Source organism: Pseudomonas sp. HP_12 (genome assembly GCF_055283955.1).
On sequence record NZ_JBTOQG010000003.1, the window covers coordinates 1 to 230,686 of the forward strand.

General features: G+C 59.0%; 189 protein-coding genes, 7 tRNA genes, 1 other RNA gene and 3 pseudogenes (1 of these 200 cut by a window edge). 94 read left to right on the plus strand and 106 right to left on the minus strand.

Translation table 11 applies throughout. The annotated features are described in order from the left end of the window. Positions 1 to 219: 219 nt before the first annotated feature. From ACYASU_RS03535 to ACYASU_RS03560, 6 genes are all read right to left on the minus strand, one after another. Positions 220 to 957, minus strand: coding sequence for an SDR family oxidoreductase (locus ACYASU_RS03535; protein WP_463581969.1), 738 nt, complete (start codon positions 955 to 957; stop codon positions 220 to 222). Positions 958 to 959: 2 nt separating this feature from the next. Next, positions 960 to 2,492, minus strand: a complete 1,533-nt coding sequence (locus ACYASU_RS03540) for an FGGY-family carbohydrate kinase (RefSeq protein ID WP_463581970.1) — start codon at positions 2,490 to 2,492, stop codon at positions 960 to 962. A 144-nt stretch (positions 2,493 to 2,636) separates the two neighbouring features. Beyond that, positions 2,637 to 3,722 (minus strand): alcohol dehydrogenase catalytic domain-containing protein, encoded by a 1,086-nt coding sequence (locus tag ACYASU_RS03545; protein ID WP_463581971.1) that lies wholly within the window; start codon positions 3,720 to 3,722, stop codon positions 2,637 to 2,639. A 170-nt stretch (positions 3,723 to 3,892) separates the two neighbouring features. Continuing rightward, positions 3,893 to 4,852 (minus strand): ABC transporter permease, encoded by a 960-nt coding sequence (locus ACYASU_RS03550; protein ID WP_336620214.1) that lies wholly within the window; start codon positions 4,850 to 4,852, stop codon positions 3,893 to 3,895. A 4-nt stretch (positions 4,853 to 4,856) separates the two neighbouring features. Further along, a complete protein-coding gene (locus ACYASU_RS03555; protein WP_463581972.1) occupies positions 4,857 to 6,368 on the minus strand; it encodes a sugar ABC transporter ATP-binding protein in 1,512 nt (503 codons plus the stop codon). Positions 6,369 to 6,464: 96 nt separating this feature from the next. Beyond that, a complete protein-coding gene (locus tag ACYASU_RS03560; RefSeq protein ID WP_463581973.1) occupies positions 6,465 to 7,412 on the minus strand; it encodes a substrate-binding domain-containing protein in 948 nt (315 codons plus the stop codon). 285 nt (positions 7,413 to 7,697) lie between these two features. Here ACYASU_RS03560 and ACYASU_RS03565 point away from each other — a divergent pair, with 285 nt between their 5' ends. The 8 genes from ACYASU_RS03565 to ACYASU_RS03600 all read left to right on the plus strand — a co-directional run bounded on the left by ACYASU_RS03565 (position 7,698) and on the right by ACYASU_RS03600 (position 15,416). Continuing rightward, the gene (locus ACYASU_RS03565) at positions 7,698 to 8,522 is read left to right on the plus strand and encodes an NAD-dependent epimerase/dehydratase family protein (protein ID WP_463581974.1); all 825 of its coding nucleotides are present in this window, start codon (positions 7,698 to 7,700) and stop codon (positions 8,520 to 8,522) included. Between the two features lie 66 nt (positions 8,523 to 8,588). Continuing rightward, entirely contained in the window at positions 8,589 to 9,476 is an 888-nt protein-coding gene (locus tag ACYASU_RS03570) for an SMP-30/gluconolactonase/LRE family protein (RefSeq protein WP_463581975.1), read from the plus strand. A gap of 372 nt (positions 9,477 to 9,848) precedes the next feature. Beyond that, positions 9,849 to 10,610, plus strand: a complete 762-nt coding sequence (locus ACYASU_RS03575; RefSeq protein ID WP_463581976.1) for a hypothetical protein — start codon at positions 9,849 to 9,851, stop codon at positions 10,608 to 10,610. A gap of 165 nt (positions 10,611 to 10,775) precedes the next feature. Beyond that, positions 10,776 to 11,687, plus strand: a complete 912-nt coding sequence (locus tag ACYASU_RS03580; RefSeq protein WP_282366930.1) for a TauD/TfdA dioxygenase family protein — start codon at positions 10,776 to 10,778, stop codon at positions 11,685 to 11,687. Between the two features lie 34 nt (positions 11,688 to 11,721). Beyond that, a complete protein-coding gene (locus tag ACYASU_RS03585; RefSeq protein ID WP_463581977.1) occupies positions 11,722 to 12,837 on the plus strand; it encodes an ABC transporter substrate-binding protein in 1,116 nt (371 codons plus the stop codon). Positions 12,838 to 12,841: 4 nt separating this feature from the next. Next, a complete protein-coding gene (locus ACYASU_RS03590; protein WP_463581978.1) occupies positions 12,842 to 13,750 on the plus strand; it encodes an ABC transporter permease in 909 nt (302 codons plus the stop codon). Continuing rightward, positions 13,747 to 14,535, plus strand: a complete 789-nt coding sequence (locus tag ACYASU_RS03595) for an ABC transporter permease (protein WP_463581979.1) — start codon at positions 13,747 to 13,749, stop codon at positions 14,533 to 14,535. The genes ACYASU_RS03590 and ACYASU_RS03595 overlap by 4 nt, the downstream gene beginning before the upstream one ends. Before the next feature lie 65 nt (positions 14,536 to 14,600). Then, positions 14,601 to 15,416 (plus strand): ABC transporter ATP-binding protein, encoded by an 816-nt coding sequence (locus tag ACYASU_RS03600; RefSeq protein ID WP_346627899.1) that lies wholly within the window; start codon positions 14,601 to 14,603, stop codon positions 15,414 to 15,416. A gap of 39 nt (positions 15,417 to 15,455) precedes the next feature. Here the strand turns inward: ACYASU_RS03600 and ACYASU_RS03605 are convergent, their stop codons facing one another. The 18 genes from ACYASU_RS03605 to rlmE form a co-directional block, all read right to left on the minus strand. Beyond that, the gene (locus ACYASU_RS03605) at positions 15,456 to 16,415 is read right to left on the minus strand and encodes a sensor domain-containing diguanylate cyclase (protein ID WP_192173303.1); all 960 of its coding nucleotides are present in this window, start codon (positions 16,413 to 16,415) and stop codon (positions 15,456 to 15,458) included. A gap of 3 nt (positions 16,416 to 16,418) precedes the next feature. Further along, entirely contained in the window at positions 16,419 to 17,420 is a 1,002-nt protein-coding gene (locus tag ACYASU_RS03610; RefSeq protein WP_463581980.1) for a response regulator, read from the minus strand. Positions 17,421 to 17,877: 457 nt separating this feature from the next. Then, positions 17,878 to 18,228, minus strand: a complete 351-nt coding sequence (locus tag ACYASU_RS03615) for a BON domain-containing protein (RefSeq protein WP_074888508.1) — start codon at positions 18,226 to 18,228, stop codon at positions 17,878 to 17,880. A gap of 295 nt (positions 18,229 to 18,523) precedes the next feature. Then, a complete protein-coding gene (pnp, locus tag ACYASU_RS03620; protein ID WP_463581981.1) occupies positions 18,524 to 20,629 on the minus strand; it encodes a polyribonucleotide nucleotidyltransferase in 2,106 nt (701 codons plus the stop codon). Positions 20,630 to 20,801: 172 nt separating this feature from the next. Then, entirely contained in the window at positions 20,802 to 21,071 is a 270-nt protein-coding gene (gene rpsO, locus ACYASU_RS03625) for a 30S ribosomal protein S15 (protein WP_037015114.1), read from the minus strand. A 151-nt stretch (positions 21,072 to 21,222) separates the two neighbouring features. Next, positions 21,223 to 22,140 carry a tRNA pseudouridine(55) synthase TruB gene (truB, locus tag ACYASU_RS03630; protein WP_463581982.1) on the minus strand — a complete coding sequence of 306 codons (918 nt, stop codon included), beginning with the start codon at positions 22,138 to 22,140 and terminating at the stop codon, positions 21,223 to 21,225. A gap of 3 nt (positions 22,141 to 22,143) precedes the next feature. Then, positions 22,144 to 22,545 (minus strand): 30S ribosome-binding factor RbfA, encoded by a 402-nt coding sequence (gene rbfA, locus ACYASU_RS03635; RefSeq protein ID WP_037015118.1) that lies wholly within the window; start codon positions 22,543 to 22,545, stop codon positions 22,144 to 22,146. Between the two features lie 161 nt (positions 22,546 to 22,706). Beyond that, positions 22,707 to 25,229: a translation initiation factor IF-2 gene (gene infB / locus ACYASU_RS03640; protein WP_192173306.1), complete on the minus strand. Its 2,523-nt coding sequence runs from the start codon at positions 25,227 to 25,229 to the stop codon at positions 22,707 to 22,709. 27 nt (positions 25,230 to 25,256) lie between these two features. Then, positions 25,257 to 26,738 (minus strand): transcription termination factor NusA, encoded by a 1,482-nt coding sequence (nusA, locus tag ACYASU_RS03645; protein ID WP_065987602.1) that lies wholly within the window; start codon positions 26,736 to 26,738, stop codon positions 25,257 to 25,259. A gap of 59 nt (positions 26,739 to 26,797) precedes the next feature. Beyond that, positions 26,798 to 27,256: a ribosome maturation factor RimP gene (rimP, locus tag ACYASU_RS03650; RefSeq protein ID WP_163022007.1), complete on the minus strand. Its 459-nt coding sequence runs from the start codon at positions 27,254 to 27,256 to the stop codon at positions 26,798 to 26,800. 127 nt (positions 27,257 to 27,383) lie between these two features. Continuing rightward, positions 27,384 to 27,460, minus strand: a tRNA-Met gene (locus ACYASU_RS03655). 97 nt (positions 27,461 to 27,557) lie between these two features. Beyond that, positions 27,558 to 27,643, minus strand: a tRNA-Leu gene (locus ACYASU_RS03660). Positions 27,644 to 27,687: 44 nt separating this feature from the next. Then, complete coding sequence (gene secG, locus ACYASU_RS03665) at positions 27,688 to 28,071, minus strand: preprotein translocase subunit SecG (RefSeq protein ID WP_074888489.1); 384 nt, start codon at positions 28,069 to 28,071, stop codon at positions 27,688 to 27,690. Between the two features lie 4 nt (positions 28,072 to 28,075). Further along, on the minus strand, positions 28,076 to 28,831 hold the full coding sequence (tpiA, locus tag ACYASU_RS03670; protein ID WP_192173307.1) for a triose-phosphate isomerase: 756 nt from the start codon (positions 28,829 to 28,831) through the stop codon (positions 28,076 to 28,078). A 66-nt stretch (positions 28,832 to 28,897) separates the two neighbouring features. Next, positions 28,898 to 30,241 (minus strand): phosphoglucosamine mutase, encoded by a 1,344-nt coding sequence (glmM, locus tag ACYASU_RS03675; RefSeq protein WP_423573437.1) that lies wholly within the window; start codon positions 30,239 to 30,241, stop codon positions 28,898 to 28,900. Between the two features lie 16 nt (positions 30,242 to 30,257). Beyond that, positions 30,258 to 31,109, minus strand: coding sequence for a dihydropteroate synthase (gene folP, locus ACYASU_RS03680; protein WP_463581983.1), 852 nt, complete (start codon positions 31,107 to 31,109; stop codon positions 30,258 to 30,260). 8 nt (positions 31,110 to 31,117) lie between these two features. Further along, positions 31,118 to 33,028 (minus strand): ATP-dependent zinc metalloprotease FtsH, encoded by a 1,911-nt coding sequence (gene ftsH, locus ACYASU_RS03685; protein ID WP_282366985.1) that lies wholly within the window; start codon positions 33,026 to 33,028, stop codon positions 31,118 to 31,120. Positions 33,029 to 33,217: 189 nt separating this feature from the next. Then, on the minus strand, positions 33,218 to 33,868 hold the full coding sequence (gene rlmE / locus ACYASU_RS03690; protein WP_065987607.1) for a 23S rRNA (uridine(2552)-2'-O)-methyltransferase RlmE: 651 nt from the start codon (positions 33,866 to 33,868) through the stop codon (positions 33,218 to 33,220). Positions 33,869 to 33,975: 107 nt separating this feature from the next. On the opposite strand from rlmE, the gene ACYASU_RS03695 reads away from it, so the two are divergent. Further along, complete coding sequence (locus ACYASU_RS03695; protein WP_463581984.1) at positions 33,976 to 34,284, plus strand: YhbY family RNA-binding protein; 309 nt, start codon at positions 33,976 to 33,978, stop codon at positions 34,282 to 34,284. 169 nt (positions 34,285 to 34,453) lie between these two features. Here ACYASU_RS03695 and greA read toward each other — a convergent pair whose 3' ends face one another. The 7 genes from greA to grpE form a co-directional block, all read right to left on the minus strand. After that, positions 34,454 to 34,930 (minus strand): transcription elongation factor GreA, encoded by a 477-nt coding sequence (gene greA / locus ACYASU_RS03700; protein WP_122535420.1) that lies wholly within the window; start codon positions 34,928 to 34,930, stop codon positions 34,454 to 34,456. Next, a complete protein-coding gene (gene carB, locus ACYASU_RS03705; protein WP_463581985.1) occupies positions 34,927 to 38,148 on the minus strand; it encodes a carbamoyl-phosphate synthase large subunit in 3,222 nt (1,073 codons plus the stop codon). The genes greA and carB overlap by 4 nt, the downstream gene beginning before the upstream one ends. Before the next feature lie 122 nt (positions 38,149 to 38,270). Continuing rightward, positions 38,271 to 39,407, minus strand: a complete 1,137-nt coding sequence (gene carA, locus ACYASU_RS03710) for a glutamine-hydrolyzing carbamoyl-phosphate synthase small subunit (RefSeq protein ID WP_192173311.1) — start codon at positions 39,405 to 39,407, stop codon at positions 38,271 to 38,273. Positions 39,408 to 39,706: 299 nt separating this feature from the next. Further along, entirely contained in the window at positions 39,707 to 40,513 is an 807-nt protein-coding gene (dapB, locus tag ACYASU_RS03715; protein WP_192173312.1) for a 4-hydroxy-tetrahydrodipicolinate reductase, read from the minus strand. A gap of 10 nt (positions 40,514 to 40,523) precedes the next feature. After that, complete coding sequence (gene dnaJ, locus ACYASU_RS03720; protein WP_192173313.1) at positions 40,524 to 41,654, minus strand: molecular chaperone DnaJ; 1,131 nt, start codon at positions 41,652 to 41,654, stop codon at positions 40,524 to 40,526. A gap of 323 nt (positions 41,655 to 41,977) precedes the next feature. Then, on the minus strand, positions 41,978 to 43,897 hold the full coding sequence (gene dnaK / locus ACYASU_RS03725) for a molecular chaperone DnaK (protein ID WP_192173314.1): 1,920 nt from the start codon (positions 43,895 to 43,897) through the stop codon (positions 41,978 to 41,980). Positions 43,898 to 43,999: 102 nt separating this feature from the next. Then, entirely contained in the window at positions 44,000 to 44,566 is a 567-nt protein-coding gene (gene grpE / locus ACYASU_RS03730) for a nucleotide exchange factor GrpE (RefSeq protein ID WP_065987614.1), read from the minus strand. A gap of 276 nt (positions 44,567 to 44,842) precedes the next feature. Between grpE and recN the strand changes: the two genes are divergently transcribed. Further along, positions 44,843 to 46,516, plus strand: a complete 1,674-nt coding sequence (gene recN / locus ACYASU_RS03735) for a DNA repair protein RecN (protein ID WP_192173315.1) — start codon at positions 44,843 to 44,845, stop codon at positions 46,514 to 46,516. Positions 46,517 to 46,629: 113 nt separating this feature from the next. Here recN and fur read toward each other — a convergent pair whose 3' ends face one another. Next, complete coding sequence (gene fur / locus ACYASU_RS03740) at positions 46,630 to 47,037, minus strand: ferric iron uptake transcriptional regulator (protein WP_065987616.1); 408 nt, start codon at positions 47,035 to 47,037, stop codon at positions 46,630 to 46,632. A gap of 98 nt (positions 47,038 to 47,135) precedes the next feature. On the opposite strand from fur, the gene ACYASU_RS03745 reads away from it, so the two are divergent. Next, on the plus strand, positions 47,136 to 47,660 hold the full coding sequence (locus ACYASU_RS03745) for an outer membrane protein assembly factor BamE (RefSeq protein WP_074888447.1): 525 nt from the start codon (positions 47,136 to 47,138) through the stop codon (positions 47,658 to 47,660). An 87-nt stretch (positions 47,661 to 47,747) separates the two neighbouring features. Here ACYASU_RS03745 and ACYASU_RS03750 read toward each other — a convergent pair whose 3' ends face one another. From ACYASU_RS03750 to ACYASU_RS03760, 3 genes are read right to left on the minus strand one after another with little or no spacing between them, the layout of a single operon-like run. Further along, entirely contained in the window at positions 47,748 to 48,068 is a 321-nt protein-coding gene (locus tag ACYASU_RS03750) for an RnfH family protein (protein ID WP_463581986.1), read from the minus strand. Continuing rightward, positions 48,061 to 48,495, minus strand: coding sequence for a type II toxin-antitoxin system RatA family toxin (locus ACYASU_RS03755; protein ID WP_133776812.1), 435 nt, complete (start codon positions 48,493 to 48,495; stop codon positions 48,061 to 48,063). Before ACYASU_RS03755 ends, ACYASU_RS03750 begins: the two co-directional genes overlap by 8 nt. A 7-nt stretch (positions 48,496 to 48,502) precedes the next feature. Beyond that, on the minus strand, positions 48,503 to 49,906 hold the full coding sequence (locus ACYASU_RS03760; protein ID WP_463581987.1) for a sodium-dependent transporter: 1,404 nt from the start codon (positions 49,904 to 49,906) through the stop codon (positions 48,503 to 48,505). Positions 49,907 to 50,033: 127 nt separating this feature from the next. Here ACYASU_RS03760 and smpB point away from each other — a divergent pair, with 127 nt between their 5' ends. After that, positions 50,034 to 50,516: an SsrA-binding protein SmpB gene (gene smpB / locus ACYASU_RS03765; RefSeq protein ID WP_065987620.1), complete on the plus strand. Its 483-nt coding sequence runs from the start codon at positions 50,034 to 50,036 to the stop codon at positions 50,514 to 50,516. Between the two features lie 81 nt (positions 50,517 to 50,597). Here smpB and ACYASU_RS03770 read toward each other — a convergent pair whose 3' ends face one another. Next, positions 50,598 to 51,365, minus strand: coding sequence for a GntR family transcriptional regulator (locus ACYASU_RS03770; RefSeq protein ID WP_192173318.1), 768 nt, complete (start codon positions 51,363 to 51,365; stop codon positions 50,598 to 50,600). Positions 51,366 to 51,793: 428 nt separating this feature from the next. Between ACYASU_RS03770 and ACYASU_RS03775 the strand changes: the two genes are divergently transcribed. From ACYASU_RS03775 to ssrA, 5 genes are all read left to right on the plus strand, one after another. Further along, positions 51,794 to 53,497 carry a lactate permease LctP family transporter gene (locus tag ACYASU_RS03775; protein WP_463581988.1) on the plus strand — a complete coding sequence of 568 codons (1,704 nt, stop codon included), beginning with the start codon at positions 51,794 to 51,796 and terminating at the stop codon, positions 53,495 to 53,497. A 68-nt stretch (positions 53,498 to 53,565) separates the two neighbouring features. Then, positions 53,566 to 54,711 carry an FMN-dependent L-lactate dehydrogenase LldD gene (gene lldD, locus ACYASU_RS03780; protein ID WP_463581989.1) on the plus strand — a complete coding sequence of 382 codons (1,146 nt, stop codon included), beginning with the start codon at positions 53,566 to 53,568 and terminating at the stop codon, positions 54,709 to 54,711. 73 nt (positions 54,712 to 54,784) lie between these two features. Continuing rightward, positions 54,785 to 57,595 (plus strand): FAD-binding and (Fe-S)-binding domain-containing protein, encoded by a 2,811-nt coding sequence (locus ACYASU_RS03785; protein ID WP_463581990.1) that lies wholly within the window; start codon positions 54,785 to 54,787, stop codon positions 57,593 to 57,595. Between the two features lie 212 nt (positions 57,596 to 57,807). Then, positions 57,808 to 58,098, plus strand: a complete 291-nt coding sequence (locus tag ACYASU_RS03790; RefSeq protein WP_192173322.1) for a hypothetical protein — start codon at positions 57,808 to 57,810, stop codon at positions 58,096 to 58,098. A 113-nt stretch (positions 58,099 to 58,211) separates the two neighbouring features. Beyond that, positions 58,212 to 58,603, plus strand: a transfer-messenger RNA (tmRNA) gene (gene ssrA, locus ACYASU_RS03795). A gap of 645 nt (positions 58,604 to 59,248) precedes the next feature. Here ssrA and ACYASU_RS03800 read toward each other — a convergent pair. Then, positions 59,249 to 61,915, minus strand: a complete 2,667-nt coding sequence (locus tag ACYASU_RS03800; RefSeq protein ID WP_463581991.1) for an ATP-binding domain-containing protein — start codon at positions 61,913 to 61,915, stop codon at positions 59,249 to 59,251. 140 nt (positions 61,916 to 62,055) lie between these two features. Between ACYASU_RS03800 and ACYASU_RS03805 the strand changes: the two genes are divergently transcribed. After that, positions 62,056 to 62,358 (plus strand): hypothetical protein, encoded by a 303-nt coding sequence (locus tag ACYASU_RS03805; RefSeq protein WP_074819479.1) that lies wholly within the window; start codon positions 62,056 to 62,058, stop codon positions 62,356 to 62,358. A 51-nt stretch (positions 62,359 to 62,409) separates the two neighbouring features. Here ACYASU_RS03805 and ACYASU_RS03810 read toward each other — a convergent pair whose 3' ends face one another. Genes ACYASU_RS03810 through ACYASU_RS03820 form a run of 3 tightly spaced genes read right to left on the minus strand, consistent with a single transcriptional unit; the run spans position 62,410 to position 70,385 of the window. Next, positions 62,410 to 64,476 carry a 3'-5' exonuclease gene (locus ACYASU_RS03810; RefSeq protein ID WP_463581992.1) on the minus strand — a complete coding sequence of 689 codons (2,067 nt, stop codon included), beginning with the start codon at positions 64,474 to 64,476 and terminating at the stop codon, positions 62,410 to 62,412. Between the two features lie 58 nt (positions 64,477 to 64,534). Continuing rightward, positions 64,535 to 67,321 (minus strand): site-specific DNA-methyltransferase, encoded by a 2,787-nt coding sequence (locus ACYASU_RS03815; protein ID WP_463581993.1) that lies wholly within the window; start codon positions 67,319 to 67,321, stop codon positions 64,535 to 64,537. A gap of 1 nt (position 67,322) precedes the next feature. Continuing rightward, complete coding sequence (locus ACYASU_RS03820; RefSeq protein WP_463581994.1) at positions 67,323 to 70,385, minus strand: BPTD_3080 family restriction endonuclease; 3,063 nt, start codon at positions 70,383 to 70,385, stop codon at positions 67,323 to 67,325. A gap of 958 nt (positions 70,386 to 71,343) precedes the next feature. Here ACYASU_RS03820 and ACYASU_RS03825 point away from each other — a divergent pair. The 3 genes from ACYASU_RS03825 to ACYASU_RS03835 are packed head-to-tail and all read left to right on the plus strand — an operon-like array spanning position 71,344 to position 75,545. Then, positions 71,344 to 72,105, plus strand: a complete 762-nt coding sequence (locus ACYASU_RS03825) for a hypothetical protein (RefSeq protein ID WP_463581995.1) — start codon at positions 71,344 to 71,346, stop codon at positions 72,103 to 72,105. 1 nt (position 72,106) lies between these two features. After that, positions 72,107 to 73,822 (plus strand): hypothetical protein, encoded by a 1,716-nt coding sequence (locus ACYASU_RS03830; protein WP_463581996.1) that lies wholly within the window; start codon positions 72,107 to 72,109, stop codon positions 73,820 to 73,822. Continuing rightward, complete coding sequence (locus ACYASU_RS03835) at positions 73,800 to 75,545, plus strand: LeoA/HP0731 family dynamin-like GTPase (RefSeq protein ID WP_463581997.1); 1,746 nt, start codon at positions 73,800 to 73,802, stop codon at positions 75,543 to 75,545. The genes ACYASU_RS03830 and ACYASU_RS03835 overlap by 23 nt, the downstream gene beginning before the upstream one ends. Before the next feature lie 540 nt (positions 75,546 to 76,085). On the opposite strand, the gene ACYASU_RS03840 is transcribed toward ACYASU_RS03835, so the two are convergent. Continuing rightward, the gene (locus tag ACYASU_RS03840) at positions 76,086 to 76,289 is read right to left on the minus strand and encodes a DUF6021 family protein (protein WP_192173349.1); all 204 of its coding nucleotides are present in this window, start codon (positions 76,287 to 76,289) and stop codon (positions 76,086 to 76,088) included. A 392-nt stretch (positions 76,290 to 76,681) separates the two neighbouring features. On the opposite strand from ACYASU_RS03840, the gene ACYASU_RS03845 reads away from it, so the two are divergent. The 3 genes from ACYASU_RS03845 to ACYASU_RS03855 all read left to right on the plus strand — a co-directional run bounded on the left by ACYASU_RS03845 (position 76,682) and on the right by ACYASU_RS03855 (position 79,127). After that, a complete protein-coding gene (locus tag ACYASU_RS03845) occupies positions 76,682 to 77,860 on the plus strand; it encodes a sugar transporter (RefSeq protein ID WP_463581998.1) in 1,179 nt (392 codons plus the stop codon). Between the two features lie 476 nt (positions 77,861 to 78,336). After that, positions 78,337 to 78,618, plus strand: a complete 282-nt coding sequence (locus ACYASU_RS03850) for a hypothetical protein (RefSeq protein ID WP_463581999.1) — start codon at positions 78,337 to 78,339, stop codon at positions 78,616 to 78,618. A 236-nt stretch (positions 78,619 to 78,854) separates the two neighbouring features. Next, positions 78,855 to 79,127 carry a hypothetical protein gene (locus ACYASU_RS03855; RefSeq protein WP_192173353.1) on the plus strand — a complete coding sequence of 91 codons (273 nt, stop codon included), beginning with the start codon at positions 78,855 to 78,857 and terminating at the stop codon, positions 79,125 to 79,127. Positions 79,128 to 79,169: 42 nt separating this feature from the next. On the opposite strand, the gene ACYASU_RS03860 is transcribed toward ACYASU_RS03855, so the two are convergent. The 5 genes from ACYASU_RS03860 to ACYASU_RS03880 form a co-directional block, all read right to left on the minus strand. Next, complete coding sequence (locus ACYASU_RS03860; RefSeq protein ID WP_463582000.1) at positions 79,170 to 81,455, minus strand: Orn/Lys/Arg family decarboxylase; 2,286 nt, start codon at positions 81,453 to 81,455, stop codon at positions 79,170 to 79,172. Beyond that, entirely contained in the window at positions 81,452 to 82,861 is a 1,410-nt protein-coding gene (potE, locus tag ACYASU_RS03865; RefSeq protein WP_463582001.1) for a putrescine-ornithine antiporter, read from the minus strand. Before potE ends, ACYASU_RS03860 begins: the two co-directional genes overlap by 4 nt. 420 nt (positions 82,862 to 83,281) lie before the next feature. After that, a complete protein-coding gene (gene ampE / locus ACYASU_RS03870) occupies positions 83,282 to 84,118 on the minus strand; it encodes a regulatory signaling modulator protein AmpE (protein WP_346629243.1) in 837 nt (278 codons plus the stop codon). Positions 84,119 to 84,133: 15 nt separating this feature from the next. Then, the gene (gene ampD / locus ACYASU_RS03875; RefSeq protein WP_463582002.1) at positions 84,134 to 84,682 is read right to left on the minus strand and encodes a 1,6-anhydro-N-acetylmuramyl-L-alanine amidase AmpD; all 549 of its coding nucleotides are present in this window, start codon (positions 84,680 to 84,682) and stop codon (positions 84,134 to 84,136) included. A 124-nt stretch (positions 84,683 to 84,806) separates the two neighbouring features. Continuing rightward, the gene (locus tag ACYASU_RS03880) at positions 84,807 to 87,047 is read right to left on the minus strand and encodes a DUF1631 domain-containing protein (protein ID WP_346628399.1); all 2,241 of its coding nucleotides are present in this window, start codon (positions 87,045 to 87,047) and stop codon (positions 84,807 to 84,809) included. A gap of 384 nt (positions 87,048 to 87,431) precedes the next feature. Between ACYASU_RS03880 and nadC the strand changes: the two genes are divergently transcribed. Further along, positions 87,432 to 88,280 (plus strand): carboxylating nicotinate-nucleotide diphosphorylase, encoded by an 849-nt coding sequence (gene nadC, locus ACYASU_RS03885; protein WP_369303708.1) that lies wholly within the window; start codon positions 87,432 to 87,434, stop codon positions 88,278 to 88,280. Between the two features lie 306 nt (positions 88,281 to 88,586). Here the strand turns inward: nadC and ACYASU_RS03890 are convergent, their stop codons facing one another. The 4 genes from ACYASU_RS03890 to ACYASU_RS03905 form a co-directional block, all read right to left on the minus strand. Continuing rightward, on the minus strand, positions 88,587 to 89,822 hold the full coding sequence (locus ACYASU_RS03890) for an oligosaccharide flippase family protein (RefSeq protein WP_463582003.1): 1,236 nt from the start codon (positions 89,820 to 89,822) through the stop codon (positions 88,587 to 88,589). A gap of 192 nt (positions 89,823 to 90,014) precedes the next feature. Next, positions 90,015 to 90,090: transfer RNA gene (locus ACYASU_RS03895), tRNA-Thr, on the minus strand. Continuing rightward, positions 90,081 to 91,541, minus strand: coding sequence for an O-antigen ligase family protein (locus ACYASU_RS03900; protein WP_463582004.1), 1,461 nt, complete (start codon positions 91,539 to 91,541; stop codon positions 90,081 to 90,083). Before ACYASU_RS03900 ends, ACYASU_RS03895 begins: the two co-directional genes overlap by 10 nt. Positions 91,542 to 91,666: 125 nt before the next feature. Continuing rightward, positions 91,667 to 92,077 carry a pilin gene (locus ACYASU_RS03905; protein ID WP_463582005.1) on the minus strand — a complete coding sequence of 137 codons (411 nt, stop codon included), beginning with the start codon at positions 92,075 to 92,077 and terminating at the stop codon, positions 91,667 to 91,669. Between the two features lie 220 nt (positions 92,078 to 92,297). Between ACYASU_RS03905 and pilB the strand changes: the two genes are divergently transcribed. Genes pilB through yacG form a run of 5 tightly spaced genes read left to right on the plus strand, consistent with a single transcriptional unit; the run spans position 92,298 to position 96,907 of the window. After that, the gene (gene pilB / locus ACYASU_RS03910; RefSeq protein ID WP_369303717.1) at positions 92,298 to 93,992 is read left to right on the plus strand and encodes a type IV-A pilus assembly ATPase PilB; all 1,695 of its coding nucleotides are present in this window, start codon (positions 92,298 to 92,300) and stop codon (positions 93,990 to 93,992) included. A 2-nt stretch (positions 93,993 to 93,994) separates the two neighbouring features. Beyond that, positions 93,995 to 95,212, plus strand: coding sequence for a type II secretion system F family protein (locus ACYASU_RS03915; protein WP_463582006.1), 1,218 nt, complete (start codon positions 93,995 to 93,997; stop codon positions 95,210 to 95,212). 2 nt (positions 95,213 to 95,214) lie between these two features. Continuing rightward, the gene (locus ACYASU_RS03920) at positions 95,215 to 96,087 is read left to right on the plus strand and encodes a prepilin peptidase (RefSeq protein ID WP_463582007.1); all 873 of its coding nucleotides are present in this window, start codon (positions 95,215 to 95,217) and stop codon (positions 96,085 to 96,087) included. Then, the gene (coaE, locus tag ACYASU_RS03925) at positions 96,084 to 96,704 is read left to right on the plus strand and encodes a dephospho-CoA kinase (protein ID WP_463582008.1); all 621 of its coding nucleotides are present in this window, start codon (positions 96,084 to 96,086) and stop codon (positions 96,702 to 96,704) included. The genes ACYASU_RS03920 and coaE overlap by 4 nt, the downstream gene beginning before the upstream one ends. Beyond that, a complete protein-coding gene (gene yacG / locus ACYASU_RS03930) occupies positions 96,704 to 96,907 on the plus strand; it encodes a DNA gyrase inhibitor YacG (protein ID WP_074888353.1) in 204 nt (67 codons plus the stop codon). The genes coaE and yacG overlap by 1 nt, the downstream gene beginning before the upstream one ends. 99 nt (positions 96,908 to 97,006) lie before the next feature. On the opposite strand, the gene ACYASU_RS03935 is transcribed toward yacG, so the two are convergent. Beyond that, positions 97,007 to 97,651: a hydrolase gene (locus tag ACYASU_RS03935; RefSeq protein WP_108118958.1), complete on the minus strand. Its 645-nt coding sequence runs from the start codon at positions 97,649 to 97,651 to the stop codon at positions 97,007 to 97,009. A gap of 153 nt (positions 97,652 to 97,804) precedes the next feature. Between ACYASU_RS03935 and ACYASU_RS03940 the strand changes: the two genes are divergently transcribed. Then, positions 97,805 to 98,704, plus strand: coding sequence for a LysR family transcriptional regulator (locus ACYASU_RS03940; RefSeq protein WP_463582009.1), 900 nt, complete (start codon positions 97,805 to 97,807; stop codon positions 98,702 to 98,704). Between the two features lie 247 nt (positions 98,705 to 98,951). On the opposite strand, the gene ACYASU_RS03945 is transcribed toward ACYASU_RS03940, so the two are convergent. From ACYASU_RS03945 to ACYASU_RS03960, 4 genes are all read right to left on the minus strand, one after another. Beyond that, positions 98,952 to 99,905 (minus strand): 2-hydroxyacid dehydrogenase, encoded by a 954-nt coding sequence (locus ACYASU_RS03945; protein WP_463582010.1) that lies wholly within the window; start codon positions 99,903 to 99,905, stop codon positions 98,952 to 98,954. Positions 99,906 to 99,936: 31 nt separating this feature from the next. Then, a complete protein-coding gene (locus tag ACYASU_RS03950; protein ID WP_463582011.1) occupies positions 99,937 to 100,701 on the minus strand; it encodes an SDR family oxidoreductase in 765 nt (254 codons plus the stop codon). A gap of 50 nt (positions 100,702 to 100,751) precedes the next feature. Then, positions 100,752 to 101,441 carry a fumarylacetoacetate hydrolase family protein gene (locus tag ACYASU_RS03955; RefSeq protein WP_463582012.1) on the minus strand — a complete coding sequence of 230 codons (690 nt, stop codon included), beginning with the start codon at positions 101,439 to 101,441 and terminating at the stop codon, positions 100,752 to 100,754. Positions 101,442 to 101,634: 193 nt separating this feature from the next. Then, positions 101,635 to 102,951 (minus strand): MFS transporter, encoded by a 1,317-nt coding sequence (locus tag ACYASU_RS03960; RefSeq protein WP_463582072.1) that lies wholly within the window; start codon positions 102,949 to 102,951, stop codon positions 101,635 to 101,637. Positions 102,952 to 103,299: 348 nt separating this feature from the next. Here ACYASU_RS03960 and ACYASU_RS03965 point away from each other — a divergent pair, with 348 nt between their 5' ends. The 4 genes from ACYASU_RS03965 to ACYASU_RS03980 all read left to right on the plus strand — a co-directional run bounded on the left by ACYASU_RS03965 (position 103,300) and on the right by ACYASU_RS03980 (position 107,037). After that, positions 103,300 to 104,202: a helix-turn-helix transcriptional regulator gene (locus tag ACYASU_RS03965; RefSeq protein ID WP_192173372.1), complete on the plus strand. Its 903-nt coding sequence runs from the start codon at positions 103,300 to 103,302 to the stop codon at positions 104,200 to 104,202. A 116-nt stretch (positions 104,203 to 104,318) separates the two neighbouring features. Next, positions 104,319 to 104,948, plus strand: a complete 630-nt coding sequence (locus tag ACYASU_RS03970) for a DUF1780 domain-containing protein (protein WP_074888345.1) — start codon at positions 104,319 to 104,321, stop codon at positions 104,946 to 104,948. After that, the gene (locus ACYASU_RS03975; protein ID WP_463582013.1) at positions 104,945 to 105,484 is read left to right on the plus strand and encodes an MOSC domain-containing protein; all 540 of its coding nucleotides are present in this window, start codon (positions 104,945 to 104,947) and stop codon (positions 105,482 to 105,484) included. The genes ACYASU_RS03970 and ACYASU_RS03975 overlap by 4 nt, the downstream gene beginning before the upstream one ends. Before the next feature lie 254 nt (positions 105,485 to 105,738). Further along, on the plus strand, positions 105,739 to 107,037 hold the full coding sequence (locus tag ACYASU_RS03980) for an NAD(P)/FAD-dependent oxidoreductase (RefSeq protein WP_282367062.1): 1,299 nt from the start codon (positions 105,739 to 105,741) through the stop codon (positions 107,035 to 107,037). A 97-nt stretch (positions 107,038 to 107,134) separates the two neighbouring features. Here the strand turns inward: ACYASU_RS03980 and ACYASU_RS03985 are convergent, their stop codons facing one another. Further along, positions 107,135 to 108,535 (minus strand): diguanylate cyclase domain-containing protein, encoded by a 1,401-nt coding sequence (locus ACYASU_RS03985; RefSeq protein ID WP_463582014.1) that lies wholly within the window; start codon positions 108,533 to 108,535, stop codon positions 107,135 to 107,137. Positions 108,536 to 108,747: 212 nt separating this feature from the next. Here ACYASU_RS03985 and pstS point away from each other — a divergent pair, with 212 nt between their 5' ends. Further along, on the plus strand, positions 108,748 to 109,782 hold the full coding sequence (gene pstS, locus ACYASU_RS03990) for a phosphate ABC transporter substrate-binding protein PstS (protein WP_463582015.1): 1,035 nt from the start codon (positions 108,748 to 108,750) through the stop codon (positions 109,780 to 109,782). Positions 109,783 to 109,884: 102 nt separating this feature from the next. Here pstS and ACYASU_RS03995 read toward each other — a convergent pair. The 7 genes from ACYASU_RS03995 to rluD form a co-directional block, all read right to left on the minus strand. After that, a tRNA-Pro gene (locus ACYASU_RS03995) sits at positions 109,885 to 109,961 on the minus strand. 94 nt (positions 109,962 to 110,055) lie between these two features. Next, positions 110,056 to 110,131: transfer RNA gene (locus ACYASU_RS04000), tRNA-Lys, on the minus strand. Positions 110,132 to 110,137: 6 nt separating this feature from the next. Next, positions 110,138 to 110,214 (minus strand) — tRNA-Pro (locus tag ACYASU_RS04005). Between the two features lie 20 nt (positions 110,215 to 110,234). Then, a tRNA-Asn gene (locus ACYASU_RS04010) sits at positions 110,235 to 110,310 on the minus strand. Between the two features lie 350 nt (positions 110,311 to 110,660). Next, the gene (gene clpB / locus ACYASU_RS04015) at positions 110,661 to 113,225 is read right to left on the minus strand and encodes an ATP-dependent chaperone ClpB (protein ID WP_282367068.1); all 2,565 of its coding nucleotides are present in this window, start codon (positions 113,223 to 113,225) and stop codon (positions 110,661 to 110,663) included. A 179-nt stretch (positions 113,226 to 113,404) separates the two neighbouring features. Continuing rightward, positions 113,405 to 114,133, minus strand: a complete 729-nt coding sequence (gene pgeF, locus ACYASU_RS04020; RefSeq protein ID WP_463582016.1) for a peptidoglycan editing factor PgeF — start codon at positions 114,131 to 114,133, stop codon at positions 113,405 to 113,407. Positions 114,134 to 114,141: 8 nt separating this feature from the next. Then, positions 114,142 to 115,104 carry a 23S rRNA pseudouridine(1911/1915/1917) synthase RluD gene (gene rluD / locus ACYASU_RS04025; protein WP_065987655.1) on the minus strand — a complete coding sequence of 321 codons (963 nt, stop codon included), beginning with the start codon at positions 115,102 to 115,104 and terminating at the stop codon, positions 114,142 to 114,144. A gap of 151 nt (positions 115,105 to 115,255) precedes the next feature. Between rluD and ACYASU_RS04030 the strand changes: the two genes are divergently transcribed. The 6 genes from ACYASU_RS04030 (at position 115,256) to ACYASU_RS04055 (ending at position 120,646) form a co-directional block, all read left to right on the plus strand. Further along, positions 115,256 to 116,278, plus strand: coding sequence for an outer membrane protein assembly factor BamD (locus ACYASU_RS04030; protein ID WP_192173378.1), 1,023 nt, complete (start codon positions 115,256 to 115,258; stop codon positions 116,276 to 116,278). Positions 116,279 to 116,430: 152 nt separating this feature from the next. Further along, entirely contained in the window at positions 116,431 to 116,670 is a 240-nt protein-coding gene (locus tag ACYASU_RS04035; protein WP_346626756.1) for a PP0621 family protein, read from the plus strand. Further along, positions 116,660 to 118,252, plus strand: coding sequence for a sensor histidine kinase (locus ACYASU_RS04040; protein WP_463582017.1), 1,593 nt, complete (start codon positions 116,660 to 116,662; stop codon positions 118,250 to 118,252). The genes ACYASU_RS04035 and ACYASU_RS04040 overlap by 11 nt, the downstream gene beginning before the upstream one ends. A gap of 2 nt (positions 118,253 to 118,254) precedes the next feature. Next, positions 118,255 to 119,595 carry a sigma-54-dependent transcriptional regulator gene (locus tag ACYASU_RS04045; protein WP_192173380.1) on the plus strand — a complete coding sequence of 447 codons (1,341 nt, stop codon included), beginning with the start codon at positions 118,255 to 118,257 and terminating at the stop codon, positions 119,593 to 119,595. Positions 119,596 to 119,627: 32 nt separating this feature from the next. Further along, positions 119,628 to 120,197, plus strand: a complete 570-nt coding sequence (locus tag ACYASU_RS04050; protein ID WP_346629263.1) for a nucleotidyltransferase domain-containing protein — start codon at positions 119,628 to 119,630, stop codon at positions 120,195 to 120,197. A gap of 14 nt (positions 120,198 to 120,211) precedes the next feature. Continuing rightward, entirely contained in the window at positions 120,212 to 120,646 is a 435-nt protein-coding gene (locus ACYASU_RS04055) for a hypothetical protein (protein WP_463582018.1), read from the plus strand. Here the strand turns inward: ACYASU_RS04055 and thiO are convergent. Continuing rightward, on the minus strand, positions 120,616 to 121,719 hold the full coding sequence (gene thiO / locus ACYASU_RS04060) for a glycine oxidase ThiO (protein ID WP_463582019.1): 1,104 nt from the start codon (positions 121,717 to 121,719) through the stop codon (positions 120,616 to 120,618). The genes ACYASU_RS04055 and thiO overlap by 31 nt on opposite strands. Before the next feature lie 191 nt (positions 121,720 to 121,910). Here thiO and ACYASU_RS04065 point away from each other — a divergent pair, with 191 nt between their 5' ends. Genes ACYASU_RS04065 through ACYASU_RS04090 form a run of 6 tightly spaced genes read left to right on the plus strand, consistent with a single transcriptional unit; the run spans position 121,911 to position 129,169 of the window. Beyond that, positions 121,911 to 122,447 carry a GspH/FimT family pseudopilin gene (locus tag ACYASU_RS04065; protein ID WP_463582020.1) on the plus strand — a complete coding sequence of 179 codons (537 nt, stop codon included), beginning with the start codon at positions 121,911 to 121,913 and terminating at the stop codon, positions 122,445 to 122,447. Beyond that, positions 122,447 to 122,989, plus strand: coding sequence for a type IV pilus modification protein PilV (pilV, locus tag ACYASU_RS04070; RefSeq protein ID WP_463582021.1), 543 nt, complete (start codon positions 122,447 to 122,449; stop codon positions 122,987 to 122,989). The genes ACYASU_RS04065 and pilV (ACYASU_RS04070) overlap by 1 nt, the downstream gene beginning before the upstream one ends. Beyond that, positions 122,986 to 123,786 (plus strand): PilW family protein, encoded by an 801-nt coding sequence (locus tag ACYASU_RS04075; RefSeq protein WP_463582022.1) that lies wholly within the window; start codon positions 122,986 to 122,988, stop codon positions 123,784 to 123,786. The genes pilV (ACYASU_RS04070) and ACYASU_RS04075 overlap by 4 nt, the downstream gene beginning before the upstream one ends. Continuing rightward, positions 123,783 to 124,361, plus strand: coding sequence for a pilus assembly PilX family protein (locus tag ACYASU_RS04080; RefSeq protein ID WP_192173387.1), 579 nt, complete (start codon positions 123,783 to 123,785; stop codon positions 124,359 to 124,361). Before ACYASU_RS04075 ends, ACYASU_RS04080 begins: the two co-directional genes overlap by 4 nt. A 24-nt stretch (positions 124,362 to 124,385) precedes the next feature. Then, positions 124,386 to 128,747: a pilus assembly protein gene (locus ACYASU_RS04085; protein ID WP_463582023.1), complete on the plus strand. Its 4,362-nt coding sequence runs from the start codon at positions 124,386 to 124,388 to the stop codon at positions 128,745 to 128,747. An 11-nt stretch (positions 128,748 to 128,758) separates the two neighbouring features. Continuing rightward, on the plus strand, positions 128,759 to 129,169 hold the full coding sequence (locus ACYASU_RS04090) for a type IV pilin protein (protein WP_463582024.1): 411 nt from the start codon (positions 128,759 to 128,761) through the stop codon (positions 129,167 to 129,169). Positions 129,170 to 129,171: 2 nt separating this feature from the next. On the opposite strand, the gene ACYASU_RS04095 is transcribed toward ACYASU_RS04090, so the two are convergent. From ACYASU_RS04095 to pilV (ACYASU_RS04110), 4 genes are read right to left on the minus strand one after another with little or no spacing between them, the layout of a single operon-like run. After that, positions 129,172 to 129,594 (minus strand): type IV pilin protein, encoded by a 423-nt coding sequence (locus ACYASU_RS04095; RefSeq protein WP_463582025.1) that lies wholly within the window; start codon positions 129,592 to 129,594, stop codon positions 129,172 to 129,174. Next, the gene (locus tag ACYASU_RS04100; RefSeq protein WP_463582026.1) at positions 129,591 to 130,082 is read right to left on the minus strand and encodes a pilus assembly PilX family protein; all 492 of its coding nucleotides are present in this window, start codon (positions 130,080 to 130,082) and stop codon (positions 129,591 to 129,593) included. The genes ACYASU_RS04095 and ACYASU_RS04100 overlap by 4 nt, the downstream gene beginning before the upstream one ends. Positions 130,083 to 130,086: 4 nt before the next feature. Then, entirely contained in the window at positions 130,087 to 130,788 is a 702-nt protein-coding gene (locus ACYASU_RS04105) for a PilW family protein (protein ID WP_463582027.1), read from the minus strand. After that, positions 130,785 to 131,240 (minus strand): type IV pilus modification protein PilV, encoded by a 456-nt coding sequence (pilV, locus tag ACYASU_RS04110; RefSeq protein WP_463582028.1) that lies wholly within the window; start codon positions 131,238 to 131,240, stop codon positions 130,785 to 130,787. Before pilV (ACYASU_RS04110) ends, ACYASU_RS04105 begins: the two co-directional genes overlap by 4 nt. 168 nt (positions 131,241 to 131,408) lie before the next feature. Between pilV (ACYASU_RS04110) and ACYASU_RS04115 the strand changes: the two genes are divergently transcribed. Then, positions 131,409 to 131,912: a GspH/FimT family pseudopilin gene (locus ACYASU_RS04115; protein WP_192173394.1), complete on the plus strand. Its 504-nt coding sequence runs from the start codon at positions 131,409 to 131,411 to the stop codon at positions 131,910 to 131,912. A 21-nt stretch (positions 131,913 to 131,933) separates the two neighbouring features. Here the strand turns inward: ACYASU_RS04115 and ispH are convergent, their stop codons facing one another. The 6 genes from ispH to murJ form a co-directional block, all read right to left on the minus strand. After that, positions 131,934 to 132,881, minus strand: a complete 948-nt coding sequence (ispH, locus tag ACYASU_RS04120; protein ID WP_192173395.1) for a 4-hydroxy-3-methylbut-2-enyl diphosphate reductase — start codon at positions 132,879 to 132,881, stop codon at positions 131,934 to 131,936. A gap of 82 nt (positions 132,882 to 132,963) precedes the next feature. Beyond that, positions 132,964 to 133,416, minus strand: a complete 453-nt coding sequence (fkpB, locus tag ACYASU_RS04125; protein ID WP_463582073.1) for an FKBP-type peptidyl-prolyl cis-trans isomerase — start codon at positions 133,414 to 133,416, stop codon at positions 132,964 to 132,966. A 7-nt stretch (positions 133,417 to 133,423) separates the two neighbouring features. Continuing rightward, positions 133,424 to 133,936 (minus strand): signal peptidase II, encoded by a 513-nt coding sequence (gene lspA / locus ACYASU_RS04130; RefSeq protein WP_065987672.1) that lies wholly within the window; start codon positions 133,934 to 133,936, stop codon positions 133,424 to 133,426. After that, positions 133,929 to 136,760 (minus strand): isoleucine--tRNA ligase, encoded by a 2,832-nt coding sequence (ileS, locus tag ACYASU_RS04135; protein ID WP_463582029.1) that lies wholly within the window; start codon positions 136,758 to 136,760, stop codon positions 133,929 to 133,931. The genes lspA and ileS overlap by 8 nt, the downstream gene beginning before the upstream one ends. A gap of 1 nt (position 136,761) precedes the next feature. Further along, on the minus strand, positions 136,762 to 137,709 hold the full coding sequence (ribF, locus tag ACYASU_RS04140; protein ID WP_463582030.1) for a bifunctional riboflavin kinase/FAD synthetase: 948 nt from the start codon (positions 137,707 to 137,709) through the stop codon (positions 136,762 to 136,764). Between the two features lie 118 nt (positions 137,710 to 137,827). Then, the gene (murJ, locus tag ACYASU_RS04145) at positions 137,828 to 139,372 is read right to left on the minus strand and encodes a murein biosynthesis integral membrane protein MurJ (RefSeq protein WP_192173399.1); all 1,545 of its coding nucleotides are present in this window, start codon (positions 139,370 to 139,372) and stop codon (positions 137,828 to 137,830) included. 250 nt (positions 139,373 to 139,622) lie between these two features. Here murJ and rpsT point away from each other — a divergent pair, with 250 nt between their 5' ends. Further along, positions 139,623 to 139,901, plus strand: coding sequence for a 30S ribosomal protein S20 (gene rpsT / locus ACYASU_RS04150; RefSeq protein ID WP_037015424.1), 279 nt, complete (start codon positions 139,623 to 139,625; stop codon positions 139,899 to 139,901). A 68-nt stretch (positions 139,902 to 139,969) separates the two neighbouring features. Here the strand turns inward: rpsT and ACYASU_RS04155 are convergent, their stop codons facing one another. The 5 genes from ACYASU_RS04155 to rplU form a co-directional block, all read right to left on the minus strand. Then, positions 139,970 to 140,440 (minus strand): CreA family protein, encoded by a 471-nt coding sequence (locus tag ACYASU_RS04155; RefSeq protein ID WP_282367111.1) that lies wholly within the window; start codon positions 140,438 to 140,440, stop codon positions 139,970 to 139,972. A gap of 28 nt (positions 140,441 to 140,468) precedes the next feature. Then, positions 140,469 to 141,587, minus strand: coding sequence for a glutamate 5-kinase (gene proB, locus ACYASU_RS04160; protein WP_463582031.1), 1,119 nt, complete (start codon positions 141,585 to 141,587; stop codon positions 140,469 to 140,471). An 85-nt stretch (positions 141,588 to 141,672) separates the two neighbouring features. Continuing rightward, positions 141,673 to 142,896 (minus strand): Obg family GTPase CgtA, encoded by a 1,224-nt coding sequence (gene cgtA, locus ACYASU_RS04165; RefSeq protein WP_282367114.1) that lies wholly within the window; start codon positions 142,894 to 142,896, stop codon positions 141,673 to 141,675. A 241-nt stretch (positions 142,897 to 143,137) separates the two neighbouring features. Continuing rightward, the gene (gene rpmA / locus ACYASU_RS04170; RefSeq protein ID WP_037015434.1) at positions 143,138 to 143,410 is read right to left on the minus strand and encodes a 50S ribosomal protein L27; all 273 of its coding nucleotides are present in this window, start codon (positions 143,408 to 143,410) and stop codon (positions 143,138 to 143,140) included. A gap of 33 nt (positions 143,411 to 143,443) precedes the next feature. Beyond that, positions 143,444 to 143,758: a 50S ribosomal protein L21 gene (gene rplU / locus ACYASU_RS04175; RefSeq protein WP_003176051.1), complete on the minus strand. Its 315-nt coding sequence runs from the start codon at positions 143,756 to 143,758 to the stop codon at positions 143,444 to 143,446. A gap of 239 nt (positions 143,759 to 143,997) precedes the next feature. Between rplU and ACYASU_RS04180 the strand changes: the two genes are divergently transcribed. Together ACYASU_RS04180 and ACYASU_RS04185 are read left to right on the plus strand one after the other, a co-directional pair. Beyond that, positions 143,998 to 144,966, plus strand: coding sequence for a polyprenyl synthetase family protein (locus tag ACYASU_RS04180; protein ID WP_192173402.1), 969 nt, complete (start codon positions 143,998 to 144,000; stop codon positions 144,964 to 144,966). Positions 144,967 to 145,132: 166 nt separating this feature from the next. After that, positions 145,133 to 145,375 (plus strand): PA4570 family protein, encoded by a 243-nt coding sequence (locus tag ACYASU_RS04185; RefSeq protein WP_192173403.1) that lies wholly within the window; start codon positions 145,133 to 145,135, stop codon positions 145,373 to 145,375. 74 nt (positions 145,376 to 145,449) lie between these two features. Here ACYASU_RS04185 and ACYASU_RS04190 read toward each other — a convergent pair whose 3' ends face one another. From ACYASU_RS04190 to ACYASU_RS04210, 5 genes are all read right to left on the minus strand, one after another. Next, complete coding sequence (locus tag ACYASU_RS04190) at positions 145,450 to 146,067, minus strand: FKBP-type peptidyl-prolyl cis-trans isomerase (RefSeq protein WP_122535350.1); 618 nt, start codon at positions 146,065 to 146,067, stop codon at positions 145,450 to 145,452. Positions 146,068 to 146,150: 83 nt separating this feature from the next. Further along, a complete protein-coding gene (locus tag ACYASU_RS04195; RefSeq protein WP_192173404.1) occupies positions 146,151 to 146,456 on the minus strand; it encodes a DUF6482 family protein in 306 nt (101 codons plus the stop codon). 30 nt (positions 146,457 to 146,486) lie between these two features. Then, positions 146,487 to 146,975 carry a TIGR00645 family protein gene (locus ACYASU_RS04200; protein WP_122535348.1) on the minus strand — a complete coding sequence of 163 codons (489 nt, stop codon included), beginning with the start codon at positions 146,973 to 146,975 and terminating at the stop codon, positions 146,487 to 146,489. A 171-nt stretch (positions 146,976 to 147,146) separates the two neighbouring features. Then, positions 147,147 to 147,479: a PA4575 family protein gene (locus ACYASU_RS04205; RefSeq protein ID WP_192173472.1), complete on the minus strand. Its 333-nt coding sequence runs from the start codon at positions 147,477 to 147,479 to the stop codon at positions 147,147 to 147,149. Between the two features lie 185 nt (positions 147,480 to 147,664). Next, positions 147,665 to 150,097 (minus strand): Lon protease family protein, encoded by a 2,433-nt coding sequence (locus tag ACYASU_RS04210; RefSeq protein WP_463582032.1) that lies wholly within the window; start codon positions 150,095 to 150,097, stop codon positions 147,665 to 147,667. Positions 150,098 to 150,377: 280 nt separating this feature from the next. On the opposite strand from ACYASU_RS04210, the gene ACYASU_RS04215 reads away from it, so the two are divergent. Both ACYASU_RS04215 and ACYASU_RS04220 read left to right on the plus strand, forming a co-directional pair. Next, a complete protein-coding gene (locus tag ACYASU_RS04215; RefSeq protein WP_122535346.1) occupies positions 150,378 to 150,866 on the plus strand; it encodes a DUF3015 domain-containing protein in 489 nt (162 codons plus the stop codon). A gap of 72 nt (positions 150,867 to 150,938) precedes the next feature. Next, the gene (locus ACYASU_RS04220; protein ID WP_463582033.1) at positions 150,939 to 152,798 is read left to right on the plus strand and encodes an Lnb N-terminal periplasmic domain-containing protein; all 1,860 of its coding nucleotides are present in this window, start codon (positions 150,939 to 150,941) and stop codon (positions 152,796 to 152,798) included. A gap of 117 nt (positions 152,799 to 152,915) precedes the next feature. Here ACYASU_RS04220 and ACYASU_RS04225 read toward each other — a convergent pair whose 3' ends face one another. Beyond that, a complete protein-coding gene (locus tag ACYASU_RS04225; RefSeq protein WP_463582034.1) occupies positions 152,916 to 153,113 on the minus strand; it encodes a heavy-metal-associated domain-containing protein in 198 nt (65 codons plus the stop codon). A gap of 155 nt (positions 153,114 to 153,268) precedes the next feature. Here ACYASU_RS04225 and ACYASU_RS04230 point away from each other — a divergent pair, with 155 nt between their 5' ends. After that, the gene (locus tag ACYASU_RS04230; RefSeq protein ID WP_192173408.1) at positions 153,269 to 153,649 is read left to right on the plus strand and encodes a hypothetical protein; all 381 of its coding nucleotides are present in this window, start codon (positions 153,269 to 153,271) and stop codon (positions 153,647 to 153,649) included. A gap of 46 nt (positions 153,650 to 153,695) precedes the next feature. Here ACYASU_RS04230 and ACYASU_RS04235 read toward each other — a convergent pair whose 3' ends face one another. Both ACYASU_RS04235 and ACYASU_RS04240 read right to left on the minus strand, forming a co-directional pair. Further along, the gene (locus tag ACYASU_RS04235) at positions 153,696 to 154,589 is read right to left on the minus strand and encodes a PA4780 family RIO1-like protein kinase (protein WP_192173412.1); all 894 of its coding nucleotides are present in this window, start codon (positions 154,587 to 154,589) and stop codon (positions 153,696 to 153,698) included. Positions 154,590 to 154,822: 233 nt separating this feature from the next. Then, a complete protein-coding gene (locus ACYASU_RS04240) occupies positions 154,823 to 155,629 on the minus strand; it encodes an AraC family transcriptional regulator (protein WP_463582035.1) in 807 nt (268 codons plus the stop codon). Positions 155,630 to 155,959: 330 nt separating this feature from the next. Between ACYASU_RS04240 and ACYASU_RS04245 the strand changes: the two genes are divergently transcribed. Further along, complete coding sequence (locus tag ACYASU_RS04245) at positions 155,960 to 157,123, plus strand: hypothetical protein (RefSeq protein ID WP_463582036.1); 1,164 nt, start codon at positions 155,960 to 155,962, stop codon at positions 157,121 to 157,123. Between the two features lie 241 nt (positions 157,124 to 157,364). Here the strand turns inward: ACYASU_RS04245 and ACYASU_RS04250 are convergent. Further along, positions 157,365 to 157,733 (minus strand): annotated as a pseudogene (locus ACYASU_RS04250) (AraC family ligand binding domain-containing protein); the annotation flags it as partial. Positions 157,734 to 158,057: 324 nt separating this feature from the next. Between ACYASU_RS04250 and ACYASU_RS04255 the strand changes: the two are divergent. Beyond that, positions 158,058 to 159,257 (plus strand): hypothetical protein, encoded by a 1,200-nt coding sequence (locus ACYASU_RS04255; protein WP_463582037.1) that lies wholly within the window; start codon positions 158,058 to 158,060, stop codon positions 159,255 to 159,257. 176 nt (positions 159,258 to 159,433) lie between these two features. On the opposite strand, the pseudogene ACYASU_RS04260 reads toward ACYASU_RS04255, so the two are convergent. After that, positions 159,434 to 159,805, minus strand: a pseudogene (locus ACYASU_RS04260) (AraC family ligand binding domain-containing protein); the annotation flags it as partial. Between the two features lie 330 nt (positions 159,806 to 160,135). On the opposite strand from ACYASU_RS04260, the gene ACYASU_RS04265 reads away from it, so the two are divergent. Next, complete coding sequence (locus ACYASU_RS04265; RefSeq protein ID WP_463582038.1) at positions 160,136 to 161,302, plus strand: hypothetical protein; 1,167 nt, start codon at positions 160,136 to 160,138, stop codon at positions 161,300 to 161,302. A 310-nt stretch (positions 161,303 to 161,612) separates the two neighbouring features. Next, positions 161,613 to 162,821, plus strand: coding sequence for a hypothetical protein (locus tag ACYASU_RS04270; RefSeq protein ID WP_463582039.1), 1,209 nt, complete (start codon positions 161,613 to 161,615; stop codon positions 162,819 to 162,821). An 85-nt stretch (positions 162,822 to 162,906) separates the two neighbouring features. Here the strand turns inward: ACYASU_RS04270 and ACYASU_RS04275 are convergent. Next, positions 162,907 to 163,038 (minus strand): annotated as a pseudogene (locus ACYASU_RS04275) (cupin domain-containing protein); the annotation flags it as partial. A 250-nt stretch (positions 163,039 to 163,288) separates the two neighbouring features. Here ACYASU_RS04275 and ACYASU_RS04280 point away from each other — a divergent pair. The 3 genes from ACYASU_RS04280 to ACYASU_RS04290 all read left to right on the plus strand — a co-directional run bounded on the left by ACYASU_RS04280 (position 163,289) and on the right by ACYASU_RS04290 (position 169,117). Further along, complete coding sequence (locus ACYASU_RS04280; protein WP_463582040.1) at positions 163,289 to 165,550, plus strand: hypothetical protein; 2,262 nt, start codon at positions 163,289 to 163,291, stop codon at positions 165,548 to 165,550. Positions 165,551 to 165,853: 303 nt separating this feature from the next. Then, complete coding sequence (locus tag ACYASU_RS04285; RefSeq protein ID WP_463582041.1) at positions 165,854 to 168,082, plus strand: hypothetical protein; 2,229 nt, start codon at positions 165,854 to 165,856, stop codon at positions 168,080 to 168,082. 309 nt (positions 168,083 to 168,391) lie between these two features. After that, complete coding sequence (locus ACYASU_RS04290; protein ID WP_463582042.1) at positions 168,392 to 169,117, plus strand: transposase; 726 nt, start codon at positions 168,392 to 168,394, stop codon at positions 169,115 to 169,117. Positions 169,118 to 169,223: 106 nt separating this feature from the next. Here ACYASU_RS04290 and ACYASU_RS04295 read toward each other — a convergent pair whose 3' ends face one another. Next, positions 169,224 to 170,027, minus strand: coding sequence for an AraC family transcriptional regulator (locus tag ACYASU_RS04295; RefSeq protein ID WP_463582043.1), 804 nt, complete (start codon positions 170,025 to 170,027; stop codon positions 169,224 to 169,226). A gap of 143 nt (positions 170,028 to 170,170) precedes the next feature. Continuing rightward, entirely contained in the window at positions 170,171 to 171,448 is a 1,278-nt protein-coding gene (locus tag ACYASU_RS04300) for an acetyl-CoA C-acetyltransferase (RefSeq protein WP_463582044.1), read from the minus strand. A gap of 202 nt (positions 171,449 to 171,650) precedes the next feature. Here ACYASU_RS04300 and ACYASU_RS04305 point away from each other — a divergent pair, with 202 nt between their 5' ends. The 6 genes from ACYASU_RS04305 (at position 171,651) to ACYASU_RS04330 (ending at position 176,538) form a co-directional block, all read left to right on the plus strand. Further along, positions 171,651 to 173,006: a 3-oxoacyl-ACP reductase gene (locus tag ACYASU_RS04305; protein ID WP_463582045.1), complete on the plus strand. Its 1,356-nt coding sequence runs from the start codon at positions 171,651 to 171,653 to the stop codon at positions 173,004 to 173,006. 88 nt (positions 173,007 to 173,094) lie between these two features. Then, entirely contained in the window at positions 173,095 to 173,952 is an 858-nt protein-coding gene (locus ACYASU_RS04310) for a MaoC/PaaZ C-terminal domain-containing protein (protein WP_463582046.1), read from the plus strand. Positions 173,953 to 174,199: 247 nt separating this feature from the next. After that, on the plus strand, positions 174,200 to 174,505 hold the full coding sequence (locus ACYASU_RS04315) for a MazG-like family protein (protein WP_192173421.1): 306 nt from the start codon (positions 174,200 to 174,202) through the stop codon (positions 174,503 to 174,505). Then, positions 174,502 to 175,251, plus strand: a complete 750-nt coding sequence (locus ACYASU_RS04320; protein WP_463582047.1) for a methyltransferase domain-containing protein — start codon at positions 174,502 to 174,504, stop codon at positions 175,249 to 175,251. Before ACYASU_RS04315 ends, ACYASU_RS04320 begins: the two co-directional genes overlap by 4 nt. 48 nt (positions 175,252 to 175,299) lie before the next feature. Next, positions 175,300 to 175,929, plus strand: a complete 630-nt coding sequence (locus ACYASU_RS04325) for a DUF4136 domain-containing protein (protein WP_463582048.1) — start codon at positions 175,300 to 175,302, stop codon at positions 175,927 to 175,929. Positions 175,930 to 175,971: 42 nt separating this feature from the next. Beyond that, a complete protein-coding gene (locus ACYASU_RS04330) occupies positions 175,972 to 176,538 on the plus strand; it encodes a DUF4136 domain-containing protein (RefSeq protein ID WP_463582049.1) in 567 nt (188 codons plus the stop codon). Positions 176,539 to 176,855: 317 nt separating this feature from the next. Here the strand turns inward: ACYASU_RS04330 and pbpC are convergent, their stop codons facing one another. Next, positions 176,856 to 179,168 (minus strand): peptidoglycan glycosyltransferase PbpC, encoded by a 2,313-nt coding sequence (pbpC, locus tag ACYASU_RS04335; RefSeq protein ID WP_463582050.1) that lies wholly within the window; start codon positions 179,166 to 179,168, stop codon positions 176,856 to 176,858. Between the two features lie 197 nt (positions 179,169 to 179,365). On the opposite strand from pbpC, the gene ACYASU_RS04340 reads away from it, so the two are divergent. Then, positions 179,366 to 179,659, plus strand: coding sequence for a hypothetical protein (locus ACYASU_RS04340; protein WP_074890469.1), 294 nt, complete (start codon positions 179,366 to 179,368; stop codon positions 179,657 to 179,659). 171 nt (positions 179,660 to 179,830) lie between these two features. On the opposite strand, the gene ACYASU_RS04345 is transcribed toward ACYASU_RS04340, so the two are convergent. Continuing rightward, positions 179,831 to 184,759: an alpha-2-macroglobulin family protein gene (locus ACYASU_RS04345; protein WP_463582051.1), complete on the minus strand. Its 4,929-nt coding sequence runs from the start codon at positions 184,757 to 184,759 to the stop codon at positions 179,831 to 179,833. A gap of 798 nt (positions 184,760 to 185,557) precedes the next feature. On the opposite strand from ACYASU_RS04345, the gene ACYASU_RS04350 reads away from it, so the two are divergent. Beyond that, complete coding sequence (locus tag ACYASU_RS04350) at positions 185,558 to 186,898, plus strand: MATE family efflux transporter (RefSeq protein ID WP_463582052.1); 1,341 nt, start codon at positions 185,558 to 185,560, stop codon at positions 186,896 to 186,898. Here the strand turns inward: ACYASU_RS04350 and ACYASU_RS04355 are convergent. The 5 genes from ACYASU_RS04355 to ACYASU_RS04375 all read right to left on the minus strand — a co-directional run bounded on the left by ACYASU_RS04355 (position 186,888) and on the right by ACYASU_RS04375 (position 192,151). After that, a complete protein-coding gene (locus ACYASU_RS04355; RefSeq protein ID WP_463582074.1) occupies positions 186,888 to 187,781 on the minus strand; it encodes an alpha/beta hydrolase in 894 nt (297 codons plus the stop codon). The two genes, ACYASU_RS04350 and ACYASU_RS04355, sit on opposite strands and share 11 nt — an antisense overlap. 90 nt (positions 187,782 to 187,871) lie before the next feature. Beyond that, positions 187,872 to 189,785 (minus strand): arginine decarboxylase, encoded by a 1,914-nt coding sequence (gene speA / locus ACYASU_RS04360; protein ID WP_074890462.1) that lies wholly within the window; start codon positions 189,783 to 189,785, stop codon positions 187,872 to 187,874. Positions 189,786 to 189,967: 182 nt separating this feature from the next. Beyond that, the gene (locus tag ACYASU_RS04365; protein ID WP_265387285.1) at positions 189,968 to 190,339 is read right to left on the minus strand and encodes a translation initiation factor Sui1; all 372 of its coding nucleotides are present in this window, start codon (positions 190,337 to 190,339) and stop codon (positions 189,968 to 189,970) included. 162 nt (positions 190,340 to 190,501) lie between these two features. Further along, positions 190,502 to 191,047 carry an NUDIX hydrolase gene (locus tag ACYASU_RS04370; protein WP_463582053.1) on the minus strand — a complete coding sequence of 182 codons (546 nt, stop codon included), beginning with the start codon at positions 191,045 to 191,047 and terminating at the stop codon, positions 190,502 to 190,504. A gap of 3 nt (positions 191,048 to 191,050) precedes the next feature. After that, entirely contained in the window at positions 191,051 to 192,151 is a 1,101-nt protein-coding gene (locus tag ACYASU_RS04375) for a DUF2333 family protein (protein ID WP_192173430.1), read from the minus strand. A gap of 348 nt (positions 192,152 to 192,499) precedes the next feature. Between ACYASU_RS04375 and ACYASU_RS04380 the strand changes: the two genes are divergently transcribed. From ACYASU_RS04380 to ACYASU_RS04440, 13 genes are all read left to right on the plus strand, one after another. Continuing rightward, on the plus strand, positions 192,500 to 194,164 hold the full coding sequence (locus ACYASU_RS04380; protein WP_463582054.1) for a GGDEF domain-containing response regulator: 1,665 nt from the start codon (positions 192,500 to 192,502) through the stop codon (positions 194,162 to 194,164). 127 nt (positions 194,165 to 194,291) lie between these two features. Continuing rightward, entirely contained in the window at positions 194,292 to 196,088 is a 1,797-nt protein-coding gene (locus ACYASU_RS04385) for a protein-disulfide reductase DsbD (RefSeq protein WP_463582055.1), read from the plus strand. A 152-nt stretch (positions 196,089 to 196,240) separates the two neighbouring features. After that, positions 196,241 to 196,693, plus strand: coding sequence for a type II 3-dehydroquinate dehydratase (aroQ, locus tag ACYASU_RS04390; protein ID WP_192173433.1), 453 nt, complete (start codon positions 196,241 to 196,243; stop codon positions 196,691 to 196,693). 80 nt (positions 196,694 to 196,773) lie between these two features. After that, positions 196,774 to 197,226, plus strand: a complete 453-nt coding sequence (gene accB, locus ACYASU_RS04395) for an acetyl-CoA carboxylase biotin carboxyl carrier protein (RefSeq protein ID WP_346626798.1) — start codon at positions 196,774 to 196,776, stop codon at positions 197,224 to 197,226. Positions 197,227 to 197,243: 17 nt separating this feature from the next. Further along, positions 197,244 to 198,593, plus strand: a complete 1,350-nt coding sequence (gene accC, locus ACYASU_RS04400) for an acetyl-CoA carboxylase biotin carboxylase subunit (protein WP_192173435.1) — start codon at positions 197,244 to 197,246, stop codon at positions 198,591 to 198,593. A 175-nt stretch (positions 198,594 to 198,768) separates the two neighbouring features. Continuing rightward, entirely contained in the window at positions 198,769 to 199,647 is an 879-nt protein-coding gene (gene prmA, locus ACYASU_RS04405) for a 50S ribosomal protein L11 methyltransferase (RefSeq protein WP_192173436.1), read from the plus strand. 55 nt (positions 199,648 to 199,702) lie between these two features. Then, on the plus strand, positions 199,703 to 201,079 hold the full coding sequence (locus ACYASU_RS04410) for a DUF3426 domain-containing protein (protein WP_463582056.1): 1,377 nt from the start codon (positions 199,703 to 199,705) through the stop codon (positions 201,077 to 201,079). A gap of 277 nt (positions 201,080 to 201,356) precedes the next feature. Next, a complete protein-coding gene (gene dusB / locus ACYASU_RS04415) occupies positions 201,357 to 202,370 on the plus strand; it encodes a tRNA dihydrouridine synthase DusB (RefSeq protein ID WP_122533752.1) in 1,014 nt (337 codons plus the stop codon). Further along, the gene (fis, locus tag ACYASU_RS04420; RefSeq protein WP_007907419.1) at positions 202,367 to 202,687 is read left to right on the plus strand and encodes a DNA-binding transcriptional regulator Fis; all 321 of its coding nucleotides are present in this window, start codon (positions 202,367 to 202,369) and stop codon (positions 202,685 to 202,687) included. The genes dusB and fis overlap by 4 nt, the downstream gene beginning before the upstream one ends. A 78-nt stretch (positions 202,688 to 202,765) precedes the next feature. Next, the gene (purH, locus tag ACYASU_RS04425; protein WP_463582057.1) at positions 202,766 to 204,373 is read left to right on the plus strand and encodes a bifunctional phosphoribosylaminoimidazolecarboxamide formyltransferase/IMP cyclohydrolase; all 1,608 of its coding nucleotides are present in this window, start codon (positions 202,766 to 202,768) and stop codon (positions 204,371 to 204,373) included. Between the two features lie 183 nt (positions 204,374 to 204,556). Further along, positions 204,557 to 205,852 (plus strand): phosphoribosylamine--glycine ligase, encoded by a 1,296-nt coding sequence (purD, locus tag ACYASU_RS04430; protein WP_463582058.1) that lies wholly within the window; start codon positions 204,557 to 204,559, stop codon positions 205,850 to 205,852. 93 nt (positions 205,853 to 205,945) lie between these two features. Continuing rightward, a complete protein-coding gene (locus tag ACYASU_RS04435) occupies positions 205,946 to 208,741 on the plus strand; it encodes a hybrid sensor histidine kinase/response regulator (protein ID WP_463582059.1) in 2,796 nt (931 codons plus the stop codon). A gap of 67 nt (positions 208,742 to 208,808) precedes the next feature. Then, complete coding sequence (locus ACYASU_RS04440; protein WP_192173441.1) at positions 208,809 to 209,405, plus strand: MarC family protein; 597 nt, start codon at positions 208,809 to 208,811, stop codon at positions 209,403 to 209,405. 119 nt (positions 209,406 to 209,524) lie between these two features. On the opposite strand, the gene ACYASU_RS04445 is transcribed toward ACYASU_RS04440, so the two are convergent. From ACYASU_RS04445 to cobG, 7 genes are all read right to left on the minus strand, one after another. Beyond that, complete coding sequence (locus ACYASU_RS04445; protein WP_463582060.1) at positions 209,525 to 210,163, minus strand: hypothetical protein; 639 nt, start codon at positions 210,161 to 210,163, stop codon at positions 209,525 to 209,527. After that, positions 210,160 to 210,864 carry a hypothetical protein gene (locus tag ACYASU_RS04450; RefSeq protein ID WP_463582061.1) on the minus strand — a complete coding sequence of 235 codons (705 nt, stop codon included), beginning with the start codon at positions 210,862 to 210,864 and terminating at the stop codon, positions 210,160 to 210,162. The genes ACYASU_RS04445 and ACYASU_RS04450 overlap by 4 nt, the downstream gene beginning before the upstream one ends. 47 nt (positions 210,865 to 210,911) lie before the next feature. Continuing rightward, positions 210,912 to 211,712 (minus strand): hypothetical protein, encoded by an 801-nt coding sequence (locus ACYASU_RS04455; RefSeq protein ID WP_463582062.1) that lies wholly within the window; start codon positions 211,710 to 211,712, stop codon positions 210,912 to 210,914. Positions 211,713 to 212,050: 338 nt separating this feature from the next. Further along, on the minus strand, positions 212,051 to 213,760 hold the full coding sequence (cobJ, locus tag ACYASU_RS04460) for a precorrin-3B C(17)-methyltransferase (protein WP_463582063.1): 1,710 nt from the start codon (positions 213,758 to 213,760) through the stop codon (positions 212,051 to 212,053). Next, entirely contained in the window at positions 213,760 to 214,494 is a 735-nt protein-coding gene (locus ACYASU_RS04465; protein WP_244655966.1) for a precorrin-2 C(20)-methyltransferase, read from the minus strand. The genes cobJ and ACYASU_RS04465 overlap by 1 nt, the downstream gene beginning before the upstream one ends. After that, the gene (locus ACYASU_RS04470; RefSeq protein ID WP_108119017.1) at positions 214,491 to 215,117 is read right to left on the minus strand and encodes a precorrin-8X methylmutase; all 627 of its coding nucleotides are present in this window, start codon (positions 215,115 to 215,117) and stop codon (positions 214,491 to 214,493) included. The genes ACYASU_RS04465 and ACYASU_RS04470 overlap by 4 nt, the downstream gene beginning before the upstream one ends. Next, entirely contained in the window at positions 215,110 to 216,462 is a 1,353-nt protein-coding gene (gene cobG, locus ACYASU_RS04475; RefSeq protein WP_463582064.1) for a precorrin-3B synthase, read from the minus strand. The genes ACYASU_RS04470 and cobG overlap by 8 nt, the downstream gene beginning before the upstream one ends. Before the next feature lie 208 nt (positions 216,463 to 216,670). Between cobG and cbiE the strand changes: the two genes are divergently transcribed. The 11 genes from cbiE to urtC all read left to right on the plus strand — a co-directional run. Further along, the gene (gene cbiE / locus ACYASU_RS04480) at positions 216,671 to 217,873 is read left to right on the plus strand and encodes a precorrin-6y C5,15-methyltransferase (decarboxylating) subunit CbiE (RefSeq protein WP_463582065.1); all 1,203 of its coding nucleotides are present in this window, start codon (positions 216,671 to 216,673) and stop codon (positions 217,871 to 217,873) included. Next, complete coding sequence (locus ACYASU_RS04485) at positions 217,873 to 218,970, plus strand: cobalt-precorrin-5B (C(1))-methyltransferase (protein ID WP_463582066.1); 1,098 nt, start codon at positions 217,873 to 217,875, stop codon at positions 218,968 to 218,970. Before cbiE ends, ACYASU_RS04485 begins: the two co-directional genes overlap by 1 nt. 11 nt (positions 218,971 to 218,981) lie before the next feature. Then, the gene (locus ACYASU_RS04490) at positions 218,982 to 219,704 is read left to right on the plus strand and encodes a cobalt-precorrin-6A reductase (protein WP_463582075.1); all 723 of its coding nucleotides are present in this window, start codon (positions 218,982 to 218,984) and stop codon (positions 219,702 to 219,704) included. A gap of 150 nt (positions 219,705 to 219,854) precedes the next feature. Continuing rightward, the gene (locus ACYASU_RS04495) at positions 219,855 to 220,271 is read left to right on the plus strand and encodes a DUF2946 domain-containing protein (RefSeq protein ID WP_463582067.1); all 417 of its coding nucleotides are present in this window, start codon (positions 219,855 to 219,857) and stop codon (positions 220,269 to 220,271) included. Positions 220,272 to 220,320: 49 nt separating this feature from the next. Continuing rightward, positions 220,321 to 220,797 (plus strand): copper chaperone PCu(A)C, encoded by a 477-nt coding sequence (locus ACYASU_RS04500; RefSeq protein ID WP_463582068.1) that lies wholly within the window; start codon positions 220,321 to 220,323, stop codon positions 220,795 to 220,797. A gap of 91 nt (positions 220,798 to 220,888) precedes the next feature. Continuing rightward, positions 220,889 to 221,299, plus strand: coding sequence for a DUF2946 domain-containing protein (locus tag ACYASU_RS04505; RefSeq protein WP_463582076.1), 411 nt, complete (start codon positions 220,889 to 220,891; stop codon positions 221,297 to 221,299). Positions 221,300 to 221,385: 86 nt separating this feature from the next. Further along, positions 221,386 to 222,759: a PepSY-associated TM helix domain-containing protein gene (locus ACYASU_RS04510; protein ID WP_463582069.1), complete on the plus strand. Its 1,374-nt coding sequence runs from the start codon at positions 221,386 to 221,388 to the stop codon at positions 222,757 to 222,759. Between the two features lie 264 nt (positions 222,760 to 223,023). Next, positions 223,024 to 226,500, plus strand: coding sequence for a dermonecrotic toxin domain-containing protein (locus tag ACYASU_RS04515; RefSeq protein WP_463582070.1), 3,477 nt, complete (start codon positions 223,024 to 223,026; stop codon positions 226,498 to 226,500). Between the two features lie 249 nt (positions 226,501 to 226,749). Further along, the gene (gene urtA, locus ACYASU_RS04520; RefSeq protein ID WP_122533769.1) at positions 226,750 to 228,015 is read left to right on the plus strand and encodes an urea ABC transporter substrate-binding protein; all 1,266 of its coding nucleotides are present in this window, start codon (positions 226,750 to 226,752) and stop codon (positions 228,013 to 228,015) included. Between the two features lie 185 nt (positions 228,016 to 228,200). Then, a complete protein-coding gene (gene urtB, locus ACYASU_RS04525; protein WP_346629310.1) occupies positions 228,201 to 229,790 on the plus strand; it encodes an urea ABC transporter permease subunit UrtB in 1,590 nt (529 codons plus the stop codon). Next, a protein-coding gene (gene urtC / locus ACYASU_RS04530; RefSeq protein WP_463582071.1) for an urea ABC transporter permease subunit UrtC crosses the window boundary here: on the plus strand, positions 229,790 to 230,686 show its 5' portion. 183 nt of this gene lie beyond the right edge of the window; the window shows 897 of its 1,080 coding nt (coding positions 1–897); it begins with the start codon at positions 229,790 to 229,792; its stop codon lies beyond the right edge, outside the window. Before urtB ends, urtC begins: the two co-directional genes overlap by 1 nt.

A 230,686-nucleotide genomic window follows, 5' to 3' on the forward strand; every position in this document is an offset into this window, starting at 1 on the left:
TGTATGAGGAGCAGATCTATTTGAAAGCCTTGAGCAGGCACGGATCGCCTTTGTCAGAGCGCTTGGCTGAGCTGGCTGCAGATTGACGGATGACCTCAGGGTGTGAAGAGGGCATTCCAGGCGAAGGTGATTTAGCGGATTCACCGACGCCTTCGCGAGCAAACTCGCTCCCACAAGAGGCTCGCATCAAGCCTCAACACTTGCGGCAAACCGAGCGTCCTAGCGGCTCGTATACCCCCCATCAATCGGCAGCGACACGCCAGTGATCATCGACGCCGCGCTGCTCAGCAGGAACAGGATCGGCGCCGCGACCTCTGCGGTTTCGGCGAAGCGGCCGAGGGGAATCGCCGCCAGCGCCGGGTCGCGTTTGCTCGGCTCGCCCCACGCCATCTGCGCCATGGGCGTCAGCGTCACGGTGGGGTTGACGCTGTTGACGCGAATCCCGTAGCGGCCCCATTCGCCACACTGCACACGGGTCATGGCGTCCATCGCGCCCTTTGACGCGCAGTAGCTCAAGTGGTCGTCCAGCGCCACCAACGAAGCCTGGCTTGACACATTGACGATGCTCCCCGCCACGCCTTCGACAATCATCTTCTTCGCTATCGCTCCCGCGATCATCACCGCCGCCCGCACGTTGACCGCCATGACCTGATCGAATGCCGCAGCGCTGACCTCGGTCGCGGATTCCAGTATGGAAATCCCCGCGCAGTTGACCAGGCCGTGCATCACTGGCAAGTCCGCGAGCACTGCGGCCAATGACGGCTGATCGGCCACGTCCACGCGCAAGACCTGACAGCCCTGCCCCGCGAGTTTTTCCAGAGCCGCTGCATCGCGGCCCAGGGCATACACCTCCGCGCCGCTGGCCAGCACCTGCTGCGCGACCTCCCAGCCGATGCCGCTGCTGGCGCCGGTGACCAGAATGCGCTGGCCGCTGAAATCAAATTGAGCCGTGTTCACAGTCACGCTCCCTGCAAGCGATGCATGATCGGTTTCAGCGCCGGGTACAGCGCCACGTAATCGGCGAACAGTCGCGAGTACAGCGCGACGTTCTCGGCTTGAGGCTCGGCCCGTCGCTCGAGTTGAACCCAGCCTTTGTGGACCTGCGCCTCATCCACCAACCCGACCGCGTGGGCCGCCAGCAAGGCTGCACCGAGCGCCGCCTCGACCTCCTGAACGATGGTGTAGACCGGAAAGTTGGTGACGTCGGCGATGATTTGCATCCACAGGTCCGAATGGCTGGCACCGCCGACCACGATCAGACGAGGGTCCAGGGACTGCGCGCCTTTGGTGCCCGCTTCGATGTTGTGCCGAAGCGCGAACGTGACGCCTTCGAGCACCGCGCGGTACAGATGGATTCGGCTGTGATAAAGGCTCAGGCCGACAAAACTGCCGCTGGCTTTAGCGTCCCACACCGGACTGCGCTCGCCCATCAGGTACGGCTGGAACAGTACGCCGTCGCTGCCGGCCGGGATCTTCGTCGCCGCACGTTCGAGAATGACGTGGCTGTCTTCGCCGCTTTCCCTGCCTTGCTGCTCTTCAGCCTGACAGAACTGCTCGCGAAACCAGCTGACCGACGCACCGGCGGTGATCGCGCCGCCGAAAATGTAGAGGTCTTTGGCGCCGTTGAAGACGTGGGGAAAACTGACCAGACCGTGCCGAGCATCGACCTGCTGATTGAGGTAGCCCCAGCACATGCTGGTGCCGATCATCGCCACGTGATTGCCGGCCTGAGTAACGCCCGCGGCGAAGGTCGCCATGGCGGCATCGACGCCACCACCGAGCAGCGGAATGCCAGGAGCAAGCCCAAGGCGGTCGGCCCATTCGGGCAACAGGCCGCCGACGACATCACCGGAGTGAACCAGCCGCTCGGGCATCATCGACGCCGGAATACCCAGCGCGTCGAGCATCTCTGCCGACCAGCCCCGGGCCTTTACGTCGTAAACACCGCCGATGTTGCCGGCAGAGCTGTGGTCCACCGCGACCTCGCCGGTCAGGCAGTAATTGATGTAGCTGTTGGGCGGCAACAGGTAGCGCGTGTCGGCCCAGACCTGCGGCTGTTTGTCTTTGAGCCAGAGCATTTTGGTGAAGCCGTAATAGCTGTCCACCGAGTTGCCAGTGATCGCATACAGCCGCTCGAGATCGACGTGCTGATTGACCCACTCGACCTGTGCCTCGGCGCGGCGGTCCATCCAGATCAGGCACGGGTACAAGGGTTTGATCTGTGCATCGACCGCGATGCCGGAGCCGCCATACAGGCTGCTGACACACAGGGCTTTGACGCTGTCCCTCGGCAACGCGCTTTTGCGCATGCAGGCGGCGACGCAGATGTCCACGGCGTCGAGCCAGACCTGCGGCCATTGCTCGGCCCAGCGCGGTTTGGGGGTGTCGACCTTATAACTGTGGCTGTGCTGCGCGACGATCCGACCTTGGCCATCGACCAGCAATGCCTTGGTGCTTTGGGTGCCGATGTCGACACCGATGACGTAATCCATCTGGGTGCGCTCTCTTGTTATTGGTTTACTTGAGGCGTGCCACGGTTCCCTGTAGGAGCAATCGGAGGTTACGACGGTCGCGAAAGCGATTTGTCAGATAAAACCGCATCGCGACCTGCGATTGCTCCTACAGAAAGAGTTGTGTCAGTTAACGGGTTTGAGCAGCACCTTGATCGACTTGGTCGAGTCCGCCAGGGCAAACGCTTCGGCGTAGTCGTCCAGACCGAAGTCGTGGGTGACGATGCCTTTTGACGTCACCAACCCGCGCTCGAACAGGTCGATGGCAATCGGGTAGCAATACGGGCCCAGGTGAGCGCCACGCACGTCGAGTTCCTTGCGATCGCCGATGATTGACCAGTCAGCGCTGGTCTCTGCGCCGAACACGCTGAACTCCACGAAGCGGCCCAGCTTGCGGATCAGATCAAGGCCTTGGGTAACGCCGATCGGCACGCCCGTTGTCTCGATATAAACGTCGCAGCCGTAGCCGTCAGTGAGGCCGTTGATGATCTCTTTCGCATTGTCGCGGCTCGGGTTGATCACCACGTCGGCGCCGAATTTTTTCGCCAGTTCCAGGCGCTCGTCGACCATGTCGATGACCACCAGTTTCCTCGGCGTTTTCAGCGCAGCCACTTGCACCATGCACAGCCCCAGCGTGCCGGCGCCGGCGATCACCAGCACGTCGTCGAGCTGAACATCACCGCGGTTGACGGTGTGAATCGAGCAGGCCATCGGCTCGATCAACGCCGAATCCTCCAGCGAAACCGACTCGGGGATGTGATGCACTATCGCGGTCTTCGGGATGCGCATGTACTGCGCCATGCCGCCTTCGGCGACGTCTTTCTGGAAGCCGAAGATGTTGTGCACTTCGCACATCCAGTACTTGCCGGACTTGCAGAACTTGCACTTCTCGCAAGGGACGATCTGCTCGGCGATGACCTTGTCACCCACCTTTACGCCGAAGTGCTCTTCAGCACCCTCGCCCACCGAATCGACGTAGCCGAAGAACTCGTGGCCCGGCACGACGGGGGCCTTGACCCACGGGCTCTCGCCGCCCCAGAACATCGCAGCACCCGAATGGCATTTGCAGTCACTGGCGCAGATCCCGCAGGCACCGATGCGAATCACCAGTTCATTGGCCCGCGCAACGGGCTTGCTGATCTGCTCCAGACGGTAGTCTTTCGGCGCATGGCAGACGACGGCTTGCATGGTGGTTTTTGTGTTTTGTTCCATGTCGGGTTACCTGTTTTGATGTTTGGATGACGGCTGAGATAGCCGATATCGTTTCAAATTCATCAGTGACTGGACCGGCCCTATCGCGAGCAAGCTCACTCCTACAATGACCGCGTCGCCCTGTAGGAGTGAGCTTGCTCGCGATGAGGCCAAATCAGTCACCACCAAAATTATTTATGCCGCTGCCGACTGATGAAGATCGCCAGCAAAATGATTCCACCCTTGATCACGCTTTGCACATACGGCGAGACGCCCAGCATGTTCAGGCCGTTGTTAAGAACGCCCAACAGCATCGCGCCCACCAGCGTGCCAATGATCACGCCGCGACCGCCGGCAATCGACGCACCGCCCAGCACCACGGCCGCAATGGCGTCCAGCTCGAAACCGACGCCAGCGTTCGGTTGCCCGCTCATCAGCCGCGACGACAACACCAGCCCGGCAATCGCCGCCGTCAGCCCGCTGATCGAATACACCAGCAGCTTGAACCGCGAGGCGCGCACGCCGGACAGACGCACGGCTTCTTCATTACCGCCGATGGCATAAACGTAGCGACCGACACGCGTGTGTTGCAGCAGCACCCAGGCGAAAAAGTATGTCGCCAGCATGATCAGAATCGGCACCTGAATGCCGAACAGCGTGCCGCGTCCGAACCAGGCGAACCAGTCCGGCATGCCCGCAATCGGGTAGCCGTCGGTGTACATCAGGCCCAGCCCGCGCGCGATGCCCATGGTCGCCAGCGTCACGATGATCGGCGGCATTTTCAGGTACGCGACGAAGATGCCGTTGCCCACACCGAAGCCCACGCCAATCAGCAAACCGACAAGGATAGCGATCGGCGCCGGCACGCCTGCGACCATCAGGCCGGTGGTCAGCGTGCCGGACAAGGCCATCACCGGACCCACCGACAAATCGATGCCGCCGGTGAGGATCACGCAGGTCATGCCGACCGCGATGATTGCGTTGATCGACACCTGGCGGGCGATGTTTTCCAGGTTCGCGCCGGTGAGAAACTTGTCGCTGGCGAAGATCATGAAGACCGTCACCACCACCAGACCGACGAAGGGGTAAAACGCTGGCGAACGGATCAATCGAGCGAAGTTGAGCTGCATCCGGTTGGGCTGCGCGGTCATGGGTTTAATGGAGGTGTTCACTGTTCAGACTCCCGGTGGCGTGGCGCATCACTTCCTGCGGATTGATGGCCGAAGCCTCCAGCACGTTGACGATAGCGCCCTTGTTAAAAACGGCCACGCGGTCGCACATACCGATGATTTCCGGCAGTTCCGAAGAGATCATGATGATCGCGAAGCCTTGTTCGGTGAGTGTGCGCATCAGGGTGTAGATCTCCGCCTTCGCGCCGACGTCGATGCCTCGGGTCGGCTCGTCGAAGATCAGGATGTCGCAGTGGTGATTGATCCAGCGCGCGATGACCACCTTCTGCTGATTGCCGCCGCTGAGATTAATCACCCGGCTTTCACAGCTTGGCGCCTTGATCGACAGCTGCTTCATCAGGTGAGCGGTGGTGGTGTCTTCCTTGTGCCGATCAAGCAAGTGCGCCGCGCCTTCGTACTTGCCCAGATTGTTCAGGGAAATGTTCTCGCGAATGCTGAAATCCACGATCAGCCCTTCGCTCTTGCGGCTCTCCGGCAACAGGCCGATGCCACTGGCCAGCGCTTGCGCCGGATCATCAAGGTGCGCCGGCTGACCCCGCAGCAGCACATCCTTGCTGACCACCGGCAACGCGCCGATCACGCCCAGCGCCAGCTCCGTGCGCCCGGACCCCACCAGCCCGGCAAAGCCGAGAATCTCGCCCTTGTGCAGATTGAAACTGTTGTGCGGGCCGTTGCGGGTGAGCTGGATGTCACGCACTTGCAGCACCACTTCGCCCTGGGCGCGAGACTGCTTGGGCGGAAAGCTCGCTTCCAGACGCCGCCCCACCATCATCTCCACCAGCGTGTCGATGTCGCTGTTGGCGACGGTCAGGGCGCCGACATTGGCGCCATCACGCAGCACGCTGATGCGGTCGCAAACCTGAAAAATCTCTTCCAGATGGTGAGAGATGAAGATCACCGCCACACCCTGGCTTTTCAGTTCGCGCATGATGTCGAACAGCAGCTCGGCCTCGGATGGCGTCAGGGTGGCAGTCGGCTCGTCGAGAATCAGCAAGCGTGCTTCAAGGGCCAGGGCCTTGGCGATCTCGACAAACTGCTGCTCGGCAACGCTCAAGTGCTGCACCGAACAATCCAGATTGATCTTCACGCCGAGGCGGTCGAACAGCGCGATGGCTTTCTCGCGCATCTCGCCTTTGCGCAGCAAGCCGAAGCCGTTGACGATCTCGTGACCGAGGAAAATATTCTCCACGGCATTGAGATAGGGGATCAGGCTGAACTCCTGAAAGACAATGCCGATGCCGGCGGCAATGGCCTCGTTGTAGGTCGCGAAATGTTGCTCCGCGCCGTCAATGAGAATGCTGCCTTTGTCCTGATGTTCGACGCCCGCGAGGATCTTCATCAGGGTCGATTTGCCCGCGCCGTTTTCGCCGAGCAGCGCGTGAATTTCGCCGCGCTCGACCTGCAGGTTGATCGACTTGAGCGCCTGCACGCCGGGGTAGCTTTTACAGATGTTTTCCAATTGCAGAAGGCAGCTCATGGGCACCTCGTCGCAGCGGAACATCGCTGCGCAACTCACATCAATACGTGGCGCCCGCCTGGGCAAACAAGATTCAGGCGAGCGGCGCCACGCCCCTTACCAGGTGAAGGTCTTGGCCTTGGCCTGATCCACCAGCAGGATGTCGACCGGAATGGTCGCCGGGACTTGTGAGCCCCACTTCTTGGCGAGCGCCAGCCCGAGGGCCAGACGTACCTGGTCGCGAGGGTACTGAGCGGAAGTGGCGATGAACTTGCTGTTCGGCTTCTGGATTTCCTTGATGGCTTCGGGCGCACCATCGACGCTGGTCAGCTTGACGTCCATGCCGCTGGATTCGATAGCCGCCAGGGCGCCAAGGGAACCGTTGTCGTTAACGCTGAACAGGCCTTTGAGATTGGGCTGCGCCTGCAGCATGTTTTCAGTCACGGTCAGCGCTTGATCACGCTCTTGCTTGCCGTTCTGAATGCTGACGATCTTGATGTCTTTGTACTTGCCCAGGGCTTCCTTGCAGCCGCGCACGCGCTCAAGAATCGGCACCACCGCGATGCCGTCGAGAATTCCGACGTCGCCCTTCTCGCCGATGTTCTTGGCCAGGTAATCGCAAGCCTGCACGCCAGCGTCGAAGTTCTTCGAGCCGACGAACGAGTCCAGCGGGCCATTGGCTTGAGCGTCGACGGCAACCACGACCACGCCTTTGTCGTGGGCCTGTTTGACGGCGGACTGAACACCTACCGAGTCGGTCGGGTTGATGATCAGAATATCGATGCCCTTCTGCAGCATGTCTTCGATGTCGCTGATCTGCTTGGACACGTCATGGCGCGCGTCAGTGACCAGCAGCGTTGCACCGATGCTGGCAGTGGCGTCCTGAAGGGCGTCCTTCATGGTCACGAAATAGGGGTTGTTGATCTCTTGAAACGAAGCGCCGATTTTCAGCGGACCGAGCTTGGCGGCGTCGGCGGCTTGAACGTTGATGGCGGTGCCGCAGGCGACAGCCACAGCGAGGGAACAGAGAGCGGCGGAAAAGCCCTTCTTGAGGCGAGTTGTCATAGCGAAAAATCCCGTTGTTTTTATTGTTTAAGCGGAAATGTCATCGTTAACATTTTCGAAATTAGCAGAGAAACAAGGGGTCCGCAATATCCGCCAGCGACCGTTGGTAAGCCCGTGACGAGTACCGTTCGGGGAGTGCCCGGGACTGGCCCGGCGAGGACGACCCCATGGGATTGAAACCTTCGTCGCGTTGACAAAATTTGCGGGCCCTGTCGATAATCCTGCAAACGTCATACGACAACCGATGACACCATAAAAACAACATCAGAATCAGGGCTTCCCACGATGACTGAATTCAACGCCCAGGCCCCGCTCAACCGCATTTTGCTGACGGGCGCCGCTGGCGGCCTCGGTAAAGTCCTGCGCGAAAGCCTGCGTCCGTTTGCCAAGATCCTGCGCCTGTCCGATATCGCCGACATGGCACCGGCCGCCGGCCCCCACGAGGAAATCCAGATCTGCGACCTGGCCGACAGAAAGGCGGTTCACCAGTTGGTCGAAGGCGTTGACGCCATCGTTCACTTTGGCGGCGTCTCGGTCGAGCGATCCTTCGAAGAAATCCTCGGCCCGAACATCTGTGGCATCTTCCACATCTACGAAGCGGCACGCCGGCATGGCGTGAAGCGAGTGATTTTCGCCAGCTCCAACCACGTCATCGGTTTCTACCGTCAGGATGAAGTCATCGACGCCAGCGCTGTGCGTCGTCCGGACAGCTACTACGGCCTGTCGAAATCCTACGGTGAAGACATGGCCAGCTTCTATTTCGATCGCTACGGCATCGAGACCGTCAGCATCCGCATCGGCTCCTCATTCCCTGAAGCGCAGAACCGCCGCATGCTTTCCAGCTGGTTGAGCTACGACGACCTGACCCAGCTGATCGAGCGCGGGCTGTTCACCCCGAACGTCGGCCACACGATCGTTTACGGCGCGTCGGACAACAGCAAGGTCTGGTGGGATAACCGCCTGGCCAATCACCTGGGCTATCAGCCGAAAGACAATTCCGAGCCCTTTCGCGCCAAGGTCGAAGCGCAGCCGATGCCGGCGTCCGACGACCCCACCATGGTTTATCAGGGCGGCGCGTTCGTGGAGTCCGGGCCGTTTGGCGACGAGTAAGGATCGACGACGACCAGGCCGACTGCGAGGTCGGCCTTCCATAGTAAAAATCCGGGAATGATCGTCATGGACGCAGAGCTGATTCTCGATGCACGCAACGCCACGGGTGAATCGCCGGTCTGGAACGCTCAGGAACAGACACTCTACTGGGTCGACATTCCGGCCCGTCGCCTCCATCGCTGGAGCCCGCAAGACGGTCGCACCACGCACTGGGAAGCACCGGAAATGCTCGCCTGCATCGCTCGCTACGAAGACGACAGCTGGCTGGCCGGCATGAAAAGCGGCCTGTTCCGCCTTCATCCTCAGGACGATGGTACCGTCACCACGCAACTGCTCAGCGGCGTGAAACACGCCAGCGACAACATGCGCTTCAACGACGGTCGCTGCGATCGCCAGGGCCGTTTCTGGGCCGGCACCATGTTCATGGACATGGCAAAAGCGTTGCCAGTGGGTTCGCTGTATCGCTACAGCGCCGGCCAGGCCGAGCCGCTGACTGCGCAGCTCACCGACATGATTGTGCCCAATGGCCTGGGGTTCAGCCCGGACGGCCGCATCATGTACCTCTCCGATTCCCACCCTTCCGTGCAGAAAATCTGGGCCTTCGATTACGACATCGACACCGGCACGCCGCGCAACCGCCGACTGTTCGTCGACATGAATCACCACGCCGGTCGCCCCGATGGCGCAGCAGTCGACGCCGACGGCTGCTACTGGATCTGCGGCAACGATGAAGGCGTGATCCATCGTTTCACCCCCGAGGGCAAGCTGGATCGCTCGCTCAAGGTGCCCGTGAAAAAGCCCGCCATGTGCGCCTTCGGCGGATCGGGTCTGGACACCCTTTACGTCACCTCGATACGCCCCGGCGGCGACATCAGCGACCAGCCGCTGGCCGGCGGCGTGTTCGCGTTGCACCCTGGCGTCCAGGGCCTCGAAGAACCCCTGTTCAAGGGCTGAACCACACACTCGGCCCCGCTCTGCCGCTCAACCGGTCTGGACATCGTCGAGCGGGTAAAACGCACTGCCATCCAGATGGCCCGCCACGTGGCTTAAAGATCGCAAAGTGGCCCTGACATATCTCGCGACACAACAACGTTACACTCAGCACCCCCTCTGCTCGGGGCCTCTTGCGTCGATCTGTTTCATAAATGGACGAAAAAGTGAGCTTTTCCCGCGAAAATAAACATTTTGAAATATTCTTTCCGTGCACATGGATAAACCTGTGCTAGCTGCTAGGCTTCGGCCTCGCCCGGCTGAAACGGTACATCTCAAGCAGTAGGTCCGATGGGCTTCTCCGTTCCTCGGTCTACGTCATGAGATTGCCGCCAGATGCCCTACACCACTTTTTCGGAAGCTCAGGTCCAGAGCTTGATCAAGGCCATCGACAGCGACGGATACGCTGTCTTGCCCGGCTGGGCCAGCCCGTCCCAACTCGAAGCACTGCAAGCGCTGGTCGCCCGCACGGTTGCCGACTGCGGCAACGATTACGTCGCACTCTCGGGCCGACAGGCCGTGCAAGGCACGCCGCTTCATGAATGGGGTACATCTCGGGATTTCATCGATTTATGCCGGCGTATTGTGGCGGGCGCCACCGGTGATCGCTCCAGCGAAAACGGCATGACCCAGACATTACGCTGCCTGACCGGTAGCGGCGGTCGTCGCGAATCGCTGATCTTCCACTACGACTCGTTTGTGCTGACCACCATCCTGCCGGTCTGCATGCCCACCAGCGGCGAACGCGGCGACCTGCTGATGCTGCCGAACCGTCGGCCGATCCGCCGCACCTACTTCGCCAACCTGCTGGACAAGGTGCGAGTGGACAACGGCTGGGTGCAACGCCGTCTCAGGAGCAAAGTCGCCAGGGATGAAAAGGCGTTCACCCGCATCGCCATGCAACCCGGCCACCTGTACCTGTTCTGGGGCTATCGCTCGCTGCACACCAACATGCCCGTGGCCGAAGACGCCCTGCGCGCCACAGCGGTGTTTCACTACCACAACGTCCACGGCAGCAGCTCACTAGCCAGCCGACTGCGGAGATCCCTCGGCACCTGGAAGGGGCAGGGTCTGCAGGAGGATGCACCGCAGATGTGAGGTGATCCAATGGCGTAGGAATCTCTTGGGCTTATGACCTTCAGCCCATGACATTAACCTCACGCATAAACTCTCCTTCTATATTTATGCCAAATTGTGATTAGCGGACCGCCGATTTATATCCTTATGATCTGAGCCACAACAGCTCAGATCGAGGTTACGGACATGGCGATTCAGATCAAACCCGTTGCGGGGAAAATCGGTGCCGAGGTGAGCGGCATCAAACTCTCCGCCGATGTCTCCGCGCAGGATTTCGATTTCATCAATCAGGCGCTGCTCACGCACAAGGTGCTGTTCTTCCGTGAGCAGTTTCTCAACGACGAGCAGCACGAAGGCTTCTCCCGCCGTTTCGGCGATCAGGTGCCTCACCCCACCGTACGTTCCGCTGAGAAAAGCAGTGCCATCCTGCATCTGGACGCGAAGGAAACTCGCGCCAACTCCTGGCACACCGACGTCACCTTCGTCGCCAACTACCCGAAGATCTCGATCCTGCGCGGGGTGGTCATCCCGCCCTACGGCGGCGACACGGTATGGGCCAACACGGCAGCCGCCTACGCTGACCTTCCCGACAGCCTGAAAACCCTGGCCGACGGCCTTCGCGCGCTACACACCAATGTCTATGACTATGCGGCGCCCCGAGACACCGGCGAAGCGGGCGTGAAACGCTACCGCGAACAGTTCACCGCCGAAGTCTACGAAACCGAACACCCACTGGTGCGCGTGCACCCTGAAACCGGCGAGCGCAGCCTGCTGCTCGGCCACTTCGTCAAACAGATTCAGGGCGTCAGCAGTAATGACTCGAAACAGCTGATTCGCCTGTTCCACGATCGCATCACCCATCTGGACAACACCGTGCGCTGGCGCTGGAACGAAGGCGACGTGGTGATCTGGGACAACCGCGCCACCCAACACATTGCCGTCAACGACTACGGCCAGGCCGAGCGCGTGGTGCGTCGTACCACTGTGGCGGGCGACATTCCGGTCGGCGTCGACGGACGCGCCAGTCAGGCCATCAAACCCACACCCGAAACCCTCTCGCCCAAAACAGAAGCCGACAAGAAACACCTGGCTGCCTGATTGCGCGTCACCCACTTTCCAAGGAAGAACCGTCATGGCAAACGCCAAGCGAACATCTCTATTCAGCAAAACAAGCGTAGCTACCGCACTGGCGGCGCTGCTGATGATGCCCTTGGCCGAGGCCGACGTTCTGCGCATTGGCGTAGCCAGCGCCGGTGGCGGTGATCCGGTCACGTTCAGCGGCTCGCCGTTAGGCATCGTGCGCAACCAGCAGCTCCTCGAAAAAGCCTTCGCCGGCACCGACACCGAAGTGCAGTGGTTCTTCTTCAAGGGCGCCGGGCCGGCCGTCAACGAGGCGCTGTCCAATCAGCAACTGGACTTCGCTTACGAAGGCGACTTGCCCGCAGTAGTCGGCCGCTCCAATGGCCTGGACACCAAATTGCTTGCGGCCATCGGTGTGCGCTCGAATGTGTATCTGGCCGTGCCGAAAGGCTCCGATATCAAGACCGTGGAAGACCTCAAGGGCAAGAAGGTCGCTGTGTTCCGTGGTACCAACGGCCATCTGGTTTCGATCAAATTGCTTGCCGATCACGGCATGACCGAGCGCGACCTGAAAGTGATCAATCTGGACAGCGGCAGCAGCCAGGCCGCGCTGGCGTCCAAAGGCGTCGATGCCGCATTCGGCGGTCGCGAGCTGTTCAAGCTGCGCGATCAGGGGCTGGTCGACATCATCTTCGACAACCCTGACAACAACGTGCGCTACACGCGCCAGTGCGCCCTGGTGGTTCGTGGCGATTACGAAAAACAGCACGCCGACAACGTGCAAAAAGTCGTCAACGTACTGGTCGATGCCGCGCGATGGGAATCCGAAGCCGGCAACCGTGAAGCCGTGCTCAACGAGTGGGCGAAGACCAATGAACCGCTGGCCTCGCTGCAGGCTGACTTCAATCGACTGGATTTGCGCGACAGCGCGTCACCGCTGGTGGATGAATTCCTGCGCGACCGTTATCAAGCCGTCGCCGATCAGGCCAAGGACGAGAAAATGATCCGTCGGCCAGTGAGCGTCGACGGCTGGTTCGACACCCGCTATCTGGACAACGCGCTGAAAGCCAAAGGCCTCGAGCACTACTGGACCGCCTACGGCGCAGACGGCAAAGCCGCGAACACAGCGACGGCGTCTTCGGACAAACCCGTCAACAACGGAGGCTGACGCCATGGCCCGAGCCACCGCTGAAGCCCTTGATCGGCAGCACTTCCCGGCGAAAACCCTGGCGCCGGTCAAGCGCCTGCCCCGTTCACCGTCGCGTGCCCCTCGCCGCGTCCCGGTTGTCAAAACCGCCACGGCCTGGCGAACCCGCGCTGCCAACGTCGCGCTGGCCTGGCTGCTGCCCATCGCGCTGCTGGGCCTGTGGTACCTCGGCACTGAACGCGGCTGGTTGTCGGAGCAAGTGCTGCCGCCGCCCGCGTTCGTTTACCAGACGCTGGGCGATCTGGTCAGCAGCGGCGACTTGTGGCTGAACGCTTCCGCCAGTCTGCAGCGCGTGCTGGTGGGCTTTCTGATGGGCTCGGCGCTGGGCATCACCCTGGGACTGGCGATGGGTTTGTCGAAAACCGTGGAGGATTACCTGCTGCCGACCTTCAACGCGCTGGTGCAGATTCCGGTACTGGGCTGGATGCCGTTTGCGCTCTTGTTGTTCGGCATCGGCGAGCCACTGAAATACGTGCTGATTGCCCACGCCGCGCTGGTCCCGGTGACGCTGTGTACGCTGCAAGCCTTCCATGAAGTGCCCAAGCGCTTGCTGGAGGTGGGCCGCGCGTACGGGTTCAGCCAACGCCAGATCGTCACCGATATCGTCCTGCCCTCCGCCGTTGCGCCGATCTTCACCGGCCTGCGCCTGGGCTTCACCAAGGCCTGGCTGTCGCTGGTGGTGGTTGAGCTGTTGGCGTCCAGCGAAGGGCTGGGCTACCTGATTGCCTACGGTCGGCAGTTGTTCCAGCTGGATCTGGTCATGGCCGCCGTGGTGGTGGTCGGCGCGATTGGTCTGCTGATTGATCGCGGGTTCGAGTTCGTCGAGCGGCGCCTCAACCGGGGCCGCCCGAGCAAGACCGGGAGACTGGCATGAGCACACTGACAATCCCGCAAGCCGGCCAGACCCACCGCTATCGAGGGTGGGTCGTGCCGATCGTGGCGGTCGCCGTGTGGTGGCTGGCGTCGAGTCAGGGCTGGAGCAGCTCCGGCTTACTGGTCTCGCCGCAAAAGGTCGCGGTCACCGCCTGGGAGCAAGTGACGTCCGCGCAGTTCTGGCGCGCGATTTCCGCCAGCCTTGCGCGCGACGTGAGCGGCTTCTTCATCGGCACCACATTGGGCCTGGTGCTCGGTTGTCTGCTGGGGTTTTCACGGCTGTTTGAGCGCCTGGTGGGCCCGAGTTTCAACACCTTCAAACAGATCTCGTTGTTCGCCTGGATCCCGCTGATCTCAGTGTGGTTCGGACTGGGCGACGTCGCCAAAGTGGTGTTTCTGTCACTCGCCGCACTGGTGCCGGTGGTGGTCAACACGTGCGACGGCTTGCGCAGCGTCTCCCCCGCGCTGCTGGAAGTCGCGAAGGTCTACGGCTTCACCCGCTGGCAGACCATCATCGGCGTCATGCTGCCGGCAGCACTGCCTTCGATCTTCACCGGCATCTACCTGGCGCTGGTCTATTCGTGGCTGGCGACCATCGGCGCGGAATACCTGCTGGTGTCAGGCAGCGGCATCGGCAACACACTGATCGATGGCAGCGAGCACTTCATGATGGACCTCGTGCTGTTCGGCATGATCGTCATCGGGCTGGTCGGTTGGGGACTTAACGTCATGGCGCGCCTTCTTGAACGACGCCTGCAACGGCTGTACGGCATCGCCCCGCGCTAAAGCCATCGTGTTCAGCCTCAATCGACTCTCTCGCTTCGCAAAACCTTATTTCTGAAGGAAAGCCCATGCCCGCCACTCAACCGCTTACCGCACAGCCCGTCGCCCGGGCCATCTCCCCATCGCAGGGCAATGGCCTGCGTCTGGAAAACATCAGCAAGCGCTTCGCCAGCACAGGAGCCGACACCCAACTGCAGGTGCTGGATAACGTCCAGCTGGACATCGCACCGGGGGAGTTCATCACCATCGTCGGCGCCAGTGGTTGTGGCAAATCGACCCTGCTCAGGCTGATCCTCGGCCTGGACGAAGAATTTGACGGCCGCATCCTGCTGGACGACAAGCCGATCAGGGGCACGGGGCTGGAGCGCGGCATCGTGTTTCAGGATCACCGGCTTTTCCCGTGGCTCACGGTTGAGCAGAACGTCGCAGTCGGCCTGAAAAACGCGCCGCTGACTGCGGCGCAGAAAAATGAGACCGTGCGCGAACACATTCAGCTGGTGGGCCTGCAGGATTTCACAGGGTCGTACCCACACCAGATTTCCGGCGGGATGGCGCAACGGGTGGCGATCGCCCGAGGGCTGGTCAATCGGCCCAGCGTGCTGTTGCTCGACGAACCCTTCGGCGCGCTGGATGCGCTGACCCGTACGCGATTGCAGCGTGAGTTGCAGCACATCTGGCAGCAGGAAAAGATCACCATGGTTCACGTCACCCATGATGTGGATGAAGCGGTTTATCTCGGTGATCGGGTGGTGGTGATGCAACCGCATCCGGGGCGCATCCGGCGTATCGTCGACGTGGACCTGCCACGCCCGCGCAATCGCAGCGACGCGCGGTTTATCGAGCTGCGGGATGACGTGCTCAGCGATTTCGCGGAGTTGTCCTAGCGGGTGAAGACGACCTTGGATGCAGACGTTATCCGGAATTCAATCCGACGCATCCACCGACACACGATTGCGCCCGTTCTTCTTGGACTCGTACAGCGCCTGGTCCGCGCGTTCGATCAGCATCTTGTAGTCGTCCATGGGCGAGGTCATGTCAGCGACGCCCAGGCTGATCGTGCAATGAATGGCTTCGCCTTCCTGCATGACGTCCAGCGCCTCGACGGCGGCGCGCAGACGCTCGGCGAACATGGCGCCGCCTTGCTTGTCCGTATCGGGCAGCAGCACCGCGAACTCTTCGCCGCCGTAACGACCCGCGATGTCAGCGTCGCGGATGTGCTCACGCACCACGTCCGCCACCCGCTGAATCACCCGGTCGCCGCATTGATGCCCATAGGTATCGTTGACGCGTTTGAAGTGGTCGATGTCGAACATCACCAGTGACGCTGTGGTGCCGTAACGCACATGCCGTGCATGCTCCAGACGCAATGCTTCTTCCCAGTGGCCGCGGTTGTACAGGCTGGTCAGGCGGTCGGTGCTTGATAGCTTCTGCAGCTCGCGGTTGGCCGCCTGCAACTGCAGACGGTTTGTCGCCACATCGGTGACGTCGTAAATCACCAGACACACATGGGTGACCACGCCGGTCGTGGACCGCAGCGGAAACATCGTGGTGTTCTGGTACATGAAGTCTTCTTGCCCGGTGATGGGCTGATAGCTCTTGAAGCGAACCAGAAAAGGGCGCTGCTCCCAGATCGTGAACGCTGGGGTGCCGAGGGTAATCACGCTGTCGATCTTGTTTTTCAGCCAGCGCTCGTTGATCTCCGGGAACAACGAGAAGAAGGAGCGGGTCGCCGCCTCATACGACAGGATCCCGGAACGGTTCTCCATGAAGGTGTTCCAGACCTGCACCCGGTATTCCTGATCCAGCACCACCACGCCTACGTCGATGCTCTGCGTCACGGTGAGCAGCCAGTGCAATTCCTTGAAATCGATACGATCGTTCATGAATCAGCTCATCAGGTGGGCGAGTTTCCGCGACAGCAGCTCGACCGAATCTTCGGTGAACAACATCAACAGATCGAAATGGATGTTATGACCCTCCAGGCTGTAACTGATCTCCACAGCCAGGGTCTTCTTCCAGCGCCGCTCGTTGAGCCGGATCAGCTCTTCAATGCCGCTGTGCAATCCCAGCACTTGCGGGTGGCCCTGGGAAAAGGCGATGTCGAGCTGCTCCGCAATGCCGCTCAGACAGGCGCCGATCAGGATAGAGGACAGGTCCAGCAGCATTTCCATGTCGGAATAGTCGGCGTCATCGATCTTCATCAACTGCGCCATGTCGGCGATTTCCGAATCATGGAACAACAACAGCGCCTCGCCGGCTATGCCACCACCAATGTAGCCCTGACACACCGCCGTGAGCCGGTCGTTGGCCTGGGCATCGGCCAGCGCCATGTGCAACTCGCCCACTTCCAGCATGTTGACGTTAGGCACCGGCAGTTGCACAAATACGCCCAACACCCGCGCCAGCAGAGCGGCCGCGCGGCCCATCGCGACGTTCACGGTCTCGCGGAATGCGTCGTTAAAACTGATCTCCGCCTGATCGAGGCCGGATGCCGGGGCCAGCGACTGATCGGCGCCCTCCCCCAACAGGCCCAGCTGCCGCAGGGTTTCCTGCAACTGATCGGGATCGGCCGGTTTTTTCAGGAACGCCAGTGCGCCCAGTTCGAGGGTACGGCGCACCGCCTCCTCCTGAACGTCGCCGGAGACGACAATGACGCTGGTCTGCAGGCTTTCCGCGCGGATGGCCGCCAATGTCTGGTAGCCGTCCATGTCCGGCATTGTCAGATCCAGCAGCACAACGCGGCCCAGGCCCTGACGAATCGCCTCGATCCCTTCACGGCCATTGGTTGCCGTGGTCACTGAAACATCCCACTCGGGCGGCAGGGCCCTAATGAGTTGCTTCCGCGCCATGTTGGAGTCGTCGCAAATGAGCAAGGGAATCGTGGGCATCTACTTCTCACAGCAAAAGAGTTTCAGGCCTGGCCCGGTGTAAGGCAGCGTGACAAAGGGTGAGCAAAGCGTCATGCCAGACTGTAGCTGATGACACGTCATCAAAGCGTCAAACCTGTGGGTAGATTCTCTACCCATTCCACAATGGGCTGCGTGATATGCAATTAATGTGCACAGCTGATTCGATTCATTTCGGATGGATTGAAAAAATCCTTCCATTTGGATATCAAGAAGCGCAGAAGAGTAACGCAGCGGGTGTGGCGAGAATATGTCAAACGCTCTGGCGCTGGTGAAACAGCGAGGAGGATGAGCTGAAATCAGGGCATAAAAAAGCCCCGACGCGGGCGTCAGGGCTTTTGGTGGCCGCATTGCTGCGGCCCTTCGCATGAACCTGGATCAGTCAGCTGACGACTTTCAAACTGTCAGACAATTGTTCCGAAGGCTCTACCGAATGGAATTACTCAGCTTTCAGGCCGTCAGCCGAAACAGCCTTCACGCCTTTGATTTTCTTGGTGATCGCAACAGCGGTGGTTTTCTGTGCTTCGGTAACAGCGACAGTCGACGACAGGGATACCACGCCTTTGTTGGTCTCAACCTTGATGTCGGAGCCTGGAATGCCTTTTTCGGTCAGCAGATCAGATTTGACCTTGGTGGTGATCCAAGTGTCAGAAGTAGCTTCTTTGGTTTTGGCGACTTCGTTGGCAGCTACAGTCATTGGAGCTTGAGCAGAGGTCTGAGCCATGGCTACGTTGGCCATAGTCAGAGTCAGAGCAGTGGCGGTAGCAGCAGCAATAGCGAACTTCTTCATACGGGTAACTCCTGTTTTTCTCAGAATCTGCGCCAATCTGATTGGCTGCAGGGTTACCTATATGTCGCAAGCGGTGTGCCAACCTGCAGTCTGAAATATATTCTCTATAAATCAATGAGTTATGTTTTCATGGATCCACGGGTGTCGTGCAGATTGCCCGCTTTGGGAAAGTTCCGCTTGCAAGATGCATGTTCTGACCAGCTGCCAAGCGACGGTCTGCATCCCTAAGCCATTAATTGCATTCAAAAAAAAAGAGCCCCGAAGGGCTCTTTTTGATCAGCTGCGGTAGAGCGGGTTAAACCCCCGACGCCTTGGCAGCTGCTACGTCTTTGATCGACAGCTTGATGCGACCGCGATTGTCCACGTCCAGCACCAGAACTTCGACTTCCTGACCTTCTTTCAAGATGTCGGTGACTTTCTCTACGCGAGCGTCGCTCAACATGGAGATGTGCACCAGACCGTCTTTGCCCGGCAGGATGTTAACGAACGCACCGAAGTCGACGATGCGCTCAACCTTGCCGATGTAGATCTTGCCGATCTCGGCTTCAGCGGTGATACCCAGAACGCGCTGACGTGCAGCTTCAGCAGCTTCCTTGGTTTCGCCAAAGATCTTGATCGAGCCGTCGTCTTCGATGTCGATCGACGCTTTAGTCTCTTCACAGATGGCACGGATGGTCGCGCCGCCTTTGCCGATGACGTCACGGATCTTGTCGGTGTCAATCTCCATCGCGATCATGGTCGGCGCGTTTTCCGACAGCTCGGTACGCGACTGACCAATGATGGTGTTCATCTGGCCCAGGATGTTCAGACGCGCTTCCAGCGCCTGACCCAAAGCGATCTCCATGATCTCTTCGGTGATGCCTTTGATCTTGATGTCCATCTGCAGCGCGGTGACGCCTTTGGCGGTACCGGCTACCTTGAAGTCCATATCGCCCAGGTGGTCTTCGTCACCCAGAATGTCGGTCAGGATGGCAAACTTCTCGCCTTCTTTAACCAGACCCATGGCGATACCGGCAACCGGCGCCTTCATTGGAACACCAGCATCCATCAGGGCCAGCGAAGCACCACAGACCGAAGCCATGGAGCTGGAGCCGTTGGACTCGGTGATTTCCGATACGACACGGATGGTGTACGGGAACACGTCGGCAGCAGGCAGCATGGCCTGAACCGAACGGCGGGCCAGACGGCCGTGACCGATTTCACGACGACCTGCGCCACCCATGCGACCACACTCGCCCACCGAGAACGGAGGGAAGTTGTAGTGCAGCATGAACGGGTCTTTTTTCTCACCTTCGAGGGTGTCGAGCAGCTGAGCGTCACGCGCGGTACCCAGGGTGGCCACGACCAGCGCCTGCGTTTCGCCACGGGTGAACAGTGCCGAACCGTGAGTCTTCGGCAAAACGCCGACTTCGATGTTCAACGGGCGAACAGTCTTGGTGTCACGACCGTCGATACGTGGCTTACCGTTGACGATGTTTTCGCGAACGGTGCGGTATTCGATCTCGCCGAATGCCGCTTTGACTTCGCCGGCGGACGGGCTGCCGTCTTCAACAGCCAGCTTGGCAACAACCTGATCCTTCAGCTCACCCAGGCGAGCATAACGATCGGCCTTGACGGTGATGGTGTAGGCCTCGGAGATCGCTGCGCCGAACTCGGAGCGAATAGCGCCCAGCAGTTCAGTGGCTTCAGCTTTCGGCGCCCAGCTCCAGGTTGGCTTGGCAGCTTCGGCGGCCAGCTCTTTGACGGCCTTGATGACCGACTGGAATTCGTCGTGGGCGAACAGCACGGCGCCCAGCATCTGGTCTTCGGTCAGCTCTTTGGCTTCCGACTCAACCATCAGCACCGCTTCTTCGGTACCGGCAACGACCATGTCCAGGCTCGATGCTTTCAGTTGCTCGTAAGTCGGGTTCAGCAGGTAGCCGGTGCTCTCGTGGAAAGCAACGCGCGCGGCACCGATCGGGCCGTCGAACGGAATGCCGGAGATTGCCAGAGCAGCCGACGTACCGATCATCGCAGCGACGTCCGGATCGGTTTTCTTGCTGGTAGAGACGACGGTGCAGACAACCTGCACTTCGTTCATGAAGCCTTCTGGAAACAGTGGGCGGATCGGACGGTCGATCAAACGCGAGGTCAGTGTTTCTTTTTCGGAAGGGCGGCCTTCACGCTTGAAGAAACCACCAGGGATCTTGCCAGCGGCGTAGGTCTTTTCCTGGTAGTGAACGGAAAGAGGGAAAAAGCCTTTGCTTGCGTCTGCATGCTTGGCGCCGACCACAGTCACGAGAACGGTGACGTCGTCGTCAACGGTGACCAATACAGCACCAGAGGCTTGACGGGCAATACGGCCAGTCTCGAGGGTTACGGTCGATTGACCGAATTGAAATTTCTTGATTACCGGGTTCACGGTTTCCTACCTTCTTTGTGGCTCTTGGGGAACTGGTTTCTTGCGAATTCTTGGGCAGCGAGGGGAATCGGACCCTTCGGCAGTCCAGATACAACTAGAGGCTGGGAGGCCGCCACCCCACTGATAAAACCAGCGGAACATGACGACCAACCAACCTCTATCCGAGTCGTTATTAGCGACGCAGACCCAGACGACCGATCAGGGCGCTGTAACGGCTAACGTCCTTACCTTTCAGGTAATCCAGCAGCTTGCGACGCTGGTTTACCATACGGATCAGACCACGACGGGAGTGGTGATCCTTACCGTTGGCCTTGAAGTGGCCTTGCAGTTTGTTGATGTTGGCGGTCAGCAGTGCAACTTGCACTTCTGGCGAACCAGTATCACCAACAGCTTGCTGGTAGTCGGTTACGATCTGAGCTTTATCTTCAACGCTGAGTGCCATGTGGGCATTCCTTTTATCAAGAAACCGCTCCGGGGAGACGGTTTCAACAGGCCGAGAGCTGACTCTCGTATTTAAATGTGAGGAGTGACCATGCCTGTTAACAGCCACCCTCGTACCGCCGTGCCAGGAAACCCTGCCGCGACGGGTCCGGTCACTCTGACCGAATCAGTCGACGCGGCGCAATACGCCCGTCTTCACTCACTTCACCGATCCCGATGAAGCGTCCTTCATGATCCTGCACCCGCACCATGCCGAACTTCGGCGCGTCGGGGGCTCTCACTGGCTGACCATGCAGCCAGTAAAACGAACTGTGCTCTGAAAACTGCAGCAGCGGCCAATCCAGCAACCCGCTGTCCGATGGCATCAGGAAGCGATCAACCGCTTCATTCCCGCCTTCGGCATGCACCGCTTCGAGCTCTTCCAGCGTTACCGTCTGGGCCAGCGTAAAAGGACCGGCCTGGGTACGACGCAGCTGAGCAACGTAAGCACCGCAGCCCAGCTTTTCACCGATATCTTCCACGAGGGTACGAATATAGGTGCCTTTTGTGCAGTCGACCGCCAAACGAGCGGTCTCACCTTCGCACGCCAATAATTCCAGGCGCGCAATAGTAACAGAACGCGGTTCACGCTCCACCACTTCACCAGCCCGGGCCAGCTTGTATAACGGCTGACCGTCGCGCTTGAGGGCTGAGTACATCGGCGGTATCTGACTGATATTCCCGCGAAATGCCGGAAGCACCGCTTCGATATCCGAACGACCAACGGTCACAGGCCGCGTCTGCAGGACCTCACCCTCGGCATCGGCCGTGGTGGTGGTCTTGCCAAGCTGCATCAGGGTTTCATAACCCTTGTCGGAATCGAGCAGGTACTGGGAAAACTTGGTCGCTTCACCGAAGCACAGCGGCAGAACGCCGGTGGCAAGCGGATCCAGACTGCCCGTATGCCCTGCTTTTTCTGCGTTGAGCAACCAGCGCACTTTTTGCAGCGCGGCGTTGGATGTGAACCCCAGCGGCTTGTCGAGCAGGACGATCCCGCTGACGTTACGGCGAATACGCTTGACCTGAGCCACGCCTTATTCCTCCGAACCGTCTTGCTTGGGTGCGGTTTGGTGCTGACCATCTTCAGCCACTGCCCGCTCGATCAATGCCGACAAATGCGCGCCACGGGCAACGCTTTCGTCGTAATGGAAATGCAGTTGCGGCACGCTGCGCAGCTTCATCTCACGGGCCAGCTGCATACGCAGGAATCCTGCAGCAGCATTGAGCACCTTGATGGACTGTGCGATTTCTTCGGCGCTGTCCTGCCCCATCACGGTCATGAAGATTTTCGCGTGGCCCACGTCACGGCTGACGTCAACGGCGGTGATGGTGACCAGCCCTACGCGGGGGTCCTTGATTTCACGACGGATCAGCTGTGCCAGCTCGCGCTGCATCTGATCGCCGATACGTTGGGTACGGCTGTATTCTTTTGCCATGTCTTGTTACCTGTCACTGCTGACCCATGGCAAAAGCCATGTGGTCTGAAAGCGGCAAACGCCCGGCCTGGCGAGAGCCGGACCGGGCGTTGCGTTTAGAGTCCATGGCCGACGCCTGGCATTTTCATGCGGCGCAAGCCATGACTCCTGAAGCTCGCGATTTAGAGGCTGCGAGCCACTTGGACCTTCTCGAAGACTTCGATCTTGTCACCGACCTTGACGTCGTTGTAGCTCTTGACGCCGATACCGCATTCCATGCCGGCACGTACTTCGGAAGCGTCATCCTTGAAGCGGCGCAGGGATTCCAGCTCGCCTTCGAAGATAACGATGTCTTCACGCAGTACACGGATTGGACGGTTACGGAAGACAACGCCTTCAATGACCATGCAACCTGCGATCGCGCCGAATTTCGGCGAGCGGAACACGTCGCGGACTTCAGCGATACCCAGGATGTTCTCCCGAACGTCGCTGCCAAGCATGCCGGTGAGGGCCTTCTTGACGTCTTCGATGATGTCGTAGATGACGTTGTAGTAACGCATATCCAGACCTTCCTGCTCGACGATCTTGCGCGCGCCAGCATCGGCACGTACGTTGAAGCCGAACAGTACAGCGTTGGAGGCCAGTGCCAGGTTGGCGTCGCTTTCGGTGATACCACCGACACCGCCGCCCACTACACGCACTTGCACTTCGTCGTTACCCAGGCCATTCAAAGCACCCTGCAACGCTTCCAGAGAACCACGGACATCGGATTTGAGGACGATGTTGAGCGTCTTCTTCTCTTCCTGACCCATGTTCTCGAAGATGTTTTCCAGCTTGCCGGCGTGAGCACGGGCCAGCTTGACTTCGCGGAACTTGCCTTGACGGAACAGAGCCACTTCACGGGCTTTCTTCTCGTCGGCAACCACGCTCATCTCGTCGCCAGCGTCCGGCGTACCGTCGAGGCCGAGAATCTCGACTGGGATCGACGGGCCGGCTTCCTTGATTGGCTTGCCGTTCTCGTCGAGCATTGCCCGAACGCGACCGTAGTTGGAGCCAACCAGAACCATGTCGCCCTGACGCAGCGTACCGTCCTGAACCAGAACAGTAGCAACCGGGCCACGGCCCTTGTCCAGACGCGATTCGACAACAACACCGCGACCCGGAGCCGACGGCGTTGCCATCAATTCCAGAACTTCGGCCTGCAGCAGAACGGCTTCAAGCAGCTCGTCAACGCCAGTACCCATCTTCGCGGAGACCGAGACGAAAGGTGTCTCGCCGCCCCACTCTTCGGACGTTACGCCGTGAACGGACAGTTCACTGCGGATACGGTCCAGGTCAGCGCCCGGCTTGTCGATCTTGTTGACGGCAACGACCAGCGGAACACCGGCAGCCTTGGCGTGTTGCACGGCTTCGATGGTCTGTGGCATGACACCGTCGTCTGCAGCGACAACCAGAATCACGATGTCGGTCGCCTTGGCACCACGAGCACGCATTGCGGTAAACGCCGCGTGACCCGGGGTATCGAGGAACGTCACCATGCCACGCTCGGTTTCAACGTGGTACGCACCGATGTGCTGGGTGATACCGCCGGCTTCGCCCGCAGCAACCTTGGCACGACGGATGTAATCGAGCAGCGAGGTCTTACCGTGGTCAACGTGACCCATGACCGTTACAACCGGCGCACGGGAGAACGTCTCACCTTCGAACTTCAGGGACTCGGCCAGGGAATCTTCCAGCGCGGTGTCGCTGACCAGGGTCACTTTGTGGCCTAGTTCTTCAGCGACCAGCTGGGCAGTTTCCTGATCCAGAACCTGGTTGATGGTGGCCGGAGTACCCAGCTTGAACATGAACTTGATGATCTCGGCAGCTTTGACCGACATCTGCTGAGCGAGATCGCCCACGCTGATGGTTTCGCCGATCTTCACTTCACGAACGACAGGGCCGGTCGGGCTCTGGAAACCGTGCGCGTTGCGCTTCTTCAGCTTGGCCTTGCCGCGACCGCCGCGACGGAAGCCATCGCTTTCTTCGTCGGTAGTACGAGGAGCAACGCGTGGCGTTGGCGCCTTTTCCTTGACCGATGCACGATGCGGGGCGTTCTTGCGATCGCCGTCACCACCGCCGCTGCGACGATTGTTGTCGTCATTGCGTGGTTTGTCGGGGCGACGCTGTTCGTCTTTCTTGCGATCGGCGACAGGCGCAGGTGCCGCAGCCGGAGTTTCCCGGGCTGGCTCGGCAGCTTGCGGAGCCGGTGCCGGCGCTGCAACAGCCTCGGCAGCGGGGGCACCAGACGAAGGCTGACGGCGCGCTTCTTCTTCGGCACGCTGACGGGACTCTTCTTCAGCCTTTTGACGAGCGGCATTTTCTACCGCACGACGTTCGTCCAGCTCGCGCTTGCGTTCGGCTTCGATTTCTTCCGGGCTGCGCTGAACAAAGACTTTCTTTTTGCGTACTTCAACGCTGATGCTTTTGCTGCCAGCAACGCGAAGTGTACTGGTGGTCTTGCGCTGCAAGGTAATCTTGCGCGGCTCTTCCACCTTGGCCTTGTGACCGCTTTTCAGGTGGGTCAACAGGGCTTGTTTTTCAATATCGGTCACAACTTGTTCGGCGGCGTTGTGCGGCAAACCTGCCTCACGCATCTGCTGTAACAGGCGCTCTACCGGTGTGTCGACCGTCTTGGCCAGTTCTTTCACCGTGACTTGCGTCATGCACTTCTCTCCTCAGGCCGCATCTACTTACTCGAACCAATGGGCTCGGGCGGCCATGATCAACTTGCCGGCACGATCATCGTCAATGCCGTCGATGTCGAGCAGATCGTCAATAGACTGCTCGGCCAGGTCTTCGCGGGTAATTACGCCGCGCACCGCCAGTTCCATCGCCAAATCCTTGTCCATACCCTCAAGCGAGAGCAGGTCTTCGGCCGGATGGGCGTCTGCCAGCTTTTCCTCAGTAGCGATGGCTTTAGTCAACAAACGATCCTTGGCACGAGCGCGAAGCTCGTTGACGGTGTCTTCGTCAAAGCCGTCGATGTTGAGCATTTCTTCCAACGGTACGTAGGCAATCTCTTCCAGGCTGGTGAAGCCTTCGTCTACCAGAACCTGAGCGAGATCCTCATCGACTTCCAGCTCGTCGATAAAGTTGCGCAGGATGTCACCGGTTTCCGCTTGCTGCTTGGCCTGGATGTCCGATTCGGTCATCACGTTAAGGGTCCAGCCAGTCAACTGACTGGCCAGCCGCACGTTCTGGCCACCGCGGCCAATCGCCTGGGCGAGGTTATCTGCGCCTACAGCGATGTCCATGGCGTGGGCATCTTCATCAACGATGATCGCTGCCACTTCGGCAGGCGACATGGCGTTGATGACGAACTGCGCCGGGTTATCGTCCCAAAGCACGATATCCACACGCTCGCCGCCCAACTCGCCGGAAACAGCCTGCACGCGCGAACCGCGCATGCCGATGCACGCGCCTTGCGGGTCAATGCGTTTGTCCTTGGAGCGAACTGCGATCTTTGCACGCGAACCAGGATCACGAGAGGCAGCCATCACCTCGATGAGTCCTTCGGCGATTTCCGGAACTTCAATCCGGAACAGCTCGATCAGCATTTCCGGCGCGGTACGCGACAGGATCAGCTGAGGGCCACGATTTTCGGTGCGGATCTCTTTGAGCAATGCACGAACGCGGACACCTACGCGGAAAGTCTCCCGCGAAATGATGTCTTCACGCGCCAGCAGAGCTTCGGCATTGTTGCCAAGGTCGACGATGACATTGTCACGTGTAACTTTTTTAACAGTGCCGGAAATGATTTCGCCCAGACGCTCACGGTAGGCGTCCACGACTTGAGCTCGCTCGGCTTCGCGAACTTTCTGCACAATGACTTGCTTGGCAGTCTGCGCAGCGATGCGGCCGAACTCGATGGAATCGATCTTTTCTTCCACTACGTCGCCAACGTTGGCGCCTGGGTGGGTCAGGGCAACTTTGCTAGGCCATGTCTCGATGGCCGGGTCGTCGAGGTCGTCTTCTTCGACGACGGTCCAGCGACGGAAAGTCTCATATGCACCTGTTTGACGATTGATCTCGACACGCAGGTCTACTTCGTCTTCAAAACGCTTTTTGGTGGCCGTAGCCAGAGCTATTTCAAGCGCTTCAAAAATCACATCGGCCGGTACGCCTTTTTCATTGGATACCGATTCAACAACCAGCAGTACTTCTTTGCTCATCGTACGCCTCGCCTTTCGCAAGCCATTGGATCCGCGGGATCCGCTGTATCTGGCACGTCTTAGTCAAACGTGGGAATAATGTTGGCTTTGTCGATCAGATCGATCGGCAACAGAAACTCGTGATCTTCAACCTGGACCACGACGTCCTGCTCCTCCACCCCGCGGAGAAGGCCTTGAAAGTTGCGTCGTCCTTCAAACGGCGAACGCAGCTTTATCTTCACTTGTGCCCCGGCAAATTCCGCAAACTGTTCAATGGTAAACAGTGGGCGTTCCATGCCTGGAGAGGAAACTTCGAGCGTGTATTCGGAGCTGATCGGATCTTCTACATCCAGAATACCGCTGATCTGACGGCTGACGATCGCGCAATCGTCCACCAACACGCCGCCTTCTTTATCGATATAGACGCGCAACATCGAGTGACGCCCTTGAGACGAATACTCGATACCCCAGCATTCATAGCCTAGGGCCACGACCACCGGGGCCAACAAGGCCTGCAACTCTTCTAGCTTGCTCGACACCTGAACCCCCTCGTGCATGCTGCAAATAAAAAATGGGCAGAAGCCCAATCATGAAAACGCCTGCGAAAAGCGGCGTCATAAAGTGTCCAGCTAACAAAAAGCCCCTGAAAAGGGGCTCCGCTAAAACTGGTTGCGGGGGCTGGATTTGAACCAACGACCTTCGGGTTATGAGCCCGACGAGCTACCAGACTGCTCCACCCCGCGACAAAGCTGGGGCGGAAGTATACGACCGATCCAAATTTGGGTCAATCCGACACATCCACCTACAAGAAAGCCCGCTACTGCGGGCTTTCTTGTTAATTGGTACCGAGAAGGGGACTCGAACCCCTACACCCTATGGGCACAACCACCTCAAGGTTGCGTGTCTACCAATTCCACCACCTCGGCATTACAACTCTTTTGCAGCCCCAAAAACAGCTGCGAATCCGGTGTTACTTCTGCTCTGGAGTGGCAGGAACATCAGCAGGTACTGCAGCTGGTTTCTGTTGCCCTTCCAGAACCGGAACATCATCTGCTGCCGGCTTTTGCTTCACTTCCAGTACCGCTGGATTTGGCAAACCTACTTGAGTCAGCTGGTGAGCTTTCTCTTTAGCAAAGTAACCTAACCCTAAGCTAGTCATGAAGAAACAGGCGGCAAGTATAGCAGTAAGTTTACTGAGAAAGGTAGAGGAACCTTGTCCACCGAACACAGTATTTGATGCACCTGCTCCAAATGATGCGCCAGCGTCGGCACCTTTACCCTGCTGCAGCAAAACCAGAGCAACAACGCCCAGAGCACCCAGCAGATGAAGAACGACTACGACTGTTTCCAGCATTTTTTCAGTTTCCCGCGGCGCGAATGATCGCACCGAACTCATCTGCATTCAGGGAGGCGCCACCAATGAGGCCTCCATCGATATCCGGCATGCCGAACAGTTCGACCGCATTGGCCGCCTTCACGCTGCCGCCATATAGAAGACGCACACCTTGTGCGACTTCAGAATTCTCTTTCATCAACTGCGCACGAATCGCTGCGTGCACTTCCTGCGCCTGTTCCGGCGAGGCAGTCAATCCGGTGCCAATGGCCCAGACTGGCTCATAGGCAATTACCGCATTAACGAAAGCGCCGACGCCAAGTTCTTCGATGATGCTGCCAAGCTGCTGCCCGACAACTTCAAGGGTCTTGCCGGCTTCTCGCTCCTCGAGCGTCTCACCGATACACAGTATCGGCGTCAGACCTGCCGCCTGGACGGCCTCGAACTTGCGATTAAGCACCTCATTGCTCTCGCCCATTATCTGGCGACGCTCAGAGTGCCCGACAAGCACAAACTTGCAACCTGCATCCGCCAACTGAGTCGACGACACCTCTCCAGTCAACGCGCCCTGGCCTGCCTGATGAGCGCAATTCTGCGCACCGACAGAGATCGACTGCCCTTCCAGGCAATCAACCACAAGACTTACGTGCAGGCTAGGCGGGAAGACCGCCACATCAACGCCACCCGGAAGGGCGAGATTTGCAAGACCCTCGATCAGCTCAGCGACGCTGGCGCGGGTACCGTGCATCTTCCAGTTACCAGCTACCATAGGGCGACGCATGCTGTACCTCGTCGGTCAAAGTGGGCGCAGATGTTACCCAACAGTTCCAACACTGGCAAGCCGAAATCAGGCGCAAACTTCAGCAACCAGTTTTGCCAGTTCATCGGCATACCCGCGAACCAGGATTTCGTCCTCGCCCTCGACCATTACCCGCACAAGCGGCTCGGTACCGGACTTGCGCAGAAGCACACGTCCACGCCCGCCCATGGCGGCGGTCACGCGATCACACGCTTCAATAACGGCGGGATGTTTGACCGGATCAACGCCTCCACCCTCGAAGCGCACATTGACCAACACCTGAGGACATTTCTTCAAACCTGAACGCGATTGCGCGAGGCTCATGCCTGTACGCTTCATCGACAGCAGCACCTGCAAGGCGGCGATGATCGCATCCCCGGTTGTGGTGTGACGGAAGCACACGACATGTCCCGAGTTCTCGCCGCCCACTTGCCAGTCACGCTCCAGCAGCTCGGCGATGACGTAACGGTCGCCGACGTTGGCGCGCACGAACGGGATGTTTAGATCCGCAAGTGCCAGCTCCAGCCCGAGGTTGCTCATCAGGGTGCCAACGACACCTCCCTGCAACTGGCCGCGCTCTTGAAGGTCTCGCGCAATGATGTAAAGCAGTTCATCACCATCGACGATCGCGCCAGTGTGGTCGACCATCAGCACACGGTCGCCGTCGCCATCGAAACCGATGCCCAGGTCAGCGCCATGCTCGACAACGGCGGCCTGCAGCGCTCCCATGTGGGTGGAGCCGCAGTTGTCATTGATGTTGAGCCCGTTGGGGGCCGCCGACAGCACGGTTACCTCGGCGCCAAGCTCACGGAACACGTTTGGCGCCACTTTGTACGTGGCGCCATGGGCGCAATCGACAACGAGCTTCAACCCGTCAAAATCAGTACTGGTCGGAACACTGCTCTTACAGAATTCGATGTAACGGCCCGCGGCGTCATTGATTCGCGACACCTTGCCAAGCTTTTCGGACTCCTCGACGGTCATCGGTGAATCGAGCAGTTCCTCGATCATCAGTTCGATTTCATCAGGCAGCTTGGTGCCCTGCCCGGAGAAAAACTTGATGCCGTTATCGTAGTGCGGATTGTGCGACGCGCTGATCACGATGCCCGCCTCGGCATGAAACGTACGCGTCAGGTAGGCAATCGCAGGCGTCGGCATCGGGCCGAGCAGCATCACATCCGCACCCGCAGCGGATAACCCGGCTTCAAGCGCCGACTCGAACATGTAGCCCGAAATGCGAGTGTCCTTGCCAACCAGGATTCGGCACGCGCCCATTTTCCGGAACGCCATCCCTGCTGCCCATCCCAACTTCAGCATGAAATCAGGGGTGATAGGGAATTGGCCTACACGTCCGCGGATACCGTCGGTACCGAAGTATTTTTTAGTGGTCATGGGTGCTCCAGATTTCTTATTTTGCTGATTCAACAGCAGCAATCATACGCACGACGTCAACCGTCTCAGAGACGTCGTGCACACGTAGAATTTTTGCGCCTTTGACCATGGCCATGGCGGCAAGCGCGAGGGCGCCATGCAGACGCTGATCAACAGGCTTGTCGAGCACCTTGCCAATCATGCTTTTGCGAGAGACACCGACCAACAGCGGACGGCCCAGCGCATGAAGTGCTTCCATGTGCTTGAACAGACTTAGATTGTGCTCGACGGTCTTGGCAAAGCCGAATCCTGGATCGAGGATGATCATCTCGGCCGGAATTCCCGCCGCGACGCATTGCTCAAGGCGCTCGCGCAAGAAGGCACTGACCTCACCGATCAGGTCAGTGTAGTGGGGATCATTCTGCATGTCCGTAGGCTCGCCGCGCATGTGCATGAGGCAGACCGGCAAACCCGTCGCCACAGCGGCGTCCAGTGCACCGTCACGACGCAGCGAGCGAACATCATTAATGAGCCCTGCCCCCAAGCGCGCAGTCTCACGAATGACGGCCGGCGTGGAGGTATCTACCGAAATGATCACGTCCAGCTCGGCGCTGATCGCCTCGACGACAGGCGCCACACGCTCCAGCTCTTCGACAGGAGAAACAGATCGCGCACCGGGACGCGTTGACTCGCCCCCTACATCGATCAAGGTCGCACCCGCCAGCATCATCGCTTCGGCATGACGCAGCGCCAGGTCGCGCTGCGCGAAACGGCCGCCGTCCGAGAACGAATCAGGAGTGATATTGAGGATCCCCATCACGTGCGTGCGGGATAAATCAAGAACCCGGTTGCCGCAAGGCAACCGGGTCGGGTGAAGCGCAGAAGTCATGTCAGACCTTAGTGTTCAGCAGCTGGGCCGCCAATTGGCGATTCCGGACGCGGACCTACAGGTGCGATCGGGGTGCCGGAATCTCCGGAACCGCCTTCCCAATCGCGGGGCTCGCGGGGTGTGCGGCCTGCCATGATGTCATCGATTTGCTCGGCGTCGATGGTTTCGTACTTCATCAGCGCGTCGGCCATCGCTTCCAGCTTGTCACGATTATCCGTGAGGATCTGTCTGGCCGTGCCGTAGCACTGATCGATGATGCTGCGCACTTCAGAGTCGATGAGACGTGCCGTGTCACCCGACAGGCTGGAGCTTTGACCGCCACCGCCACGACCGAGGTACCCGCCTTCGTCTTCGTCCGAATACATCAACGGACCCAGCTTCTCGGACAGGCCCCACTTGGTGACCATGTTTCGAGCGATCTGGCTGGCCCGCATGATGTCGTTAGAGGCGCCGGTGGTCACGCCATCGAAGCCCAACGTCATTTCTTCCGCAATTCGACCGCCGTACAGCGAGCAGATCTGACTGATCAATGCACGCTTGGAAAGGCTGTAGCGATCTTCCTCGGGGAGGAACATGGTGACGCCCAACGCACGACCGCGCGGGATGATTGACACTTTGTAGACCGGATCATGCTCAGGTACGACGCGACCAACAATCGCATGACCGGCTTCGTGATAAGCGGTGTTGCGCTTCTCTTTGTCGGACATGACCATCGATTTGCGCTCGGCGCCCATCATGATTTTGTCTTTCGCCAATTCGAATTCTTTCATCTCGACGATGCGCTTACCGGTGCGAGCCGCGAACAGCGACGCCTCGTTGACCAGGTTTGCAAGATCAGCACCAGAGAAACCCGGAGTACCACGCGCAATCACGCCTGGCTGAACGTCGTCACCCATTGGCACTTTGCGCATGTGTACTTTGAGAATCTGTTCACGACCGCGGATGTCGGGCAAGCCCACGACCACCTGACGGTCGAAACGGCCCGGACGCAGCAGCGCAGGGTCGAGGACGTCCGGACGGTTAGTGGCAGCAATCACGATGATGCCGTCGTTCATTTCAAAGCCGTCCATCTCAACCAGCAACTGGTTGAGCGTCTGCTCACGCTCATCATGACCGCCGCCCATGCCGGCGCCACGGTGGCGACCTACAGCATCGATCTCGTCGATGAAGATGATGCAAGGCGCATGCTTCTTGGCCTGCTCAAACATGTCACGGACACGGCTTGCACCAACACCGACGAACATTTCAACGAAGTCGGAACCGGAAATCGTGAAGAACGGCACCTTGGCTTCACCCGCGATGGCCTTCGCCAACAAGGTTTTACCGGTACCCGGAGGACCTACCATCAGCACGCCGCGAGGAATGCGACCACCCAACCGCTGGAACTTGCCCGGATCGCGGAGGAACTCGACGAGCTCGCCGACTTCCTCTTTGGCTTCGTCGCAACCGGCAACGTCAGCCAGTGTCGTTTTCACCTGATCTTCAGACAGCAGACGTGCTTTGCTTTTACCAAAGCTCATCGGGCCGCCCTTGCCGCCTGCGCCACCTTGCATCTGGCGCATGAAGAACATGAAGACGGCAATGATCACGAGGATGGGGAAGCTGGCGACCAGAAGCTGAGTCCAGATGCTTTGCTGCTCAGGTTGCTTGCCTTCGATCACGACGTTGTTATCGACCAGATCGCCAATAAGGCCGTTATCCTGGATAGCCGGTCGGATGGTCTTGAAAGAGTCGCCATCGCTGCGTTTGCCGGTGATGACGTATCCGTCAACGGCAACTTTCTCGACCTTGCCGTCCTTCACCTGCTGGATGAATTCGGAATAGTTGAGGGTCTGCGGCTCGTTAGGACTGGAGAAGTTGTTCATCACGGTCACGAGAACCGCCGCGATGATCAACCACAGGATCAAATTCTTTGCCATATCGTTCAATTAGCTACCCTCTGAAGCAAGCTCCACGCTGGAGCGTGCCTCGCATGATATTTACCGGCCTAACGTACTACAGATCCTACAGGCGTGGCAGGCGGCGTCTGTAACCCTTTGTGAAACTTTGACTACGCGATGTTGGTTACGCTCCCTTGATTAAGCTATTTGAAAAAAGCTATCGCTTGATCAAAGGCGCTCATCGCTCGCCGATCCCTCTATGCCGCGAAACCCGCGACCCAACAAATACTGCTCCCTGGAACGGTCTCGTGACGACAACGGTTTGCGCATCTGCACCTTGTCGAACAGCTTGCGGATGTCCTTGTGGTACACATCAAAGCCCTCACCCTGGAAGACCTTGATCAGGAAATCGCCACCAGGACGCAGCACGCGGCCGGCCAGATCCAGCGCCAGCTCACAAAGGAACATTGCGCGCGGCATGTCCACGGCGCTCAATCCACTCATATTGGGGGCCATATCGGAAATCACAAGGTCGACCTGCGTATTACCAACAGCTTCGAGGATCTGAGCGAGCACTTCGTCCTGGGTGAAATCCCCCTGGATGAAGGTCACGTCGGGGATGCTGTCCATTTCCAGGATGTCCGATGCAATCAAACGGCCCTGACCACCAATCAGACGACTGGTCACCTGCGACCAGCCACCTGGCGCTGCACCCAGGTCGATCACCGTCATGCCAGGACGGATGATCTTGTCCTTCTCCTGAATCTCGAGAAGCTTGTAACTGGCGCGGGAACGGTAGCCGTCCCGCTGTGCCATTTTGACGTACTTGTCGTCGAAGTGTTCTTTAAGCCAGTTATGGCTGGTTTTGGAACGTGCCACGGAGCACCTCAAAAAATTAGGACGAGTCGCGATTAACCGGGCGGTCCCGGACTCGCTCGGGTAAACTGGCCGCCGCTTTTTACAAGATCAGACGCAGAGGTCAGATTATGCCGCTCACTCAAGAGCAGAAGAAACAATACAAATCCATTGGTCACCATCTGAAACCGGTGTTGATGGTGGCGGACAATGGTCTGACTGAAGGTGTGTTGGCCGAACTGGAGCGCGCGTTGGGCGATCACGAGTTGATCAAGATCAAACTCAACATCCTCGACCGCGAGAGCCGCCTGGCAGCCATCGCTGAACTGTGCAAACTCGGTAAGGCCGATCTGGTGCAGGTGATCGGCAAAATGGCGCTGATTTACCGCAAGAACCCGAAGGTAAACAAGCAGCTTTCCAACGTCCACCGCTTCAACTGATCCTGTCGGGTCAGGGCGAATAAGCGCTGACATTCCGACTCGGCGCTCACTTGGAAAGATGAGCGCAGAATCGGTCAGACCGGACATGCAACCGCCGGTTCGAAAAGTCAGTCAATGACCTTCGAACCCGCTGGCTGAATCACCACCCGCGCAAAGCGGGTGTCGATCATCAAACGTGACGCACTTCCACGATTTCGTACTCGATCACACCGCTCGGTGTTTTCACAGCGACGACATCGCCTTCTTCCTTGCCAATCAACGCGCGAGCAAGCGGCGAACCCACCGAGATCTTGCCCAATTTGAAGTCAGCTTCGTCCTCACCCACGATGTGGTAGGTGACGCGCTCGTCCGTCTCAACGTTCGCGATTTCGACAGTGGTGCCGAAGATCACTTTGCCGGTATGAGGGATCGTAGTGACGTCGATGATCACCTGATTCTGGATTCGGCCCTCGATATCGCGAATGCGCGCTTCGACCATGCCCTGCTGTTCGCGGGCGGCATGGTATTCGGCGTTTTCCTTGAGATCGCCCAGCTCACGCGCAGTCCCGATGTCCTGGCTGAGTTTGGGACGAACCACCTTGGTCAGGTGTGCGTGTTCTTCTTCCAGGGCGCGAGCGCCCTGAACGGTCATTGGGTACTTGATCATGCTTTGAGTCCTGCGTGTAGATCCTGCAAGCGGCGCACGGTTTTTTCAGGGCCGAACTTCAGCGCTTCACAGATGGCCTCGCCCGCGGCAATGGTCGTGGTGCAGTAAATCTTGTGCTGCAGGGCATTGCGGCGAATGGAGTAGGAGTCGGCGATCGACTGACGACCTTCGGTGGTGTTGATGATCAGCGTGACTTCGTCATTCTTGATCATGTCGACCACGTGTGGACGGCCCTCGGTCACCTTGTTGACGCGGCGAACTTTCAGCCCCGCCTCTTCGATAAGACGTGCAGTGCCGGCGGTTGCAACGATGTCGAAGCCCAGCTCGATCAAGCTGCGTGCAACACCTGCCACCAGGGGCTTGTCGTCGTCACGCACGCTGATGAACGCCGTGCCGCAAGTTGGCAGCACTTCGCTGGCGCCCATCTGGGCTTTCGCGAAAGCTTCGCCGAAGGTGTCGCCAACACCCATGACTTCGCCCGTCGACTTCATCTCTGGGCCGAGGATCGGGTCTACACCCGGGAATTTAGCGAATGGGAACACCGCCTCTTTCACGCTGTAGAAGTTCGGGATGATCTCTTTGGTGAAGCCGAGTTCTTTCAGGGTTTTGCCGGCCATGACACGAGCCGCAATCATCGCCAGCGAGACACCAATGCACTTCGAAACGAACGGTACCGTACGCGAGGCGCGCGGGTTCACTTCGATGACGTAGATGTCTTCACCCTGCAATGCCAACTGCACGTTCATCAAACCGACAACGCCGAGCTCGAGGGCCATTTTCTTGACCTGCTCACGCATTTCGTCCTGGATGTGGGCAGGCAGCGAATACGGTGGCAGCGAGCATGCCGAGTCACCCGAGTGAACGCCGGCCTGTTCGATGTGCTGCATGATTGCGCCGATCACTACGTCGGTACCGTCGCAGACCGCATCGACGTCCATCTCGATGGCGCAGTTGAGGAAGTGGTCAAGCAGCACCGGGCTGTCGTTGGACACTTGAACCGCTTCACGCAGGTAGCGCTTGAGTTCGTCTTCTTCGTAGACGATCTCCATCGCACGGCCGCCCAGTACGTAGGACGGACGAACCACCAGCGGGTAGCCGATCTTCGCCGCAGCCCGAATGGCTTCGTCTTCGCTGCGCACGGTAGCGTTTGGCGGCTGACGCAGGTTCAGTCGCTCGACCATTTGCTGGAAGCGCTCGCGGTCTTCTGCACGGTCAATGGCGTCCGGGCTGGTGCCGATGATCGGCACGCCTGCGGCTTCCAGTGCGCGCGCCAGTTTCAAAGGCGTCTGGCCGCCGTACTGAACGATCACGCCTTTCGGCTTCTCGACGCGGACGATTTCCAGCACGTCTTCCAGGGTCACCGGCTCGAAGTACAGACGGTCGGAGGTGTCGTAGTCGGTCGATACGGTTTCCGGGTTGCAGTTGACCATGATGGTCTCGTACCCGTCCTCACGCAGCGCCAGTGCAGCGTGGACGCAGCAGTAGTCGAACTCGATGCCCTGGCCAATGCGGTTCGGACCGCCACCCAGAATCATGATCTTGTCGCGATTCGTCGGGTTGGCTTCGCACTCTTCCTCGTACGTGGAGTACATGTACGCGGTGTCGGTCGCGAACTCGGCAGCGCAGGTGTCGACGCGCTTGTAGACCGGCAGCACATCCAACTTGTGACGGTGCGTGCGCAGGTTTTTCTCGGTCACACCGACCAGCTTGGCCAGGCGTGCATCGGAGAAGCCCTTGCGCTTGAGGCGATACATCAGGTCGCGATCAATTGCCGAAAGACCGAGGGTCTTGACCTTCTCTTCGTCCTTGATCAGATCTTCGATCTGCACCAGGAACCAAGGGTCGATCATGTTCATGCCGAAAATTTGTTCAACTGTCATGCCGGCACGGAAAGCGTCGGCGACGTACCAGATGCGCTCGGCACCCGGAACCGTCAGTTCGCGCTTGAGAATGCTCATGCTTTCCGGATTGCTCAGGTCCAGCTTCGGATCGAGACCGCTGACACCCACTTCAAGGCCCCGCAGTGCTTTCTGCAAGGATTCCTGGAACGTGCGGCCGATGGCCATGACTTCGCCGACCGACTTCATTTGTGTGGTCAGACGCGCGTCGGCCTTGGCAAACTTCTCGAACGCAAACCGTGGCAGCTTGGTGACGACGTAGTCGATCGATGGCTCGAACGACGCCGGGGTCTTGCCGCCGGTGATTTCGTTCTGCAACTCGTCCAGCGTGTAGCCGACAGCCAGCTTGGCTGCCACTCGCGCGATCGGGAAGCCGGTAGCCTTGGAGGCCAGCGCAGAGGAGCGAGAAACCCGTGGGTTCATCTCGATCACGACCATGCGGCCGGTGTCCGGGCAAATACCGAACTGAACGTTCGAGCCGCCTGTTTCGACGCCGATCTCGCGCAGGACCGCCAGCGAGGCGTTGCGCAGAATCTGGTATTCCTTGTCGGTGAGCGTCTGCGCCGGCGCGACCGTGATGGAGTCGCCGGTGTGGACACCCATCGGGTCGAAGTTTTCGATGGAGCAGACGATGATGCAGTTGTCCTTTTTGTCGCGGACAACTTCCATTTCGTATTCTTTCCAACCGATCAGCGACTCGTCGATCAGCAACTCTTTGGTCGGCGACAGGTCGAGACCGCGGGCGCAGATTTCTTCGAACTCTTCACGGTTGTACGCGATGCCACCACCGGTGCCGCCCATGGTGAAGGACGGACGAATGATGCAGGGGAAGCCCAGCTTTTCGAGGACCGCATTGGCCTCTTCCATGCTGTGGGCGATACCGGAACGCGGGCACGCCAGGCCGATGGATTTCATGGCCTTGTCGAAACGCGAGCGGTCTTCAGCCTTGTCGATGGTGTCGGCATTGGCGCCGATCATTTCAACGCCGAACTTCTCCAGAACGCCTTCGCGCTCCAGATCCAGCGCGCAGTTCAGTGCGGTCTGGCCGCCCATGGTTGGCAGCAGCGCATCAGGGCGTTCTTTTTCGATGATCTTGGCGACGGTCGCCCATTTGATCGGCTCGATGTAGGTCGCGTCCGCCATGGCCGGGTCGGTCATGATGGTGGCCGGGTTCGAGTTGACCAGAATGACGCGGTAACCCTCTTCGCGCAGGGCCTTGCAGGCCTGGGCGCCGGAGTAGTCGAATTCGCAGGCCTGGCCGATCACGATCGGGCCAGCACCAAGAATCAGGATGCTTTTAATGTCTGTACGTTTTGGCATGGGTTGTCACTCGAATCCTGTGTCAGTCGGCAAGCCGTCTTGAACATCTCAGGTGCCGGGCGGGCTGTCGGATCTGATCCGGCCCGCCGCGGTCACCTGCTCGCTACAGTCGCAAGGCAGCCTTAGCGGCGCTTGTCCATGGCTGTGATGAAGCGATCAAACAGCGGCGCGACGTCAGTCGGGCCCGGGCTCGCTTCAGGGTGACCCTGGAAGCTGAACGCGTCTTTGTCGGTGCGCTCGATGCCCTGCAGGCTGCCATCGAACAGCGACTTGTGAATCGCGCGAACGTTGCTTGGCAAGGTCGCTTCGTCCACCGCAAACCCGTGGTTCTGGCTGGTGATCATGACAACGCCGGTGTCCAGGTCCTGGACCGGGTGGTTGGCGCCATGGTGGCCCAGATCCATCTTGATGGTCCGAGCGCCGGAAGCGAGCGCCAACAGCTGGTGGCCCAGACAGATACCGAACACCGGAATGTCGGTCTCGAGCACATCCTTGATCGCTTGAATGGCGTAGTCGCACGGTTCGGGATCGCCAGGGCCGTTGGAGAGGAAGATGCCGTCAGGCTTGAGCGCCAGCACTTCACTGGCAGGGGTTTGCGCAGGTACGACCGTCACACGGCAACCGCGCTCGACCAGCATGCGCAGGATGTTCAGTTTGACGCCGTAGTCCCAGGCAACCACGTGGTACTTCAAGTCCGCTGCGGCGACTTCGGGACTGCTGTCGGACTGCAGGTTCCAGACCGTGGAGCGCCATTCGTAGGTCTCTTTGGTGCTGACTTCCTTGGCGAGGTCCATGCCCTTCAAGCCAGGGAATGCTCGCGCTGCTGCAATAGCGGCTTCTTCGGAGATGTTGTCGCCGGCCATGATGCAGCCGTTCTGAGCGCCCTTCTCGCGAAGAATGCGCGTCAGGCGGCGGGTATCGATGCCCGCGATCGCAACGGTTTTATTGGCCTTCAGATACTCGGCCAGTGGCATCTTGTTGCGCCAGTTGCTGGCAACCAGCGGCAGGTCGCGAATCACCAGGCCCGCCGACCAGACGCGGTCAGACTCGGCATCTTCCGGCGTTGTGCCGGTGTTGCCGATGTGCGGGTAAGTCAGGGTGACGATTTGCTGGGCATAGGAAGGATCGGTAAGAATTTCCTGATAGCCGGTCATTGCGGTGTTAAACACCACTTCACCAACGGTTTGACCGTCGGCACCAATGGCTTCGCCGCGAAAAATGCTGCCATCAGCAAGGGCGAGTATGGCTGGCTTAGTCAAGAAGACCTCCCGTAATAAAGCCTGAAAGGGCGATCGCAGGTTGTAAAAAAGCGGAATGACGTATAGACACGTCACCCCGCTTTTTTCGTAGAATTATCTGCGCGCTTTTAGTGGACACACTAAAGCTGTAGCTTACAGAAAGAGGTCTTTTTAATCCACCGCTAAAATTGCCCTGAGGGCTGGGGAGTGCGACGGACGTCGCGTAGCGGGTGCGTACGGCTAATAACTGCGGGCAGGATACAGGTAAAGCCCTTCTCCTGCCCGCATTGTCGCTTTTCACATCTCGGACGCCGAAAGACTCAGCGCAGATCAAGTACATCCTGCATGTCGTAAAGACCCGGCGCCTTGCCATCTAGCCACAGCGCGGCACGCACTGCGCCCTTGGCGAAGGTCATGCGACTGGACGCCTTGTGCGTAATCTCCAGACGCTCACCCTCGGCGGCGAACAGCACAGTGTGATCACCTACGACGTCACCGCCGCGGACCGTGGCGAAGCCGATCGTCTCGCGCTCACGAACACCTGTGTAGCCCTCACGACCGTAGACGGCAACCTTGCTCAAGTCACGCCCAAGGGCATTGGCAACCACCTCACCCATGCTGACTGCCGTACCCGACGGCGCGTCGACCTTGTTGCGGTGATGAGCTTCGATGATCTCGATGTCCGAATCTTCACCCATCACTCGCGCCGCCAGATCCAGCAGCTTGAACGACAGGTTCACACCCACACTGAAGTTGGACGCGAAAACCACGGGAATTTCCCGACTCGCTTCCACCAGTAGGTGCTTTTGTTCGACGCTCAAGCCGGTGGTACCAATGACCATCGCCTTGCCCGCCTTACGGCAGAACGCCAGGTTTTTCAGCATGACGTCCGGCAATGTGAAGTCGATCAAGACGTCGAACTCGTCAGCAACCTGCTCCAGATTACCGGTCAACTGAACACCGATGCGCCCCAGCGATGCGAGTTCGCCGGCGTCGGCACCAATCATCGTGCTGCCGGGACGAACGATTGCCGCTGTCAGTCCGGTGAGCGGCGCACGGTCCTGCACCGCCTCGATCAGGTTCTTGCCCATGCGCCCGGCGGCGCCCATCACAGCAATGCGTCGCATGCCCTGCCCCTTAGAGATCGCCGAAGAAGCGCTTCACGCCTTCGAACCAGCCGCTGGCCTTGGGCGAATGAGAACTGTCGCCTTCAAGGGTGGCGCGGAACTCTTCGAGCAGCTCGCGCTGGCGACGACCCAGGTTCACCGGGGTCTCGACGGCCACACGGCACATCAGGTCGCCGGCGCCGCCACCACGCACAGGGGCTACGCCCTTGCCGCGCAGACGGAACTGCTTACCGGTTTGCGTGCCTTCCGGGATCTTCAGCTTGACGCGACCGTCCAGCGTCGGCACTTCCAGCTCGCCGCCCAGTGCAGCGTCGGTGAAGCTGATCGGCACTTCGCAATACAGATGCTTGCCGTCGCGCTGGAAAATCGCGTGTTCGCGTACATTGATCACAACGTACAGGTCGCCCGTTGGACCACCTTGCGTCCCTGCCTCGCCTTCGCCCGACAGACGAATACGGTCGCCGGTATCGACACCTGGCGGCACCTTGACCGACAGCGTCTTGGACTCTTCGACACGGCCTTCGCCATGGCAGGAGTCACAAGGGTCGGAAATGATCTTGCCGTTGCCGTGGCAACGCGGGCAGGTCTGCTGAACAGAGAAGAAACCCTGCTGCATGCGCACCTGGCCGATGCCGCCGCATGTCGGGCAGGTCACCGGGGACGAGCCCTTTTTAGCGCCGCTGCCATCGCACGGCTTGCAGTTGACCAGTGTCGGTACACGGATGCTGACAGTCGTGCCGCGCACTGCTTCTTCAAGATTCAATTCGAGGGTATAGCGAAGGTCGCTGCCACGCTGGGCACCACCGCGACCACCGCCGCCGGCGCGACCGCCGCCGAAGAAGTCGCTGAAAACATCACCGAAGATGTCGGAGAAGTTGGCGCCACCGCCGCCGAAACCGCCGCCGCCCATGCCCTGATCGACACCGGCATGGCCGTATTGGTCGTAGGCCGCGCGCTTGCTGGCATCGGAAAGCACTTCGTACGCTTCGTTGGCTTCTTTGAAGGCGTCTTCCGAAGCCTTGTCACCCGGGTTGCGGTCAGGGTGATATTTCATGGCGAGACGGCGATACGCCTTTTTCAGGTCCGCTTCGCTGGAGCCACGCTCCACGCCCAGTACTTCGTAATAATCACGCTTTGACATAAATTTTCCGCACTCTTGAGGACGTCCGGCATGACCCTCCTGAGTCTGCCGAACTCGTTGAGCCCCTTTCAGGCCCGGACCCAACTCACGTCAATTCAACGATCCTGGTCTTGGTTCAACGGCCTTTGATCGACCGAGGAAAGCGGCTGAACAAGCCGGAGTGCAGGAGCATCCGGCTTTGCCACAAAGCCCGCGATACGGGATCGCGCGCTTGAAAATTTTGGGTGTTCCAGACACGCCAACGCGGGAGCAAGCTCCCGCGCGGCGACATCCTACCAGCGACCACCAGAAAGCGGTCAACCGGCGATCAAGTGAGCCTGCGCTTACTTGTGGTCTTTTACTTCTTCGAACTCGGCGTCAACGACGTCGTCTGCAGGCTTGCTTTCTTCCTGAGCGGCCTGAGCACCGCCTTCAGGTTTTTCGGCCTGCTCGGCGTACATCTTCTGAGCAACCGGCGCGGAGACCTTCGACAGCTCTTCGATCTTGGCGTCGATGGCAGCCTTGTCGTCGCCTTTAACGGCGGCTTCAAGGGCAACCAGTGCAGCTTCGATAGCGGTCTTTTCTTCCGCGGTGACTTTGTCGCCAGCGTCGGAGATCATTTTGCGAGTCGAGTGAACCAGCGCATCGCCCTGGTTGCGGGCAGAGGCCAGCTCTTCAAACTTGCGGTCTTCGTCCGAGTTCGCTTCAGCGTCGCGAATCATCTGCTGGATTTCTTCGTCCGACAGACCGGAGTTGGCCTTGATCACGATCGACTGAGTCTTGCCAGTCGCCTTGTCTTTCGCGCCGACATGCAGAATGCCGTTGGCGTCGATGTCGAAGGTCACTTCGATCTGAGGCACGCCGCGTGGTGCTGGTGGAATCTCGGCCAGGTCGAACTTGCCCAGGGACTTGTTCTGAGCCGCTTGCTTACGCTCGCCCTGCAGCACGTGAATGGTCACTGCGCCCTGGTTGTCGTCGGCAGTCGAGAACACCTGCGATTTCTTGGTAGGAATCGTGGTGTTTTTCTCGATCAGCGCGGTCATCACGCCACCCATGGTTTCGATACCCAGCGTCAGCGGGCTGACGTCCAGCAGCAGAACGTCTTTCACGTCGCCCGCCAGTACTGCACCCTGGATAGCTGCACCCATGGCAACGGCTTCGTCAGGGTTGACGTCTTTACGCGCTTCTTTACCGAAGAACTCGGTGACCTTCTGCTGAACCAGTGGCATGCGGGTCTGACCGCCGACCAGGATCACGTCGTTGATCGCGCCGATGTCGATACCGGAGTCTTTCAGCGCAATGCGGCAAGGCTCGATGGTGCGCTGAACCAGGTCTTCAACCAGCGATTCCAGCTTGGCGCGCGAGATCTTCACGTTCAAGTGCTTAGGACCGGTGGCATCTGCAGTGATGTAAGGCAGGTTCACGTCGGTCGAATTGCTCGAAGACAGCTCGATCTTCGCTTTCTCGGCAGCTTCTTTCAGACGCTGCATCGCCAGCGGATCACCTTTCAGGTTCATGCCGGATTCTTTCTTGAATTCGTCAACCAGGTAATCGATCAGGCGGATGTCGAAGTCTTCACCACCCAGGAAGGTATCGCCGTTGGTGGCCAATACTTCGAACTGGTGCTCGCCATCAACTTCAGCGATTTCGATGACCGAAACGTCGAAAGTACCGCCACCCAGGTCATAAACGATGACGGTGTGATCGCCCTTCGCTTTGTCCATACCGTAAGCCAGCGCAGCTGCGGTTGGTTCGTTGATGATGCGCTTCACGTCCAGACCGGCAATACGACCGGCGTCTTTGGTGGCCTGACGCTGGCTGTCGTTGAAGTATGCAGGGACAGTGATGACCGCCTCTGTAACAGCCTCGCCGAGGTAGTCTTCGGCGGTTTTCTTCATCTTCTTCAGGATTTCAGCCGAAATCTGAGGAGGGGACATTTTCTTGTCGTTGACTTCAACCCATGCATCGCCGTTGTCAGCCTTGGCGATTTTGTAAGGCACCATCTTGATGTCTTTCTGCACGACTTCTTCGTCGAACTTACGGCCGATCAGACGCTTAACCGCGTACAGGGTGTTGTGCGGGTTGGTCACTGCCTGACGCTTGGCCGATTGACCCACAAGGATCTCGCCGTCGTTGGCATACGCGATGATCGAAGGGGTGGTACGAGCGCCTTCGGCGTTCTCGATCACCTTGGCTTTACCGTTTTCCAGAACCGAGACGCAGGAGTTGGTGGTCCCCAGGTCGATACCGATAATCTTGCCCATTTTTGACTCTCCCGAAACTTAAATTTGGTTGCCGCAACTGCATTTACAAATTGCGGTAATTCTTAAACGCTTGGCCTGTAAATGGGGGCCGCTCAGCTAATTTCAAGCCTGCTCGTCAATAGACGGCGAAACAGGCGATGGCGCCTTGCTGACCACGACCATGGCCGGGCGCAGCAAACGGCCATTGAGCTGATATCCCTTCTGGAACACCTTGAGCACGCTGTTCGGCTCCACATCCGCGCTTTCCTGCATCGCCATCGCCTGATGGTGCTCGGCGTTGAACGGCTGGCCATGAGGGTCAATGGCTTCAAGGTTGTAGCGCTTGAGCGTGTCGTAGAACATTTTCAGCGTCAGTTCGATGCCTTCACGCATCGGCCGGATGCTCTCGTCATCCGAGTTGGACAAGTCAAGGCCCCGCTCAAGGCTGTCAACGATCGGCAGCAGATCGCTGGCAAACTTCTCAAGCGCAAATTTGTGCGCCTTCTCGACGTCTTGCTCGGCACGGCGGCGGACGTTCTGCAGATCCGCAGCCACACGCAGAGACTGGTCCTGCGCCGCTTTCAGCTGCTCTTCAAGCACTTGCACACGCGTTGCCAGATCATCTTGAGAAGTCGCCGTGTCGGCAGCCTGATCCTGAGCCTGCATGTCCGGGTTCTGTTCGTCAGCCATAAATTCTCTCCTTCTAATTACATCCGTGAGCTCAACTCACGCCTCTGCCCGGCTATATGGGGTCGTAATTCTCGGGTTCAAGGGTTTAGGCGCAGGATCGGCTCAATAACCCTACAAATGTTCTGACATGGGTTCGGCGGCCACGCGCGATGGCGAAAAGCAGGATTGATGCTAAAAATGGGCGATGACCTTTCAAATCGAGCTAAGGCCGGGCATTGTCAGCCCAAAGCAAAACACTGTATAAATAACCAGACAAATTGTTTGGGAGCCGCTCTGATGCTGGTCCACCTGTCCATACATAACTACGCCATCGTTGAACATCTCGATCTCGAACTTGATCGCGGCATGAGTGTGATCACCGGGGAAACCGGGGCCGGCAAGTCGATCATGCTCGACGCGCTCGGCCTCACGCTGGGCGATCGCGCCGACAGTGGCGTGGTAAGGCCAGGTGCTGACAAGGCAGACATTCTGGCGACCTTCGACGTGTCGGATATTCCTGAAGCCAGCGCATGGCTAAAGGAGCGAGACCTCGAAACCGACGGTCCCTGCATTCTGCGCCGCGTCATTACTGCCGAAGGCCGATCACGCGCCTATATAAACGGGACGCCTTGCCCCCAGGGGGACCTGAAAGCCCTTGGCGAGCTGGTGATCGATATTCACAGCCAGCACGAGCATCAGTCGCTGCTGAAGACCGATACCCATAGGCGCTTGCTGGACGAATACGCGGGCGCCACCGACCTTGCACGTCAAGTGCAACTGGCCTCCCAGCGCTGGCGGCAAACGCGCCAGGAGCTTGAGCGCCTTTCCAACTCCGGCGACGAGCAGCGTGCCAAGCATCAGTTGCTGAGCTATCAGCTTGAAGAGCTGGAAAGCCTGAGCCTCGGCGAAAACGAGCTCGAACGGCTGGAACAGGAACACACCACGCTGACCAATGCCGAAAGCCTGCTGGGCATCTGCCGGCAAGTTGTGGAGCTGTGCAGTGAAAGTGACTCCGGCAATGCGCTGAACGCACTGACCGCCAGCCTTAATCGACTCAGCAGCGTGAACAACACGCCAGATGCGTTGAATGAAGCGACCAACCTGCTCTCGAGTGCGCAGATTCAGGTCGAAGAGGCCGTCGGCGAGATCAACCGTTTCCTCGATCGCTTCGAAGCGGACCCCGCCCGCCTGCAGCAAATTGAAGAACGCCTCGACACCATCTATACGCTGGCACGCAAACACCGCGTGCAGCCTACTGAAGTTGCAGCGCTGCACCAGAAGTTGCTCGACGAGATCGAAACCCTCAACGCCAACGACGAAGCAATCGAGAGACTGGAACACGAGGTAGGCTCCTATGCGCGGCATTATCAAGAGAAGGCGCGCGAGCTGAGCGACCTGCGTCACCGTGCTGCGCCGGAACTGGCCCACAAGGTCGAGCACGAAATTCAGCGGCTGGGTATGCCGGGCGGACGCTTCAATATCGAGCTGCGCGAGAACGTAGACAAAGAGCTGTCACCCAACGGGCTGGAGCAGGTTGAGCTGCTGGTCAGCGCCAACCCGGGTCAGCCGCTCAAGGCGCTGGCGAAGGTGGCGTCGGGTGGGGAACTCTCTCGGATCAGTCTGGCGATTCAAGTGATCACCGCACAGACATCTCGGGTTCCGACGCTGGTGTTTGACGAAGTGGACGTCGGTATCGGCGGCCCTACCGCTGAAATCGTCGGCCAATTGCTGCGTCGTCTTGGCGAACGCGGCCAGGTCATGACCGTTACGCACTTGCCGCAAGTCGCCGCTCAAGGGCATCAACACCTTTTTGTACATAAAGTCCGGGAAGCAGACGTGACGCGTACAGCGGTGTCCAAGCTGAGCAAGAACGAGCGAGTGGAGGAAGTGGCGCGAATGCTGGGCGGTATCGATCTGACCAAAGAGTCGCTCGCACACGCCAAGAAGATGGTGGTCGCGTCCAAATCTTGATGATCTTTACGGCTTAACCCGGGCGGCGCGGATCTGGCAGCATCCCCTGATCGCAAACTGCAGAAACAACAAAGGCGACCCGAGGGTCGCCTTTGCCGTACTTCACAAAAGGCTTACACCTTTTGCTTGCGTACGTAGAGCACCAGATTGTGGTCAACCAGCTCGAAGCCGTGCTTGCTCACAATGGCTTTTTGCAGCTTTTCGATTTCTTCGTCGAAGAACTCGATGACCTCACCGGATTCCACGTTGACCATGTGGTCGTGGTGACCTCCGTCAGCCAGTTCGAATACCGCGTGGCCGCCGTCGAAATTGTGGCGAACCACCAACCCGGCTGCTTCGAACTGAGTCAGAACTCGGTAAACCGTTGCCAGACCGACGTCTTCGTTGGCCTCCATCAGCGCCTTGTAGACGTCCTCCGCGCTCATGTGACGCTGCTGCGCAGAATCGAGCATTTGAAGGATCTTGACCCGCGGCAGGGTCACTTTAAGTCCGGCTTTGCGTAGTTCGCTATTTTCAACCATGGTCAGCTTTCTCGCAGACGCTGCTTCGCAGCTTCTCTTAATGCAGGTATGATCGGGGTTTACGTTGTCCCAGCCAAGATAGTGGAAGTCGCCCACCGATGCAAAACACCAAGCTCTTGCTAACCAGTTTCACCTTCGTGGGACTGCTCGCACTCGCCGGTTGTTCATTCCCCGGGGTTTATAAAATCGACATCCAACAGGGCAATGTCGTCACGCAGGACATGATAGACCAGTTGCGCCCGGGAATGACCCGTCGGCAAGTAAGGTTTATCATGGGCAACCCTTTGTTGACCGACACCTTTCACCCTGAACGCTGGGACTATCTGTACAGCCTGCAGCCTGGTGGTGGCGAACGCCAGCAGGAACGCGTCAGCCTGATCTTCAATGGCAATGACCAGCTGGCGAGCCTGTCCGGTGACTTCAAGCCGGGTGTCAGCCGCGACGAGGCCATTCTCGGGAAGAGCAGCGACACGACTGTCACCCCCGAAAACCAAGGGACGCAGCCGCCGAAGGAAGAGCCGCCGAAGCCTGGCTCGTTGCTTGAGCAGATTCAGAACGACGTCGACAAGGTCGAAACCGTTCCCGTTCCTTCCCAGGAGCCGCTGGACACAAACCCGCGCTGATCCCCCTTTTCCTTCTGGAATCAGCCGCACAAAAAAGCCCGGGTATACCGGGCTTTTTTACGTTTTTCAATCGAGCCGATGAGAAAATTAAATCGGTTTTCGCACCTTTCTCGACTCCACTGCCTTTAAAGCGCGCAGACGGCGCACCTCTTTCGGATCAGCCAGCAATGGGCGATAGATCTCAACCCTGTCGCCGGCTTCCACCTCACGCTGCTCCGGGTCGCCCACGAGCTTGCCGAAGATGCCCAACGGGCACTGCGCGATGTCCAGCTCAGGAAAGTGCTCGGCCATGCCCGATACAATAGCCGCAGCGCGTACCGATGTTCCGACGGGCACGTCCAGCGCCAGCAACTCCTGGCGGTCGACGGCGGCATAGACCACCTCGACGCGGATCGTTAGCTCAGCCATGCAGCTCTTTGGCTCGCTGGCAGAAAGCATCAACCAAGGTGTTGGCGGCCTGATTGAACAGCGGACCCAGGGTCGCACGGACAATCGAACCGCTGTAGTCGAACGACAGGTCGAGGCTGATCTTGCAGGCCTTTTCATTCAGGGCCTTGAAGGTCCAGACGCCGTGAAGCTGACTGAAAGGCCCCTCCTCCAGATTCATCTCGATGGTTTGCCCCGGCGTCAGCGTGTTGCGAGTAACGAAGTGCTGGCTCAGGCCGCCTTTTGCGATCTCGACACGCGCACGCATTGAGGTATCACTCTGCTCAAGCACGGTACCGGCAGAACACCACGGCAGAAACTCGGAGTAGCGACTCACGTCGTTGACCAGGTCGTACAGCGCCTGGGCGGGATATGGCAAAAGGGCGGAACGTTGAATATGCGTAGTCATGTCAGCGTCATTTCCAAAGCTGAGCGGCAAAGACAACCACAATGCCGATCGGCGCCACATAGCGCATCAAAAAGAACGTTAAAGCGAACAGAACCGGGCTGCGTACCGACAACTCGTCGCGCACCGCACCGCGTCCCATCACCCAACCTGCGAATACCACAAAGCACAATCCACCCAGCGGAAGCATGATCCGCGAGGTGAAGAAATCGATGACGCCGAAGAAATCCAGCCCCGACGACGCTCCCCACTGATAGAGGTGGAAGCCGCCGCCTTCGTTCACGAAGAATTTGGCCTGCTTCCAGATGTTGAACGAGAAAACCGTCCCGAGGCCGACGAACCAGCAGATGAACGATAGCCAGAACGTCACCCAGCCGCGGCGAACTTTTGTGCGCTCGACCAGATACGCGACCATGGGTTCGAGCAAGGAAATGGCCGAGCTCCAGGCCGCGACCGCGACAAGGATAAAGAACACCACGCCCATGACCGTACCGAAGGCGACGTTACCAAATGCATACGGCAGCGTAACGAACATCAGGCCCGGCCCTTCGCTTGGGTTCAGACCCGCCGCGAACACAATCGGAAACAATGCGAGGCCCGCCAGCAGCGACACGAAGGTGTCGAGCAATGCCACGCCCACCACCGTCGCGCTGATCGAGGCCTCTTTGGTCATGTAGGCGCCGTAAATCATGATCGAACCGACGCCCACACTCAGCGAGAAAAACGCATGCCCCATGGCCGGGAGCAAGCCATCGAGCAGCTTCTCGGGGGTGAAGTCGAACATGAAATGCACCCCTTCCATGAAGTGCCCGGTGGTCAGGCTATAGCCCAACAGAATCACCATCAGCACGAACAGCAACGGCATCAGGATACGCAGGCTGCGCTCAAGGCCGGCATTGACGCCCTTGGCGATGGTGATCGCCGACAACAGCATGAACAGCGTATGCCAGCCGACCAGACGCCAGGGATCGGCAATCATCTCGCCAAAATAGGCGCCGACACCATCAGGCGTCACGCCTTTGAAATCGCCCTTGCCGACATCGATGATGTACTCGAGCGACCAGCCACCAACGACGCTATAAAAAGAAAGGATCAATAGCGCGGTGACCATGCCGGCGAAAGCGCCCCATGACCACTTTGACGAATGCCCCGCTTCCAGGGCCAGCGTACGCAGCGCGTTGGCCGGACTCTGCCGTGCGCGTCGCCCGATAAGCGTCTCGGCGATCATCACCGGAATCCCGATCAGGGCGATGCACGCCAGAAACACCAGCACAAACGCGCCGCCGCCGTAGACGCCGACCATGTAGGGGAATTTCCAGATGCTGCCCAACCCTACGGCAGAGCCGGTGGCCGCCAGGATAAACACCCAGCGACTGGCCCAACTCCCGTGAACCGAAACCTTGTCCGTCGACATCGTTGACACGTCCAACACGCAAAAAAGATCGCGCATTGTCCGGGATTCACTCCACCTGCTCAAGCACACAGCTTCAGCGCGCGAGCCCATAGCCGAGACGCCCGTTGATCCCTATAATGCGTCGCCTATGGCTAAGCTCAAGAAACATCCCACAGGGACCATCGCGCAAAATAAAAAGGCGCGTCACGATTACTTCATCGAACACAAGTTCGAGGCCGGTCTGGTCCTGGCTGGCTGGGAAGTAAAAAGCCTGCGTGCCAACAAGGTGCAGCTGGTTGACAGTTACGTGTTGCTCAAAGACGGTGAGGCCTGGCTGATGGGTAGCCATATCTCGCCACTGACGACAGCCAGTACCCACGTCATCGCTGACCCGACACGCACCCGTAAACTGTTGCTCAACAAGCGCGAGCTGGAAAAGCTGACGTCGTCTGTTCAGCAAAAAGGCTATGCCTGCGTGGCCCTTGCCCTTTACTGGAAGCAGCACTTGATCAAGTGCGAGATTGCTCTGGGCAAAGGCAAGAAGGAATACGACAAGCGCGATACCGAGCGCGAACGCGACTCCAATCGCGAGCTGCAACGCGCAGTGCGGAACAAGGGCAAGGAAGACTGATTCAGTCTTTCCGGCCGCTTAGAAACGCCGCTCTAACCGGTGGCGCACGGTCCGCGATGGGTCGGGCGCCGTGCAGCGTCTTTAAATCCGGTTGCGCCGTTCAGCCCGCGCCGTGCGCTGCACTTGCTGGCGCACTTCCTCCAGCACCTCCTGCACGTACAGCAAATGACGGCTCGACACTTCTCGAGCATCGTCTGCCCGCCCTTCGATAATCGCCAGGTACAACTCACGATGCTGATCAATCAGCATGTCGCGGGTTTCTGCGCGCTGTTTGTACATGCCGCCGATGTTGGTGACCACGCTGCGCCGCAGCAGATCGAACAGGCCGCGAATGGTGTGCAGCAACACAGCGTTATGGCTGGCTTCGGCGATGGCGAGGTGGAAACTGGCGTCTGCTGCGCCCTCCTCCGCACGACTCACTTCCTCCGCGCGGCTGTAGCAGTCCTGCAGAGCATCGAACGCCTCGCGCAGCCGCAGCCGATCAACATCCGTCGCGCGTATGGCTGCGTAGTAGGCGCAGGAGGCTTCCAGGGTATGGCGGAACTCAAGCAGGTCGCGCTGGGCGTCCGGGCTGCTTTCCAACAGATGAAGCAGTGGATCGCTGAACGTGGACCCAAGACTGTCGACCACGTAATTGCCGCCGCCTTGACGGCTGATCAACAGCCCTTTGGCCGTCAGCTTTTGAATCGCCTCACGCAGCGAAGGGCGCGACACGCCGAACTGCTCGGCCAGCGCTCGCTCAGCCGGCAGACGACCGCCAGAGCGCAACGTGCCCTCCAGAATCATCCTTTCCAACTGCTCGACAATATCGTCGGACAAGCGGCGCTGACGCACCTGATCAAAGCCCATAACCCTTCACTCCACAACCCGACTGCCCCGCCTGGCTTGGCCGCGGGGCGCATATTCTCGCTGATCGCGATCAGACATTCACCCGGAAGATGTAGGAGAAATCTCCCTCTCAGGCGAAGTGCGGATGAAATCCGGGCGAGCTGCTACGAAAGTTTACGCGTCATAAATTGACACACCGTCAGCAAGGCTCCTAACCTAGCGCCAAGACATTGTAAATTGGTATTACCAATTTACAATGCCGGCGAGGGACGGCTTATCGCTGTCCCACGTTGCAGGCACTTCCCGACGGCGGAACGCTTGAGCTGGTGAGCTGTGCGACTCGTTCGTCAGCGCCGGCAGGCCGACAGATACGCAGTTGTCACCTGCAGGAGCCGCGCACGTAAGACATGGACACCGGGCCTAACCAAAAACAATTAGGGGCCTCATACATGCAAACCTGGCAACAGCTCTACACACCTCTCGGCGGCCTGGGCCTTTCGGCGCTGGTGGCTGTCATTCCGATCGTTTTCTTCTTTCTGGCGCTGGCGATCTTCCGGCTCAAGGGGCACGTCGCGGGAGCCATCACGTTGCTGCTCGCCATACTGATCGCGATCTTCGCCTTCCAGATGCCCGCCGACATGGCCGTCGCTTCCGCCGGCTACGGTTTCCTCTACGGCTTGTGGCCCATTGCGTGGATCATTATTGCCGCAGTGTTTCTCTACAAACTGACGGTCAAAAGTGGCCAGTTCGAGATCATTCGCAGCTCGGTCATGTCGATCACCGATGACCAGCGCCTGCAGGTCTTGCTGATCGGATTCTGCTTCGGCGCGTTCCTGGAAGGCGCGGCAGGCTTCGGCGCACCGGTGGCGATCACCGCAGCGTTACTCGTTGGCCTGGGATTGAACCCGCTGTATGCCGCCGGCCTCTGCCTGATCGCCAACACCGCACCGGTGGCGTTTGGCGCATTGGGCATCCCGATCATCGTGGCCGGTCAGGTGTCCGGTCTCGACCCGTTCAAGATCGGCGCCATGGCCGGTCGTCAATTGCCACTGTTGTCGGTGTTCGTGCCGTTCTGGCTGATGTTCATGATGGACGGTGTGAAAGGCGTCAAGGAGACCTGGCCAGCGGCTCTGGTCGCGGGCGGCAGCTTCGCCATCGTGCAATTTCTGACCTCAAATTTCATTGGCCCGGAACTGCCAGACATTACCTCGGCGCTGGTCAGCCTCGTGTCCCTGACCTTCTTCCTGAAAGTCTGGCAGCCAGCCCGCGCAGCCGATGCGAACATCGTCGGTGCGTCCGGCGGTGCTGCGGTCATGGGCGGCGCTGGTAATGCGGGCGGTTTTGGTCAGCCGCGCACCACCAAAAAATCGCCGTACTCGGCAGGAACCATCATCAAGGCATGGTCGCCGTTCCTGATCCTGACTGTCGTCGTGACGATCTGGACGCTGAAGCCGTTCAAGGCGCTGTTCGCCGCGGGCGGCCCATTGCAGGCACTGACCATGAACTTCCCGGTGCCGCACCTGGATCAACTGGTCATGAAGATGGCGCCGATTGTCGCCAACCCGACGGCCATGCCTGCGGTGTACAAGTTTGACCTGCTCGCAGCCTCGGGCAGCGCGATTCTGATCTCGGCGATTCTGGCGATGATCGTGCTGCGCATTACACCTAAAACAGGTGTGGTCACGTTCAAAGAAACGCTGATCGAATTGCGCTGGGCCATCGTGTCCATCGGCATGGTGCTGGCCTTCGCCTTCGTCATGAACTACTCCGGCATGTCCTCGACGCTCGCATTGGTCCTCGCCGGGACTGGCAGCGCCTTCCCGTTCTTCTCGCCATTCCTCGGCTGGCTCGGGGTGTTCCTGACAGGCTCCGACACCTCGTCGAACGCCCTGTTTGGCTCGTTGCAGGCCACCACGGCACACCAACTGGGCGTCAGTGACGTGCTGATGGTTGCAGCCAACTCAAGCGGCGGCGTAACCGGCAAGATGATTTCCCCGCAATCGATCGCGGTAGCCTGCGCGGCAACCGGGCTGGTGGGTAAAGAATCCGACCTGTTCCGCTTCACCCTCAAGCACAGCATTTTCTTCGCCACGATCGTTGGCTGCATCACCTACGCCCAGGCGTACTGGTTCACCGGCATGCTGGTTCATTAATCAGACGAGCGCCGGGCGTGCTGCTTGCGCGCCCGGCTGTGGCCCCGCTCACTCATCTGCGAGATCCCATGATCATTTCTGCCTCCACCGACTACCGCGCCGCCGCCCAGCGCAAGCTCCCGCCCTTCCTGTTCCACTACGCGGACGGTGGCGCCTACGCCGAGCACACCCTGCGCCACAACGTTTCCGACCTGGCCAGCATTGCGCTGCGCCAGCGCATCCTGAAGAACATGTCCGAGCTGAGTCTGGAGACGACGCTGTTCGGTGAAACCCTGAGCATGCCGATGGCACTGGCTCCGGTTGGCCTATGCGGCATGTATGCCCGCCGTGGCGAAGTACAGGCCGCCCGCGCCGCAGACGCCAAGGGCATTCCGTTCACGCTGTCGACGGTGTCGTTGTGCCCGATTGAGGAAGTCGCGCCGGCGATCAAGCGACCCATGTGGTTTCAGCTGTATGTGCTGAAGGATCGCGGTTTCATGCGCAACGCGCTGGAGCGAGCCAAAGCCGCCGGTGTGAAAACACTGGTCTTCACCGTCGACATGCCCGTCCCAGGCGCCCGCTACCGTGACGCGCACTCCGGTATGAGCGGCAAAAGCGGGCCGATGCGCCGGGTCTTGCAAGCCATGACCCACCCGCAATGGGCGTGGGACGTGGGCATCAACGGCCGGCCCCACGACTTGGGCAACGTGTCGGCCTATCGCGGCAACCCTACCGGTCTCACCGATTACATCGCCTGGCTGGGCAACAATTTCGATCCGTCGATCTCATGGAAAGACCTGGAATGGATTCGCGATTCCTGGGACGGCCCGATGATCATCAAAGGCATCCTCGATCCTGACGACGCGCGGGATGCGGTGAAATTCGGCGCCGACGGTATCGTTGTGTCCAACCATGGCGGCCGCCAGCTTGATGGCGTGTTGTCTAGTGCCCGTGCGCTGCCCGCCATTGCCGACGCGGTAAAAGGCGATCTGAAGATTCTCGCCGACTCCGGCATTCGCAGCGGTCTGGATGTGGTGCGCATGATTGCCCTCGGCGCAGACACCGTGCTGATCGGCCGTGCGTTCATCTACGCCTTGGCCACCCATGGCGAGACCGGGGTGAAGAATCTGCTGGATCTGTTCGAGAAGGAGATGCGCGTGGCGATGGTCTTGACCGGCGCCAAGTCGATCAGCGAGATCACCCGCGATTCGCTGGTCCGCGAGCTGGGCGCCTGACCTACGCCGATCCCGACCCATGCGGCCCGACAGAGGCCGCAGCGCCACCGAGATGCCCCACGAGGAAAACAGCATGACTTTGCCCGCCGCGTTTCTGGCCGGTGTGAACAGCCTCATTCCTGCCGGAAGACGCTTCGACGACCCGCTCTCGACCTTGGCCTTCGGCACCGACGCCAGCTTTTATCGGCTGATCCCCAAGCTGGTCATCCGCGTCGAATCAGAAGACGAAGTCGTGGCGCTGTTGAAACTGGCGCAGGCCGATAAAGTCCCGGTGACCTTCCGTGCGGCCGGCACCAGCCTCTCGGGCCAAGCCATCAGCGACTCCGTATTGATCGTGCTCGGCGACAACTGGAACGGCCGTGAAATACGCGAGCAAGGCACGAAGATCCGTTTGCAACCCGGCGTAATCGGCGCACAGGCCAACGTCTGGCTTGCGCCATTTGGACGCAAGATCGGTCCTGACCCGGCGTCCATGCACGCGGCAAAAATCGGCGGCATCGTCGCCAACAATTCCAGCGGCATGTGCTGCGGCACGGCCCAGAACACCTATCACACCCTTGCTGGCATTCGGCTGGTGCTCGCCGACGGTGCCCGCCTGGACACGGAAGACCCCGCCAGTGTCGCTGTATTTAAAGTCAGCCACGCCGAGCTGCTCGACCGCCTCGCGCACCTGGGCAGTGAGACGCGCGCAAACACCGAACTCGCCGCGAAGATTCGCCACAAGTACCGTCTGAAGAACACCTGCGGCCTGTCGCTGAACGCCTTGGTGGATTTCGACGAGCCGCTCGACATCCTCAGTCACCTGCTGGTGGGTTCGGAGGGCACGCTGGGTTTCATCAGCGCGGTGACGTACGACACGGTGCCCGATCACCCGAGCAAGGCAACGGCGCTGATTGTTTTTCCCGACATAGAAACCTGCTGCAACGCCGTGGCGGTGCTGAAAACCCAGCCGGTCGCTGCCGTCGAACTGCTTGATCGGCGCAGCATGCGCTCGGTGCAGGACAAGCCGGGCATGCCGGCCTTTGTTCGTGAACTGTCGGACGGCGCCTGTGCACTGTTGATCGAAGCCCGCGCTGCGACGCAGCCGTTGTTGCACGAGCAACTGGCGCAGATCATGGCGTCCATCGCGCACTTTCCGGTCGAGAAGCAGGTTGATTTCACCGAAGACGCGGCCGAGAACGCACGGCTCTGGGCCATTCGCAAGGACACCTTTCCTGCCGTCGGCGCGGTGCGTGAGACGGGTACGACGGTGATCATCGAAGACGTGACCTTCCCCGTCGAGCAACTGGCCATCGGCGTTCGGCGATTGATCGAACTGTTCGAAAAGCACCGCTACGACGAGGCGATCCTGTTCGGCCATGCGCTGGAGGGCAACCTGCACTTCGTCTTCACCCAAGGCTTCAACGATCCGCAGGAGATTGCGCGTTATTCCGCGTTCATGGATGACGTCACGCAACTGGTGGCCGTGGAGTTCAATGGCTCACTGAAAGCCGAACACGGTACCGGCCGCAACATGGCGCCGTTTGTGGAGCTTGAATGGGGCAGCGAGGCGTACGCGCTGATGTGGCAACTCAAACGGCTGCTCGATCCCGCTGGCATTCTCAATCCGGACGTCGTGCTCAGTGACGATCCGCGGGTGCACCTCAAGCACCTGAAACCCATGCCGGCTGCAGATGGGATCATCGACAAATGCATCGAGTGTGGTTTCTGCGAACCGGTGTGTCCATCGAAGGGCCTGACCCTGAGCCCACGGCAACGCATCGTCATGTGGCGTGAGATTCAGGCGAAAAAACGCGCGAACATCGACACGACCCAGATGGAACGCGACTATCAGTACCACGGCATCGACACCTGCGCGGCCACCGGTTTGTGCGCGCAACGTTGCCCGGTCGGCATCAACACAGGCGAGCTGGTGAAGAAGCTTCGCGGGGAGCAAGCGCATCACGACAAGGCCGCTAGCTGGATCAGTCAGCACTTTGCGACGGCGTTGAAGGGCGCGCGATTTACGCTGCATGCCGCCAATGGCGCCCGCATGCTGTTGGGCGCACCGAGGCTGGCGAAGATTTCCGGCGCGCTGAGCAAAGCGTCTTCAGGCCGCGTGCCTCAGTGGACGCCCGCGATGCCGCAGCCCGAAAACGCTATTCGGTTCATGCCGCCGGTTGAAGATCAGCGCCCTCGCGTGGTCTATCTGGCGGCCTGCGTGTCCCGCGTCATGGGGCCTGCGGCGGGCGATCGCGAACAGATGTCGCTGATGGACAAGACCCGAGGGCTGCTGGAGAAAGCGGGGTATCAGGTGGTATTTCCGGAAGACCAGGACAGTCTGTGCTGCGGCCAGCCTTTCTCCTCCAAGGGCTACGCCGAGCAGGCGGAAGGCAAGCGCCAGCAGATGCTTGCTGCGCTGACCAAGGCCAGTCGCGGCGGGCTCGATCCGATCTATTGCGACACCAGCCCCTGTACGTTGCGCCTGATTCAGGACCTCAAGGAGACCCGGCTCGAACTGTATGACCCGGTTCGTTTCATCCGCACCCATCTGCTGGACAAACTGGTGTTCACCCCGCAACAGGCGCCCATCGCGGTTCACGTCACTTGCAGCACGCAACACCTGGGCGAGAGCCAGGCGCTGATCGACCTTGCACGAATGTGCAGCGTGAATGTGGTCGTTCCCGAAGGCATTCATTGCTGCGGCTTTGCGGGGGACAAAGGCTTTACGACACCCGAACTGAATGCCCACGCGCTGCGCTCGCTGAAAGAGGCGGTCCAGTACTGTGATGAGGGGATTTCTACCAGCCGGACCTGCGAGATCGGGCTCACGCAACACGGTGGTATCGACTACCACGGTCTGGTCTATCTCGTGGATCGAGTGACTCAACCAAGAACCGCTTGATGCACACAAATGGGGCGGAGATCGCCCCATGATCCCGAAACATCTCGCAACGTGGCTTTTTCACAGCATTGTGAAAAAAATATAGAACCCCTGCGATGAGCGGCAGTCCATCTCTTTAAGCGCCACAACACATTCGGCGCTTTTTTTCCTCTATCTCGGGCACCGGTAAAATCAGCCGGCGATACCGAGTCAACAGGCTCAAGGAGATACACATGAAGCGCACCGCACTGACTGGACTGTTTCTTACCGCTGCACTGTTGGGTTCCCCGGTTTTCGCTGCTGATGACCTGTGCGGCGCGAACATCGCAGCGCTGAAAAATGCTGAGGCGTCGACCGTTACCAACCTCACCGGTGACAGCAAAACTGACCTTGAAAAAACCGTCGCTGACGCTACTGCCGCGCAGAAACGTGGCGATGACAAGGAGTGCATCTCCATCACTACCAAGAAAATCACCGAGCTGAAAACCGGCGGTGACGGCAGCGACGGCGGTGCCGCGAAGTAATTGCCGGATCGCGACTGGTCCAAGCCCGTCGCGAGCGGAATGTCAGGCGGACGGTCGACGTATCTCATTGATTCGGGTAGACTCCGCCGCCTGACTGCTAGAGCAGCAGAATTGGGGCCGATTAGGATTCGACGCCGGTGATGAAACTCTAGGGGCATGCCGACTTGGTAACAGAAGTCGTAAATCCACTGTTGCAACTTTCTATAGTTGCCAATGACGAAACCTACGGGGAACAAGCTCTCGCCGCGTAAGCGGTGCTAGCCTTCCTTCTGGTAGCTTCGGCTCCAGCAATCACCAGGGGATGCCTGTAAACCCAAAGTGATTGTCATATAGAACAGGATCGCCGTGCAGTACGCTGTGGACGAATCGGCTAAAACTTACACAGCTCGCCCAAAGCACCCTGCCCGTCGGGTCGCTGAGGGTTAACTTAATAGACACGGCTAAGCATGTAGGCCCGAAAGCGGAGTACTGGCGGACGGGGGTTCAAATCCCCCCGGCTCCACCAAATCCAAAAAGAAGACGTCCTTGGACGTCTTTTTTTTGCCTGAAATCCAGTGAATATGGGGCTTCCAAGCCCATGAGCGTCCATTTACCGCCAGATAAACCTGTGTTCCAAACCTTACTTCAAGCAGTTCGGTGCCGATTATTGGAATACAGAATCTTTTCGTGGAGTATCAATGGGCGCCAATGCAAGACACATTGAACATGAGACATGCGAACGCTCGATCCCTTGTAGCTGCGCCTGAGGGCTGTGTATCAGTGGCTGACTTGGGGCACCTATGAAACCACCTTAGTGGAAGTCATATAGCTACTCATTACGCTATCTGTTTCCGTCCGCTTCCCGGCCGGCTGCCTGGCAGCGCTATTGCTGGGAGTTGCAATAATACGTGTCCAGCTTCGATGACTGCCATGCTGCTGGCCGGCTGGATTTTTAGTCGAGTGCAGCGTGCTTACCCCAGAAGTCTAGATGGCTGGTTAGATCGACCTGAGCGGCTAGATGCCTGCTCATGCTGGGGTACGCTTTTTTTGCACTGTTCCCTCTGCTACATGGCCTCATAAATGAGGGCATTACATTAGTATCGATGAATAAAGAAGCTGTAAAAAATCAGATCGACTGAAAGATCTATTAAATCTCTAAATTTATCTAGCCTCACCATTTGTCAACATAATAACCACGCAAGCATTGCATTTTCTCAGGAAGAACGTCATAACATGCCATCCCTAGATAGGTCGCAGCCCGGGTTGTGCCCACATATAGAAAACGGTCGAACAGAGCAGATTTCTGCTGCGCCAATGTGTCAACACCAACAAAGAATACCGCCTCAAACTCCAAGCCTTTGATGTGCTTGATGTCAAAAACCCGAACATCAGCACCCTCTCCAAGCGCCTTACCTTCCTCGCAGGCTACAGCCTTGAGAGTTATGTCTTCAAGGTAGGTATTTAATAGCTCCGCCATTGGCTTTACATCATCTTCATCATTCACCAGCACGGCGATGGTAGGCATTTGCTTTACGCTTTGCTCTACCTCAAAAATGCGCTCCGCAACCCACTGGGCTGCCGTACTGATATCAGTTGCATGCTCAAGTAAAACGGGGGGTACACCCTCATGGATTGAATGCTCGGGCAGCACACCCAAAGCGCTTTCATCCCCGCCCATCATTGTCAGCAGGAAGGCAGCAAAGTCGTTCAATATCCGGCTTTGGCGATAAACGATATTTATTTTTTTCGCCTCAATCGCTGATGACACCCACTCAAGCTGATCAGACGAGCGTACTCCCGTCTGAGTGATTCGCTGATTGAAGTCGCCGCAGGCAAAAAATGACAACGTTTCCAGCGAGGTCAGGCTTTCCATGCAGGCCAATTGCAATGCCGAAAAGTCGGTAGCTTCATCAACCATGATCTGGTGCCTGAACAGGCTTGCCATATTGCGCAGGCTTTCAAACCGAGAGGCATTCAGCTCTCTAGAAATAAAGGTTTGCCCCAACAGTTCGCGGCCATTTCTCAGCACCATTAGCACAACGGCATCCACTTCCGTGTCGTTCAACTGAAATTGGTTTACCGGAGCCTGCTGATAAAAATCGGTATTCCCGGATTCTGTTTTGCGGAACAACCGATAACTGGTAGGCACATCAAACGCATAGCGCTTGCTCGCATTAACAAATCGACGCAATCCATTCTGAAAACTGATGCTCTGGCCAATTGTCTGAAGAACCGTATCGCTAGGTAATCTGTTATTGAGCCAATCGCGGATTTTTGCAGCCAAACCATTTTTGGGTAGGCTTCTTTTGAGGTACTTATATCGCGCCAACGCTCTAAGGCACTTCACATAAGCTGCAACAGCTTTTTTCAGCTCGGTAGAGGTGGCACTAGCCGCCTCCTCAGCCTCATCTGCATCAAACTCATCATCCTCACTCAGCTCATCATCATCCTGCTGAACCGTAGCTAAAAATTTCGCGAGCTGTGCAAACACGTCTTTGTCATGGTTGAAAATGCGGTTGCGCTCTTTCGTAAGCAGTTCATCCGTGCTGGCTTTCGCTGCATCCAGGCTGGATTTGATACTGGGCTCCAGCGCATTCAAGTCACGATAGCAATCTGCAAGCTCGCGGTGCGAAAGATCCTCAACCCATCTCGTCAGGGTCGTAGCCAATGGATGACTGTCATCAGATGCAACAACAATATCGGCTCCTTGCCTAATTTGGCCCTGCAGCCGCTGCACATGAAACTGCCGGAATGCTTCATACCACGCCTGCGGATCTTTCAGCACCGCAGCGGCCAGATTATCCATACTGACCTTGAGAGTGAATTTGCCACCATTAGGGGTTTTCAGAATACCCAGGCTATTGCGCGCCAAATCATGCCGGTGAGCATCCCAGGTTTTGATGTGCTCATTAGATGCTGGAACCTGTTCTCTACTGAACGCCTCCTTTAAATAATGCTTAAGCAACTCCGAGGGAGTAAACATTAACCAATTACTTTCAAATGGCAGACCTTGAACGTTTGCTTCAGCAAGCTTGAGCTCAACTTCATCCAAGTTGGCTTTGTTTAGCTTCTGACCTAGTCGCTTGATCAAAGTGGTAGTTTTGCCGGTACCGGGCGGTCCGAGAATGATTAATTGGCTGTCAAGTGGTAAACGGAAAATATCGTCCTGAAACTTGTCCAAGATGGGTTGATCACGCAGCCCCATGGCAGTTCTAATCTGATGGGTGATACCCTGAACAACACCACTGATTGCAGCATCCTGCTCTAATAGTCGATCAAGCTCATCACCAACATCTACGCCCTCAAGCGCCAGCAGTGCACGCAGGGATTCGACACTAAACACGCCCAAACTTTCATGACTATACTCATTACCCTGGGAGTCCCATTCACCCTCAAGCTTGCAGGTATGGAAGCTTGTTTTCTCCACCAGATAGAAGCGCTTTGACACGCCTCGAATAATGACCTCACCCTCATCACCGACCGGCAGCGCTGCCATTCGTCCAATTGGAGACGCATAACTGGCAAGCTGAGTATCACCTGCAAGTGGAATGCTGGCTTGGCGGGAGATATAGAAAATCTTCTGCTCGCCATGCTCATCTTCCAGCAAAAGACGAGCAATGGCCGGCTCATCAATCAAAGCGCGCCAGCCGTCTTGATTATTTTTACTGATGTTTTGCAAATTTTGAATGGCCTTGCCACCGGTGAGGCTGTTGCTTACAGCGAAGCTATCCTCGCTGGCCGTTGCCGGTGCTTTCAATTTTTCCTCGGCCTTATCGGCAATCAGTGCAAACGCACACAAGGATTCGCTGGCTAAGGGCTCTAGATTAGGCAGACTCATGGTGCGGCTCTCCGTATTAATTAGTAGGATTAATGCTCCTGCTGTCCAAGCTGATCGATGCCTCTATCTCTGTCGCATTGGCCAAAGAGCGCTGCATCTGCCTCAGGTATAATTCTGCCGAACACACAGACGAGATTCCGATGAAACTCCTCAACACCTACGAAGACCGTGACGACGCAGAGGATGCGGCCGAAAAGCTAATGGGCGAAAAGCGCCTAGCCAGTGAGCGTGATGCCACAGTGGTCATCTACAACCTGTTCGGCATCGCCAACTGGGGCAACCTCCATCGCCTCGGTATGTACAACCTGCCGGAGCTTAAGCTCTTGTTGGAAAGTCGTGCAGATTGGCAGTCCGCGCATCAAGCGCGACATGCTGAGATCATCACAACACTCAAAACCGTCGCCAAGAACTACTCCATTGAGCTTCCTAGCCACTGGCTGTGATCCCCCATCCCCTCGAACCAAGAACTTGCACCAAAAGTTGAGTAGCAGGACTTAAACCATGTCCTCCAAAAACTCAGAGGGCACGCCGCCGCTGGTTACTAACAATCGGTCACGGGCCCTAGTGCAAGCTACGTAAAGCAGCTGTCGTTCTGTTTCGTACACGTCTTTCAGGTCGGCATCATCAGTGACGTTTTCTATGCGCTCCTGTGATGGAATGACTTCATCATCACAAGCCATCACAATCACCGACCGGAACTCTAAGCCTTTGGCCAAGTGCATGGTGGTGATTGAGACGCACCCATTCACTGTTTCAACAAAATCATCAAGTACTTTGTAATCTAATCCAGCGGCCTCGACTGCGCTTATCGCAGCATCGACCTCTGCCTTAGACCGCACGAAGACGCCAATCTCATGGGCTAGCACACCCTCGTGCAGAAGACCTTTTAACCACTGCGCTACATAGGCTGATTCATCAGCTTCAGAGCTGAAGCTATGGATCTCAGGTTGAGGTCCGTTGAATACCGATACCGTACCGCCACGGCACTCTGTAATACCATCCACGTCAGAGACTTCCGGGCCAAGCAGCTTGTCGGCTTGCATGCGGATTTGATGCGAGGTTCGATAGTTGACATTTAGCGTGCGCGAGCGCCCACGCACATCAACGCCCAGAGACCTCCATGAAAATGCCTGCTGGAAAATACGTTGGCCAAGGTCACCGGCAAAAAACAGCGCATTAGGTCTGTTCCCGCCCAGAGCAGCAAGAAAGCGTAATTGCGGCACATTGATATCCTGTGCTTCGTCTACGACGACGAACTCGAATGCAGGGTTTTTACTTTTTTGCACGCGCGCCGACAGCTGCGCGAACATTGCAGCAACGGTTATTAGCTGTAGCTTTTCGAGAGAGCTAAGCACCCTCTCAAAAATACTCCACAACAGTTGCCGCTGGATCTCTGGCAAGCGTGTCTTACGGCCAAGTCGCTTAACATCGCGATAAGCCTCCCAGCTTTTCAGCTGCCAAACATCAACGACTTGCTCCCACTCGGCCAACAAGAACGACAAACTGAATTTATGTTCGGCTACCAAGCTGGATGCCTCGGTAATCAACGTCAGAAGCTGGGACTTCTTAACCAAGTTTGCCTTGCCAAAGTTCCGTTCAAATAGTCTTTGACCAATTGTGTCCATCGCATGAACTTCCAAGCGCTCAGCCAAGCGCGGGTCGCGACTGCACAGATGCCGTAACTTTGTGTGAAGGGCATTCGCTAACGTGTCTGAAAACGTGGTTAGTAACACGCGACAGTCTGGGTTGTGACGCGCAAGAAATACCGCACGATGTAGCGCCACAATAGTTTTCCCGGTGCCAGCAGAGCCCGACACACGTACCGGCCCAGTGTAATCGCGCTCAACCATTTGCTCTTGGGCAGGATGCAGGAATACCGTCCATTTCTCCCAGGGGTAATCCAGTGCTTGTGTCAAAGCTTCGACGTCTGCCATTACCCGAAAGCGGCGCAGTGCATCAGGGTGAGCAAATGGATCATTACCCACTACAGCTCTTGAAATAACCGGAACACCGCCAGTCGCCAACTCCAATAGCGCTTCAGCAGCCTCTGCGGGCAGATGATCGGCCAGCTGCAACAACGTATCTTCATCAGCCTTTTTTACGTCGGCCAGCCATTCTGTTGGCACGCCATAGCTCAGCAGTTGATCCTCAGAAATACGGTTGAATAGCAGCGGCTTAATCAGCTCCTGCTGAACATATTCAACGAATTTAGCGACAACCACCTCTTCTACCCGCTCTCGAACTTCCACCAGCTGAGCTGCACCCGTTTTAGGGTGCGTTTCTAGCTTGCGCCGCTCCGCCCACTGATAAGCTTTGTCGTGATGATCGACGTAGCACAGCAGTAGGTTGGATTCAGTTTTATGCACGATCAGCCGAATATCGGAGCTTACGCGTAGCGACCAAAAATTCTTATCTTTGGACTTTTCCAGCTTGTGAAAACTCATGCCTGTGCTGGCAGGGTTAATCTGCAAATCAAAAGCAGTGGTTTTGACGGCTTTTTGCTCATCACCTGTAAGGCGAGCAAGGCTGTCAGTGAACGTATCAGCGATGCGGAAATTCATGAAAATCCCTTTTAAAGTTTATGAGTCGCTTCATCGTTTTAAGTACCACTACACACCATCAATTCACTCGATACACCTTCATGACTTCATCACCTAAATGGTTAATGACCTTCACCGCTATTCGACCATTCTTAGGTTTATCGAACGGTCGCGAGGTATCACTATTCAGCGACTCCCAGGCTTCCTGGTCGATTTCCGCTTTCAGCGTGGTTTTCAGGGCCTTGTACGGATCGTTCGCGCCGAGAAAGTAGGCGTGACGAACGAAGAAACTCTCTTCGTTGTAGTCGGTGTCGATAAACCAACAGGCAATGCCGTCGGCACCGTCGGAGCGGACTTCACCCGTATTGGGATGGAATACGTCCACACCATTAACTTTCACTTTAACCATGCCGTCATTGGTAGGAATAATGTCGATATCAGGCTCACCAAAGATGACAAAGAGATTGCCTTTACCAGTGTTCTTAAGGTCTTCAGACATATGCAGGTCGGCATTCATGCGCGCTTTGAGCACTGGAATCCGGCCTAGTTTTCCGAACTCAGTGGATTGGGCATCGTAGTTGAAGGCGCATGTAATCAGCACATCAAAATCAGAATCACCAGCTTCACGCGCCGCGGATACCAGATCAGGGCGCGATACGGTGCCAAACTCGGGACCAATGAAAATGGCCGCACGTCGCTCGGCATCGCCCTCCATATACCGACCTTCGGCACAAACCAAATCACCCGGCCACGGCGTGAGTGAGGTGAAGTTAATTTTGTTTTCTTTGTGCGCCTGTTGCACACCTGCAGTTTTCAGGTTCTGCAAAATCATCTGCACAAAGTCGCGCTCTTCGGAATACTCACCCTGCTTTTTGCCGATGCCATCGATTAACTCGTCATTTTCATCTACCGCCAGCACGCGGTGTGGGGACAAACTTTCGACTGTGAATGGCCCGGCTACACGCACTTTCTTTTTATCGCCATAGGGCTTGTCATAGAGGTACTCGAACTCAGCCTTAGCAGCGATGGATGCGTCAATTTCTTGCTGCCGGGCGATGCGGGCCTGCCACCAGTCTGCGTGCAGCCGCAAAGCCTCGTCCGACCACTGGACCTTATTTTTATCCGAAGGCGCCTCGCGCGGAATTTCCCACTCTTGCCAGGTCGTCTTGAGCACGGCGTTCAACTGCTCGCGCAACGGCTCCAGCTTCGCCTGCCATTCGTCCCAGATGACATCGATTTCCGCGTTGTTGGCGATGGACTTGAGCGTGATGTGCGGTACGCGCTCATAGACGAAACCGTGACGGATGTTGCCCTGTACGGGTTGCGAACTCGGCGTGGAGCGGGCGACTGCGGCTTCCTTGAGCTGGCCTTCGCGGGAATCGGCCAGTAGGTAAAAGGGATAACGCGCGCCCATGATGCGGGCCCGGGCCAGGGCCAACGCCACACGCGAGGTGTCAATCGTGATCCAGCGGCGGCCCCATTGCTCGCAGACCATCGCGGTCGTGCCGGAACCACAGGTCGGATCAAGCACGAGGTCACCGGGGTCGGTCGTCATTAAAATGCAGCGTTGAACAAACTTCTCCGCCGTCTCCACGACATACCGTTTGGCTTGCGCCGCGGGCTTGTCCGTCCAGACATTCTCAAGCTGAGAATAGGGAAAGTCTCGATGATACTGCTTGTAGTATGGATCTTTCCCGAGGATAAAAAACCGGTCAGCTTTTGCCACCCGCTCCATGCCTTGGGGATTGCTCGACCAGCTCTTATTGCTCGAAGGAGGAAACAGCGTCCCGAACAACGGCAAGTCGAACGTGCAGCTTTTGGTAAAGCCAGACGATGTCGCATTTCGTCTGCGGTAAACCGTCTCGAGAAACTCCTGGCTGCTCCGATCCGCTGGAACGCCTGCCGAGTGAAGTTGGTCAATGAAGCGATACTCCTTGTCGTCGGAAATATCGCGGTCACGAAAAACTGCACGGTATTTGAAGTTCTTGGCGTCCTTGCTATACCACACAAGGTAGTCATACACCTTCGCTACTCCGGTTTGTCCGAGAGGATCCGAGGTTTTGAAGGCAATTTGAGCGATGAGATTGTCATCCCCAAACACCTCATCCATCAACGCCCGGACGCGGTGTACATTTTCATCGCCAATCTGCACGAAGATAGAGCCGGAATCGGTGAGGAGATCGCGGGCGACGGTGAGGCGATCACGCAAGTACGTGAGATAGCTATGGATACCATCGCGCCAAGTGTCGCGGAATGCTTTAACTTGTTCGGGCTCGCGAGTGATATGGCCTGCGTTGCCGTCCTTCACATCACGACTTGTAGTAGACCACTGGAAGTTGCTGTTGAATTTGATGCCGTAGGGCGGGTCAAAATAGATGCACTGCACCTTGCCACGCAAGCCTTCTCGCTCAGCCAAGCTGGCCATGACTTGAAGGGAATCCCCCAAAATCATGCGATTGGCCCAGTGGGCATCATGCTGGTAAAACTCGGTTCTGGCGTTTTCGTCTGGCAGGCCGTTGAAATCGGCAAACATATCGTCCATAGCACCGGATTGCTGCTGCTCACCTGCTGCGGTACGGCGCAACAGGTCGTCAATCAACACCTTCGGGTGTACTTTGTCTTGAATGTAAAGCGGCGGTGCATTTACCACCAGATCAGACCAACCTTGCTCATCTTTACCGCGCCACACAAGTTGCGGATCTAGATCGGTGTTGCGTGGATACCTCACTTTCAATGCAGCCTGATCGCTTTTCTGAACCAGCGACTGGTACTCCGCTGTGGGAATATTTTTACGAGTGGCGTCATCATGCTTGATGGTTTCAACAGCAAGCTTGGATGCTGGTTTATTGCCAGTAATCTTGGCCATGTTAGTTTCCTTGCGCCGGCACACTGGCAACGGCTTGGATCATTTTGCTAAATTCGGCTTCTACTTTTTGAGCAAAGTCGTCCTGCATTTCGAATACATCTGTAAATTCAGCAAAGGCCCAACGACCATAGGTGCCGAGGTTGTTCACACCCGGCACCCAGTAGACATCCATGGTGTTCTTCTTCTCTTTGGCATCTTCGCGGCGGTAACCTTTGATCTCGACCACTAGGTTGAGGAGATCGTCATCACCACGGCCGTCGTCCACCCGAACGATAAAATCGGGGCGATATTTGCGCATTTCCGACGCGTAGCGATAAGGCACTTCAAGGCCCAGACTGTGATTCTTCACATAGGCTTTAACCTGCGGATGCGCTTCGGCAACACGGCAAAACTCAGCCTCCCAACCACTGTCCAGAATCACCCAGTTGACATGGCATTTGTCAGCCTGCGTTTCCCAGCGCTCGGTTTTTGAGGTATTGAAACTCACGCTCATGGTTGAACCCGTGGGGTTGTACGCCTCAAGCACAGCCTTGATCGGCCTTGTCCCCATTTCAGCACGAGTAATTGCCGTGGTGATGCGCTCACAGGCTACGTCGGCCAGGCTCTGAAACATCAGCTGCGCAGGATAGGTGCCTCCCTTGCAGACGAGACAGGTATCTAGCCACTGCTTGGTGATGCGTTTCAATTGACCGAATAAATGCAATTTGGCTTCTTCACCAGGATCACGCCATTTGGTGTAGAGCAGTCGCTGGGTTAAATGAAACAGCAGCGTGGACAGGCGCATGTCTCCTGTATGTGCAAGGCTGAGGTCTGCAGATTCCCCAATGATGCCTTCGTTGCGAGTTATCGAGGGGCCAACCAGCTCGGGAGTCAGCTCCAGTATGGAGTCCACATTGAAAACGGCTGTGAGCCGCTCTTCTGGCAACTCGACCCGGTAGCCCGCCACACGCGGAAACTGGATTTCCAAGGCATCACGAGTCGGTCGTACCGCTTTTACGTGAATGGTCTCACGGGGCTTTTGCGGCGGAGCAATTACCGGCTTAGCAGTGAAATCGAAGGGGATGCCAAGCACGTCAGCGTATTCAACGTTGAACAAGCCCTCTTCGTTGAGCTCATACGACTGACGGCGCAGCGCACGGCCAATAACCTGCTCACACAGCAGTTGAGTACCAAAGGCTCGCACACCCAGCACGTGGGTGACTGTGTTGGTATCCCAGCCCTCAGTGAGCATCGAAACAGAAACTACACAGCGAATTGACTCACCCAGTCGGCCTTGCTTACCGACGGTGTTCATAACCTCACGCAGCAGTTCTTGATCAGTGATGTTGTTGGCTGCCTGGATGTCACCGGTACGCTCACGAATCTCATCGCGAAAGCGCTCAATTTCATCTGCTGCCATACCGCGGAAGTTATCGTCCAACGCATCGCCAGACTCTAGCTGCTCACTGTCAATCAGCAGCGTGCGCGGCCGCGAAATAGGATTGTCATGCTCATCAAAATTGCGGAATAGCTCCAAGCGACCATTGACCACATTGCTTGAGCCATCATCATTCTGCCGCGTAAAACCAGATATGTAGTCGTACACCAGCTTGGACGTTGCTGTGTTGTTGCAAACCACGATGAAGCATGGCGGTACGCGGATGCCGGCTTTATCCCAGAGTTCATAGGTTTTTTCGTAATGGCCGTAGAGTGCTGCCAAAGCAGTCTGCAGCTCGACGGGAATACTGAGCGGGTCGAGCGTGCCGCTCGACTTGCGGTTGCTCTTCGGCATCTTCTTACCGATATGCTTCCACAACTCACGGAACATAGGCATCTCGCTGCCATGGATATTGTCCGCGACAGGTACACGTGGCAGCTTGACGATGCCGCACTCGATAGCATCCATCAACGAAAAGTCGCACATCGTCCACGGAAACAGAGTGCCTTCGGCATAGCCTGAACCACTCAGAAAGAAGGGCGTTGCAGACAGATCCAATACGCGCGCAACGCCAAGCTTGCGATTGACGGCCTCGATACCGGAAATCCACAACCGCGCAGCGGCATTGTTTTCTTCAGCCTCTTTCTTTTCGTCACCCTTCAGGCCGTCGTCTTCGCCCGGCTTTTCCCGGTAACAGTGGTGGGCTTCGTCATTAATAACCAGCACGTTCTTCATGCCCATTAGCTCAGGCATTACCCGCTGAATCATCTGGCCTTCGGTTTCTAAGGTAAGGATGTCATCGCCAGTACGCCCTTTGAGAAGAGCGCGGCCACCTTTGGAAATATCGATACGCTCACGCAATTTGAAAGCGTGATAGTTAGTGATAATGATCTTCGCTCGATCAAGGTCAGCAACCATGTCCGCTGGCACGATTTCGCGGCTCTGGTAATAGCTGTCTGGGTCATTTGGTTGCAATACACGCAGGCGATCTTTAATGGTCAAACCAGGGGCGACGATGAGAAATCCACGGGTAAACAACTTGCTGTTCGGTTGGCGTACTGCGTTGAGTGTTTGCCAGGCGATCAACATTGCCATGACAGTGGTTTTACCTGCGCCCGTAGCTAGCTTCAGCGCGAGACGCATCAACTCAGGGTTGGCGTCGTTATTAGCCCCCGCTAGATGATCGAGAAACTGCTTGCCGGTCTTGCCCATCTTGGGCGCAACCTCAGTCAGCCAGATAGCCGTTTCCGCCGCCTCAACCTGACAAAAGAACGGCCGCACACCGTTGAACTGGTGATGCCGCCAGTGCTGCAGCAGTCGAGCAGTTTCTGGAGTTACATTCCAGTCGTTCGGGCTATTCAGATTGCGCCACGCACTAACATGGCGTCGCAGTTCATTAATGATGGAGATCGGGTCGTACTTCTGCTCGCCATCTGAAAGCCCCATCGACTCATCAAATAAGTCAGCCGACTTACCACCTTTCTGCTTCTTGGGCTTAGGTATAGGTGTGACAAACTCAGCTCGACGGCGGCTCTCGATAATCTTTTGGGTTGGCTGACCGTCACTAAGCTCCCAGTGGCGAGCTGGATAGCCATAGGGCGAGTTGAGAATAGGCTTCTCAAAAAACTGATTGCTTTCATTCGTCATCGCTAGCGAGCTTCCCTATCCACATTTGAGTCCAATTTCACAGTGCAAAGCCATCAACGCCCGCAGACGCTTAGTTTTTGCAAATGGTTGGATTGTATTGGATTGCAATGATTTCACAACCGTATACCACGCTATCGATCCTCGAAGCCCGGCCCTACCTAAAGGTCACAACAGTGCAGGCTGTGTGAAAACCCCGACCCCCAATGCGCTGCTCAAAAAACGCACTGGAAAATGCGTTCCTACGCGAAATCTAGGTCTGCATACCACGCGAACATTCGCGAAATTCGCGTCAGAGCGCGCAGTTCATTTTTGGTGGAGAGTTTCACACAGCCTGAGTGTTTGCAGCCTTCCCCACTCACCCAGCATTGCCCAGACTGAAGAAACCGTTTGATCTGCCGATCGCGTCATGCTGACTTTCTTGCCTGATCCGGAAATAAAATTAACAGTCGACACTAACTGGAGTTCTGCGTCTTGCGCAAGATTTCAATTTTAGCCTCCATCGACCTGTACTGCCGGTACACCTAATACCCTCCTAGGCAATGAAAACGGTCCCACACCGGTCAGGACATCTTCAACACAGTCACACCCTCGGGTCGTTTGAAGGCTTGAGGATGCTGAGGGGGGGGGCGCGGCAAATTGATTCGCACCGAAGAAAAATGGCGCACTACCCGCCCGCCCACTAAAGGTTGTTGCACTGACGCCGATAGACGGTGATTGTCCATCCTCCGCAAGCCTACAGCCCCGCACCAACAAGGATGTTGTGAATGCCTCAGACAATCCCCTTTTCCCAAGCAGTGCCAATGCAGCCGCGCTGCAATGGCACTGCCGGCTGACTGCGAGCTGCCTCTCCGGCGAGTCACGTGCACAACACATGTCGTGGGTTCGCATGACGCTCAGCACATTTAGCCCTTACAACACTCGCTTATCCCCTCGACGTCATCACACAAAAGGAACAGTAATGAACGCGCGCCAAGACCTTAACAGCCTGTACTCCGACGTTTCAGACAGCATTGCCGGCGCCATGGCCGATATCCTGGGCCTGAATGTCGAGCACAAAGACGGCAAGCGTGAAGTTGGCAACATGACCGAGAAGCTTCGCACCATCCAGGTCATCTTCGATGGCGAACTTGACCAGCTTAAGACTCATGCCGAGTGGGACATGTTTACCATGGCGTTTTTCGGCGAAACCAACGCGGGCAAGAGCACGATCATCGAGTCGTTGCGCATTCTGTTCAAGGAAGAGTCCCGGCAAGCTTTGCTGGAGCAAAACGCTCACGACCTCGTGAAGTACGAAAAAGCGCTGGCCGAGCATATCGGTCAATTGCGCGAGGGGCTCAAGGCGGTTTACGAAGAATATGCCGCGCAAATCTCTGATATCCGCCAGGGCACGCGCCATCTTTCCGAGATTTTGCAGGAAGAGGTCGCGGCCAGAGACCGCATCGCGCAAGCCGAAGCCGATGCCCGGACTACATTGGCAGTGCAAGAGGCAGATGCTCGATTGAAGGCCGAACAGGGAGTCGCCGCACAGCGGCTGAAAGCCGATCACGAAATAGCCGCCCAACGACTGAAGGCTGAACAGGAAGAATCTGCGCAACGCCTGCAACTAGCCCAAGACCAATCCAACGCCAAAATCAGGTCAAAACTGATTGCGTTTGCCTGCGGCGGACTGGTTCTAGGGGCATCTGCATCGGCTGTGTTCTTGAAGCTGGCAGGAGTCTGAGATGAGCAACTTCGAGCTCGACGAGCTGTTCGATGAAGCGACCGCAGTGTCTGAAGAGCAGGTGATCGCAAACCCCTTTGCGCCGATCAAGGCCCGCTCGGCAGCCATGGATGAAGTGCTAAACCAGCGGCTGGCCAGCGTGTTTATCGGCGCCGTGGCGCTTGATCGAAAAAAGGCTCTGGCCTCGCGCATCGACGGGCGAATCATCGGCACCGGTGAAGCGGATTTCACCAAAGGCAATACGTTCTACACCCTCAACTACAAGGGCAAACGCTTCCAACTGATCGACGTGCCCGGCATTGAAGGGGACGAAAGCAAGTACTCTCATATGGTCCGTGAAGCGGTAGCCAAAGCGCACCTGGTGTTCTACGTCAACGGAACCAACAAAAAGCCGGAAAAAGCCACCGCAGAGAAGATCCGCTCCTATCTGCGTCTCGGCACTCAGGTGTGTCCGCTGGTGAACGTGCGCGGCAATGCCGACCAGTACGAGTTCGAGGAAGACCGGACGTCACTCGAAACCGGGGCATTGCAACAGACCGTCGGCGTGCTTGAGTCAGTGTTGGGCGCCAAGGCGATGCAGAGAGGCCACTGCGTACAGGGTTTGCTCGCCTTCTCGTCCTTGGCCAGTGTGCCGGGGAGCGGCGGCACGACAATCCACCCGTCCCGGGATCGTGACCTGGTCATCCACCAACGCAACTACCGCAAAAACTTCGCCTCGACGAAGGCCATGTATGAGTTCAGCCAGATCAAGTCAGTCGCCCAGGTGCTTCATGGCAAACTGAGCACGTTCAAGGAAGACATGATCGAAAGCAACAAAACCAAAGTGCATCAGTTGCTGATGGAAAATCTTGCCATCCTGCAAGATCTACACACTAGCCACGAGACATTCATGGCTCGGACAGAGCCGGAATTCGACAAGTGCCGCATCGCCGTCAAGGACGCTTTGGCCAAGTTCGAACAGTCGGTCAAGAAAGGGAGAAAACTCCTGTGGGACCGGCTCTTCACTGACATGAGCAGTGCCGCTGACGATATCGTCGAGGAAAATTTCGGCGAAAACGAATTGATCGCCAGCAAAATCCAGCGTGCATTCCGCGAGCGCCAGGAACAGCTGAAAGAAGACCTGCAGATCCAGTTCGAAAAGTATCTTGCGGAGTTGCAAAACGATCTGGTGCAGGCCATGCAGCGCTTGCTGGAGGATGTTTCGCGGGTTGAATTCGAGCAGGCAATCGCTTATGCGGGCGCAGACTTCAACGCCAGCTACAAGACACCAGAACTGGGCCTCGGCCTGGATCTCAAGGATTATGGCTGGATGCTGTTCAACGTCGGCTCCTACGCTATGGCGGGGGCTGGAATCGGCAGCGCATTCCCGGTCGTGGGCAACCTCATTGGCGCAGCGATTGGTGCAGCGGTGGGGCTGTTGATCAACATCTTGAACTTCTTCCTAAGCAAGGAGAAACGCGTTCGCAAAGCCCAGGCTGAGGTTCAGGAAAAGATCGCCGGGGCACGCGCCAAGGCCGCCGATTCCCTGAGCGAAGAGCTCAAGGGTTTGCTCGCGCCGGTTCGCAAACAAATCGAAGAAAAGGTCCTCGGACAAGTCGACGAAATCCATGCGTCCCTGACTCGCCCTCTGCAAATCATCAAGCAGCAGATGGGTTTGATGCAGCGCACCAAAGATCAACTGGAGAAAATGCCCCATGGAACAATTCACGCAATTTAATGTTGATAAACAGATAGCGATCAATGGCCTCAATCAGCTTCGGGTCATCTTGAATGAACTGGGCGAACTGGGTGCTGACGTCAAGGTCGAGTTGGAAAAGATCGATTCCGCGGTCGACGCGATCGAGTCCGACGTTCTGCGCATTGCGCTGTTGGGCGCTTTCTCCGACGGCAAGACCAGCGTGATCGCCGCATGGCTCGGCAAGATCATGGCCGACATGAAGATCGACATGGACGAGTCCTCCGATCGCTTGGCGATTTACACGCCAGAAGGCCTGCCGGGCAAGTGTGAAATTGTCGATACCCCGGGCCTGTTCGGAGACAAGGAAAAGATCGTCGATGGCGAACAAGTGGTTTATGAAGATCTGACCAAACGCTACATCTCAGAAGCGCATCTGATCCTGTACGTCGTCGACGCTACGAACCCGCTCAAGGACAGCCACAGCGCTATCGCCAGGTGGGTATTGCGCGATTTGAACAAACTTTCTTCGACGATCTTCGTCATTAATAAAATGGATGAAGTGACCGACCTGACTGAACAGGTTCTATTCGATGATCAGGCCGCTATCAAAAAGGACAACCTGAGAGCCAAGCTGCAGCGGACAGCCAACCTGACATCGGAAGAACAGGCGCGCCTGAACATCGTCTGCCTAGCCTCCAACCCCGGCGGCCGCGGCCTGGAGTTCTGGTTCGGCAAGCCCGAGCAATACGAAAGCCGTTCGCGGATCAACGACCTGAAGGCGATGGCCACTCGCGTCCTACTGGCCAATGTACCCGCAGTACTGATGGCCAAGACTGGCATGGACGTCGTGCGCGATGTTGTCGCCCAGCACGTGACCCGGGCCCAAGAGCAACTGGACAGGCTGGATGCCTTCGCTCAACAGAATACCGAGGAGTCCGTAAGGATCAACCAGGATATTTCCAAGGGTCGCCGCGATGTCAAACGTCTTGCCGGGGAGCTATTCGAGGAGCTGCGAAATATCGAGAGCGAATTGCTTGGCAAAGTCCGCCCGTTGTCACTGGAGAACATCCGCGACTTTCTGGAAGACGAGATCGGTTACACCGAAGAAGGTGTCGGCTACAAACTCAATCTTAGAATCAAGAGCGCCATCGACCGCTCGTTCGACCAATCGTCCAAGGTAACCAGCCGCATCTCCCAGGACATCGGACGTCAGCTCAACTCAAGCGAAAGCTTCCTCAATGCCATGAGCGAAGGCGCATTTAAATCCATGGGCGGCGCAGCAAGAGGTATCGCCAACCTGAGCCCGGATATTATCAAGGGCGCAGTGTTTGCCGCACGCGATGCACTTGGTTCGGTAACCGGCGTGGTCATCAAGTTCAAACCTTGGCAGGCCACCAAGATCGCCGGCGCCATTTCCAAATGGGCCGGCCCCGCCGGCGCGGCATTCACCCTGACATCGGACCTTGTGAGCGCCTATAAAACCCATGAGCTCGAGCAGGAATTGAAGGCCGCCAAAGATTCCATCACGACGGTCATCAAGAGTTCGTTCAAAGATATTTACGATCTGATTGGCGATGACGAAAAACTACTCGACTTCTTTGCGCCACAACTCAAAGAGTTTGAAAAGATCGTCGCTGTCGTTGATGAACGTTCGGCATTCATCCGTACCAACCAGGAAAAACTGATTCAAGTGCGAGAAAAGCTCAGCGCACTGGGACTTCCAGGCACCGCAGCGCCTTCAATAGAAGCGTTGACGGCTTAGCTGAACTTGAGCGCCGTCAGGAGCAGCACTCTGGCGGCCATGATAGTTGCCCACCCAATCTCAGTCATAGATCACGATTTGCCTCATGCGCATCCCCCAGACCCAGCAGTCTCTCCACTCAAGCAGATCGCTCAGGCGACTGTTTGATGGCCACCATTCCCCCGTCGGTCCTACGCGTAGTACGCGCCCACTCGGATAAGAACGTTCTCAGTCGTGAAGAAGCCGTTATTTAAGGATAGCTTATCAGGCATCAGCTGAGCACAACGGCGGATAAATACCAGCGCCTCCTGTGTGCTGTGCCCCTTCTCCATCAGAGGCTGGCTTGTTATTGGCTAGAACCCAAGGACCCCGTCTAACAGCAGCTGAGCTGAGCGGCACGCCAGTCAACATAAGCAGAGTTCATCAGGCCACCGTGAGCTATCCCATCACCCGCTGCGACTGTCGAAAACCCGACAGCGCAGCAACGCAACAGCTCACCGAAATTCAGCCAAAAAACGCCCCGCTCTCTTCAGCAGGGCTTTTGAGTTTAGCGCCAGTCGCTCAAACCCCGCCCTTCCCCGGCAGCGGCTCATCGTTACCCCGGCGAGTGGTGGGCTCTTCGGTCACCGGGTCATTCTCGGTCCGCGCGGGCTCGGTTGGGTCTACCTGCGGATCGGAAACATCGGGCGATTCTTCATTGAAGCCAAGCTCTTTGTCCGGATCCGTGTGCGTGGAGGTCCCTGTAAGCGAAGTGTCGTTAGCCATGATTCAATCTCCTCGTTTACGTGCGAGTTATCCGCACCATGATCATCAGAATCCCCTGAGCCCGCCAAGTGCCCCGGATTAGACGGGCGGTTTCGTTCGCGGCGCCTCAGGTTGAAAGCGGATCTCATCACGCCCCACTTCTGTCGCCGCTGCTCAACCCAAGCGCTGCACCACGACTGCGACAAATGAACGCCCCTCTCAACCCGGACCTGCGTTGTGACAACGTTTACAACGGCGTAGAATCCGTAACATCTCGTCGCATCTCCCCATACTCATAATATTCAGCTGACCGCATGCACCGCCCAGGCAAACGCCTCGAGCGGTCTTCCTGCTTGTCGGCGTTTTTGTTGGGGACGCGGCCAACCGAATTCTTCAGGAGGGCATTCGTTTTAATGAATACCACTAACGCACACACCGGAAGTTGGCTAAGCGTCATCGCGCTGGCCCTGGCGGCCTTCATTTTCAACACCACCGAATTCGTGCCGGTGGGTTTGTTGAGTGCCATCGGCCACAGCTTCGACATGACCACCGCGCAGGTTGGCCTGATGCTAACGGTGTACGCGTGGATCGTTTCCCTGACCTCGCTGCCGATGATGCTGCTGACCCGCAACATCGAGCGGCGCAAGTTGCTGTTGTTTGTGTTTCTGACGTTCATCGCCGCTCATGTGATGTCGAGCCTGTCGTCGAGCTTCGGCATGCTGCTGGTCAGTCGTGTCGGTATCGCGGTGGCCCATGCCGTGTTCTGGTCGGTGACCGCTTCGCTGGCCGTGCGGGTGGCGCCGGAGGGCAAGCAGGTACAAGCCCTCGGGCTCTTGGCAACCGGCACTGCGCTGGCGATGGTGCTCGGCATTCCACTGGGGCGCATGCTGGGCGAAGCGCTGGGGTGGCGCGCGACTTTCCTGGCGATTGCCATTGCCTCGGGCCTTACGGTTCTGGTGCTGATGAAATCGCTTCCGCTACTGCCGAGCCAGAACTCGGGTTCGCTGCGCAGCCTGCCAATGCTGTTCAAACGCCCGGCGCTGATGTCGCTTTATCTGTTGACCGCTCTGGTGGTCACGGCGCAGTTCACGGCCTACAGCTACATCGAGCCGTTCGCACAGATCGTGGCGAAGATGAATGGCGACATGACCACCGTGATCCTGTTGCTGTTCGGCGGTGCCGGGATCGTGGGGTCAGTGATCTTCAGCCGTTACAACAACCGTTACCCGCGCGGCCTGCTGATCACCGCGATCGGCGCGCTGGCGGCGTGTCTGATTCTGCTGCTGCCGCTGTCCGGCAATGCCTCGTCGATGGGTACGTTGAGCGTGGCCTGGGGCATGGCGATCATGTGCTTTGGTCTGGTGATGCAGTCCAAGGTGCTGGCGATGGCGCCGGATGCCACGGACGTGGCAATGGCACTGCATTCGGGCATCTACAACATTGGCATCGGCGGCGGCGCGCTGCTGGGCAGCGTGGTCATCAGCCAGCTTGGCGTGGCCAATATCGGTCTGGTGGGCGGGATGGTCGCGATCAGTGGCTTGCTGCTGGCGTGCCTGGCGACGCATCGGTATGGCGAAACGATTCGGGCATAAAGACGAAAGGCCCAACAGAGCATGGAAGGCGGGAGCGACCGTGATGTCGCTTCAGCTTCCTCGCAAACAGTTGTGTATCTCCTAGACAGCCAACGTCTGAAAGCCCGTATTCGTGAGCAAGCTCACTCCCACATGAACTGTGTTCGCTGGGCCACAGCGAACGATCCATCATTCCCATCGATAACCAACATTCCCGCGAATGCCTTCCGCTCAAAGCTCATGGGCGTACCATCGCCCTCACACCCAAACACGAACCGAGGGCAGGAAAAATGATCGTTCATCTCCTTACTTGCTTGACGCTCGCAGCGCTCACCAGCTACGTCGTCGCCCTCAAACTCTTCGATCTGGGATCGGTCGTCATGACCGCGGACGAAGAGGATCATCGTGTTGTGGCACCGGCCAACTAAGGCCAAGTAGCTGACACTTATCAGCACCTTTCACGCTTTCAACTTTCTGTTAGATGCGGAGCAATCGACATGACCCGAGACGTCACTTTGCACGTTAGTTTTCCCAAGTTCGGGAAGAACTATTACTCACAACATGTCATCGCCCGCAAGAATAGCCACGGTCTCGTTGAGGACAATCGCTTCGGCGGCTTCATGATGCCTTCGGCCGAGAACCACTTCAGCAATGAGGTGGTGGGCTTCAACGATCAGTTCCGGTTTTTGACTGACGTACTGGCCATGCACTTGCTGGAAGTTGAACAGGCCCGACCTGCACGCCAAGCTCGACAGTCAGCTCAGTCGCGCAGCTTGTAAATACAGTTTTTGCACATTGCCACCCCTGCAGCCAGGTAACCCCGACCTTGGCGACACGGGTGGCTTTTCTTTTTGGGCATCTGCCTGATCCTGCCGCGGACGCCGATCGGAGCTTATGTCGGCAAGCAATAGTCGCGTTTGCTTTGGCACCCACTGGCGGAAATCTGGAATCTGAGGTCTGATGCGTAAGGCTCGTACCGATAACGAGCCACACATCTACTTCTGCGGAAACCCACATGAAACACGCCCTGCTCGCCGGCTTGCTCCTGACTGCCTGTGCCCTGCCCTTCGCGGCAACTGCCAACGACGACAACAATCAGTGCCAGATGAACCTGAGCAAGGTTCGTGACGCGAAAGTCGCCAACCCCAATCTCAGCGACGCCGTCAAAAGCGATATCGACACCACCGTGCACCGCGCCGAAGCGGCCTTGGCGCGGCACAACGATGACGGCGGGCGCGAATGCGTGGCGCTGACGCAGCAAGCGCTGCAAAAGGCCCAGAGCAACTGAGCCGGAGGTGCGCCAGCCGGCCCACCTCTGTCAGCGCTGAAGCTATTTCAACACCAGCATCCGATAAATCCCCGCTTCGCTTTCAATCCCGTGGGTGTCATGGGTGAAACCGGGGAACGACCGATCGAAGCTTTCCAGCGCCCGAAGATAGGCCAGCAACGGCCCGTCCGCAGGCCCTGCGTTTTCGCCAGGCATCAGCAGCGGGATGCCTGGCGGATAAGGCACGATGCCCGTCGCGGCAATACGCCCGGCGGCCTCCTCCAGAGTGACCTGCTCCACCTCGTTCTTGACCAACTTCTCGTACGCTTCCACCGGGCTGAATTCCGCCTTGGGTAACGTGCCGAACGCCTTCGACATGGCCGCCGTGGTCTTGGTCTCTTTCATCGCGGCAAAGATGTCTTCCGCCAGATCTTTCAGCCCCATGCCGGCATAGCGCTGCTGATTCGCGGCCAGCAACTCGGGCAGGCAAAGCTCCAGTTCCAGGTTGTTGTCGTAGTCGCGTTTGAAGTCGAGCAACGCGTTTACCAGCGTGCCCCACTTGCCCTTGGTGATGCCGATGGAGAACAGGAAAAGGATGGTGAAGTCCGTAGTCTTCTCGACGACGATGCCCTGATGACCCAAATAAGCGCTGAGCACGCAGGCCGGAATGCCGAAGTCCATCAGGTTGCCGTCGTCGCCCATGCCCGGGCTGAGGATGGACACCTTGATCGGGTCGAGCATGCAGTATCCGTCTTCGATGTCGCCGAAGCCGTGCCACACCTCGTTGGGGTGCAAGACCCAGCAATTCGGATCGGTCTTGAGCCGCACCGGATCGACTTCGTGAAACGGAATCGCCGTGGCCTCGACCTGCACTGAGGGCGGCTGCCAGCAGGAAAAAAACCAGTCGTCCTGGCTCAGCATGTCGGTTTGCATGCGCGAAATGACCTGACGGAGCGCGACGGCTTCTTCGATGGATTCGTTGGTCAGAATCTGGCCACTTGGCGCTTCCATCATTGCCGAGCTGACATCGCACGATGCCATGATCGCGTAATTGGGCGAAGTCGACGCGTGCATCATGTAGGACTCGTTGAACCGCCCGTGGGGAATCGGGTTGCGGCCGTTACGGACATGAATCATTGAGGCCTGGGACAGCGCCGCGAGCAGCTTGTGGGTCGACTGCGTGGCGAACACGGTGGGCTTGGAGGAATCGTGATCCTCCGGGCTGCCGTGCATGGCGAAGCGGTCTTTGTACAGCGGGTTGAACCGCGCATAGCCGTACCAGGCTTCGTCAAAATGCAGCCGGTCAACGCTCTGCCCCAGCAGCTCTTCGACGCGGGTGACGTTATAGGTCAGGCCGTCGTACGTGGAGTTGGTGACGATGGCATGCACCGGCGTCGGGTCGATGTGGCTTTTGACCAGCGGGTTGCTGGCGATGGCGGCTTTGACGCTCTCGGCGCTCAAGGTCCGCGGCAGGATCGGGCCGATGATGCCGAAGCGGTTGCGCGTCGGAACCAGGTAGGTCGGGATCGCACCGGACAGCGTCATCGCGTGCTCGGCGGACTTGTGACAGTTGCGGTCGCACAAGGCGATCTGGTCGCGGGTCACGCTGGCCATCAGGATCACGCGATTGGACATTGAGGAGCCGTTGGTCACGTAGTACGTGCGGTGGGCGCCGAACACCTTTGCCGCATAACGCTCGCCTTGGCCGATCGGGCCGCTGTGGTCGAGCAACGAGCCCAGTTCGCCGACGGAAATCGACAGGTCCGAGCGCAGCAGGTTCTCGCCGAAAAACTCGTAAAACGCGCGGCCTGCGGTGCTCTTCAGAAACGCCGTGCCGCCAGCGTGGCCCGGGGTGTGCCAGGAATATTCGTAGCTGCGGGCGAACTTCAGCAGCGCGCCGAACATCGGTGGCAACACGGCCTGTCGATAGCGTTCGATGGCCGCCATGATACGTCCGCTGAGGAAGCGGCTGGTGTCTTCGGGCAGCCAGATGAAGTCATCGGCGTGCTGCATGACGATCAGCGGCACACTCGACGCCGTGCTGCGATCGCTGATCAGAAACACCGGCACACGGGTGTTGCGCTCACGCAAGGTGGTGAGCAGATCGATGCATTCCTTGTGGTCGTCGCTGCTGTCCATTTCCCAACTGAGCAACACACACTGGATCGCCGGATCGGAGCTGAGGATCGACTTCGCATCGCTAAGGCTTTCGGAGGTCAGCACGCTGATGGCGCGGTCTTCCACGTCGCTGATCAACTGGATCAGGGCCCGGCCGAACACGCTGCGTTTGTCGGGCTGGCTGCTGACCAGCAGCGCCAGCATGCCGAGCAAGTGTCTGTTGTCGCTCATGGTCGAGTCTCCAGGTTGGCCATCTTCAGGTTATTGACGGGGATCGGCTCGCCGACGATGTGCTGCGCCGCGACGGTCTGGGTGGGTACGCTGTTGTTCAGCGCTTCGAGCCGGATCAGGCGGGTGTTGACGTAACCGAACAGGGTGTAGCCGACGATGGTCGCCACGCCGCCGAGCATCAACGCTTCGGCGCCGGAGCTGTACAGCGCCAGATAGCTGTAGGCGGTCGCGATGCCGGCCACGATGTTGGTGATGAGGGCTTTTTGCGGCGGCACGTTGGAGACCTTTTGCAGGGTCATCAGCGTCGCCATCGACAGGATGTACGGCACCAGGTTGGTGACCACCGCAAGATTGACCAAGGTGTCGAACTGCTTGGCCAGGTCGGGGCTGATGGTCAACAGCGCCAGGGCTGTCTGGATCGCCAGCAGGATCAACATGCTGATGATCGGCACGCCATGCTTGTTGGCTTTGGCAAAGATCGGCAGGAAGTATCCGGTGTCCGCCGAGCTTTTGAACACCTGCGCCACCGTGAACTGCCAGCCCAAGAGCGAGCCGATGCACGCAAGGACCATGAGCCCCATGATGATGTCGCCGACCATGGGGTTAAACATCTTGGCGAACACCAGCCCGAACGGCGCGGTTGAAGCAACCAGTTCCGCGTTGTCGACGATGCCGGCGATGACGTTGGTCGACACGATGTAGATCACCGCTGCGCCGAGGGTCCCACCGAGCACTGCGATGGGCACGTTCTTCTCGGGGTTTTCCACTGCATCGCCGTTGGCGCACGCCGACTCCAGACCGAGGAACGCCCACAAGGTAATCGCCACCGAAGCGCCGGCTGCCTCGTACCAGGTTTTGTCGTGGGGATTCCATCCTGCCGCATAGGTGCTGCTGTCAAACCAGAACCAGCCAATGGTCGAAACCAGCACGACGGGCGCAATAACGCCCCATACGGTTACTGCGCCAATCTTGCCGGTAATACTCGCGCCGCCGAAGTTGGCGAACGTGGTGATCCATAACAGCGCGATGGTGGCGAGACCGACTTCAAGCGAGCCCAACTTGATATCGAACAGCGTCTGAATATATCCAACTGCGGTGATACTGATCGCCACGTTGGCAATCAACAACGACAAACCGTAGGTGTAGTTGGTGATGTAGTTACCCGACTTGCCGAACGTGTATTCCGCGTAACCGCCCATGCCGCCGGTCTTGCGACTGAGCATGCCGCACCGCGCGAAAGCGTAGGCCAGAGCCAGCGACCCGGTGGCCGTGATTAGCCACGAAAGAATGGAAATGCCGCCGACCTCGGCGAGTTTGGTGGGCAACAACACAATGCCGGATCCCAGCATGTTGACCGCAGTCAACATCGTGAGCTGACCCACGCTCATTTTCTTAGCGACTGACATTCCGTTGCCCTATTTGGAAGAAGTGAGAGGGTTTAGCTATAGCAAAGGATTCTTGTTAATCAAGAAATAGCCGGCCGCTAGTTGCTGGCGACAAGCCATCTTTGCTTGAGCTAGTTATGGTTTTGGAAGGTTGAATAACGTTGGAAAGAACTGATAGTTCAGAGGGATGGCGGCGTCTGACCGGAGGCAAAAGAGGATAGCGTCAGAAATAAGAGGGGCATTGATCTATATCAACCGGATGACGAATAACATCTAGGCCATGAAGATCATTTTTCATGATCAGGGATTGAATGGCCTCACTTTGCAGACGCTAATTTGGAGGCCAATCGAACCATGGGAGCCAGCTTGCTCAATCCCCCCTAAGCGGCGTTGGCTGCGCGACTGCGCAGCTGCCGGGTCAACGGAGAATCTGGCACGGCTTTAAACAAACAGCGTGATCAGCGCGAAGCCGACGTACCAGACGATAGCCGAGCGGATGAGCAATTCCCACAATACATCCAGGCTGTTGACGCCCTCGACGCCCACCACTGGCGCGGGGACCTCGCCGGCGACGCAGCCGACTTTGCTGATGAGGCGCGAGGCGCTGATGTTCCAGTTGAGCAGTTCGCTCAACATAACGCGGCTGACCGCGACAAAATTCCCCACTAGCGCAAAGCTGGCGGCCAGCAAGCGCACCGGCACCCAGTCGAATGCGTGCCTTGCCTGGGTCGCACGTTCGACCAGCGCCGGGGTTTTACCGTGTTCCGAAGCAAGGGCCAGCAGGCGGTACGCCAACGCGGCAACCGGGCCGAGCACGAAATACCAGAAAATCACTGCGAAGAAGCCTTGGTAGATCTGCCACAGCAAATACGTCTGAGCGCCACCCAATAGCTGCTCTTCATTCTCGGCCTGGACACCCAGATCACGTTCGGCAACCAGCACCGCTGCTTCCTGATCGCCCCGACGGCAGGCGTCCCGAAATGAGCCGAGTGTGGCTTTGACGTCGCCACGGCCCAGGCTGTAAATCAGCACCAGCAAATGGATCGGCAACGCGAGCCAGCCATAGGCCACCGAGCCGACAATCACCAATACCAGGGCGAGGACCACCAAAGGCAGCACAACCGTCACCATCAAAATCCACCACGGCCGTTTGGCCGAGCGTGGGTTGGATTCCAGCCGGCTCAATTGAGTGAGCCATGGCCCGTCGCGCTGAATACGCTGGCGCAGGGCCGAGAACTTCTCGACCCAGACCGCCAGTAGCAAAACCAGAAAACTCATTAGCTGTTCCTCACTTCAAACTTCCAGGGCGGCACGAAACCGCGCCCAGTCAAAACACGGCCCCGGATCGGTCTTGCGCCCCGGCGCGATATCGCTGTGACCGCATATGCGTCGCGTCGTAATCGCCGGCCAAGCCGTCTGCAACTGGCGGGTCAGCTCGATCAACGCCTCATATTGCACGTCGGTGAAGGGTTGATCATCAGTGCCTTCAAGCTCGATGCCAACGGAAAAATCATTGCACGTCTCGCGCCCCTCAAACACCGACACACCCGCATGCCAGGCACGATCCAGACACGACACGAATTGCGTCACCTCGCCGTCGCGCTCAATCAGGAAATGCGCAGAGACCCGCAGCTCGGCGATGCCTTCAAAGTAGGGGTGTTCTGTGACGTCCAGCCGGTTCTGGAAGAATGCCTGGACCTTGCCGGTCTTGAACTGCGCGGGCGGCAGACTGATGTTGTGGATGACCAGCAACGAGATTTCGTTTTCCGGCCGGGCATTGAAATTGGGTGAAGGGCAATGCTGCGCGCCGTGGCACCAGCCGGTGGCAGGGTCCAGATGCATGGGAAGTCCTTAGGGCGTGAAACGACAGCGCGCAGTATGCCCGCGACTGGAAAGGATGTGGATGGCGAATCAGCCTGGAGGTCACGCAGATTCGCAGGCAGAAGTCGTAGGACCGATCTGGCGCTTAGCCCTTGAGCTTGCGCAGATTACCCAGTACCGACTCCAGCGCGCGGTCGAACAGCAGGGCGTCGTCGAGAACACGAATCGTGCCGCGACGGAATTCCACCGCAAGGCCCATACGGGTTTTCTCAAGGACCTTCATGCCGGTGCGATTGACGAACACGTAGCGCCCGCTCGGCTCGACGATCGCCGCCAGCTTGCAACGCAGCTTGTGGGATTCGTCTTCCTGGATCTCTACCCAACTGCCCAGACGAAGCTTTTCGACCTGCAACAAACCTTCGTCGTCAGCAGGCAGCTGCGTCGACGGTTCGTTCTGAATTTGCTCGCCCGGCCCAACCAGCACGATCTCCTCCACCACCGCCATCATCGTGGGGCCGTTAGCGGACTGGGGCTGATCGCCTTCCGCATCACCTTTTGGCGTCCGCGCTACATGGCTGAACGCCTGTACATGCAACACTTCGAGCTGACTGAAGAATTCGCTGGTGGCAAACGGATCAAAAGCAGCGCTGCTCAAGCCGTCGCGCAGGGACTTCAGCAGCCCCGGCACCAGCTCGAGCAAACGCTGTCGCGCTTCCGGCTCATCATGGGGCTCGACGCTCCAGATCAGATCGTCCATGGCCTGAAGGCCTGAAGCCCACTCGCTCGACTGATCACCGTGCTTCAGGCACGTCAGCAACAGGACCTTGCTCCAGGCCTCCTGCAACAGGCGAACAACCACCTGCGGCAGGGTCTTGCCGAGCAGGCGATCGTTCAACGCCTGCTGCACGCGCTGCCGGGCCAACTCGGCCAATGCGCGGCCTTGTTCGGCGTCACGGGTGCGCTGCTCAAGGAGCTCGCTGCGACGACGTTCGTCACTGGTAAAGGCCAGGAAATCCACCAGCAGTTCAGTGAAGATCGCCGGGTCATCGACAAAGTCGTGGAGCAGGCGCTGGACGATCTGATCGATGCGGGCGTAGAGCGAATCGCGCTGGGTGTCATCGCGACCACCCCAGCCAAGCGCCGCGGAGGCGATCTCGTTCAGCAGCCGGCGCGCAGGGTGGCTGCCACGGCTGAAGAAACTCTTGTCGATGACCGCAACCTTGAGCATCGGAATCTGCAAACGACCGATCAACGCACGCAACGAACTCGGCAGGTTGCGGTCGTCGAGGATGAATTCAAACAGCATCGAGATGAGGTTGATAACGTCCTCATCCATCGTGCCGACGACGCGAAACTTGCCGCTTCTCGCGCTGACCCGGCTGATCAACTGCTCAAGCTGAGCGCGCAGATCGAAGTCGTCGCTCTCCTCAACTTTCGGGACGTACTGCTGCAAGTGGGACAGTAGACGCAGCAAGTCCTGGCTGGAAATTGGGCGCGCATCGGTCACCGAATCAGGGCGCGGCGTCAGATGACCACGCACATGCACCAGTAACTCCTGCAGCGCGGAAAACACGTCCTGCACGCTTTTATCGAGGCTTTCGGTCGCCTGCAGGATGGCGGCGTTGTCGGCACGCACGGCTTCGCTCGAAAGCGGCACGCTGGCAATACGATCAGTCGAGCGGCGGGACGGCAATGCCTTCAATTCCGGCAATACACCTGCGGAAATTAACAACTGGTTGGCTTCCTCATAAAGCTGATCGGCGTTGCTCAAGGCGTACTTCTCAAACAGCTTGAGAATGATCAGCTTCACCTTGATTTCAACGCCCAGACTGCGCCCGGCTTGCAGGAAATAGTCGCACAGCAGCGTCGGGCCCAACGGATTGGTCTCGTCGGTCAACGGCTGGGGGATGAGTACGTTCAAACGTGTGGTCAGCTGACCGAGGGCGATACCGTCGCGACTCATGACCTTGACCACCATCGCGTCAACCGCAACGGTGCGTTCGAGATCATCGTTATGGACCAGTGCAAGCTTGTCGTAGGAAACGGGCTCGGGCATCGGGGGCTCGGCCACTTCGTACTGGCCCAGGCGCAGGAATGCTTCAAAGAACTTGTCGAGGAAATTGCGCTCGATGCTTTTGCGCTTCAAACGCAAGTCGCGCATGGCTTCAAAAAAGATGTTCTGCTCAGCGTTGTTGTGAGCACGGTCGGCCATTTCGAAAAGCGTGTCGTCGGCATTGTCGAACAGCGTCTGCAGGCTTTCCTTCAGTTGCTGGGCGGCCCGGTCACGAACTTGAAGCAGAACGACGGGCAGCCGAGCGACAGGCGAAGAACCGGGATGATCCGCACCTGCCTTCAAGGGCACCACTTTGTTACCGTCGTTCTGCATCAAGGACTCCTTCACACCGTCGACACAACTGCTTTAACAACAGCTACACCCCGCAGCGAAGGAAGACTCGACTCCATTCGGACGGATCTCAAAATTTTATCCCTTGGGATGTTGCAGGCTAACGTCAACGCTATGACGTCAAATACAAGGCGAAAGTATCAGGTAAATCTGGGCCGCTCGCCAGCGGACTCTTCGCCTTAATTGGAATAATAGAAGGCGGCGAAGGGACATGTGCAGCGATAGACCATCAAAATCACAATCTGTCGCATAAGCGAGGAAAAAACCGACAAAGTGCAGGTTATGCATTCGACTGGACACTTGGCGTACGTAGGTTGGTACACGCGTCTGCCATATACTCGGCGCACTTAGTCCGTGGAGCCTGATATGCCAAACCTACGTCTTGACGCCCTCACTGCCGAAATCGAAGCCAACGTGCGCCGTGCATTGCTGGAGGATGTAGGCAGTGGCGACATCACCGCGCAGCTGATTCCGGCGGAGCGACTGGCCAAGGCCACCGTCATTTCCCGGGACGCTGCAGTGATTGCCGGCACGGCGTGGGTCGATGCTGTTTTCCGTCAGCTTGATCCGCGCGTCGCCGTGCATTGGCAGATTGTTGACGGCGATCGCGTGCAGCCCAATCAAGCGCTGTTCCATCTGGAAGGTCCCGCCCGCTCCTTGCTGACGGGCGAACGCAGCGCGCTCAACTTTCTGCAGCTGCTGTCAGGCGTTGCCACCCGCGCGCAGCACTACGCTGACATGGTCGCCGACACTCAGGTCAAACTGCTCGACACCCGCAAAACCCTACCGGGCCTGAGAATGGCGCAGAAATATGCCGTCACCTGTGGCGGCTGTCATAACCACCGCATCGGGCTGTTCGATGCGTTTCTGATCAAGGAAAACCACATCGCCGCATGTGGTGGTATCGCCGAAGCCATCACCGCCGCGCACAAGATCGCGCCGGGCAAGCCCGTGGAAATCGAAGTGGAAAGCCTCGACGAACTCAAGCAAGCCCTCGACGGCGGCGCTGACATCATCATGCTCGACGAACTGAGCCTGGACGATATGCGCGAGGCTGTGCGCCTCACGGCGGGTCGCGCCAAGCTGGAAGCTAGTGGTGGTGTGACGGACGCGACTTTGCGCACTATTGCTGAGACTGGGGTTGATTACATTTCCATTGGGACACTGACTAAAGATGTGAAGGCGGTGGATTTGTCGATGCGACTGAGCCTCTGATGTTGTGGCAGCGTCTTAAAGGTTGAACTGCGACGGGTGCTCGGACTCTGCTTGTTAGGAGCTCGAGGTCTTGAGATCGGATTGTTGATTAGACGAATGAGGAAATGACGATGGCTGACGAGAAGCAACCTGTTGAACCTGAAGAAGACGTTCCGGCTCACTCGACTGAGGAGGAGAAGGAGCGGTTGAAGGATTTCAATAAGGACGGGATTCCGCCGGGAATTTGTTGATCGCTTTTTGACCCTCAGCGCCCTATTCCCTTGGGCGCTGTGCATTTTAAGGCATGACTCCGTCGGCCTTAAATAATCAACTAAACAAAGTCCGGCGCAGCTTCAAGCAAAGCGCAGAACATAGGCATATCTCAGTCAGCACAGTCGCAAGCGCCGCGCCATCAACGCCCATGACCGGAATCAATATGAAGTTCAGTGCGACGTTCACTGTAACGGCAATAATTAAGCTCTTCGCAAACCATCGTTCATGCTGGGTGGCGATGGCATGCTGCTCCATCACATAGTTTGGAAGCGCAAAAATCAGTCCGGCAAACAGCAGACGAATGATGGTGTGGGCCCCATCCGAGTAATCGCTTCCGAACAAGAGGCCTACTACCCAAGGGCCAAGTACCCATCCGCCCACCGCCAAAAGCAAACCAACGAACGCCGCTCCAACTACTGAGTTGCGGCTGAATCGGCTTCCCTCGTCGCCATCCACTGCCAGTATTCTCATCCTCCGAAATAGCATCAGAGCCACCGGCGTAGCCAGCGCCATCAGGCCGTCTTGGATCCGCGTCGCTACCGCATACTGACCAATCGCAGGCACTTCTCCCAACAGGTGCCGGAGAATAATGATGTCAATGTGGTGATAGAGAGTGGAAGCAAGGCCGACCGCGAAGAAACTCAACGAACTGCGGTAGGCCCAAACCGGCACCTTCCACTCAATTCGACGCAGCGCTGGGAAGTGCTTGAAGTGACACGCGAGTGTCAGCCCAAGGCCAAGCCCCCAAGCAAGAAAAATCGACACCGGGGCAGCGCCAGCGATGAGCACCGATCCAAGTACAAGCAAGGCGCTTACGGTTCTGCCATAGAAAAGAAACTGGGCATCTCGTTCAAAATTTCCGGCGCCCTTAAACCAAGAGGACTGCCATTGAGTGAGAGTGATCATGGCGAAGCAGAAGATGCCGGCCATGAGAGCAGGCCCGTCTACCCAAAGGTGCAATGCGCCAGCCAGCAACAGGAAAACTGAAGTTGTTAGCAGCAGGTGCATCAGCGCAGTGCTTGGTAGTTCTGAGTAACGTGTGCTTAGAGCAGCGGATGGCGACGCACGCTCCCGCATCAAGAGCGTGTTGAAACCTGCATCCTGCATAAGCACAACAACGCTCACCAGCACATAGATGTAGGTGTAATGCCCAAACGAGCTTGAACCCATACTGCGTGCGAACAGGACCGAAAGGCCCAACGAGACTGCAGCGGAGTAAGCCGTCACGCCCCACTGCATTGCCAAGGGAGCCAACTGCTTGATGAGTGATGCTCTCGGCGCTAGCTCCATTGCAAATACACCTTCTGGCAGGAACCGTGATGCTGGCGAGTCGGGCAGATTGGAGAGATGGAGCTATTCGATGGAGGTAACACGAACCGACCTTATAATAACTACTGAGGAAGGTCGCGAGACCGGAGTGATGCTCGGGTTGACGCTTATGCTCGTTGAGCTTTGGCCTTCTATGTGAACGCTGATGAGAAATGGTGCCGAAAATAGGAATCGAACCTACGACCTTCGCGTTACGAGTGCGCTGCTCTACCGACTGAGCTATTTCGGCGTTGGTAATGGTGCGAAATTATCAGTATTCGTTTGCTCCAACAAGCGGCCACCAGGCTGCGCGATGACTCCTTGCATCCAAAATCGAGGCTGGAATCGTTCCCCATGTTCCTGGATATAAACCTGCTCCCGCTGATCAAGATTTGGGGCATCACGAAAGGCTACATAGCCCAGATATAAGACGGCCAATGTCAATATTGCAATCCATCCTTTTTGCGCAATTGGCCGTACCGCTGGGGGCTCAGGCGAAAATTCATGGATACCAATCAGCCAGCCCACGACAATAGCGAGCCACAACTGAGAGTAGGGCATTACGATAACGCCATCGACCATTGACTGAGTCAACGCGCCAATCAAGCTCGCAAACAGACAGACTCGCAATAAGTCCACAGGCTCAGTCGACCTGTGGTTCGCGCTAATCAAACGGAACGTAGCCCATAATCCTTTAGAGACGAGCCACATTACCAAAAGTGTAGAAGGGATCCCCCATTCGCAGGCCCACTGCAAGATAGCTTGATGGGGATGTGCCGCTACGGGATTAGGGATGTCAGCGAAGTGCATAGGGCCGAACCCTAGGAGCGGCCGCTCCTTAATCATTTCCCACGCTTGGTGCCAAATAATTTCACGGGCGGAGAGCGATGTGCTTAGCCTGTCGCCTGCGAAATTCACAACTTCAATATCCAACTTGCTCGGCAAAATGCTGAAGAGCAACCAGAATAATGTCAGGCCGGCAAGCATCGCGAGCACCTGCCAGCCGACCCAGCGCCGACCTTGAATACCACAAAGCGCTAACACTGCAGCGGCGCCCGCCATGCCCATCCACGTGCCCCGCGTCCCGCCCGAGATGGCGACCACCCACCAGCAAGTGAGCAAGATAAAGGCCCACTTTTTTTCCGCCGGCCTAGTAATAGCTAATAACGAAAACGCTAGTAGAGGAACCGTAAACGTCTGAAACTGCCCATAAAAACGTTTGTTTGAGAAGCCTTCCAACAGAATATCGGTATCCAAAGTTTTGAAACCGCTTGTGAATGCTGCTAGCAACCCAGCACCGAACTGAACGCACTTGACGGTACAGAGGATGATTACAAGAATCCAAAGTAGCCGATCTAATCGATGCCCCAGGTCACGCCGTCTTTCGGCGATTATCAAGCTCGACCCAATACAACTCGCAATCAAAGCTAACTCTGTTAAAGCCCACTCCGGTTGGTGCGCAAGTATTACCGAGTTTAAAGCCAGCACGAACAACGTAATACTGACTACTTGGACGGATCGCAAAGGGAGAAGTTGCTGGGGACGGACCAAAGGACCGAAAAGAGTAATCACCAACAAAACCAGAACAGTAGCAATCTGGAAAACGCGTTGTGAATCGTGCCCCACGAATGCATGCAGAGTAACGGGTGCAATTAATAGAAAAAAAAACAAGCTCACAAAAAAAACAAATCCTCTATTCATTGCGTCTCGCATCGCAACCTCAACCCAACAAGTACCCTAACAAGCATTAAAAACCCGGCGTATAAAGGCCGGGTTCAATTGACGCACCGACCGCTATAGTAACAGGTCGTAAATTGCAGAGTTTATCAGCTACCAGTGCCCGCGCAGCCCGACACAGAGTACTTAGTGGTGTTTGTACAGCTCCAGACGCCAGCAGTGGTGCGCGAAAGTGTTACTGCCTTGTTGTTCACTGCCGGGTTCCCCTTGATTGCGCAAGAAATGCTGGCGGTGCCGTCGACAGCAACCGATGCAGTGGTTGCGCAGCGGGTAGTCGAAGCGGTCAGGCCGATATCAGTGACAGAGGTAGTCGCCGCAGCGCCTTCGTTGATTCTTGTCTCAGCCAATGTTTTGCCCGGATTGATCTCAGCAAGCGCCGCCCCTAACTGCGATTTACCTGTGTAATCCTGATAAGCAGGCAGCGCGATTGCCGCCAAGATGCCGATGATCGCGACCACGATCATCAGTTCGATCAAAGTAAAACCTTTCTGTGAGTTCATCACGACTTCTCCACCGTCAATTATTAGATCACGCTTAGGGATCAAGCATTTGCCGTGCCAACAAACGCTACGGCAAAGATTGAGCCGTTGCTATGAATGAAAAGTACGTAGGGTCTGGATTCTGGGCAGAATGTGACATTTATTGTCACTAGCAGGAGGTTGATTGGCAGCCTTGTCTGACTGCGCTATAAACAAGCCTTGTCCGTATCTGGTGGCTGTAATGACTGATGTCGTCCTAACCGGTTTAGCTAAACAGCTCGTCGTCGCTGAATTACTCGACGAAAAAACAGCTCAGCAGGCGTACCAGCAAGCACGAAAAGACCGGCTTTCGCTGGTGAGCTACCTCGTACAAAGTAAGCTCGTCAATAGCCTGGTTCTTGCGGAAATGGCTTCCGACCAATTCGGCCTGCCTTTCTTGGATTTGACCAACCTCGACAAAGATAGTCAGCCTAGAGGATTGGTTAGCGAGAAGCTGATCCGCCAGCATCATGCTCTGCCACTGTGGCGGCGCGGTAACAAGCTATTCGTAGGGGTTTCGGACCCTACCAACCACCAAGCGATCACCGACATTCAGTTCAGTACCGGCCTGACCACTGAAGCTATCCTGATTGAAGACGATAAGCTGACGGCGGGCATTGACAAGTTTTTCGATACTAGCACCGGCCTCGGCGAGATGGCCGATGTTGATCTGAGTCTAGAGATTGAGACTACCTCCGATAGCAAGGAGACGATGCTCGGTGAAGTCGACGCTGAGGATGCGCCAGTCGTACGCTTCGTGAACAAAATGTTAATGGACGCTATCCGGTTAGGTTCGTCGGACCTACATTTTGAGCCATACGAGAAGATCTTTAGAGTACGTCTACGTACTGACGGTATTCTGCATGAGGTGGCAAAGCCGCCGACCCAGCTGGCAGGTCGCATCGCCGCGCGGCTCAAAGTAATGGCGGGATTGGATATCTCAGAGCGCCGCAGACCACAAGATGGCAGAATAAAGCTCCGTATATCAAAAAACCGAGCCATCGACTTTCGAGTAAATACCTTGCCTACGCTATGGGGCGAGAAAATCGTAATGAGGATCCTAGATCCCACCAGCGCTCAAATGGGAATTGATGCGCTTGGCTATGAACCAGAACAAAAGGCGCTGTATCTGGAGGCGTTGAGCAAGCCCCAGGGAATGATCTTGGTAACGGGGCCGACGGGTTCTGGCAAAACCGTATCGCTCTACACAGGGCTTAACATCCTTAACACCACGGATATCAATATTTCCACCGCAGAAGACCCAGTCGAAATCAACCTGGAAGGTATTAATCAGGTCAACGTCAACCCCAGACAAGGAATGGATTTCTCTCAAGCACTGCGAGCATTTTTACGTCAGGATCCTGACGTCATCATGGTGGGCGAAATCCGTGATTTGGAGACTGCCGAGATAGCGATAAAAGCGTCGCAAACCGGCCACATGGTCCTATCCACGCTGCATACCAACAGTGCAGCCGAGACCCTGACCCGCCTGCATCACATGGGCGTTGCGGCATTTAACATAGCCACCGCCATTAACCTAATCATTGCCCAGCGCCTTGCTCGAAAGTTATGCCCTCACTGCAAGAAGGAAATTTCGGTACCGCGGGATACTTTGCTATCTGAGGGATTCCCCGAGGACCGTATCGGCAGCTTCAAGCTTTACTCCCCGGTAGGCTGTGAGCATTGCAACGCAGGATACAAGGGGCGAGTCGGCATATATGAAGTCGTGAAAAACACTCCTGCACTGGAACGCATCATTATGGAGGAAGGCAACTCGATTGATATCGCGACACAAATGCGCAAAGACGGTTACAACGACCTGCGTACCTCCGGGCTTCTAAAGGCCATGCATGGGCTGACCAGCCTGGAAGAAATCAATAGGGTAACCAAGGACTAACGATGGCGATCAAAGCAGTAAAAGTCAGCGTCTTTACTTGGGAAGGGCTCGATAAAAAAGGCAACAAGGTCAATGGCGAGCTCAACGGACATAACCCTGCGCTCGTCAAGGCCCAACTGCGAAAACAAGGAATTAACCCTACAAAGGTTCGAAAGAAATCTATTTCAATACTTGGCGGCGGGAAAAGAATAAAACCGTTGGATATCGCGTTTTTCACGCGTCAAATGGCAACCATGATGAAAGCCGGGGTACCGCTATTACAGTCGTTTGAAATCATCGGAGAGGGTTCGGAAAACCCGAAAATGCGAAAATTGCTGGACGACATCAAACAGAGCGTCGCCTCCGGCCACAGCTTAGCGACATCGCTTCGTCAAAAGCCCGAATACTTTGATGATTTATATTGCAATCTTGTGGACGCGGGTGAACAGGCTGGCGCACTGGAGACGCTGCTCGATCGTGTAGCAACGTATAAAGAAAAAACAGAATCTCTTAAGTCAAAGATCAAAAAAGCAATGAGTTACCCTATTGCGGTTGTTGTGGTCGCTTTCGTCGTAACCGCTATACTTCTCGTAAAAGTTGTACCGCAATTTCAGTCTATATTTGAAGGCTTTGGCGCCGAACTTCCCGCATTCACATTGATGGTTGTTCACCTTTCAGAGTTCGTACAGGGCTACTGGTACATAATACTCGCCACTTTAGTAGCAATTTATCTAGGTTTGAAGCGAATTCATAAAAGCTCAGAAAAATTTCGGAATTGGGTCGATCGTGCCGTACTCAAAATCCCAGTGATCGGTCCGCTACTCTACAAATCTGCAGTAGCTCGCTATGCAAGAACCCTTTCCACGACCTTTTCCGCCGGCGTGCCGCTCGTAGAGGCCTTGGATTCCGTATCAGGGGCCACGGGCAATATCGTATTTAAAAACGCAGTTAATAAGATCAAGCAAGATGTGTCCACCGGCATGCAGCTAAATTTTTCTATGCGTAGTACTGGGGTGTTTCCCATGCTTGCGGTGCAAATGACTGCTATTGGTGAGGAGTCCGGGGCTTTGGACTCAATGCTAGACAAGGTTGCCACTTACTATGAGGAAGAAGTCGATAATATGGTCGATAGTCTTACCAGCCTCATGGAACCTCTGATCATGGCTTTTCTTGGTGTCATAGTCGGTGGGCTTGTTATCGCTATGTACCTCCCAATCTTCAAACTCGGCAGTGTCGTCTAACCATGCCCCTCCTCGACCTCCTAGCCAGCTCACCGCTGGCCTTCGTACTATGCACATTGATCCTAGGCCTGCTCGTCGGCAGCTTCCTGAACGTCGTGATCTACCGATTACCGCTAATGATGATCCGCGACTGGAAAACCCAATCCCGGGAAATGCTCGACCTCCCCCCCGAGCCAAAAACAGAAACCTTCAACCTCATCCTCCCCCACTCCCGCTGCCCGCGTTGCTCACACAAAATCCGCGCGTGGGAGAACATTCCGGTCGTGAGTTATCTGTTCCTCGGCGGCAAGTGTTCCCAGTGCAAAGCCCCCATCAGCAAGCGCTACCCACTGGTAGAATTGGCGTGTGGCTTACTCTCGGCCTTTATCGCCTGGCATTTCGGTTTCGGCTGGCAGGCAGGGGCAATGCTGCTACTTACGTGGGGACTGTTGTCGATGAGCCTGATCGATGCCGACCACCAGCTTCTGCCGGACGCAATCGTATTGCCGCTGTTGTGGCTGGGCCTGATCGTGAACGCGTTCGGCCTGTTCACGTCGCTGACCGATGCGCTGTGGGGCGCGGTCGCGGGGTATCTGGTGTTGTGGTGTGTGTTCTGGCTGTTCAAGCTGATCACCGGCAAGGAGGGCATGGGTTACGGCGACTTCAAGTTGCTGGCAATGCTCGGCGCGTGGGGCGGGTGGCAGATTCTGCCGCTGACGATTCTGCTGTCTTCGATTGTCGGGGCGGTGTTGGGCCTGATTCTGTTGCGCTTGCGCAATGTCGAAACAAGCACGCCGATCCCCTTCGGTCCTTATCTGGCACTCGCGGGGTGGATCGCTTTGCTCTGGGGTGATCAAATAACGACTTCGTATTTGCAGATCGCCGGTTTCAGATGACTTCTCCTGCGTCAAAACCCTGGATTCTGGGCCTCACCGGTGGGATCGGCAGCGGCAAGAGTGCGGCGGCTCAGTGCTTCATGGAGCTGGGCGTGCACTTGGTGGACGCCGATAACGCTGCACGCTGGGTCGTCGAACCCGGGCGCCCTGCCCTGACGCAGATTGCCGAGCACTTCGGCGCCAGCGTGTTGCAGGCCGATGGCACGCTGAATCGCTCAGCGTTGCGCGAGCTGATTTTCAAGGATCCGCAACAGCGGGTCTGGCTCGAAAGCCTTTTGCATCCGTTGATACGCGAGGAAATCCGTCAGTACCTGGCGCGCGCTGAGTCGGCTTACGCAATTCTGGTGTCGCCGCTGCTGCTGGAGACTTCTCAGCACCAGATGGTGCAGCGGGTGCTGGTCATTGATGTGCCGGAATCGGTGCAGATCGAGCGCACGGTGTTGCGCGACAAGACCAACGAGGAGCAGGTGCGGGCGATTCTCAAGGCGCAGGCCAGTCGCGATGAGCGCTTGAGCCGGGCCGATGATGTGATCGTCAATGACCGTGACCCGGCCTGGCTGAAAAGCGAAGTCGAGCGTCTGCATCACTTTTATTTAACTTTGCGTGGAGGCCAATGATGAGCCAACCAATGACCGTCGATTGCCCAACCTGCGGAGCGCCCGTGGAATGGACGCCGGAGAGTAAATTCCGGCCGTTCTGTTCGGACCGTTGCAAGTTGATCGACCTGGGCGCCTGGGCGTCGGAAGAACATGCGATTCCGGTGGCGCCGGATGCTGAAGACGAGCTGTTTTCGGGTGATCTAGACCCTCGTCAGCATTGATTTAACTCAGCGGCCGGATGGTCCGCGACCCGCATTAAATCGCAATAACTAAAAAGCTTCGCGAACTAAATCGCGAAGCTTTTTTTGTGGCCGAGAGTTTTAGCCCAACTTACGCTGCGGCGCGCCGTGAACCATGGTGTATGCGTAATCGACGCCCATGCCATAAGCACCGCTGTGTTCCAGCACCAGTTCCATCACCGCTTCGTAGGTGTCCTTGTGTGCCCAGTCGCGCTGGAACTCGAGCAGCACCTGCTGCCAGGTCACCGGCACGGCGCCTGCCTGAATCATTCGCTGCACCGACATGTCGTGAGCTTCTTTGGTCGTGCCGCCGGAAGCGTCAGTGACGATGTACACCTCGTAGCCTTCAGCCAGCGCGTCCAGCGTCGGGAAGTTCAGGCAGACCTCGGTCCAGAGTGCGGCGATGATCAGCTTCTTGCGGCCGGTCGCCTTGACCGCTTCCACCAGCTTCTTGTCTTCCCACGAGTTCATCGAGGTGCGCTCGATCGGCTGCTGATCCGGGAACACCGCCAGCAGTTCAGGCCAGATGAAACCGCTGAAGCTCTTGGTTTCGACCGAGGTGTAGATGGTCGGCACGTTGAAGATCTTGGCGGCCTTGGCCAGCCCGACTGTGTTGTTCTTCAGCGTCTGGCGGTCGATCGACTGAACGCCGAAAGCCATTTGCGGCTGGTGGTCGATCAGGATCAGAGCAGCGTTGGTTGGGTTCAGCAGTTCGCGAATGGACATGGGTAGATTCCTTAGTAGTCAGCAGTGAGTTCGATATGGGTTAGCCGCTGCGCTGGTTGCTTGGCGGCTGGCTTGGGAGTGAATTTACGGACTGGCTGCTTAAGGAACAATCCCATAGAATCGGGACTCATTGTTTCTAATTCAGGGACGGTCATGGATCGTATCGAATGCATGCGCGCGTTTGTCGCGACGGTGGGCGCAAATGGCTTTGCCGCAGCAGCCCGCGAGCTGGATGTGCCGCGCTCGAAAGTCAGCAAACAGATTCAGGCGCTGGAAGAGGCCATCGGCGTGCAGTTGCTGCAGCGCACCACGCGCAGCCTGCATCTGACGGAAGCGGGCGCTGAGTACTACGACGCGTGTCGTGATGTCATCGCATCCTTGGACGAAGCCGAGCAACGGGCGCGCACAGGGATGGGTGAGATACGCGGCGTGTTGCGGGTCAACGCGCCGATGTCGTTTGGACTGAGTCGTCTGGGGCCACTGATTCCGCGCTTCAATGAATTGCATCCGAACGTCGAGCTGCAAGTGGTGTTGAGCGATCAGCAGGTGGATCCGGTCAAGGGCGGTTTTGACGTGACGATTCGTATCGCCAGCCTGCCGGATTCGTCGATGATCGCGCGCTCACTGGCCCCGGCGCCGAGGATCATGGTGGCCTCGCCCGACTACCTGGCGCGCGAAGGCACGCCGCAAACGCCGAAGGATCTGGCACACCATAAGTGCCTGAGCTACGGCTATCTGCAGAGCGGCGTGAGTCTGCAGCTGTGCAACGGCAAGGATACCCAGCGCGTGACGGTGACCGGGCCATTGCACGCCAACAACGGTGACATCCTGGCGCAGGCGGCCGTGGCGGGAATGGGCATCGCGCTGCTGCCCAACTTTATCGTCGAGCGCGCGGTGGCGGATGGGCGGCTGGTACCGGTGCTGTGCGATTGGGAAGCGCCGGCCATTACGGTCAACGCGGTGTATCCCTCGTCCCGGCGGGTGCCGATGAAGACTCGGGCGTTTATTGATTTTCTGGTGGCTGAGCTGTCGGTTGAGTCGGGGGCGTTTTGACACTGACCCTTCGGGAGCTCGCTGGCGAAGAAGCGGGTATAACCGCTGATTCTTCAGCGGATGAAATGCCATCTTCGTGAGCAAGCTCACTCCCACAAGTCCGTGATCTAACCCAGAATTCTTGGGTATGGCGCCGATCCTGTGGGAGCGAGCTTGCTCGCGAAGAGATAGGAACATCCGCTGCATCTCTGGCGGCTGGAATACCGGCTTCGCGAGGAACGCGCTTCAGCTTAGTCAATCACGCCCTTCAAACCACACTCCCCACCGGCACTTTCCCCGCCAGGCCATCCGCCAGACTTGCCAGCACCATCTCACCCATCCGCGTGCGGGTCTGAACGGTGGCGCTGGCGCGGTGGGGTTGCAGGACCACGGTTTCCAGGGCGAACAAGGCATCCGGCACATGGGGCTCGTCAGCGAACACATCCAGCCCCGCGCCAGCAATTGACCCTGCCTCCAGCGCTGCAACAAGGTCCGGCTCATTGACCAGGCTGCCCCGCGCCACGTTGATCAAAAACCCCTGCGCGCCCAGCGCTTCCAGCACTTTGCCGTTGATAATGCCTTTGGCTTTGTCCGCAGCTGCGGCAACGATCAGCGCGTCACTTTGCGCGGCCAGTTCGACCAGATCGCCGACGAAGGTGTAAGGCACGTCGCCCATGGCGCTTAGGTCGGTGTAGCTGATGGGGCAGCCGAACGCAGCAGCGCGTGTGGCGACGGCCCGCCCTACCCGGCCCATGCCGACGATGCCGATGCGCATGCCGCTGAATTGACGCGCCAGTGGCAGCGGCACCAGCGGCGTCGCGGTCTTGGCCCAGGCGCCGGCGCGCACATAACGGTCGCCGGTGCACAGCCCGCGGCAGGCTGAAATCAGCAAGCCGATGGCGAGGTCGGCGACGTCTTCGGTCAGCGCGCCGATAGTGGCCGAGACACGAATGCCACGGTCCCGCGCGTAGGCCAGATCAATCGCGTCGGTGCCGACGCCGTTGACCGCGATGACTTCCACGTTCGGCAACTGCTCCATCACTTCGCGGGTGATGCCGGTGTGACCGCCAGTCACCACGCCGCGGATGTTGGCGCCGTGCTCGCGCAGATAAGCAACCTTGTCGGCCTGTTGGAAGTACGGGCGAACGGTGTAAAGCTCGTTCAGCCGCGCGTTGATGTCAGGGATCAGGATCGGGCTCAGCTGGAGGATTTCAGGTTTCATCGGTATCTCGCTCATCTCGAATTCGGACGGATCAACCACGGCCCACGAAGGGCATGTTGGTGGCCATGACGGTCATGTTCAGCACGTTGGCCGACAGCGGCAGCGCGGCGATATAACGCACGGCGTCGGCGATGTGCTTGACGTCGATCATCGGCTCGATGGCGGTCGAACCATTGGCCTGACGCACGCCTTTGGTCATGCGCACCGACAGCTCGGTCAGCGCGTTGCCGATGTCGATCTGGCTGCAAGCAATGTTGAATTCGCGACCGTCCAGGGCCAGGCTTTTGGTCAGCCCCAGCACGGCGTGCTTGCTGGCGGTGTACGGCCCGGTGAACGGGCGTGGCACATGGGCGGAGATCGAACCGTTGTTAATGATCCGGCCACCCTGGGGCGACTGTTTGCGCATCAGGCCGAACGCGCCGCGGCTGCACAGGAAAACACCGGTCACGTTGGTGTCGATCACGCTCAGCCACTTCTCGATGGGCAGCTCGTCCATCGGCACGGCGGGGGCGTTGACGCCAGCATTGTTGAACACCAGGTCGAGGCGGCCATACACCTCCTCGATGGTCGCGAACAGATGATCGACACTGGCCGGATCACGCACATCGCACGACACCGCCAACGCTTCACCGCCCTGCTCGCGCGCTTGCGCCACCAATTCTTCGAGGGGTTCCAGACGACGCCCGGTCACCACCACCTTGTAGCCGTCTTCAAGCAGGCCGAACGCGACGGAGCGGCCGATGCCACTGCCCGCGCCGGTGACCAGGGCAATTTTCGAAACGGATTGATCAGTCATTATTGTTCTCCTTGTTGCTCATCAAAATGCTGCGGTTCTGGATGCATCGCTCAGCGGCGCTCGCCCACTCTCACTTCAAATTCGCCGATGCCGTCGATGCCGCCGTTGATCACGTCGCCCGGTTGGAGCGATGCAACGCCGGGCGGCGTGCCGGTCATGATCAGATCGCCGGCGCGCAACGTGACGGAATGGGAAAGCTGGCTGATGACTTCGCTCACCGACCAGATCTGGCCCTCAAGGTCGGAACGCTGACGCTCGACGCCGTTGACGCTCAGCCAGATGGCGCCTTTTCGCCCGTGACCGTCGCGGCCTGCCGGGCGAATGGGCGCGATCGGCGCAGAGCCGTCGAACGCCTTCGCCGGCTCCCATGGATTGCCCACCGCCTTGGCCGCCATTTGCAGATCGCGGCGGGTCAAATCAAGGCCTGCGGCGTATCCCCACACGTGATCCAGCGCGTCTTCGGCGTCGATCTCATAGCCGCCCTTGCCGATGGCGACGACCAGTTCGATCTCGTGGCAAAACTGTTGGGTCTGGGTCGGAAACGCGATCTCGCCCACCGCGTCCACAACCGATGTCGCCGGCTTCATGAAGAATGCCGGGGCTTCGCGCTCGGCACTGACTACATCGCCCCACGGGTAATTACGGCCCAGGCAAAACACCCGGCCAATGGGGAATCGCGCGTCACTGCCATGCACCGGCAGACTGCTGACTCGGGGCGGTTCGAATACAAAGTTGTTCATGGAATTCCTTATCACCGAAAGACGCTCAACCCAGCCAGATGCATTTCAGACTACGGGATCAAACGGCGGGAAAGTTGGACAAAACCGTGTTTGCGCTGGACTAAAAAACTCAATATCGACGGCATTAAAAAAGGCGTATTTACATACGCCTCTGCCCAGTACGGCATAAGTTCACACACACATTCTTGAGCGGTTACCGGGCCTTGAGCTCAATGCGATAAATGCGGCCGAGCAACAGTGAATAAGACAGCGTGCCGATACACGCCACCCCGCCGATGAACCAGAACGCCCAGGCGAAGTTGCCGGTGACGTGCAGGATTTGCCCGATGACAATCGGCGTGACGATGCCGCCGATATTGGCCGCTAGGCTGGTGATGCCCCCGGTCAGACCGATCAGTTCCTTGGGTGCGATTTCCGACACGGCCGCCCAGGAGGATGACGCGATGCCCTGTGCGAAAAAGGCGATTGTGAGCAGCGCAATACAGACTTCATTGGAGTCGGTGAAGTTGACCAGCATGATCGACATGCCCAGCGCCGAACCCACCACCAGTGGCAGCTTGCGAGAGAAGGACAGCGAGTACCCGCGACGGATCATCCAGTCGGCGATGAACCCGGCCAGCAGTACGCCGACCGTGGCGCCAATGAACGGCAGCACTGCGAAGATGCCGACCTTGACCATGGTCAAATGCCGCTCTTCAATCAGATAGGTCGGGAACCACGTCAGGAAAAAGTACAGCGCCGAGGTGCTGGCGAACTTGCCCAGGCAGATGGCCCAGACTTGGCGATATTTCAGCAGCTCGGCGATTTGCGCCCACTTGAATTTGTTTCGCTCCTGACTGCTTTTGACCAGGCCGCCGCCGTCTTCGATGTAGGCCAGTTCTTCCTTGCTGACCTTCTTGCAGTTCATCGGATCGCGGTACAAGTACAGCCAGGCAATCCCGAAAACGATGCCAATAATGCCAGTGCTGTAAAAGACGTGGCGCCAGTCATAGGTCGTCGCGAGCCACAGCAGTAAACCGGTGAACAGCGCCGTGCCCAGATACTGCCCGCACACATAGATGCTGCTGGCCATGCCCCGCTCCCGCGCCGGGAACCAGACCGTGACCGCGCGGCTGTTGGCCGGGAACGCCGGGGCTTCCATCGCGCCGATCGCCAGGCGCAAACCGAACAATGAAGCGAAACCGCCAACCATGCCTTGGCACACCGTGACGGCCGACCACGAGATCAGTGAGACACCGTAGGTGAAGCGCGAACCGAACCGGTCGGCGATGAAGCCGGCGGGCACCAAAGCGAAGGCGTAGGTCCAGGCGAAAGCGGAGAAGATCAGGCCCATTTCGACCTTGTCCAGACCGAGGTCTTTGGCCATGAAAGGCGCAGCGATGGAGATGTTGACGCGGTCGACGTAGTTGATGATCGTGGCGATCAGCAACAGCGACAGCATGAACCAGCGACGGTGGGTCATAGGTCGGGCGGGAGCGGCAGTGACTGGTGCGGCCACGACAGCATCCATCGCCTGAATATCAGGGTTGCTCGACATGAGAAGTCCTCATTGTTTTTATTGGTATCGAGTGATGACGTGCACCCCCAAGTTATCGTACGACTGGTTTTAAACAAGACGATGCTTAGAACGTTTTTGGATTTCAACAGGTGCCCGTAATGAATTGTCCAAAAAACAGCGCGCGTGCTAAAACAGCAATTAGCAACCAAAAGGGGGCGAAAATGCCTGCGCTAGAGCGGTCTGTATAAGGAGACCAGTCAGACCATTCTTGGACAAATCGACTCGCCACCACGCTGATGAAATTTTTGGATTTGGTCATACGACGACCGACAATAAGAAATACACGACGAGGAGCACTCGATGGATTCCGTCAATCGCGTACCCACCTACGGCATGCAGCAGCGCAGTGAGCGGCCGGACTTTTACATCCGCGGCAAAACCGAGGGCAAACCGGAGACCGCGCCCCATCGGCACGAATATTTTCAGATTCAAATCAACCTCGGCGGCGACACCGTGCAGCACATTGGCGGCGTGGTCCGGCCCTTCCCGCGCAACACGCTGGCGTTCATCCTCCCGCACAAATTGCATCTGATCCCGCATCCGCCGGAAGGCAATTTTCTGCTGATCAACTTTGCCCAGACCTTCCTGCTGCCCCAGTTGCAATGCGACCCGCTGGACCTCGAAGACGTGGCCATCGCCCTCGCCCCGGAGCTTTCGCCGTTCCGTTTTCAGGAGCATCTGGATTTCACGCTGGACGCCGACGACTTCGCCGAGATCGAGCATTTGCTGGGCCGGATGCGCGAGCTGGATGCGAACCGGCAGTTCGGCACGCGGGAGGTGCTCAAAGGGTGCCTGCTGCAACTGATCGGCACGGTCTGCCAGCTGTACGCCGAGCCGATCAAGCGGCTGGCCGATGACAACGCCGCCGAGCGCAGCCGCCGCGATGCATTGGCGCGGATGTCGGAGTACGTGCGCAAGAACCTCGACGACCCGGACCTGAGCCTGAAAAAAGCCGCTTCAGCCGCGTTTCTGTCGCCCAACTACCTGACCCACTGGCTGCGCAAGGAAGTCGGCAAGACCTTCAGCGAACTGGTGCTGGAACGGCGCATGCACCTCGCACGCACGCTGCTGCTCAACGGCAGCAAACCGGTGGGGGAAGTGGCGCGGTTGTGTGGGTTTGCCGACGAGGCCTACTTCTCGCGGCGTTTCCGCCACGCCCACGGCATGCCGCCGGGGCAGTTCAGGAAGCAGCGGGATTTGTAGCCTGTCAGACCCCGCTCATGGGCCGGGCAGCTCCTTAAATGGATCAGCGCCTCCCCGGCCAACTTTATCTCGGCCCCAGTGTTTCTTCTCCCCTCCAGAGCGTTAAGCTTGGCGCCATGGATGACTCCGATTATCTGCGTCTTTTGACGAGCCAGGCCGAGCAAGCCAATGCGTTTCTGTCCAATGCGCGCAAGTGGGAGCGCGAACGTTGGGTGTGCGAACGGTTGCTGCAGGGCCTGAACATTCCCCATCGCACCGACGACTTCCTGCCTGCCGGGCAAGAGCCGCCGGACGTACTGTTTCGCGATGCGTGTTTTGAAGTGTTCTTCGTTCTGGACGAAGGTCGTCGGTTGAACGATGAATGGCGCGAAGAACTGCAACGCCGACGCAGCGCGTTTTCCCTCAGCCAACTGGTGCGCCGGGAAGCCAAACCCAAACGCATCCCCGCTGCCGAATTGCTGCGGCGCCTGGCGCCAACCCTGCGCAAAAAAGCTCACAACTACAAAGAACGCGGGCTGGATCTGGGCGAACTCGACATCATCGCCTTCGCCAGCCTCAAGCGCGAGGTGCTCGACCTGAACAGCCACTTTCCGCCGCCTACCGAGTATCTGCGTCAGGGCTGGCGATCACTCTCGCTGGTCGGGCCGACCTTCGCCCGGGTATTGTTCGCCCATCCGGATGCCCCGGATTTCCTGCGGACCAATTTGGGCCGCAGCGTGGTTTTTGATGTGGGAATCAGTTTATGAGTCCGTTGCAGGAATTGATCGCCGATGTACCCCAGCGTGGACGCGTGCGCTGGATCGGCGTGCGCCCGGAATCCCGTGGCGAGATGGTTGAGCTGGACGCCGTGGAAGCCCGTCGCGAAGCAGGCCTGACGGGTGATCACGCACGCCCTGGCCCGCGCAACGCCCGACAGGTGACGCTAATCCAGTGGGAGCATTTCGCCGTGGTCAGCTCGCTGATGGGCCGGGCCGAGGACAACCCGGTGTTGCCCCAGGATCTGCGACGCAACATCGTGATCAGCGGCATCAACCTGTTCAGCCTGAAAAACCGACGTTTCCGCATCGGTCAGGCGATCTTCGAAACCACTGGCTGGTGCCAACCCTGCGCGCGCCTTGACCAACGTCTCGGCCACGGCATCTTCCAGGCCGTTCGCGGCCATGGCGGAATCACCGCGCGGGTGATACAAAGCGGCATCGTGCGTCTGGATGATGTTTTGTGTATCGAGCCAATCGAACCGAGCGTCCAGGACTTTAACGCAGCCAACAGCGCCGTTTCCTGATCCGGGTCAATAGTGATAAAGAGCCTCAAATGATCAGCCGCCTGAAACCTGCCGACACCGCGCGTGTCGAAGCGTACGTTCGAGCCCCCCGCCCAAGTCGAGCGCCGGCCTTTTTGGCGTTGGCGGCTCCTTGTGGTGGTGCTTGGACCGGGCCCTTTTTGAGCAATTTACAGAGCAATCTGACGCTATGAGCTGCCTTGCGCTCGCGCGGATTGCGCTGACACAGAATTCCTTAAGCCTTATGAGATATCCCCATGACCCATCGTATTGTGATTGTCGGCGGAGGCGCTGGCGGTCTGGAGCTGGCTACCCGTCTGGGTAAAACCCTGGGAAAGAAAGGCACCGCCAGCGTCACGCTGGTCGACGCCAACCTGACCCACATCTGGAAACCGCTGCTGCACGAGGTGGCCGCCGGTTCGCTCAACTCCTATGAGGACGAGCTGAACTACGTGGCGCAAGCCAAGTGGAACCACTTTCAGTTCCAGATGGGTCGCATGACCGGTCTGGATCGGGAAAACAAGCAGATCCACCTGGCCGAAACCCTCGACGAAAACGGCAATGAGCTTGTCCCGGCGCGCAGCCTGGATTACGACTCACTGGTGATTTCGGTGGGCAGCACGACCAATGATTTCGGCACCAAAGGCGCAGCGGAACACTGCCTGTTCCTTGACACGCGCAAGCAGGCCGAGCGCTTCCACCAGCAATTGCTCAATCGCTATCTGCGCGCCCACGCGAGCCAGACGGATGTGGCCGAGGAGATCAACGTCGCCATCGTCGGTGCCGGGGCCACGGGTGTCGAGCTGGCTGCAGAGCTGCACAACGCGGCGCACGAACTGGCAGCCTACGGACTCGGCCAGATCAAGCCGGAAAATCTGCGCATCACGGTGATCGAGGCCGGCCCGCGCGTCTTGCCGGCATTGCCGGAACGCATTGGCGGACCGGTGCACAAGACGCTGGAAAAACTGGGCGTCACGGTGCTGACCAATTCGGCGGTCAGCGAGGTGACGGCTGACAGCCTGGTGACTGCGACCGGTCAGGTGATTCCTGCAACGCTGAAAGTCTGGGCGGCGGGCATCCGCGCGCCGGCATTTCTGGAAGGCATCGCCGGCCTTGAGACCAATCGCATCAACCAGCTGCAAGTGCGTCCGACGCTGCAGACCACCCGCGACGACAATATCTTCGCCTTCGGTGATTGCGCGGCCTGCCCGCAAAAAGGCACCGACCGCAACGTCCCGCCCCGTGCGCAAGCGGCGCATCAACAAGCGTCGTTGCTGGTGAAATCGCTGAAGCTGCGCATCGAGGGCGGCACGCTGCCCGAGTATCGCTACAAGGACTATGGCTCGCTGATTTCGCTGTCGAAGTTTTCGGCGGTCGGCAATCTGATGGGCAACCTGACCGGCAGTGTGATGCTCGAAGGCTGGCTGGCGCGCATGTTCTACGTTTCGCTGTACCGCATGCATCAGATGGCGCTGTACGGCATGTTCCGCACGCTGATGCTCATGCTGGGCAGCCGAATCGGTCGCGGCACCGAGCCACGGATGAAGCTGCACTAAGGCTTAGCCCTGCAGGTCCGTCGCGTAAATGCGGCGGGCCTCATTCCCCCCATTCCACACGCCCGTCTTACCGGGCGCGCGCGAGAGTGCGCGCCCGTTACGGCATCACCCGCCCTTTGCCCAGATGCTTGGCCTTGTACATCCAGCGGTCGGCCTCGCGCATGAGTTCATCCGGTGCCTTACCGGAGCCGGGTTCGTACATCGAAAAGCCGATGCTGGCGTTGCTGCAAATGACATCGCCTTTGATCGTGAGGGGCTGTGCAACCGCGACGAGGAGTTTCTGAGCCACTTCGCGCGCTTCTTCCACGCCCGGCGTGATGCCTTCGAGAATCACGATGAATTCGTCACCGGCCAGCCGCACGAGGCTGTCGGTCCTGCGGATGCAGCTCTGCAAACGTGTGGCGATAGCGCGCAGCAGATCATCACCGGCATCGTGCCCGTAACTGTCGTTGATGACTTTGAATCCATCCAGGTCAATGAACATCAGCGCCATTTGCAATCTGGAGCGATCCGCCCGCGCCTGAGCGATCGGCAACAGCGAGTCCAGGGCGCGGCGATTGTGCAGACCGGTCAGGGAGTCATGTCGGGCCTCCTGCTCTAGCTCCTTGCGCGCCTGAATGTTCTGGATGATCGAAATGAAATATTCCAGCTCTCCTGCTTCGGACAGCTTCTTCGTGACGCTCAGATTGACCCAAACCGCTCTGCCGTCTTTGCGCAGGTAACGCTTCTCCATCTGGTAGCTGTTGATTTCACCGACGCTCAGCTGATGCAGCATCTCAAGATCACTGCCCAGATCGTCGGGGTGGGTGATGTCCTGAAACGTCAGGTGCTTGAGCTCATCGGGCGCGTAGCCAAGGACATCGCACAGCGCGGCGTTGACGCTGATCCAGCCACCGTCCGGCGCGACCAGCGCAATGCCTACCGACGCCAGCTCGAACATCGAGCGATAGCCCGCCTCACTGGCCTGAAACAAGGCCTCGGAGCGATTCTTCTGAATCCGCGTCAGCATCAGGTTTTCCCGCAGCTGCATTTCCCGGCTGACGATCTCGGCCAGGTCGTGGAGGATGGACAGCTCGTCTGGGGTGAGGATTCTGGGTTGCGCGTCAATGGCGCAAAGCGTGCCCACGGCAAAGCCCTGGCTGGTGCGTATGGGTACGCCAGCATAAAAACGGATATGGGGATCGCCTGTGACCAGTTGGTTGTCGCAGAAACGCGCGTCTTCGACGGCATCGGGCACCACAAGCTCGGTGGCCTCAAGGATGGCGTGCGTACAGAACGCGAGCTCCCGCGGCAACTCTGTCGCTTCAAGCCCTACTCGGGACTTGAACCACTGACGGTCCTGATCTACCAGCGATATCAGAGCGATCGGCACGTTCAGCACTTGCGCCACCAGACGCGTGATCCGGTCTAGGGCGACCTCGGGGGGAGTGTCGAGAACTTCGAGAAGATGCAGCGCTTCAAGTCGCTGTTGCTCGAATGGAGGAGTTGGCGACTTCATATAACGGCCGATCCTGAAAAGACTGCCTGAAGTCTATACCGGGCCTCATGAATCCGCACCCGGAGCGACGTGTAAATAATGGGCTTGGCCGCCGCGATTGATCAACCTGCCGATGAAGAAAATCTGTCACGTCTTGTCATAAAAACGTGCTGTTTGCTGTGATCCCATCAACGCATCTCACCCCGATGTCGCTTGATTACAGGAAGTCATCCATGTTGCAGCTCTCACGACTGATGCTGGCCGCAGGCCTCGGCATCGCGCTCAATCTATCCATGGCCGCCACGGCAGGCGCAGCGTCCGAGGTCACCGGCGCCGGCTCCACGTTCATTTATCCGGTGCTGTACAAATGGGCGACCGACTACAACCAGAAGACTCAGATCAAGGTCAATTATCAGTACATCGGCTCTGGCGCGGGCATTGCCCTGATAAAGGAAGGCGCCGTGGATTTCGGCGCGACTGACCGCCCGATGAACTCGGCAGACCTCCAAACTTTCGGCCTGCAGCAGTTCCCTTCTGTGATCGGCGGCATTGTTCCTGTCATCAACGTCGCCTCGGTCAAACCGGGGACCCTGAAATTCACAGGCCCGGTGCTGGCCGACATCTACCTGGGCAAAATCAGCAAATGGAATGACCCGGCCCTCGCCGCCCTGAACCCGGGCGTGAAATTGCCTGACGCGAAAATCAGCGTGGTGTATCGCTCGGATGATTCCGGCACCACGTTCAACTGGGTCAGTTACCTGGCGAAGGTCAGCCCGCAATGGAAGAACCAGCTTGGCGCGGGCGCGTCGGTGAAGTGGCCGGTGGGCATGGGCAGCAAAGGCAGCGAAGGCGTGGCGACGTACGTGAAGCAGGTGCCAAACTCGATCGGCTACGTCGAGTACGCCTACGTCAAACAGCAGAAGTTGAATTATGGGCTGCTGCAGAACGCTGCCGGCACGTTCGTGACGCCGAGCACCGAAAGCTTTCAGGCGGCAGCGGCCACAGCAGACTGGAAAAACGCGAAGGATTTCGACCTGTCGAAGCTCGACGCGCCGGGGGAAAACGCTTATCCGATTACCGCCGCGACGTTCATCGTGATGTACAAGCAGCCCAAGGACGTTGATCGTCAGAAGACCGTTCAGGATTTTTTTCGCTGGACGCTGGAGAGCGGGCAGGAACACGCACGCTCGCTGGACTTCGCACCGATCCCCGATGACCTGAAAAATCAGATCGAAGCTTACTGGGCTAACCCGCCCAAGGCTCAGTAAATGCCAGAAACGAAAAAAGCGTCCCTAGGGACGCTTTTTTGTAGCTTCAGCGCTAGTGGCGCTTCAGCGGTATTTTCTACCCGGATACAGCTGGGGCGAAAATGGTCGGGGTAAGGGGATTCGAACTCCTGACATCCTGCTCCCAAAGCAGGCGCGCTACCGGACTGCGCTATACCCCGGTGAAACATTGAAAACACCCTATGGTATTTCCAGAGCGGGTGACGCGAATGGCGTCACTCCCTAAGATCCAACCCGATGAAACCAGGTCAAAAATGGTGGGTCGTGTGGGATTCGAACCTACGACCAATTGGTTAAAAGCCAACTGCTCTACCAACTGAGCTAACGACCCAAATAATGGTCGGGGTAAGGGGATTCGAACTCCTGACATCCTGCTCCCAAAGCAGGCGCGCTACCGGACTGCGCTATACCCCGACGGTACTACCTCTTGAAATTGGCTCCGTGACCAGGACTCGAACCTGGGACCCAATGATTAACAGTCATTTGCTCTACCGACTGAGCTATCACGGAACGATCTTTTCAAATCTATCAATTTCAGATGCAGCGTTTGACGCGCTTCAACACAACAAATTCAGTAAATCTTCACCAGACGAATCTGGCATTTACCTCACTGAACCTACCGCATTGTCAGCCTCTTCGACCTGTTTGCATCGCTGCGTTCACGTCTCTGAGGCGCGCTATTCTACATTTCCAGAAACACCTGTCAACCCTCTAAATTGCTTTCAAGACAATGATTTGCGATTTATTTGTGGATCGTCCTCAAGCCCCCGAAAATCCTGCGGTTCAGTGAATAAATCACGGCGCATAAAAAAGGGCTCCCACCAGGAGAGCCCTTCTGCGCCTCTATATAGAGGCGGAGATCAGCCGAAGACGATCTCGTCGTCCTGCACCGTGCCTCTGATGCTGGTGCCGGGCATGAAGCCACCCGACAGGATCAACTGAGCCAGCGGGTTTTCGATCCAGCGCTGGATCGCTCGTTTGAGCGGACGCGCGCCGTACACAGGGTCGTAGCCGACGGCGATCAGCTTGTCCATCGCCTCGGTGGACAGTTCCAGGCGCAGATCGCGCTCCGCCAGACGCTGACGCAGACGGCCCAACTGGATCTCGGTGATGCCGGCGATCTGGTCGCGAGCCAGCGGTTCGAAGATCACCACTTCGTCGACCCGGTTGATGAACTCCGGACGGAAGTGCGTGGTGAGCGCATCCATGACCGCTGCGCGCTGCCCTTCCCGATCGCCCACCAGCTCCTGGATGCGAGCCGAGCCCAGGTTGGAGGTCATGACGATCACGGTGTTACGGAAATCCACCGTACGCCCGTGACTGTCGGTCAAACGCCCGTCTTCGAGCACTTGCAGCAGGACGTTGAAGACGTCCGGGTGCGCTTTCTCGACTTCGTCCAGCAGGATGACCGAGTAAGGCTTGCGGCGTACCGCTTCGGTCAGATAGCCACCCTCTTCGTAACCGACATAGCCAGGGGGCGCGCCGATCAGACGAGCCACGGAATGCTTCTCCATGAACTCGGACATATCGATCCGCACCATCGCCTCTTCGGTGTCGAACAGGAACTCCGCCAGCGCCTTGCACAGTTCGGTCTTACCCACGCCGGTTGGGCCGAGGAACATAAACGAGCCGCTCGGGCGGTTAGGGTCCGACAGCCCGGCACGCGACCGGCGCACAGCGTTGGCCACCGCGACGACCGCTTCGTTCTGCCCGATCACGCGCTGGTGCAGCAGCTCTTCCATTTTCAGCAGCTTGTCACGCTCGCCTTCGAGCATCTTCGACACCGGAATGCCCGTCCACTTGGACACGACTTCGGCAATCTCTTCCTCGGTCACCTTGCTGCGCAGCAGCTGGTTCTCCGGCTTGCCGTGCTGGTCGACCATCTGCAGACTGCGCTCCAGATCGGGAATCACGCCGTACTGCAATTCAGCCATGCGGTTGAGGTCACCCTTACGCCGCGCCGCTTCCAGTTCCTGGCGAGACTGCTCGATCTTTTGCTGAATCTGCGCAGAACCGGTGACTTCCGCTTTTTCGGAGGTCCAGATTTCTTCGAGGTCGGCGTACTCCCGCTCAAGGCGCTGAATCTCTTCCTGGAGTTTTTCCAGGCGCTTGATCGCGGCCTCGTCGTCTTCCTTCTTCAGCGCCTGCGCTTCTACCTTCAACTGGATCAGGCGACGCTCAAGCCGGTCGAGCACTTCCGGCTTGGAGTCGATCTCCATGCGAATGCGGCTGGCCGCTTCGTCGATCAGGTCGATGGCTTTGTCCGGCAGCTGCCGATCGGTGATGTAGCGATGGCTGAGTTTGGCCGCCGCAATGATCGCGCCGTCGGTGATCGCCACCTTGTGGTGAACCTCATAGCGCTCTTTCAAGCCGCGCAGGATGGCGATGGTGTCTTCTTCACTCGGTTCATCCACCAGCACTTTCTGGAAGCGACGTTCGAGAGCGGCGTCCTTCTCTATATATTGGCGGTACTCATTGAGCGTCGTGGCGCCCACGCAATGCAGCTCGCCACGGGCCAGCGCCGGCTTGAGCATGTTGCCGGCGTCCATCGATCCTTCGGCCTTGCCGGCACCGACCATGGTGTGCAGTTCGTCGATGAACAGAATGATCTGCCCTTCCTGCTTCGACAGTTCATTGAGCAGGCCTTTCAGGCGCTCTTCAAACTCGCCACGGAACTTGGCGCCCGCGATCAGCGCGCCCATGTCCAGGGACAGCAGACGCTTGCCACGCAAGCCGTCCGGCACTTCGCCGTTGATGATGCGCTGGGCAAGGCCTTCGGCGATGGCGGTTTTACCCACGCCAGGCTCACCGATCAATACCGGGTTGTTCTTGGTCCGGCGTTGCAGCACCTGGATGGTCCGACGGATCTCATCGTCTCGGCCAATCACCGGGTCAAGCTTGCCTTCCTCGGCGCGCTTGGTCAGGTCGACGGTGTACTTGTCCAGCGCCTGACGGGATTCTTCCGCGTTCGGGTCGTTGACAGCATCGCCGCCACGCAGGTTGCTGATGGCGTTTTCCAGGGCTTTCTTGCTGACACCCTGGCCGAGTAGCAGCTTGCCGAGTTTGCTGTTCTCGTCCATCGCGGCGAGCAACACCAGCTCGCTGGAGATGAACTGATCGCCTTTTTGCTGAGCCAGACGATCGGCCTGATTCAACAGGCGCGCCAGATCCTGCGACATGTTCACGTCGCCAGTCGGGTTCTGGATCTTCGGCAGTTGATCGAGCTCTTTGGTCAGCGCGGTGCGCAGGCTATTGATGTCGAAGCCCACTTGCAGCAACAAAGGCTTGATCGAACCGCCCTGCTGTTCAAGCAGCGCTTGCATCAAGTGCGCAGGCTCGATGGCCGGATGGTCCAGGCCCACCGCCAGTGATTGAGAATCTGAAAGAGCGAGTTGTAATTTGCTGGTTAAACGGTCAATACGCATGGGTCACCTTCCTAAATGGGCAGGCCGGAGTAATGAACACACCTAATAAAGAAAACCTGCCAGATGGTTCTTTACATGCGGCCGATTAGGCAGGATTCAAGCGCTGACGGGTTGACATGGATCAACATTAGCTTGAAGGAAGAAATTCAGAAGGAATTAGTGCGGGAGCGCGGCGGAGGCTACCGGGCTTCGAGCCAGACAAGCGAAGCGAACCGTCCGGTGCGTGCACCACGGCGATAGGAGAAGAATCGCTCATCGTTGTAGGTTGAGAGGCCGCCGCCATACACCGCTGTCACGCCGTGGGCGGCCAGACGCAGGCGAGCCAACTGGTAGATATCGGCCATGAACTTGCCTGCGTTGGCGCTCGGCACGAACGCATCGGCCGTCTCGGGGTGCGTCGCCATGAAGGCCTCGCGCACCTCGGGACCCACTTCGAATGCCTGCGGCCCGATGGCAGGGCCAAGCCAGACCAGGATGTCGGAGGGCGCATCGGCAAAACTGTCCACCGTCGCCTCAAGCACGCCCGCCGCAAGACCGCGCCAGCCCGCATGGGCGGCTGCAACCTGAGTGCCCGCTTTATTGCAGAACAGTGCCGGCAAGCAATCGGCCATCATGATGGTGCAGGCCACGCCCGGGGTTTTGCTCCAACTGGCATCAGCCTCAAGCACTTCTGCCGGCGCGGCCTCGACCACGTTGACGCCATGAACCTGCTTCAACCATGCAGGCTGGATATTCAGGCGCGAGGTGAGTGCGGAACGGTTGTGCGCAACGGCCGCTGGATCGTCGTTAACGTGATCACCCAGATTGAAGCTGTCGAACGGCGGCGCACTGACTCCGCCCGATCGCGTCGTGACGCACGCATTGACACCCGCCGGCGCAGGCCAGTCGGGAATCAGCCAGTCCGTCACGCTCTCAGTCATCCGATGAACGCTTCGCGGTCTTGCTTGAGCAGCGTCAGCAACCACACAAAGTCGTCTGGCAGCGGCGATTCCCAGCTCATGCGCTTACCGGTCGTCGGATGATCCAGTTCAAGGAAACGCGCATGCAGCGCCTGACGCGGGAAATGTTTCAGCGATTCGACCATGGTGACACTGGCCGCAGGCGGGATCCGGAAACGACCGCCGTAGGCAGGGTCGCCGACCAGCGGGAAGTTGATGTGGGCCATGTGCACACGGATCTGGTGGGTACGCCCGGTTTCCAGCTTGACCCGCACGTGGGTGTGCGAACGGAAACGCTCCAGAACCCGGTAATGACTGACGGCAGGCTTGCCGCCTTCCATGACCGCCATGCGCTGACGCTGCTGACCATGACGACCGATCGGTGCGTTGATCTTGCCGCCCGAGGTCACCACGCCGATGACGATGCACTCATAAATGCGGCTGACGCTGCGATTCTGAAGTTGGGTGACCAACTGCGTCTGCGCCTGAATGGTCTTGGCGACCACCATCAGGCCGGTGGTGTCCTTGTCCAGGCGGTGCACGATGCCGGCACGCGGGACATTGATGATGTCCGGCACATGGTGCAGCAAGGCATTGAGCAGGGTGCCGTCGGCGTGACCCGCTGCCGGATGCACAACCAGACCGGACGGCTTGTTGATCACCAGGATCTGGTCGTCTTCGTAGACGATGTCGAGCTCGATGTCCTGCGCGATCCACTCGCCCTGGGCTTCCTGCTCGGCTTTGAGGAGTAGAACGGCGCCGCCATGCACGATGTCACGCGGGCGCAACGCGCCTCCGTCCACAGTCAGGCGACCGTCTTTGATCCAGGCGGAAAGGCGCGAGCGCGAGTGCTCTGCGAATAGTTGGGCGGCGACTTGGTCGAGGCGTTGACCGCCCAATTCGGACGGCACCTCTGCGCGGAGTTCTATGATCTCAGACATGCTCAAACTAGGAGGTGGCACTGGCCTTTGGTTTCGGCTGTGCGCTTGTGGTTAAATACGGCGTCTTTTGTCCCGGGGGTTCCACGGGGCGCCCATCATAACAGGACGGTCCTGCGCAAGACAGCAGGCCGTTATAGGGACGCAAGCCGCCATGCAAGTGAAACACCTGCTGCTGATAGCCATCCTCGGACTTACTGTTGCCTGTTCTTCGAAGAAAGAAGTCATCGACGAAAACCTCAGTGAAGTCGAGCTGTACCAGCAGGCGCAGGCCGATCTGGACAACAACAGCTATAACAGCGCCACCGAGAAGCTCAAGGCGCTGGAGTCGCGTTATCCGTTCGGTCGCTACGCTGACCAGGCGCAACTCGAGCTGATCTACGCCAACTACAAGAATGGCGAGCCCGAAGCTGCCAAGTCGGCGGCCGAGCGTTTCATTCGTCTGCACCCGCAACACCCGAACGTTGACTACGCCTATTACCTCAAGGGCCTGACCTCGTTCGACCAGGACGTCGGCATCATCGCCCGCTTCCTGCCGCTGGATCAGACCAAGCGTGACCCGGGCGCCGCTCGCGATTCGTACAACGAGTTCGCTCAGCTGACCAGCCGTTACCCGAACAGCCGCTACGCCCCAGACGCCAAGCAGCGCATGATTTACCTGCGCAACCTGCTGGCGGCCTACGAGATCCACGTTGCCGACTACTACCTGACCCGTCAGGCCTACGTCGCAGCCGCCAACCGCGGTCGTTACGTGGTTGAGAACTTCCAGGAAACCCCATCGGTCGGTGACGGCCTGGCGGTCATGGTCGAGGCCTATCAGCGCCTGCACCTGGACGACCTGGCTGACACCAGCCTGCAAGTCCTGAAAACCAACTACCCTGATCACCCGCAACTGGTCGACGGCAAGTTCGAAGCGCGCACGGCAGAAGCCGACAACCGCTCGTGGCTGTCCAAGGCGACGTTGGGCCTGATCGAAAGCCGTCCGCCGTTGCCGCCAGGACAAACCCGCGCCAACCAGGACGTGATCAAGCAGTACCAGGACGCCAAGGAAGCCATCCCTGCCGACCTGTTGCCTGAGAACCAGTCGGCTGACGAAGAGAAGAAAAACAATGACGACGACGGCACGCCGAAAAGCCGCTCGATCTTCAGCTACATGACCTTTGGCCTGTTCGACTGATTCAGTCCCTGCCAAGCGTCAGCTGAAAAAGGCCCTTCGGGGCCTTTTTTCATGCCTGACCGTTTTCCGACAGCATCCGGCGATGGAGATGACTGTGCGCCCGACACCCGCTTGGCTACACTGCGCGCTCTTCACTTCATAAGCTGACAGACATGATTCGCTTGATTATGTGGATCGCCCTGATCGTGGCGGCCATCTGGTTTTTCAAACGCCTGACCAAAGGCCCTGCCCCACGCCCGAAACCCGCAACGCCGGAAGTCGACGCTGCCCCCATGGTGCGTTGCGCGCAATGTGGCGTGCATGTCCCTCGCGATCGCGCGCTGAGCCAGAATCAGCAATGGTATTGCACCGAAGCGCACCGTTTGCAGGGTCCCGCTGCACGTGACCGCTGACAGCCTTTCGCTGACCACGCCTCAGGCACAACGCATCCTGCGGCTGTATCACCTCTATCGTCTCAGCATCGGCGTGCTGCTTGTGCTGCTGATCTCCAGCAGCCTGGATGCCGAACTGCTGGAGCTGGCCGATATCGAGCTGTTCCGGATCGGCTGTTGGCTGTATCTGGTGTTCAACATCCTCGTCGTGGTGCTGCTCGAACGCCCAAGCCGCCAGGGGCAACTGTTCTCCCTGGCCATGGCTGACACGCTGATGCTGGCGGCGCTGTTCTATGCCGGGGGCGGCGCGCCGAGCGGCATTGGCAACCTGATCATTGCGTCGGTGGCGATCAGCAATGTGCTGCTGCGCAAGCGAACCGGGCTGCTGATTGCCGCGCTGTCAGCCATCGGCATCATTTATCTGACCTTCTACATCAGCTATCACAAGCCCTCTGCCGCCAATCATTTCGTGCAGGCCGGCTCGCTGGGTGCCCTGTGCTTTGCGGCGGCCCTGCTGGTCCAGGCCCTCTCACGCCGGCTGCAGCTCAGCGAAGACATCGCCGAACGTCGCGCCGCTGACGTCGACAACCTTGAAGAGCTCAACGCATTGATCCTGCAGCGCATGCGGACCGGCATTTTGGTGCTCGACGAAGATCACAAGGTGCTGCTCGCCAACCAGAGCGCGCTGAATCTGCTTGGCCACGAACGCTTGCTGGGCGAGATCGTCGACGCCTATTCGCCGCAGTTGGTCGAGCGCCTGGGTCAGTGGATGGCCAACCCGTCCATGGCACCGCGCAGCATCACCACCTCGGCCATTGGCCCGGTGCTGCGTCCGGGGTTCATCGCCCTGGCGCGCGGCAGTCATCGCCACACGCTGGTATTTCTCGATGACCTGTCGCAGATTTCCCAACAAGCCCAGCAGCTCAAACTGGCCGCGCTGGGCAGACTGACCGCCGGTATCGCCCACGAGATTCGCAACCCGCTGGGCGCCATCAGTCATGCCGCCCAACTGCTGCTGGAATCCGAGGAACTGACCGTTCCGGACCGGCGTCTCAGTCAAATCATTCACGATCAATCGCGGCGGATGAATCTGGTGATCGAGAACGTTCTGCAGTTGTCTCGCCGACGTCAGACCGAACCCCATCTGCTCGACCTCAAGCAGTGGCTCGAGGCGTTCGTCCGCAACCTTCGCGATGAGCTGACGGCGGGGCAAAGCGTGCATCTGGACATCGGCGCAGGCGTGCTCAGTACGCAGATGGACGCGGAACAGTTGCAGCAAGTGATGAGCAATCTGGTGCAAAACGGTTTGCGCTACAGCGGCCAGCTGCACGAACACGCGCAAGTTTGGCTAAGGTTGTTTCAAGCACCGTTCAGCGAACTGCCGACGCTGGAAGTTCTCGACGACGGGCCGGGCGTTGCCGAGGAGCATCTCGCGAAAATCTTCGAGCCCTTCTTCACCACCGAAAGCAAAGGAACCGGCCTGGGCCTGTACCTGTCGCGCGAACTGTGCGAAAGCAATCAGGCGAGCCTCAATTACACACCACGGGAAGGTGGCGGAAGCTGCATGCGAATTACCTTCGCCCATCCGTTCAAGCTGAGCTGAACATGAGCCCACGGCAAAAAATTCTGATCGTCGACGATGAGCCGGACATTCGTGAGTTGCTGGAAATCACGCTCGGACGAATGAAGCTAGACACCCGCAGCGCGCGAAACGTCAAGGAAGCCCAAGAGTGGCTGGCCCGCGAAGCGTTCGACCTGTGCCTGACCGACATGCGCCTGCCCGATGGGAATGGCCTGGAGCTGGTGCAGCACATTCAAAAGCGCCACAACCAGGTGCCGGTGGCGATGATCACCGCCCACGGCAGCCTCGACACAGCGATCCATGCCCTGAAAGCCGGCGCGTTCGATTTTCTGACCAAGCCCGTCGACCTGACGAGATTGCGTGAGCTAGTGACGAGCGCTCTGCGCCTGCGTATTGCGCCTGCTGAAGACAACCGCATCGATAACCGCCTGCTCGGCAGCTCGCCACCGATGCAGGCGCTGCGCAAGCAAATCGCCAAACTGGCCCGCAGCCAGGCGCCGATTTACATCAGCGGCGAATCGGGCAGCGGCAAAGAACTGGTAGCCCGGTTGATTCATGAGCAAGGCCCGCGCGCCGAGCAGCCGTTCGTGCCGGTCAACTGTGGCGCAATCCCGTCAGAGCTTATGGAAAGCGAATTCTTCGGGCACCGCAAAGGCAGCTTCACCGGCGCCCACGAAGACAAACCCGGGCTGTTTCAGGTCGCCAATGGTGGGACGCTGTTTCTCGATGAAGTCGCTGACCTGCCGCTGGCGATGCAAGTGAAACTGCTCCGCGCGATCCAGGAAAAATCCGTTCGCGCCATCGGCGGCCAGCAGGAGCAAGTGGTTGACGTTCGCGTGCTGTGTGCCACCCACAAGGACCTCAATCAGGAAGTGGCGGCCGGGCGTTTCCGTCAGGATTTGTACTACCGGCTGAACGTCATCGAGCTCCGCGTACCGCCCTTGCGCGAGCGCCGCGAAGACATCGAAGAGATCGCCAACAGCGTGCTGCGTCGCCTGACTGAATCCGCCGGCGAGCCTGCCACCCTCCTCCCGCCCCATGCGCTGGCGGCGCTCAAGGGCTATCGTTTTCCTGGCAATGTGCGCGAGCTGGAAAACATGCTCGAACGGGCGTACACGCTGTGCGAAGACGATCAGATCAACACCGCAGACCTGCGCCTGGCCGAGCCGTCACGCCCCACCGAGCAAGACGGCCCGAGCCTGGCCGACATCGATAATCTGGAAGACTATCTGGAAAGCATCGAACGCAAGCTCATCCTGCAAGCGCTGGAAGAAACCCGCTGGAATCGCACGGCGGCCGCGCAGCGTTTGAATTTGACCTTCAGGTCGATGCGCTATCGGTTGAAGAAGTTGGGGTTGGAGTGATGGATTCGACGACGTACGCTTGATAAGTCCCTATGAACATCGGCGATGCGCTCTTCACCACGACTCAGCAACGAGTGCTGGGCCTGCTCTTCGGCACTCCGGAGCGGAGTTTCTATACCAACGAAATCAGTCGCTGGGCCCAGGTCGGCAAAGGCAGCACAACTCGTGAGCTGGAGAAATTGCACTCAGCAGGTTTGCTGACCGCAACCCGCCAAGGCAACCAAATCCATTATCAGGCGAATTCTGAAAGTCCGGTGTACCCCGAACTGGTTGGCCTTGTGCGCAAAACATTCGGCATCGCCGATCACCTCCGAGTGGAGTTGTTGCCTTTCGCAGACCAGATTCAGCGAGCGTTTATTTACGGCTCGGTTGCGAAAGGGACCGCAAACACATCCAGCGACATAGATCTGATGCTGATCGGTGAAGGCGTCAGCTACAGCGAAGTGATGGAGCGTATGATCCCGCTCGAAGAGATGCTGGGCAGACCCATCAACCCGACGCTCTACACGCCGTCGGACTGGAAAGCGAAGCTCGCCACCGGCAACAGCTTTGTGACCCGAGTGGCAGAGCAGGAAAAGATCGACATCATCGGAAGCGATTAGGGAGAACCTATGGAATGGGCAACGAGCCTTTGGCGAACTTGGTACGTACCGGCGGATTGAAAGCCGAGCCTGCTGACAAGAACGAATGTATCGGACTGGTCCGCTCGGCGCTTGATAGGCTGTTGGACGCTCATAATTCCGCGCTTTCATACGCCAGCCGTTTTGATCTGGCCTATAACGCTGCACACGCACTGGCGCTGGCGGCAATGCGCCTGAAAGGATACCGGTCAGACCGCCGCTATCTCGTGTTTCAGTGCCTTCCACACACGCTGAATCTGGATAAAGTGCGGGTAAGGCTCTTTGCGCTTTGCCACGAGCGCAGAAACCTCGCTGAATACGAAGGCTACATGGATATCGATGACGCGCTACTCACGAGTACCGAAGCACTTCGAGGCCTACTGGCGTCGGAGATGGCCGCTCATGGTTTCAGCCTCCCCTCTGGCGCATAAGGCGCCTCATCTATAATCGGCATTTCCCCGACCAGCAAATCCGTCAGTAATTGACACGAAGCCGGCGCCAGCACCAGGCCGTTGCGGTAGTGGCCGCAGTTGAGCCACAAGCCTTGATGATTCGGCACAGGGCCGATGAAAGGAATGCCGTCAGGCGATCCCGGCCGCAGCCCTGCCCAGTGCCCGACCACGTGCGCATCCGCCAGAGCCGGGATCAGTTCGATCGCCGAAGCTTTCAAGCTTTCCAGAGCATTTTCAGTGGGTGCCTTATCAAAACCTTCGTGTTCGAGCGTGCTGCCGATGAGGATATGTCCGTCACGCCGGGGGATGGCGTAACGGCCTTTGGCGAGGATCATGCTCGGCAGAAAGTCGGCGGCGCACTTGTAGAGGATCATCTGCCCTTTAACCGGTTCGACGGGCAGCGCCAGCCCCAGCTTGCCGAGCAGATCGCCGCTCCATGCGCCCGCCGCCAGCACCACGCTGTCCCCGAGCACATCGCCCTCTTCCGTCGTGACGCCCAGCACGCGATCACCTTCGCGCACAAAGTCGATGACCTGGCAGTGCTCGCGAATTGCCACATTTGGCAGCGCCAGCAGTGCGGCTTTGAGCGATTTGACCAGACGCGGGTTGCGCACGTTGGCGACGTCGGCCATGTGCACTGCACGTGCATAGCCGCCACCCATGACGGGCACGGCATCGTATACCGCGGAAATATCCACCGACGTCAGCGGACGATTCATAAGCGCCGCCCACTCGAGCGCTTCGGCTTCGTCGTCCAGGTCCAGCCAATACAGGCCGGTTTTGTGCACTTGCGGGTCTATGCCAGTCATTGCCAGCAAGCGCTCGGCGAGCTGCGGATAAAAATCCTGCGACCAGTGCGAGAGTGCCGTTACCGCCGGGCTATAGCGCCATGGGTAGAGCGGCGACACGATGCCGCCGCCGGCCCATGAGGATTCCTGGCCGACTTCGGAACGGTCGATCAGCGTTACGCTTCGGACTTTGGAGGCGAGGTTGAAGGCGGTCAGGAGGCCGATGACGCCGCCGCCGATGATAATGATGTGTTGCCTGGACATGCTGAACCCAACCACCCACGGATAATATGCGCCGCAGTCCGCCCGTCAGATAGCAATCAACCTGACGCGAAAGCGGCCGAAGAAATACTGTATGCCACCGGTCCGCCGAAAATTCCCGGACATCTACTACTTAGCGACTTCGGAGCTGGGTAGTATCACCATATTTCAACGCAAAAGATGGAATTTCCTTGATGGATCTCAGCTCTGGTCTAACGCGCCCGAATCCGCGTCGCAGCTGGCAATGTCCTGACAAGGGCATGAGCGGCGGGTTTACGTTGATCGAGTTGATCGTGACCGTGGTAATCGTCGGTATTTTCGCGGCCATTGCGGTGCCGAGTTTCGTTGGCTTGATTCACCGAAGTAACGTGAGGGCCGGGGCCGATGAGCTGTATGACCTGCTGCAATACGCTCGGGGCGAAGCGGTGACCCGAAGCATGGTTGTGACCATTGCTGCCCCCGGAAGCAGTAGCGCCAACTGGGCTGGGGATCTCTCGGTTAAAACGACTCAGCAAACACTGAGACAGATTGGCGCCTCTGGGCTGCAGGCCGGTATCACTATTGCTACCGCAGTGGGCAGCATTGCTTTCTCGCCGACGGGCACGTCATCTGCGACTACCTGCTTCCAGGTTTCATACGCCAACGACGCCTCCGTTACGCCGCAATTTATCTCCGTGCAGTCCAGCGGGCGGGTCACACCTCCCGCCTCGACGCGCCCTGGGGGCTGCTGATGAACGGTAGCTTTCTGCGCGGTCGATCAGCGGGTTTCAGCATGATCGAAGTCCTGGTCAGCCTGCTCATCACTGTGGTGGGCGTGCTTGGGATGGTTGCCCTGCAAAGCAAGGCCATTCCCTACACTCAGGATTCTGTCCAGCGCAATACTGCGATCATGCTGGTGGACGATCTCGTCGAAATCATTCGCAGCGCACCCGCGGATTGCACCACCGCCAACTCATGCCTGAAGGCGCCGGGCTCTCCGTTTCCGGATCCCGCTTCGGACTGCACCCCCTCACCGTCAGCGCTGTCTGAACAAATCGGTTGCTGGGCATTACGTGCCGGCACCCTGTTGCCAAGCGCCGACACCAATAGCTTCTACATCTGCAAGACCCCCACGCCAGGCGACGTATCGGCCTGTACGACCTCAAGCACAACGAACGCTGATCTGGAGATTCAGGTTGCCTGGACGGTCAAGAACGCCGCGGACTGCATGACCGGCGCCAGTCTCACTACGCCAGGCACCTGCACCTACCGCTTGAGGACACGCATCAAATGACAGTGAACGCCTTACCTAACCGGCAGGAAGGCCTGTCACTGATCGAGCTGATGGTCGCGATGGTCATCGGGCTATTTCTGATCCTCGGCGTGACTCAGATTTTCATCAGCAACCAACGGACCTATCTATTCCAGCAGGCACAGATGGGCAATCAGGAAAACGGCCGATTTACCTTGGCCATCCTGAGCCAGGAACTGCTGAAGGCAGGGTACCGCAGCAGCCTCGGCGCAGTGATTCCCGCTGACAATTCCATGAATGGCTGCAATTTCCCCCAGGGTACCTCCGTCGTAGCACTATCCGAATCGTCCTTGTGCATTCAATATCAGGCCACCAGCAAACTCGACGTCACTTGTCAGGGAACCGCTTTGGCGGCTGGGGACAGAGACAGCATCACCACGCCCTATTCGGCGAAGCCGGTGCTGGCCACAGTACGCCCGAAAATTGTCGAGAAAATAGTCTTCGATTCCGGCAGCAAGGCCATTACATGCACCAGCGGCGCCACCACTCAGCAACTGGTGAGCGGCGTTCAGGATCTGCGTTTTGAATATGGATCGGACCCCTCGGACCCGAAAGCTGTCAGCAAATTCAGCACCTCCGCGCCGACCGGGACCATTGCGGCGGTGCGCTACAGCGCGTTGATGCAGAGCTCGGGCACACCAATGATCCGCGACTCTACCACCGATATTTCACCCGCTTTGAAAGATTGGAACGGGCGCTATGGCACCAGTTACAACGATACGAAAGGTATTTATCAAATTGTGCAGGGGACCGTCATGATCCGGAATCAGATGCCATGAAGCCCCCGATCAATACGCTTGCGCGCTGGCAACACCGCAACCAGACCGGCGCCACGCTTCTGGTGGCGTTGATGATGCTGTTGATCATCACGTTGCTTGCACTTTCCAGCATGCGGGGGGTGTCGCTCGAATCCCGGATCACCGGTAACCTCAGGCTCCAGAAGACCCTGACCAACGCCGCCGAAGCGGGGCTGCGAATCGGTGAACTGAGCATCAACCAGTGGCAATGCACTGCGATCGCCGGCAATACGAACAAGCCCTGCATGCGTATCCCGACGACCCTGACAAATGGCGACTATTTGCCGGCATTCAACGCCGCCAACATTGCCAATATCAACCTGGTTACTACTTATCAATACAATCCGGTCACCGGCAATAACGTCGAGATCGAATGGTATGTAACCGATCTGAAGTTCCTGGACGGTCAGACGCAGAATAACTGCGCGCTTCTGGCCAGAGACTGCGGCCGTCACTATTACGAAATCACCGCCTGCGCTTCCAACGTCAGATGCTCCAGCGACACAACCACGCAACGCGTCATCCTTCGCACGGTTTTTGCCGTTTCCGACTCTTAAGTGCCTGCCAGACAGTAAACGACCATGAATAAGCCAATCACGCTCAGCAGTTTCATCGTTGCACTGGCCTGTCTAATCCTGCTGCCGTTCGGCTTGGCGCACGCTGCCGTGAGCCAGGTTCCCGCGCAGCTGCCGCTGTTCCTGAACAACTCCGTACCGCCGTTGAATATGCTGGTGGTGGGCCGCGACCATAAATTGTTTTTCCCTGCCTATAACGACGCCTCGGATCTGGACGGGGACGGCTCAATCGATATTCGTTACAAGCCTTCAATCACTTACCTGGGCTATTTCGACTCACTCACGTGCTACAGCTACAACAATGGTTACTTTTCGGCGCAGTCAAAAACAACGGTTGCCAACCTGAAGAAATGTCCAGGCAGCTGGAGTGGCGATTACCTTAACTACCTGACGACCTCACGCGCTGATGCGCTGCGTAAAGTGCTCTATGGCGGCTATCGCGAGGTGGACACCACCTCGCAGACCATTCTTACCCGCGCCTATATTTCGACCGACGCACACACGTGGGGCAAGGAATATTCGAGCCGTACAATCGATGGTTACGACCTGTCGGATTACACGCCACTGTCGAATCCCAGTGCGGGCAACTACACGCTCTTCGCCAACAACACGCAAAGCAGCGCGCCGTTGCTGCGTGTGCTGTCCAACGTGTCGAACATCCGCATCTTTGGCTGGGTATCCCGGGAAGTGACCCAGGGCGGGTCCAAGGCAACCAACACCAGCTTCAGCGACGTAGATGTTTCGCCCACCAGCTATCAGGTGCGGGTCGAGGTCTGTAAATCGGGCTTTATCGAAAGCAATTGCAAGCTCTATCCCAATGGTACCTACAAACCCACAGGCATCCTCCACGACTACGGTGAAGGCAACCAGATGTATTTCGGGCTTGTGACGGGAACCTACCAGAACAACATTCAGGGCGGCGTGGTCCGCAAAGCGATGGGCAGCTTCTCTGCCGAAATCGATGCCTCGACCGGCATCTTTGGCACACAGGACAGATATGGCAACTACGTAAAAGGCGCGATCATCGGCACCTTGGACGGGCTGAGGCTCAGTACCACCGGGTGCAATATTTACGTGACCCCGATGCCGAACGCGAACTGCCCAAACTGGGGGAATCCGCTTGGCGAAATGATGTTTGAGACCATGCGCTACTTCAGTGGCGAGACCACGCCTACTGCCAACTATAAATCCGGGAATGCTGACACCAGCGGTGGCTTGAGCCTGACCAGCGTCACGACGTGGAGCAACCCTTACTCGGCGACACCGAACGCAGCCGCCACACCGCCGACCTATCCGAGCTGTTCCAAACCATTCGAGACACTTTTCAGTGACGTCACCCCCAGTTATGACTCCGACTTGCCTGGCAGCAAATACACGATCAACGCCGCCCCGGGCAGTTCCGATGCGCTGAACAACCTGGATGTCAGCGCCCTTGGGCAGACAATCTGGAACACCGATGTGGGTGGCAGCAAAAACATCAACATCGGCCAGACATTAAGCGCTAGCGATCAGGCGCCGACCGCAAAAGTGGCGTCCAGTCTGGGCAACATCAGGGGACTGCCCGAAGAGCCTACCAAAGAGGGCACGTTCAACGCAGCAGCGGTGGCTTATTTCGCCAATACCAACCCGATCACGTCACTGGGTAACCAAAAGGTCCAGACTTTTTCCATCGCGCTCTCATCAACACTACCGCGGATTCAAATGCCCGTCGGTACGGGCTCAATCACGCTGGTACCATTTGGCAAAGTGGCAAGCAGCGGCATTACCGAGCAAATCACCGGTTTTTATATCGATTCGCTGTACAACATGACAGGCCAGCCCACCAACGCCAATATCAACGGCGGCCGGGCGCAGGCGGTTTTCCGGGTGGTGTTCGATGACTGCGGTCAGGGCTGTGATTACGACATGGACGCCATCGTGCTCTATACCGTCGCGGTCAACGCCCTCGGCACTCTGGATGTGACGCTGCAGACCGTCTACTCGGTATCGGGCGCCGAGTCGCACATGGGCTATACCATTTCCGGCACCACCACCGATGGTATTTATCTGGAGGTGACAGGGGGGGCCAACGGCAACCTTCACTACTCGCTGGACACGCCCGGTACGAGACTTCCCGGTGCATGCGCGACATCCACCGCGACCTGCAACAACACGGCCGACCTGCTGCCGGGACGCAAAGACCAAAACCAGGCTGTGCTCCCTTTGACTCGCGGAGATACTCACACGCGAAGATTCGTTGCCTCGCCAACGACCTCCATCACCAACCTCCAGGATCCATTGTGGTACGCGGCCAAGTGGGGCGGCTTCGGCGGCCCGACCAACACCAGCAGCAGCCTGCCGGTGGCGGGACAGTGGGATTCGACAAAATCGGGCACACCCAACAATTACTTCCTGGTGACCAACGCTTCGACGCTCAAGCAACAGCTCGACGCCGCCTTCAACCAGATTCTGCAAACCAATAACTCGGTGGCGACACCGGCAGTGGTCCCTGCGCTCGGCACCAGCAACGCGGCCGCGACATATTTGAACAGCCTCAATGTCGCCACCTGGAGCGGCGACCTGATCAAGACCACCACCACGATCAACAAAGCGGACGGCAGTACCAGCAGCGTACAGAACTGGTCTGCCTCGCAGGTAGTGCCTACATGGAGTTCGCGCAACATCCAGATGGCAGGGACGACCACTAACGGCCTGCAGGCGTTTACCTATGCCAACCTGGCGAACCGTACCTACGCCGGCATCAACTTGCAGACGACATTGACGTCTGACCAAGTGGACTTCGTGAAAGGCGACACTAGTAAAGCGACCTCCACCTATCGCCGCCGTGCCTCGCTCATCGGTGACCTGGTCAACTCCTCGCCAGTGGTGGTGGACACAGCGCTCTATGACGCTACCGTTGCCGATACGCTCGACGGACAGAGCGGCGCCTACGGAACGTTCCAGACGACCCAGAGCACCCGACGCGGGCAAGTTTACGTCGGTGCCAATGACGGGATGCTGCATGCGTTCGACACCCTGACCGGCGTCGAAAAATTCGCGTTCATCCCCACGGCAGTGATCTCGAACCTGAATGCGTTGACCAACAAGGACTACAACTCCAACTCCGCCCTTCACCGTTTCTTCGTCGACAGCACGCCGGTCGTCGCAGACGTTTACTTTGGCAGCGCCTGGCACACGATTCTGGTGGGCACGCTGGGTGCTGGAGGACGGGAAATCTTTGCGCTGGACGTCACCAATCCCGACAGCATCAGCCTGCTCTGGGAGTTCACGTCACAGAACGACGTGGATCTGGGCTCAAGTTTTTCCGTTCCTGTCATCGCCAAGCTGCACTCCGGTGAATGGGGCGTCATAGTCGGCAATGGCTACAGCGGCAACAACGGCAACGCATCACTGTTCATCCTCAATGCCGCCACAGGTGCCACGATCAGCAAGTTGACCACCTCGGTGACCGGCAACAACGGGCTGTCTTCTCCCGTGGTGCTGGATGCAAACGCCGACGGCTATGCAGATTACGTGTATGCCGGGGACCTGCTTGGCAATCTGTGGCGCTTTGACCTGATCGCAGGTTCGCTGACGGCAAACGCCACAGCGAGTAACTACAAAGTAGCGTTTGGCAACAAACCGCTCTACACCGCAACCGCGAGCGATACAGCAGGGGCCGCCGTGCAGTCCATTACCGCGCCGCCTACGGTCGTGGCCCACCCGACCGCAGCGGGAACGATCGTGTTGTTCGGAACGGGTCGCTACTTCGCGACGGCGGATAAGGCCAGCACCGACCTGCAGACTCTGTACGGCATCTGGGATAAACAAACGGTGGGCGCTGCAGCATCGTCAACGCCGACGTTGACGCGGGGCAGCCTTCAGGCTCAGACGATTACGTCCCAAGCCAATAACGTCAGTTTTACGGGCACCAGTAACGATGTCCGCATCGTGAGTAATAACACGGTGGACTGGACCGCCAAGTCGGGCTGGTATCTCGACCTTGCTGTGGGCAACACGCTTCTGGGTGAGCGGCTGGTCGATCCGCTGGTCCTCAGCGGCAGCGTATTGTTTGCATCGACGAGGACCCCTGTCACCGACGTATGCAGCCCGGGCGTCACCGGATGGCTTTACGGCCTTAACCCGACCACCGGAGGCCGCACGACCTTTACCGTGTTCAACCTTCGACGCAACGGTACGATCTCGAGCGCTGACAACTACAACGACACCGTCGTCAGCGGGATGAGCATCAGTGCCGGGGGTGTGGACGTTGGCAGCATCGGCGGCAGCAAGTACGCCACCGACTCGAGCGGCGAACCCACTGCCGTCAACACCGGAACCGCTTTCAATGGCCGTCAGAACTGGCGCGTCATCCCATACACTCCATGAGGCTGTACTCAATGCATTCTGTAACACGATCTGAACGCGGCTTCACGCTGATCGAGCTGATGATTACCGTCGCCATCGTCGCTATCCTGGCCGCGATCGCGTATCCGTCCTACACCAAATACGTTCAGCGCGGTTATCGCTCCGAAGGGATCGTGATGCTTAATGACGCAGTGGCGCGAATGGAGCGGTATTACGCGCAGAACAATACGTATGCGGTTACCAATCTCACCGCCTTGGGATTTGCCAGCGCGACGCCGCTTTCACAAACCGGTAAATACCAGTTGAGCGTGACGGCGAATGCCACGGCATATTCATTTACGGCCACACCTAAGGATCAGCAAACCCAGGATGCATGCGGAGCATTAACCATCGACCAACTTGGGAACAAGACCTCAGCTGGCGGCGCTGATTGTTTTAAATAACACTACCGCCCCCAACACCCCGCCACACTGGCAGCCCCGGACATCCCAAGATTGTCGCGCCTGCCGGTGTGTTCCAGCACAAAGCTGCCGCAGGCATCCCCTCCCATCACTCCGCCGCCAATCGGCGACGCGGTCAGCGTAAATGTCCGCTCCTTGCGCTCAGCCCCTATCCGATAAAATGCATTTCCCACTGACACCTCATGACTAAACGCCGGCGGCCCGCTGACGTCCGAGTACTGCCCTGCCCGCGAATGAAACCGCTCCAGCTTCTGCGCCTCTTCAACCAGCACCCCGGCGATCTCGGAGCGGCGAGTTTTACGGGTGTATTCGCTGTACTGCGGGTACGCGACGGCGGCGAGAATCGCGACGATGGCGATGGCAATCAGCAGTTCAATCAGGGTGAAGCCTGCGGTTGCTCTGTTCATTGCCGCTGCCGCCACATCACGCGACGCTCCTGGGTGTGGATGCTTTCGAGCACGGTGCGTGAGTCGCCCTCGATGCCAACAGCCGTCACGCGATACAAGTTCCAAAACTGACCGTCTGCGCCTCCGGCCGGCTGGTCGGTTTGGCCAACATGCTGAATGCCGTAAAAACCACCTCGCGTCGCGACCCAATCCACGCCCGACGCCGCGCCCGTTCCGCTGCTGGAAAGGGTCAACGCTTCAGGCGGTGGCACACATTTGGCTGGCGACGAACAAGCTGGCAGGGAAAAACCCGGTGCCACGATTTTCGCTTCCGCAATGCGCAGCGCTGTCTCGGCGGACTGAAACGACGCATCGCGCAGCTTTAGCGTGCCGGCCACTTTTTCCTGGAGCGTGGCGTTTTGCATCGACGATGTGGCCAGCAAGGTCAACAACAACAGGAACACCAAACTTACGATCAACACCGCACCACGTTGTGCATTCACGTTCATGCACTTACCCCAGTCGATTACGGATGGCAGCGACAACATCAAGGGTCTGTTCCTGGGCCCGGTCTGCGGGGTCGAACAGGGTCAGGGTCAATCGCACGCTGCGGATGAGGGAGGGTTCGGCAGTGGCGGCGTACCGCGTGATGGAGCGGTCGTTGATGGATCCGGCGACGCCAAACAACACGCTCAACGCACGCACGTTGCTGACCAGAGGCTGGCCGTTCAGCGACAGCTCATTGCGCGCCTTGTTGAAGCGATAGACCTGCCGGTGAATCGGCATGGCGGTCTCACCCACGGCAAGTCGAGGCGCCCGGCCGTTAGAGTAAGCGGTGGCGGATGAAACGCAGTCGGTGTGAATGACCCAGGTCGACCAGCCGCCGCCCTCCCCGGTTCCGGCCGTGGCGAGGGTCAGTGTCTGAGAACTGGCGTCCCAGTGGATCGGCTCTTCAAACGCCTTGGAGAAGCCATTGCCGACGCTGGCATCCTCGACCTTCCCCAGGCAGCCGAACATGCCCACCAGCTGCACTTCCTGGACCATTTTGCTGAGCACGAATCGTGCGTCTTCCTGCAGGCTGGCGGACGATGTCTGACTCGCATAACTGCTCTTTGAACTGATAAATATCTGCGCCAAGGCAAGGGACATCACCAACCCCAGCACCAGCGCCAACATGACTTCGACGAGGCCAAAGCCCCTCTTCAGAGTCTTCATGGCCGTGCGCCCCGCTCAGCAGAAACATCGGCAGTCAGCGTAAGCGTTTGCTGTTGCGCGGCCTCCTGGCTCGCACGGGAATCGTCCCACTTCAATGTGAGGGTCAAGCTCGATCCCGCCACCGCAATTGATGCCTCGGCGTCTTCACCGACTGCGCGCTTCAACTGCGTCGCGAAGTCGTACAGGTCTTGCTGGCGGGGCACGGCAAGACTGCCGGACGTCGGCGCCTGACTCAGCGAGGCCAGCGCATAACTGGCCTCCGGGTTGGCGCGGATGCGCTCGAACAGGTCATGGGCGATGAAGCTGACGTGCATGCTGCGCATCGAGCTGTCGGTGTATTTCAGGGCGTTGAGCTGCAACATCGCCACGCCCAATATGCCGACACTGAAGATTAGCAACGCGACCAGCACTTCGATCAATGTCATCCCTGATTGCATCGTCTTCCCTCGCATCGTCCACCTCTGCCATCCGCTGTGCAGCCACCAGTGAAGCCGATGCGCGGCGGTTTGCCCGGAGGATGTGTAACGGCGGCTTGCGGACATACCGGCTGACAATCGACCCGGTTGTCAGCGCGGCCAAGCGGGTGTTTGCTTGAGCGCCGCATTCAACGGAAGACGCTCGTGAAACAGCAAGGATTGACGCTGATTGAACTGCTGGCAGGGTTGGTAATTGTCGGCATCGTCGCCACGCTGGCGATCCCCGCCTTCGGGCAACTGATCGATTCTCAACGCCGTCAGGACACGGCTCAGCAACTGGCCAGTGGGCTGCGAATGGCTCGCACGGAGGCGATTCTGCGCAGTCAGCCGGTGGTGATGCAGGCGCTGGACAATGACTGGAGCCGAGGCTGGAATGTGTTCGTTGACAGCAACCGCAACCAGTTCAGGGACGAGGGCGAGCTTTCTCTGGCCGAGTTCGCCAGCCACCGAAATGTCAGGGTCGTCGGCAACAGCAAAGTAGCTGCGCGGATTGGTTTTGATAACACGGGGCGGCTGCTGAACAACGCCAACGGCACCCTGGCGGTGTGCCTCAAAGACGCACCCGCCAGCCGCTATCAGTTGGCGATCGCGGTGACTGGCAGGGTCACGCTGCGATCCGAGGGATTCGGCAGCGAGCCCTGCGCATGATGCGGTGACAGGATGACCGGATTACAGCAGTGACTTGACGCGCAATTCCTTCGGCATCGAGAAGGTGATGTTTTCCTCGCGCCCGGCCAGTTCGTCCGCGCCGGTCGCGCCCCAGGCGTGCAACTGCTCAATCACGCCACGCACCAGCACCTCGGGCGCCGAAGCACCGGCGGTAATGCCGATGCGTCCCACGCCGTCGAACCAGCTGCGCTGCATGTCTTCGGCACCATCAATCAAATAGGCCGGGGTCGACATGCGCTCAGCCAGTTCGCGCAGGCGATTGGAATTGGAGCTGTTCGGGCTGCCGACCACCAGCACCACGTCACACTCATCGGCCAGAACCTTTACCGCATCCTGACGGTTTTGCGTGGCGTAGCAGATGTCGTCTTTACGCGGACCGCCAATGGCCGGGAATCGCGAGCGCAAGGCGTCGATCACACGGCTGGTGTCGTCCATCGACAACGTCGTCTGGGTCACGAAAGCCAAGTTCTCGGGGTTGCCGACCTGCAGCTTGGCGACGTCCGCTTCGTCTTCGACCAGATAGATCGCGCCGCCATTGCTGGCGTCGTACTGGCCCATCGTGCCTTCGACTTCCGGGTGGCCGGCGTGACCGATGAGGATGCACTCGCGGCCATCGCGGCTGTAGCGCGCCACCTCGATATGCACTTTGGTCACCAGCGGACACGTGGCGTCGAACACCTTCAAACCGCGACCTGCCGCCTCGGTGCGCACCGCCTGTGACACGCCGTGGGCACTGAAAATCACGATGACGTCGTCCGGCACCTGCTCGAGCTCTTCGACGAAGATCGCGCCACGGCTGCGCAGGTCTTCGACGACGAATTTGTTATGAACCACTTCATGGCGCACGTAAATCGGCGGGCCAAACACTTCCAGCGCGCGATTGACGATTTCGATCGCACGGTCCACCCCGGCGCAGAAGCCTCGTGGGTTGGCGAGTTTGATTTGCATGATGTGCCTCGTGTCTACGCGCAATGAAACATAAAAACGAAAAGGCCCCGAACAGTGCCGGGGCCAAGCGCTCTGGCGATGCTCAGAGTGCCTTCACCTCGAAAATTTCCACTTCGAAGGTCAACGTCTTGCCCGCCAGCGGATGATTGAAATCGACGGTGACATGATCATCGTCCATCGTTTTCACCACGCCCGGCAGCTCGGTATTCGCCGCATCGTTAAAGATCACCAGCAGCCCTTCAGACAGCTCCATGTTCTGGAACTGCGAGCGCGGCATGATCTGCACATTCTGCGGGTTCGGCTGACCGAACGCGTTTTCCGGCGGCACCTGAAGCGTACGTTTGTCGCCGGCTTTGAAGCCAAAGATCAGCGCTTCAAAGCCCGGAAGAAGGCTGCCATCGCCAACCTTAAAGGTCGCTGGGGCCTTGTCGAACGTGCTGTCGACGGTGTCGCCGTTTTTCAGGTGCAGGGCGAAATGCAGGGTGACTTCCGTGTTCTGACCGATGCGTGTTTCCTGTGCAGCCTGTTCGGTCATCAACTGATCAGTCATTGACGGTTTCTCCGGTTTTCTTGCTCTTGAACATGTCCAGAGCCAGCATGATCGCGCCAACGGTGATGGCGCTGTCCGCGACATTGAAGGCCGGGAAGCCGTGTTCTTTCCAATGCACGAAGATAAAGTCTATGACATGGCCGATGAAGATTCGGTCATACAGATTGCCGAGCGCCCCACCCAATATCAGGGCAAGGGCAATCGCCAGCCAGGTTTCGTCACGCCCCAGGCGCTTGAGCCAGACCACCAGCACCCCACTCACCACGACCGCAATCAGCGCAAACAACCAGCGCTGCCAGCCGGAACTGTCGGCCAGGAAGCTGAACGCAGCGCCAGTGTTGTAGGCCAGCATCCAGCTGAAGTAGTCAGGAAGGATGACGATCTGCTCGTACAACTCCAGACGGTTTTCGAAGTAGAACTTGCTGGCCTGGTCAATGACCACCACCAGCACGCTCAGCCACAACCAACCCAGTCGGCCCATACGGCCAGCCGATGCATTAGGCATAGTGACGAACCTCGCCTGCACCGCTGATGTTGTCGACGCAACGACCGCAGATTTCCGGATGCTCAGGATTGACCCCGACGTCCTCGCGGTGATGCCAGCAGCGCGCGCACTTGGCGTGGCCGGATTTGACGACCTTGAGCTTCAGACCGGCCACTTCGGTAACCACAGCATCGGCAGGCGCGCTGACGAAAGGCGCGACACTGGCCGTCGAGGTGATGAGCACGAAACGCAGCTCGTTGCTCAGTTTGGACAGATCCGCTACCAGCGCGTCTTCAGCGTACAGCGTGACTTCGGCCTGCAAGTTGCCGCCAATAGCCTTGGCCGCGCGCAGGTTCTCCATCTCCTTGTTGACCGCGACCTTCACCGCCATGATCCGCTCCCAGTAGGCGCGGTCCAGCTCGAAGCCTTCTGGCAGCTCGCTCAAGTTCTGGTACCAGGTGTTGAGCATGACCGACTCGTTACGCTCGCCCGGCAGGTACTGCCACAGCTCGTCGGCGGTAAACGCCAGGATCGGTGCGATCCAGCGAACCAGCGCCTCGGAGATGTGGAACAGCGCGGTCTGGCAGGACCGACGCGCCTTGCTGTTGGCGCCGGTGGTGTACTGGCGATCCTTGATGATGTCGAGGTAGAAGCCGCCCAACTCCTGCACGCAGAAGTTGTGCACCTTCGAGTAGACGTTCCAGAAACGGTACTCGCCGTAATGCTCTTCCAACTCACGTTGCAGCAGCAGCGCGCGATCCACGGCCCAGCGATCCAGCGCGAGCATGTCTTCGGCGGGCAGCAAGTCGGTCGCCGGGTTGAAGCCGGTCAGGTTCGAGAGCAGGAAACGCGCGGTGTTGCGGATGCGACGGTACGCATCGGCGCTGCGCTGCAGGATGGTGTCCGAGACGGCCATTTCGCCGGAGTAATCGGTCGCCGAAACCCACAGGCGCATGATGTCGGCGCCCAGCGTGTCGTTGACTTTCTGCGGCGCAATCACGTTGCCCAGCGACTTGGACATCTTGCGGCCGTTCTCGTCCACGGTAAAACCATGGGTGAGCAATTCACGGTACGGCGCGTGATTGTCGATGGCGCAACCGGTCAGCAGCGACGAGTGGAACCAGCCACGGTGCTGGTCGGAGCCTTCCAGGTACAGGTCGGCGCGTGGACCGGTTTCGTGGCCCATCGGGTGCGAGCCGCGCAGTACATGCCAGTGCGTGGTGCCGGAATCGAACCAGACGTCCAGGGTGTCGGAGATCTTGTCGTACTGCGGCGCTTCGCCACCCAACAGCTCGGCCGCGTCCATCTTGAACCAGGCTTCGATGCCTTCCTGCTCGACGCGCTGGGCGACTTCTTCCATCAGCTCAACGGTGCGCGGGTGCAGCTCGCCGCTTTCCTTGTTCAGGAAAAACGGGATCGGCACACCCCAGTTGCGCTGACGGGAGATGCACCAGTCAGGGCGGTTGGCGATCATCGAGTGCAGGCGCGCCTGCCCCCATGCCGGGACGAACTTGGTTTCTTCGATGGCTTTCACGGCGCGGTTGCGCAGGGTGTCGCCCGACGTCGGCTGCTTGTCCATGCCGACGAACCACTGCGCGGTGGCGCGGTAGATCAGCGGCGTTTTGTGGCGCCAGCAGTGCATGTAGCTGTGGGTGATGGTTTCGGTGTGCAGCAACGCGCCGACGTCGGTCAGCTTGTCGATGATGGGCTGGTTGGCCTTGAAGATGAACTGGCCGCCAAAGAACTCCAGCGACGGGCTGTACACGCCGTTGCTCTGCACCGGGCTGATGATGTCGTCGTTGGTCAGGCCGTAGGCTTTGCAGATCACGAAGTCATCGACGCCATAGGCCGGCGAGCAGTGAACGACGCCGGTACCGGCGCCCAGCTCGACGTAGTCGGCCAGATAGATGGGCGACAGACGATCGTAGAACGGATGACGGAAATTGATCAGCTCAAGCGCCGAACCCTCGGCCGTCGCCAACACCGAACCTTCGAGGTTCCAGCGCTTCAGGCAGGACTCTACCAGCTCTTCAGCCAGCACCAGCAGGCGCTCGCCGGTATCGACCAGCGCATAGGTGAATTCCGGGTGAACGTTGAGCGCCTGGTTCGCCGGGATGGTCCACGGGGTGGTGGTCCAGATCACGATGGCAGCAGGTTTGCTCAGGCTTGGCAGACCGAAGGCGGCAGCGAGCTTGTCGGCATCGGCAACCGGGAAGGCCACGTCGATGGTGGACGATTTCTTGTCCTGGTATTCGACTTCTGCTTCAGCCAATGCCGAGGCGCAGTCGAAACACCAGTTGACCGGCTTCAGGCCCTTGAAGACGAAGCCGTTCTTGACCATTTCGGCCAGCGCGCGGATTTCCCCGGCTTCGTTGGCGAAGTCCATGGTGCGGTACGGGTTGTCCCAGTCGCCGAGCACGCCCAGACGAATGAACTCGGCTTTCTGGCCTTCGATCTGCTCGGCCGCGTAGGCACGGCACAGTTCGCGGGTCTTGTCCGCAGGCAGGTTTTTGCCGTGGGTGACTTCGACCTTGTGCTCGATCGGCAGACCGTGGCAATCCCAGCCCGGAACATAAGGCGCGTCGAAGCCCGAAAGGGTCTTCGAGCGAACGATCATGTCCTTGAGAATCTTGTTGACCGCATGACCGATGTGGATATTGCCGTTGGCGTACGGAGGCCCGTCGTGCAGCACGAACTTGGGCCGATCCTTGCCAATTTCGCGCAGCTTCTGGTACAGGCCAATGCTGTCCCAGCGCTGCAGAGTTTGCGGCTCGCGCTGGGGCAGGCCGGCCTTCATCGGGAAGGCGGTGTCCGGAAGATTAAGCGTGGCTTTGTAGTCGGTCATTTCAGGCTCTAAAGTTTAGCGGTTGGTCGTGCCAGTGGGCACGAGCGGCAGCGACATCCGCATCGATCGCCGTCTTGAGCGCCTCAAGGGAGGCAAAGCGCTGCTCATCACGCAGCTTCTGGTGGAATACCACCGTCAAACGCCGGCCATAGATATCGCCGGTAAAATCCAGAAGGTGAATCTCCAGGTGGGGACGTCCATCGCCCGCCACGCTGGGACGCACGCCAATGTTGGCGACGCCCGGCCACACCTTGCCGTCAATCTGCGCGCTGACCAGATAGACACCGGTCAATGGCACGCGACGACGCTTGAGTTGCACGTTGGCGGTGGGCGTACCCAGCTGACGCGCCAGTTTCTGGCCATGCAGCACGCGGCCGGAAATCTCGAACGGGCGGCCCAGCAAATGCTCCGCCAGTTTGAAGTCTGCGGCGGCCAGCGCGGTGCGCACCTTGGTGCTGCTGACGCGGAAGCCGTCGATCTCGACAGTCTGTGCCGCTTCGACGGTAAAGCCCTTCTCGGCGCCTACGTTTTGCAGGAAATCAAAATCACCGATCCGGTCGCAGCCAAAGCGGAAGTCGTCGCCGACCTCCAGATGCTTCACGCCCAGGCCATCTATCAGCACGGTGTCGACAAACTCGGAGGCGCTGAGCCTGCTGAAACGCTGGTTGAATGCCAGACACAACACCAGATCAACGCCCTCGCCAACAAGCAGATCAAGCTTGTCACGCAGTCGGGCCAAGCGGGCCGGCGCCGTCTCGGGAGCGAAGAACTCGCGCGGTTGCGGTTCGAAGATCACCACACAACTGGGCAAACCCAGCTCGACGGCACGCTCACGCAGGCGCGCCAGGATAGCCTGGTGACCCCGGTGAACACCGTCGAAATTGCCAATGGTGGCGACGCAGCCCCGGTGCTGCGGGCGCAGATTGTGAAGGCCTCGAACCAGCTGCATAACGCGCTTCTTGCTCATAAAGTGGCCGATTATAACCACACACCGCCGTCAACGACAGGCGACACATCCGGGCAAACCGCAACAATCGACGTTAACCGGCAGAAAACGACGACTGATCCTACAGGATCGCCTTGCGGGCGAAATGCCTGACCCGGAAACCCAACACCAACAAGGTGCCGAAATACGCCAGGACGCCTGCCAGCACCAGCGCACCTAGGCGCAGGAAACGCTGCAGCATCTCACCGTCCGACCAGGCGGGCATCACATGCATCAGGCCCAGCAGCACGGCGGACATCACCGCCACGGCGACAATCAGCTTGCCCAAAAACACCGGCCACCCTGGCTGCGGCTGAAACAGGTCCTGCTTGCGCAACTGCCAGAACAGCAGCAAGGCGTTCAGGCATGCGCCCGCGCTGATCGCCAGCGCCAGACCTGCATGAGCCAAGTGGATGACATAGACGAAAAGCAGGTTGAACAGCTGAGTCACTATGAGGGTGAAGATCGCGATTTTCACCGGAGTGCGGATATTTTGTTGGGCATAAAAGCCGGGGGCCAGCACCTTGATCACGATAATCCCGAGCAGTCCGACCGAATACGCGACCAGCGCACGCTGAGTCATCGCGGCATCTTCGCCGTCGAACTTGCCGTACTGGAACAGCGAAACCGTCAGCGGCTCGGCGAGCAATCCGAGCGCCAGGGTGCACGGGAGCACCAGCAGGAAGCACAGGCGCAGGCCCCAGTCGAGGATGCGCGAATATTCGTGGCGATCCCGGCTGGCGTAGGTTTTCGAGAGAATCGGCAGAAGAATCGTCCCCAACGCCACGCCGAGCACACCAGAAGGCAGCTCCATCAGACGGTCGGCGTAGTACATCCAGGACACCGAGCCGGCAACAAGGAACGAGGCGAAGATCGTGTTGATGATCAGCGATATCTGACTGACTGACACCCCGAGCATGGCCGGCAGCATTTGCTTCATCACCCGCCAGACACCGGTGTCGCGCAGATTGAGGCGCGGCAGCACCAGCATGCCGATCTTCTTTAGATGCGGCAGTTGGTAAAGAAGCTGCAGCAGCCCGCCCGCTAGTACCGCCCAGCCCAGCGCCATGACGGGCGGGTGGAAATACGGCGTGAGAAACAGGGCGAAGAAGATCATCGCCAGATTGAGCAGCGTCGGCACGAACGCCGGAACGGAGAAGCGATTCCACGTATTGAGGATCGCGCCGGCCAGCGAAGACAGCGAGATGAGCAATATATAAGGAAAGGTCACCCGCAACAGGTCCGAGGTGAGCTGGAATTTCTCCGGCGTGTCGGCAAATCCCGGCGCAGTCGCCCAGATGACCCAAGGGGCGAACACGACGCCCAACACAGTGACGATCGCCAGCGCCAACGTCAGCAAGCCGGTTACATATGCAACAAATGTGCGGGTTGCCTCCTCGCCCTGCTGGCTTTTGTATTCCGCCAGGATCGGCACGAATGCCTGGGAAAAGGCGCCCTCGGCAAAGATCCGGCGCAGCAGGTTAGGCAGTTTGAAGGCGATAAAGAAGGCATCAGTGGCCATGCCGGCGCCGAATGCGCGCGCGATGATGGTATCGCGGACAAAGCCCAGCACCCGCGAAAGCATCGTAATAGAGCTAACGGCGGCAAGCGATTTGAGTAGATTCATCGAAAGGTTGTACGCCTGACCAAAGGAAGCGCCAAAGCGCGTTCCATATATGCGATACTCCGCGCCGCAAAACAGCTCAGAGCCAAAGCCCGCGAGTTTACAGGTCGCACGCCGGAAAGAAATCACCTCGGCACCACACCGCGACCACTCAGCGGAACGCATCAACTGCCCTTGACAAGCGTCAATCTCATCGGCATGATTCGCGGCCTATTTTGTTAGCTATTTCCCAAGTCTTTCGAGGAGCTCGACGGTGGCCAACACACCTTCCGCCAAAAAACGTGCAAAACAGGCTGAGAAGCGTCGCAGCCACAACGCCAGCATGCGTTCCATGGTTCGTACCTACATCAAGAATGTAGTTAAAGCCATCGACGCTAAAGACGCTGAAAAAGCGCAAGCTGCTTATGTTCTGGCCGTGCCAGTTATCGACCGTATGGCCGATAAAGGCATCATCCACAAGAACAAAGCTGCTCGCCATAAAGGTCGCTTGAATGGCCACATCAAGGCTCTGAACCTTGCTGCTGCAGCCTAAGCGATCCGCTTGTTAAAAAACCGACCTCAGGGTCGGTTTTTTATTGCCTTCGATTTGACGCTTCAGCATCAAGGCGCGGGAGCAGGCGCCCACGGCAGAATCGGGATCGCGGTCACTGCATTCTGCGGACTGCCCTCGATCACCTTGTCGCTGTAGACGAGGTACACCAGCGTGTTTCGCTTCTTGTCGAGGAATCGCACGACCTGCATGGTCTTGAACACCAGCGAAGTCCGCTCCTTGAACACCTCATCACCGTCCTTCAATTGCTCCTTGAAGTGAATGGGACCGACCTGCCGGCAAGCGATGGACGCCTCGGCACGATCTTCAGCCAGGCCCAGCCCACCCTTCACCCCACCGGTTTTCGCGCGGGACAGATAGCACGTCACGCCATCGACTTTGGGGTCGTCGAAAGCTTCGACCACGATCCGATCGTTCGGACCGACCATCTTGAATACGGTCGATACCTGGCCGATCTCTTCAGCCGACGCCAGCACTGGCAACATCAGTAACGCGCCTACCAGCCCTTTCATGACTCGCATGTATGCTTCCTTCTTTTGATAATGCACTTCAGACCAGAATCAGGTTGTCACGATGCACGAGCTCAGGCTCAGCCATGTAGCCCAGCTCCTTGACGATGGCGTCAGAGGGCAGGCCAATGATCTTCTGCGCTTCCAGCGCACTGTAATTGCTCAGACCGCGAGCGATCTCGCGACCGTCAGCCGCCACGCACACGACCATCTCGCCGCGACGAAAGCTGCCCTGCACCAGCTTGACGCCGACCGGCAACAAACTCTTGTGGCTTTCGGTCAACGCCCTCACCGCGCCCTCGTCCAGCACCAGCGTGCCACGGGTCTGCAGGTGTCCCGCCAGCCACTGCTTGCGAGCCGCGAGCATCTCGCGCTCCGGGGACAGCAACGTACCCAATCGCTCACCGGCCTTCAAACGCGCGAGCACGCGCTCGATGCGGCCACCCACAATCACGGTGTGCGCGCCGGAACGGGCGGCCAGTCGTGCAGCACGCAATTTGGTCTGCATGCCGCCACGACCCAGCGCACCGCCGGTGCCGCCAGCGACTGCATCAAGGGCGGGATCATCGGCGCGCGCCTCGTAAATGAGCTGCGCCTCGGGATTGTTGCGGGGGTCGGCGTCGAACATGCCGTCGCGATCGGTCAGGATGACCAACAGGTCAGCCTCAACCAGGTTGGCCACCAGCGCTGCCAGGGTGTCGTTGTCGCCAAAACGAATCTCGTCGGTGACGACCGTGTCGTTTTCATTGATGACAGGGACGACGCCCAGCTCAACCAGGGTGCGCAACGTGCTTCGGGCGTTCAGGTAGCGCTTGCGATCAGACAGATCATCGTGGGTGAGCAGAATCTGCGCGGTGTGGCGCTGATGCTCGGCAAAGCTGGATTCCCACGCTTGCACCAGCCCCATCTGACCGATTGCTGCAGCGGCCTGAAGCTCATGCATGGCACTCGGTCGCGCAGTCCAGCCCAGACGACTCATGCCGGCCGCTACCGCGCCGGACGACACCAGGACCAGTTCGACACCCGCCTCATGCAGCGCCACCATCTGCTCGACCCAAACACCCATCGCGTTGCGATCCAGACCCTTGCCGTCCGCCGTCAGCAGCGCACTTCCGATCTTCACCACCCAACGCTGGGCACCTGTCACCTTGCTCCGCATGATCTTTCAACCTTAAGCCAGAGAGTCCGAATTCTAGATACTAAAACGCCGCTTCAAGAGCGGCGTCGTAGTTTACTGCAGTCGATCAGTCGCGGACGTAAATGATTTCCGGACCATCTTCGTCTTCCACGTCTTCCTCATCCCAATCGTCATCGCCGATGTCATGCACGCTCTTCACGCCGCTACGGCGCAGAGCACGCTGATCATCCAGCGCCTGCAGCTGGGCGCGGGCTTCGTCTTCGATGCGTTGATCCAGCTCAGCCAGCTCGGCAGCGTAGGCCGGGTCATTGGCCAGACGGTCAGCGCGGTCTTCGAGATAGCGCATGATGTCGTGGGTCAGGCGATCGGTGCCTTCTTTGGCGATGGCCGAGATCACGTAGACGGGGCCGGTCCACTCCAGGCGATCAATGATCTCCTGCTTGCGGGCTTCATGCTCTTCTTCGAGGATCTGGTCGCACTTGTTCAGCACCAGCCAGCGATCACGGTCGGCCAGCGCAGGGCTGAACTTGACCAGCTCGTTGACGATGACTTCAGCGGCATCCGGCGCGCTGCTTTCATCCAGCGGCGCCATGTCGACGAGGTGCAGGAGCAGACGCGTACGCGCCAGGTGCTTGAGGAAGCGAATCCCCAGACCGGCACCGTGGGAAGCGCCTTCGATCAAGCCGGGAATATCGGCGATGACAAAGCTTTTCCAGCGATCAACACTGACAACGCCCAGGTTCGGCACCAGCGTAGTGAACGGGTAATCAGCGACCTTTGGCTTGGCAGCCGATACCGAACGAATGAACGTGCTCTTGCCAGCATTCGGCAAACCGAGCAGACCGACGTCAGCCAATACTTTCAGCTCCAGCTTGAGGTCACGCTGCTCACCCGGCTTGCCCGGAGTGGTCTGACGCGGCGCGCGGTTGGTGCTGGATTTGAAACGCGTGTTACCCAGACCGTGCCAGCCACCATGGGCTACCAACAGACGCTGACCGGCCTTGGTCAGGTCACCGATGACCTCTTGGGTACCGGCGTCGATCACAGTGGTGCCGACCGGCACGCGCAACACCAGCTCTTCACCCTTGCGACCGGTGCAGTCGGTGCTGCCGCCGTTCGAACCGCGCTCGGCGTCGAAATGGCGGGTGTAGCGGTAGTCGACCAAGGTATTGAGGTTTTCGTCAGCGATCATGTAGATCGAGCCGCCGTCACCACCATCACCGCCGTTGGGACCACCGTTCTCGATGAATTTTTCGCGGCGGAAGCTCATGCAACCGTTACCGCCATCACCGGCCTTTACTCGAATGGATACTTCATCAACAAATTTCATAGCGCACGCCTCCCGTCACAAAGACGAGCAAACAACATTGATTCATAAGGCTCTTGCAAAGATGAGCGTTGCGATACCGATCAAAAACCAGCGACTTCACACCACAACGGCCCACACAAACAGCTTTGCAAGAGACTCACCAGAAACAGGACCTTCTACAAACGAAAAAGCCCTGTCATCGACAGGGCTTTTCAGCTCAGGAGGCGTGAAGGCCAGGCCCTCACACCCCCTGAACGCAAGATTATGCCGCGACTTCAGTCTTTGGCACGATGCTTACATAGCGACGACCGAAGGCGCCTTTAACCTGGAACTTGATCACGCCTTCGACTTTAGCGAACAGGGTGTGATCCTTGCCCATGCCAACGCCGTAGCCAGCGTGGAATTGGGTGCCGCGCTGACGCACGATGATGTTGCCCGGAACGATAACCTGGCCGCCATACATCTTCACGCCAAGGCGTTTGGCTTCTGAGTCGCGACCGTTACGGGTACTACCACCAGCTTTTTTGTGTGCCATGAGTCAATTCTCCTAGTGAGGATTAGGCTGAAATTAAGCCTGAATACCGGTGATTTTGATCTCGGTGTACCACTGGCGGTGGCCCATACGCTTCATGTGGTGCTTACGACGACGGAACTTGATGATGCGGACTTTATCGTGACGACCTTGGGAGATCACTTCAGCCACAACGGTAGCGCCTGCAACAACTGGAGCGCCGATGTTCACGTCGTCGCCATTGGCAACCAACAGAACGCGATCAAAGGTAACGGATTCGCCGGTAGCGATTTCCAGTTTCTCAATCTTCAGGTATTCACCTGGGGCGACCTTGTATTGCTTGCCGCCAGTAACGATTACTGCATAAGACATGGTGTATCTCCGATAATCCTGCTCACCCAGCTCTTTATAGGAAGAGGTATTGGCTGGCATGGCTGCACAAGGCTGGAAGGCCGACATGCAATTGCGTAAGGCAGGTGCTGCCCAGGAAGTTAGGGTGCGCGATTGTACGCAAGCGATCAACGCCTTGCAAGCTGCGTTATGTCACGCCTTGACAGGGTGGGGCCTGCAACCTAGCATGCCGCGCAACCCTTCTGGAGCACGTCTCGCTGATGCAACCCCAAGCCTTCTACACCGCTGTGGCAGACGACTTTACCGCCGTCGACCACATTATCAAGAAGCAGCTGACATCGCGCGTGCCGCTGGTCTCCAAAATCGGCGACTACATCACTTCTGCTGGCGGTAAACGCCTGCGCCCGTTGCTCGTTCTGTTATGCGGCAAAGCGCTGGGCTCTGGCGGTGATGACTTGCGCCTGTTAGCCGCAACCATCGAATTCCTGCACACCGCTACCCTGCTGCACGATGACGTTGTCGACATGTCCGGCATGCGCCGTGGCCGCTCGACCGCCAACGCGATGTGGGGCAACGCACCGAGCGTGCTGGTAGGGGATTTTCTGTATTCGCGCTCGTTTGAGATGATGGTCGAACTGGGCTCGATGCAGGTGATGCAGATCCTGTCGAAGGCTACCCGGGTTATCGCGGAAGGCGAAGTGTTGCAGCTGTCGAAAGTGCGCGACGCCAGCACCACCGAAGAAACCTACATGGAGGTCATCCGCGGCAAAACCGCGATGCTCTTCGAAGCATCGACCCACAGCGCCGCCGCACTGGCCAATGCCGGTCCCGAGCAAAGCGAAGCACTGCGCACCTTTGGTGATCATCTGGGGGTCGCTTTCCAGTTGGTCGACGACCTGCTGGACTATCGCGGCGACGCCGAAACCCTCGGCAAGAACGTCGGCGACGACCTCGCCGAAGGCAAGCCTACCCTGCCGCTGATCTACACCATGCGTGAAGGCACCCCTGAACAAGCCGCGCTGGTTCGTCAGGCCATTCAGAAGGGCGGCCTGGAAGATCTCGAAAGCATCCGCGATGCTGTGGAAAAGTCAGGCGCCCTCGAATACACAGCCCAGCTTGCACGCGACTACATTGCTCGCGCCATTGCCTGCCTGGATGTGCTGCCGCCGAGCATCTACCGCGACGCCCTCGTCGAGCTGAGTGAATTTGCGGTCGCGCGCACGCACTGACCGCTGCCCTGCTCCACCAAAAGCCCGTCCACGTGACGGGCTTTTTGTTGCCTGCGATTCAGCACCGTTTTATAGACCTCACGCTCTAATGCGAATTAATCTCAAATAGATCCTTGCTATTCCTCAGATAAGAATTATTCTCATTGAAACACACAAGGAGAATCACATGACGTATCTGATTGATGCCTGGCTTGATCGCCCACAGCCCTACCTTCGCATCCTGGATCGCGAGACGGGCAAAGTGTGTGCAGTGCTGGAGGAGGAGGCGCTCGACGAGTTGCGTGATCAGGGGGATCTGGATGTCAGCAGCTTGAGCTCAAGCGAACCCGGTGTTCAGAAGGAGATGGTGCGAAGTCTGTTTCTGTTCTGCTATGCGCGGGCATTGCGCCCGGCCATTGAACTGCATTGATGAGAACAGATAAAACGACGATGCCGAGCCAGCGCGGGGCTGACTCGGCATCTGTCGAGCGTGAATCGTGAACCTTACAGAACGTCGAGCAGCTCGACGTCGAAGACCAGGACGCTGTGTGGCGGAATGCTGCCAACGCCTTGAGCGCCGTAGGCCAGTTCGCTAGGAACGTACAGGCGCCATTTGCTGCCGGCCTTCATCAGTTGAAGAGCTTCGGTCCAGCCTGGAATCACGCCGCCCACCGGGAATTCAGCCGGCTCGCCACGATCGTAGGAGCTGTCAAACACAGTGCCGTCGATCAGCATGCCGTGGTAGTGAGTGCGCACGTTGCTTTCGCGGGTCGGCTGAGCGCCTTCGCCCGCAGTGATCACTTCATATTGCAGACCGGAGGCCAGGGTGGTCACGCCATCACGCTTGGCGTTTTCAGTCAGGTATTCCTTGCCTGCGCCAGCCGCTGCTTCAGCTTTGGCTGCTGCTTCGGCTTGCATGATTTCGCGGATGACTTTGAAGCTCGCGCCCATTTCTTCCTGGCCAACACGGCTCGGCTTGCCGGCGAAAGCGTCGGTCAGGCCAGCCAGAATAGCGTCCAGATCGACGCCCGGTGGCGGGTTGTCACGCAGTTGGTCGCCCAGTTGACGACCAATACCGTAGCTGACGCGAGTTTCGTCGGTGGACAGATTGACTTCGGACATGAGACTGCTCCGCTGAAGAGCGCCCTCGGGCGCCCGTATTTAAAGGCCGGGCAGCCTAGCACAAAGCGTAATACCCGTAACCTCTACCAGGCGGATCGAAAAGCCAGGGGGATTTTGACGTCTTGATTCAGGTCGTCGTTCACGCCGCACATCTCGTCGTGAACCACGGCATGGACCAGATTGAACGGCATCGGCGCAACCGGCTGCAGCAGTTCGCGTGCGTGCTCGACTGAGCGCAGGTGCAATGCCTTGTTCTGCGCATCGACCAAACGATGCGCGACGCCCTGCATCCTGGCTTCCAGCAAGTAAATGCCGCCTTCGATGGAGATCAGATTGAGCTCTTCAACACCTCCGGTGCTGGCGTGGGAAATGAGTTCCTGAAGGTTCATGGCAAATCCTCGCGGGCCGCAGGAAGTCGATCAGTGCTTGGTGACTTTGTCCAGAAAGCCCATGGCGCAGGCCGACACAACAAAGGTCATGTGGATGATCACGTACCACATCAAGTACTGCGGCTCGATGTTCTTGGCGTCCATGAACACCCGCAACAGGTGAATGGACGAAATCGCGACGATGGACGCGGCGACTTTCATCTTCAGGGACGAAGAATCCATCTTGCCCAGCCAGTTGAGCTTTTCCTTGCCTTCGTCGATGTCCAGCTGCGACACGAAGTTCTCGTAGCCGGAGATCATCACCATGACCAGCAAACCACCGACCAGCGCCATGTCGATCAACGACAGCAGCACAAGGATCAGGTCAGATTCGGCCAGCGCGAATACGTTGGGGATGATGTGGAAGATTTCCTGGAAAAACTTCAGCGCCAGCGCCAGAAGCCCCAGAGACAAACCAAAGTAGATCGGCGCCAGCAGCCAGCGGGATGCGTACATGGCATTTTCGATAAAACGTTCCATTGAAGCTCACTGATAATTTAAAAGCTCGCGAGTATAGGGCGAGGGCCGATTAGCACAACCCACTGCGAAAAGAGTTGAAACAATAACGCCCGATCGGGCATGGGGGAAGCTCGGCAAATCCGCGTCTGCAGACCGTAGAAGGCAGACGCGGAACGCCTCGAAACGAAGGGGTCAGTTGGCGGGAGACGTCCGCTGACCCACGGCGGCGTCGCTGTTGATTCTTCGCAGCTCCCCCTGGAGGTGAAGGCCCCAGATCGGGATCTCCTCCGCCGTTTGGTAGCCATGCAGCAGGAGGCTTTCGGCAATGGCATCAAGGACCGATTCGGCAGCAACCGGTCCATGAAAAGGCCCCTGAGCCTTGAGTGCGGAGGGCTGTTCGCCAGACATTCCGGCGGCGAACAACAAGGTCCACATTCCTTTATCGCCTGACAGCGGGCGAACAACACATTCGATTCGGGTCACCAGACCCAGGCATTGGCGAGTGAGGCAGAGGCTGCGCGGCATGGCGAGCTCCTTATTGATTGCAGTATTCATATCCTTCGCATAACGAGGGAAACGCGTCAGTCCCTTTGACAACTGCTGCAACCCGACAATATCGAACAACTACCCCGTTGGAAAAGCGCGAAAACGAAAAGGGCGCCGAATGGTCATTTGGCCATCAAGCGCCCCGTTTCATTGACGTCAAAGGCCTAGCTTTTCAGCTCGGGCTGTAATTGTGGCGCCTCCTTTTCGAGCTCTTTGAGGTCGTCGTCGCTGAGCATTTCAGCGATGTCGCGCAGACGGTCCACCACCCTGCCGTTCACCGAATCATCGGGGAATTGACCGTCCTCGTCCGCTTCACCCACCGGCATGCCGACCAACAGACTCAGCGCCTCATCCACCTGGCGCACGGCGTACACGTGGAACTGCCCCGCGCGCACGGCTTGCAGCACGCGCTCGTCCAGCATCAGCGTGGCGACGTTGGCGTGGGGAATGATCGCGCCTTGATCGCCCGTAAGACCTCGGGCTTCACAGAGTCGGAAGAAGCCTTCGATCTTCTCGTTGACGCCGCCGACCGCCTGGACTTCGCCAAACTGGTTGATCGAGCCGGTGATGGCGAAGCACTGCTTGAGCGGGGTTTTCGACAAGGCGGAGATCAGCGTGCAGACCTCGCCGAGGGAAGCGCTGTCGCCATCGACATAACCGTAGGACTGCTCCAGCGCGATGCTCGCGGAAATGGCCAGCGGGAATTCCTGGGCGTAACGGCTGCCCAGATAACCGGTGAGGATCATCACCCCTTTGGAGTGAATCGGCTGGCCCAGGTTGACCTCACGCTCGATGTCGACGATGCCGCTACCGCCCGGGTAAACCGTCGCCGAGATGCGCGCCGGCACACCGAACGCCGAATCCCCCACTTCCAGCACCGTCAGGCCGTTGCACTTGCCGACCGCCGCGCCCTGAGTGTCGATCAGGATGATGCCAGCGAGCATGTCATCCAGAATTCGGGCCGACACACGACCGGTGCGGGTAGCCTTGGCCTTTAACGCGCGCTCGATGTGCCCGGCGTCAGTGCGCTCGTCACCGGCCACACTGCGAATGAAGTCCGCTTCGCTGACCAGTTGGAATAGATCGCCGATGCGCGCCGACAAGCGCCCCTGGTGCTCGGCGAGGCGCGCGCTGTACGTGGCAAGACGCGCAACCGCATCCGCCGTCAGCGGCGCCATGCCCTCCTCCGAGGTCCGGGTTTTGAGCAACTGGGCGAACTGCTCCAGGCTCTCGTCGACCATCGGGATGTCTTCGTCGAAATCCACCAGCACCCGGAACATTTCCTGGAAGTCCGGATCGAGGTCCTGCAGCGTGTAATACAGCGACCGCGCGCCAATGATGATGACTTTGACCTGCAGCGGGATGGTCTGCGGGGTCAGCGTTACGGTGGCCAGACGACCCAGTTCACCCAGTGGCGCTTCCATTTTCAGTTTGCGCGATTGCAGGGAGCGCTTGAGGGCGTCCCACACGAACGGCTCGCTGAGCATTTTCTCGGCTTCCAGCACCAGAAAACCGCCGTTGGCCCGGTGAAATGCTCCGGGGCGCAGCTGACGATAGGTGGTGTAAAGCGCGCCCTGGTCGGTGCTGTATTCGATGCGTCCGAAGAGGTTGTCGTAGGTCGGGTGCGGCTCGAATACCACCGGCGCGCCGCCGCTGGCGGAATGCCCGACCATCAGGCTCGGGCAGTATTGCTCTTCCAGCAGCTTGCGCGCCTGGGCATCGGTTTTGCTGTCGTCGACCAATTGCTCGACCACGGTTCTGAGCAGGTTAACCTGCACTGCCTGAAGGTAGGCGCACACCGCTGCGTTCTCGGCGTACTGCTCGGACAACGGTGCCAGCAAAGGCTGAAGCGCGAGGATGATGGTCTCTTCATTGAGCTCACGCATCTGGTTGTTGGACTCGCGCTTCCACTGCGGCAGGCTGGCGAGTTCTTCATTCAACCGCTCTTCCAGCGTCGAAATATCGGTGTGAAAACGCTCGCGCTCGGCTTCCGGCAATTGCGAAAACTCGGCCTCGTCCAGCGCCTTGCCTTCGAGCATCGGGGTGAACGCAATGTTGGTGCTGTCGCGGTACAGCGCGATGTCCTTTTCCAGCGCAAGACGTTCGATGACATCGAGGGCGCGGTCGTAGCGCTGATTGAAGGCGCGGTCAATCGAGCTCTTCTTCTGCTGGTAGGACGGATGCTCGAACACCGCAGGAAACGTCGACAGCAGGTTGTCGATCAGTCCGTTGATGTCGGCAATGAACGCACTGGCGCTGCCGGGCGGCAGTTCAAGGGCGCGCGGCTCACGGGCGTCATCGAAATTGTTGACGTACACCCAGTCCGACGGCGTCTGCATGCGCTTGGCTTCGGCCTTGAGGTAGCGCTTGACGAAGGAGAAGCGGCCGGTGCCGGGCTCGCCCATGACGAACACGTTGTAACCAGGGCGCGGCATGGCGACGCCGAATTGCAGGGCTTCGACCGCGCGCTCCTGGCCGAGTACGCCGCGAAAGGGTTCCAGATCGTTGGTTGTCGTGAAGCTGAACTGTTCAGCGGAAAAGGGACGGGTCAGCGCTTCGGGCGCAAGTCGCAAGCTGGCAGCAACAGAATCGGGCATCGGACATCCTTACATCAGGCGGGGCAGATGGGCGCATTCTGGCGCTCGCCGCACCGCACTGGCAAGGCAAGAACCGCGTGATCGCTTTTCCGTATGAGGAACCGGCCTACACACCCGGCGGAGGCGGATTACGCACAACAATCTGCAATTACTCACGGAACGTTCATATCGTGCCTAAACTCCAACTTGCGCGACCGGTAACAATTTAAATAACCGGTCCGCCCTGGCGCCCTACCGGCCAGGAATCCGACCCTTGGTTGAAACAACAGAGACTAAAGCTATGAAACGGATTCTTCTTGGTACTCTCTTCGCCGCTGTGTCCATCAACGCCATGGCTCAAGCTCCTGGCGGTCCGGACTGCGGCTGGGGCAACATGCTGTTTGAAGGTCAACGCGGCACTCCAGCTCACTTCCTCGCTTCCACCACCAACGGTACTTCGGGCAACGCCACCTTCGGCATGACCTCGGGCACCAACGGTTGCTCGACCAACAGCGCGCTGACCTACGGCGGCAAATCCTGGATTGCCATGAACGGCATGATGGACGAGCTCTCCAAAGACATGGCCATGGGCCAAGGCGAAGCACTGACCACTTACGCGGTCGTGTTGGGCGTTGCACCGGAAGACCGTGCGCATTTCGCCGCAGTCACCCACGAGCACTACCAGCAGATCTTCACCAAGGCCGACGCCACTGCTGAAGATGTTCACACCAACACCATCGACGTCCTGAAGAACGATCCGACTCTGGCTAAATACGCAACCCAAGCTTAAAGTCGTGCCGCCTGCCTTCCTCCCCGGAAGGCAGGTTCTCCGCCCTGCCCACTTCTGACTAGTTGCCAATCTATGCTCAAACGCCTTGCCTGGCTGGTGCTCTGTGTCTGCGCCCCGCTGTCCGCCGCGCCCCACGTCGACAATGATCGTTTGCAGCAACTGGCCAATTCCAGGTTCTGGATCTCCATTGGTCACTACGAAGCCGGCAAGCTGGGTGGCTGGCGCAGTTATGTCGATGACCCGAAGTTTTTCCTCGCCCAGAACGGCGCCCATGATCCCAAAGCCGAGCTGGCCGCGACGCTTGAGGCGATCTACCGTCCTGTCACTCAAGGCCAGGAAAACGTCCACCCGCAATGCGTCTACCCCTCCCGCACGCGCTTTTTGCGTGACGAATTGAAGCTGACCGATTTGCCTGCGGTCGACTGCAAAGAATTCAACAAATGGTTTTCCGATGTGGCCCCGGACAGCACGGTGCTGATTTTCCCGGCGGCGTACCTCAACAGCCCGTCGTCCATGTTCGGCCACACGCTGCTGCGCATCGATCAGGCCGACGTGCAGGCGAATAAGACCGCTTTGCTCAGCTACGCGATCAATTTCGGCGCCTACATCGAGGGCTCCGACAACAGCATTTTGTACGCATGGAAAGGCCTGGCGGGCGGCTACCCCGGGCTGTTCGCGCTGGTACCGTATCAGGAAAAGCTCTCCGAATATCGCAGCCTTGAAAACCGCGACCTGTGGGAATACCGCCTCAATCTGACGCCGGAAGAAACCCGGCGCATGGTCGAGCACGTGTGGGAACTCAAACAGATTCGCTTTGGGTATTTCTTCTTCGACGAGAACTGCTCCTATCGCCTGCTTGAGCTGCTTCAAGTGGCCCGCCCGAGCCTGGACCTGACGCCGCAGTTTCGTCTGACGGCGATTCCCACGGACACCGTGCGCGCGGTGAAGGAAGCGGGTCTGGTCGAGAAGATCGACTATCGCCCGTCCAGGGAGCGCGAACTGCTGAGCCGCGCCGAGCCGTTGAACCACGACGAGCAACAATGGGTGTTGAAAGTCAGTGCGGACCAGAAGCAAATGCAGAGCCCCGAATACATCGCGCTGCCGAAGGAACGTCGCGCGTTGATTCAGGACGCGGCCTACAGGCTGGAGCGGTATCGCGCCAACGGTCAGGAGCGAGACCCTACCAGCGCGCAACGCAGCTATGACTTGCTGCGCGCAATCAGCACCAATCCGCCGCCTGCGCTGGAGATTGCACGCCCGGGGCTGCCGGAAGACGGGCATGAGTCGCGCACGTGGCAACTGGGTGCGGGCACGCGGGATGACAAGGCGTTCGCCGAATACGGCCTGCGCATGGCGTATCACGATTTGAACGACAACGCGTACGGCTTCCCGCTGGGCGCGCAGATCGAGATTCTGCAGCTCAAGCTGCGCCAATATGAAGACAGTCACTGGCAGGTGCAGCGGCTCGATCTGGCGACCATCCGCTCGCTGACACCGCGCAACGAGCTGCTGCAGCCTTGGTCGTGGCAAGTGGCGGGCGGCCTTGAGCGGGTGCTGGGCAAGCACGGCGACGAGAATCTGGTCAGCCACGTCAACGGTGGCGCAGGTGGTACGTGGAAGTTGGGGGATGACGTGCTGGGCTTCGCATTGGGCACCGTACGGGTTGAGCACAATAACGATTTCTCGGCGCTGGTTTCGCCGGCGGCGGGCTTCAATACCGGCGTGCTGTGGCGTAATCCGCTGGGTAACTTCAGCCTGGAAACCAAGGGCGATTACTTCACCAACGGCGAAGTGCGGCGCAACATCAGCCTCAACCAGCAGTGGGAGCTGTCGCGCAACCTTGGCCTACGGCTGAGTGCGCAGCGGGATTTTAGCCAGCTGACCTCGCCGGTGAATGAAGTGATGCTGGAGCTGAAGTGGTATCACTATTGAGTGGCAGGCGCCTGAATTATTCACTGTGATGCCTGACGCCTTCCCGGCTGAAGCAGGTCCTACGATGCGCGCGACGGTTGTGTAGGACTGGCTTTAGCCGGTAAGAGGCCAGCCCTGCTATGTGCGCGTCGTGGCGTAACCCTCTTCTTCGATCAATTCCACAATCTGCTCGGCGCCAAGCTGGCTCTGGACTTTCACCTCGCCTTTCGCCAGATCAACCTGCACCTGCGCCTTAGGGTCTTGCCCCTGAATGGCGCCAGTAACGGCGCGCACGCAATGCGCGCAGGTCATGCCTTGAACGTTGAATACCTGCATGTGCTAACTCCTCTTCTCATCGAAAACACGGGATGGCGCCATCTAAGACCTTCCCGTCGGGGCAAGGTCAAGTTTTCGGGGGATCTGCCGGGCTGGCATTCATCTGCACTCTGCGCCAGAGTGCGCCTACAACCGTCATATCAGGAGAATCAGCCATGCGCTGGTCAGCCTTTCGTATTGCAGGTTTCGCCGGCCTGTTGGCGTGCGCATCCTGGGCCCATGCCGATCAGGACTACGGCGTGCTGATCATTTCCCGCGAGCGCCTGGAGGTTTCCACCTCCTGCGAAATCGGAATCTTCATGCAGGACCAACTGGTCGGCCGTCTGTACCAGGAGGAGTCGCGCTCATTCAATCTGCCTGCAGGCGACGTGTCGGTGCGCTTGCGTGTGCTCCCGGGTCAGACGCCGGGCTGCTCGCCAGGCATCGAAGCGCAGAACAACACGCGTCTGCACATCAATGCGGGTGACGTTTTGAAATACCGCATCGCGTCGGGTCCGAACGGGATGTACTTGAAGAAGGCGGATTTGAATTACTAGCCGCCAATGAAAAAACCCGGCCTGAGCCGGGTTTTTTCTGGGTCGATTACTGCATCCAGGGCGGAGGCGGCTCTTCGGTTTTGTTCGGCGGCGCATCGTCCGCCGTTCTCGCGGCCTGGCGTCTTGCATCATCCAGTCGCGCCGCTTCAATCTCGCGCAAAACACTGCCGACGTCGGCAATCTCGTCCGGATCAGCGAATTCGCCCGTCAGCACGGTCGCTGGGGACAACGTGCCCGCTTCGAAGTGGGACCACATCTCCCGTGCGTAGCGCGTCTGCTTCAGCTCCGGCGCGAAGCGGCCGAAGTAGGACGCCATGTTGCCGACGTCGCGCTCCAGCATGGTAAACGCATGGTTGTTGCCCGCCGCATCCACCGCTTGCGGCAAGTCGATAATGACCGGCCCCGTGGGCGTGAGCAGCACATTGAACTCGGACAGGTCACCATGCACCAGACCGGTACACAACATCAGCACGATCTGCTGAATCAGGAACGCGTGGTATTCGCGCGCCTGATCCGGCTCAAGCGTCACGTCATTCAGACGCGGCGCGGCATCACCGTATTCATCGGCGATCAGCTCCATGAGCAGTACGCCCTCAAGGAAGTCGTACGGCTTGGGCACTCGCACGCCGGCGCCTGCCAGACGGAACAGAGCCGCGACTTCGGCGTTCTGCCACGCGTCTTCGGTTTCCTTGCGGCCGAACTTCGAACCCTTGGCCATGGCGCGGGCCTGGCGGCTGTTGCGGACCTTGCGGCCTTCCTGGTATTCCGCTGCCTGACGGAAACTACGTTTGTTGGCCTCCTTGTAAACCTTGGCACACCGCAGCTCATTGCCACAGCGCACCACATAAACAGCTGCCTCTTTACCGCTCATGAGCGGGCGCAGCACCTCGTCCACCAGACCGTCTTCGATCAGGGGTTCAATGCGTTTAGGAGTCTTCATCAGCTTTTATTGGGGGTCCTTCGTTGCCAAACACGCGATTGTTGCTCGTTATACGGCAATCCTCTGCCAGCGAGTAGGGGGTCAGGTCGATTGACTGTATGCCAGCTGTCTCACGATATCCCTAACACTTCGCCAAGCAGCATTCGTGCCGACGCATATCTACACCGCTTGATAGCCTCTACCACCGCGCTTGTCGACGAGCGACTGCAGCGCTACCACGCAAGCTTCGCTCATCATCCGCGAAACAGTTCGCCAGGTGTCCTCCCGAACAGCCCTTTGAAAGCAGCAATAAAAGCCGACGTCGAATCGTAACCGCAGTTGAGCGCCGTGCTCGTAACGCTCACCCCTCCCTCCAACGCATTGAGTGACGACAGCAAGCGTGCCCTCTGCCGCCAACCCCGAAAGCTCAAGCCCGTTTCGCGCTGAAACAATCGTGTGAGCGTCTTTTCCGACATGTTCAAACGCGTCGCCCAGTGATTCAGGGTGACCGCTTGATCCGGTGTTTCGATCAGTTCACCACACAGTCCCAGCAAGCGTGGATGACGAGGCAGCGGGAGCGAGAAACCCACCTCGGGCAAATTCGCCAGCTGGTCGAGCAATACCTGAACAAGGCGGGACTCGGCGCTATCCAGCTCCGGGTAATCCGCTGGCAACTGACAAAACGCCTTTATCAACTCCCTGGCGAGTGGCGTGACTTCGAGCACCCGGCAACGATCTGGCGCCCAATCGCAATCCTCTTTGCGCACGTACAGGCTGCGCATCTCGGCCCGGGTCGACGTGACAACTTCATGATCGAGCCCGGCGGGAATCCACACGCCCCACTGCGGCGGCGCAAAGAAACTGCCGTGGGGTGTATGCACGCCGAGCACGCCGCTGATGGCGTAGGAAAACTGCACCCAGTCGTGGCGGTGAGTCGGTGTCCAGGAACCTGCGCCAAGGCTTTCGGCGCGGGCGTAGAGCGGACGCGAAAGGCCTTCAAGCGAAGGGACTTGTCGCTCGGTCTCGGGGTTTCGTGGGGAGATGTGTCCGGTGGTGGGCATGGACTGGCCTGCTGTAAGAGGCTGCAGTTTACGCGTTTGCTGCTAATGGGAACCCGCAGGGCTGATTGAGTGCGGCGTTCAGGGCTTAGATGGATTTTTCATTACGCACGGCTCGTTTAGCGATTAGCTGCCTATGTCCCCTGTTGTCGGGCGCGTGCGTCGCCTCCGTGATTTGTGCACTGTCATTTGTGACAGCAGACAGATGCTTGTCCGACGCAGATGATTGTCCTGCACCAGAGATTAGAACGTCCTTGCGGTCAGCCCTCAACCAGCCTTCAAGTTTCGACGGGGTGAACATGTGCAAGGGGATCCCCTTCAAGGAGGCGTCTCATGTCTAAACACAACAAAGCGGTGAACTCGCCAATGGGCCAACCCATTAGTCCGCAGCGGCAAAACCCGATCTACCCAAAACCTACCGTTCCCGTAGCGCTTGGCGAATTTCTGTCGCCGAAGCAAGTGACCGCTGCGGGTTTGGAAGTGGTGGTGACTTACCCATCCATAAAAAAAGGGGATGTGATCGCACTGACGTTTAATGACGTTGATACTTTCGTACCGATAGTGGTGGGGAACCAGACTTCTGTTTCTTTCTGGGTTTCGGTGCCGCACATCATCAGGGCGCTTGAAACAACCGTCGACATTCACTACACGCTCAGCGGTCAGAGCGGTGGACAACGATCAGACATCTTTCAGCTGACAGTGCTGCCTTTCATGAAAGGAGATTTAGAAATGGCTAATGTTATTGAAGCAACCGAAGGTGCTACCGGGGTACTGGACTTGCTAACTTTTGAAGGCGATGCGCATATTCTTGTTAAACCTTGGTGGTGCATTAGCGAGGGTCAAACCGTCTGGTTAAATATGGTAAGCGCGACTGAAAACCTGCCGATCCTCACTGCTTATCCGGTGACGCTGGCCGAAACCGAAACCGAACAAGGTATCAGCAGGACGCTTCCCAGGGTGAAACTCGATGAAATCCGTGAAGACGGCAAAATAACCTTTCCTATGAAAATTAATTTCAATGAGACAGACTCTGAAAATGATGCGCATAACTTCCCCACTCTGGAATTAAGCGTTGTCAATTCCGCGATCGGTGGAGGCGAGCAAGTCGAAGACTTTAGTGATTATAGCTTAGGCGAACTACCCATCCCCTTTATCAACAAGCGAAAGCAACTTTATTTCACCGGGACCAAGTTAGAAATTCAGGCGCGTTCAGATACAGAAGGACAGGAACTGCGAGTAGCTTTTAACCTTAACTACGGAGCAGTCCTACACCTCACAGAACCATGTTCACAAATAAAATTTCAAGCAGGCTCGCGACTGCGATTCAGTGCCCTCGCCCACTATGACGATGGAGGCCAGCAGGTACACGAGCACCCAGGTGGCTCGTCGAGATATGAAAATATATTCACTCGAAAAAACGCGAAGATACTTGGAATCGAATTTTCTACACGAGAAAACAACACACTCTTTCTGGATGACATATGGCTGTATAAATAAATACGAAGTAGAAAAGAAGCGGGGGCTGGCTTATCGGCAACCCTGGCCCGGGCCGTTGACACTGACGCTGCGCGCCAGGCCGCCTAACGAAAACGCTTGGGCAACACCACTAAGTTGTTTTTGGGATGACGGGCTGGTCCAGATCTACAAAATGGACCAGACCACCATTCTTAGGGGCTGGCTTTAGAGAAAAAAGGGGTCTTAAAAAAGGTAAAAAAGGGGTCTGATTTATTTACATTTTCAACTCCCTGCCCAGTGGCGTGACTTCGAGCACCCGGCAACGATCTGGCGCCCAATCGCAATCATCCTTGCGCACGTACAGGCTGCGCATCTCGGCCCGGGTCGACGTGACAACTTCATGATCGAGCCCGGCCGGAATCCACACGCCCCACTGCGGCGGCGCAAAGAAACTGCCGTGGGGTGTATGCACGCCGAGCACGCCGCTGATGGCGTAGGAAAACTGCACCCAGTCGTGGCGGTGAGTCGGTGTCCAGGAACCTGCGCCAAGGCTTTCGGCCCGGGCGTAGAGCGGGCGCGAAAGGCCTTCGAGCGAAGGGACTTGTCGCTCGGTCTCGGGGTTTCGCGGGGAGATGTATCCGGTGGTGGGCATGGACTGGCCTGCTGTAAGAGGCTGCAGTTTACGTGTTTGCTGCGAATGGGAACCCGCAGGGCTGATTAAGTGCGGCGTTCAGGGCTTAGATGGATTTTTCATTACGCTTGGCTCGTTTCGCGATTAGCTGCCTATATCACCTGTTTTCGGGCGCATGCGCCGCCTCCGAGGATTGTGCACTGTCATTTGTGACAGCAGACAAACGCTTGCGCCGCGTAGATGATGACCTTGCGTCGATTAATTAAAGCTCACTACCGCCCCAAATCGACGCGCATCTTTTAATGGGCAGCGACCTACCCACGGCTCTCCTCAAGGAAGACTGTCATGTCCAAATTCAAAAATGCGTTACGCCACACAGCGCCACAATCCGGCGAACCGCGGCATCAAGACCCGTTTTACCCTAAGCCCTTAGTCACGTTAGCGACCAATGCAGTATTAGACCCGACGCAGGTAACCCCCGCCGGGCTAGAGATAAAGGTTTCTTACCCGACTATCAAAACTGACGATGTAATCGCGCTAATATTTAACCGTATCGACACATTCGTTCCAATTGAGGTTAGCGATGAAAGAGTTGTTTCTTTCTGGGTATCTGCTCCATACATCGTTCCGGCGCTAGGCGCAACGGTGGAAATCTATTACAGGACTGTCAACAGTGAGGGTGATGTGAATCAGTCGGAAGTATTGCAGCTTACTGTGCTGCCATTCGTGGACGGGGATTTGAAAATGGCAAAAGTTAAACAAGCATCAGATGGCGCGCCGGGTGAGTTAGATCTCTCTAAATTTGCCGGTGATGCAGATATTTCCATCGAGCCATGGCCACTCATTGCTGCAAAACAACGTGTATGGCTCGACATGGTAAGCAACAAAGGCACCTCGAACATTCTTGAAAGCTATTCGGTAACAACCGCAGACGTCTCCGCGGGAATTACACGCGGCATCAGCAGGACTGAACTCCTGGAGATTGCAAATAATAGCGAATTTACGTTTCCGCTGAAGGTGCAGTTTGATGGAACCGATACAGTCGTGGGTGCAAAGGACTTTTCGACTCTGAAGCTGCGCCTCTTGGGCACGGCAGGGGGAACCGAGTACACGTTGAATTTCAACGACCTCGTACCGCGAGTACTTGACGACGACCTAAACACTTTGAACATGAAAGTTGGGTTTGCCACAATACCCCGTCATCCAAATGAGATCGCTAGTGAAAACGGATCCATCTATTTAAAAATGCACACCACTAAGAATGACGGCTTAGTAATTATTACATTCAACCGTGGAATTATCCCTTCTTACGTATCATTTGACCTAGCAGTGACTGATGGGGCGTGCGTAGTCCGTTGTTACAATGACTCCGACATGATCTCCCAAGAGCGTGGGGTGTCAGATTTCAAAACCATGAGATTTGACGCACCCGGTATAAAAGAACTGCGATTTTATGCCATTAATACCACACCCATGGCAACTGAATTTCTTTTAGATAATTTCAGATTTAACGACACGAATGGAACTCTATCCCTACAGCCGTGACACTTCTTGCAAACTTCGGGTTATTTCTGGGTGCTCAACATATCGGATATCCCGGAACCCGGTCGGTAGCGGCAATCACAAGGACAGGATTATGACTGAACCAGATGGTCAGCACTCTTGCAAACCTTCCAGTGCGCCTGGACCTTCGCGTAATGTAAAAAGGGTCGGATTCAAACTATCAACTCCCTGGGGAGTGGCGTGACTTCGAGCACCCGGCAGCGATCTGGCGCCCAATCGCAATCCTCTTTGCGCACGTACAGGCTGCGCATCTCGGCCCTGGTCGACGTGACAACTTGATGCTCCAGCCCGGCGGGAATCCACACGCCCCATTGCGGCGGCGCGAAGAAACTGCCGTGGGGTGTGTGCACGCCGAGCACGCCGCTGATGGCGTAGGAAAACTGCACCCAGTCGTGGCAATGGGTCGGCATCCATGAACCTGCGCCGAGGCTTTCGGCGCGGGCGTAGAGCGGACGCGAAAGGCCTTCGAGCGAAGGGACTTGTCGCTCGGTCTCGGGGTTTTGCGGGGAGATGTGTCCGGTGGTAGGCATGGACTGGCCTGCTGTAAGAGGCTGCAGTTTACGCGTTTGCTGCGAATGGGAACCCGCAGGGCTGATTAAGTGCGGAGTTGAGGGCTTAGATGGATTTTTCATTACGCACGGCTCGTTTCGCGATTAGCTGCCTATGTCCCCTGTTGTCGGGCGCGTGCGTCGCCTCCGTGATTTGTGCACTGTCATTTGTGACAGCAGACAGATGCTTGTCCGACGCAGATGATTGTCCTGCACCAGAGATTAGAACGTCCTTGCGGTCAGCCCTCAACCAGCCTTCAAGTTTCGACGGGGTGAACATGTGCAAGGGGATCCCCTTCAAGGAGGCGTCTCATGTCTAAACACAACAAAGCGGTGAACTCGCCAATGGGCCAACCCATTAGTCCGCAGCGGCAAAACCCGATCTACCCAAAACCTACCGTTCCCGTAGCGCTTGGCGAATTTCTGTCGCCGAAGCAAGTGACCGCTGCGGGTTTGGAAGTGGTGGTGACTTACCCATCCATAAAAAAAGGGGATGTGATCGCACTGACGTTTAATGACGTCGATACTTTCGTACCGATAGAGGTGGAGAACCAGACTTCTGTTTCTTTCTGGGTTTCGGTGCAGCACATCATCAAAGCCCTTGGAATAACCGTCGACATTCAATACACGCTTAGCGGTGAGAGCGCTGGACAGGAGTCAGACATCTTGCAGCTGAAAGTGCTGCCTTTCATGGAAGGAGACTCATCAATGGCCACTATCACACAAGCCACACCTGGAGTTCTAGATCTGTCGACGTTCACTGGGGATGCAGAAACCAAAATTGCGCCTTGGGCTTTGATGAGTGCAGGACAAAATGTCTGGCTGGATCTTGTATATCAGAAAGACGAAACCACTTGGACAGTCCCCATCATTGCAGGTGATGAGGTAAGGGTTCCAGAAATGACAAGTGGCATCACCCGCTCTATCGCCAGAACCGAACTTATGGCCGTTCCGGATCGAGGTTTGATCAAACTGCCATTGCTGGTGGACCTCAATGGCTCGGGCAATAGAGCCAATGCTATTCCTTTCAAGACAATGGAGGTACTGTTGAGACAGGAAGAGCAGGAAAGCATCGCTCTGAGTGAGAATTTCAATGGGCATGAGCCCGGGGCCAGACCATCGCCTTTTGAGACTGATTACATGACCTTTGTTGGGCAAAATATGAGTATCAGAGGCGTGATCGATCATAGATTTCTAAGAGTGGGTGATAGCATCATCGGCAACTCATTAGATATCGAGCCAATTCAAGAGTGCACCGAAATAGCAATTTCCCTTTGGTCGGACGGACCAAGCACCATAACTTGTTTTTATGATAACGGAAAACAGGAGGTAAAGGAAATATCCCGCAACGATGATTATATAGAATACAAATTTAACCAACACAACATCACAAAAGCCACCATCAAAGGCAGCTCATCGAGCCTTATATACCACATATCAGCTGTCGCTATTCGCACGCGACCCTGTCTTAATTTTTAAGAAGCGTAAGAGAGTAAAGAGATTTGCTTTATCTCATCCGATGACCGGGAAAAGAGGGGTCTGAAAAGAGGGGTCTGATTTATTTAAACCCTTAAATACATCAGCCCCCTCACCTTAAGCTTCAGACCATTTCCTCATAGCGCTAATTTCCATCCGCGATATACGCCGCCAAGCCGTTGCTTCACCGGCTGACTGATCAATAGACCGCGGCCGTACTGTCATTTCTGACAGTAGCCACCACGGCATATCGCGGAGCACTCTGTCACCATGGATGACGCGCCTTCACGCCAACTAGCCAAGGACCGCAGAAATGACCCGGAAAAACGAAGAGCAAGACAAACTACCCGCCAATGAACTGGCTTCAGCGAGTTCCGACACCTCGCCTCCACGCGCAGCCGCCCTGCAAGATCCGGCCTACCCAGCTCCGACGGTAGAGGAAGCCTCGAACAACGTTCTTTCCCCGCTGGATGTACGCCCCGGAGGCATTCATGTGAAGGTGACGTATGAGTCGATGTCACCCTCTGACACGATTGCTCTGAAATTCAACGGTGAAGACACATTCGTGCCGCAAGGCGGCAACGACGAGAAAACCGTTATCTTCACCGTTGGCTCCACCTATGTGGCAAAAGCGCTAGATAAAGACCTAGATAAAGACATTGTGGTGGAGTATGTGATTAGTGGTGGGGATGGACGGATAACCTCGGAATCGTTAACGCTTACAATACTACCCCTCATGGAAGGAGATATGACAATGATTAAGATCCCACAAGCGACAGAGAGCACGCCAGGCAAACTCGATCTGTCGACATTTACTGGCGATGCTGAGTTCATTATCCCCCCGTGGCCACTAATTGATGAAAAACAACTGGTTTGGATGGACATGGAAAGCGAGAGCAGTACGCAACACGTTTTAAAGGAGTACTCAGTGACATCCGATGATGTGGCGGCAGGTGTAACTGGATCGATTAGCAGAGCTGTATTAGAGAATATATTAGTGACCAAACCAGAAGGCACCCTTCTGGAGTTTGCTGCAAAAGTTCAGCTTAAAGACAATGGATCTGCCGATGGCGCACACCCCTTCCCCGCATTGAAATTGCTCCTGCAGCATAATGGCGACGAGAGCGGAGATGTGGTTGAGGGCTTCGAGGCTTATGAATCCGGGGATAAGCCATCACCTTGGGCGGCGCAGGACATGACGTTCACTGGACAAAATATGCGGATTTATAATTCCACCGCAGGTACAGGTAGAGCATTCGCAGTGCTCCTCAAAAAAGGGGAGGAGGAACTATTTGTGAAATTCAAAGGAAGTTTCAGAACAGCAACAGTTGACCTCGCAGCCACTGGAGGCATCGCAATCTTCCGATGCATTTATGGAAACGGGCTAGTCGACGAAAAGCGGGTTAGCCTAGATACATGGAATCGTTTTACATTCTCCCATGATCAAATCAACTCATTCAAAGTTGTAAGCGAAACCGCTTCAGTAAATTTCTCTATGGACAACATAATGCTATACAAGTAAGACCCCAGTACTCGCCGCGCTGATCTACAGCATGGTTTGCCAGCGATAGGCATTAAGATAAAGAGGTCTGATTTATTTAAATTTTCAACTCCCTGCCCAGTGGCGTGACTTCGAGCACCCGGCAACGATCTGGCGCCCAATCGCAATCCTCTTTGCGCACGTACAGGCTGCGCATCTCGGCCCGGGTCGACGTGACAACTTCATGATCGAGCCTGGCCGTACTAAAGGGGTCTGATTTATTTAAACCCTTAAATACATCAGCCCCCTCACCTTAAGCTTCAGACCATTTCCTCATAGCGCTAATTTCCATCCGCGATATACGCCGCCGAGCCGTTGTTTTACCGGCTGGCTGATCAATAGACCGCGGCCGTACTGTCATTTCTGACAGTAGCCACCACGGCGTATCGCGGAGCACTCTGTCTCTATGGATGACGCGCCTTCACGCCAACTAGCCAAGGACCGCAGAAATGACCCAGATAGACGAAGAGCAAGACAAACTACCCGCCAATGAACTGGCTTCAGCGGGTTCCAGCAACTCGGCGTTGAATGCGGCCGCCCTACAAGACCCAAACCTTCCTGCACCCAACGTCCCATTAGCGCCGGGCGGCGTGCTGCTCGAACCAAACCGTGCAGACCCCGACGGCCTCTCTGTAGATGTGACGTACCCCTCCATGAAGGTTACCGACATGATTGGCCTGAAATTCAACGGCGAGGACACTCTTGAGCCGCAAAAGGGCAACGCCGAATTGAAAGTAACCTTCCTGGTGCCTAAGGAATATGTTGCGAAGACTGTGGGCAAAACCGTGAAGGTTTTCTATACCGTCACAACGAATGCCGGCGCGGTTAACTCACAGACGCTCGATCTGGACGTGAAACTGATCCCCCTCGACAAACTACTCGCACCGGAAATCCTTCAGGCAGAAGGGAACGTTCTGGACGTCGGGGAGCTGGAAACTGACGCTGTTATCTACGTAAACCCCTGGCCACTTATCGCGCTTAAACAGAAGATGTGGATGCGACTTAAAGGCTCCGGCAATCTGGACCTGCCCGTTTGGCAAGGGGATGAAACTAGCAGTATTGGCGCGCGACTCGCTATTGGCGCGCAACTCGCTGCAGTTCCGCAGAGTGCCCTGCAAAACCTTACCGACGGTTCACTACTAAACCTGATGATGGAAGTGTCGTTCAATGACGGGCCGCAGCGCCAGCCGTTTCCAATGCGGACTTACCAGATCAAGACCGCGCCGGCATACGCTCTCGGGGCTCTGGAACTGGTTGGCGCAACGGGAGGTGTCATTGACCTGGGCGTTGTCAGCGGCGAGCTGGTGACCGTCCACACCCACGCCTACATAGGGCAAACGGCCGGAGACCGGCTTTTGCTGTCCTGGGCGGGAGTCGCTGCCGACGGTACGCCGATCACCTTTAGCCGCGAATACACCGTGCTGGCGGGTGGTGAAACCGGTGAGGTTCAGTTCGAGGTTCCTCGCGCGAATCTGGAGTCGCTGGGCGGAGGCACGCTGCAGTTGAGTTATCAAATAATCAAGGCGGGTGGGGGTATCCAGAATTCGCCGGTGACGGGGTACCAGGTAAAAGCCCAACCTGCGGCAATCTATCCGGCGCCTACGGTGGATAAAGCACCAAATGGCGTACTGAACCCGATGGACGCACTAACGGGCGCAACCGTGACCGTGAAGTATGACGACATGATGCCCACCGACCAGATCGCATTGATCTGGAATGGAAGCAATGTGGTAGTGCCATGGCAGGAGGTGGGTAGCCAAGACAGGGTCGACTTCAAGATTCCTGTGGATATGCTGGCAGACGTCCTCGGCGAAAGTTTCGATCTTGCTTATCAAGTGATGAGAGGGCCCAAGGTATCTACTTCGCAGGTTTTGCCATTCACGTTGCTAGCAATACCATCCGCCTCCCTGCCAACCCCGGTAGTGCCAGAGGCAAATCAGACCACATCAGTGTTGGATCTGAATGACTTTACTGGCGATGCGCATGTCACCGTTGCACCTTGGCCGTTGATTGCGTTGGGACAGACCGTTTGGTTGACGGTGACCGGTCCGGGCGGCGTGCCGACGATCAATTTGCTGGCGGGTGATGCGATTCAAGCGCCTGAAGTGGGCGGTGGGCTTCACGTGGTGGTTAGCCGGGCGGAGCTAGAGACGTTTGAGGATGGGAGTGAATTCCAAGTAGTGTGTAAGGTGGGATTCGATGGAGTTTTACACGTAACAGACGCCTCACCATTTCCTGCTTTAAACCTTTCCATACGATCCGAGCCGATAATCTTGATGGAAAATTTCGACTCGGTTGGTACCAAATTAATAAGCGGAGGCCAAATACTTGAAATCCCTTCAATGACTATAACCTTGTCGGGACAAGGTAGAGTGGGAACGGCCCACATAAATCATGGCAACACTCATCCAGTTGTGGACAAAATGGAAAAAATTCTGTTTTGGATGAATTATGACCTCGAAGCTCATGGAACAATCCAAATCGCTACGTTGAATTTCAAGCACACTTACTCTCAAATCAGCTTTTGGTACGATGGCGTCGACAGGAAAACAGAAATTACCGCTTATGCCAAAAACGGTAATATTCTGTCAACGCAGCAGTGCGTCATGCGAAAGCTCGAAGAAATGATATTTACTCACGATGATATAGCTTCCATATCCATAACAACCGGCGACTGCATGGTCATAGATTGGTTTCGATTTATCGCGTAACTGATGGGAAAAGTGACTAAAAAAGGGGCTGATTTATTTAAACCGGGGACCGATAAGGGTAAAGGGGTCTGATTTATTTAAATCCTTAAATACATCAGCTCCCTCCCTTAAGGGTTAGACCATTTCCCCATAGTGCTAATTTCCATCCGCGATATACGCCGCCGAGCCGTTGTTTTACCGGCTGGCTGATTAATAGACCGCGGCCGTACTGTCATTTCTGACAGTAGCCACCACGGCATATCACGGAGCACTCTGTCTCCAAGGATGACGCTCCACCACGCCAACTAGCCAAGGACCGCAGAAATGACCCAGATAGACGAAGAGCAAGACAAACTACCCGCCAATGAACTGGCTTCAGCGGGTTCCAGCAACTCGGCGTTGAATGCGGCCGCCCTACAAGACCCAAACCTTCCTGCACCCAACGTCCCATTAGCGCCGGGCGGCGTGCTGCTCGAACCAAACCGTGCAGACCCCGACGGCCTCTCTGTAGATGTGACGTACCCCTCCATGTCGGTTCACGACACGATTGCACTGACCTTCAACGGCGAGAACACTCTTGTCCCGCAGAAGGGCAACGCCGAACTGAAAGTAACCTTCCTGGTGCCTAAGGAATATGTTGCGAAGACTGTGGGCAAAACCGTGCAGGTTTTCTATACCGTCACAACGAATGCTGGCGCGGTAACCTCACAGACTCTCGATCTGGACGTGAAGCTGATCCCCCTAGACAAACTACTCGCACCGAAAATCCTTCAGGCAGAAGGGAACGTTCTGGACGTCGGGGAGCTGGAACTTGACGCTGTTATCTACGTAAATCCCTGGCCACTTATCGCGCTTAAACAGAAGATGTGGATGCGACTCAAAGGCTCCGGCAATCTGGACCTGCCCGTTTGGCAAGGGGATGAAACTAGCAGTATTGGCGCGCAAGTCGCCACGGTTGAGCGGAAAGACCTGCAAAACCTTACCGACGGTTCACAACTAAACCTGATGCTGGAGGTGTCGTTCGATGACGGGCTGCCGCGCCAGCCGTTTCCAATGCAGACTTACCAGATCAAGACCGCGCCGGAATTTGCTCTCGGGGCTCTGGAACTGGTTGGCGCAACGGGAGGTGTCATTGACTTGGGCGTTGTCAGCGGTGATCCGGTGACCGTCCACACCCACGCGTACATAGGGCAAACGGCCGGAGACCGGCTTTTGCTGTCCTGGGCGGGAGTCGCTGCCGACGGTACGCCGATCACCTTTAGCCGCGAATACACCGTGCCGGCGGGTGGTGAAACGGGCGAGGTGCGTTTCGAGGTTCCTCGCGCGAATCTGGAGTCGCTGGGCGGAGGCACGCTGCAGTTGAGTTATCAAATAATCAAGGTGGGTGGGGGTATCCAGAATTCGCCGGTGACTTCTTATAGCGTCACCGCTGTCGCATTGGTACTCCCGGCGCCGGTGATTGTGCAGGCATCAGGCGGCGTGTTGAGTCCAATGGATGTGGAGGCTGGCGCGACCTTCCAGGTGACCTACCCCGGCATGCGCACCACCGACACCATCGTACCCATCTGGAACAATATCTCCGACACCATTCCGTGGATGGATGGCAAACCTGGTGGCGATCCCGCGAATACGGTTGAGTCCAGTGTTCCGGCTGCGCTGATTGGAGCGGTTATCGGCCAGACGATTGAAGTGATGTACGACGTGCTGCGGAAGGAGCAGGGGGAGGATGTGGGGTATTCATCAGATGTTCTCAAATTGTCGGTTGGGTTAATCCCAGCGGACAAGTTGCCCATCCCGCAAATCTCCCAGGCATCAGGCAAGGTACTGGACGTTGGGGCGCTGCAAGGCGATGCCGATCTCACCGTGGATGCCTGGCCATTTATCGCGGTGGGACAAATAATGTGGTTGCGGCTTGAGGGATCCAACAACCCGGATCTACCTGTTTGGCAAGGGTATGAGATCAGCAGTGCGGGCGCGCAAGCTACGACGGTTTCAAAGGATGATTACCTCATTAACCTAACCGATGGCTCGACGTTAAGACTGATACTCGAAGTGTCGTTTGATGGCGGGCTAACGCGCCGGGCGTTTCCAGTGAGAGAATTAAGCGTCAAAAACGTGCCTGAACCCACAGAGCTATTCGAAGACTTTAAATATGAATATATCTCTATGGTTTCGAATATTCCGCAAAAATTTATCGGCATGACGGCGACCTCAGTCAAAGCCTCGGTGAGCGATCAAGGTATGAACGGAGTATTAAAACACTGCTTGTTTGCGCATTTTACTAAGCCCTATAGTTTAGTATTAACACTTACATTTGATCGCCCATGCTCTAATATAAGCTTCATCGACGAACTAGATGGTTATGAGTACGGATATGAGAATTGGAGTATTACCGTCTTCGACACAGAGGGTAAATCGATACGGTCTTGGATCCCTGACAGCAGTACAAATAGAAATATTACTCACCCAGGTATTGCCAGGCTTGAAGTAAGCACCCTTTCAAATCATGATTTAGGTGTAGGCTTTAATGATTTCAAAATGACATTTTTATGACTGATACCGTAAGTGGCAAAGAGGTCTTATTTATTAAAACCGAGAAATTAAGGGGTCTAAATTAAGAAATTAAGGTAAGAATTAAGGGGTCTGATTTATTTATGGTGGTAAAGGGGTCTGGTGGTAAAGGGGTCTGATTTATTTAAATCAGGGACAGATTCATTTACGGTGAAGCGCTGTAAATAAATCAGTCCCCTTCCCTGGCTGCTACTCCGCGCACAAACGTTGCAACCAATCTGCCCACTCCCGCGCAGGTCGCACACATCCATCACGACTACGCTGACCCTTCCATACTACGGAGGATCAGTCATGCCCCGCATTGCTCGCGTCGTGTTGCCAGGTCACCCACATCATATTGTCCAGCGCGGCCATAACCGGCAAACGGTCTTTGCCCATGAGGACGATTTCGCGCGTTACCTGGATGATCTCCGGGAACTGAAGAGCGTTTTTGACGTGAAAGTCTTTGCCTTTTGCCTGATGACCAACCATGTGCACTTATTGCTCGCCCCTTCATGTGCTGAAGGATTGGGAAAATTGATGAAGACGCTTGCGGCCCGCATGACGCGTTATCGAAATAAGCTGGAGGGGCGGTCAGGAACGTTATGGGAGAGTCGTTATAAATCCAGCGTTGTTCAGTCCGATGGTTATTTGCTGGCGTGCAGTCGGTATATCGAACTCAATCCTGTGCGGGCTGGAATGGTTGATCGCGTGGAAGATTATCGATGGTCGAGCTTCGGGTTACGGTTCACCGATAATGTGCAGGATGACTGGCTGGATGTTCATTCCTGTTACGAATCATTGGGGCTGACGCAGCCTGGTCGGCAACAGGCGTATCGGGCGTTTTTTGACGCGCCTGTTGCAGACGGCGAGTTGAGGTTGATTCGGGATGCCCTGCAGAGGGGGCAATTGACCGGGGGAAGGCGGTTTGCCGAGGACGTTGAGCGGGTGCTGGGGCGACGGGTTGAGTGCCGGGGGCGGGGGCGGCCTGCGGTTGATTGGGGATGCTTGAGCAGGGACGGATTAGATCGCGGCTGACGGGGACAGATTAATTTACGGTGAAGCGTTGTAAATAAATCAGTCCCCTTCCTAGTCCCCATCCTAATTGCGGTGAAGCGTTGTAAATAAATTAGTTCCCTTCACGCTAACTGCGGAAGAGTTCGCCAGGGGTGAGCCCGAACAGGCTTTTGAATGCGGCGATAAATGCTGATGTCGAGTCGTAACCGGAGGCCAGTGCCGTACTGGTTACGCTTGCGCCCTCCTCCAGCGCTTTAAGTGAGGACAGTAGGCGGGCGCGTTGTCGCCAGCCACGAAAGCTCAGGCCGGTCTCGCGCTGGAACAGGCGCATCAGGGTTTTTTCGGACATGCTCAGCCGCGCCGCCCACTCGGTCAGGGTGATGAGTTGGTCGGGTTGTTCGATCAGTTCGTTACACAGACCGAGCAAGCGCGTGTGCCTGGGCAGCGGCAGTGAGAAGCCCACCTCCGGCAAGCCCGCCAACTGGTCGAGGAGCACTTGCACCAGGCGCATTTCGGGGCTGTCGGCCTGTGGATATTCCGGCGGCAGTTGGCAGAACGCTTTGATCAACTCCTTTGCCAACGGCTTGACCTCCAGCACACGGCAGCGGTCCGGCGCCCACTCGCAGTCTTCTTTGCGCACATACAGGCTGCGCATCTCGGCGCGCGTTGACGTGACGACTTCATGGTCGAGACCGGCCGGAATCCACACGCCCCACTGCGGTGGCGCGAAGAAACTGCCGTGTGGGGTGTGAACGCCAAGCACGCCGCTGATCGCGTAGGAAAACTGCACCCAGTCGTGGCGGTGCGTGGGGGTCCATGAGCCTTGGCTCAGGCTTTCGGCGCGGGCGTAAAGCGCGCGCGGGAGGGCCTCAAGCGCCGGGATTTGGCGCTGGGTGTCGAGGCTGCGTGAGGGATGTTTGGCAGTTGTCATCGCTGCGAACTAAACGGGTCTGATTTATTTGATTTTCTTGAGACGGGGACAGATTAATTTACGGTGAAGCGTTGTAAATAAATCAGTCCCCTTTAAATACTTTAAATACTTTAAATATAAGTCCCCGTTAAACATTATCAGCATCAGCCCTCGATAATGGCCGTCACGCCTTGGCCACCTGCAGCGCAGATCGATATCAACCCTCGCCCTCCCCCCTTCTTGCTCAGCAGTTTCGCCAGGTTCGCCACAATCCGCCCACCCGTCGCAGCAAACGGATGCCCCGCCGCCAACGAGCTGCCTTTGACGTTGAGTTTGCTGCGATCAATCGACCCCAGCGGCGCATCCAAACCCAACCGCGTTTTGCAGTATTCCGGGTCTTCCCACGCCTTCAACGTACACAACACCTGCGCGGCAAACGCTTCGTGGATTTCGTAGTAATCGAAGTCTTGCAGCGTCAAGCCGTTGCGGGCCAGCAGGCGGGGGACGGCGTAGACCGGGGCCATCAGCAGGCCTTCGTTGCCGCGCACGAAATCCACGGCAGCGGCCTCGCCATCTCGCCAGTAGGCCAGAATCGGCAAGCCCCGCTCATGCGCCCACTCTTCGCTGGCGAGCAACACCAGTGATGCGCCATCAGTCAACGGCGTCGAGTTGCCCGCCGTCAGCGTGCCTTTGGCGCTGCGCTCGTACGCGGGCTTGAGCGAGGCGAGTTTTTCCAGGCTCGCGTCGGTGCGCAGGTTGTTGTCGCGGGTCAGGCCGAGGAACGGCGTGAGCAGGTCGTCCTGCCAGCCCTCCGCGTAAGCAGCGGCCATTTTCTGGTGACTTTCCAGCGTCAGTTGGTCCTGCGCGTCGCGGGGGATGTTCCAGGTCTGCGCCATCAGTTCGCAGTGCTGGCCCATCGACAAACCGGTGCGGGGTTCGCCGTTGCGCGGCAGCTCCGGCTTGAGGTTGTGCAGGCGCAATTGCGTCAGCGCCTTGAGTTTGTCAGCCGTGGTTTTGCTGCGATTGACCTGCAACAGGATCTGCCGCAGGTCTTCGTTGACGCCGATGGGCGCGTCTGAGGTGGTGTCGACGCCGCCGGCAATGCCGCACTCGATCTGGCCGAGGGCGATTTTGTTTGCCACCAGCAGCGCCGCTTCGAGCCCGGTGCCGCAAGCCTGTTGAATGTCGTAGGCCGGCGTTTGTGGCGACAGCCTTGAGCCGAGCACGCATTCGCGGGTGAGGTTGAAATCACGGGAATGCTTGAGGACCGCGCCGGCAGCGACTTCGCCCATGCGCAGGCCATGCAGGTTGAAGCGCTCGATCAGACCCTCCAGCGCAGCGGTCAGCATGTCCTGATTGCTGGCGGTGGCATACGCGCCGTTGGAGCGTGCGAACGGAATGCGATTACCGCCGACAATGGCCACGCGTCGTGTCTGAATCATCGAAATCTCCTTTCTCTTTTTTGGATCTTGCGGGCATCGGTTGCGGAAGCACGACCGCAGCAGGCCTGGCGCTTTTGTGCCCCCTGACGAAAAGCGATCGCGAGCACGCTCACTCCTACAGAGTTCGCCAACTGACAGCGTAGGACCTATTACCCACCGGTGCGGTCAACTGATTTGAACCCAGACTCAAGGAGCGTGTTCCATGGCATCCGATCGCTACATTGACTTCGTCAACTCCGACCTCGGCCGCAAGCTGGTCGGCGCCGTCGGTTTGCCAGCCCCCGCACGTCTGGAGCGCTGGCAGGCCGGGCGTCTGCGTCCGGTCGAAGGCGCGCTGTTGCTGAGCACAGGTCCGCTGGCCGAGCGGGTGAGCGCCTTTGCGCCGCGTCTGACTGATGTGCTGTTCAGTCATGGCGGCGAAGTCACAGGCGCCCACCCCTGGAATGCCGAGCAGAGCGCGAAGATCAAGGCTGTGGTGTTCGACGCCAGCACGCTGCTGCACACCTCTCAGCTGAGTCAGTTGCGCGACTTCTTCCAGCCGATCCTGCGTCATCTGGATAACAGCGCTCACGTCGTGATGCTTGTGCGCGCGCCGGAGGCTCAATCCGATCCGCTGGCCGCGAGCACGCAGCAAGCCATCGAAGGTTTCAGTCGCTCGCTGGCCAAGGAAATGCGCAACGGCGGCACGGTTCATCTGCTGCAAATAGAGGACGGCGCCGAAGATCAACTGGAAGGCGCGCTGCGGTTTTTCCTGTCGCCGAAGAGCGCGTTTATTTCCGGTCAAGTCATTCGCCTGAGTGCTTGCGATCAGCAGGTTCAGGACTGGACCCGCCCACTGGCCGGACGCAAAGCGCTGGTGACCGGCGCCGCCCGAGGCATCGGCGCGGCCATCGCGGAAACCCTCGCCCGTGATGGCGCCGAAGTCATTCTGTTGGACGTGCCCCAGGCCAAATCGGATCTGGATGCCTTGGCGGCGCGTCTGGGTGGACAGGCGCTGGTCCTGGACATCTGCGCACCGGACGCTGCCGCTCAGTTGATTGAACACCTCCCCGGCGGGCTCGATATCGTCGTGCACAACGCCGGCATCACCCGGGACAAAACGCTGGCCAATATGCCGGCGGACTTCTGGGACTCGGTGCTCGACGTCAATCTCAACGCGCCTCAGATCCTGACCCAGGCGCTGATCGACAGCGGCGCGCTGCACGAGAACGGCAGCGTGATTCTGCTGGCGTCGATCAGCGGGCTGGCGGGCAACCGCGGCCAGACCAACTACACCACCAGCAAGGCCGGCTTGATCGGTTATGCCCGGGCGATGGCGCCGACCCTCAAAGCGCGCGGCATCAGCATCAACGCCGTGGCGCCGGGCTTTATCGAAACGAGCATGACGGCGCACATGCCTTTTGCCCTGCGCGAAGCGGGCAGACGCATGAGTTCGCTGGGCCAGGGCGGCCAGCCGCAAGACGTGGCGGAAGCGGTGGCGTGGCTGGGTCAACCGGGTTCTGGCGCAATGAGCGGCCAGGTGCTGCGGGTGTGCGGCCAAAGCGTGCTCGGCGCCTGAGTCGGCATAAAGAAGACCACTGTTTGAATAGCCCGCGCCGTCGATCCGAGGCGTGCCTGATCTGCAGCATGACCACAGGAGTAGCTCGATGAGTGTGCACTGGCGGTATCTGGACACGCCCCCGGCCCTGCCCGGCCTGTTCATGCAAGCGGCGCTGCGGCGCAAGGTCAGCGGCACGCAACTGCCGGATCAGGGCCTGCGGTGCTGGATGTCGGTGGACCCGGACAAGGTGAAAGCGTTTGCCCATGTGTGCAGCTTCGTGCCCGGCAGTCTGCTGCCGCCGACCTATCCCCATGTGCTGGCCTTCCCGCTGCAGATGAAGCTGCTCACCGACAAGGACTTTCCCTTCCCGCTCCTCGGATTGGTCCACCTGCATAACCGGATCAGCATTCGTCGGCCCCTCGGGAGCGTGATCAAGGTTCAGGTCAGCGTGCGTGTCGGCCATCTCAAGCCCCACACCAAAGGCGCGACGTTCAGTCTGATCACCCAGATCGAGGACGCGCTGGGCCTGCTGTGGGAGGAAGAGAGCACGATGCTCTGCCGAGGTGTTCAGGTGGACGGCGAGATCGACGGCGATTACGAGCCGGCACCGCTGCCGATGACGGAACTGGCGACGTGGTCGGCGCCGTCGGACATTGGCCGTCAGTACGCCAAGGTCAGTGGTGATTACAACCCGATTCACCTGAGTGACAGCAGCGCCAGGCTGTTCGGCTTTCCCAAGGCGATCGCCCACGGGCTGTGGATAAAAAGCCGTGCGCTGGCGGCGCTTGAGGATCACCTGCCGGCGTCGAACGTGGAGATATCGGTGGAGTTTCACAAACCGCTGCGGCTGCCCAGCGGGGTGACGTTGTCTGCCAGCGCGGCGGGGTCACATGGGCAGTTCAAGCTGGAAGGGGCGGAAGGGATCGTGCATATGCTGGGGAGCTGGCGACCGGCGTCGGAGTGATGGCTGCGCCTATCGTGCGCCAGTAGTTTTGCGGTGTGACATCTGACGCCTTCCCGGATAAAGCCGGTCCAACTAACAGCGTGAGGCGTGTCATTAAAGTCGGGGGCGCAGGCAGTTTAGTGGGACCGGCTTCAGCCGGGAATGGCTTCACCACCGTACCCTACCGTAAACGTACAGCGCGACGCATTGCGCCCCCCTTGCGTCAATCGCCTATCCCCCTGAAGCTACGCACCTTCAGGAGACCCCCATGAACCTCGACGAACTCACCCAACGCCTGCATCGCATCCGCGATAACAACGACTGGCGGCAATTTCACAGCCCGAAAAACCTGGCCATGGCCGCCAGCGTCGAAATGGCCGAGCTGGTGGAGATCTTTCAGTGGAAGACCGAGGATCAGTCGCGTCAGCTGCCCGCTGATGAGCTGGCCCACGCCGGGCAGGAAGTCGGGGATATCGTGCTTTACCTGCTGCTGTTGTGCAGCGAACTCGGGCTGGACATGGATGAAGTGGTGCGCGCGAAACTGGCGGACGGCGAACGGCGGTTCAGCAAATGAGTGACCGTCATTTCGATCAACTGGCGACGCGCTTCGCTGAAAAAATCTACGGCGGCACGAAGGGCGCGATCCGGTTGGCGGTGCTACAAGCTGACCTCATCGAAAGCCTCCCCGATCGTCCGTTGCGCGTGCTGGACATCGGCGCCGGGCTTGGGCACATGTCGTTGTGGCTGGCCGAGCGCGGTCATGACGTCACCTTGGCCGAACCCGCCGCGCCCATGCTCGAAGGCGCCCGCCAGCGCTTTGCCGACGCGGGGCAGACGGCAAATTTCATTCAAGCGCCGTGGCAAGCACTGCCCGATATTCTGACCGAGCGTTACGACCTGGTGATCTGCCATGCCGTGCTGGAATGGCTGGAAGAGCCGTTCACGATTCTGCCGGCACTGCATCAGCTAACCAAGCCCGACGGCTGGCTGTCATTGGCCTTCTACAACCGCGACGCGCTGATTTACCGCAACCTGCTCAAGGGCCACTTCCGCAAAATGCGCAAGAACACCCTGGCCGGCGAAAAACAGAGCCTGACCCCGCAGGAGCCTGTTGATCCCCGCGAATTGGCAGCGCAACTTGGCTCCCTGTGGCGAGTCGAAACGCAAAGTGGCATTCGGGTTTTCCACGACTACATGCCGGTCGAGTTTCAGGCCAAGGCCGATCTTGCGGATCTCCTGGAAATGGAGCTCGCCCATCGTCGCCATCCGGCCTTCGCCGGACTGGGACGCTATCTGCACTGGATGTGCCGGGCTGTCTGACCCACGCTGGTTGATACACGCTGCTTAACACTCGTTGCGGAGACCCTCATGAAACGCCGTCTCGCTTTGCTATCCCTCTGCCTGGGCCTCGCCGCCTGCCAGAGCCCCAACCCTTATCGCGCTGTGTCGGCGGCCATTCCACCGGCGCCACCTCAGGCCGCCAATGCCATCGACATGAGCGCTTACCCTGCGGCGCCACGGGATTATGGCCGTTACCGCAATTGGGCCTGGCTCAACGGCCAGTTGCCACCGGGCACCCTCTGGGCTGACTCGGCTCAGCTGGCTGAAGCCGTCAGCAACGGGCTGGATCAACGGGGTTTGCGGCCTTCGCAGAACCCGCAGGCGGCGGACTTGCGCGTCGCGGCTGATGCCCACGCCGAAACCCGGATTCGTCAGGTGCGCGACGACTATTACGATCCGTACTACGGCGGTTCAGGTGTGGGCTATTACGGTGGTAATGGGTACCGCAACGGTTACGGCGGTTATGCCAGCGTACCGATTGTGCGCACCTATCAAGAGCAGGTGGTCGTGGTGCGCATCAGCCTGTTCGATGCCCGCAGCGGCCAGCCGGTGTGGAGCGCGAGTGCCGAAACCGCCAGCGGCGGCGATCAGTCAGAACGCGCCAAAGCCCTGCGCCAGGCCGTACAACAAGCCCTGACGGCTTACCCGCCGTCCTGATTTCGCGCCCCGTGGCGTTTTGTTTTCACGCTGGAGAAACCCATGTATCGCCGCATTGCTGTCCTCTGTGTCGCCCTGCTGCTCGGCGCCTGCCAGACCGATCGGGTCAACCGTGACTTCGACGCCCAGCGGGATTTCGGCGCTTACCGCTCCTGGGCGTGGAAAGAGCCCGGCTTGCAATATCAGCCTAACGATCCGCGCATCAAAAGTGATCTGACCGAGCAGCGCATCCGCCAGGCGGTCGGCGAGCAACTGGAGCAACGCGGCCTGCGCATGGCGGCGCCCGGCGTGAAAGCGGATGTTCAACTGCAGGCATGGCTGATCGTCGAGAACCGCCAACAGACGGTGACTACCAACTATGGCGGTAGCGGTTATTGGGGCAATCCATGGGGCGGCTACTGGGGCGGCCCGATCGGCACCGAGACGCGCAACATCGATTACAAAGTCTCGACGCTGCAGATCGACATGCTCGACGGCAAGGACGGCAAGCTGGTCTGGCGTGGCAGCACCGAGCAGACGGTCAGCGAAGGCAACGCCAACCCTGCTGCGCGCGAGCAGGCCCTGCGCCAGACCGTGCAGCAAATTCTGCAGCAATATCCGCCGCATTGAGGGGTCGGTCCATTCGCGAGCAAGCTCGCTCCCACGGTCCGCGCTTCAGCAGATCCATCTGCAGTGTTTCCTGACACTGCACTTACTCGCAGTAGACGCATCCCCTGTGGGAGTGAGCTTGCTCACGAAGACGGCAGATTAGCCGCTGGATATTTAGCGGCTGTCCTGGCCCATTCGCGAGCAAGCTCGCTCCCACAATCCGTGTTTGAACAGACACATCTGCGGCGTCCTCTGACACCGCGCTATCTCGCAGCCGACACATCGCATGTGGGCGTGGGCTTGCTCACGAAGACGGAAATTGAGTCTAGGGCATTGCCTCACTCCACCACACTGAATTCCACCCGGGCGGTCTGCCCGCTTTCATCCAGCACGCTCAGTTGGTACCGCCCCAGGCGCGTGAAGGTGTGGGTGTAACTGTCCTGACTGGCGGTGTCGCCCACCGGCGTGCCGTCGATGAACCACCAGCGCCGGCCACTTCCGCCCAGCGCCGACAGCGTGAGCCGCAACAGTTGCTGACTGCCGGCCGGCAAGCGCAATTGATCGCCCTCTCGCACCCCCACCACGGACAAAGGCGGCGCCAGGCTCAATCCCTGGGGCGGGCATGTCGGGTCGATGTCCGGCAAACGCGCCTCGCGCCGCTCGGTTTTCGGCAGCCAAGGCTCAAGCGGCGCCGGCCAGAGGGCGATGTCTTTTGGTTGAGCCTGTGGACAACTTGCCGCGACACGCAGGCCCTTGTCGTTCAGCCAGACTTTTTCCGTGAGCCCCAATCCCAGCGGCTGATCGGTCGCCTGCAATGTCGGCGGCGTCGTGCCGTCGAGGGTCCAGGCGAAACGCTGACGGCGGCAGTTCGGATCACTCTTGCTCATTGGCTGCCCCAGCGGCCAGCAGATCGCCGCGACGCCAACGTTGAGCGGCACCGGCGACACGGGCGGCAGGATGTTGCGCTGGGCGTCGCGGTTCACCAACAGGTCGTGAACCTGCAGCATCAGCGGCGCTGCCGACGCCAGACCGAACTGCCCCGGCACCGGCGTCCCGTCGGGCCTGCCGATCCACACGCCAATCAAAAACCTCGGTCCCACGCCAATAGACCATGCATCCCGAAAGCCATAACTGGTGCCGGTTTTCCAAGCCAGTTGCGGCCGCTGCACAAGCTCGGCATGGGGGTCGAGGTCCGGCCGTGACTGACCGCTAAGAATGCGCCGAACGATCCACGCCGCACCCGGCGACATCATCGGTCGGTCACGCAGACGATCATCGGGCTGCAAGCGAATGTCCGCGCTGCGCCCGCCCCGCGCAAACGCGCTGTAGCCGCCCACCAGATCCTCCAGTCGGCTGCCCGCGCCGCCGAGAATTAACGCCAGATTGGGCTCGGCCAGGGGCGGCAGTGTCAGCGCCACACCGCCGTTGCGCAATTCCGCCGCGAAGCGCTTGGGTCCGTAGGCTTCAAGCAGTTGCACGGCCGGCAGATTAAGCGACATCGACAGCGCCGAACTCGCCGCCACCGCACCATTGAACCCCGACGAGAAATTGCCGGGACGATAGTCGCCGTAGCGCCGGGGCACGTCCTGCAGCAACGATTCGGAATGGATGAGCCCGGCGTCGATGGCCTTGCCGTAGAGAAAGGGTTTGAGCGTCGAGCCGGGGGAACGCAGCGCGCTGACCATGTCCACATGACCAAAACGTTTGGCGTCGCCGATGTCCACCGAGCCAACGTACGCGCGGACGGCCATGTTCTGCGCTTCCACTACCAGAATCGCGGCGGACGTGCGTTCGGGCAAGCGTGCGCGCCAGCCCAGCAGCAGGTCTTCGAGACGACGCTGCAGGCCGGCGTCCAGGGTGGTGCGGATCAGGGGCGGGCTGATCGGGCGGTTCAGGCGCCGGGCCAGCAAAGGCGCCAGGCTCGGTTCCTGACGGGGCGCAAGCAGCAGCGGCTCTTCCAGCGCTTCGTCGACCGCGCCCTGCGGCCATGTGCCGAACTCGGCCAGACGCCGCAGCACTTTGTCCCGCGCGGCCTGGGCCCGTTGGGCGTGGCGATCCGGCCGCAGACGACTCGGCGCCTGGGGCAATACCGCCAACAGCGCCGCGTCGGCACGGGTCAGTTGTTGCGGGGACTTGCCGAGATACGCCCAACTGGCAGCGGCGACGCCCTGCAACGTGCCGCCAAACGGCGCGCGATTCAGGTACAGCACCAGAATGTCCTGTTTGGACAGGTGCCATTCCAGCTGCGCGGTGCGCCACAGTTGACGAAGCTTGCCCGCCAGGGTGCGCGAATGGGGGTCGAGCAAACGCGCCACCTGCATCGACAGCGTGCTGCCCCCGGACACCACATGGCCGCCGCTGAGGTTTTGCCAGGCAGCGCGCGCCAGCGCCATGGGGTTCACGCCGGGATGTTGATAGAACCAACGGTCCTCGTAGGTCAGCAGCGCTTCGAGGTAATAGGGCGACACCTGATCGACCGTCACCGGGTAGCGCCAGACGCCATTGGCATCGGCGAATCGCCACAGCGGCGTGCCGTCTTCGGCGAGCACCACGCGGGCCAGATCATCCTTGGGCAAGGGCAGCGGCCAGATCCGGTCGGCGAGCCAGAGCAGCAGGCACACGATGAGCAGGCTGCCAATGAGCCAGGCCAAAACGCGAGTACACCGTCGTCCCATTCGCGAGCACGCTCGCTCCCACAATGGACATGTGAATCCCGGGCGGTTCCTTCGCGGCAATAATCGCGTGATCTTCACAGAAAGCCTTTACCCGACAGGGAACTCGCCCGGACAATCAGCAGCCAAAGCGGGCAGTGCCGTTTTTGGTCCACGTCCCTCATCAGGAAGCAGATATGCAGGTAGAAAGCGTTTTCGAATGGCTCGGCCAAGTGATTGGCGCCGTGATCCGCTTCGTCGTCGACGGCTTAAGCTGGTTGTTCAACATGTTCACTCACGCGGGCGGCAATTTCGTTGACGGCCTGTCGCGCACGCTGGGCATGGACACTTCAATCGTCAGCATCGTGGCCCTGATCGTCGGGCTGATGCTGCTGTATTCAGCGATCCGCGCCTTCATGCGCGCCTCGATCATCATGGGGATCATCTGGCTGTTTCTGGGGTTGTGGCTGTTGAGCTGGATTATTCATTGATACGTCAGGAACCGGGGACAGATTAATTTACGGTGGAGCGTTGTAAATAAATCAGTCCCCTAGCGTCTTCCGCGTGGGAATGCAGCCCAAGACGCTCCGCGTCCCCTGACGCAGAGCGTCGACCGAGGTGCTACCGCGCAGAGCGTGGGAGCAACCAGCGTCACCCCTCTTCTACTTCTTGCCCTTCACCACCAACTGCGCTGGCGCTTCGCCCAGTGCCTGCCAGTTCGGCCGGTACATCGACTCCACTTGCGGCGGCGGCACGCGGTACACGCCCGGCGTCACAGCACGCGCCAGATACAGCAGGTGCACCGTGTTGAAGCCCTCCAGATCCACCGCAGCCACATAACGATCGCCACGGAATTCCTGATGCTTCACGCCAGCGTTTTCCATCGATTCGCGCCACTGCTTCACCGACTCACTGGCGTCTTCCAGACTGGCCGAACTCTGCGCCAGATTCTGGTTTTCGATCTCCAGACCTGCGGGCAGCAGATCCACTACCAGCGCATCCGGCACGCGCTCCTTAGCCTTGATCTCAAGGTGTACCAAGACCAGTTCACCGCTCTTCAAGGCATTGAGATTCAGCGCCTCGCCGTCCATGCCCAAGTAGTCGCGACTGATAGACAGATTCTCGCCCCCGGCCGCAGGCGGCTGCGACGGATAACCGGAAATCGTCATCTGCTGGTACAGCGTGTCGCCACCGGTGTTCTGCACCGTCAACGGCGCGGCCAGCACTGAGCTGTCGAGTTTGACGCCCGGCTGATCGTTGCTCAGTTCGCGATTGTTGCTGCCGCTGGTCAAGGTCGCCGCCCATTTGCCTTCCGGCTTGCCAAGCAGATCGCGACCGGCGAGGAACAGCGAGTTGCGCTCCTGGGTCGACAGATAGCGGTTCGCTGCGACCTGATCGGACAGCGCAAACAGCCGCTCCTCGACCTTGTCCGGCGCCAGTTTGTTTTCTTCCAGCAACGACAGAATCAACGCCTGATCACGCAACGGGCTGCCGTAATCGGCGAGCCAGTCGTTGGCCTTGCGACCGGCCGCGAGCCCGGCAAGCAAAGCCTGATCGGCGCGGGGTTTGTCGCCCATTTTTTCCAGCGCGATGGACAGCTGCACCAGCGGCAGGCCCGATCGCGCATCGCTGCGACGCTCGAACAGACTGCGCAACGCACCCAGCGGTGCCTGCTGACTGCGCGACAGCACCAGACCAGCGTAGGCCTGCACAGCGAAACGGGTGTGGTCGGCGTTTTCGCTGTAATTGACCTCGATCTGATTGCGCTCCTGCAAGTAACGCAGCAGGCGCTCGTTGGCCTTCTTCAGCGCATCCGGCGGCACGGCATAGCCTTGGTCGCGGGCGCGCAGCAGGAAGTCGGTGACGTATGCGGTCAGCCAGTATTCCTCCTCACCGTCCGCCGCCCAGAGGCCGAAGCTGCCGTTGTAGCGCTGCATGCCGATCAGTCGCTCGATGCCCAGCTCGATCTTGCGCTTGCGGTCGGCAGCGGACTCGCCTTGCAGGCCCAGACGCTTGAGCGTCGGGGCGTCGGCATAAAGCGACGGGTACAAGCCGCTGGTGGTCTGCTCCAGGCAACCGTAGGGATAGGCTTTCAGCGCGCGGATCTGTTCGCCGAGGTTCAGCGGCGCACGGCTCGACACCGACAGCAGCGCCTCGCGTCCCGCTGGCTCGAACGCCTCAAGGGCGCCGTCCGGCAGGCTCCATGCCTGATCCTTGAGCACCGCGCGGTATTGCTTGAGCATCGCCGGGTACGCAGGGCGCACGCCGATGGTCCATTCGCGGCTGAAGGCTGGCAGGTTCTCGCCCGGCAGGTCCAGACCGTTGACCGTGACCCGAATGACGCCCTGACCGAAACCGCCCAGCGCCTTGACCGGAATCTGCAGCGTGGTGCGTTGCCCCTGATTCAGGCTGATGGCTTTGGCGCCGTCACCTTCAGCCAGACTCAACTGCCCTTCAGCCACGACTTGCACGTTGAGCTTCTGCGCCTTGCCGGACAGGTTCGACAGGTCCAGCGCCACCTTGGTCTGGTCGCCGCCCGCCAGGAATCGAGGTGCCGACAGCTCGGCGATCAGCGGCGCCGCCACCACGGTTTTGGCTTCGGCCATGCCATAGCGCTCGTCGGTCCAGGCCTGGGCCATGATCCGCAGCTCACCGTTGAAATCCGGGATGTCGACGCTGACTTCCGCATCGCCCTGCTCGTTCAGGGTCACCGGCGCGCTTTGCAGAGCGACGATGGTGACGCTGGTTTCCGGGCGCTTGCCGCCTTTGGCCAGCGCCGCGTCACCGCCGAAGGCCAGGCTGGCGAGACGATTACGTCCTGCTTCAATCAACTGGCCATAGATGTCCAGCTGATCGGCGCCGTATTCCTTGCGCCCGAACATCGCCGCGAACGGATCCGGCGTGGCGTATTCGGTGATGTTGAGAATGCCTACGTCCACCGCAGCAACCAGCACATGCACGCTCTTCGGGATCGTGCCGTCGGCGTTCTTCGCATTGACCTTCAGTTTGAGCGGCTGCTTGGGCCGCATCTTCTCGGGCGCCGTGACGGTCAGCGCCAGCTTGCGCTGCGAGCGGTCCAGCGGAAGGTGCAGGACGCCCACGGCGCGTTTCGGCGTGACATTGGCTTTGCGTTCACCCGGACGAATCACCAGCGCGCTGACGTAGAGGTCATGCCGCGCCCATTTCTTGTCCATCGGGATGTCGTAGGTTTTGCCTTCGGCCGGCACGTCGATCTCTTGCCACCACAGCGGCCCTTCGCTCGACTCCACCAACAGATAGCCCTTGCCCGCCGACGGCGGCGTGACGGTGACTTTTGCGGTGTCGCCGTCGGCATAGGCCGGTTTGTCCAGCGCCAGCTTGACCTGATCGGGACGCACGGCGCCGCCTTCGACATTGTCCTGCCAGCGATAACCAGCCCAGAAACGCACGCTGCTGATCAGGCCCGTGGCCGGATCCTCGACTTCGACGCGGTAAGGGCCCCACTCCACCGGGAAGCTGATTTTCGCCGTCGAGTCCTTCTTCACGCTGAGGGTTTCTTCGGAGAGGTTGAGAAACTTCTCGTTGAAGTGATAGCTCCAGCCATCGCTGTCGGAGTAGTTCCAGTAGTAATCGCGGCGCTCGCGGACCAGCCGCACCTTGAGGTTGTCGGCGGCCAGCTTGTGGCCCTGGGCGTCGGCCATCAGCACTTCGAACTCAACCGGGCCGTCGCCTTCGGTGGCTTCGCCGTCGAACAAACCGCGCAGGCCCGGCATGGCATCGGCGGGCCAGACCGGCTGGGTCAGACGCCGCGTGATCGGACGCCCGCCCGACTCCTGCAAACTGGCTTGCAGCACCAGCTCAAGCGGTGAACGGGCCTTGGCCCATTGGCTGTCGATGCTCAGGTCCAGCTTGCCGTCGGCATCCAGCGTGCTGTCTTCGATTTCCAGGTCCTGCTTGAGGTCTTCCTCGGTCACCGAACCAAACTGATAACCCGGCAGACCGGGCACGGCTTCCCGCAGCGGACGCACATAGAGCTGACCGTTCAGGCGATTGCCCGACGCGGGTGCGCCGTAGAGGTAACGACCGGTAATCGCCACATCGAACGGCGAATCGGGCGCCAGCGGGGTGTCGCTGCCCTTGAGCTCCAGGGTCATGCGTTCTGGCAGGAAGTCTTCGACCTGGAATTCATACAGCTGCGGCTTGCCGTCACCCAGATCAAACACCAGTTGCCAGCGGCCCGTCGGCGCTTCTTCCGACAGCTGCAATTGATATTGATACAGCCCGGTGGCGTCAGCGTCCCACACGAACTTGCGACTGACCTGCTCATCCGGTCGGCGCACTTCCACGGTGATCGGCTGAGGCTTCACGCTCTTGCCGTCGCTGTCACGCAGCAAACCGTTGAGCAGCACCACTTCGCCCGGGCGATAGAGATCGCGCGGGCCGAAAATAAAGAATTGCAGCGGGTGGGCCTTAGGGCCGGTGATGTCGAATTCGGCCAGATCCAGCGCGGCGCTGTTCAGGCGCAGCATGCTAGTTTGCTCGCCTTGATGGGCCAGCAGCACTTCAGCCTTGGCCGGCAATGGCAGCTCGGCGTGGCCGGCGTTGTCGGTCTTGACCTGGCCGATCACACGGCCCTTCTCGTCATACAGCTCGACGTCCACGCCGCTCAGGGCTTTGCCGCCTTCCAGCGCCTGAGTGAACACGTCCAGACGATTGGCGTAACGGTGCGCCGACAAGCCGATGTCGCTGAGGGTGAACAACGTGGCAGGTTGGGTGTAGTTGTAGGTCCCGGAGGCGCGCATCACGGCCAGATAAACGCCCGGCTGTTGCAGCGGTTTGAGGCCCGAGATCGGCAGCAGCACGGTCTCGCGGGTGTTGCGCGCAGGGTTCAGGTCGAAACGGCCGCTGTAGACCAGATCGGCCAAGGGCAGCAGTTCTTTGGATTGGTAGCTCTCAAGACTGGACGAGCCTTCCCATGAGCCAAGAAACGCAGGCAGTGACTCAGGCTTGATGCGGAAGAATTCGACGTCGACTTTATCGACGTTGAGGGCGATTACCGGCAGGCCTTCAGCGAGCCGGGTGGGCAGCAGGCTGCCGCGACTGGCGAAGCCCACGGTCGCCTGGAGATCGGAGGTTTCCAGCCGTGCGGAATACTCTGCCGCCAGAGTATTGTTGTTCACCGCCACCAGACCCGGATCGATGGTCAGCACCAGCTTGCGCTTGGGCTCGAGGTGACGCAGGCGCAGCTCCATGAGGTTGTCCGACAGCTCCCAGGCGCCATCGACCTTGCCGTCCTTGCTGTCGACGAGGTGCACTTTTTCAGCGAATTTCTGATCGGGGTTCAACGGCACCGAAAAGCTCAACGACAGCGTGCTGGCGCCATCAAGCTGAACTTCGGAGACGTCCACCACCGTCAACTCGCGTCCGGCGTAGCGCTTGCTCAGCGCAGGAATGTCTACTGCAGGCTTGGGCTTCGCGGACTCGGCGGCGCTTGATGAAGCCGCAGCAACCGGAGGGGTGGCCGCCGCTGAAGCGGGCTTATCGGAGGTGGAGGAATCGCAGGCACTGAGCAGTACCAGCGCGCAGGCCAGGAACAATCCTTTGTTTAGCATGAGGCACTCATTTGGACGGCGGCGATGAGGGAGCAGAAGTTATAGCACCGCTTTGGCAATCGTAAAGCGCGGCGCGCAGATAGACCGTGGGTTTGTGCGTTTGTTCTCAAGGGGGAAACGCAGCCATGGTTCCTACCCTTGCGGGGGTCGACTTGATTTCTCGGCCATGCTCGGGGACTGGTGGGAGTGAGCTTGGTCGACTCGGAATCCAGCCCACTCCGCTGAACCGGTGGGAGCGAGCTTGCTCGCGAAGGCATTTTCACTCCCAATGAAGGTGCGGCGGATGTGCCGACGCTTTCGTGAGCAAGCTCACTCCCACATGATCGAGGGCAACTCGGAATCCAGGCAGTGCCGCTAAAAGATGTGAGTGAGCTTGCTGGACCCAGAATCCAGGCCACTCCGCTGAACCGGTGGGAGCGAGCTTGCTCGCGAAGGCATTTTCACTCCCGATGAAGGTGCGGCGGATGTGCCGACGCTTTCGTGAGCAAGCTCACTCCCACACTATCGGGTTTCGGCTCGAGTTCTCAATCACGCCCCAGGACTGGTGGGAGCGAGCTTGCTCGCGAAGGCATTTTCGCTCCCGATGGAGATGCGCTGAATGTACTGACGCTTTCGTGAGCAAGCTCACTCCCACACTATCGGGTTTCGGCTCGAGTTCTCGGCACGCTCGGGGACGGGTGGGAGTGACCGGGGTCGACTCAAAAACAGGGCGCGCCCCGAGGCTGGTGCACGGGAATGCAGAAGTCCTGCATTCCCCTGTCGTCATCGCTACACTCGCGCGCTTGCCCGGGAGCCTTCATGTCCAACTTCTTCAACGACTGGCGTCAGCGCGCGACGCATCGGCAGGTGTGGGCGCTGGCGGCGCCGATGATCCTGTCGAATATCTCCGTGCCCCTTGTTTCGCTGGTCGACAGCACGGTCATCGGTCACCTGCCCCACGCCCACCAACTTGGCGCGGTGGCGGTCGGCGGTACGCTGTACAGCTTTCTCGCGTGGGCGATGGGTTGTCTGCGCATGGGCACGACCGGTTTCGCCGCCCAGGCGGCCGGCCGCAACGACGGAGCGGCGCTGCGCCAGGTGCTGTTGCAGGGCTTGCTGCTGGCGATGGGTTTTTCTGTGCTGCTGGGGCTGATCGGCCTGCCGTTCCAGCACCTGGCGCTGGAAATGATGCAGCCCTCAGACGATCTCAACGACCTGACCCGCGACTTCTTCCATACCCGCTTGTTCGGCTTGCCCGCCGCACTGGCGAGTTACGCGCTGGTGGGCTGGTTTCTCGGGCTGCAGAACGCCCGAGCGCCGCTGGCGATTCTGCTGACCACCAACCTGGTCAACATCGCGCTGAACCTGTGGTTCGTCATGGGCCTGGACTGGGGCGTGGTCGGCAGCGCGCGTGCGTCGGTCATCGCCGAATGGACCGGCGCACTGCTTGGCCTCGGCCTCACCCACAGAGGTTTGCGCGCATACCCGGGACAGCTGGCAGTGTCCACGCTCAAGCATTGGCAGAGCTGGCGACCACTGCTCACGGTCAACCGCGACATCTTCATTCGCAGCCTGATCCTGCAATCGGTGTTCTTTCTGATCACCGTACAAGGCGCTCGGTTGGGCGACGCGACCGTGGCGGCCAACGCGCTGCTGCTTAATGGGCTGTTGCTGATGGCCCACGCGCTGGACGGACTGGCCCACGCCGTCGAAGCCCTCTGCGGACACGCCATCGGCGCGCGGGATCGCGACGCGTTACGCCGCTCGTTGAATGTCTCGGGAGGCTGGTCGCTGATTTGCAGCGTCGCGTTTGTGGCGCTGTTTCTGCTGGGCGGGCACCTGTTCATCGAGATGCAGACCGACATCACCGCAGTGCGCGACATCGCCTTCGTCTATCTGCCCTATCTCGCCGTGCTGCCCTTTGTCGCGGTCTGGAGTTACTTGCTCGACGGCCTTTTCATCGGCGCCACCCGCGCCCGCGAGATGCGCAATGCCATGGTCGTCACGGCCTTGATCACCGCACCGTTTGCCTGGCTGGCAAGCGGATTCGGCAACCACGGTCTGTGGCTGGCGTTTTTGCTGTTCATGGCATTAAGGGCGCTGACGCTGGGGTATCTGGCGTTGAAGCTCAACCGCAGCGGCGCTTGGTTCAACGGCTGACCGAGACGCTCGACACCGGCGCCTGATCCTGTGCGTGGATAAAGGCTGCGACCTCCTCCAGCACCGGCGCCAGGCTGCGTAACGGGCGGGCAAGTGCACCCACCAGCGTGCGGTGACTGGTGCGAGAGAAATACACCTCTCGCACTGACACGCCTTGAGCGCGCAAACGACTGGCCATGCCCCCTGTGTTGCGTTGCGGGTTCACTTCCCTGTCATCGGCGGAAGCGATCAGCAACGCCGGCGGTGACGCTGCGCTGACATGGTTGATCGGCTGCGAGTCGGGCGGCGAATTCGGGAAGTAAAACACCGGCTTCACTTCCGGGTCGTCGATGGGCAGAAAATCATAGGGCCCGGCCAGACCGATCCAGCCCTTGATGATGGAAGGCGTCGTACCCGCTGCCGCCAGCCATTTTGGGTCCAGAGCAAGCATCGCGGCGTTGTAGGCCCCGGCACTGTGGCCCATCACATACAACTTCCCCGGATCACCGCCGTACTGACGAATGTGCGCGTGGGTCCAGCCCACCGCTTGGGCGCTGTCCTGCAGCAGTTCCCGGTAATGCACTTGCGGGTACAACCGGTAATCGGCAAGCACCGCGACAATGCCCCGGGACGCGAGCGCTTCACCGACGAAGGCGTAGTCACCCCGCGATCCGCTGATCCAGCTGCCGCCATAGAAAAACACAACGACGGGCGCGTCCGGCGCTGCATCTTTGGGCCTGTAGATGTCGAGTTTGTTGCGCGGGTCCGGGCCGTACGCCAAGTCAGACGTTCTGCTGAACGTGCTGCTCGGGGTAAACGCGTTGAGCACCTTCAGCGGCGTGCAAGCCATCAGCAAGGTCATCAACCAGGCGGCGAACACCGCTTTGAGCGCCAGCTTGATCATCATTCATGCTCCCGAAACAGTGAAGGACGCCTGACTGTGCAGACAACGAAAACGGGCCACAAGGGCCCGTTTTTGGGAGTCGCTACCTCATTACGACGACAGGTAGGACGACCGCGTCAGGCCCAGACGCAAGGCATCCAGAAACTGGGTGCGCTCGCGCGGGGTGATCTTGGCGCTGGCGACTTTGTCCCGGTAATGGGTCATCAGTTCTTCCGGCGACAAGTGCACGTAACGCAGCATGTCTTCGATGGTGTCGTGGGTTTCGATCCCGGCCGAATACGCGCTGCCATCCTGGTTCTGGTAGATATTCACCGAATCGGTGTCACCGAACAGGTTGTGCATGTCGCCGAGAATTTCCTGATAGGCGCCGACCAGGAACACGCCCAGCAAGTAGTCCTCACCCTCGTTCAACGAGTGAACCGGCAGGCTGGTCTCGATGCTCTGCTCGTCGACGTACTGATTGATCTTGCCGTCGGAGTCGCAGGTCAGGTCTTGCAGCACGGCGCGACGCAGTGGCTCTTCGTCCAGACGATGCAGCGGAATGATCGGCAGCACCTGATCGATCGCCCAGGTGTCCGGCAGGCTCTGGAACACCGAGAAGTTGCAGATGTACTTGTCGGCCAGCTTGTCGTTGAGTTCGTCGAGCACTTGACGATGGGAACGCTGGCGGGCTTTCAGCGAGTTGTGCAAACGACGGCACACCGCGAAATAGCACTGCTCGCCCAAGGCTTTTTGCGCCAGGGTGATCTTGCCGTCGGAGTACTGCGACGCGATGTCACTCATGTAGTGCGTGGCGCGCCAGTAGGTCTCGGTGACCATTTCGATGTCGGTCGGGCCGAGCAGATCGATCAGCCACTGCAGGGTTTCCGGCAGGCTTTCCTTGTCAGTGATTTCCGGCACTTCGTCGTTGTGACGCTCGACGTCGGTGACCTGGATCACCAGCATGGCGTGGTGCGCGGTCAGCGAGCGGCCGCTTTCCGAGAAAATGTGCGGATGCGGCAGGCCCTGCGCGTCGCAGAATTCCTTGAGCATCCCGACCACGACACCGGCGTAATCGTCCATGTCGTAGTTGATCGAGCTGGCGTTGCGCGAGTGCGTGCCGTCGTAGTCGACACCCAGGCCACCGCCCACGTCGATGTGGTCCACCGGCAGGCCAAGGTTGCGCAGCTCGCCGTAGTAACGAATCGCTTCCTTGAAACCGTGCTGGTAGTCCGCCAGGTTGGCGATCTGCGAGCCCATGTGGAAGTGCAGCAGACGAATGCCCTGATCGAGGCCTGCCTTGGTGAAGCGGTCGACGACTGACAGCAACTGCGCGGCGGACAGCCCGAACTTGGACTTCTCGCCACCGGTGTCGGCCCACTTGCTCGACGCCAGGGACGACAGGCGCACACGCAGACCCACTTGCGGCGCGACCTTCAGCTCGGCGGCTTCTTCGATGACCAGTTCGACTTCGGACTCTTTCTCGATGACGATAAAGACGTTGTGGCCCAGCTTCTGACCCATCAAGGCCAGACGAATGAACTCGCGGTCCTTGTAGCCGTTGCAGACGATGGTGCCGCCCTTCGGCGCCAGTGCCAGCACGGCCATCAGCTCAGGCTTGGAGCCGGCTTCGAGGCCGATGGACACGTTTTGCGTGGCGATGATGTTTTCCACCACCGCTTCCTGCTGGTTGACCTTGATCGGGTACAGCGCGGTGTATTTGCTCTGGTATTCCAGGCGGGCGATGTTCTCGTCGAACGCACCGGTCAGCTGACGCACGCGGTCCTGCAGAATGTCAGGGAAACGCACCAGCAGTGGCAGGGACAAGCCGCTCTTGCGCAGCTGATCGACCTGCTCGTAAAGATCGATGGGCGAACTGGTCGGCCCGTTGGGGCGAACTTCAACGCGGCCAGCTTCGTTGATTGCGAAATAACCGGCCCCCCAATGACGGATCCCGTAGACACTGCGGCTGTCTGCCACGGTCCATTGGCTGCCATCGTCTTTGCGTGTGCGTCGTACGGACATCAAAGTCCCCTATAGAAAAGTCATAAAGCCCCGGCCTGACCGGCTGGGCGCAGTGTAGAGCGTGGAAATGACGGTTTGGCGCCTGCTCGCTGTGGGGCAATAGACCCGCATTGCGCAGCAGAGTTTGCATGGATGAATGCGGCCAGACCGACGACTAAATCAACGGGCTCGAAACAGACGGCTCAACCGCCCGACTTCTTCGCCTTGAAACCCTGCTTGACCAACTCGGCCAACAGCGTTTCGACGTGGTCACCCTGAATCTCGATCACGCCATCCTTCAGCGCGCCGCCGGTTCCACACCGTTGCTTGAGCGTCTTTGCCAGGTCCTTGAGCGCGTCTTCGGCAAGCGGAACGCCGGTGACGGTCGTGACAGTCTTGCCGCCCCGGCCTTTGCTTTCGCGGCGCACGCGGGCAATACCATCACCTTCCGGGATGAGCGTGCTTTTGCAGGTACAGGCGTCGACGGGCTGACGGCAGTCGGGACAATGCCGACCGGCGTCGGTTGAAAATACCAGGCCACCGAGGGCGGCGAAGGATGCGGCTTTTTTGGCCACCGGCAATCCTCTTGTTGAGGAGCGAAGTCTGGCCGGCGGGAACCGACCGCGAAGCCCCACTCAGGCAGGGGCAGCGCTACCGGATCGAAGAACGGTCCGGCGTGAAAAGTCGCGCAGTGTAACGGCAAAAGGCGCCGATGCTAAGAGCAAATATGCGCCAATTTACGGGACTTTTGCGACGCCTTCCAAATAGCGCCTGAAGGCGGCCAGCGAGTCCGGGCAGTAAGGCTTTTCGGTGGTTTCGCGCAGCACTTGGTCGATGCCGAGAAAGCGCGCTTCCAGCACTTCTTCCGGCTGCAGTTTCAGCGGCCCGTCCCAGACTGCGGAGAACACCGCGCACCACAGTCGGTTATCCGGCTGATCGAAGAAGAAACGTTCGTGAGGGGTAAGCGGCACGCCAGAGACGCCCAACTCTTCCTCCAGCTCGCGCGCCGCCGAAAGCTCGTAGCTTTCATCGGCCTGCACCATGCCGCCCGCCGCCACATCCCAATACCCGGGATAGATCGCCTTGCTCAGCGTGCGTCGATGCACACACAGCTCACCGGCCGAGTTGAACAGCAGGATATAGGTGCCGCGTCCGATGAGACCGCGCTCACGCAGCTCTGCCCGGGGCAGCGCGCCGAGGGATTGATCGTGACGATCAACCCAGGCAATCAGCTCGGCGTCGGAGGCCGCACGGTGGGCGGCCTCTTGATCGGAAACGCTCATCGATCAGCCTTGGGACAGCAACTGGCGCAGGTCAATCACCGCCGCGTTGGCACGGGACAGGTAGTTGGCCATGACCAGCGAGTGGTTGGCGAAGATACCGAAAGGGCTGCCGTTGAGGATCATCGGGCTCCAGATCGGCTCTTGCGAGGCTTCCAGTTCACGAATGATCTGACGCACGCTGACGGTTGCATTCTTCTTCGCCAGCACATCGGCGAAATCGACTTCGATCGCACGCAGCAGGTGCGACAGAGCCCAAGCCTGACCGCGTGCTTCATAGAAGACGTTGTCGATCTGCATCCATGGGGTTTCAACGATTTCTTCGTCAACCTGCGGCACTTCGCCCGGTTTGACCGTGACCGTGGACTGCGCCTCGGTTTTCAGGGTGCTGTTCAGCTTGACCCGACCGACGCTGGCGGACAGTCGCTGGGACAGAGAGCCCAGTCGCGTACCCACATCGCCCAACCAGTTATTCAGGTTGTCGGCGCGGGTGTAAAACAGCGCGCCCTTTTGATTGGGGTCAGACAGGCGCGCCTGGTAGCGGCTCAACGCAGCGATGCCGTCGCGGTACTGAGACTCGCTCGAAGGCAGCACCCAGCTTTTATTGTCGAAGTTGAACAGTGGCTCGGCGCGCGCCAGATCGCCGTCTTCGGCGGACTGGGATTGCGACCGAGCGAAGTCTTTACGCAGTGCGCGGCTCAGGTCGCGCACCTGGACCAGCACGCCGTACTCCCAGCTCGGCATGTTGTCCATCCACAGGCCGGGCGGCGAACGATCGTTGGAAATGTAACCGCCCGGTTTATCCAGCAACGTGGACGCGACGGTCTTCAGGGTTTCGACGGTGGTGTAGCCCAACACCATCTGCTTGCCTTCACTTTGTGCGGCGGCCTGGGCTTGCTGCTGGACCGGAAACAGTGGCGGTTCGCTGCTCCACCAGATGCCGAGCACCACGGTGACCACCAGATAAATACCCACCACGGCCCCGACGGCACGACTGAACAACAGGCCGCCCCAATACCCCCGAGAACCCCGAGGCGCCTTGCCCATCGGCTTTTCGTCAACGCGTTCAGTTCCCGCGCTGCCCGAGCGCTTCTTCCAATCCAGCATGGCCTTGTCCTTTCAATCACGGAATTCAGTGCTTCTGACCGCAACCTTACAGCAAGGTGCGTTTGGCAGGAATGTAGTGGCAGGTGCAATTGTTTAGCAGCTGAGTCGAGCGCGTCCCCGGCCAAAGGCACCATATCCATTCTCCTATCCCGCTATCCGCAGCTACGCTTCCTGCCTTGAACTGAACCAACTGGTTCGAACACTCAAACGGGTTTAAAGATAGAAATTTGACGGATAAAACCGTCAAAAATGACGAGAAAATGACTTGCGGCAATCCTGATCCGGAGAAGTAGTGCTAGCATAGCGCCAGCATTTATATCGGGGTTTCCCCTGTAAAGAAGTCAGCACATGACCGAAGCAGAAGATCCGAGCCGCGACCGGCTCAAACACCACTTTGCCCAACGCGTTATCCATCAGGCCCGTCAGATTCTTGAGGTGTGGCAACGCCTGCAGCAAAGTGAATGGTCGGCAACGGACATGGCTGAACTCAGCGAGGCCAACCAGCGCCTGCTGCGTTTCGCCGAACGCTTCGAGCAGGCCGAGCACGTGCAACTGGCGACCGCGATCAACCTGGCGTTGCTTGACGTCGAGGCCAACCGAGGCCGTTTGAGCAGCGCCTTGATCACCGACCTCAATCGCCTGATGCAACGCCTGTCCCGAACCGGCCTCCGGCACGGCGACCGCCTTGAGCAAACCGCCCTGCCGCCCCTGCGCAAGCCGATCTATATAGTGCTTCAGGATCACGAACGCGGCGAACGTCTGGCCAAGCAGCTGGAGTTCTTCGGCCTGAGCGCGCAGTCACTCGCAAACGTCGACTCCTTCCACATGACCATGGCCGAGCGCTTGCCCGCCGCCGTCGTCATGGATGTCGACTTCGGCGCCCCGGGCCAGGGCCTGAAGCTCGCCACTCAAATGCAGGAAGGACTGGAGCAAAAACTGCCGCTGCTGTTTTTCAGCCATCACGAGACGGACACCCCCACACGCCTTGCGGCCGTCCGCGCCGGAGGGGAAGAATTTCTGACCGGCACGCTTGAGGCCTCCAGCCTGCTGGAGAAGATCGAAATCCTGACCCGGGTCGCGCAGTACGAACCGTACAAGGTCCTGATCATCGATGATTCGCGCGCCCAGGCCACACAGACCGAACGCTTGCTCAACGGCGCCGGAATCGTCACCCGGACCCTGCTCGACCCGATCAAGACCATGGCTGAACTGGCCGAATTTCAGCCTGACCTGATCATTCTCGACATGTACATGCCCGGCTGCACGGGCACCGAGCTGGCCAAGGTGATCCGCCACAATGACCGCTACGTCAGCGTGCCGATCATCTACCTCTCGGCTGAGGACGATCTGGATAAACAGCTGGATGCGATGAGCGAAGGCGGCGACGATTTTCTTACCAAACCCATCAAGCCCCGCCACCTGATCACCACCGTGCGCAATCGCGCGGCGCGGGCGCGCAACCTAAAAGCGCGCATGGTCCGCGACAGCCTGACCGGCCTGTACAACCACACGCACATCCTGCAATTGCTCGAAGATTGCAGCTTCCGCTCGCGGCGGGAGAACAAGCCGCTGAGCTTCGCCATGCTGGACATCGACCACTTCAAGAAGGTCAACGACAGCCACGGCCATCCCATGGGCGACCGTGTGATCAAGAGCCTGGCGCTGTTCCTCAAGCAACGCCTGCGCAAGACCGATTACATCGGTCGCTATGGCGGTGAGGAGTTCGCGGTGGTCATGCCGGACACGGATCTGGCAGCCGCCCACGGCGTGCTCGACGAAATCCGCCAGCGCTTCGCCGAAATCCACTACCCCGCGCAGCCCGTTGATCTGTTCTGCACGTTCAGCGCCGGGGTGGTGGAAATCGCCGAGGACGACGATGCGCTGATGATGGCCTCGCAAGCAGACGAAGCGCTGTACCGCGCAAAAAAGGCTGGCCGCAATCAGGTGCATGGGCTCGAGGAGCGCGTTGCAGTGTCGCCTTTGAGCAAACACACCCAGCCGGACACTGTTTGACCGCTGCGTCTTGACCGCTGCGTCCTACATCATTTTCAGACCGAAGCAGACCGAAGAACTCTAGCTCTCCCTGCACGCCCGCAGCCACTCCGCTATCATGCGCGGACTTCTGTGATGCGAGACCGCCATGCGCCGCCTGCTTTGTCTGCTACTGCTGATCTGTGCCCTCCCCGCTGTCGGCGCGAGCTTTCTGGAGAACAGATCGAGCCCCACACTGGGAAGCGCAGCAGTCGACAACAGCAAGGACTTCCTGCCGGTTCGCCAGGCGTTCCAGCTGAACCTGAGCGACACCACCGCTGACTCCATCAAGTTGCAGTTTGTCGCCACCGAAGGCTACTACCTGTATCGCCATCGCTTTCAATTTCGCACCGAGCCCGCCGACATCGGCCTCGGCGCCGCGCAACTGCCAGACGGCGAAAAGAAACACGACGAGTACTTTGGCGACGTCGAGGTCTATCACGGCATTCTCGACGTCAACTTGCCGCGCAACGCCGGGGACGACCGCCCTTTCACGCTAGTCGTCACCTATCAGGGATGCGCGGACAAAGGGCTCTGCTACCCGCCGGAAACCGAGCGCCTGAGCATCGGCGGCAGCGCAACCTCTTCTGCTGACGCATCTGCTGCGGCGCCATCAGGCAATGAGCAACCGGTACCCTCCTTCAGCTGGAAACAACTGGCGCTGTTTTTCCTCGCCGGCGTCGGGCTGACCTTTACGCCGTGCGTATTGCCCATGCTGCCGATCCTCTCTGGTGTGGTCCTGCGCGGGCAGATCGGCGGGCTGCGCGGTTTCTCTTTGTCCCTGGCCTACGTGCTGCCGATGGCGATCTGCTTCGCCATCCTCGGCGCACTGATGGGCATGTTTGGCGCCAGTCTCAACCTGCAAGCACGCCTGCAGTCGGCATGGGTCCTCGTGCCGTTCGCCGGGTTCTTTGCGCTCTTCGCTATCGCCATGTTCGGCGCGTTCGAGCTGCGCCTGCCCCGCGCGCTCAATGACCGGCTGGACCGCATCGCAGGCAATACCCAGGGCGGATCCTTGTGGGGAGCAGCGGTTCTGGGCGTGGTTTCAAGCCTGCTGGTCTCGCCTTGTGTCTCGGCACCATTGGCCGGCGCACTGCTTTATATAAGCGCGAGCGGCGATGCGCTGGGCGGGGCTTTGAAGCTGTTCGCTCTGGGCCTGGGCATGGGCGCTCCACTGGTGATGGTGGCAACGGGTGGCGCGGCGTGGCTGCCGAAAAGCGGGCCATGGCTGGTTGCGGTCAAGAACGCCATCGGCGTGCTGTTGCTCGCCCTGGCCATCGGTTTGCTGAGCCGGGTGATTCCGGGGCAAGCCACGTTATTGTTGATCGGGCTGCTAGGAGCCGGCGTTGCGATCTTTATGGGTGCGCTGGAGCTGGGCGAAAAGACCACCCGTGGCCGCCTCGCTCAATTGCTGGGTCTGTTCCTGCTGGTGTACGCCCTCGCGTGCTGGTACGGCGCGCTGAGTGGTCAGACTGACCCGATGCGCCCGCTGGGTCAGGCTCAAGTCATTGCGAGCGGCGCCCAGCCAAAGTCCGACAGTCGCTGGCAGACGGTGACCCAGGCGAGTGAACTGGACCGAATTCTTGCGGAGTCCAAAAGCGCAGGTCAGCCGGTCCTGGTCGACTGGTACGCGGACTGGTGCATCAGCTGCAAGGTCATCGAGCACGAAGTTCTGCCGGACCCGAAAATCGCCAGTGAGCTGGGCGCTTTCAGGCTGGTCCGTTTCGACATGACCGACAGCAACGCCGAGCAACGCGCCTTGCTGGATCGCTACAAGCTGTTCGGCCCTCCCGCACTGCTGTTTTTCGGAAAAAACGGCAACGAGCTGGAAAACGTGCGTGTCGTCGGCGAAATCGACGTCGATGCGTTCGCAGAGCGCCTTTCTAGAGCAAATGACCAAATTTAGCGTCATGGTCACAAACTTCGCGCGAACATCGGGCATCGTGCTGAATATTGTGGGTAACTGGACAGTCCATCGTACTTTCCGGCATAGTCGCTGCCCATCAGCGGCTCACTCTGTGCGTGAGCGTCGAAAACGCGAACAACAAGGAACACTCGATGGCGACTTTTCTGGTTCTTCACGGACCTAACCTGAACCTGCTGGGGACCCGTGAACCGGGGATCTATGGCTCGGTCACGTTGGCCGATATCAACCAGGATCTGGAACAGCGTGCGCGCGAAGCCGGTCACCACCTGATGTACCTGCAGAGCAACGCTGAATACGAGCTGATCGATCGCATCCACGCTGCGCGCGATGAAGGCGTGGACTTCATCCTGATCAATCCGGCTGCTTTTACGCACACAAGCGTTGCGATACGTGACGCGTTGCTGGGAGTGAGCATCCCATTCATCGAAGTGCACCTGTCGAACGTGCACAAGCGCGAACCTTTCCGCCATCACTCCTACTTTTCAGATGTTGCTGTAGGCGTGATCTGCGGCCTTGGCGCCAGCGGTTACCGACTGGCCCTGGAGGCCGCCCTGGAACAATTGGCCAAGAGTTCGAAAGCGTGAACGGCACAGTCCCGTACTGAGCCAGACCGCCGGAACCGGCTACCAAATCCCCCTGACCGTCCCTTGGGAGTTGATGATTAATGGATATCCGTAAAGTCAAGAAACTGATCGAATTGCTGGAAGAGTCCGGCATCGACGAATTGGAAATCCGTGAAGGCGAAGAATCCGTACGGATCAGCCGTCACAGCAAGACTCCAGCACAGCAGTACTACGCGCCTGCTCCGGTTGCCGCTCCGGCACCTGCCCCGGTTGCAGCGCCAGTGGCCGCCGCGGAAGCACCTTCTGCTCCGAAGCTCAACGGCACCGTCGTCAAATCTCCAATGGTCGGCACCTTCTACCGCACCCCGGCGCCTGGCTCGCCAGCGTTCGTTGAAGTCGGCAAGACCGTCAAGAAAGGCGACACCATCTGCATCGTTGAAGCGATGAAAATGATGAACCACATCGAAGCTGAAGTCAGCGGCACGATCGAATCCATCCTGGTAGAAAACGGTCAGCCGGTTGAGTATGACCAGCCGCTGTTCACCATCGTTTGAACCGGGGAGAGCCTGCGATGTTGGAAAAAGTCCTGATCGCCAACCGCGGCGAAATCGCCTTGCGCATCTTGCGTGCCTGTAAAGAACTGGGCATCAAGACCGTCGCGGTCCACTCCACGGCAGACCGTGAGCTGATGCACCTTGGCCTGGCAGACGAAACCGTCTGTATCGGCCCGGCGCCAGCCAACCTGTCGTACCTGAACATTCCGGCCATTATTTCGGCAGCTGAGCTGACCGGCGCCACGGCGATTCACCCGGGCTACGGTTTCCTCGCGGAAAACGCAGACTTTGCCGAACAGGTCGAGAAATCCGGCTTCGCGTTCATCGGCCCGAAAGCCGAAACCATTCGCCTGATGGGTGACAAGGTTTCCGCCAAAGACGCCATGAAGCTTGCCAAGGTGCCAACCGTTCCCGGTTCCGACGGCCCGTTGCCGGAAGACGAAGAAACCGCACTGCGCATCGGCCGTGAAGTCGGCTATCCGGTGATCATCAAAGCCGCTGGCGGCGGCGGTGGTCGCGGCATGCGCGTGGTGCACAAGGAAGAAGACTTGATCGAAGCGGCCAAGCAGACCCGTGCTGAAGCGGCTGCCTGGTTCAGCAACCCGATGGTCTACCTGGAGAAATACCTGACCAACCCACGTCACGTGGAAGTGCAGGTGATTTCCGACGGTCAAGGCCACGCGATCCACCTGGGCGATCGCGACTGCTCCCTGCAGCGCCGTCACCAGAAGGTCCTGGAAGAAGCGCCGGCGCCCTTCATCGACGAACAAGCCCGCAAGGACGTGTTCGCGGCATGCGTCAAGGCGTGCATCGACATCGGCTACCGTGGCGCTGGCACGTTCGAGTTCCTGTACGAGAACGGCCGCTTCTACTTCATCGAAATGAACACCCGTGTTCAGGTGGAGCACCCGGTATCGGAAATGGTCACAGGTATCGACATCGTCAAGGAGATGCTCAGCATCGCCGCCGGCAACAAGCTGTCGTACACCCAGGATGACGTGGTCATCACCGGGCATGCGCTGGAATGCCGGATCAACGCTGAAGACCCGAAAACCTTCGTTCCGAGTCCGGGCCTGGTCAAGCATTTCCACGCGCCGGGCGGCAACGGCGTGCGTGTGGATTCGCACCTGTACAGCGGCTACAAGGTTCCGTCCAACTACGACTCGCTGATTGGCAAGCTGATCACCTGGGGCGCCACTCGCGATGAAGCCATGGCGCGCATGCGTAACGCCCTGGATGAAATCGTGGTCGACGGCATCAAGACCAACATCCCGCTGCACCGTGATCTGACCCGCGATGAAGGCTTCTGCGAAGGCGGCGTCAACATTCACTACCTGGAACACAAGCTGGCCGCTGACAAGCATTGATCCGCCAGTAAGTGCGACAGACCAACAAAGCCGCTCTCGAGCGGCTTTGTTGGTTTTAGCAGGACCGGCATCGCTGCGACACCCGCTTTGTTGTTTCCCCGCGAACCCCGTAAACTTGCCGGTCTTTCGTGGCCGTCGGCCCCCTTTCAATTTTCCAACTCGAAGGTCACCCGCCATGCCTTGGCTGCAAGTCCGTCTCGCCATTAGCCCAGAACAAGCCGAAACCTACGAAGACGCGCTGCTCGAAGTCGGCGCCGTATCGGTGACGTTCATGGACGCTGAAGACCAGCCGATCTTCGAGCCAGAGCTGAACACCACGCCGCTGTGGTCGCACACGCACCTGCTGGCGCTGTTCGAAGCCGACACCGATGCCGATCACGTGCTCGCTCACCTGAGATTGCTCACCGACGCCGAGCTGCCGGAACACACCCATGAAGTGATCGAAGATCAGGATTGGGAACGCAGCTGGATGGACAACTTCAACCCGATGCGCTTCGGCCAGCGGTTGTGGATCGTGCCGAGCTGGCACGCCGCGCCGGAACCCGACGCAGTCAATCTGTTGCTCGACCCGGGCCTGGCGTTCGGCACGGGCACCCACCCGACCACTGCGCTGTGCCTTGAGTGGCTCGACGGTCAGGACCTCGCCGGCTGTAATGTGCTGGATTTCGGCTGCGGTTCCGGCATTCTCGCCATCGCCGCGTTGCTGTTGGGCGCCGAACAGGCGGTCGGCACCGACATCGACGTCCAGGCCCTCGAAGCCTCGCGCGACAATGCCGGCCGCAACAACGTCCCGGCCGAGAAATTTCCGTTGTACTTGCCTGAAGACCTGCCCCAGGTGCAGGCCGACGTGTTGGTCGCCAATATCCTCGCCGGCCCGCTGGTTTCTCTGGCGCCGCAGTTGGCGAGTCTGGTCAAGCCCGGCGGCCGTCTGGCGCTGTCCGGCATCCTTGCCGAGCAAGGCGATGAAGTCGCTGCCGCCTACGCCGACACCTTCGAGCTGGACCCGATTGCCAACCGCGAAGGCTGGGTACGGATCACCGGTCGTCGCCGCTGACAGCCAGTTGCCCTAAGATCCAACCATCAGGCGCTCTTTAACCCCGGATACCCGCATGACCGACAGCTTCGTCACTCAGTGCCCGCATTGCCAGACCAGTTTCCGCGTCAGTCACGCTCAGTTGAGCGTGGCCCGAGGCATGGTGCGCTGTGGCTCATGCCTGCAGGTGTTCAACGCCGCAAAGCAGCTGCTGGAACAACGCGGCGGGACACCCCCGGAAGCGCCGCTGACTTCAGTGCCAAATACCGAATCCGTTGAGAAAAAACCGGAAATTCTCGCGTCGCAGTCACTCGTTGTCACCCAGCCAGCGCCACTGCCGGTCAAGCGTGAAGAGCGTGAAGTCGATCTGGACAGCCTGGACCTGGACGATCTCGACGTAGAACTGGCCCGTCTCGAACAGCGCGAGATTCAGCTGCCCGAGTCCTTCGGTCGTGTCAGCAAGGCGCTCGATCACGACGAAGTCGAGTCCTTCAGCGCAAGGCGTGACGAGCCTGACGTCGCGCAGGAGTCGTGGGCCCACGGCATGAGTCACGACGATGTCGACCGGCTCCCCGAACTGCGCGCCGAAGTGCTTGAGGAACGCGAAGAGCATACCGACCACACGATAGACGAAGGCCCGCTGGACGAGCCGATCAACCCGCACGACCGTCATCGCACCGAGCCGTCATTCTCGCTGACCCCGGACGACCTGGACGACGAATCGGCTCGCCCCCACTCGCTCCAGCCTCAAGGCGAACCCGATGATCAGCCGTCGGAACGCTTCTCCGCCCTCGACACCCATGACGATCAGGATCGCCTCAGCGCCCGTCACGATGATGAAGACGACGAGACCCCGCTCGCTGCTGCCGGCGGCAAGCGCGGCGGGCGCAATGAACCCGGTCTGCGGGACAGGGCGCTGCTCGATCTGACGGATGATCCGCTGCAGTTGTCCTGGCAAAAACCCAAACCGCGCTGGGGTCGGCGTCTGCTGTGGATGCTGTTGATCCTGATTGCGTTGGGCGCGCTGGCCGGGCAATACGTTGCCTACCACTTCGAAGAACTCGCGCGGCAGGATCAGTACCGCCCGCTCTTCCAGGATCTGTGCCCGACACTCGGCTGCAAGGTCCCGTCCAAGGTCGATATCAAACTGCTCAAGAGCAGCAACCTTGTCGTGCGCAGCCACCCCGAATTCCAGGGTGCGCTGGTGGTTGACGCGATCATCTACAACCGCGCGTCCTTTTCCCAGCCGTTCCCGCTGCTCGAACTACGCTTTGCCGATGCGACCGGTCAGTTGATCGCCAGTCGTCGATTCAAACCGGGCGAGTACTTGAGCGGCGAGCTGGCGGGCAAGGACGAGATGCCGCCGCAGACGCCGATTCATATCGCACTGGACATTCTCGACCCGGGCCCCAAGGCGGCGAACTACAGCCTGAGCTTCCGTTCGCCGGAGTAAAACACCGCCCGTTGCGGGTTTGTCCGCACCGAAATGCAGCACCCTGCGCGGGACGGGATGCCCGAAATCCGACGACACTTTTATGACAATACCGGCCTAAACCTAACCGTTCGCGATAAGAACGGAACTGTTCAGATTTTATCCAATTCAGCCTTTATCCAGTCATCGAGAGCGGGTATCATGCCCACCCTTTTTCATACTCTGGGTCCCGTCTGAATTGGCGCTGAAGCACTTTTCGGACCAGACCTCGTGATTCGGCCCCACAACAGGTCACCCTATGTCGGCGGTACGCATCGGCCCTTACACATTGCAAAACGGCTTGATTCTCGCCCCGATGGCGGGTGTCACCGACCAGCCCTTCCGACAACTCTGTCGCCAGCTCGGCGCAGGCCTGGTGGTCTCGGAAATGGTCACCAGCGACATGAGCCTCTGGAACAGCCGCAAGTCGCGGTTGCGCATGATTCACGAAGGCGATCCCGAGCCACGCTCGGTACAGATCGCTGGCGGGGACCCGCAGATGCTTGCGGATGCAGCACGCGCCAACGTTGAACTCGGCGCGCAGATCATCGACATCAACATGGGTTGCCCGGCAAAAAAGGTCTGCAACAAGGCCGCTGGCTCGGCGCTGTTGAAAGATGAACAGTTAGTGACCGAAATCCTGCACGCGGTGGTCGCGGCAGTCGAGGTACCGGTCACGCTGAAGATTCGCACCGGCTGGGACCGGGCGAACAAGAACGGTCTGACCGTCGCCAGAATCGCCGAGCAAGCCGGCATTCAGGCACTGGCGGTGCACGGGAGAACCCGTGCCGATCTCTACACCGGTGAAGCCGAGTACGACACCATCGCCGCCATCAAGCAGGCGGTGTCCATCCCGGTGTTTGCCAACGGCGACATCGATTCACCGGAAAAGGCCCGCTACGTCCTCGACGCTACCGGCGCTGACGGGCTGTTGATTGGCCGGGCCGCCCAGGGGCGCCCATGGATTTTTCGCGAGATAGAACACTACCTGCAGACCGGGGAAAAACTTCCGGGCCTGCCCGTCGGTGAAGTGGAACGCATTCTGCTAGAGCACCTGGCTGCGCTTCACACGTTCTATGGCGACGTGATGGGCGTGCGAATCGCCCGCAAACACGTCGGCTGGTACCTCGCAACGTTGCCGGGCGCCCGGGAATTTCGCGCCCTTTTCAACCGTTTGGACGATACAGAAGCACAGTGCGCCAACGTTCGGGAGTTCTTTTCCCAGCGCGATAAATCCCGCCCGGCAGGGAACGAAGAAGAGGTGGCCGCATGACGATGATGACTGAGACTTTAGTGAGTGGAACAACACCCGTGAGCGACAACGTCAATTTGAAACAACACCTCAATACGCCGAGCGAAGAGGGTCAGACCCTGCGCGGAAGCGTCGAGAAGGCGTTGCACAACTACTTCGCTCATCTGGAAGGTGCGGCCGTCACTGATGTCTACAACCTGGTGCTCTCGGAAGTCGAGGCGCCGTTGCTCGAATGCGTGATGAACTACGTGAAGGGCAATCAGACCAAGGCCTCCGAGCTGCTGGGGCTGAACCGCGGCACCCTGCGCAAGAAACTCAAGCAGTACGACCTGCTGTAAGCATCCGAAAAACAAGCGACCTCACTTCAATGCGGTCGTTTTTTTTGCAAAATTCTTTTGCTTTTGATGGAAGTTGAGATGACCGACCAGACGACCCGCCTGCCGATCCGCCGCGCCTTGATCAGCGTATCCGACAAGACCGGCATCCTTGAATTCGCGCGTGAACTCGAAGCCCTCGGTGTCGAGATCCTCTCCACTGGCGGTACGTTCAAGCTGCTCAAGGAAAACGGCGTTGCCGCAGTAGAAGTCGCCGATTACACCGGGTTCGCTGAAATGATGGACGGCCGGGTCAAGACGCTGCACCCGAAAATCCACGGCGGCATCCTCGGCCGTCGCGGCATCGACGACGCCATCATGAGCGAACACGGCATCAAGCCGATCGACCTGGTCGCCGTGAATCTCTATCCGTTCGAAGCCACGGTTTCCAAGCCGGGCTGCGACCTGCCTACGGCCATCGAGAACATCGATATCGGCGGCCCGACCATGGTTCGCTCCGCCGCTAAAAACCACAAAGACGTCGCCATCGTCGTCAACGCCAGCGATTACACGAACGTGCTGGAAAGCCTCAAGTCCGGTGGACTGACTTACGCGCAGCGCTTCGATCTGATGCTCAAGGCTTTCGAGCACACCGCGGCCTACGACGGCATGATCGCCAACTACCTGGGCAGCGTTGACCAGTCCGCTGAAACCCTGAGCACCGAAGGCCGCAGCGAATTCCCGCGCACCTTCAACACTCAGTTCGTCAAGGCGCAGGAAATGCGCTACGGCGAGAACCCGCACCAGAGCGCGGCGTTCTACGTTGAAGCCAAGCCCGTCGAAGTGGGCATCGCCACCGCGACCCAGCTGCAAGGCAAAGAGCTTTCCTACAACAACGTCGCCGATACCGACGCGGCGCTTGAGTGCGTGAAGAGCTTCGTCAAACCCGCGTGCGTGATCGTCAAGCACGCCAACCCGTGCGGCGTTGCAGTAAGCCCGGATGCCGAAGGCGGGATTCGTCAGGCCTACGAACTGGCCTATGCCACCGACAGCGAATCGGCGTTCGGCGGCATCATCGCCTTCAACCGTGAACTGGATGCCGAGACGGCCAAGGCCATCGTCGAGCGTCAGTTCGTCGAAGTGATCATCGCCCCGAGCGTCAGCGCCGAAGCCCAGGCCATCATCGCCAGCAAAGCCAACGTGCGCCTGTTGACCAGCGGCCAGTGGGACGCCGAGCGCGCGCCGGCCTGGGATTACAAGCGCGTCAACGGTGGACTGCTGGTGCAGAGCCGCGACATCGGCATGATCGGCGCCGACGACCTGAAAGTGGTCACCCAACGTGCGCCGACCGAGCAGGAAGTCCACGACCTGATCTTCGCCTGGAAAGTCGCCAAGTACGTGAAGTCCAACGCCATCGTTTACGCCAAGAACCGCCAGACCATCGGCGTCGGCGCAGGCCAGATGAGCCGCGTGAACTCCGCGCGCATCGCGGCGATCAAGGCCGAACACGCCGGTTTGCAGGTGCAGGGCGCTGTCATGGCTTCCGATGCGTTCTTCCCGTTCCGCGACGGCATCGACAATGCGGCCAAGGTTGGCATCACCGCAGTGATCCAGCCAGGCGGCTCGATGCGCGACGCCGAGGTGATTGCGGCAGCGGACGAAGCAGGCATCGCGATGGTATTCACCGGCATGCGCCATTTCCGTCACTGATACGGTTTACGCTGTTGGCTTTTGTAGGACCGGCTTTAGCCGGGAAGGCGGCATGACTGACCCGACAGATGTGTCGGATGTACTGTCCTCTTCCCGGCTAAAGCCGGTCCCACAGTCTGCGTTCGGCGTTCCACACTGTTTGCCTTCGGATTTTTACGCGTTGTCGTTATTGAGGTTTTGGAAATGAATGTTTTGATCATTGGCAGCGGTGGCCGTGAACACGCTCTGGCCTGGAAGATCGCGCAGGACGCTCGTGTCGAGAAAGTCTTCGTCGCACCGGGCAATGCGGGTACTGCCACTGAAGCCAAGTGCGAAAACCTTGCCATCGACGTATTGGCGCTTGAGCAACTCGCCGACTTCGCCGAGAAGAACGTCGCCCTGACCATCGTCGGCCCGGAAGTGCCGCTGGTGGCCGGTGTTGTCGACCTGTTCCGCGCCCGTGGCCTGAACTGCTTCGGCCCGACCAGGGGCGCCGCGCAGCTGGAAGGCTCCAAGGCCTTCACCAAGGATTTCCTGGCGCGCCACGCTATTCCCTCCGCCGATTACCAGAACTTCACCGAGATCGAGCCGGCACTGGCGTACCTGCAAGAGAAAGGCGCACCGATCGTCATCAAGGCTGACGGCCTGGCCGCAGGCAAAGGCGTAATCGTCGCGATGACCCTTGCGGAAGCAGAAGACGCCGTGCGCGACATGCTGGCCGGTAATGCCTTCGGCGACGCAGGTTCACGCGTGGTGATCGAGGAATTCCTCGATGGCGAAGAAGCCAGCTTCATCGTCATGGTCGACGGCAAGAACGTGCTGCCCATGGCCACCAGCCAGGACCACAAACGCGTCGGCGACGGCGACAGCGGCCCGAACACGGGTGGCATGGGCGCATATTCCCCGGCCCCTGTGGTCACCGCCGAGGTTCACCAGCGCGTGATGGATCAGGTCATATGGCCGACCGTCAGGGGCATGGCTGCCGAGGGCAACATTTACACCGGTTTCCTCTATGCTGGTCTGATGATCGACAAGGCTGGCAACCCGAAAGTCATCGAGTTCAACTGCCGCTTTGGTGATCCGGAAACCCAGCCGGTCATGCTGCGTCTGCAGTCGAGCCTGGTATCGCTGGTTGAAGCCGCTCTGGCGCAAACGCTGGATACAGTGGATGCTCAGTGGGATCCGCGTCCGAGTCTGGGAATCGTACTGGCAGCCGGCGGTTACCCGGCCGACTACGCCAAGGGCGACGAGATTCACGGGCTGGATGCTGCGGCCGCGTTGCCGGGCAAAGTGTTCCACGCTGGCACCGCGTTGCAGGATGGCCGTATCGTGACCTCCGGCGGTCGCGTACTGTGCGCGACGGCCCTGGGCGACACCGTTGGCGATGCGCAGAAACAAGCGTACGAACTGGCGGCAAAGATTGACTGGAACGGTTGTTTCTACCGCAAGGACATTGGCTACCGCGCCATTGCCCGGGAACGCGGCGAAGATCTGGCGTGAGCCTCGGCCCGATCAGCGGCTCCTCCTTGAGTCGCTGATCGTTCATCCGGTGCCCCAGAGTTAAACAGGCTTCATTCACGAAGGGATTTCGCCGTGCGCTGGCTCAGGATTGCCACTCGTTTGACCGTCACATTGCTGACCCTGCTCTGTATATCCTCCGCCGCCGCCGAGGTCAGTGCAGGCTGGTCAACCCTTGTCGACGACCAGGCGAACCTGAACCTCAGCGACGTCCGCTCCCCCCACTATGAATCCCAGTTCAGCCCGGTCGAACTCGATCAAGTGCGCGCGACCAGCCGCGACGCCGCATTGTGGCTGCACTACCGCCTGCCCCCGACCACCCATGAGCAACTGGTGCGGATCTTCGCGCCCGACCTGGCGACGGTCGACATGTACGTGCTCGACGGCGACAGCCTGATCGATCATTCGCGCTCCGGTAACCGGGTGCCGCGCGGAGCCCAACCCCTGCCGTCACTGGACTTCCTGCTGCCGGTGCCCCAGAGCGACAAGCCCCTCGACCTGTATTTGCGTCTCAAATCCGAACAGGAACTGCGCCCGAACATCACTCTGCAGTCCGCCGTCACCAGTGCCGCAGACGAGCGCCGCCCCCTGCTGCTCGGCCTGTTCTTCGGTTCGCTGGCCATGCTGATCGTGCAGAACCTCACGCGCTTCGCCCAGTCCCGCTCGGTCAGTAGCTTGTGGCTGGCAGCGTGCGAGGCGTTTCTGGGGCTGAGCGCCTTACTGCTGCTCAACCTTCAGGCGCCATGGCTGCCGCGCTGGCATCTGGCGCAGACGCCGAGCGCTCACCTGGCTCTGCTGCTCGCCGCCGCGACAGGCCTGATGTACACGTACTGTTTCTTCATTCAGCGCGGGGTCGAGATGCTCAACCGGCTGCTGATGGGCGTGCTGCTGGTGGTCGGCTTTGGCGCTCTGCTGGTGCTGTTCGTTGAAACGCTGCCACTGAACATCATGACGTTCCTGCTGGTGGCATTGACCACGGTCAGCATCACCCTGGTGTCGATCTACCACCTGCAGAAGGGTTACTCCCCTGCCCGACCGTTTGTGATCGCCATGATCGCGTTCAATCTCGGCAACCTCGTGGTGCTGCCGGCCATGCTCTGGCTGACAAGCTTTCCCGCGCAGACGCTGATCATCGGGGTGTTGGCGGTGTTCTGCCTGTGCGGCCTGCTGATGAGCATTGCCCTCAGCGAACGTCATCGCAGCATCACCGAAGACAATTTCAGCATCAGCCGCGAACTGGCGGCCAGCACGGCAGAAATCAACGCCAAGGCCGAGTTTCTGGCGAAGATCAGTCACGAGATTCGCACCCCCATGAACGGCGTGCTGGGGATGACCGAGTTGCTGCTAGGCACGCCGCTGTCGGTCAAACAGCGCGATTACGTGCAGACCATTCACAGCGCCGGCAACGAACTGCTCACCCTGATCAACGAAATCCTCGACATCACCAAACTGGAGTCAGGGCAGATCGAGCTGGATGACGTGCAGTTCGACCTCAACGCGATGATCGAGGACTGCCTGAGTATCTTCCGCGCCAAGGCCGAGCAGCAAAGTGTCGAGCTGATCAGCTTCATTCAGCCCCAGGTGCCGCGCGTCATCAGCGGTGACCCGACACGCCTGCGGCAGACGCTGCTCAGTCTGCTGGAGAACGCCTTAAAGAAGACCGACGAGGGCGAGATCCTGTTGGTCGTCGCCCTCGACTCCCGCGGCGGCAAGCCACGGCTGCGCATCGCCGTGCAGGACAGCGGTACGCCGCTGACGCCCAAGGAACGCGACGCACTGCTGCACGCCGAGCTGCATAGCAAGAACTTCCTGGCTGCCAGCAAGGTCGGCGGTCACCTGGGGCTGGTCATTGCCCGACAGCTGATCCTGTTGATGAACGGTGAGTTCGGCATCCAGAGCGGCACCAATCAGGGCAGCACGCTGTGGCTGAGTCTGCCCCTTGATGCAGAACGACTGGAGCAGCCGCCCGCTGATCTGGACAGCCCGCTCAAAGGTGCGCGGGTTCTGGTCGTCGATGACAACGACACCTGCCGCAAGGTACTGGTCCAGCAGTGCAGCGCGTGGGGGCTGAACGTCAGCGCCGTGCCATCGGGCAAGGAAGCACTGGCGCTGCTGCGCACCAAGGCTCACTTGCGCGACTACTTCGATATCGTCTTGCTCGATCAGAACATGCCCGGCATGACCGGCATGCAACTGGCCGCCAAGATCAAGGAAGACCCGAGCCTGAACCACGACATTCTGTTGATCATGCTCACGGGTATCAGCAACGCGCCGAGCAAGGTCATCGCGCGCAATGCCGGGGTCAAACGCATCCTCGCCAAACCGGTCGCCGGGTATACGCTGAAGACCACACTGGCGGACGAGCTCAATCAGCGCAACAAAGGTAACGTGCCCTTCCCTGCGGTGCCGGGGCTGATCAGCGACATCGATGTGCCCAGCGATTTCCGCATTCTGGTCGCCGAGGACAACAGCATTTCCACCAAGGTCATTCGCGGCATGCTCGGCAAGCTCAACCTGCAGCCGGACACCGCCAGCAATGGCGAAGAGGCGCTGCTGGCGATGAAGACCCAGCGCTATGACCTGGTGCTGATGGATTGCGAAATGCCGATCCTTGACGGGTTCTCGGCCACACAGCAGTTCCGCGCCTGGGAAACCGGCAACCAGCGCATTCGCACCCCTGTGGTGGCGTTGACCGCGCATATCCTTGCGGAGCACAAGGATCGCGCGCGCCAGTCCGGGATGGACGGCCATATGTCCAAACCGGTGGAGCTGTCGCAGTTACGCGAGCTGGTCGAATACTGGGTGGAACAGCGTGCCCGGGATGAGGCGACGCGCGCCACCCGTGGCGAAGACCGCTACGAGCAAAACTGACCGCCAAGTGTCCGTGACGGGCTGATAGACTTGGCGCCGTCCCAGTCTGCTGCCATGAGCTCAAACCATGCTTCACGTGCTGTTCAGCGTTTACCTGAAGATGCTGGTGCTCTATAGCCCGTTCTTCGTCCTGTCCTGTTTCATTTCCCTGAGCCGCGGCTATTCGCGCAAGGAACGCCGGCAGCTGGCGTGGAAGATCGCCTTGGCGACCCTGGTGTCCAGCGTCTTGCTGTACCTGTTCGGGCGGGTGATTTTCGGGGTCTTCGGCATCACCGCCGACGCCTTCAGAATTGGCGCCGGCAGCGTGCTGTTCATCTCAGCCCTGGCCATGGCCCAGGGTAAATCCGGCGTGCAGACCGACAACGTGCAGCAGGACGTTGCGATCGTGCCGCTGACCATCCCCATCACCGTCGGCCCCGGCACCATTGGCGCACTGCTGGTCATGGGGATCAGCCAGCCCCATTGGGATGACAAACTCACTGCCATCGTCAGCATCGCGCTGGCCAGCCTGACGGTGGGCGTGATCCTTTATCTGTCCAACAGCATCGAGCGAATTCTGGGGGATCAGGGGCTACAGATTGTCAGCCGCCTGATGGGGTTGTTTGTGTGCGCACTCGCGGCCCAGATCATCTTCACGGGCATCAAGGGTTACCTGCTGACCTGATCTACAGGTGCGCGCGATTAGACGGGAATAGAGCCCATGAACACCATCACATCTGCAGCGTGGCACCCGACGTCTTCCCGGCTAAAGCCAGTCCTACAGGTGTACATCTGATGCCACGGTCAGATCGCGAATGTTTCAATGGCCCGCTCACCGTGAGCGGCAAGCTCACGGGCCACCGCGTCGCGATACCTGGCGTAATCGTCGCGATCGAACCGATACGCCCCGCCGGTGATACGTAATACCAGTTCAGCCCGTGACTGGCTCCAAAAGTCGAAATCGCGTGTGTCCACGGTGCCCGTCATGCTGATGCCGCACAGCAGCACGAGGGCGTGGCCAGCCGATGTTGCGACACATGGGATCACCTGAAAGCCTGCGAAGACGCTGTCGCCATCGCTGCGTTCAAAAAAATGAGCCGCGTTGCGCTCAATCTGCAGCGCTTTAAGTGAAGCCACGGCTTGTCGCGCCAGCAAAGCTGATCCTGCCGACTGGATGACGCCGAAACTGACGGCCTCAAGCTCCGAGGCAGAATTGATCACCATGGGCTGATGAACGATCGCGCTGGTCTTCGTGAGACCGCGTTGTTCCAGCCCCTTCCCGTAGCGATACGTCCAATACGTCGAGTTCTGTTCACGATTGACCTGACTGGCGACACGCTCGGCTCTCCACAGGCAATCAAACAGGTCGTCTCGGTCTTGACGATCCATGCCCGCCGATATCGATACCAGACTGTTGCCGACAATCGCGCCTGTAGCGTTCATGTTTCAGCCCTTTTCAAGGTACATACCTGGCCCGATCGCCGATCCTCCAGCGCCTGGGTGATCTTGGACCGCAATGGCGAGTACACCAGGTCCATCAGGCGCAGTGAGTAGAACCTCAGCTCGACATTGCCGATGATATTCGCCGTCTGCAGGGGCTCGAACAGAAAGTCCGGCTTCAGCAAAGGACCGTGGGTAAAGGTAACGAGGGCCATTGACAGCTCGCCGTTTGCGTCCAGAAAACCCAGCTGCAGCACCACTTTCTGGCCGTCCTGCGCGCCGCGTGGAATCCCGATGCGCACCGGCTCCAGCGCCTCGTTTGCCAAGAGCGCGACGGCTGGCTGATCCGGGTAGCTCAACACCGACTGCCAGACTGCGGACTCTGCCGCAAACATCAGCTCGGTGGGGATGAACGCCGGTCGGGTCTTCTTCAGCCATGCCCAGACTGAACCGGGCCCAAGTTGCGCAGCGGGCCAGGCAAATGCCTCGTGGGTTTTGAGCACCCAGCCGAAACGGGTAAACCCCGCCAGCCAGGTGTCGTTCCAGGCCGCAGTGGCCGTGAAGCGAGGGTGTTTCTTTGTGGCCGCAAGCTGCGTGTACAGAATGCAGTCGGCAGCGTCGCTTTTACGCTGTGCCGAGCACGCGCTGTGCATGGACAGCACGCAGCCTGCACTCACCTGCGTTTCGATCATTCCCTGATGCATGGCACATCTCCTTGAAAAGGAGGCGACTGGCGCCTCCTTCCCTTTGATTAGATCGCGAATTCGTCGATGGCAGACGCGGCACTGTCGCTCAGACGATCCTGGATCTTCTTGCGCAACGTCGCGTAAATACGCGTGTTCAACACCAGATGATCCTCGCCACGGAAGGCGCTGACCTGAGCACTGTTCCATTCCCAGAACAGCACGTTGGTGACGGTCGAGTCGGTGGAGAAGTTAACCGCGCCCATCGCCATGTTGATGGTGCCGTCGGTGGACTCGGTGCATGCGCCGATGCGGAAATTCGCGCCGGTGTGGGTCTTGGTCTGACGCTCGAACAGGCGCAACGGTTTGTCCTGGGCTTTCAGCGCTGCAACGGCGTCCCCGGCGACCTTGAGCATGGCGAAGGACGCAGGCCCTGGCAGCGCAGCGGCGGCAACAGCGGAGCCGAGAATTTCCAGCCCTGCCTGTTCCATGCTGAAGCGCTGATGTTTCGAGCGATAACGGGAGTAGCTCCAGTTGGTCGAAAACCAGCCCAGGGTCGCCAACACCTTGTTGAATCGGCCGTACCACTCCTGACTTTGCGTTTCCGCGCTGAACGCTTTGTTGGCAACCCGCGTGGCAAACAGGAAGGAGTCCATGACGTCCTCCTTGTTCTGCCGCGAAAAGCCTTCAGCAAAGGCCAACAGGTTGCTGCCGACGATCGCGGCCTGACTCGGAGTTTCCAGCAGACGCGGCGCGGGGGTCTCCATCGCCGAAACGTGCTCGATCAGCGAGTGACTGCAATTCGCCAGTTGGCACTGGTTGATGAAAGCGCTGCGTTCGGCGTCGGTCATATTTGCTTCGTGGTTCATTCGTTAATCCTTTAACTGAAGGTTGAGTCCGTCGTGGACACCTCCGAGATTAACGAACATTTGGACGTGCGCTAGCCGAGGGGCGGCAAGCGTTTTTGCCAATATCCAACCCTTGTTCCTACAGCATGGCAGCGCCCGCCCCTGAACCGGGAAGAGGAAAACTTCAAAGAATGCAGAGGGTTACGAGAGCCGGCGCCTATGGCAGCCGAATCAGGCGACGGAGGGTGTCGCCGACCGCCCGGCGTTTCCGCAGGGCATCGGCCCGGTTTCGCCCTCAACGCGCAGACAGGCCTGCCTCAGCTATCAGACAGATCCCACAGCGCAAACCGAACAGTCGCTCACACCGGCTTGGCGCCATACCAGCGCGGCGTGTAGACCCACGACTCACCATTGGTGCGCGGGAACACGCAGGTCAACGACGACCCCACCAGCACCATCGTGCGCATGTCGACGTGCTCCGGCCTCAGCTCGCCAAGCGTAATGACCCGCAACGTCTGCGCCGGCCGACCCACATCACGCCCCAGCGTCACCGGCGTCTCAGGGCTGCGATGCTGGCGCACGATTTCAAGCGCCCGCCCCAGCTGCCACGGACGGGAGCGCGAGATCGGGTTGTAGAACGCCAGCGCCAGATCGGCCTGACAGGCTAGATCCAGGCGCTTCTCGATGATCTCCCATGGCTTGAGGTTGTCCGACAGGGACATGACGCAGAAGTCGTGACCTAACGGCGCACCCGCCAGCGCCGCCGTCGCCAGCGAGGCAGACACCCCTGGAAGGATGTGCAGATCAACCCGGTGCCAGTCGGGATTATCCGATTCGTGCAGCGCTTCCAGCACCGCCGCGGCCATGGCGAACACGCCGGGGTCACCCGATGAAACCACCACCACCGAACGGCCTTCAGCGGCCAGTTCGAATGCATGCCGGGCGCGCAGCATTTCTTCGCGGTTGTCGGTGCAGTGCAGCACCTGGTCGGCGCGGAACGGCCCGGCCATGCGTACATAAGTCTCGTAGCCGAGCACGTCATTGGCGCGTGCGAGCTCGGCTTTAACAGCAGGAATCATGAAGTCAGTAGCGCCCGGGCCAAGCCCGATAACCGCCAGTCGTCCTCGTGCACAGCCGATCTGTTCAACTTCCAACGGCTGCGGCGCCACGGCAATGGCGATGCCCGCCGCCGGGGTCAACGGTGGCAACAATTGCGGCAGGACCTGCCGGGTCATGTCGGCGGGCGTACCGGCGGTGGTAAAACGCAACGGTACGCCCAGTGCGTCGGCAGCCGCGTGGAGCGCCGGATTGGCCATCTCGGCTTTGCTGGCCAGTAAACAGCCCAGCGCCTGCACGGCGATGCGCGAATCATGCAGCGCGGCTTTCACGGTATCGGCGGGATCTGCCAGATCACCGCTCACCGCCACCAGCACGTTGCGCGGGTAGATCAACAATTCGTGGTCGCTGGGTTCGCGCTCGTCATAGCCAACGTGAATCGCCAGCTGCGCCTGGTCGTCTTCAGGCAGCTGCGCCTGCGCCAGCCACGGCGCCGCGCCCTCGACGCGCACGCTTTCGCCCGACAGCAAATCGCTGACGAAGCGCTTGCCCAGCTCCAGATCGCCCAACGCGTAACCGGCAGGCGGATTGAGCAGGCAGGTGCCGAAGCGCAGCTCGCCACTGGTGGTAATGGCTGCTGAGGTGTTCAGCGCGGCGGCGATTTCCCGGGCCATGACATTGACGCCGCCCAAACCGCCTAGCAGCGGCACTACCGCGCTGCCATCCTCGGCGACAGCAAGCACCGGCGGTTCGACGCCCTTCTCAAGCAGCACGGGCGCCAGCGTGCGAATGACAATGCCCGCTGCGCACAGCGCGATGATCGGCGTGTCCTGCTGATAGAGCTGACGCAGCGTCGCGCCGAATTCCGAATAGCCGCGATCAGCGCCCTCGACACGTCCGGCGAGCCCGTAAATCAGCGCTTGCGGGTACATCTGCTGAATACGTCGTGCCGTCGCCAGCGCGCCTTTGCCCAGAATGACGATCGCCGGGGCCTTGATGCTGGTCGCGCCCATCAGCCTTGCCACCGTTCACCGGGGACAATGATCAGCGAGAAATACGGCGATGACATCGGGTCGACCTCGGCCAGCGGCACGATCTTCTGATTGGCCATGGTCGCGCGCTCGACGTACAGCGCGCGCTCGGCCAGCCCGGTTTCAACCAGCACCTGGCGCACTTTCGGCAGATTGCGCCCCAGCTTCATGATCACCGCAGCGTCGGCGTCCTCAAGCTTGCGTTTGAGTTCCTCGGCGGACAAAACGCCGGACAGCACTGAAAGGCTCTGATTGCGGTACACCAGCGGCGCACCCAGCACCGACGCACCGCCGAGCATCGAACAGACGCCCGGGATGACTTCGGCGTCGTAGTGATCGGCCAGACGATCGTGCAGGTACATGTAGGACCCGTAGAACATCGGGTCGCCTTCGCAGATCACCGCCACGTCGCGTCCAGCGTCCAGATGCGCCGCCAGATCAGCGCTGCAGCGGTCGTAGAAATCGCTGATCACTTGCTCGTAAGACATGTGAACGGGCAATGCCTCGGTGGTCACCGGGTACACCAGCGGCATCAGCGTCTGGGCCTGCTGTAAATGACCTTCAATGATGCCGAATGCGTTGCCCTTCTTGCCCTTGGCGACGAAGTACGCGACCACGGGCGATTCGCGCAGCAGGCGCAGCGCCTTGACGGTGATGAGTTCCGGATCACCCGGCCCCACGCCCAGGCCAATCAGACGACCCCGTGGTGCCATCATTCGATCTCCGTGGCGAGTGAGTTGACTGCCGCGGCGGCCATGGCGCTGCCACCACGACGACCCTGCATGATCACGTAGGGCACGCCGCGACTGTCGGCGGCGAGCATGTCCTTGGATTCAGCGGCGCCGACGAAACCTACCGGGAAGCCCAGGATCAGCGCAGGCTTGGGCGCGCCGGCATCAAGCATTTCCAGCAGATAAAACAGCGCAGTCGGCGCGTTGCCGATCACCACGACCGCCCCTTCCAGGTGCGGCCGCCACAGCTCCAGCGCCGCCGCCGAGCGGGTGTTGCCCAGCTCACGGGCCATCTCGGGCACGCGTTCGTTTTTCAGGGTGCAGATCACTTGATTATTGGCGGGCAGGCGCGTGCGTGTGACCCCCTCGGCGACCATGTGCGCGTCACACAGAATCGGCGCCCCGGCCGCCAGCGCGCGGCGGCCGGCCGTGCCCGCACCGGGGGAGAAGCGCAGGCCCTCGACCGCATCGACCATGCCGCAGGCGTGAATCACCCGAACGGCGAGTTTTTCCAGGTCGGCCGGGATGGAATCGAGCCGGGCTTCGGCACGAATGATCGCGAAGGAGTTACGGTAGATCTCCTGGCCGTCGCGGATGTAATCAATCATCGGTGTCGCTCCGTGAGTCGGCGGTCAACAACGCGCCGACTGCTTCAATAGTGAGGTCACGTGCATGCAGATTGCCGAATCCGGACATTTCTGCATGACGAAAATAAAGGTCGTACCGACCGGGCGACGCTGCCAGCAAGGTCACCGGCATCACGTGCGCAGCGGCGCATGAACGCGCGCAGCCGGACAGATGCACTGCGCGGCTGATGGCGTTTTCTTGCAGCAGTGCGGCCAGATGCAGGGCATCGGCCTTGGTGTCCGCCAGCCCTTTCGCGCAGGCAGCGGAGCCGGTGCAGGCGACGATTTTCGACAGCGACTGAGCGGCATCGACGAGCAAACCCGCCTGGCTCAAGCCTTCCATCACGGTCACCGAATGGCCTGCCGGGACATTGCGCAGCATGAGGCTTTGCCAGGGGGTCATGCACAACTGACCGTCGCCGAACTCGATCGCCAGTCGGGCGGCTTCGCGCAACATGGACGGTCGCAAACGACCCAACGGCACGCCTGCGCCCACGGCCACGATGCCGGCTGTTGCCTGGGAATACGTGCCGATGTGCGCGAAAGACCGGGTAGGCGAACGCCGCCAATCGGTTACTTTTTGCTCAATCACCAGTCGCTGCGGCAAATGCGCGGCGACGTGTTCGATGAGTCGCGCAACGGGCACTTCTTTCAACAGATCACGCATGCGGGCATGTTCGGGGCGAGCGAGATTCAGAAAGGTTTCCAGCACCGCGACCACCAATGCGTGCGCTGCGTCCGGCGCCACTGCGGCCACCGGCGAATCGGTGGCCGGGCAACCCGCGAATCCAAATCCCAGCAGCGTCTGGCCATCGACCTGCAACGGGGACAGCCAGAGGTCATGGGGATGCTCGAGCATCGCCAACCCCTCGCCGCCGTCCAGCGACAGCGCGAACTTGGGCGACAGCTCATGGAAACGCGGGTGGTGCTCAAGGGAATGCAGAATCTGCCCGGCCAGCGGACGCACGTCGAGCATCTGCTGCGGATCAATGCCTGCGGTCGGGCTGAGCATCAGGTTGCGCACGTCGTCACTGGCAGGATTGCTCGGCCCCAGACCGGCATCGAGCAGGCTGGCAATCAGCCCGTCGTGGTCGGCGCCGATGCCGCGAATCTGCAGATTGCCGCGGTTGGTCGCCTCGATCACGCCACCTGCGAACCCCTCGGCGGCATCTGCCACGGCCATCGCCTGTTCCGCTGAAAGCACCCCGCCCGGCAGCTTGATCCGGCAGATGCCGCCATCCAGCGCCGGGACGATACGCAGCAACCCCGGGCAGGCCGAGGGGCGAATGGGCGTAGCGGATGGGCGAGCAGACAACGGCTCGGTCAAAGGATCACCTGGTGCGAACGGGCGGACGCGTAGAGAAACGAAAAGTTACAGGGGCCGTATTATGCCTGCTTTGGCCGTTGCCATGAAAAGACGCTCTGTCGGATTCACAAACCCGTACGAACCGGGCCCGTCGGCGCGGTATCATGCCGGCCACTTTTACAGGCCGAGCAGGCGGGCCTGTTGCACGCAATCGGGTTGAGGGCAATTCATGTCGCCGTGGCTGACAGTCGTGGGAATCGGTGAGGACGGCTATAAAGGCCTGGGCCGAAACGCTCGGCACGCGCTGTTGCAAGCGCGGCAGGTGTTCGGCGGCCCGCGGCAACTGGCCTTGTTGCCACCGTGCATTCAGGCCGAGCAGCGCCAATGGCCCAGTCCGTTTGCCCTGAGCACGGTGCTGGAACAACGCGGCGCCCCGGTCTGCGTGCTGGCCAGCGGCGACCCCATGTTGTTCGGCGTCGGCGCGAGCCTGTCGAAATACGTTCCCCTCGATGAGATGCGGGTGATCCCTGCGCCGTCGTCTTATTCCCTGGCAGCCGCGCGTCTGGGTTGGGCGCTGCAGGACGTCGTCACGCTGTCGGTGGTCGCCCGCCCGGTTGCCGCGTTGAATGCGCACTTGCAACACGGCCTGCGCCTGCTGGTGCTGAGCAACGACGGTTCGAGCCCGGCGGCCATCGCGGCACAGCTGAGCAAGCGCGGGTTTGGGCCAAGCCCCATGATCGTCCTCGAACATTTGGGCGGCCCTGCCGAACGACAGATCGAGGGCACCGCCGGCGAGTGGAACGCCACGGACATCGCTGCGCTGAACCTGGTCGCCATCGAATGCCGTGCCCAGCCCGATGCGCTGCGCCTGTCGCCGCTGGGCGGTTTGCCGGACGAGGCGTTTCGGCACGACGGCCAGCTGACCAAGCGCGATGTGCGCGCGATTACTCTGGCCCGTCTCGCGCCCGTACCCGGTGAATTGCTGTGGGACGTGGGCGCGGGCTGCGGCTCCATCGGCATCGAGTGGATGCGCGCGCACCCGACCTGCCGCGCCATCGCCGTCGAGGCCGATGAGGGCCGGCAACACTTGATCGAATTCAATCGCGATGCGCTGGGTGTGCCCGGCCTTCAACTGATTCGCGGACGAGCGCCCGATGGCCTTGAAGGCCTTGAGCAACCGGATGCCATTTTCATCGGCGGCGGCGTGACGCGCGAAGGTGTGCTGCACGCGTGCTGGGAAAACCTGCGCTCCGGCGGCCGTTTAGTGGCCAATGCCGTCACGCTGCAAAGCGAAGCGATGCTGATGAACTGGCGGGAGCAATATGGCGGCGAACTGACGCGCATTCATCTGGCCCACGCCAAACCGCTGGGCGAATTCGACACCTGGCGTCAGGCGCTGCCGATCACGCTGCTCGAAGCGATCAAACCCTGATGCGCGACGAGACCGCCGAACAACCCGCTCCGCTGCGCAGCGGCTTGACCACCGGCAGTTGCGCCACGGCGACGTCCCTCGCTGCTGCGCGCCTGTTGCTGGCCGGCGAAACCAACGATGCGATCGAAATCACGCTGCCCAAAGGCAAGTGCGTGCAGATGCGCCTGGAATTCTGCCGCCTGATTGCGGGCGGCGCCGAGGCCGGCACGCTCAAGGATGCCGGGGACGATCCAGACGTGACCCATGGCGCGCTGGTGTCTGCCCAGGTCAGGCTGATCCCTGAGCCGGGCGTGCGTTTTGTCGCGGGCGAAGGGGTCGGCACCGTTACCCGCCCGGGCCTGGTGCTGGGAGTCGGCGAGCCGGCGATTAATCCGGTGCCGCGCAGGATGATGGCCGAACACCTCACGCAACTGGCCCATGAGGTCGGCTATGGCGGCGGGTTTGAAGTGACGGTCTGCGTCGAAAACGGCAGCGAACTGGCGTTGAAAACCATGAACCCGCGACTGGGGATTCTTGGCGGGCTGTCGATTCTGGGCACCAGCGGCATCGTTCGGCCCTTCTCCTGCGCGGCGTACATCGCGTCGATCCACCAAGGCATCGACGTTGCGCGCACCAATGGTTATCAGCACATCGCCGCTTGCACCGGCAACGCCAGCGAAGACACGATGCGTCGGGTGTATCAGATCCCCGACATCGCGCTGATCGAGATGGGGGATTTTGTCGGCGCCGTGCTCAAGCACATGCGCAAAACCCCGGTAGAACGGCTCAGTGTCTGCGGCGGCTTCGGCAAGATCAGCAAGCTGGCGGCCGGCCACATGGACCTGCACAGCCGCCACTCCAGCATCGACCTGGTTCAGCTCGCGCAATGGGCCGCCGATGTGGGCGCCGATGCCGAGCTGCAACAGAACATTCGCGAGGCCAACACCAGTCAGCAAGCGCTGGCCATGGCCTCCGCCTTCGGCATCGCGCTGGGTGATGCGGTGTGTCAGCACGCGCTGAATTTCGCCCGCAGCGTGGTGCCGGCGCAGGTTCAGGTCGAGGTTTTTGCCATCGACCGGCAAGGCGGGATTGTCGGGCATGCGGGGGGCTTCGTTTGAAAAAGGCAGCCATCAAACGCGTGCTGTTGCTCGGCGGCGTGACCGACGCGCTCGCGATCGCCCGTACGCTGGGGCCTCAACATATTTACAGCCTGGCGGGCGTGGGTCGCGTGCCCACCGACTTGCGCTGTGAAGTGCGTGTGGGCGGGTTCGGCGGCGCTGAAGGTTTGGCAAACTTCGTACAGCAAACTGGCATCGATCTGATCCTGGATGCGACGCACCCTTACGCTGCGCAGATGAGCCAGAACGCTGTCATGGCGGCAAAGCTGACCGGTGTCCCCTGCTGGGCATTGCGTCGACCCGCGTGGCAGCCGGGGCCAGACGATGACTGGCGCGAAGTCGCGGACTGGGCAGAACTGATCGCCGCCCTCGCCCCCTTTCAACGCCCCCTGTTCACCCTGGGCCGCGAGCCTTTGCAGCATCTGCACGAGATTCCAACCCATCAGTTCTGGACGCTGCGCGCCCTGGACATCTACCCCGGCAACGAACGCTGTGAAGTGATCGGCGCCCGCGGGCCTTTCCGCCTGGAGGACGAGCGCGAGCTGTTCGAGACTCGCAACATCGACGTCCTCATCAGCAAGAACAGCGGCAGCACCGCGACCGAGCCGAAGCTGGAAGTGGCGCGGGAACGCGGGATGCCGGTGTTGGTGTTGAAGCGGCCGGTGTTGCCGGAGGTGGACCGGGCGTTCTGGAGTGTGGGTGAGGTGCTGGATGCGTTGCGGGACGTTGGCTGACGCATGGCAAAGATGCCGTGAAAATCGTCCGGGTTTGCGGATCGGTCTGACTTCCACCGTCTAAACCCTGACTGAACCAAACCCGCCGCGCGACATAACGTCGCGGGCGGGCTTTTTACATCTGGCGGCCGATCAGGCTAAATGGCCGACATGAAAAAACAACAAGATCAAATCATCACGCAGAAGCGGCGCCGGGCCTTTGCCTGGGTGGCCTGTTTCGCGTTGCTGTTCGGCGTACTGGCAATGCCGATGACACCGACCATGCCGCGCCCCGAGGGTGAGCGGCTGGTCTGGGGAAGCGCCTGCACTGGCGCCGCGTCACGACTGGCCATGACGCCCGTTGAAGTCATCGACAGACAATCACCCTATCACCCCGACATCGCATTCATGCAGCACTGCGCCTGCTGCACACACGACACGCCACTGGTTGCAGTGCCGACCCGCATCGGTTTCGGACTGTTCGCTCTGGTCGAGCCGGTGCGTTTCCCTGTCGCGGTGCTGGTGCTGCGCGCGGCACCCCGTCAGCACTGGCCTGACCGTAATCCTCACGCATCGCCCAAGGTCTGATGTCCCGATCGTGCCGTCGCGTACCTGAATGAACCGGAGACCTGCGTAGATGCTGAACAAAATCCTCCTGCTGATCGCCCTCGCGCTGCCAGCCGGTTTCGTTGAAGCCCAGGATTACACCAAGGGGCAACTGACCGTCACGCAGCCATGGTCCATGGCGCTGCCGCCCAACGCGCCCACCGTCGCTGCGTATTTTGTGATCACCAACAAGGGACCTGACGCCGACAGACTGGAAGCGGTCGACAGCCCCATCGCCGGTGCCGCCCAGTTGCATCAGCACGTGAGCCAGGACGGCCTGATGAAGATGCAGCACGTCGAGACGGTGGATATCCCAGCCGGTGGCACCGTGACATTCGCCCCCATGGCCTATCACGTCATGCTGCTGGATCTGAAAGACCGCACCCGACTCATCGACGGCCAGACCTTCCCGCTGACCCTGCACTTTCAAAAAGCGGGCGACCTGACCGTTGACGTCGTGGTACTGAAACAACCACCGGTTGCTGCCGCTCCGGCCCACGCCCACTGACCCGCTAATACCGACACCACTCCACTTGAACCGCCAGCCCGCGACCCGCGCCAGATCCGCCACCGCCCCTCGTCATCCGCAGGGCGCCTGGCTGAGCCTGTTCGCCATGCTGATGATCTTCATCGGTCCGCTGATCTCGCAATCCATGCCGATGGAGCATCACAGCGGCATGGCGATGCCTGCGCCGACGTCCATGTCGATGCATGGCGAGATGGACATGTCGGCGTCGATGGACATGTCCATCGACATGGGCGCAGACGAGCACAGTAGTCACGTCAAGGCCGAGCAAAGCGCCGGCGTCGATCACGTCATCTGGGCCAAGTGCGGCTATTGCACGCTGCTGTTCAGTTGCCCGGCGCTGACCAAAACCGTGGCCGTATTGGCGCCGGTCCCGCCTAAGCCCGCGGACTTCTACAACGAGGCCCCGCAACACGGCCACGCTCAGCGCAACGTCTTCCCCAACGCTCGCAGTCGCGCGCCGCCCCTCTCGTCAGTCGCCTGAACACCACAAAATTGATTCGTACCCGCTGACGGCTTCCCGGCCGCCAGCGGGTTGCGCCGTGTTTTCCCTGACGGGAGCGTTGCACCATGTCCAAACCGAATGTGTCTTTCTACAACCTGGCGTGGCGATGGCATTTCTATGCCGGCCTGTTCGTCGCGCCGTTCATGATCCTGCTGGCGGTCACCGGGATCATTTACCTGTTCAAGCCTCAGCTCGACGCGCTGATGTACAGCGACCTGCTGACAGTCCAACCCGCCCACCACTCACTCAGTGCCGATGACCTGCAAAAGCGCGTGCTGACCGCTTATCCACAGGCGCAAGTGAGCAAGTACCTGCCGCCGCTGAATGCCGAGGGCAGCGCGCAGTTCGTGGTCAAAAACGACGGCCGCGACGTGAACGTGTTCATCGATCCGTACAGCGGCACGGTGCTCGGTACCCAGGACGCGAAGCAAAACCTGCAAGCCATCGCGCGCGAACTGCACGGCGAACTGATGATTGGCACCGTCGGTGACCGGCTGGTGGAACTGGCCGCTGGCTGGGGCATCGTGCTGGTGGTTTCAGGTGTGTATCTGTGGTGGCCGCGAGGGCGATCACCGGCCGGCGTGCTCTGGCCTCGCCTCACCGCGCGTGGTCGCATTCTCTGGCGCGACCTGCACGCGGTGACCGGATTCTGGGGTTCGGTGGCGCTGCTGTTCATGCTGCTGAGCGGCATGACCTGGACCGGCATGTGGGGAAAGGTCTATGCCAACGTGTGGAACACCTTTCCGGCGGCCATGTGGAATGACGTACCCAAGTCGGACAAGCAAGCGGGCGCCTTGAACAGCGCGAGCGTGCAAACCGTGCCGTGGGCCATTGAAAACACGCCGATGCCGGTGTCGTCCGGGGATCACGCCGAGCACATGAATCACATGCACATGTCCAGCGCTCCCGCAGCGCCGGGCATCTCCCTTCAGCAGGTGGTGGAGATTGCCAAGGCGCGCCATATCGAGCCGGGCTACAGCATCACCCAACCGAAAACGGCTGACGGCGTATTCACCGTTTCCGTGTTCGCCGACGACCCGCGAAATGACGCCACGCTGCACGTCGATCAGTACAGCGGCAAAGTGCTGGCGGATGTGCGTTACAGCGATTACAGCACGGTGTCCAAGGCCACTGAACTGGGCGTGATGCTGCACGAAGGCAAGATGTACGGCTGGGTGAACCAGCTGCTGATTCTGTTCATCTGCCTGATGGTGCTGCTGAGTTCGGTGAGCGGAATCGTGATCTGGTGGAAGCGTCGCCCGCAGAACGGCTTTGGCGTTCCGCCTTTGCGCCATGACTTGCAGCGCTGGAAAACTGCGACGGCGGTGATGATCGTGCTGGGCGTGGCCTTCCCACTGGTGGGCGTTTCGATGCTGGCGGTGTGGCTGCTCGATCGAATAGTGCGTTCGCGCTTTGCCAAAATGGCGACAACAGCTTAGATTGCGTCTCGCGGGGCCTGGAACCTCTTTTGGGTGGTTTAGTGATGAATTCCTCCTCATTTCGGGTTTCAGGCTCCGCACCTGTTTTATCTGCTCACTGAGCGCTGCCTTTCTTCCCCGAAAAATCCTACTTGCCTGGTCGCTTTCCCTTCGCGCTCAGGCCAGAGAGTGCCTACAGACGCACGCCCCAAGCCCTGACTCCATGCAATGAGTTGCCGAACCCAACGGTTCTGCGAATCATCCCCCATGCAATGAACAGGCACCATGAATCCCACAACCGTCACTCCCTCAACTACGTCCACCTCCACACCCATCGCTGACAGCCCCGCGCTGACACGCTACGAGCTGCCCGATTTCACCCAGGCCCTTGAACAGACGTTCACCGAATGCCTTCGCCTGTCCCATCCCGGTCTTGTGGTTGATTGCGCCAGTGCGCGGCTCGTCTGCCGAGAGCGAAACCCGCAACCTGCCGCAACGGCGACCATCAGCAGTTACCCGCTGCTTGCCAGCCTGGTAGCCCATTTCACCGGGCTCTTTGAATGGCAGAACGTCGAGTCTGCCGGGCTCTACGCCACAGAGTTTCCTTCGGCTGACACGCCCTCCCTTGGCGGACTGGACCGCGACGCGCTGGCCACTTTGTACACCTGCGTCGCACAAACGCTGACCGAGCGGTACAAGCAACGGCTCTCGGATCACTGGGCAGAGATTCAGCCTTCCGGCAAAACCCGGCGCGATGACTTTCTCGCCGACCGGGTTCAACTGCTCAGGCTGGAAGGCCAGATGCGTGTCGAGCGCGGCCAGTTTCAGCCGCATCTGCACAGCATGCTTAACGACACGCTGGATTACGGCGTCGACACCTCGCCCGAGCCGTTGCAGAAATACGATGTGTTCAGCTTGTCGCTGGGTAGGAGCGACGGTCCGCTGTTTCCTCTGACCGGCACGTTTGTGATCACCGAACAACGCAGCGATCAGGTTCCGGCAACCGACGACGCGTCACTGGGCGAGGTCATTCTGTACACCCCCGCCGACAGTCTGGAGCGATTCGATTCACTGCATCAGCTCACCGAGACTCTCACCCGACGCCTTGCCGAGGACACTCAACGCGGTCGGCTGCTGAGCCATCTCACGCTCGATGACGTAGTGGCACTGGCGCTTCCCGGCGTTGAAAACGCGCAGCCCGCTCTGCGCTGGAGCTTGCAGAGGCTGGGCAACAATTTCATGAGCCTGCTGCTGACATTGCAGATCATCAAACAGAAGGCCGACTTTGATCACGCGGTGAAAATCGCTCAGTCCCTCAGGCTGGATCAACCCTCATTCCAGCGGCTGATTTTCGAGCTGATGGCCTCGGAACAGCTGTTCGATAACCACCGCATCGAGCGCCTGCTGGATTGCGATGTGGTGCGCGAGCAGATGCCTGAGTGGTGGCAACGGATGAATGAAGATCAGCACGTCGAATGGGCGCGACACGCGACGGTGTACGCGCAGGCGATCCGCGCAATCCGGCGCATCAGCCTTGATCACTTCAACACACCACAAGCTGACAGTCTGCACGTCCTGAGGGCTTACGCCGATGCGACGGTCAGCGCCGCACTGGCGGAGAAAAACATTCAACTGTCGCCCCGACAGATTGTGGTAACGGCGATGTTCCACCAGCCCATCCCGGTGCGCTTTTACCCTATCACCGTGATGGAAACCGAGACTCACTCGCAGACCTTCTCACTGCACGCCCTGGCCCACGACAACGCACTGCGGGTGACCGCTCAGGATGCCAGCGAGTTGCGGGCTGCAGACGGGCACGGTGCAGAAGTACCGGGTCTCTCCGCAGAATTCACGCGCGAGCTGCTGGCGCGAATCGACATGCCAAAGCGACTGGATGACTACCTTGCCGAACACTTTGACCACTCTGATTTCGCTGACCAGTTGAAGCATCAGCACCGCGAGTTGCTGTTGGCGCGCCTGGGCATGGCGTATATCGAGAGTGAGCTGAACGGCTTTCCTGAAAACCGGCTGGCCTGGATCAAAGCGGTACTGGACGGTCCCGATTCACAGCGGCGTCAGGGGGTGGGCGGGGTCAGGATCGAGGTGCGATTACTGCAGATCAGCGGGGTAAAAATCCCGGACATCATGCTGATTGCCCCGGTCGGCAAATTCGACAAGGGGCCTCTGACCCTTTGCACGCTTAACGCGCCGGATAACGTGGTGTTCCGCACCTTTGACAGCATGTTCCATCTCACCCAGGCGTTTCTGGAACAAGACGTGTACAAATCCTACGTGGCGAGGTTGATGCCATTGGCCGACAGGCGCCTGGCCCGGGTGATGCTCGATTATGAGGAGTGGCTCAAGCACTGGCGCTTTCCAGACGCGTTGACGTCGCTGCCAGGTCCATTTCCCGCCCCGTCCCATTTGATAAAGCCAGTGGTCTTCGTGACGCAGACGGGCGATCTGTTTGACGAGCATTTCAGGATCAGGATCCGCCAACTGAAAGAAGAAGCGAAATCCCTGTTGGTCCAGCCTGGTGGTGGCAATTCCCGAAAGCAGGTATTCGACATGGTCGTGAGCATCGCACTGCTGCTGTTGCCCCCGCCGGTCATGGTTCCGCTCGCACTGGGGCTGGGCCTTTACAACGCCTGGAGCGGCTTTCAAAAAGTGGATGAAGACGACTGGGAGGGTGCAGCCCAAGAGTTTACGGACGCGGCCGGTTATTTGCTGACTGCCGGGATTGGTCGAGCAAGCGCCGCAGCGCTGAAGGGGCCTCAACTGGCGATGATAAAACGCCCGCATCTGGTCCGCCGTACCGGACGCCATGGGCAGGTGCAAATCGGCTATATGCTGTCACCCGCTGGTGCGCCCTTCTTTGCGGAGTCGGGCATGGTCACGCGGCTGGACCCGAACAAATTCACCGAAATCACCTTCGGCTCTGAAACGGGTTACGTGGGTCGACGCTTCAACCTGTTCGGACGATCTCGCCTGTATCGCCCCTATCCTCGGGATCCAGCGCTACTGATCCATGAGGATGAATATGTCGTCCGGTCAAGCGCCGGGGGCTGGAAGAAGGTCTCGCAACCGGTCGTGCGCCTGAGTCCACAGGCCGACCGACAGGCCCGGCATGACTTGAGCCGATTGCTCAACGGATGGCCTACCCCAATCGAAGGCATTTCCATCACTGAACCGTCCCTTGATGAACCGCGCTTCCTGGCCCTCGCGAACCACGCCAAAGCGGAGCTCTACCCCGAGCTGCTCGACTATATCGAAGGCGGCTCGGCCGAGATCAACCGACTCTTGAGAAGCGGCGCGCGAACACCCCGCACGCAGGCATTCCTCAACCAGTTCCACCGCCTGCGCTCATGGAAAGGCGATGCGTTCCGCGCCGCGCACGTAACAGACGAGGGCCTGCAGCAATTGCGACGCGAGCTCGGTGCGGTGTTCGTGGATGCGGGCGTGCAATCGGCGTCGATCAGCCGAACCAATGCCGTGCGCTGGAGCCTCGACAGCTTCGTGACTGACCCGGCGCCGAGCAATACGCATCCGGTGTTTCTGATCTTCGCGCCGTCGGTTCCGAAGAAAAACATGTTCTCGGGCTTCCTCGGTGATCACGTCGCCATCCCGCCCGGCACCCGCCTGCAACTCAGGGCGTTCAGAGAGGTGAACGGAGAAACGTTCGCCTATTTCACCGCGCCGGACAGGCTGGTGTACGAAACATTCGATCTGTTCACCGGCGAGCGTGAGCTTTTTGTGAGGTAGCCCTTCTCGCCAATCGCGTCAGACCACCCAGCCGTGCGGCTCCAAAGGGATCGCACCAGTTGGGCGCACCTGACGCACCACCTGACTCGCACCGATCCACATTGGTGCGGGGCGCCCTGTGCAAGCGACTTTTTCATTCCATTTTCCGACGCGCGCGGCCTTGGCCCAGCGTTTGCTAAAGCCTAAGCAGACTCAACTCTGCACCGCCAACAGCCGTCGTCTAAAAAAATCAAAGAATGGAGCTAGCCAATGAAGCGTCGTAGTTTGCTGAAAGCGTTCACTTTGTCTGCATCGATCGCAGCGATGGGTTTGACCTGGACCGCTCAGGCGGCCGAGACCATCAAGGTCGGCATTCTGCATTCTTTGTCCGGCACCATGGCCATCTCCGAGACCTCGCTCAAGGACATGGCGCTGATGACCATCGATGAAATCAACGCCAAGGGCGGCGTCAACGGCAAGATGCTTGAGCCTGTGGTGGTCGACCCGGCGTCGAACTGGCCGTTGTTTGCGGAGAAGGGCCGCCAGTTGCTGACCCAGGACAAGGTCGCCGTGGTGTTCGGCTGCTGGACCTCGGTGTCGCGCAAGTCGGTGTTGCCGGTCTTTGAAGAGCTGAACGGCTTGCTGTTCTACCCGGTGCAGTACGAAGGCGAAGAGATGTCACCGAACGTGTTCTACACCGGCGCCGCGCCTAACCAGCAGGCCATTCCTGCGGTTGAATACCTGATGAGCGAAGACGGCGGCGCGGCCAAGCGCTTCTTCCTGCTGGGCACCGACTACGTCTACCCGCGCACCACCAACAAGATTCTGCGCTCGTTCCTGCACTCCAAAGGTGTGGCGGACAAGGACATCGAAGAGGTCTACACCCCGTTCGGTCACAGCGATTACCAGACCATCGTGTCGAACATCAAGAAGTTCGCGGCAGGCGGCAAAACCGCTGTGATCTCCACGGTCAACGGCGACTCCAACGTGCCGTTCTATAAAGAGCTGGGCAATCAGGGCCTGAAAGCCACCGACGTACCGGTGGTGGCTTTCTCGGTCGGCGAAGAAGAATTGCGCGGCGTCGACACCAAGCCGCTGGTGGGCAACCTGGCCGCGTGGAACTACTTCGAATCGGTGAAGAACCCGGTCAACACCAAGTTCGTCGCCGACTGGAAGGCCTACGCCAAGGCGCACAACCTGCCGAACGCCGACAAGGCTGTGACCAACGACCCGATGGAAGCCACGTACGTGGGTATCCATATGTGGGCGCAAGCGGTCGAGAAAGCCAAGTCCACCGACGTGGATAAAGTCCGCGAAGCCATGGCCGGCCAGACCTTCGCCGCGCCGTCAGGCTTCACCCTGACCATGGACAAAACCAACCACCACCTGCACAAGCCGGTGATGATCGGCGAGATCAAGGCCGACGGTCAGTTCAATGTGGTCTGGCAGACCAAAGAACCGATTCGCGCCCAGCCGTGGAGCCCGTTCATTCCGGGCAACGACAAAAAGCCTGACTACGCGGTGAAGAGCAACTAAGGAAAACAGGGTAAACGGTCGGTTGAAATGTTCCGGCTGAACCTATCCCTGTAGGAGTGAGCTCGCTCGCGATTGCGATCTGCCTGTGACGATGATGTCGGCTGGTATACCGCCATCGCGAGCAAGCTCACTCCTACAGGTTCCCCGTCTGACGTTACGTCATGCGGGTGCTCTCAGGATTCGATATGCCCAGATACTTCCACCACCTTATTCTCGCGCTGTGCCTGTGGCTGCCCTTCGCCGCCCACGCCAGCGAGGCCGGCGACTTTGTTGCGGCCGACTCCTCCGAGCGCGCCCAATTGCTGGAAAGCTGGGCCGCCAGGCCTGACCCGGCGCGCGTCGAGTTGCTGGTTGCCCTGCAGGATGGCCGCGTCGCTGCCGACAGCAGCAACCGGGCGTTCATCCAGAACGGCGACAGCTTTATCGCCGTCGACCCGGACGCCCCCGCGGTGGCCGATGCACCCAACCCCGATGCGCCCCAAGCCATCAGCCTGAACAACCGCCTTCGCGGCCTGATCAATACCGCGCTGGCCAGCCATCAGCTTTTAGCCGCCGACCCGAAAGTCCGTCTGGCCGCCGCGCAGGTCCTGCAAAAAAGCGCCCGTCCGGCGCAGTTGCCCTTGCTGGTGCAGCAAGTGGCGAGCGAACAGGACGACAGCGTTCACGCCGCCCTGACCCTGGCGCTGGCCAATCTGCAACTGGTCGACATCAGCCCCACCGTGCGGCTCGCCGCCGTGCGTCTGCTCGGTGAAACCGGTGATCCACTGGCCCGCACCCGTCTCGAAACCCTGCTCGAACCCAACGTCGAAACCGACGCTACCGTGCGCCTGGCGGCCGAAACCAGCCTGGCTCAGGTCAAACGCAAATTGATGTTCGGCGAGATCCTCGGGCAAGCCTTCGCCGGCCTGTCGCTCGGGTCGATTCTGCTGCTGGCGGCGCTGGGACTGGCGATCACCTTCGGCCTGCTCGGTGTGATCAACATGGCCCACGGCGAGATGCTGATGCTCGGCGCCTACGCCACCTACGTCGTGCAGATGATGTTTCAGCGCTACGCCCCCGGCGCCCTTGAGTTCTATCCACTGGTGGCGCTGCCGATCGCGTTTTTCGTCACCGCCTGCATCGGCATGGCGCTGGAGCGTACGGTCATTCGCCACTTGTACGGTCGCCCGCTGGAAACATTGCTGGCGACATGGGGCATTAGCCTGATGCTGATTCAGTTGATCCGCGTAGTGTTCGGCGCGCAGAACGTCGAAGTGGCCAACCCGGAATGGCTGTCGGGCGGCATTCAAGTGCTGCCCAACCTCGTGCTGCCCTGGAACCGCATCGTCATCATTGCGTTCGCGCTGTTTGTCGTCGTGCTGACCTGGCTGCTGCTGAACAAAACGCGCCTGGGCCTCAACGTGCGCGCCGTCACCCAGAACCGCAACATGGCCGCCTGCTGCGGCGTACCCACCGGGCGCATCGACATGATGGCCTTCGGGCTCGGCTCCGGCATCGCCGGTCTGGGCGGCGTGGCGCTGAGCCAGATCGGCAACGTCGGCCCTGACCTGGGCCAGAGCTACATCATCGACTCCTTCCTCGTGGTCGTGCTCGGGGGCGTCGGTCAGCTGGCCGGCAGCGTCACGGCGGCCTTCGGGCTGGGCATCGCCAACAAGATCCTTGAACCGCAGATCGGCGCGGTGCTGGGCAAGATCCTGATCCTGGCGCTGATCATTCTGTTCATTCAGAAACGTCCGCAAGGCCTCTTCGCACTCAAAGGACGGGTGATCGACTGATGAATCAGCCATTGATGGTCACTGCCGCGCAACGCGCCGGCACCAAAGTCACAGTCGCGGTCGGCGCGGTCATTCTTGCCCTGCTGATCGCCCTGCCGTTGTTGTCCCTGCTGCCTGAAAGCAACGGCGTGCAGGTGTCGGCCTACACGCTGACGCTGGTGGGCAAGATCCTCTGCTACGCGATCGTCGCGCTGGCGCTGGATCTGGTCTGGGGTTACGCCGGCCTGTTGTCCCTGGGCCACGGGCTGTTCTTCGCCTTGGGCGGTTACGCGATGGGCATGTACCTGATGCGCGAGGCGTCGGGTGACAGCCTGCCGGCGTTCATGACCTTTCTGTCGTGGACCGAACTGCCGTGGTACTGGGTCGGCACGCAGCATTTCCTCTGGGCCATGTGCCTGGTGGTGCTGGCGCCGGGGTTGCTGGCACTGGTGTTCGGCTTCTTCGCCTTCCGTTCGCGGATCAAGGGCGTGTACTTCTCGATCATGACCCAGGCCCTGACCTTCGCCGGCATGCTGCTGTTTTTCCGCAACGAAACCGGCTTTGGCGGCAACAACGGCTTCACCAACTTTCGCAGCATTCTGGGGTTCAGCATCACCTCCCAAGGCACCCGCGCGGTGTTGTTTCTGCTGACAGTGGCGTTGCTGGCGGGCAGCCTGTTCGTCGGCTGGCGTCTGGCGCGCAGCAAGTTCGGTCGCGTGTTGACAGCCGTGCGCGATGCGGAGAACCGCCTGATGTTCTGCGGCTACGACCCGCGCGGCTTCAAACTGTTCGTCTGGGTGTTGAGCGCGGTGTTGTGCGGCCTGGCCGGGGCGTTGTATGTGCCCCAGGTCGGCATCATCAACCCAAGCGAAATGTCGCCGACCAACTCCATTGAAGCGGCCGTCTGGGTCGCCCTG

Coding starts and splice junctions, on each gene's coding strand:
- ACYASU_RS03540 (WP_463581970.1), bottom strand. CDS start 2,492: ATGGATTACGTCATCGGTGTCGACATCGGCACCCAAAGCACCAAGGCA.
- ACYASU_RS03545 (WP_463581971.1), bottom strand. CDS start 3,722: ATGGAACAAAACACAAAAACCACCATGCAAGCCGTCGTCTGCCATGCG.
- ACYASU_RS03550 (WP_336620214.1), bottom strand. CDS start 4,852: ATGACCGCGCAGCCCAACCGGATGCAGCTCAACTTCGCTCGATTGATC.
- ACYASU_RS03555 (WP_463581972.1), bottom strand. CDS start 6,368: ATGAGCTGCCTTCTGCAATTGGAAAACATCTGTAAAAGCTACCCCGGC.
- ACYASU_RS03560 (WP_463581973.1), bottom strand. CDS start 7,412: ATGACAACTCGCCTCAAGAAGGGCTTTTCCGCCGCTCTCTGTTCCCTC.
- ACYASU_RS03565 (WP_463581974.1), top strand. CDS start 7,698: ATGACTGAATTCAACGCCCAGGCCCCGCTCAACCGCATTTTGCTGACG.
- ACYASU_RS03570 (WP_463581975.1), top strand. CDS start 8,589: ATGGACGCAGAGCTGATTCTCGATGCACGCAACGCCACGGGTGAATCG.
- ACYASU_RS03575 (WP_463581976.1), top strand. CDS start 9,849: ATGCCCTACACCACTTTTTCGGAAGCTCAGGTCCAGAGCTTGATCAAG.
- ACYASU_RS03580 (WP_282366930.1), top strand. CDS start 10,776: ATGGCGATTCAGATCAAACCCGTTGCGGGGAAAATCGGTGCCGAGGTG.
- ACYASU_RS03585 (WP_463581977.1), top strand. CDS start 11,722: ATGGCAAACGCCAAGCGAACATCTCTATTCAGCAAAACAAGCGTAGCT.
- ACYASU_RS03590 (WP_463581978.1), top strand. CDS start 12,842: ATGGCCCGAGCCACCGCTGAAGCCCTTGATCGGCAGCACTTCCCGGCG.
- ACYASU_RS03595 (WP_463581979.1), top strand. CDS start 13,747: ATGAGCACACTGACAATCCCGCAAGCCGGCCAGACCCACCGCTATCGA.
- ACYASU_RS03600 (WP_346627899.1), top strand. CDS start 14,601: ATGCCCGCCACTCAACCGCTTACCGCACAGCCCGTCGCCCGGGCCATC.
- ACYASU_RS03605 (WP_192173303.1), bottom strand. CDS start 16,415: ATGAACGATCGTATCGATTTCAAGGAATTGCACTGGCTGCTCACCGTG.
- ACYASU_RS03610 (WP_463581980.1), bottom strand. CDS start 17,420: ATGCCCACGATTCCCTTGCTCATTTGCGACGACTCCAACATGGCGCGG.
- ACYASU_RS03615 (WP_074888508.1), bottom strand. CDS start 18,228: ATGAAGAAGTTCGCTATTGCTGCTGCTACCGCCACTGCTCTGACTCTG.
- rpsO (WP_037015114.1), bottom strand. CDS start 21,071: ATGGCACTCAGCGTTGAAGATAAAGCTCAGATCGTAACCGACTACCAG.
- rbfA (WP_037015118.1), bottom strand. CDS start 22,545: ATGGCAAAAGAATACAGCCGTACCCAACGTATCGGCGATCAGATGCAG.
- infB (WP_192173306.1), bottom strand. CDS start 25,229: ATGACGCAAGTCACGGTGAAAGAACTGGCCAAGACGGTCGACACACCG.
- nusA (WP_065987602.1), bottom strand. CDS start 26,738: ATGAGCAAAGAAGTACTGCTGGTTGTTGAATCGGTATCCAATGAAAAA.
- secG (WP_074888489.1), bottom strand. CDS start 28,071: ATGCTGGAAACAGTCGTAGTCGTTCTTCATCTGCTGGGTGCTCTGGGC.
- tpiA (WP_192173307.1), bottom strand. CDS start 28,831: ATGCGTCGCCCTATGGTAGCTGGTAACTGGAAGATGCACGGTACCCGC.
- glmM (WP_423573437.1), bottom strand. CDS start 30,241: ATGACCACTAAAAAATACTTCGGTACCGACGGTATCCGCGGACGTGTA.
- folP (WP_463581983.1), bottom strand. CDS start 31,109: ATGACTTCTGCGCTTCACCCGACCCGGTTGCCTTGCGGCAACCGGGTT.
- ftsH (WP_282366985.1), bottom strand. CDS start 33,028: ATGGCAAAGAATTTGATCCTGTGGTTGATCATCGCGGCGGTTCTCGTG.
- ACYASU_RS03695 (WP_463581984.1), top strand. CDS start 33,976: ATGCCGCTCACTCAAGAGCAGAAGAAACAATACAAATCCATTGGTCAC.
- greA (WP_122535420.1), bottom strand. CDS start 34,930: ATGATCAAGTACCCAATGACCGTTCAGGGCGCTCGCGCCCTGGAAGAA.
- carB (WP_463581985.1), bottom strand. CDS start 38,148: ATGCCAAAACGTACAGACATTAAAAGCATCCTGATTCTTGGTGCTGGC.
- dapB (WP_192173312.1), bottom strand. CDS start 40,513: ATGCGACGCATTGCTGTGATGGGCGCCGCCGGGCGCATGGGCAAGAAC.
- dnaJ (WP_192173313.1), bottom strand. CDS start 41,654: ATGTCAAAGCGTGATTATTACGAAGTACTGGGCGTGGAGCGTGGCTCC.
- dnaK (WP_192173314.1), bottom strand. CDS start 43,897: ATGGGCAAGATTATCGGTATCGACCTGGGGACCACCAACTCCTGCGTC.
- grpE (WP_065987614.1), bottom strand. CDS start 44,566: ATGGCTGACGAACAGAACCCGGACATGCAGGCTCAGGATCAGGCTGCC.
- recN (WP_192173315.1), top strand. CDS start 44,843: ATGCTGGTCCACCTGTCCATACATAACTACGCCATCGTTGAACATCTC.
- fur (WP_065987616.1), bottom strand. CDS start 47,037: ATGGTTGAAAATAGCGAACTACGCAAAGCCGGACTTAAAGTGACCCTG.
- ACYASU_RS03745 (WP_074888447.1), top strand. CDS start 47,136: ATGCAAAACACCAAGCTCTTGCTAACCAGTTTCACCTTCGTGGGACTG.
- ACYASU_RS03750 (WP_463581986.1), bottom strand. CDS start 48,068: ATGGCTGAGCTAACGATCCGCGTCGAGGTGGTCTATGCCGCCGTCGAC.
- ACYASU_RS03755 (WP_133776812.1), bottom strand. CDS start 48,495: ATGACTACGCATATTCAACGTTCCGCCCTTTTGCCATATCCCGCCCAG.
- ACYASU_RS03760 (WP_463581987.1), bottom strand. CDS start 49,906: ATGTCGACGGACAAGGTTTCGGTTCACGGGAGTTGGGCCAGTCGCTGG.
- smpB (WP_065987620.1), top strand. CDS start 50,034: ATGGCTAAGCTCAAGAAACATCCCACAGGGACCATCGCGCAAAATAAA.
- ACYASU_RS03770 (WP_192173318.1), bottom strand. CDS start 51,365: ATGGGCTTTGATCAGGTGCGTCAGCGCCGCTTGTCCGACGATATTGTC.
- ACYASU_RS03775 (WP_463581988.1), top strand. CDS start 51,794: ATGCAAACCTGGCAACAGCTCTACACACCTCTCGGCGGCCTGGGCCTT.
- lldD (WP_463581989.1), top strand. CDS start 53,566: ATGATCATTTCTGCCTCCACCGACTACCGCGCCGCCGCCCAGCGCAAG.
- ACYASU_RS03785 (WP_463581990.1), top strand. CDS start 54,785: ATGACTTTGCCCGCCGCGTTTCTGGCCGGTGTGAACAGCCTCATTCCT.
- ACYASU_RS03790 (WP_192173322.1), top strand. CDS start 57,808: ATGAAGCGCACCGCACTGACTGGACTGTTTCTTACCGCTGCACTGTTG.
- ACYASU_RS03800 (WP_463581991.1), bottom strand. CDS start 61,915: ATGAGTCTGCCTAATCTAGAGCCCTTAGCCAGCGAATCCTTGTGTGCG.
- ACYASU_RS03805 (WP_074819479.1), top strand. CDS start 62,056: ATGAAACTCCTCAACACCTACGAAGACCGTGACGACGCAGAGGATGCG.
- ACYASU_RS03810 (WP_463581992.1), bottom strand. CDS start 64,476: ATGAATTTCCGCATCGCTGATACGTTCACTGACAGCCTTGCTCGCCTT.
- ACYASU_RS03815 (WP_463581993.1), bottom strand. CDS start 67,321: ATGGCCAAGATTACTGGCAATAAACCAGCATCCAAGCTTGCTGTTGAA.
- ACYASU_RS03820 (WP_463581994.1), bottom strand. CDS start 70,385: ATGACGAATGAAAGCAATCAGTTTTTTGAGAAGCCTATTCTCAACTCG.
- ACYASU_RS03825 (WP_463581995.1), top strand. CDS start 71,344: ATGAACGCGCGCCAAGACCTTAACAGCCTGTACTCCGACGTTTCAGAC.
- ACYASU_RS03830 (WP_463581996.1), top strand. CDS start 72,107: ATGAGCAACTTCGAGCTCGACGAGCTGTTCGATGAAGCGACCGCAGTG.
- ACYASU_RS03835 (WP_463581997.1), top strand. CDS start 73,800: ATGGAACAATTCACGCAATTTAATGTTGATAAACAGATAGCGATCAAT.
- ACYASU_RS03840 (WP_192173349.1), bottom strand. CDS start 76,289: ATGGCTAACGACACTTCGCTTACAGGGACCTCCACGCACACGGATCCG.
- ACYASU_RS03845 (WP_463581998.1), top strand. CDS start 76,682: ATGAATACCACTAACGCACACACCGGAAGTTGGCTAAGCGTCATCGCG.
- ACYASU_RS03850 (WP_463581999.1), top strand. CDS start 78,337: ATGACCCGAGACGTCACTTTGCACGTTAGTTTTCCCAAGTTCGGGAAG.
- ACYASU_RS03855 (WP_192173353.1), top strand. CDS start 78,855: ATGAAACACGCCCTGCTCGCCGGCTTGCTCCTGACTGCCTGTGCCCTG.
- ACYASU_RS03860 (WP_463582000.1), bottom strand. CDS start 81,455: ATGAGCGACAACAGACACTTGCTCGGCATGCTGGCGCTGCTGGTCAGC.
- potE (WP_463582001.1), bottom strand. CDS start 82,861: ATGTCAGTCGCTAAGAAAATGAGCGTGGGTCAGCTCACGATGTTGACT.
- ampE (WP_346629243.1), bottom strand. CDS start 84,118: ATGAGTTTTCTGGTTTTGCTACTGGCGGTCTGGGTCGAGAAGTTCTCG.
- ampD (WP_463582002.1), bottom strand. CDS start 84,682: ATGCATCTGGACCCTGCCACCGGCTGGTGCCACGGCGCGCAGCATTGC.
- ACYASU_RS03880 (WP_346628399.1), bottom strand. CDS start 87,047: ATGCAGAACGACGGTAACAAAGTGGTGCCCTTGAAGGCAGGTGCGGAT.
- nadC (WP_369303708.1), top strand. CDS start 87,432: ATGCCAAACCTACGTCTTGACGCCCTCACTGCCGAAATCGAAGCCAAC.
- ACYASU_RS03890 (WP_463582003.1), bottom strand. CDS start 89,822: ATGGAGCTAGCGCCGAGAGCATCACTCATCAAGCAGTTGGCTCCCTTG.
- ACYASU_RS03900 (WP_463582004.1), bottom strand. CDS start 91,541: ATGAATAGAGGATTTGTTTTTTTTGTGAGCTTGTTTTTTTTTCTATTA.
- ACYASU_RS03905 (WP_463582005.1), bottom strand. CDS start 92,077: ATGAACTCACAGAAAGGTTTTACTTTGATCGAACTGATGATCGTGGTC.
- pilB (WP_369303717.1), top strand. CDS start 92,298: ATGACTGATGTCGTCCTAACCGGTTTAGCTAAACAGCTCGTCGTCGCT.
- ACYASU_RS03915 (WP_463582006.1), top strand. CDS start 93,995: ATGGCGATCAAAGCAGTAAAAGTCAGCGTCTTTACTTGGGAAGGGCTC.
- ACYASU_RS03920 (WP_463582007.1), top strand. CDS start 95,215: ATGCCCCTCCTCGACCTCCTAGCCAGCTCACCGCTGGCCTTCGTACTA.
- coaE (WP_463582008.1), top strand. CDS start 96,084: ATGACTTCTCCTGCGTCAAAACCCTGGATTCTGGGCCTCACCGGTGGG.
- yacG (WP_074888353.1), top strand. CDS start 96,704: ATGAGCCAACCAATGACCGTCGATTGCCCAACCTGCGGAGCGCCCGTG.
- ACYASU_RS03935 (WP_108118958.1), bottom strand. CDS start 97,651: ATGTCCATTCGCGAACTGCTGAACCCAACCAACGCTGCTCTGATCCTG.
- ACYASU_RS03940 (WP_463582009.1), top strand. CDS start 97,805: ATGGATCGTATCGAATGCATGCGCGCGTTTGTCGCGACGGTGGGCGCA.
- ACYASU_RS03945 (WP_463582010.1), bottom strand. CDS start 99,905: ATGAAACCTGAAATCCTCCAGCTGAGCCCGATCCTGATCCCTGACATC.
- ACYASU_RS03950 (WP_463582011.1), bottom strand. CDS start 100,701: ATGACTGATCAATCCGTTTCGAAAATTGCCCTGGTCACCGGCGCGGGC.
- ACYASU_RS03955 (WP_463582012.1), bottom strand. CDS start 101,441: ATGAACAACTTTGTATTCGAACCGCCCCGAGTCAGCAGTCTGCCGGTG.
- ACYASU_RS03960 (WP_463582072.1), bottom strand. CDS start 102,951: ATGGATGCTGTCGTGGCCGCACCAGTCACTGCCGCTCCCGCCCGACCT.
- ACYASU_RS03965 (WP_192173372.1), top strand. CDS start 103,300: ATGGATTCCGTCAATCGCGTACCCACCTACGGCATGCAGCAGCGCAGT.
- ACYASU_RS03970 (WP_074888345.1), top strand. CDS start 104,319: ATGGATGACTCCGATTATCTGCGTCTTTTGACGAGCCAGGCCGAGCAA.
- ACYASU_RS03975 (WP_463582013.1), top strand. CDS start 104,945: ATGAGTCCGTTGCAGGAATTGATCGCCGATGTACCCCAGCGTGGACGC.
- ACYASU_RS03980 (WP_282367062.1), top strand. CDS start 105,739: ATGACCCATCGTATTGTGATTGTCGGCGGAGGCGCTGGCGGTCTGGAG.
- ACYASU_RS03985 (WP_463582014.1), bottom strand. CDS start 108,535: ATGAAGTCGCCAACTCCTCCATTCGAGCAACAGCGACTTGAAGCGCTG.
- pstS (WP_463582015.1), top strand. CDS start 108,748: ATGTTGCAGCTCTCACGACTGATGCTGGCCGCAGGCCTCGGCATCGCG.
- clpB (WP_282367068.1), bottom strand. CDS start 113,225: ATGCGTATTGACCGTTTAACCAGCAAATTACAACTCGCTCTTTCAGAT.
- rluD (WP_065987655.1), bottom strand. CDS start 115,104: ATGTCTGAGATCATAGAACTCCGCGCAGAGGTGCCGTCCGAATTGGGC.
- ACYASU_RS04030 (WP_192173378.1), top strand. CDS start 115,256: ATGCAAGTGAAACACCTGCTGCTGATAGCCATCCTCGGACTTACTGTT.
- ACYASU_RS04035 (WP_346626756.1), top strand. CDS start 116,431: ATGATTCGCTTGATTATGTGGATCGCCCTGATCGTGGCGGCCATCTGG.
- ACYASU_RS04045 (WP_192173380.1), top strand. CDS start 118,255: ATGAGCCCACGGCAAAAAATTCTGATCGTCGACGATGAGCCGGACATT.
- ACYASU_RS04050 (WP_346629263.1), top strand. CDS start 119,628: ATGAACATCGGCGATGCGCTCTTCACCACGACTCAGCAACGAGTGCTG.
- ACYASU_RS04055 (WP_463582018.1), top strand. CDS start 120,212: ATGGGCAACGAGCCTTTGGCGAACTTGGTACGTACCGGCGGATTGAAA.
- thiO (WP_463582019.1), bottom strand. CDS start 121,719: ATGTCCAGGCAACACATCATTATCATCGGCGGCGGCGTCATCGGCCTC.
- ACYASU_RS04065 (WP_463582020.1), top strand. CDS start 121,911: ATGGATCTCAGCTCTGGTCTAACGCGCCCGAATCCGCGTCGCAGCTGG.
- pilV (WP_463582021.1), top strand. CDS start 122,447: ATGAACGGTAGCTTTCTGCGCGGTCGATCAGCGGGTTTCAGCATGATC.
- ACYASU_RS04075 (WP_463582022.1), top strand. CDS start 122,986: ATGACAGTGAACGCCTTACCTAACCGGCAGGAAGGCCTGTCACTGATC.
- ACYASU_RS04080 (WP_192173387.1), top strand. CDS start 123,783: ATGAAGCCCCCGATCAATACGCTTGCGCGCTGGCAACACCGCAACCAG.
- ACYASU_RS04085 (WP_463582023.1), top strand. CDS start 124,386: ATGAATAAGCCAATCACGCTCAGCAGTTTCATCGTTGCACTGGCCTGT.
- ACYASU_RS04090 (WP_463582024.1), top strand. CDS start 128,759: ATGCATTCTGTAACACGATCTGAACGCGGCTTCACGCTGATCGAGCTG.
- ACYASU_RS04095 (WP_463582025.1), bottom strand. CDS start 129,594: ATGAACAGAGCAACCGCAGGCTTCACCCTGATTGAACTGCTGATTGCC.
- ACYASU_RS04100 (WP_463582026.1), bottom strand. CDS start 130,082: ATGAACGTGAATGCACAACGTGGTGCGGTGTTGATCGTAAGTTTGGTG.
- ACYASU_RS04105 (WP_463582027.1), bottom strand. CDS start 130,788: ATGAAGACTCTGAAGAGGGGCTTTGGCCTCGTCGAAGTCATGTTGGCG.
- pilV (WP_463582028.1), bottom strand. CDS start 131,240: ATGCGAGGGAAGACGATGCAATCAGGGATGACATTGATCGAAGTGCTG.
- ispH (WP_192173395.1), bottom strand. CDS start 132,881: ATGCAAATCAAACTCGCCAACCCACGAGGCTTCTGCGCCGGGGTGGAC.
- fkpB (WP_463582073.1), bottom strand. CDS start 133,416: ATGACCGAACAGGCTGCACAGGAAACACGCATCGGTCAGAACACGGAA.
- lspA (WP_065987672.1), bottom strand. CDS start 133,936: ATGCCTAATGCATCGGCTGGCCGTATGGGCCGACTGGGTTGGTTGTGG.
- ileS (WP_463582029.1), bottom strand. CDS start 136,760: ATGACCGACTACAAAGCCACGCTTAATCTTCCGGACACCGCCTTCCCG.
- ribF (WP_463582030.1), bottom strand. CDS start 137,709: ATGCAGCTGGTTCGAGGCCTTCACAATCTGCGCCCGCAGCACCGGGGC.
- murJ (WP_192173399.1), bottom strand. CDS start 139,372: ATGAATCTACTCAAATCGCTTGCCGCCGTTAGCTCTATTACGATGCTT.
- ACYASU_RS04155 (WP_282367111.1), bottom strand. CDS start 140,440: ATGCGAGTCATGAAAGGGCTGGTAGGCGCGTTACTGATGTTGCCAGTG.
- proB (WP_463582031.1), bottom strand. CDS start 141,587: ATGCGGAGCAAGGTGACAGGTGCCCAGCGTTGGGTGGTGAAGATCGGA.
- cgtA (WP_282367114.1), bottom strand. CDS start 142,896: ATGAAATTTGTTGATGAAGTATCCATTCGAGTAAAGGCCGGTGATGGC.
- rpmA (WP_037015434.1), bottom strand. CDS start 143,410: ATGGCACACAAAAAAGCTGGTGGTAGTACCCGTAACGGTCGCGACTCA.
- rplU (WP_003176051.1), bottom strand. CDS start 143,758: ATGTCTTATGCAGTAATCGTTACTGGCGGCAAGCAATACAAGGTCGCC.
- ACYASU_RS04180 (WP_192173402.1), top strand. CDS start 143,998: ATGCAACCCCAAGCCTTCTACACCGCTGTGGCAGACGACTTTACCGCC.
- ACYASU_RS04185 (WP_192173403.1), top strand. CDS start 145,133: ATGACGTATCTGATTGATGCCTGGCTTGATCGCCCACAGCCCTACCTT.
- ACYASU_RS04190 (WP_122535350.1), bottom strand. CDS start 146,067: ATGTCCGAAGTCAATCTGTCCACCGACGAAACTCGCGTCAGCTACGGT.
- ACYASU_RS04195 (WP_192173404.1), bottom strand. CDS start 146,456: ATGAACCTTCAGGAACTCATTTCCCACGCCAGCACCGGAGGTGTTGAA.
- ACYASU_RS04200 (WP_122535348.1), bottom strand. CDS start 146,975: ATGGAACGTTTTATCGAAAATGCCATGTACGCATCCCGCTGGCTGCTG.
- ACYASU_RS04205 (WP_192173472.1), bottom strand. CDS start 147,479: ATGCCGCGCAGCCTCTGCCTCACTCGCCAATGCCTGGGTCTGGTGACC.
- ACYASU_RS04210 (WP_463582032.1), bottom strand. CDS start 150,097: ATGCCCGATTCTGTTGCTGCCAGCTTGCGACTTGCGCCCGAAGCGCTG.
- ACYASU_RS04215 (WP_122535346.1), top strand. CDS start 150,378: ATGAAACGGATTCTTCTTGGTACTCTCTTCGCCGCTGTGTCCATCAAC.
- ACYASU_RS04220 (WP_463582033.1), top strand. CDS start 150,939: ATGCTCAAACGCCTTGCCTGGCTGGTGCTCTGTGTCTGCGCCCCGCTG.
- ACYASU_RS04225 (WP_463582034.1), bottom strand. CDS start 153,113: ATGCAGGTATTCAACGTTCAAGGCATGACCTGCGCGCATTGCGTGCGC.
- ACYASU_RS04230 (WP_192173408.1), top strand. CDS start 153,269: ATGCGCTGGTCAGCCTTTCGTATTGCAGGTTTCGCCGGCCTGTTGGCG.
- ACYASU_RS04235 (WP_192173412.1), bottom strand. CDS start 154,589: ATGAAGACTCCTAAACGCATTGAACCCCTGATCGAAGACGGTCTGGTG.
- ACYASU_RS04240 (WP_463582035.1), bottom strand. CDS start 155,629: ATGCCCACCACCGGACACATCTCCCCACGAAACCCCGAGACCGAGCGA.
- ACYASU_RS04245 (WP_463582036.1), top strand. CDS start 155,960: ATGTCTAAACACAACAAAGCGGTGAACTCGCCAATGGGCCAACCCATT.
- ACYASU_RS04255 (WP_463582037.1), top strand. CDS start 158,058: ATGTCCAAATTCAAAAATGCGTTACGCCACACAGCGCCACAATCCGGC.
- ACYASU_RS04265 (WP_463582038.1), top strand. CDS start 160,136: ATGTCTAAACACAACAAAGCGGTGAACTCGCCAATGGGCCAACCCATT.
- ACYASU_RS04270 (WP_463582039.1), top strand. CDS start 161,613: ATGACCCGGAAAAACGAAGAGCAAGACAAACTACCCGCCAATGAACTG.
- ACYASU_RS04280 (WP_463582040.1), top strand. CDS start 163,289: ATGACCCAGATAGACGAAGAGCAAGACAAACTACCCGCCAATGAACTG.
- ACYASU_RS04285 (WP_463582041.1), top strand. CDS start 165,854: ATGACCCAGATAGACGAAGAGCAAGACAAACTACCCGCCAATGAACTG.
- ACYASU_RS04290 (WP_463582042.1), top strand. CDS start 168,392: ATGCCCCGCATTGCTCGCGTCGTGTTGCCAGGTCACCCACATCATATT.
- ACYASU_RS04295 (WP_463582043.1), bottom strand. CDS start 170,027: ATGACAACTGCCAAACATCCCTCACGCAGCCTCGACACCCAGCGCCAA.
- ACYASU_RS04300 (WP_463582044.1), bottom strand. CDS start 171,448: ATGATTCAGACACGACGCGTGGCCATTGTCGGCGGTAATCGCATTCCG.
- ACYASU_RS04305 (WP_463582045.1), top strand. CDS start 171,651: ATGGCATCCGATCGCTACATTGACTTCGTCAACTCCGACCTCGGCCGC.
- ACYASU_RS04310 (WP_463582046.1), top strand. CDS start 173,095: ATGAGTGTGCACTGGCGGTATCTGGACACGCCCCCGGCCCTGCCCGGC.
- ACYASU_RS04315 (WP_192173421.1), top strand. CDS start 174,200: ATGAACCTCGACGAACTCACCCAACGCCTGCATCGCATCCGCGATAAC.
- ACYASU_RS04320 (WP_463582047.1), top strand. CDS start 174,502: ATGAGTGACCGTCATTTCGATCAACTGGCGACGCGCTTCGCTGAAAAA.
- ACYASU_RS04325 (WP_463582048.1), top strand. CDS start 175,300: ATGAAACGCCGTCTCGCTTTGCTATCCCTCTGCCTGGGCCTCGCCGCC.
- ACYASU_RS04330 (WP_463582049.1), top strand. CDS start 175,972: ATGTATCGCCGCATTGCTGTCCTCTGTGTCGCCCTGCTGCTCGGCGCC.
- ACYASU_RS04340 (WP_074890469.1), top strand. CDS start 179,366: ATGCAGGTAGAAAGCGTTTTCGAATGGCTCGGCCAAGTGATTGGCGCC.
- ACYASU_RS04345 (WP_463582051.1), bottom strand. CDS start 184,759: ATGCTAAACAAAGGATTGTTCCTGGCCTGCGCGCTGGTACTGCTCAGT.
- ACYASU_RS04350 (WP_463582052.1), top strand. CDS start 185,558: ATGTCCAACTTCTTCAACGACTGGCGTCAGCGCGCGACGCATCGGCAG.
- ACYASU_RS04355 (WP_463582074.1), bottom strand. CDS start 187,781: ATGATCAAGCTGGCGCTCAAAGCGGTGTTCGCCGCCTGGTTGATGACC.
- speA (WP_074890462.1), bottom strand. CDS start 189,785: ATGTCCGTACGACGCACACGCAAAGACGATGGCAGCCAATGGACCGTG.
- ACYASU_RS04370 (WP_463582053.1), bottom strand. CDS start 191,047: ATGAGCGTTTCCGATCAAGAGGCCGCCCACCGTGCGGCCTCCGACGCC.
- ACYASU_RS04375 (WP_192173430.1), bottom strand. CDS start 192,151: ATGCTGGATTGGAAGAAGCGCTCGGGCAGCGCGGGAACTGAACGCGTT.
- ACYASU_RS04380 (WP_463582054.1), top strand. CDS start 192,500: ATGACCGAAGCAGAAGATCCGAGCCGCGACCGGCTCAAACACCACTTT.
- ACYASU_RS04385 (WP_463582055.1), top strand. CDS start 194,292: ATGCGCCGCCTGCTTTGTCTGCTACTGCTGATCTGTGCCCTCCCCGCT.
- aroQ (WP_192173433.1), top strand. CDS start 196,241: ATGGCGACTTTTCTGGTTCTTCACGGACCTAACCTGAACCTGCTGGGG.
- accB (WP_346626798.1), top strand. CDS start 196,774: ATGGATATCCGTAAAGTCAAGAAACTGATCGAATTGCTGGAAGAGTCC.
- accC (WP_192173435.1), top strand. CDS start 197,244: ATGTTGGAAAAAGTCCTGATCGCCAACCGCGGCGAAATCGCCTTGCGC.
- prmA (WP_192173436.1), top strand. CDS start 198,769: ATGCCTTGGCTGCAAGTCCGTCTCGCCATTAGCCCAGAACAAGCCGAA.
- ACYASU_RS04410 (WP_463582056.1), top strand. CDS start 199,703: ATGACCGACAGCTTCGTCACTCAGTGCCCGCATTGCCAGACCAGTTTC.
- dusB (WP_122533752.1), top strand. CDS start 201,357: ATGTCGGCGGTACGCATCGGCCCTTACACATTGCAAAACGGCTTGATT.
- fis (WP_007907419.1), top strand. CDS start 202,367: ATGACGATGATGACTGAGACTTTAGTGAGTGGAACAACACCCGTGAGC.
- purH (WP_463582057.1), top strand. CDS start 202,766: ATGACCGACCAGACGACCCGCCTGCCGATCCGCCGCGCCTTGATCAGC.
- purD (WP_463582058.1), top strand. CDS start 204,557: ATGAATGTTTTGATCATTGGCAGCGGTGGCCGTGAACACGCTCTGGCC.
- ACYASU_RS04440 (WP_192173441.1), top strand. CDS start 208,809: ATGCTTCACGTGCTGTTCAGCGTTTACCTGAAGATGCTGGTGCTCTAT.
- ACYASU_RS04445 (WP_463582060.1), bottom strand. CDS start 210,163: ATGAACGCTACAGGCGCGATTGTCGGCAACAGTCTGGTATCGATATCG.
- ACYASU_RS04450 (WP_463582061.1), bottom strand. CDS start 210,864: ATGCATCAGGGAATGATCGAAACGCAGGTGAGTGCAGGCTGCGTGCTG.
- ACYASU_RS04455 (WP_463582062.1), bottom strand. CDS start 211,712: ATGAACCACGAAGCAAATATGACCGACGCCGAACGCAGCGCTTTCATC.
- cobJ (WP_463582063.1), bottom strand. CDS start 213,760: ATGGGCGCGACCAGCATCAAGGCCCCGGCGATCGTCATTCTGGGCAAA.
- ACYASU_RS04465 (WP_244655966.1), bottom strand. CDS start 214,494: ATGATGGCACCACGGGGTCGTCTGATTGGCCTGGGCGTGGGGCCGGGT.
- ACYASU_RS04470 (WP_108119017.1), bottom strand. CDS start 215,117: ATGATTGATTACATCCGCGACGGCCAGGAGATCTACCGTAACTCCTTC.
- cbiE (WP_463582065.1), top strand. CDS start 216,671: ATGTCGCCGTGGCTGACAGTCGTGGGAATCGGTGAGGACGGCTATAAA.
- ACYASU_RS04485 (WP_463582066.1), top strand. CDS start 217,873: ATGCGCGACGAGACCGCCGAACAACCCGCTCCGCTGCGCAGCGGCTTG.
- ACYASU_RS04495 (WP_463582067.1), top strand. CDS start 219,855: ATGAAAAAACAACAAGATCAAATCATCACGCAGAAGCGGCGCCGGGCC.
- ACYASU_RS04500 (WP_463582068.1), top strand. CDS start 220,321: ATGCTGAACAAAATCCTCCTGCTGATCGCCCTCGCGCTGCCAGCCGGT.
- ACYASU_RS04510 (WP_463582069.1), top strand. CDS start 221,386: ATGTCCAAACCGAATGTGTCTTTCTACAACCTGGCGTGGCGATGGCAT.
- ACYASU_RS04515 (WP_463582070.1), top strand. CDS start 223,024: ATGAATCCCACAACCGTCACTCCCTCAACTACGTCCACCTCCACACCC.
- urtA (WP_122533769.1), top strand. CDS start 226,750: ATGAAGCGTCGTAGTTTGCTGAAAGCGTTCACTTTGTCTGCATCGATC.
- urtB (WP_346629310.1), top strand. CDS start 228,201: ATGCCCAGATACTTCCACCACCTTATTCTCGCGCTGTGCCTGTGGCTG.